This window comes from Flavobacterium sp. CSZ (genome assembly GCF_015350725.1).
GTDB lineage: Bacteria > Bacteroidota > Bacteroidia > Flavobacteriales > Flavobacteriaceae > Flavobacterium.
The window spans coordinates 115,344-346,029 of the sequence record NZ_JADKPQ010000002.1 but is presented as its reverse complement, the minus strand read 5'-3'; the positions used below and the strand labels follow the sequence as shown (position 1 = coordinate 346,029).

189 protein-coding genes, 3 tRNA genes and 2 pseudogenes (2 of these 194 only partly in view) are annotated in these 230,686 nt (G+C 34.5%); 109 read left to right on the top strand and 85 right to left on the bottom strand.

Annotated features, from left to right (window positions below; all coding sequences use genetic code 11):
* The 3 genes from IRZ78_RS03665 to IRZ78_RS03655 form a co-directional block, all read left to right on the top strand.
* Positions 1-938, top strand: the 3' portion of a protein-coding gene (locus IRZ78_RS03665) for an acyl-CoA dehydrogenase family protein (RefSeq protein ID WP_194615227.1). The gene continues 241 nt to the left of window position 1, outside the view; only the last 938 of its 1,179 coding nucleotides appear in the window; the start codon falls outside the window, past its left edge; it ends in the stop codon at positions 936-938.
* A gap of 87 nt (positions 939-1,025) precedes the next feature.
* Complete coding sequence (locus IRZ78_RS03660) at positions 1,026-1,808, top strand: DUF3050 domain-containing protein (protein ID WP_194615226.1); 783 nt, start codon at positions 1,026-1,028, stop codon at positions 1,806-1,808.
* A gap of 66 nt (positions 1,809-1,874) precedes the next feature.
* Positions 1,875-2,636: an SGNH/GDSL hydrolase family protein gene (locus IRZ78_RS03655; RefSeq protein WP_194615225.1), complete on the top strand. Its 762-nt coding sequence runs from the start codon at positions 1,875-1,877 to the stop codon at positions 2,634-2,636.
* A 126-nt stretch (positions 2,637-2,762) separates the two neighbouring features.
* Here the strand turns inward: IRZ78_RS03655 and IRZ78_RS03650 are convergent, their stop codons facing one another.
* The 6 genes from IRZ78_RS03650 to IRZ78_RS03625 all read right to left on the bottom strand — a co-directional run bounded on the left by IRZ78_RS03650 (position 2,763) and on the right by IRZ78_RS03625 (position 8,901).
* Positions 2,763-3,800: a hypothetical protein gene (locus IRZ78_RS03650; RefSeq protein WP_194615224.1), complete on the bottom strand. Its 1,038-nt coding sequence runs from the start codon at positions 3,798-3,800 to the stop codon at positions 2,763-2,765.
* Positions 3,778-5,406 carry an NAD(P)/FAD-dependent oxidoreductase gene (locus tag IRZ78_RS03645; protein WP_194615223.1) on the bottom strand — a complete coding sequence of 543 codons (1,629 nt, stop codon included), beginning with the start codon at positions 5,404-5,406 and terminating at the stop codon, positions 3,778-3,780. The genes IRZ78_RS03650 and IRZ78_RS03645 overlap by 23 nt, the downstream gene beginning before the upstream one ends.
* A complete protein-coding gene (locus tag IRZ78_RS03640; RefSeq protein WP_194615222.1) occupies positions 5,381-6,901 on the bottom strand; it encodes a polyamine aminopropyltransferase in 1,521 nt (506 codons plus the stop codon). Before IRZ78_RS03640 ends, IRZ78_RS03645 begins: the two co-directional genes overlap by 26 nt.
* Positions 6,894-7,109 carry a DUF350 domain-containing protein gene (locus tag IRZ78_RS03635; RefSeq protein WP_065451555.1) on the bottom strand — a complete coding sequence of 72 codons (216 nt, stop codon included), beginning with the start codon at positions 7,107-7,109 and terminating at the stop codon, positions 6,894-6,896. Before IRZ78_RS03635 ends, IRZ78_RS03640 begins: the two co-directional genes overlap by 8 nt.
* Positions 7,110-7,305: 196 nt before the next feature.
* On the bottom strand, positions 7,306-8,535 hold the full coding sequence (locus IRZ78_RS03630) for a DUF4178 domain-containing protein (protein ID WP_194615221.1): 1,230 nt from the start codon (positions 8,533-8,535) through the stop codon (positions 7,306-7,308).
* A 3-nt stretch (positions 8,536-8,538) separates the two neighbouring features.
* The gene (locus tag IRZ78_RS03625) at positions 8,539-8,901 is read right to left on the bottom strand and encodes an S-adenosylmethionine decarboxylase (protein WP_194615220.1); all 363 of its coding nucleotides are present in this window, start codon (positions 8,899-8,901) and stop codon (positions 8,539-8,541) included.
* Between the two features lie 164 nt (positions 8,902-9,065).
* Here IRZ78_RS03625 and IRZ78_RS03620 point away from each other — a divergent pair, with 164 nt between their 5' ends.
* The 3 genes from IRZ78_RS03620 (at position 9,066) to IRZ78_RS03610 (ending at position 11,506) form a co-directional block, all read left to right on the top strand.
* Positions 9,066-9,890 (top strand): helix-turn-helix domain-containing protein, encoded by an 825-nt coding sequence (locus IRZ78_RS03620; RefSeq protein ID WP_194615219.1) that lies wholly within the window; start codon positions 9,066-9,068, stop codon positions 9,888-9,890.
* Between the two features lie 69 nt (positions 9,891-9,959).
* Positions 9,960-10,919, top strand: a complete 960-nt coding sequence (locus IRZ78_RS03615) for a nitrilase family protein (RefSeq protein ID WP_194615218.1) — start codon at positions 9,960-9,962, stop codon at positions 10,917-10,919.
* Positions 10,920-10,999: 80 nt separating this feature from the next.
* Positions 11,000-11,506: a GNAT family N-acetyltransferase gene (locus IRZ78_RS03610; protein ID WP_194615217.1), complete on the top strand. Its 507-nt coding sequence runs from the start codon at positions 11,000-11,002 to the stop codon at positions 11,504-11,506.
* Between the two features lie 70 nt (positions 11,507-11,576).
* Here the strand turns inward: IRZ78_RS03610 and IRZ78_RS03605 are convergent, their stop codons facing one another.
* Entirely contained in the window at positions 11,577-11,723 is a 147-nt protein-coding gene (locus IRZ78_RS03605) for a MarR family transcriptional regulator (RefSeq protein ID WP_194615216.1), read from the bottom strand.
* A 135-nt stretch (positions 11,724-11,858) separates the two neighbouring features.
* Positions 11,859-13,349 carry a serine hydrolase gene (locus IRZ78_RS03600; protein ID WP_194615215.1) on the bottom strand — a complete coding sequence of 497 codons (1,491 nt, stop codon included), beginning with the start codon at positions 13,347-13,349 and terminating at the stop codon, positions 11,859-11,861.
* A 355-nt stretch (positions 13,350-13,704) separates the two neighbouring features.
* Here IRZ78_RS03600 and IRZ78_RS03595 point away from each other — a divergent pair, with 355 nt between their 5' ends.
* Complete coding sequence (locus IRZ78_RS03595; RefSeq protein ID WP_228520352.1) at positions 13,705-15,249, top strand: ATP-binding protein; 1,545 nt, start codon at positions 13,705-13,707, stop codon at positions 15,247-15,249.
* 40 nt (positions 15,250-15,289) lie between these two features.
* On the opposite strand, the gene IRZ78_RS03590 is transcribed toward IRZ78_RS03595, so the two are convergent.
* Together IRZ78_RS03590 and IRZ78_RS03585 are read right to left on the bottom strand one after the other, a co-directional pair.
* Positions 15,290-15,376, bottom strand: a tRNA-Ser gene (locus tag IRZ78_RS03590).
* 197 nt (positions 15,377-15,573) lie between these two features.
* On the bottom strand, positions 15,574-16,446 hold the full coding sequence (locus IRZ78_RS03585; protein ID WP_194615214.1) for a LysR substrate-binding domain-containing protein: 873 nt from the start codon (positions 16,444-16,446) through the stop codon (positions 15,574-15,576).
* Between the two features lie 91 nt (positions 16,447-16,537).
* Here IRZ78_RS03585 and IRZ78_RS03580 point away from each other — a divergent pair, with 91 nt between their 5' ends.
* On the top strand, positions 16,538-17,773 hold the full coding sequence (locus IRZ78_RS03580) for an MFS transporter (protein WP_194615213.1): 1,236 nt from the start codon (positions 16,538-16,540) through the stop codon (positions 17,771-17,773).
* Positions 17,774-18,362: 589 nt separating this feature from the next.
* Here IRZ78_RS03580 and IRZ78_RS03575 read toward each other — a convergent pair.
* The 5 genes from IRZ78_RS03575 to IRZ78_RS03555 all read right to left on the bottom strand — a co-directional run bounded on the left by IRZ78_RS03575 (position 18,363) and on the right by IRZ78_RS03555 (position 22,882).
* Positions 18,363-19,394, bottom strand: coding sequence for an asparaginase (locus tag IRZ78_RS03575; RefSeq protein ID WP_194615212.1), 1,032 nt, complete (start codon positions 19,392-19,394; stop codon positions 18,363-18,365).
* Entirely contained in the window at positions 19,384-20,520 is a 1,137-nt protein-coding gene (locus tag IRZ78_RS03570; RefSeq protein ID WP_194615211.1) for a 1-acyl-sn-glycerol-3-phosphate acyltransferase, read from the bottom strand. The genes IRZ78_RS03575 and IRZ78_RS03570 overlap by 11 nt, the downstream gene beginning before the upstream one ends.
* Before the next feature lie 64 nt (positions 20,521-20,584).
* Positions 20,585-21,364, bottom strand: coding sequence for a TatD family hydrolase (locus IRZ78_RS03565; protein ID WP_194615210.1), 780 nt, complete (start codon positions 21,362-21,364; stop codon positions 20,585-20,587).
* Between the two features lie 208 nt (positions 21,365-21,572).
* Positions 21,573-22,295: a CDC27 family protein gene (locus IRZ78_RS03560; protein ID WP_194615209.1), complete on the bottom strand. Its 723-nt coding sequence runs from the start codon at positions 22,293-22,295 to the stop codon at positions 21,573-21,575.
* Between the two features lie 2 nt (positions 22,296-22,297).
* Positions 22,298-22,882, bottom strand: a complete 585-nt coding sequence (locus tag IRZ78_RS03555; RefSeq protein ID WP_194615208.1) for a sigma-70 family RNA polymerase sigma factor — start codon at positions 22,880-22,882, stop codon at positions 22,298-22,300.
* A 170-nt stretch (positions 22,883-23,052) separates the two neighbouring features.
* Between IRZ78_RS03555 and IRZ78_RS03550 the strand changes: the two genes are divergently transcribed.
* From IRZ78_RS03550 to IRZ78_RS03530, 5 genes are all read left to right on the top strand, one after another.
* Positions 23,053-23,358: a hypothetical protein gene (locus tag IRZ78_RS03550; RefSeq protein ID WP_194615207.1), complete on the top strand. Its 306-nt coding sequence runs from the start codon at positions 23,053-23,055 to the stop codon at positions 23,356-23,358.
* A 186-nt stretch (positions 23,359-23,544) separates the two neighbouring features.
* Complete coding sequence (locus tag IRZ78_RS03545) at positions 23,545-24,534, top strand: hypothetical protein (protein ID WP_194615206.1); 990 nt, start codon at positions 23,545-23,547, stop codon at positions 24,532-24,534.
* 186 nt (positions 24,535-24,720) lie between these two features.
* Complete coding sequence (locus IRZ78_RS03540) at positions 24,721-26,673, top strand: PKD domain-containing protein (RefSeq protein WP_194615205.1); 1,953 nt, start codon at positions 24,721-24,723, stop codon at positions 26,671-26,673.
* 215 nt (positions 26,674-26,888) lie between these two features.
* On the top strand, positions 26,889-29,540 hold the full coding sequence (locus IRZ78_RS03535) for a CHAT domain-containing protein (protein ID WP_194615204.1): 2,652 nt from the start codon (positions 26,889-26,891) through the stop codon (positions 29,538-29,540).
* Positions 29,492-29,929, top strand: a complete 438-nt coding sequence (locus IRZ78_RS03530; RefSeq protein ID WP_194615203.1) for a retropepsin-like aspartic protease — start codon at positions 29,492-29,494, stop codon at positions 29,927-29,929. Before IRZ78_RS03535 ends, IRZ78_RS03530 begins: the two co-directional genes overlap by 49 nt.
* A 119-nt stretch (positions 29,930-30,048) precedes the next feature.
* Here the strand turns inward: IRZ78_RS03530 and IRZ78_RS03525 are convergent, their stop codons facing one another.
* The 5 genes from IRZ78_RS03525 to IRZ78_RS03505 all read right to left on the bottom strand — a co-directional run bounded on the left by IRZ78_RS03525 (position 30,049) and on the right by IRZ78_RS03505 (position 36,967).
* Positions 30,049-33,225, bottom strand: a complete 3,177-nt coding sequence (locus IRZ78_RS03525; RefSeq protein WP_194615202.1) for an efflux RND transporter permease subunit — start codon at positions 33,223-33,225, stop codon at positions 30,049-30,051.
* Positions 33,226-33,316: 91 nt separating this feature from the next.
* The gene (locus tag IRZ78_RS03520; protein WP_194615201.1) at positions 33,317-34,384 is read right to left on the bottom strand and encodes an efflux RND transporter periplasmic adaptor subunit; all 1,068 of its coding nucleotides are present in this window, start codon (positions 34,382-34,384) and stop codon (positions 33,317-33,319) included.
* Between the two features lie 9 nt (positions 34,385-34,393).
* Complete coding sequence (locus IRZ78_RS03515) at positions 34,394-35,728, bottom strand: TolC family protein (RefSeq protein ID WP_194615200.1); 1,335 nt, start codon at positions 35,726-35,728, stop codon at positions 34,394-34,396.
* A gap of 10 nt (positions 35,729-35,738) precedes the next feature.
* Positions 35,739-36,338, bottom strand: a complete 600-nt coding sequence (locus IRZ78_RS03510; protein WP_194615199.1) for a TetR/AcrR family transcriptional regulator — start codon at positions 36,336-36,338, stop codon at positions 35,739-35,741.
* A gap of 107 nt (positions 36,339-36,445) precedes the next feature.
* Complete coding sequence (locus IRZ78_RS03505) at positions 36,446-36,967, bottom strand: YceI family protein (RefSeq protein ID WP_194615198.1); 522 nt, start codon at positions 36,965-36,967, stop codon at positions 36,446-36,448.
* Between the two features lie 268 nt (positions 36,968-37,235).
* Between IRZ78_RS03505 and IRZ78_RS03500 the strand changes: the two genes are divergently transcribed.
* Positions 37,236-38,210 carry a polyprenyl synthetase family protein gene (locus IRZ78_RS03500; RefSeq protein WP_194615197.1) on the top strand — a complete coding sequence of 325 codons (975 nt, stop codon included), beginning with the start codon at positions 37,236-37,238 and terminating at the stop codon, positions 38,208-38,210.
* A gap of 168 nt (positions 38,211-38,378) precedes the next feature.
* Here the strand turns inward: IRZ78_RS03500 and IRZ78_RS03495 are convergent, their stop codons facing one another.
* From IRZ78_RS03495 to IRZ78_RS03485, 3 genes are all read right to left on the bottom strand, one after another.
* A complete protein-coding gene (locus IRZ78_RS03495) occupies positions 38,379-40,244 on the bottom strand; it encodes an alpha,alpha-trehalase (protein ID WP_194615196.1) in 1,866 nt (621 codons plus the stop codon).
* Positions 40,234-41,454, bottom strand: coding sequence for an MFS transporter (locus tag IRZ78_RS03490; RefSeq protein ID WP_194615195.1), 1,221 nt, complete (start codon positions 41,452-41,454; stop codon positions 40,234-40,236). Before IRZ78_RS03490 ends, IRZ78_RS03495 begins: the two co-directional genes overlap by 11 nt.
* A 94-nt stretch (positions 41,455-41,548) precedes the next feature.
* On the bottom strand, positions 41,549-44,188 hold the full coding sequence (locus tag IRZ78_RS03485; RefSeq protein WP_194615194.1) for a TonB-dependent receptor: 2,640 nt from the start codon (positions 44,186-44,188) through the stop codon (positions 41,549-41,551).
* A gap of 164 nt (positions 44,189-44,352) precedes the next feature.
* Between IRZ78_RS03485 and IRZ78_RS03480 the strand changes: the two genes are divergently transcribed.
* Positions 44,353-45,378 (top strand): LacI family DNA-binding transcriptional regulator, encoded by a 1,026-nt coding sequence (locus IRZ78_RS03480; RefSeq protein ID WP_065451582.1) that lies wholly within the window; start codon positions 44,353-44,355, stop codon positions 45,376-45,378.
* 40 nt (positions 45,379-45,418) lie between these two features.
* Entirely contained in the window at positions 45,419-45,775 is a 357-nt protein-coding gene (locus IRZ78_RS03475; RefSeq protein WP_194615193.1) for a hypothetical protein, read from the top strand.
* Positions 45,776-45,824: 49 nt separating this feature from the next.
* On the opposite strand, the gene IRZ78_RS03470 is transcribed toward IRZ78_RS03475, so the two are convergent.
* Genes IRZ78_RS03470 through IRZ78_RS03460 form a run of 3 tightly spaced genes read right to left on the bottom strand, consistent with a single transcriptional unit; the run spans position 45,825 to position 47,458 of the window.
* Positions 45,825-46,310, bottom strand: a complete 486-nt coding sequence (locus IRZ78_RS03470; RefSeq protein ID WP_194615192.1) for a hypothetical protein — start codon at positions 46,308-46,310, stop codon at positions 45,825-45,827.
* Between the two features lies 1 nt (position 46,311).
* On the bottom strand, positions 46,312-46,875 hold the full coding sequence (locus IRZ78_RS03465) for a hypothetical protein (RefSeq protein WP_194615191.1): 564 nt from the start codon (positions 46,873-46,875) through the stop codon (positions 46,312-46,314).
* Positions 46,876-46,906: 31 nt separating this feature from the next.
* Positions 46,907-47,458, bottom strand: coding sequence for a hypothetical protein (locus IRZ78_RS03460; RefSeq protein ID WP_194615190.1), 552 nt, complete (start codon positions 47,456-47,458; stop codon positions 46,907-46,909).
* Between the two features lie 116 nt (positions 47,459-47,574).
* On the opposite strand from IRZ78_RS03460, the gene IRZ78_RS03455 reads away from it, so the two are divergent.
* The 7 genes from IRZ78_RS03455 (at position 47,575) to IRZ78_RS03425 (ending at position 57,819) form a co-directional block, all read left to right on the top strand.
* Positions 47,575-50,349, top strand: a complete 2,775-nt coding sequence (locus tag IRZ78_RS03455) for a 2-oxoglutarate dehydrogenase E1 component (protein ID WP_194615189.1) — start codon at positions 47,575-47,577, stop codon at positions 50,347-50,349.
* Positions 50,350-50,431: 82 nt separating this feature from the next.
* Positions 50,432-51,676 carry a 2-oxoglutarate dehydrogenase complex dihydrolipoyllysine-residue succinyltransferase gene (odhB, locus tag IRZ78_RS03450; protein ID WP_194615188.1) on the top strand — a complete coding sequence of 415 codons (1,245 nt, stop codon included), beginning with the start codon at positions 50,432-50,434 and terminating at the stop codon, positions 51,674-51,676.
* A gap of 215 nt (positions 51,677-51,891) precedes the next feature.
* Entirely contained in the window at positions 51,892-54,369 is a 2,478-nt protein-coding gene (locus IRZ78_RS03445) for a TonB-dependent receptor (RefSeq protein ID WP_194615187.1), read from the top strand.
* Positions 54,370-54,432: 63 nt separating this feature from the next.
* Positions 54,433-54,765: a hypothetical protein gene (locus IRZ78_RS03440; protein ID WP_194615186.1), complete on the top strand. Its 333-nt coding sequence runs from the start codon at positions 54,433-54,435 to the stop codon at positions 54,763-54,765.
* An 18-nt stretch (positions 54,766-54,783) separates the two neighbouring features.
* Positions 54,784-55,086, top strand: a complete 303-nt coding sequence (locus IRZ78_RS03435; protein ID WP_194615185.1) for a hypothetical protein — start codon at positions 54,784-54,786, stop codon at positions 55,084-55,086.
* A 3-nt stretch (positions 55,087-55,089) separates the two neighbouring features.
* Positions 55,090-56,640 (top strand): PepSY-associated TM helix domain-containing protein, encoded by a 1,551-nt coding sequence (locus tag IRZ78_RS03430; RefSeq protein ID WP_194615184.1) that lies wholly within the window; start codon positions 55,090-55,092, stop codon positions 56,638-56,640.
* 63 nt (positions 56,641-56,703) lie between these two features.
* Entirely contained in the window at positions 56,704-57,819 is a 1,116-nt protein-coding gene (locus IRZ78_RS03425) for a PepSY-associated TM helix domain-containing protein (protein WP_194615183.1), read from the top strand.
* Positions 57,820-57,980: 161 nt separating this feature from the next.
* On the opposite strand, the gene IRZ78_RS03420 is transcribed toward IRZ78_RS03425, so the two are convergent.
* Together IRZ78_RS03420 and IRZ78_RS03415 are read right to left on the bottom strand one after the other, a co-directional pair.
* Positions 57,981-58,328 (bottom strand): membrane-binding protein, encoded by a 348-nt coding sequence (locus IRZ78_RS03420; RefSeq protein ID WP_194615182.1) that lies wholly within the window; start codon positions 58,326-58,328, stop codon positions 57,981-57,983.
* A gap of 210 nt (positions 58,329-58,538) precedes the next feature.
* Complete coding sequence (locus IRZ78_RS03415) at positions 58,539-59,534, bottom strand: TlpA disulfide reductase family protein (RefSeq protein WP_194615181.1); 996 nt, start codon at positions 59,532-59,534, stop codon at positions 58,539-58,541.
* A 157-nt stretch (positions 59,535-59,691) separates the two neighbouring features.
* Here IRZ78_RS03415 and aspS point away from each other — a divergent pair, with 157 nt between their 5' ends.
* The 18 genes from aspS to IRZ78_RS03325 all read left to right on the top strand — a co-directional run bounded on the left by aspS (position 59,692) and on the right by IRZ78_RS03325 (position 80,277).
* A complete protein-coding gene (gene aspS, locus IRZ78_RS03410; RefSeq protein ID WP_194615180.1) occupies positions 59,692-61,443 on the top strand; it encodes an aspartate--tRNA ligase in 1,752 nt (583 codons plus the stop codon).
* A gap of 383 nt (positions 61,444-61,826) precedes the next feature.
* Positions 61,827-62,021 (top strand): cold shock domain-containing protein, encoded by a 195-nt coding sequence (locus tag IRZ78_RS03405; protein ID WP_007137066.1) that lies wholly within the window; start codon positions 61,827-61,829, stop codon positions 62,019-62,021.
* Between the two features lie 243 nt (positions 62,022-62,264).
* Positions 62,265-62,630, top strand: coding sequence for an NADH-quinone oxidoreductase subunit A (locus IRZ78_RS03400; protein WP_194615179.1), 366 nt, complete (start codon positions 62,265-62,267; stop codon positions 62,628-62,630).
* A 176-nt stretch (positions 62,631-62,806) separates the two neighbouring features.
* Positions 62,807-63,355, top strand: coding sequence for an NADH-quinone oxidoreductase subunit B (locus tag IRZ78_RS03395; RefSeq protein WP_065451598.1), 549 nt, complete (start codon positions 62,807-62,809; stop codon positions 63,353-63,355).
* A 1-nt stretch (position 63,356) separates the two neighbouring features.
* On the top strand, positions 63,357-63,878 hold the full coding sequence (locus tag IRZ78_RS03390) for an NADH-quinone oxidoreductase subunit C (RefSeq protein ID WP_194615178.1): 522 nt from the start codon (positions 63,357-63,359) through the stop codon (positions 63,876-63,878).
* A gap of 24 nt (positions 63,879-63,902) precedes the next feature.
* Positions 63,903-65,141, top strand: a complete 1,239-nt coding sequence (locus tag IRZ78_RS03385; RefSeq protein WP_194615177.1) for an NADH-quinone oxidoreductase subunit D — start codon at positions 63,903-63,905, stop codon at positions 65,139-65,141.
* Positions 65,142-65,397: 256 nt separating this feature from the next.
* Positions 65,398-65,928 carry an NAD(P)H-dependent oxidoreductase subunit E gene (locus IRZ78_RS03380; protein WP_173969066.1) on the top strand — a complete coding sequence of 177 codons (531 nt, stop codon included), beginning with the start codon at positions 65,398-65,400 and terminating at the stop codon, positions 65,926-65,928.
* A gap of 1 nt (position 65,929) precedes the next feature.
* Positions 65,930-67,297: an NADH-quinone oxidoreductase subunit NuoF gene (gene nuoF / locus IRZ78_RS03375; protein WP_194615176.1), complete on the top strand. Its 1,368-nt coding sequence runs from the start codon at positions 65,930-65,932 to the stop codon at positions 67,295-67,297.
* 84 nt (positions 67,298-67,381) lie between these two features.
* Positions 67,382-68,413: a 2Fe-2S iron-sulfur cluster-binding protein gene (locus IRZ78_RS03370; RefSeq protein WP_194615175.1), complete on the top strand. Its 1,032-nt coding sequence runs from the start codon at positions 67,382-67,384 to the stop codon at positions 68,411-68,413.
* 3 nt (positions 68,414-68,416) lie between these two features.
* Positions 68,417-69,469: an NADH-quinone oxidoreductase subunit NuoH gene (gene nuoH, locus IRZ78_RS03365; RefSeq protein WP_194615174.1), complete on the top strand. Its 1,053-nt coding sequence runs from the start codon at positions 68,417-68,419 to the stop codon at positions 69,467-69,469.
* Between the two features lie 156 nt (positions 69,470-69,625).
* Positions 69,626-70,171 carry an NADH-quinone oxidoreductase subunit I gene (locus tag IRZ78_RS03360; protein ID WP_194615173.1) on the top strand — a complete coding sequence of 182 codons (546 nt, stop codon included), beginning with the start codon at positions 69,626-69,628 and terminating at the stop codon, positions 70,169-70,171.
* Positions 70,172-70,711, top strand: a complete 540-nt coding sequence (locus IRZ78_RS03355; protein WP_173969071.1) for an NADH-quinone oxidoreductase subunit J — start codon at positions 70,172-70,174, stop codon at positions 70,709-70,711.
* The gene (nuoK, locus tag IRZ78_RS03350; protein ID WP_017494599.1) at positions 70,711-71,031 is read left to right on the top strand and encodes an NADH-quinone oxidoreductase subunit NuoK; all 321 of its coding nucleotides are present in this window, start codon (positions 70,711-70,713) and stop codon (positions 71,029-71,031) included. Before IRZ78_RS03355 ends, nuoK begins: the two co-directional genes overlap by 1 nt.
* 6 nt (positions 71,032-71,037) lie before the next feature.
* Positions 71,038-72,921, top strand: a complete 1,884-nt coding sequence (gene nuoL, locus IRZ78_RS03345; RefSeq protein ID WP_194615172.1) for an NADH-quinone oxidoreductase subunit L — start codon at positions 71,038-71,040, stop codon at positions 72,919-72,921.
* 10 nt (positions 72,922-72,931) lie between these two features.
* Complete coding sequence (locus IRZ78_RS03340) at positions 72,932-74,371, top strand: NADH-quinone oxidoreductase subunit M (RefSeq protein ID WP_194615171.1); 1,440 nt, start codon at positions 72,932-72,934, stop codon at positions 74,369-74,371.
* 64 nt (positions 74,372-74,435) lie between these two features.
* On the top strand, positions 74,436-75,827 hold the full coding sequence (locus tag IRZ78_RS03335; RefSeq protein WP_194615170.1) for an NADH-quinone oxidoreductase subunit N: 1,392 nt from the start codon (positions 74,436-74,438) through the stop codon (positions 75,825-75,827).
* Between the two features lie 164 nt (positions 75,828-75,991).
* Positions 75,992-76,765: a Bax inhibitor-1/YccA family protein gene (locus tag IRZ78_RS03330; RefSeq protein ID WP_065451610.1), complete on the top strand. Its 774-nt coding sequence runs from the start codon at positions 75,992-75,994 to the stop codon at positions 76,763-76,765.
* Positions 76,766-77,436: 671 nt separating this feature from the next.
* Positions 77,437-80,277, top strand: coding sequence for a T9SS type A sorting domain-containing protein (locus IRZ78_RS03325; protein WP_194615169.1), 2,841 nt, complete (start codon positions 77,437-77,439; stop codon positions 80,275-80,277).
* A gap of 74 nt (positions 80,278-80,351) precedes the next feature.
* Here IRZ78_RS03325 and IRZ78_RS03320 read toward each other — a convergent pair whose 3' ends face one another.
* The gene (locus IRZ78_RS03320; protein ID WP_194615168.1) at positions 80,352-81,905 is read right to left on the bottom strand and encodes an aldehyde dehydrogenase family protein; all 1,554 of its coding nucleotides are present in this window, start codon (positions 81,903-81,905) and stop codon (positions 80,352-80,354) included.
* Between the two features lie 181 nt (positions 81,906-82,086).
* On the opposite strand from IRZ78_RS03320, the gene IRZ78_RS03315 reads away from it, so the two are divergent.
* Positions 82,087-83,046: a 3',5'-cyclic-nucleotide phosphodiesterase gene (locus IRZ78_RS03315; protein ID WP_194615167.1), complete on the top strand. Its 960-nt coding sequence runs from the start codon at positions 82,087-82,089 to the stop codon at positions 83,044-83,046.
* Positions 83,047-83,197: 151 nt separating this feature from the next.
* On the opposite strand, the gene IRZ78_RS03310 is transcribed toward IRZ78_RS03315, so the two are convergent.
* The 3 genes and pseudogenes from IRZ78_RS03310 to IRZ78_RS03300 form a co-directional block, all read right to left on the bottom strand.
* Positions 83,198-83,992 (bottom strand): hypothetical protein, encoded by a 795-nt coding sequence (locus IRZ78_RS03310; protein ID WP_194615166.1) that lies wholly within the window; start codon positions 83,990-83,992, stop codon positions 83,198-83,200.
* 171 nt (positions 83,993-84,163) lie between these two features.
* Positions 84,164-84,703 carry a 3-hydroxyanthranilate 3,4-dioxygenase gene (locus IRZ78_RS03305; RefSeq protein ID WP_194615165.1) on the bottom strand — a complete coding sequence of 180 codons (540 nt, stop codon included), beginning with the start codon at positions 84,701-84,703 and terminating at the stop codon, positions 84,164-84,166.
* An 85-nt stretch (positions 84,704-84,788) separates the two neighbouring features.
* Positions 84,789-85,890: pseudogene (locus tag IRZ78_RS03300) on the bottom strand (endonuclease/exonuclease/phosphatase family protein).
* A 229-nt stretch (positions 85,891-86,119) separates the two neighbouring features.
* On the opposite strand from IRZ78_RS03300, the gene IRZ78_RS03295 reads away from it, so the two are divergent.
* From IRZ78_RS03295 to IRZ78_RS03270, 6 genes and pseudogenes are all read left to right on the top strand, one after another.
* Positions 86,120-87,019 (top strand): LD-carboxypeptidase, encoded by a 900-nt coding sequence (locus IRZ78_RS03295; protein WP_194615164.1) that lies wholly within the window; start codon positions 86,120-86,122, stop codon positions 87,017-87,019.
* A 157-nt stretch (positions 87,020-87,176) separates the two neighbouring features.
* A pseudogene (locus IRZ78_RS03290) lies at positions 87,177-87,548 on the top strand (YraN family protein).
* 119 nt (positions 87,549-87,667) lie between these two features.
* The gene (locus IRZ78_RS03285) at positions 87,668-88,324 is read left to right on the top strand and encodes a hypothetical protein (protein WP_008466087.1); all 657 of its coding nucleotides are present in this window, start codon (positions 87,668-87,670) and stop codon (positions 88,322-88,324) included.
* 447 nt (positions 88,325-88,771) lie between these two features.
* On the top strand, positions 88,772-89,059 hold the full coding sequence (locus IRZ78_RS03280) for a sigma-70 region 4 domain-containing protein (protein ID WP_228520351.1): 288 nt from the start codon (positions 88,772-88,774) through the stop codon (positions 89,057-89,059).
* Between the two features lie 111 nt (positions 89,060-89,170).
* Positions 89,171-89,608 (top strand): hypothetical protein, encoded by a 438-nt coding sequence (locus IRZ78_RS03275; RefSeq protein ID WP_228520349.1) that lies wholly within the window; start codon positions 89,171-89,173, stop codon positions 89,606-89,608.
* Between the two features lie 49 nt (positions 89,609-89,657).
* Positions 89,658-91,838 carry a glycoside hydrolase family 97 protein gene (locus tag IRZ78_RS03270; RefSeq protein ID WP_228520348.1) on the top strand — a complete coding sequence of 727 codons (2,181 nt, stop codon included), beginning with the start codon at positions 89,658-89,660 and terminating at the stop codon, positions 91,836-91,838.
* A 141-nt stretch (positions 91,839-91,979) separates the two neighbouring features.
* On the opposite strand, the gene IRZ78_RS03265 is transcribed toward IRZ78_RS03270, so the two are convergent.
* Positions 91,980-92,534 (bottom strand): DUF5683 domain-containing protein, encoded by a 555-nt coding sequence (locus tag IRZ78_RS03265; RefSeq protein ID WP_194615163.1) that lies wholly within the window; start codon positions 92,532-92,534, stop codon positions 91,980-91,982.
* 214 nt (positions 92,535-92,748) lie between these two features.
* Here IRZ78_RS03265 and IRZ78_RS03260 point away from each other — a divergent pair, with 214 nt between their 5' ends.
* Positions 92,749-93,480, top strand: a complete 732-nt coding sequence (locus tag IRZ78_RS03260; protein WP_194615162.1) for an AAA family ATPase — start codon at positions 92,749-92,751, stop codon at positions 93,478-93,480.
* Between the two features lie 137 nt (positions 93,481-93,617).
* Here the strand turns inward: IRZ78_RS03260 and mfd are convergent, their stop codons facing one another.
* Together mfd and IRZ78_RS03250 are read right to left on the bottom strand one after the other, a co-directional pair.
* Positions 93,618-96,983: a transcription-repair coupling factor gene (mfd, locus tag IRZ78_RS03255; protein ID WP_194615161.1), complete on the bottom strand. Its 3,366-nt coding sequence runs from the start codon at positions 96,981-96,983 to the stop codon at positions 93,618-93,620.
* Complete coding sequence (locus IRZ78_RS03250) at positions 96,976-97,602, bottom strand: hypothetical protein (RefSeq protein ID WP_194615160.1); 627 nt, start codon at positions 97,600-97,602, stop codon at positions 96,976-96,978. Before IRZ78_RS03250 ends, mfd begins: the two co-directional genes overlap by 8 nt.
* 493 nt (positions 97,603-98,095) lie before the next feature.
* Between IRZ78_RS03250 and IRZ78_RS03245 the strand changes: the two genes are divergently transcribed.
* Entirely contained in the window at positions 98,096-99,034 is a 939-nt protein-coding gene (locus IRZ78_RS03245) for an L-threonine 3-dehydrogenase (protein WP_194615159.1), read from the top strand.
* A gap of 97 nt (positions 99,035-99,131) precedes the next feature.
* Here the strand turns inward: IRZ78_RS03245 and IRZ78_RS03240 are convergent, their stop codons facing one another.
* From IRZ78_RS03240 to IRZ78_RS03225, 4 genes are all read right to left on the bottom strand, one after another.
* Complete coding sequence (locus IRZ78_RS03240) at positions 99,132-101,939, bottom strand: VIT domain-containing protein (RefSeq protein WP_194615158.1); 2,808 nt, start codon at positions 101,937-101,939, stop codon at positions 99,132-99,134.
* Positions 101,940-102,004: 65 nt separating this feature from the next.
* Positions 102,005-103,144, bottom strand: a complete 1,140-nt coding sequence (locus IRZ78_RS03235) for a serine protease (protein WP_194615157.1) — start codon at positions 103,142-103,144, stop codon at positions 102,005-102,007.
* 393 nt (positions 103,145-103,537) lie between these two features.
* Positions 103,538-105,418: a M1 family metallopeptidase gene (locus tag IRZ78_RS03230; RefSeq protein ID WP_194615156.1), complete on the bottom strand. Its 1,881-nt coding sequence runs from the start codon at positions 105,416-105,418 to the stop codon at positions 103,538-103,540.
* Positions 105,419-105,481: 63 nt separating this feature from the next.
* A complete protein-coding gene (locus tag IRZ78_RS03225; RefSeq protein ID WP_194615155.1) occupies positions 105,482-107,116 on the bottom strand; it encodes a S8 family peptidase in 1,635 nt (544 codons plus the stop codon).
* A 548-nt stretch (positions 107,117-107,664) separates the two neighbouring features.
* On the opposite strand from IRZ78_RS03225, the gene IRZ78_RS03220 reads away from it, so the two are divergent.
* Together IRZ78_RS03220 and IRZ78_RS03215 are read left to right on the top strand one after the other, a co-directional pair.
* The gene (locus tag IRZ78_RS03220; RefSeq protein ID WP_194615154.1) at positions 107,665-112,209 is read left to right on the top strand and encodes a LamG-like jellyroll fold domain-containing protein; all 4,545 of its coding nucleotides are present in this window, start codon (positions 107,665-107,667) and stop codon (positions 112,207-112,209) included.
* Between the two features lie 169 nt (positions 112,210-112,378).
* Complete coding sequence (locus IRZ78_RS03215; protein WP_194615153.1) at positions 112,379-115,567, top strand: T9SS type A sorting domain-containing protein; 3,189 nt, start codon at positions 112,379-112,381, stop codon at positions 115,565-115,567.
* Between the two features lie 77 nt (positions 115,568-115,644).
* On the opposite strand, the gene IRZ78_RS03210 is transcribed toward IRZ78_RS03215, so the two are convergent.
* Together IRZ78_RS03210 and IRZ78_RS03205 are read right to left on the bottom strand one after the other, a co-directional pair.
* On the bottom strand, positions 115,645-116,502 hold the full coding sequence (locus tag IRZ78_RS03210; RefSeq protein WP_194615152.1) for an MBL fold metallo-hydrolase: 858 nt from the start codon (positions 116,500-116,502) through the stop codon (positions 115,645-115,647).
* Positions 116,503-116,726: 224 nt separating this feature from the next.
* Positions 116,727-117,653: a hypothetical protein gene (locus tag IRZ78_RS03205; protein WP_194615151.1), complete on the bottom strand. Its 927-nt coding sequence runs from the start codon at positions 117,651-117,653 to the stop codon at positions 116,727-116,729.
* A gap of 371 nt (positions 117,654-118,024) precedes the next feature.
* Between IRZ78_RS03205 and IRZ78_RS03200 the strand changes: the two genes are divergently transcribed.
* The 5 genes from IRZ78_RS03200 to sufD all read left to right on the top strand — a co-directional run bounded on the left by IRZ78_RS03200 (position 118,025) and on the right by sufD (position 122,510).
* Positions 118,025-118,354 carry an iron-sulfur cluster assembly accessory protein gene (locus IRZ78_RS03200; RefSeq protein WP_065451634.1) on the top strand — a complete coding sequence of 110 codons (330 nt, stop codon included), beginning with the start codon at positions 118,025-118,027 and terminating at the stop codon, positions 118,352-118,354.
* 69 nt (positions 118,355-118,423) lie between these two features.
* Entirely contained in the window at positions 118,424-119,872 is a 1,449-nt protein-coding gene (sufB, locus tag IRZ78_RS03195) for a Fe-S cluster assembly protein SufB (RefSeq protein WP_194615150.1), read from the top strand.
* Between the two features lie 7 nt (positions 119,873-119,879).
* Positions 119,880-120,368: a flavodoxin family protein gene (locus tag IRZ78_RS03190; RefSeq protein WP_194615149.1), complete on the top strand. Its 489-nt coding sequence runs from the start codon at positions 119,880-119,882 to the stop codon at positions 120,366-120,368.
* Positions 120,369-120,381: 13 nt separating this feature from the next.
* Positions 120,382-121,128 carry a Fe-S cluster assembly ATPase SufC gene (sufC, locus tag IRZ78_RS03185; RefSeq protein ID WP_017494567.1) on the top strand — a complete coding sequence of 249 codons (747 nt, stop codon included), beginning with the start codon at positions 120,382-120,384 and terminating at the stop codon, positions 121,126-121,128.
* A 65-nt stretch (positions 121,129-121,193) separates the two neighbouring features.
* On the top strand, positions 121,194-122,510 hold the full coding sequence (gene sufD, locus IRZ78_RS03180; protein ID WP_194615148.1) for a Fe-S cluster assembly protein SufD: 1,317 nt from the start codon (positions 121,194-121,196) through the stop codon (positions 122,508-122,510).
* Between the two features lie 113 nt (positions 122,511-122,623).
* On the opposite strand, the gene IRZ78_RS03175 is transcribed toward sufD, so the two are convergent.
* Positions 122,624-122,926: a colicin gene (locus IRZ78_RS03175; RefSeq protein ID WP_194615147.1), complete on the bottom strand. Its 303-nt coding sequence runs from the start codon at positions 122,924-122,926 to the stop codon at positions 122,624-122,626.
* Between the two features lie 8 nt (positions 122,927-122,934).
* The gene (locus IRZ78_RS03170; RefSeq protein ID WP_194615146.1) at positions 122,935-124,284 is read right to left on the bottom strand and encodes a serine hydrolase; all 1,350 of its coding nucleotides are present in this window, start codon (positions 124,282-124,284) and stop codon (positions 122,935-122,937) included.
* Positions 124,285-124,505: 221 nt separating this feature from the next.
* Between IRZ78_RS03170 and IRZ78_RS03165 the strand changes: the two genes are divergently transcribed.
* From IRZ78_RS03165 to IRZ78_RS03140, 6 genes are all read left to right on the top strand, one after another.
* Positions 124,506-125,720 (top strand): cysteine desulfurase, encoded by a 1,215-nt coding sequence (locus IRZ78_RS03165; protein WP_194615145.1) that lies wholly within the window; start codon positions 124,506-124,508, stop codon positions 125,718-125,720.
* Between the two features lie 79 nt (positions 125,721-125,799).
* Positions 125,800-126,153 (top strand): hypothetical protein, encoded by a 354-nt coding sequence (locus IRZ78_RS03160; protein ID WP_228520347.1) that lies wholly within the window; start codon positions 125,800-125,802, stop codon positions 126,151-126,153.
* A gap of 2 nt (positions 126,154-126,155) precedes the next feature.
* Positions 126,156-126,581, top strand: coding sequence for a SufE family protein (locus IRZ78_RS03155; RefSeq protein ID WP_194615143.1), 426 nt, complete (start codon positions 126,156-126,158; stop codon positions 126,579-126,581).
* A 159-nt stretch (positions 126,582-126,740) separates the two neighbouring features.
* Positions 126,741-127,064, top strand: coding sequence for an SUF system Fe-S cluster assembly protein (locus IRZ78_RS03150; RefSeq protein ID WP_055097577.1), 324 nt, complete (start codon positions 126,741-126,743; stop codon positions 127,062-127,064).
* A 73-nt stretch (positions 127,065-127,137) separates the two neighbouring features.
* Entirely contained in the window at positions 127,138-127,647 is a 510-nt protein-coding gene (locus IRZ78_RS03145) for a DUF2480 family protein (RefSeq protein WP_194615142.1), read from the top strand.
* A gap of 79 nt (positions 127,648-127,726) precedes the next feature.
* Positions 127,727-128,677 carry a DUF3078 domain-containing protein gene (locus tag IRZ78_RS03140; RefSeq protein ID WP_194615141.1) on the top strand — a complete coding sequence of 317 codons (951 nt, stop codon included), beginning with the start codon at positions 127,727-127,729 and terminating at the stop codon, positions 128,675-128,677.
* A gap of 237 nt (positions 128,678-128,914) precedes the next feature.
* Here the strand turns inward: IRZ78_RS03140 and hflX are convergent, their stop codons facing one another.
* The 6 genes from hflX to IRZ78_RS03105 form a co-directional block, all read right to left on the bottom strand.
* Complete coding sequence (gene hflX / locus IRZ78_RS03135; RefSeq protein ID WP_173970727.1) at positions 128,915-130,159, bottom strand: GTPase HflX; 1,245 nt, start codon at positions 130,157-130,159, stop codon at positions 128,915-128,917.
* Positions 130,160-130,328: 169 nt separating this feature from the next.
* Positions 130,329-131,195, bottom strand: coding sequence for a hypothetical protein (locus tag IRZ78_RS03130; RefSeq protein WP_194615140.1), 867 nt, complete (start codon positions 131,193-131,195; stop codon positions 130,329-130,331).
* 138 nt (positions 131,196-131,333) lie between these two features.
* Entirely contained in the window at positions 131,334-132,125 is a 792-nt protein-coding gene (locus IRZ78_RS03120; protein WP_228520345.1) for a carboxypeptidase-like regulatory domain-containing protein, read from the bottom strand.
* 466 nt (positions 132,126-132,591) lie between these two features.
* A complete protein-coding gene (locus tag IRZ78_RS03115) occupies positions 132,592-133,815 on the bottom strand; it encodes an MFS transporter (RefSeq protein ID WP_194615139.1) in 1,224 nt (407 codons plus the stop codon).
* A 367-nt stretch (positions 133,816-134,182) separates the two neighbouring features.
* Positions 134,183-135,223 (bottom strand): Gfo/Idh/MocA family oxidoreductase, encoded by a 1,041-nt coding sequence (locus tag IRZ78_RS03110; RefSeq protein WP_194615138.1) that lies wholly within the window; start codon positions 135,221-135,223, stop codon positions 134,183-134,185.
* Between the two features lie 188 nt (positions 135,224-135,411).
* A complete protein-coding gene (locus IRZ78_RS03105; RefSeq protein ID WP_194615137.1) occupies positions 135,412-136,485 on the bottom strand; it encodes an NADH:flavin oxidoreductase/NADH oxidase in 1,074 nt (357 codons plus the stop codon).
* Positions 136,486-137,243: 758 nt separating this feature from the next.
* Here IRZ78_RS03105 and rseP point away from each other — a divergent pair.
* A complete protein-coding gene (rseP, locus tag IRZ78_RS03100) occupies positions 137,244-138,584 on the top strand; it encodes an RIP metalloprotease RseP (protein ID WP_194615136.1) in 1,341 nt (446 codons plus the stop codon).
* An 86-nt stretch (positions 138,585-138,670) separates the two neighbouring features.
* Positions 138,671-138,744 (top strand) — tRNA-Asn (locus tag IRZ78_RS03095).
* Positions 138,745-138,919: 175 nt separating this feature from the next.
* On the opposite strand, the gene IRZ78_RS03090 is transcribed toward IRZ78_RS03095, so the two are convergent.
* Both IRZ78_RS03090 and IRZ78_RS03085 read right to left on the bottom strand, forming a co-directional pair.
* A complete protein-coding gene (locus IRZ78_RS03090) occupies positions 138,920-139,627 on the bottom strand; it encodes a hypothetical protein (protein ID WP_194615135.1) in 708 nt (235 codons plus the stop codon).
* 200 nt (positions 139,628-139,827) lie between these two features.
* On the bottom strand, positions 139,828-141,024 hold the full coding sequence (locus tag IRZ78_RS03085; protein ID WP_194615134.1) for a C1 family peptidase: 1,197 nt from the start codon (positions 141,022-141,024) through the stop codon (positions 139,828-139,830).
* Between the two features lie 243 nt (positions 141,025-141,267).
* Between IRZ78_RS03085 and IRZ78_RS03080 the strand changes: the two genes are divergently transcribed.
* Both IRZ78_RS03080 and IRZ78_RS03075 read left to right on the top strand, forming a co-directional pair.
* Positions 141,268-142,065, top strand: a complete 798-nt coding sequence (locus tag IRZ78_RS03080; RefSeq protein WP_194615133.1) for a response regulator transcription factor — start codon at positions 141,268-141,270, stop codon at positions 142,063-142,065.
* Between the two features lie 79 nt (positions 142,066-142,144).
* The gene (locus tag IRZ78_RS03075; protein ID WP_194615132.1) at positions 142,145-143,005 is read left to right on the top strand and encodes a type II CAAX endopeptidase family protein; all 861 of its coding nucleotides are present in this window, start codon (positions 142,145-142,147) and stop codon (positions 143,003-143,005) included.
* 42 nt (positions 143,006-143,047) lie between these two features.
* On the opposite strand, the gene IRZ78_RS03070 is transcribed toward IRZ78_RS03075, so the two are convergent.
* From IRZ78_RS03070 to IRZ78_RS03040, 7 genes are all read right to left on the bottom strand, one after another.
* Positions 143,048-144,103: a glycoside hydrolase family 130 protein gene (locus IRZ78_RS03070; protein WP_194615131.1), complete on the bottom strand. Its 1,056-nt coding sequence runs from the start codon at positions 144,101-144,103 to the stop codon at positions 143,048-143,050.
* A 300-nt stretch (positions 144,104-144,403) separates the two neighbouring features.
* Positions 144,404-144,610, bottom strand: a complete 207-nt coding sequence (locus IRZ78_RS26060; RefSeq protein WP_228520343.1) for a hypothetical protein — start codon at positions 144,608-144,610, stop codon at positions 144,404-144,406.
* A 618-nt stretch (positions 144,611-145,228) separates the two neighbouring features.
* Positions 145,229-146,659 carry a pyruvate kinase gene (gene pyk / locus IRZ78_RS03060; RefSeq protein WP_194615130.1) on the bottom strand — a complete coding sequence of 477 codons (1,431 nt, stop codon included), beginning with the start codon at positions 146,657-146,659 and terminating at the stop codon, positions 145,229-145,231.
* A 5-nt stretch (positions 146,660-146,664) separates the two neighbouring features.
* On the bottom strand, positions 146,665-147,153 hold the full coding sequence (locus IRZ78_RS03055; RefSeq protein ID WP_194615129.1) for an IPExxxVDY family protein: 489 nt from the start codon (positions 147,151-147,153) through the stop codon (positions 146,665-146,667).
* A gap of 125 nt (positions 147,154-147,278) precedes the next feature.
* Complete coding sequence (gene rnc / locus IRZ78_RS03050) at positions 147,279-148,019, bottom strand: ribonuclease III (protein ID WP_194615128.1); 741 nt, start codon at positions 148,017-148,019, stop codon at positions 147,279-147,281.
* Positions 148,020-148,028: 9 nt separating this feature from the next.
* On the bottom strand, positions 148,029-149,282 hold the full coding sequence (gene fabF / locus IRZ78_RS03045) for a beta-ketoacyl-ACP synthase II (RefSeq protein WP_194615127.1): 1,254 nt from the start codon (positions 149,280-149,282) through the stop codon (positions 148,029-148,031).
* A gap of 243 nt (positions 149,283-149,525) precedes the next feature.
* Positions 149,526-149,762, bottom strand: coding sequence for an acyl carrier protein (locus tag IRZ78_RS03040; protein WP_007137004.1), 237 nt, complete (start codon positions 149,760-149,762; stop codon positions 149,526-149,528).
* A gap of 175 nt (positions 149,763-149,937) precedes the next feature.
* Between IRZ78_RS03040 and purN the strand changes: the two genes are divergently transcribed.
* Positions 149,938-150,501: a phosphoribosylglycinamide formyltransferase gene (purN, locus tag IRZ78_RS03035; protein WP_194615126.1), complete on the top strand. Its 564-nt coding sequence runs from the start codon at positions 149,938-149,940 to the stop codon at positions 150,499-150,501.
* Positions 150,502-150,645: 144 nt separating this feature from the next.
* On the top strand, positions 150,646-151,122 hold the full coding sequence (gene rnhA / locus IRZ78_RS03030) for a ribonuclease HI (protein WP_194615125.1): 477 nt from the start codon (positions 150,646-150,648) through the stop codon (positions 151,120-151,122).
* 55 nt (positions 151,123-151,177) lie between these two features.
* Here the strand turns inward: rnhA and IRZ78_RS03025 are convergent, their stop codons facing one another.
* On the bottom strand, positions 151,178-151,525 hold the full coding sequence (locus tag IRZ78_RS03025) for a DUF6249 domain-containing protein (protein WP_194615124.1): 348 nt from the start codon (positions 151,523-151,525) through the stop codon (positions 151,178-151,180).
* Between the two features lie 454 nt (positions 151,526-151,979).
* Here IRZ78_RS03025 and IRZ78_RS03020 point away from each other — a divergent pair, with 454 nt between their 5' ends.
* Both IRZ78_RS03020 and IRZ78_RS03015 read left to right on the top strand, forming a co-directional pair.
* The gene (locus IRZ78_RS03020; protein ID WP_194615123.1) at positions 151,980-152,564 is read left to right on the top strand and encodes a sigma-70 family RNA polymerase sigma factor; all 585 of its coding nucleotides are present in this window, start codon (positions 151,980-151,982) and stop codon (positions 152,562-152,564) included.
* Positions 152,551-152,946 (top strand): hypothetical protein, encoded by a 396-nt coding sequence (locus IRZ78_RS03015; RefSeq protein WP_194615122.1) that lies wholly within the window; start codon positions 152,551-152,553, stop codon positions 152,944-152,946. The genes IRZ78_RS03020 and IRZ78_RS03015 overlap by 14 nt, the downstream gene beginning before the upstream one ends.
* A gap of 2 nt (positions 152,947-152,948) precedes the next feature.
* Here IRZ78_RS03015 and IRZ78_RS03010 read toward each other — a convergent pair whose 3' ends face one another.
* A complete protein-coding gene (locus tag IRZ78_RS03010; RefSeq protein WP_194615121.1) occupies positions 152,949-153,515 on the bottom strand; it encodes a hypothetical protein in 567 nt (188 codons plus the stop codon).
* A 246-nt stretch (positions 153,516-153,761) separates the two neighbouring features.
* Between IRZ78_RS03010 and IRZ78_RS03005 the strand changes: the two genes are divergently transcribed.
* Together IRZ78_RS03005 and IRZ78_RS03000 are read left to right on the top strand one after the other, a co-directional pair.
* Positions 153,762-154,685 carry a PfkB family carbohydrate kinase gene (locus tag IRZ78_RS03005; protein WP_194615120.1) on the top strand — a complete coding sequence of 308 codons (924 nt, stop codon included), beginning with the start codon at positions 153,762-153,764 and terminating at the stop codon, positions 154,683-154,685.
* Between the two features lie 83 nt (positions 154,686-154,768).
* A complete protein-coding gene (locus IRZ78_RS03000) occupies positions 154,769-156,667 on the top strand; it encodes an amidophosphoribosyltransferase (protein WP_194615119.1) in 1,899 nt (632 codons plus the stop codon).
* 995 nt (positions 156,668-157,662) lie between these two features.
* Here IRZ78_RS03000 and IRZ78_RS02995 read toward each other — a convergent pair.
* From IRZ78_RS02995 to IRZ78_RS02980, 4 genes are all read right to left on the bottom strand, one after another.
* On the bottom strand, positions 157,663-158,274 hold the full coding sequence (locus tag IRZ78_RS02995) for a superoxide dismutase (RefSeq protein ID WP_194615118.1): 612 nt from the start codon (positions 158,272-158,274) through the stop codon (positions 157,663-157,665).
* Positions 158,275-158,412: 138 nt separating this feature from the next.
* On the bottom strand, positions 158,413-159,039 hold the full coding sequence (gene pth, locus IRZ78_RS02990; RefSeq protein WP_194615117.1) for an aminoacyl-tRNA hydrolase: 627 nt from the start codon (positions 159,037-159,039) through the stop codon (positions 158,413-158,415).
* A 490-nt stretch (positions 159,040-159,529) separates the two neighbouring features.
* Positions 159,530-160,141, bottom strand: a complete 612-nt coding sequence (locus IRZ78_RS02985; RefSeq protein WP_194615116.1) for a 50S ribosomal protein L25/general stress protein Ctc — start codon at positions 160,139-160,141, stop codon at positions 159,530-159,532.
* A gap of 116 nt (positions 160,142-160,257) precedes the next feature.
* Positions 160,258-161,199: a ribose-phosphate pyrophosphokinase gene (locus IRZ78_RS02980; RefSeq protein WP_065451678.1), complete on the bottom strand. Its 942-nt coding sequence runs from the start codon at positions 161,197-161,199 to the stop codon at positions 160,258-160,260.
* 231 nt (positions 161,200-161,430) lie between these two features.
* Between IRZ78_RS02980 and IRZ78_RS02975 the strand changes: the two genes are divergently transcribed.
* Positions 161,431-161,510 (top strand) — tRNA-Leu (locus tag IRZ78_RS02975).
* Between the two features lie 112 nt (positions 161,511-161,622).
* Here the strand turns inward: IRZ78_RS02975 and IRZ78_RS02970 are convergent.
* From IRZ78_RS02970 to IRZ78_RS02895, 16 genes are all read right to left on the bottom strand, one after another.
* Positions 161,623-162,090, bottom strand: a complete 468-nt coding sequence (locus IRZ78_RS02970) for an OsmC family protein (RefSeq protein ID WP_194615115.1) — start codon at positions 162,088-162,090, stop codon at positions 161,623-161,625.
* 80 nt (positions 162,091-162,170) lie between these two features.
* Positions 162,171-165,452, bottom strand: a complete 3,282-nt coding sequence (locus IRZ78_RS02965) for a T9SS type B sorting domain-containing protein (RefSeq protein WP_194615114.1) — start codon at positions 165,450-165,452, stop codon at positions 162,171-162,173.
* Between the two features lie 163 nt (positions 165,453-165,615).
* On the bottom strand, positions 165,616-166,800 hold the full coding sequence (locus IRZ78_RS02960; RefSeq protein ID WP_194615113.1) for an aldose epimerase family protein: 1,185 nt from the start codon (positions 166,798-166,800) through the stop codon (positions 165,616-165,618).
* Positions 166,801-166,902: 102 nt separating this feature from the next.
* Entirely contained in the window at positions 166,903-168,411 is a 1,509-nt protein-coding gene (gene araA / locus IRZ78_RS02955) for an L-arabinose isomerase (protein WP_194615112.1), read from the bottom strand.
* Positions 168,412-168,510: 99 nt separating this feature from the next.
* Positions 168,511-169,212 carry an L-ribulose-5-phosphate 4-epimerase gene (locus IRZ78_RS02950; RefSeq protein WP_194615111.1) on the bottom strand — a complete coding sequence of 234 codons (702 nt, stop codon included), beginning with the start codon at positions 169,210-169,212 and terminating at the stop codon, positions 168,511-168,513.
* Complete coding sequence (locus tag IRZ78_RS02945; protein ID WP_194615110.1) at positions 169,196-170,887, bottom strand: ribulokinase; 1,692 nt, start codon at positions 170,885-170,887, stop codon at positions 169,196-169,198. Before IRZ78_RS02945 ends, IRZ78_RS02950 begins: the two co-directional genes overlap by 17 nt.
* A 168-nt stretch (positions 170,888-171,055) precedes the next feature.
* Positions 171,056-173,041: an alpha-L-arabinofuranosidase C-terminal domain-containing protein gene (locus IRZ78_RS02940; protein ID WP_194615109.1), complete on the bottom strand. Its 1,986-nt coding sequence runs from the start codon at positions 173,039-173,041 to the stop codon at positions 171,056-171,058.
* Between the two features lie 491 nt (positions 173,042-173,532).
* On the bottom strand, positions 173,533-175,518 hold the full coding sequence (locus IRZ78_RS02935; protein WP_194615108.1) for a glycoside hydrolase family 127 protein: 1,986 nt from the start codon (positions 175,516-175,518) through the stop codon (positions 173,533-173,535).
* A gap of 13 nt (positions 175,519-175,531) precedes the next feature.
* Positions 175,532-176,464, bottom strand: coding sequence for an arabinan endo-1,5-alpha-L-arabinosidase (locus IRZ78_RS02930; RefSeq protein ID WP_347349810.1), 933 nt, complete (start codon positions 176,462-176,464; stop codon positions 175,532-175,534).
* Between the two features lie 98 nt (positions 176,465-176,562).
* Complete coding sequence (locus IRZ78_RS02925; protein ID WP_194615106.1) at positions 176,563-178,926, bottom strand: S8 family serine peptidase; 2,364 nt, start codon at positions 178,924-178,926, stop codon at positions 176,563-176,565.
* A gap of 263 nt (positions 178,927-179,189) precedes the next feature.
* Positions 179,190-180,146 (bottom strand): glycoside hydrolase family 43 protein, encoded by a 957-nt coding sequence (locus IRZ78_RS02920; protein WP_194615105.1) that lies wholly within the window; start codon positions 180,144-180,146, stop codon positions 179,190-179,192.
* Between the two features lie 140 nt (positions 180,147-180,286).
* Positions 180,287-181,912 (bottom strand): arabinan endo-1,5-alpha-L-arabinosidase, encoded by a 1,626-nt coding sequence (locus tag IRZ78_RS02915; RefSeq protein WP_194615104.1) that lies wholly within the window; start codon positions 181,910-181,912, stop codon positions 180,287-180,289.
* A gap of 12 nt (positions 181,913-181,924) precedes the next feature.
* Complete coding sequence (locus IRZ78_RS02910; RefSeq protein WP_194615103.1) at positions 181,925-183,472, bottom strand: alpha-L-arabinofuranosidase C-terminal domain-containing protein; 1,548 nt, start codon at positions 183,470-183,472, stop codon at positions 181,925-181,927.
* Positions 183,473-183,533: 61 nt separating this feature from the next.
* Complete coding sequence (locus IRZ78_RS02905) at positions 183,534-184,544, bottom strand: arabinan endo-1,5-alpha-L-arabinosidase (protein ID WP_194615102.1); 1,011 nt, start codon at positions 184,542-184,544, stop codon at positions 183,534-183,536.
* Between the two features lie 186 nt (positions 184,545-184,730).
* Positions 184,731-186,293, bottom strand: a complete 1,563-nt coding sequence (locus IRZ78_RS02900; protein ID WP_194615101.1) for a RagB/SusD family nutrient uptake outer membrane protein — start codon at positions 186,291-186,293, stop codon at positions 184,731-184,733.
* Positions 186,294-186,323: 30 nt separating this feature from the next.
* Positions 186,324-189,368, bottom strand: coding sequence for a TonB-dependent receptor (locus IRZ78_RS02895; protein WP_194615100.1), 3,045 nt, complete (start codon positions 189,366-189,368; stop codon positions 186,324-186,326).
* Positions 189,369-189,923: 555 nt separating this feature from the next.
* On the opposite strand from IRZ78_RS02895, the gene IRZ78_RS02890 reads away from it, so the two are divergent.
* A complete protein-coding gene (locus IRZ78_RS02890) occupies positions 189,924-190,613 on the top strand; it encodes an NUDIX domain-containing protein (RefSeq protein WP_194615099.1) in 690 nt (229 codons plus the stop codon).
* A gap of 114 nt (positions 190,614-190,727) precedes the next feature.
* The gene (locus IRZ78_RS02885; RefSeq protein ID WP_194615098.1) at positions 190,728-190,886 is read left to right on the top strand and encodes a hypothetical protein; all 159 of its coding nucleotides are present in this window, start codon (positions 190,728-190,730) and stop codon (positions 190,884-190,886) included.
* A 234-nt stretch (positions 190,887-191,120) separates the two neighbouring features.
* Here IRZ78_RS02885 and fsa read toward each other — a convergent pair whose 3' ends face one another.
* The 3 genes from fsa to IRZ78_RS02870 form a co-directional block, all read right to left on the bottom strand.
* Positions 191,121-191,777, bottom strand: a complete 657-nt coding sequence (gene fsa / locus IRZ78_RS02880) for a fructose-6-phosphate aldolase (protein WP_194615097.1) — start codon at positions 191,775-191,777, stop codon at positions 191,121-191,123.
* A gap of 9 nt (positions 191,778-191,786) precedes the next feature.
* Positions 191,787-193,841, bottom strand: coding sequence for a transketolase (locus IRZ78_RS02875; protein ID WP_194615096.1), 2,055 nt, complete (start codon positions 193,839-193,841; stop codon positions 191,787-191,789).
* 516 nt (positions 193,842-194,357) lie between these two features.
* Positions 194,358-195,356, bottom strand: coding sequence for a GntR family transcriptional regulator (locus tag IRZ78_RS02870; RefSeq protein WP_194615095.1), 999 nt, complete (start codon positions 195,354-195,356; stop codon positions 194,358-194,360).
* A 102-nt stretch (positions 195,357-195,458) separates the two neighbouring features.
* On the opposite strand from IRZ78_RS02870, the gene IRZ78_RS02865 reads away from it, so the two are divergent.
* From IRZ78_RS02865 to IRZ78_RS02845, 5 genes are all read left to right on the top strand, one after another.
* Positions 195,459-196,514, top strand: a complete 1,056-nt coding sequence (locus IRZ78_RS02865) for an aldose epimerase family protein (RefSeq protein ID WP_194615094.1) — start codon at positions 195,459-195,461, stop codon at positions 196,512-196,514.
* A gap of 58 nt (positions 196,515-196,572) precedes the next feature.
* Positions 196,573-197,733, top strand: a complete 1,161-nt coding sequence (gene galK / locus IRZ78_RS02860) for a galactokinase (protein WP_194615093.1) — start codon at positions 196,573-196,575, stop codon at positions 197,731-197,733.
* 16 nt (positions 197,734-197,749) lie between these two features.
* Positions 197,750-198,805: a UDP-glucose--hexose-1-phosphate uridylyltransferase gene (locus IRZ78_RS02855; RefSeq protein WP_194615092.1), complete on the top strand. Its 1,056-nt coding sequence runs from the start codon at positions 197,750-197,752 to the stop codon at positions 198,803-198,805.
* Positions 198,806-199,027: 222 nt separating this feature from the next.
* Positions 199,028-200,713 (top strand): sodium/sugar symporter, encoded by a 1,686-nt coding sequence (locus IRZ78_RS02850; RefSeq protein ID WP_194615091.1) that lies wholly within the window; start codon positions 199,028-199,030, stop codon positions 200,711-200,713.
* Between the two features lie 104 nt (positions 200,714-200,817).
* Positions 200,818-201,600, top strand: coding sequence for an SDR family oxidoreductase (locus tag IRZ78_RS02845; protein ID WP_194615090.1), 783 nt, complete (start codon positions 200,818-200,820; stop codon positions 201,598-201,600).
* A 147-nt stretch (positions 201,601-201,747) separates the two neighbouring features.
* On the opposite strand, the gene IRZ78_RS02840 is transcribed toward IRZ78_RS02845, so the two are convergent.
* A complete protein-coding gene (locus tag IRZ78_RS02840; RefSeq protein ID WP_194615089.1) occupies positions 201,748-202,614 on the bottom strand; it encodes an AraC family transcriptional regulator in 867 nt (288 codons plus the stop codon).
* Positions 202,615-202,723: 109 nt separating this feature from the next.
* On the opposite strand from IRZ78_RS02840, the gene fucP reads away from it, so the two are divergent.
* The 5 genes from fucP to IRZ78_RS02815 all read left to right on the top strand — a co-directional run bounded on the left by fucP (position 202,724) and on the right by IRZ78_RS02815 (position 208,443).
* Entirely contained in the window at positions 202,724-204,007 is a 1,284-nt protein-coding gene (gene fucP, locus IRZ78_RS02835; protein ID WP_194615088.1) for an L-fucose:H+ symporter permease, read from the top strand.
* A 9-nt stretch (positions 204,008-204,016) separates the two neighbouring features.
* On the top strand, positions 204,017-205,672 hold the full coding sequence (locus IRZ78_RS02830; RefSeq protein ID WP_194615087.1) for an altronate dehydratase family protein: 1,656 nt from the start codon (positions 204,017-204,019) through the stop codon (positions 205,670-205,672).
* 37 nt (positions 205,673-205,709) lie between these two features.
* A complete protein-coding gene (locus IRZ78_RS02825; RefSeq protein WP_194615086.1) occupies positions 205,710-206,474 on the top strand; it encodes a glucose 1-dehydrogenase in 765 nt (254 codons plus the stop codon).
* Positions 206,475-206,526: 52 nt separating this feature from the next.
* Complete coding sequence (locus tag IRZ78_RS02820; protein ID WP_194615085.1) at positions 206,527-207,375, top strand: fumarylacetoacetate hydrolase family protein; 849 nt, start codon at positions 206,527-206,529, stop codon at positions 207,373-207,375.
* Between the two features lie 234 nt (positions 207,376-207,609).
* Positions 207,610-208,443, top strand: a complete 834-nt coding sequence (locus tag IRZ78_RS02815) for an amidohydrolase family protein (protein ID WP_194615084.1) — start codon at positions 207,610-207,612, stop codon at positions 208,441-208,443.
* Between the two features lie 312 nt (positions 208,444-208,755).
* On the opposite strand, the gene IRZ78_RS02810 is transcribed toward IRZ78_RS02815, so the two are convergent.
* On the bottom strand, positions 208,756-210,015 hold the full coding sequence (locus tag IRZ78_RS02810) for a tryptophan 7-halogenase (protein ID WP_194615083.1): 1,260 nt from the start codon (positions 210,013-210,015) through the stop codon (positions 208,756-208,758).
* Positions 210,016-210,116: 101 nt separating this feature from the next.
* On the opposite strand from IRZ78_RS02810, the gene IRZ78_RS02805 reads away from it, so the two are divergent.
* The 23 genes from IRZ78_RS02805 to IRZ78_RS02695 form a co-directional block, all read left to right on the top strand.
* Positions 210,117-211,637 carry an aromatic amino acid ammonia-lyase gene (locus IRZ78_RS02805; protein ID WP_194615082.1) on the top strand — a complete coding sequence of 507 codons (1,521 nt, stop codon included), beginning with the start codon at positions 210,117-210,119 and terminating at the stop codon, positions 211,635-211,637.
* A gap of 38 nt (positions 211,638-211,675) precedes the next feature.
* Positions 211,676-212,911: a WG repeat-containing protein gene (locus IRZ78_RS02800; RefSeq protein WP_194615081.1), complete on the top strand. Its 1,236-nt coding sequence runs from the start codon at positions 211,676-211,678 to the stop codon at positions 212,909-212,911.
* Positions 212,912-212,996: 85 nt separating this feature from the next.
* Complete coding sequence (gene fabG, locus IRZ78_RS02795) at positions 212,997-213,728, top strand: 3-oxoacyl-ACP reductase FabG (protein ID WP_194615080.1); 732 nt, start codon at positions 212,997-212,999, stop codon at positions 213,726-213,728.
* Positions 213,729-213,906: 178 nt separating this feature from the next.
* The gene (locus IRZ78_RS02790; RefSeq protein WP_194615079.1) at positions 213,907-215,142 is read left to right on the top strand and encodes a beta-ketoacyl-[acyl-carrier-protein] synthase family protein; all 1,236 of its coding nucleotides are present in this window, start codon (positions 213,907-213,909) and stop codon (positions 215,140-215,142) included.
* Positions 215,135-215,389 carry a phosphopantetheine-binding protein gene (locus IRZ78_RS02785; RefSeq protein WP_065451716.1) on the top strand — a complete coding sequence of 85 codons (255 nt, stop codon included), beginning with the start codon at positions 215,135-215,137 and terminating at the stop codon, positions 215,387-215,389. Before IRZ78_RS02790 ends, IRZ78_RS02785 begins: the two co-directional genes overlap by 8 nt.
* On the top strand, positions 215,389-216,267 hold the full coding sequence (locus IRZ78_RS02780) for a lipid A biosynthesis acyltransferase (protein WP_194615078.1): 879 nt from the start codon (positions 215,389-215,391) through the stop codon (positions 216,265-216,267). The genes IRZ78_RS02785 and IRZ78_RS02780 overlap by 1 nt, the downstream gene beginning before the upstream one ends.
* A gap of 415 nt (positions 216,268-216,682) precedes the next feature.
* A complete protein-coding gene (locus IRZ78_RS02775) occupies positions 216,683-218,323 on the top strand; it encodes an NAD(P)/FAD-dependent oxidoreductase (protein ID WP_194615077.1) in 1,641 nt (546 codons plus the stop codon).
* A gap of 44 nt (positions 218,324-218,367) precedes the next feature.
* Complete coding sequence (locus tag IRZ78_RS02770) at positions 218,368-219,270, top strand: dialkylrecorsinol condensing enzyme DarA (RefSeq protein WP_194615076.1); 903 nt, start codon at positions 218,368-218,370, stop codon at positions 219,268-219,270.
* A gap of 15 nt (positions 219,271-219,285) precedes the next feature.
* Positions 219,286-220,419, top strand: a complete 1,134-nt coding sequence (locus tag IRZ78_RS02765; protein WP_194615075.1) for a beta-ketoacyl-ACP synthase III — start codon at positions 219,286-219,288, stop codon at positions 220,417-220,419.
* On the top strand, positions 220,419-220,850 hold the full coding sequence (locus IRZ78_RS02760; protein ID WP_194615074.1) for a hypothetical protein: 432 nt from the start codon (positions 220,419-220,421) through the stop codon (positions 220,848-220,850). Before IRZ78_RS02765 ends, IRZ78_RS02760 begins: the two co-directional genes overlap by 1 nt.
* Before the next feature lie 8 nt (positions 220,851-220,858).
* Positions 220,859-221,317: an ABC transporter permease gene (locus IRZ78_RS02755; protein WP_194615284.1), complete on the top strand. Its 459-nt coding sequence runs from the start codon at positions 220,859-220,861 to the stop codon at positions 221,315-221,317.
* A gap of 325 nt (positions 221,318-221,642) precedes the next feature.
* Positions 221,643-222,047 carry a hypothetical protein gene (locus IRZ78_RS02750; RefSeq protein WP_194615073.1) on the top strand — a complete coding sequence of 135 codons (405 nt, stop codon included), beginning with the start codon at positions 221,643-221,645 and terminating at the stop codon, positions 222,045-222,047.
* The gene (locus IRZ78_RS02745) at positions 222,047-223,045 is read left to right on the top strand and encodes a BtrH N-terminal domain-containing protein (protein WP_194615072.1); all 999 of its coding nucleotides are present in this window, start codon (positions 222,047-222,049) and stop codon (positions 223,043-223,045) included. The genes IRZ78_RS02750 and IRZ78_RS02745 overlap by 1 nt, the downstream gene beginning before the upstream one ends.
* A gap of 6 nt (positions 223,046-223,051) precedes the next feature.
* Entirely contained in the window at positions 223,052-223,804 is a 753-nt protein-coding gene (locus IRZ78_RS02740) for an ABC transporter ATP-binding protein (protein WP_194615071.1), read from the top strand.
* Positions 223,794-225,101, top strand: a complete 1,308-nt coding sequence (locus IRZ78_RS02735; RefSeq protein WP_194615070.1) for an ABC transporter permease — start codon at positions 223,794-223,796, stop codon at positions 225,099-225,101. Before IRZ78_RS02740 ends, IRZ78_RS02735 begins: the two co-directional genes overlap by 11 nt.
* Positions 225,076-225,525, top strand: a complete 450-nt coding sequence (locus IRZ78_RS02730) for an acyl-CoA thioesterase (RefSeq protein WP_065451727.1) — start codon at positions 225,076-225,078, stop codon at positions 225,523-225,525. Before IRZ78_RS02735 ends, IRZ78_RS02730 begins: the two co-directional genes overlap by 26 nt.
* 282 nt (positions 225,526-225,807) lie before the next feature.
* On the top strand, positions 225,808-226,947 hold the full coding sequence (locus IRZ78_RS02725; RefSeq protein WP_194615069.1) for a beta-ketoacyl synthase N-terminal-like domain-containing protein: 1,140 nt from the start codon (positions 225,808-225,810) through the stop codon (positions 226,945-226,947).
* A 273-nt stretch (positions 226,948-227,220) separates the two neighbouring features.
* Positions 227,221-227,901, top strand: coding sequence for a hypothetical protein (locus IRZ78_RS02720; RefSeq protein WP_194615068.1), 681 nt, complete (start codon positions 227,221-227,223; stop codon positions 227,899-227,901).
* Positions 227,902-227,931: 30 nt separating this feature from the next.
* The gene (locus IRZ78_RS02715) at positions 227,932-228,465 is read left to right on the top strand and encodes a hypothetical protein (RefSeq protein WP_194615067.1); all 534 of its coding nucleotides are present in this window, start codon (positions 227,932-227,934) and stop codon (positions 228,463-228,465) included.
* A complete protein-coding gene (locus IRZ78_RS02710; RefSeq protein WP_194615066.1) occupies positions 228,462-228,809 on the top strand; it encodes a hypothetical protein in 348 nt (115 codons plus the stop codon). The genes IRZ78_RS02715 and IRZ78_RS02710 overlap by 4 nt, the downstream gene beginning before the upstream one ends.
* 137 nt (positions 228,810-228,946) lie before the next feature.
* The gene (locus IRZ78_RS02705) at positions 228,947-229,564 is read left to right on the top strand and encodes a 3-oxoacyl-ACP synthase (protein ID WP_194615065.1); all 618 of its coding nucleotides are present in this window, start codon (positions 228,947-228,949) and stop codon (positions 229,562-229,564) included.
* A gap of 2 nt (positions 229,565-229,566) precedes the next feature.
* Positions 229,567-229,824, top strand: coding sequence for a phosphopantetheine-binding protein (locus tag IRZ78_RS02700; RefSeq protein WP_017496902.1), 258 nt, complete (start codon positions 229,567-229,569; stop codon positions 229,822-229,824).
* Positions 229,825-229,953: 129 nt separating this feature from the next.
* Positions 229,954-230,686: the 5' portion of a beta-ketoacyl-[acyl-carrier-protein] synthase family protein gene (locus IRZ78_RS02695; RefSeq protein ID WP_194615064.1), read on the top strand. The gene runs 464 nt beyond the window's last position; the window shows 733 of its 1,197 coding nt (coding positions 1-733); the start codon lies at positions 229,954-229,956; its stop codon lies off the right edge, out of view.

Here is a 230,686-nt window from a genome sequence, read left to right as displayed (position 1 = left end):
CATACGGTCTAATTATGCAGGAAATCGAACGTGGCGATTCTGGCGTAAGATCAACCTCATCTGTTCAGTCTTCCTTAGTAATGTATCCTATCTGGAAATACGGAAACGAAGAACAACGTATCAAATATTTACCAAAACTGGCTACAGGAGAATTCATGGGTTGTTTTGGACTAACAGAGCCAGATCACGGTTCTGATCCCGGAAGTATGATTACCAATTTTAAAGACAAGGGAGACCATTACCTTTTAAATGGTGCCAAAATGTGGATTTCGAATGCGCCTTTTGCAGATATTGCTGTTGTTTGGGCAAAAGACGAATCTGGAAGAATTCATGGATTGATTGTAGAACGCGGCATGGAAGGTTTTACGACTCCTGAAACACATAATAAATGGTCGCTTCGTGCATCATCAACCGGAGAATTGATTTTTGATAATGTAAAAGTTCCTAAAGAAAATCTTTTACCTAATAAATCCGGTCTGGGCGCTCCGCTTGGCTGTTTAGATTCAGCAAGATACGGAATTGCCTGGGGTGCAATTGGTGCCGCAATGGATTGTTACGATACAGCTTTAAGATATGCCAAAGAAAGAATTCAGTTTGGAAAACCAATTGGAGGAACACAATTACAACAGAAAAAACTGGCAGAAATGATTACCGAAATCACAAAAGCACAATTACTAACCTGGCGTTTAGGTGTTTTAAGAAACGAAGGAAAAGCAACAACGGCTCAAATCTCGATGGCAAAACGTAACAATGTCGACATGGCAATTCACATTGCCCGCGAAGCCAGACAAATGCTGGGCGGAATGGGAATTACGGGTGAATATTCGATTATGCGCCACATGATGAACCTCGAAAGTGTGATTACTTATGAAGGAACTCATGACATACATTTGTTGATTACCGGAATGGATGTAACTGGAATTCCAGCTTTTAAATAGTAAACAACTATTAAAATATATACAAAAACAATATAAAAAGCTTCTTCTAACCGGGAAGCTTTTTATCTTTGCAAAAAATTTACGAAAATGAATATTGAAACTATCCACAATAGCATTCAACCTCAAAAAGATCAACTTTTACAACATTCTTTATACAATAAAATTCAAAGCATCGATGACTTGCATAGTTTCTTAGAAAGCCACGTTTTTGCTGTTTGGGATTTTATGTCATTATTAAAAGCATTACAAGCCAAACTTACCTGCACTACAACACCTTGGTTTGCTACAAAAAATCCTGAAACAAGATACTTAATCAACGAAATTGTTCTTGCCGAAGAAACTGATTTAAGCATCGACGGAAGAAGACAAAGTCATTATGAAATGTATATTGAAGCAATGGAAGATTGTGGAGCAGATACAACCGGAATCAACACCTTTTTATCCCAAGTAAATTCATTGCATAACATTTTTGTTGCCATCAAACAAAGCGCTTTACATCCGGACACAAAAGCCTTTTTGGACTTTACTTTTAGAGTGATCGAAGAAGGAAAACCGCATGAAATTGCCGCAGCATTTACTTTTGGAAGAGAAGATTTAATCCCAAGTATGTTTACCGCAATCCTGAAAAACTTTCAACAAAACCTTCCGGATATTGATTTAAGTAAATTACTTTATTATTTCGAAAGACATATAGAACTGGATGCCGATGAACATGGCCCAATGGCGATGCAAATGATCTCTGATTTATGCGAAGATGATGCCCAAAAATGGAAAGAAGTGGAAGAAATTTCGATCCTGGCATTAGAAAAACGAATTGGACTTTGGAATGCCATCGAAGAAGAAATCGTGATGAAAACCGAAATGGTTTAAAAACCAAAACAAGTTATATAACGTAACTATTTGTTTAAAATGATCCTGAATCTAATTAAACAAATTATGAAATCACATTTCAAACAAATAGTTATTGTTATCCTTTCTATATTCCTTTTAAGCTGTAGTTCTGACGATTCCGCTTCAAAAACGGCAGTTATTTCCCCCGTGCCTGTTACTCCACCCAAAACAGAAATCCCAACTACACCTATTTCAGGTACTGTAAAATACCTGGCTTTAGGCGATAGTTATACCATTGGCCAAAGTGTTTGCGAAACTTGTCGTTTTCCTGAACAGTTAAAATCAAGTTTGAAAACAATTTATCCTCAAACCGATTTTTCATTAAAAGTAATTGCCAGAACAGGCTGGACCACTGCAAACCTAATCTCGGCAATAAATAACGAAAATCTCGATGCAGATTATGATTTGGTTACACTCTTAATTGGTGTCAACAATCAATATCAGCAAATGGACTTTTCTGTCTATCAAAAAGAATTTCCACAATTACTAAGCAAAGCCATACAACTGGCAAAAGGTGATAAGAAAAACGTAATTGTAGTTTCGATTCCTGATTATGCTTATACGCCATTTGCCTCGGGTTACAGTAGCTCAAAACGAGCACAAATTTCGAATGAAATTGACCTATACAATACTTTTGCAGAAAATACCTGTATAAGCAAAGGAGTGAGTTTTATTTCTATAACCGACATTACACGCCAAAGCAACAGCAACTTAATAGCTTCAGATGGCTTACATCCTTCAGAAACGGCCTATAAATTGTTTGTAGATCGTATGATTCCTCAGGCAAAAATGATTTTGCAGGATTAGTTTTTAGAAGCATAAAATCAATTTCCAAAACACCAATTGTCCGGCTATTAGCTATATCCTTTTATGGCGAACCCCGCCATAAAAGGATATAGCTGCTATCGGGGCTAAACGAGATATTTTAGTTTTTCAAGAAATTTTAGTTTGACTTTTATTAGATTTCCAGATAAATCCATCGAGCAAATAATGTGTAAATTGTGGTACACTCAATAACGGAACAATCAAAAATTGCCAGCCAGAAAAATCAAAAGTTGTTAGGGAGAAGTTTTCATTCCAGACTAAAATTTCCCATAAAAATTCTTCGGTAAAAGCAATTCCCATTAAAATCAGAATATAAATAAAGATTGCATTATAGCTTTTTAAATAACTAAAAACGCCCAAACTCTTAGTTGATTTATTTTCGATTTCCCTAAAATAAACCAATGCCATGTACGGGATTCCGTGAGAGACTACATTTAGTAACGTAAAAATAAGATCATCATTAAAATACACAATCCCAAAAAACCATGATAACGCCGTTCCCAGGATAATGGCATTTTTAGGAATATTAAAAAACTTATTATTTATGCTTTTGTAAATGGTATAACTTACATAAATCAGTAAAATTGAAATATAAATCCAAAACAAGATCTCTAGCAAAAAGGTATTCTCAAAACGAAAAAACTCATTTTCAACAAACCAGTTGAATTTTCTTTCAGACGAAAAAAACCAATACAACATGGGATATCCAGTTGAAGCATAAATTGCCAAATTATCGATGCAAACCGACAGTCTGGTTTTTTCTTCGTTTCTCGCATACAATCGCATAAAGCCATATTGCTGCCTGATGAAATGAAAAACAGCCACATACGCCAGAAATGACCAAAAGACCAAACTTCCAAAAGAAAAAAGAATAATCCCAATAGCGAAACAAATGGTGGGCAAAAGCAACAATCTCTTTTTGTTCTTTTTGAATTCATCGGCTACAAAATAGGTTTTGAACAAAGTGGCATAAACGTGCGCCACATCAATAAAAACAATAAGGAAAAGCCATGTATAAAACGAGTATTTATTCTCTATTTCAGTAATATAATCCTGCAACAAAAATATAATGGCCAATACAAAAAATGATGGACCAATGATGAATGTCAAATCGGTTTTGGCTTTATGAATCCAGGGCTGTTTCATCTAAAATTTGGTTTACTACATTAATTCCGTGATGAAAAGCTTCTTCAAAAATGGATATTCCCGATAAATCCGTGTGGGCAAAATAGATTTTATTCTCAATATTTCCTGAAGCTTCTTTTTTGGCTTTGCCAAAAATAAATCCAGGCGCAGGACTTACCATTCCATGACCTAATAAAAAAACTTCCATTTGTTCTGTACATTCTTCAATATCGGGATGCGCAATTTTCAGGTCATCAAAAACGAATTGTTTCCAATATTCCTTATTCTTTTTGTAGAGTTCTTTTCGTGATTTTTTTAAATCAGCAGAAGAGAAACTATAATAATACGTAATCACCTTTTTGGGCTGAACCTGATTTAAAGACTGATGCTGATCATAGACATATCCTAAACCTTTTGCATCATAAATAACATTATCCCACGAAAGCGGAAAACTAAAATTATCGGCTAAATCAGTCACGGTTAAGCTTGCCAAAAGCCAGGGTGTATAATGAAATTCTTTTGTGAATTCTTTTCGGTCCTTTATCAAATACTGATTTACAAATTGAGGTGTTGCCATGATTACTTTATCAGCAATAATTTCTACCGAAACCTTTTTGACATCATCAAACGCTTTGGCAACCACTTTATTATTTTTGACTTTTACCTCATAAACCAAATGGTTTTTCAGCGTTTTTTGATCGGTATATTTTTTGAGATGAGAAGCTAATCTGGCGTTTCCTTCCGGCCAGGTTAAAACGCTGTCTTTTTTATCTGAAGTGGCATCTTGCTTTCTTCCCGCAAAATATTGAATACCAGCCCAGGCCGAAACATAATGTATACCCAATCCGAAATCGTCTTTGCAGCAATAATCGATATAATTGAATAAAGGTTCGGCTGTGAAATTGTTGGTTTCAAACCATTCTTTCATCGTGATTTTATCCAGACTTCTGGTTGCAGCATCTTCTGAAGAAAGACCAAGCGGAATATCAAATAAATACTTTCCGTCGTTTCCCTTTCCTTCCCGAAAAGCATCCATTAATTTAAAAAAGCGCTGAAACTCCAGATCCTGATTTTTAGAATTTCCTTCTTTCGGGACAACTCCCTCTTGCCAGTTATTTTTATAAAATAATCGTTCATCGGGAGCAAAAGACAATTGTAGTTCATCAAAAACAGGAAGTCCTTTTGAATCGTAACCCTGTATGATTTTTTCTTCTTCAAGAAATTGTAATAATTCTTTGTCCTTAAAATTAGGCAACGGCAGATAATGCGCGCCCAGTGGAAACTTAGAATATCGGTTTTCCCCATTTGATGAATTTCCACCCAAATGTCCCTCTAATTCAACCAATAGAAAATCAGAAATTCCCTTTTTATGAAATTGTCTGGCAGCACTTAATCCTGAAATTCCTCCTCCAACGATTAAATACGGAATATGAATTTGAGATGTTGGTTCCGGGAAATCTTTTATCCAAAGCCTGTGCCCCAAAAGATGATTGGTTCCGGACAAACGAAGCAACAGTTGAATAATTTTATCGGAACAAAATTGCAGAAACGGAATTAACAATAAAGAAGCTCCAATTCCTTTTACAAAACTGCGCCTTGATTTACTGTAATTTTCCCCATTCTTCATCAAAATAGCGTACTAAAATTTGGTTGTCTAATCGATTGATTTCAATTTCATTTGAGATCATATCATTGGTAAAATAATTGAATCTGTCAAATTGATAATTGTAGAATTTTAATCCGTCAGCCTTTCTGTTTACATTGTTAAAAGTAGTTCCAAAACCATTAATGGCAATGGTATATCCCCATTCTCCAAACGAAGGAACATAGGCGTGATACGCATCGACCTGAGGAAAAACCTGCATGACGGTTTTGTTGATACACCAAAATGATTTTGGCGCAAAATAAGGTGAAGTAGTTTGTATAACCACTGCTGCATCAGGTTGCAGAATCGTTTTTATCGTTTGGTAAAAATTCAAAGAATATAACTTTCCTAAACTATAATTCGACGGATCCGGAAAATCGATAATCGCAACATCGAATTTTTCTTTACAGTTTTTTGCCCAAATATAAGCATCGGTATTGATAACGGTAACTTTCGGGTTGTTAAGCGAACCTTTATTGAAATCAGTTAGCACTTTATTGGTTTGAAACAATTTTGTCATTCCATGATCAAGATCAACCAAGGTGACTTTTTCAACGTCTTTGTATTTTAAAATTTCACGCACTGCGAGACCATCACCTCCGCCCAAAACTAAAACATGCTTCACGTTTTTGGCAATTGACATTGCAGGATGAACCAGAGCTTCGTGGTATCGATATTCATCTGCGGAACTGAATTGTAGGTTGTTGTTTAAATAAAGCCTGTAATCGCTCTTATTATGCGTTAAGACGATTCTCTGATAAGGAGTTGAGTTCGTATAAATGATATTTTCTCCGTAAAGCTTTCCTTCTGAATAAGATAAGATAACATCAGAGAAAAGAAAAACGCCTAATAAAATTATAAATGAGAAAATGGCTTTTGCTTTTAAGAAGTAACTGTTCTTTAATTCTTTCTTCAAAAGAAAACACAAAGCAATAGCAATACTTACATTGATCATCCCAAAGAATAATGAGGTTCCCATGATCCCTAATTTAGGAACCAGAATCAACGGGAACAATATCGATGCCAATAAAGCGCCAATATAATCGAAGGTAAAAACATTAGAAACCAAATCTCTGAACTCGACTTTGTCTTTCAGGATATTCATTAAAAGCGGAATTTCTAACCCGACCAGAAATCCTGTTATAAAAACCAATAAATACAAAATGAACTGAAAGTACTCGACACTTTCGAACAATAAAAATAAAACTACCGAACTCAGGCCGCCAATTAAGCCTACCAATATCTCGATTTCGACAAAAGTATTGAGTAGATTTTTATGGAAAAACTTAGAAAAAAATGAGCCAATACCCATTGAAAACAGGTATACGCCGATAATAAACGAAAATTGTTTGACCGAATCGCCTAATAAATAACTGGCCAAAGTACCCGCAACAAGCTCGTAAATAAGCCCGCAGGTCGCAATAACAAATACAGCAAACAGCAATAAAAACTCAAACCTGAGAAACTTTTTACCCATGAATTGCGGCACTAATAATCATTGAAATACCAATGATAAATGCTGCCAAAACAATAGCAACAGCAATATTATTTTTCTCGACAACCTCTTTCCAAGTGTTTTCGGGAGTCATTTTTTCGATGATGAAATAAGCTGCTATTAAAATAACAAACCCTAAAACTGAATAAATGATCGAATTAACGATGGGCTGATAATGTATTAAATCCATACTTTAGAAATTTATTTATGATAAAAATGGTTAACTGAACTTCGACTTCCTGATGTGCTATATTTTTCTGTTGTTTCGCAATCGCAAATTCGGTTTCCCGAATAAGCAAAATACAAATAAGCCGCAAAACAAAAAAAGCCTATTGCGAGTGCGGCTAAATTATTCTTTATAAAATCAAAAATACTTTTCATAATGGTTATTCGCTGTAGGGAGAGTAAGAGCTATCTTCCCACCTGGTTTTTTCAAAATTAATTTTAAAATATCGTATCACGATATATACCACAATCATAAATATGGCAATGATCCATACATTTCGACTCGAAGGCTGATTCCATACCACTTTCACTTTCATCGCCGTGTTTTTACTATCTTCAGGTGCTTTTAGCGGTTTGATCAAAAGGTGGTATTTACCTGCTTTTACTCCGCAAATATTAAATTTTTCAGACCAGTTTCCTTCTGTCCAGCTTTCGCCATCTTCGTAGCCGTGATAATACTCAATATCTTTATTGGCATGAATTTCATCATTTGTGGTTTCATTTACCAAGGCAACATCTACATTGGCCCATGAATTATCAACATCTGTAGACACCTGAACAGTCACCGGAGCCGAACCTCCTTTTAAAACAAATGATCCACTTGTCAGTTCCCGATTGTTAAAATCAGTAAACGCAATCGCTTTGTCAAAAACAACCTGTTCTGCCTGATCTTTATAAATGTACCAGTTTGTTGTAATGATCATTAAAAGAAAAATGCAAAAAATGATAGCCGTATTATTTACATCAAAATAATAAGGCTGGACAATATTTACACCAGATTGGTATGGTAAATCAACATTTGGGAATCCTTTTTTAATTTCTTTTTTACTAATATATTCTCCAAGAAAAGCGGTTTCGACACCATTCCTTTTTTCGATAGAAATCATCAGAGGCGGCTGAATATATTCTGTCAAATGAACTCTTTTAGTGGGTAATTCAAAATCAAAATATCCTTGTGCATTGTCTATTTCAGTATCAGAATATTCATAAAGATGAAATGAACTGCTATTATACGTTATCGATTTTGGGTGTGTTCGTACATCAAATTTTTCTTCCATTTCGGTCAAAAATATCCAATGCCCGTCTGATTCAGAAAGGTAAACGAAATCGCCGGCATCATTTTTTAAGATATATTCTCTCCAATGATAACCACCGTTGATCTTTTTGGTTATCGCACCGGTAACCCTATATTCAGACCCTTTTAGAAAACCTTTATCACCAATTTTAAAATTAAAATAGTTTACCTCAGGCTTAAATTTAGATCTTAAACGAAGCTGGCCCTCACTATCTGCCCAATACAAGCTATGACAATTGGGACAGACAAAATTTACTACTTCAAAACCAACTTCTAATTCGGTAACAGTATCACAATTGTAACAAGGAACTCTCATAAACTAACGGTTAATTTCAAAATCTTTTATAATTGTTCCTTCAAAATAAGCAATATAGTGGGTCATAACGTCCCTTACTTTTTGCGAATTATCCTGTTGGTAATTGCACAAATAAACATCTAAAGTAAGCTGATTGTATTCTGGCCAGGTGTGTATACAAATATGGGATTCTTTCAGGCAAAACGAAATTGTGAAGCTATCATTATCAAAATCATGAACAATAACGCCTACTTTCTCAAGATTATATTGCTCTAAAATTGAATTGGTAATCGCAACAAACCCCTGACTATCTGTTAGTTTATGAGTTTCAGCGACATGTAAAGTAACCAGTTTATGTAAGCCCGGTGAATAAGGGGGTAAATCCATTAAAATATTTATATACAGCATCAAATATATAATATTTTTAGATAATTTTAACAAGAAGCCTTTTTCTAATTCAATCCATTTTCTAATCCAAAAAAAGTGTAGAAAAATCATAGTCCGGAAATTATCCTTAATTTTGTAAAAGTCGGCTTTTTAAGATTTAAACAATGCAAGTTTCACCGCCAAAAGAATTAGCGCCATATATAAAGCATTATCTTTTTTTAGATAACGAAGTAACCGCTATACAGAAACTTCGTTTGTTTTCTGATGGCAATACTGGTCTTGTATTCTCTTTAAAAAGCAAACTTATTTCGGGTCTTGATAATTATGAAGTAAAGAATTATTTGCCCGCATCTTTTATATACGGACAACTCGATGGCTTTAAAGACATTTATTCTGATAATGAAATCTCTTTAATAATTGTAGTTTTTCAACCCAACGGAATACATCAATTATTAGGCATTCCGGCCAATGAATTTCAGGATGCTATTATTCCTGTTGAAGATGTGTTTGGTCAAAAAATTGCTCTACTTCAGGAAAAATTATCAGAACAAAATAATCAGGAAAGAGTTGGACTTTTAAATGAATTTTTTAGCAGTTTAATTGCGACAAAACCAGTTTCAAATCAGTTTATCATCAATAATTCGTTGAATTTTATTGTGGCCCATAAAGGCGATTTCACTCTAAAAAAATTGGTGGATTATACGGGTTATACTGAAAGACATTTGGAAAGAAAGTTCAAAGAATGCATTGGGTTAAACCCGAAAAAATTTGGAAGCGTTATACGGCTACATTATTTCTTAAAGCTACTAAAATACAAATCTGATGAAACCAATCTAACCACAATTTGTTACGATGCCGGATTTGCAGATCAATCTCATTTGATAAAAGAATTCAGAAAACATACCGGAATAACTCCTAAGGAATATTTAGTTAGTACAGGAAAATTAACCAATAACCTCATCAAAACTTCGCCTGCATTCCTACTTTAAAATGTCGGTTTTATACAATTTATAGAGTTCTCTTAACGCTACTTTTGACCCTCATTAATAGCGTACAATATGAAAAATCTAAAAATAGCCACGGCTCAGTTCGAAAATAAAAGCGGCGACAAAAACTATAATTTATCGGTAATCGAAAAACTTTCTGCAAAAGCGGCAAGTGAAGGTTGCGATGTCATTTCGTTTCACGAATGTTCGATCACCGGATATACCTTTGCGAGACATTTATCAAGAGAACAAATGCTGAATTTAGCCGAAATTATCCCAACTGGAGAAAGCATCTTAAAACTTACTGAAATTGCTAAAAAGAATAACATTGTAATTCTGGCAGGACTTTTTGAAAAAAATGAGAATGACAATCTTTTCAAAGCTTATGTTTGTGTCGACAAAAATGGTCTGGTTGCCAAATACAGAAAACTGCATCCGTTTATAAATCCGTATTTAACGCCTGGAGATCGTTATTGTATTTTTGAAATTAAGGGCTGGAAATGCGGAATCCTTATTTGTTACGACAATAATATTATCGAAAACGTGCGTGCCACAAAACTTTTGGGTGCCGACATTATCTTCATGCCGCACGTAACAATGTGTACGCCTTCTACCCGACCTGGTGCCGGTTTCGTCGCACCTCAGCTTTGGGAAAACCGCGAATCTGACCCAACCTCTTTACGATTAGAATTCGACGGAATCAAAGGAAGAGACTGGCTCATGAAATGGTTGCCGGCAAGAGCTTACGACAATGCCATTTATGCCGTTTTTTCGAACCCAATTGGTATGGATGATGATCAGCTTAAAAATGGATGCTCGATGATTATTGATCCGTTTGGAGATATAATTGCTGAATGTCGTTCTTTTGATGACTCTTTTGCAACGGCTATAATAACTCCAGAAAAAAACATTAAGGCGGGAGGAAACCGTTATATAAAAGCGAGAAGACCAGAATTATACCGCAATATTATTGGGCAAAATCATGAATCTGAACAAAATGTGGTTTGGTTAAAAGCTGATGAAAAAAGTTAAAACTAAGAATTTTACTGGCATTATGCCCATTAAAATCTACCTTTGCAGGATTCATTAATCTACAGAATACAGTCCTAATAATGGAATTTTTTAAAACTACAAATGCAGATATCGATGCTGTTTTCGATATTTACAATGCCGCTACATCTTATCAAAAAAAAGTTAATAACAAAAGCTGGAGAGGTTTTGAAAGGGCCTTAATCGAAAAAGAAATTGCGGAAAATCGTCATTTTATAATCAAAGAAGGAAATGAAGTTGCCTGTACGTTTGTGCTTACTTTTAATGATTTAATTATCTGGAAAGAAGCTGCACAAGATCCGGCAGTTTATCTACATCGTATTGCCACAAACCCAAAATTCAGAGGGCAATCGTATGTGAAAAAAATCATCGAATGGGTGAAAACATATGCCAAAGAGAACGGTAAAGATTATATTAGACTTGACACGCATAGCGGCAATGAAAGAATAAACAAATATTACACAAGCTGCGGTTTCGAATACAAAGGAATCAGCACAATCGAATGGACAAGCGAATTACCGGAACATTATAAAGAAGGTTCTTTTAGTTTGTTCGAGATTAAACTTTAAATTTAGATTTAGACCTAACAGGTTTTAAAAACCGGTTAGGTCTGTCTCTTACTAATATTTTTTTTTTAAATTATTTTGCTTCCCAAAAGCAACGTTTAGGAGAGACTATCAAGCCTTCGTCCTTCAATATTTTCATTGCTTTATCTACTTCTTTACGATCCAGTTTAGTTAACTCAACTACTTTGCCTGCATTTAAAGGCTGTTGCGCTTTTTTCATAGCGTCTAACACCTGATTTTTGATTTCCCTAACTCCTTATCTTTTTCATTTAAAATACAAAAATAGTAGATATTTTCCTTTAAAAAAAGAAAAAAGATCTTTCTCAAAAGCAAAATCCCTTTGCAAAAAATAATTTTACAAACTTGCCAGTTTCTTTGCTTGCTCCTGGGCATTTGTATTTTTTGGATTTAATTCGAATGCTTTTTTATAATTTTTTATCGCTTCTTTTTTATTTCCTAAACCCGCCAGTGTTTCTGCATAACTATCGTAAGTGTTTTCGCTTTTCGGGTAAAGATCTGTATTGAGTTTGAAAATTTTCAAAGCCTGATTTGGCTTGTTTTCTCCTAATAATCTGTACCCAAAATCATTTAATTCATTTTCGCTTAGTGCAAAACCAGCATTATTCATTTTTAAATTTTCTACGATTTTTAATAAATTTCTTTGGTTCTGGGTTATTAATTCCTTTCTTATTTTTTTTACTGAAGGTGATAATCCAAAACCATTTGATTCCTTCATTTCAGGAATATAATAACCTGCTATTTCATCTATAAACCATTCAGGATTTGCACCCTGAAGATTCGTCAGGACAACTATAGAAAGATCGTCTTTTGGATAAACAAAAAATGCTGATCTCATTCCTCCAATAGGTCCAACGGCTGGATGTTCTTCTCTCGTAACTGTTGGCCAGCCTACTGCATATCCGTTGACCAGTTTGTTAAATCCGCCTACACGACCATTGTTTCGAAGCGCTGGCTGCCAAAGCACATCTAAACTTGATTTTTGTCTTAATAATTCCTGATTTTGCAACGCTATAATCCATTGTGCTATTTCGCCAGATGTAGCAATTATTCCAGTGCAAGTTCTAAAAAACTCCGGAAACTTAGCATAACTGCTTCTTATTTCATTAGAAGTAACCCAACGTCCGTTTACAACATCCTGAGTGGTATAAGCGCCAGCTGAATGCGGAATAATATCATTTGAATCTCCAAAACGTGTTTGTTTCATTCCAGCTACTTTAAACTGGCGATCTTCAATAAATTTAGTAAAATGCATACCGCTTAGTTTATTGATAATCTTGCCAATGATCACATATCCGGTCTGATTATAACTAAAATGGTCTCCAGTTTTAAATTCCATTGGTAATGTTTTAACCTTTTCCCAAGATCCATTTTCAGTATCTGCTAATAAATTCTCTCTCTCATCGATAATGTTCGGAAGGCCTGACAGGTTAGCAAACAGTTGTTTAATTGTCAAATCTTTCCATGCAACAGGCAAATCCTTTAAATATTTCGAAATAGGATCATTGATGTTTAGTTTTCCCTCTTCCTGAAGCTGCATAACAGCAACTCCTACAAATGCTTTTGTGCAGGAATTTATAGAGAACATACTTTGATCTGTTACGTTAACCGAATTTTCAATATTGGCAACTCCATAACTTTTACGCTTTACTATTTTTCCGTGTTGAACAACAGCAATTTGAAGACCTGGTATATGAAGTTTTTCCATTTTGTCTTTTAGAAAAAGATCGATACTATCCGTATGTTGCTGGTTTTGAGAATTAGCATTAAGCGCAATTAAACTCGTTAAAAAAAATATTCCCAGAGATTTAGAAAATTTGATTTTCATGATTGTGATTGATTTAATATTTGATTGATGATTGACTGCTTCTTAAATCTTCTTTACTTTTTAGGCCAATTGTGTAAAGCAGATAATGGAAGCATTTTAAATCAAGACGAACGTAGAATGAAAATGCTACATCATTTTTGAATTATTTTTAAACCTGAGCGAATACAAAGGCATTTTTCTTTATAATAAAATCTCTTTTTTCAGTTCAGGATTAAAAAAATAAGAAAAAACCTAAAATAAAAAGTATATGTTTTGATTGATAACGTTAATTATCTCTTATATATTCAGTTATCACATTTAAAAACAAGAACATTAAATTCAGTTCGATTACATTTGGATAAATGCACGAGAAAATATGAGTGAAAAAAAAAATATTCCGTCTGACATGATTGCTTTTCCAGAACGGAATAAAACCAATCATCACGAAGAATTAGTGCTTGTTAATAAAAGACTCGCCCAACAAATAGAGGAACGAAAAGAACGTGCTGCAGAGTTGATTATTGCCAATAAAGAGCTTGCTTTTCAAAACAAAGAAAAAGAAAAACGTGCGGCCGAACTGGTTATCGCAAACTCAGAACTTGCCTATCAAAACCAGGAAAAAGAGGATCGTGCTGCTGAACTTGTTATTGCCAACAAAGAATTAACCTTCCAGAATAAAGAAAAAGAAAAACGTGCCGCAGAATTGGTTATTGCCAATACTGAACTGGCATATCAGAACAGGGAAAAAGAAAAACGCGCTGCAGAACTTCTTATTGCGAATGCAGAACTGGCATATCAAAATCAGGAAAAGGAAGATCGCGCTGCCGAACTTGTTATTGCCAATACTGAACTGGCTTTTCAAAACAAAGAGAAACAAAAACGGGCAGATGAATTAAGTATTGCCAATTCTGAGCTTTTATTTCAAAATAAAGAAAAAGAAAAGCGTGCTTCCGAATTGGTTATTGCAAATACAGAACTTGCCTATCAAAACCAGGAAAAAGAAGATCGTGCTGCTGAACTTGTTATTGCTAATAAAGAATTAACCTTTCAGAATAAAGAAAAAGAAAAGCGTGCTGCAGAACTGGTTATTGCCAATCAAGAACTGGCATATCAGAATAAAGAGAAAGAAAAGCGCGCTGCAGAACTTCTTATTGCCAATACAGAACTTACTTTCCAGAACAATGCAAAAGAAAAAAGTGCTGCCGAATTAATCCTGGCAAACAACGAACTTGAAGCTTTCACTTATATTTCAAGCCATCATTTGCAGGAACCTTTGCGTAAAATACAGGTTTTTTCGAACCGAATTATGACAGATGAACATCAAAATTTGACAGAGAAAGGAAAATTTTATTTCGATCGTATCGAAGTTTCTGCGCTTCATATGCGAGCGCTTATAAACGATCTGCTAACATATTCGCGAACAAGTGTAACCGAAAAGAAATTTGAAAATGTCAATTTGAATGAGATTATCAATAGCGTTCTTGAAGATTTACAAAAAGAAATTATAACAAAAAAAGCCGTTATCGAAATCTCCGGAAACTGTAAGGCTCATATAATTCCTTCTCAGTTTCACCAGTTAATATGCAATTTAGTTAGCAATTCGCTGAAATTTTCGACCAAGGAAAAAGCACCTCACATTACGATAGAAAGTGTTTACACGAAACCAAAAACGAAGAAAAATAAATCATCAGCTGATTATTGCCACATTATTGTAAGCGACAATGGTATTGGATTTGAACCTCAGTTCGAAAGCAGGGTTTTCGAGATGTTTCAGCAGCTAAACAACAAAACCGATTATAAAGGAACAGGAATTGGTCTCGCCATAGTAAAAAAGATTGTGGAAAACCATAACGGAATCATTACGGCAACCGGTAAATTGCATCACGGAGCTAAATTTGATATTTATATTCCGGTGGTGTAAATAAAAAAAGCCTTTTGTGAGATTCACAAAAGGCTTTTTGCAGAGAGGAAGGGATTCGAACCCTCGATACAGTTACCCATATACTAGCTTTCCAGGCTAGCTCCTTCAACCACTCGGACACCTCTCTAAATTGGTCTGCAAAGAACACAAAAAAATCTGACTTAGAAAAACAAAATCAACATTAGTTTATAAGAACTATCAATTTTATTTTTCGCCACGAATTTCACGAATTAGCACTAATTTTTATGTTGTTTGACCTAAAGGACCGTTTAAAATTGGAATGAATTTATGGCAAACTTTTCTCTTATTGTAGATCTCATCCTTCTACATACTTTTTCTAAATTCTTCCATAAACAATTTTACAGCCTTTTTTTGGTATGCTCCTTCGATCGTTAACATAAACGATTCTCTTTGTGTGGGAACTCCTGTAATCGCTATTGCTTTTAGATTATCCCAGCCTTTTAGGGCTTTCTCAGTCACAATTGTAACCCAGTCGCTCTCTTCTACCAATTGCAAAAGGGCATGAACTGCATTTAATTCGATCGAAACTTTGGGTTTCATATTATTTTTAAAAAACAATTCATCGAGAAATTCTCTTGAACTAAATCCTCTTACGGGTAAAACAAGCGGATATTCCCCTATTTTTTTGAAGGAAATTTTATCTAAAGATGCTAAAGGATGTGTTTTTGCTACCGCCATTACCAGATTCGAAGTAAATAATGGGATTTTCTGAATGGTCTCTTTTATTTCTTTGGACGAAATGACCAAAACCAAATCTAACTCGTTATTTAGTAATTTAGTTTCTAAAGGTTCAGTTGAACCATATTCTACCACGATTTTTAAATTAGGATATGTTTTTGCAAATAAGTTAACGATTGGCAAAACCAAAAGTCCAAAGATATAGGTAACGCCAATTCGTAATTCTCCGCCAATCATTTGGTTCAAATCATCGATCGCCTGTTTGCCACTTTGTACATTTTCGATGACTTGCTTGGCATGAATCAGGAAAACAGAACCAGCCTCTGTAAGCTGTACTTTTTTTCCAATCCTTACAAATAAAGGCATACCGAGTTCTTCTTCTAACTTTTTTATTTGTTGAGATAATCCTGATTGTGTCACAAAACACAACTCAGCCGCTTTTGTAAAATGCAATACTTCAGCAGTTTTAATAAAATATTCTAATTGATAAATTTCCATATCGATAAGTTTTAATACTCATTATCAGTAAAATTATTAATTTTTCTAATGAAATACTAATTCCGAACTTTGTAAAAAAATATCAGGCATCATGTTTAAAGCGTTAAAATCAAAAAACTTCAAGTTATTCTTTTATGGACAATCAGTTTCGGTAATTGGCACCTGGCTTCAAAAAACAGCCGTAAGTTGGATGGTTTACAGCGTTACAGGTTCTGTTTTCTTATTAGGATTAGCGACTTTTTTGAGCATGATTCCGTCTTTATTTCTGGCACCTTTGGCCGGAAGTATTATCGGGCGTTACGATAAACATCGTGCCATGATCTTATTACAATCTTTGGCAATGCTTCAGGCAGGAGTTTTGGCATTAATGATTTACTTAAAAATATACAACATCAACTTTATTCTGGCCCTAAGTCTAATTCAGGGAATCATCAATTCCTTCGACATGACTTGCAGACAAACCATGATGATTGATATTGTAGATAATAAAGAAGATTTGCCAAACGCCGTTGCCCTAAACTCTACATTAAATAATTTTGCCCGAATTGCCGGACCTGCATTAGCCGGAATTATTCTGCACAATTACGGAGAAGATATTTGTTTTATTGGAAACTTCCTGAGCTATATACCTGTTTTGATTTCGTTACTGATGATGAAAATCACACCGCATATTAAAGCAACCGATAAAATGAAAATGTATGACGATTTTATTGAAGGATTGGATTACGTTAGAAAAGAAACTGAAATGGCCAGAATGCTTTTGATGTTAATGTGCAGTAGTTTGTTTGTGATTTCTTTTAATACTTTAATGCCGGTTTTTGCCAAAGATATTTTTAGCGGAAATGCTCAAACCTTCAGTTGGTTCGAAAGTGCGGCCGGAATTGGATCTATTCTATCCGCCATTTATCTGGCCAATCTTAAAAAAGCAGATAATATGGGCAAAATAATGATCGCTGCGAGCTTGCTATTAGGCTTTAGCATCATTATACTTGCTTATTCGAATAGTTTAACTGTTGCACTTATTTGCATGGCACTGAGCGGTGTAGGCATGATGGCACAAACCTCATCTATAAACATTTACATTCAGACACAAAGCGCTGTAAACATGCGTTCCAGAAGTATTAGTTATTATTTGATGGCCTATCAGGGAATGATTCCTGTGGGAAGTTTGATTATTGGATACGTCTCACACATTATAGGAACCCGAAATACGGTTGCGATTCAGGGAATTATTTGTGTCCTTTCGGTAATTGTTTATGTGTATTATAAAAGACATACTTCTGATGAAGATGATTTAGAGACTTGTCAAGTTCCTTATAAAAATTAATAAATTCCAAATTTTTTAAATTCCAAATTCCAAGGGAAAGTATTGACTGAATCATCTAAGAAATTATAAGTCTGGGTTAAATTCCAATTGTATACAAACTTGGAAAGGGAAATTCTAGAGGAAAAAATTCCAAATTCCAATTCTTAGAAACTTTGACAAAGGTGGTTACGAATAGTAGACCCGGCAGGTTTTTTAAACCTGTCGGGTTTCGTTGTGTAAGCTTTGTCGAGTTTCTAGTGTGATTTCTCGTGCCTCGAAATGACAAAATTGACTAAAATATTGTTATAAAAACGATTGCCCTAGCCACGATAGAAGTGGAAATCCTTTTGTGTCCGCCGCGGTGGACACAAAAGATTGAAACGGATAGCGGGATTAGCTCCTGAAAAAAAGTTCGGTTTTATTCTGAAATTTGCAATGACAAACCTCATCAGTTTCAATTAATTTAAATAAACTTATATCACTTATATGGTGAAAATTTTATAACGAAAAAAGGAAACTCCAATTACTAAAAAAAAATCCAAATTCCAATCTTGAGATTTAATTCTCGCGTTTTGGAATTTGGAATTTTAAAATATTGGAATTTTTCTATTTATAACGAAATTTCCCCTCTCAAAGCTGTTTCGAAAATGGTTTTAAATTCAGCCTGAGGGATATTGTGACCTAACAAATACATTAGTTTTGTAATTGCGGCTTCTGTAGTAATGTCTTTTCCGGAGATAACGCCAAGAGATTTTAATGCTGTACTGGTTTCGTATTGTCCCATATTGACGCTTCCGCCGGAACATTGTGTTACGTTGACGATGTGCAAACCGGATTGAATGGCTTTCTGAATTAAATTTAAAAACCAATCTTCGGTTGGAGCATTTCCTGATCCGTAAGTTTCAAGAACGATTCCTTTTAAATCTTTAATGGCCAGAATCGAAGACAAAACGACTTCGCTCATTCCGGGAAACATTTTTATAATGGCAACATGATTGTCTAAATTCTTATGGACAATTAAATTTGCGTCTTCTTTTATAGGAAGAAATAAATGTCTGTTGAGTTTAAGATGTACGCCAGATTCTACCAATTCAGGATAATTTGGCGCTGTAAACGCTTTAAAATGTTCGGCATTTACTTTTGAAGTTCGGTTACCTCGGTACAATTTATATTCAAAATACAAACAAACTTCGGTGATTACCGGTTTTCCGTTTTCCTGTAACGAAGCAATCTGAATCGCTGTAATCAGGTTTTCTTTAGCATCGGTACGCAAATCTCCTATTGGCAATTGAGATCCTGTAAACACCACTGGTTTTGCTAAGTTTTCAAGCATAAAACTCAATGCTGAAGCCGAATATGACATTGTATCTGAACCATGAAGCACTACAAAACCATCATAAACAATGTAGTTTTCTTCTATAATTTCAGCAATTTTTGTCCATTCCCCCGGATTCATGTTCGATGAATCTATAGGATCTTCGAATGAAACGGTTTCAATCTCACAATCTAATTGTTTGATTTCAGGGATTTTTTGCAATAATTTTCCAAAATTGAACGCTTTGAGCGCGCCTGTCTCAAAATCTTTGCTCATACCGATCGTCCCACCGGTATAAATTAGCAATATTTTAGCTTTAAATGACATCCTGGTATTTTAATTTATTGACTACTGGATTGGCATACATAGATAAAAATCCTTGTCTTGTAACTGGATTATCGCTTCCGATACGCATTTCTAAACGACGCTCAAAAAGTGATTTTTCGCTGTCTTTGTATAAATGTGAGAATTTATTCGTTCCGTTTAAAATGTCGTAAGCAATAAAATTTGTTGGCCATAATTGGTAATTCTTTAAAACCGAATCATCAATAACTTGTGCCAAAGCCTGAATTTGTTTGTTAGCGTTGTCGTTTTCAGCCACAATTTGGTCAATTTCAGTATCAAGAACATCTCCAACAGAAATGTGTATTCTTTTTTTGGTTCCCATGATTCCACTTAAAATGGTCATGAAGTCCTCATTTTTTTCTTTAATATAAACTTCGTTGTTTGCTTCTGCCATTAATTGTGGCATTTTCAGAACATCTGTAGGATCGTATTCATATGAAATTGAAACCGGAACAATCTTTAATTTCTTAAAATAATCCATCAAATTGGCTTCATCAGAACCCATTCCGATCATTTTAAGAACTCCCGGATTGGTTTCGTCATTTCCGTCTTTCGTACGGCCTTCTCTTTGAGCAATCCATACTGAACGATTTTCGCGAAGCAATAACTGACCAATATATTCAGACAGCAATTTTGAGCTTTGTAGCATTTCTCTAGGCGTTAAACCTCTTAAAACCAGAAAGTTTCTGTTAAGTTTTGCCAAAGTGCTCAGGAATGCTTTTTTAACTAGATTATCTCCAATTGCCGATGCTGTCATGACCAAGCCATGTTCGAAAAGGCAAACGTTTAATAAAGTTGTATCTAAAAGAATGTCTCTATGATTAGAAACAAATAAATAAGAAGTATTTTTTTCCAGTTTCTCAAAACCTGAAGTTGTAAGTCCTTCAGAGCTTTTCTCCAGAACTTTTTGTACAGTATTATAAATAAAGTTGCATTGGAAATCACGTATCGAATGTGTTTTCTTCAATTGCTCTTTCCAAACCTGATCTTCTACTTCCGGAAAAGTAAAGTTCATCATGGCTTTCATCATCGGATGATTGGCAACACCATGAAGGGCTTCATTTATTTCAGAATCATAAAACGGTCGAATGGCATCAAATCTCTGCATTATTTATATTGGTTTTAAGTGGGCAAAAGAACAAAAAAAAAATTAAACTATTGTAAGGTATAAATTAAATCCCAAAAACGTTTACAGAATTTTGTGTTGTTCGTTGTGCAATTTCCTCTTCAGAAACATCATACAGATCTGCCAATTTAGAAATAACATTTACTAAATAACTGCTTTCATTGCGTTTTCCGCGATAGGGAATTGGTGCTAAATAAGGGGAATCTGTTTCTAAAACGATATGTTTCAAATCGATTTGGTTTAAAAACTGATCGATTTTTCCGTTTTTAAATGTCACTACTCCTCCAATTCCCAACTTCATATTGTAAGATATCGCCTGAAGTGCCTGTTCGTGTGTTCCTGAAAAACAATGAAAAATCCCAAATAAATCATCTGATTTCTCTTGTTCCAATACTTCAAAAATTTCATCAAAAGCTTCACGGCAATGAATTACTATCGGTAATTTATATTGTTTGGCTAACTGAATTTGTCTCTTAAAAGCAATTTGTTGTTCTTTCAAATGTGTTTTATCCCAATACAAATCGATTCCGATCTCTCCAACGGCATAAAATTTTCGTTTTGCCAGTTCGGTTTCTACGTGCTTTAACTCATCTTCGTAATTATTTTTCACGTAAGTGGGATGCAAACCCATCATCAGGAATACATGATCGGGATAATTTTGTTCCAGATCATACATAGATTGTGTTGCAGCGGCATCGATAGCAGGAATAAAAAAGCGTGTTACTCCGGCATTTATCGCTCTTTGCATCATTTCGTCGCGATCCTGATCAAATTCTTCAGAATATAAGTGGGTGTGCGTATCGGTAATTATGGGTATTGAATTCAAGTGTTTAGTTTTTAAAGGTTCAAAATTACGACAATATTAAAAACTTTCCCAATTGGAATGTGATGGCACACGGATGACACGGATTCACTTTGTGAAAGCGCGGATGGGTGCGGATTTTTTTCTTGTTGTGTCACAAAAAAATCCGCAAAGTATTTTATCTCTTTGCGAATATTCGTGTATTCTTTGTGTATTTTGTGAATTCCTTTTCCTAATTCAACTCGTCGAGAAGTTTCTCTACATCGTCATAATTTTCGTAATCCTGCGAAATGGTTTCAAGGATTTCTTTACACTCTGTATATTTTTTTTGTTTCAATTTAGACAAGGCAAAACTCCATGTTGCTTTATCTTTATAGGCAGATGTTCCTGATCTCAATTCATTAAAAACACTTTCGGCTTTTGGGTATTTACTTTCTTCCAGTAAAGCAACACCATAAAAATATTGAATTTCGGGTGTTTTATTTTCCTTTAAAATTTCTTCAAAAAGGGGAATTGCTGTTGCATATTTCCCATCGTTAAAAGCGGTTTGCGCTCCTATTAATGCTGCGTTTGTATCTCCTCTTTCTACAAACGAAGCCGTTTCGGGATTATCATAATCGGCAAAAGACGGATTGTTATAATCAAAAAAGAAGAGTCCGAACAAAATAATAACAGATGCCGCGGCGGCTAAATACCAAGGTCGCATTACCACCACTTTTGGTTTACTGGTATTAAAATGTTTATCCGAAATTGTGGTCAGATTTGCTTTAAACGCTTCTCTTTCTTCTTCAAACTCAAATTTGTTTTTAAGGCGTAATTGTACTTCCTTGAATGTTTCAAATTCCGAAGACAATTCATGATCCTCAGATAATTGTTTTTCAAAATTATCTTTTTCCTCAACCGTCATTTCTCCCTGAAGATATTGATCAAATAATATATAGCGTTCTTCGTTCATGACTAATTATTTTTTAACGATTTAAAATTTTTGGCTTCCTGAATCCACTGCGTTAACAGGCCCACACATAACGATTTCTTTTTACGAACGTAACCGTAAGTAACGTTAAGCTTCTCGGCAACTTCTTCCATTGTTTTAGTGGTAAAGCTCAGTTTTAATAACTCCTGGCATTTATCTCCCAGTTTTAGAAACATGGCATCAAAAAGCTGCTGTTTTTCATCAAATTCTTCTGTGTGAGTAATTAATTCTATTGCAGATTCATTCATAGATACCGCATCTTCATTAATTGTTACCCCTTTGTTCGATGTTTTTTTGAGTTCGTTAAGCCATTTTCTTTTACACAGTAAGAAAAAGTAAGCATCAAACGGGCAAGTGAGCTGTAGTGTATTGGCTTTGGCCTGATTAAAAAGCAAAATCATAATTTCCTGAACTACATCCTGAGCATGTTCCTTATCTCCGGAATTGTTCATAATGAACATCACCACTTTTGGAACAAACTTTTTGTAAATCGTCTGAATGATTGCCGAGTCATTTGCGGCAAGTCCCTCAATATACATTTGATCAGGATGAATTTTACTTTTTCCCATAAAAAAAACTTTTTGTAGCTAATTTAAAAAACAATTGTAAATAAATTTCACAATATAGGGTAACAATTAACATATCTAACTGATATATCGTAGCAAAAGAGTCTAGCACTTACTCATTTGCGCAATTAGTAGCCAAAATCTTTTCTAAAATCAATTTAAAACTAAGAGAAATGGAAACCTATCAATTTGTAACCGAAAAAAACATAGACCAGTTTAACCAAATGATTTCGGCCAAAACCCGAAATGGTTTTGTAATCACAGAACATAACGAGAAACTGCCTTACGTGGTTTTATCCAAAGAAAAAAAAGCAGTCAGACATTCTCTTCATTTGTTTCTTACCTGTATCACCTTTGGGCTTTGGTCAATTGTCTGGATTTATTTAAGTATTACGCTTTCGCGGAAAAAAAACATACTGGTTGCCGTAGATGAAGACGGAAATTTATTTGAAGATAAATGCCTTTCAAAAGAAAATTAAAACAAAATAAAAACAGGGGTAACAATTTTATTAGCCAGTTGATATAATATCAGAATATAAATTGAAGATATTTTTTAAAACCAAGGGTAATAATATCAAACCCAAATTGATATAAGAATATAATTAACAACCAAAATCTGGGAACCACCTGAAACAATCAGGACAGATTTATAAAAACTAGAAATCATGAACACAAACTTTAAAAAATTAGGAGTTTTATTTTTATTGTTAATCACTTTCGTGAGTTGCGACAATGGCGATGACAATAACACAGACTATCTTATTTTGCCTCCAACAGCAGCAGCTTTTAAAAGCATTAGCGAAAAAGGAGTTTCAGCAAATAAACAAAAATTTACCATTACAGCAGGAACTGGTGTAGTAACCATAACATCTGCAAAAGGGGTAAAATTAAACATCAACGGAGATTGCCTCACTAAAAACGGAGTTGCCGTAACCGGAGCTGTAGACATCGAATACATCGAACTTTTTGACAAAGGAACTATGCTCGTGACCAATAAACCTACAATGGGAGTTATGCCTGACGGAAAGAAAAACTTACTGATTTCAGGCGGAGAATTCTTTATCAAAGCTACTCAGGGCGGAGTTGAGCTTAAAACTTCCTGCTACATGAATTTAATCGTACCAGCAGCTTTAACAGATGGAATTGACAATGCAATGACATTATGGGCCGGTAAAATCGATGAAAAAGGAGAATTAGCCTGGGAACAACCAAAACCAAATGCTGACGGAACTGGAGGAAAAGGCGGTGTACAAGGCGAAGGAGCTAATTATTATGTAACTTTTGGCAACTTTGGATGGACAAACGTTGACCGTTTTTACAGCGACCCAAGACCTAAAACTACCCTTCTTGTGGCTGCTCCTACTGGTTATGACAACAACAATAGCGCCGTTTACCTGTCATACGATGGCGAAGGAAACAATGCATTGGCCAAATTGGATACTTACACCACCGCAGGATTGTTTAGCGAACATTACGGACAAATTCCGATTGGTTTAAAATGTCATGTGATTTTTGTAACCGAAGATAATGGCCAATGGCGTTATGCGATCAAAGCGGTAACCGTTGCTGCAAACGATGTTTACACCTTTACTTTGGCCGAAACAAATGTTGGTACCGAAGCGCAACTTGTAGCTGCAATCAATGCTATTCAGTAACTTACAAAATACTTTTAAGAAAAAGTGGTGATTTGCTCATCACTTTTTTTTACATTTAATCCAGTTTTCAAATTCAATTCTGATCATTTTTAGAAGCTAATCCTGCTATCCGTTGCAATCTTTTGTTTTTCTAAAGAAAAAAACAAAAGGATTTCCACTCCTATCAGGGCTAAAAAACCTCAAGTTATGAAACCACTATCGTCTATTTTCTTTATTCTATTTTCTTTTCTCTCAATAGGACAAACCAAAGTAAAAGACACCATAACCCGTAGAGCGAATATTGTTTTTATCCAAAATGGAAATGCCGTTACCTACAAACCCGAAATGCCGCCACTAATACCTATTGCCGGCGCACCAAAACCAAGTTACTCCTATTTATGGGAATTGGGCGACGGACACTACAGCAAAGAAGCCGAACCCAAACATGTCTATAAAAACAAAGGAACCTATACTACAAGGCTTGCCGTAACCAACAATTACGACAACGGAAAACCTCCGGCAACACGACCTAAAAAAGTCGCCATAAACGATATTACCGACACTAATTATAAAGACATTGTTTCAATCGCAGACCAAAACGGATTTACAATCTTAAAAAATTGCGACCCCATTCCGAAGCAGGAAATGGTAGTCGTAGTAGGTTATCAAAATCTGGAGAATTATGTATCGAGCGGAAAGCTTTATTTGTTCTATAACGAGAAACAATTTAAAAGCAATAATTTCGAATTAACAGACTTTCGAACCTATGCCAACGAGCGTGAAATAAAAGAAAAAACGATTGCTGCTGTCAATGATCTTGATGATTCTAATAATTATCTGGCTTCCGCCGAAAATAGTTTCAAAACCAAAAAATATAGAAACACCACTACCGAAGAAGATCTTGACGCATCGTTATTAGACGCCAATAAAACCTATCATAACGTTTCGGTTTTAGAATTTGATGATGCCAATCCGGGAGAAACCCGAAATGTGTTTTATACGTTTAAAACCACTCCCGAAATGATCAAAGACACCAGCGCAACGGTTACTATGCGTGGTATTTTTGTACCCAACAGAAGTTATAAAAACCACAAGATAAAAAACCTAGAAATGGAAATTGTAACTTCTCACGATCCTAACAAAATGGGATCTAACGGAAGTTTTATGAATTACAGGCTGGTGCGTTTTAAACGAGTAAATTTTAAAACCCGTTTCCAGAATAACGGCGAAGGTCCCGCAAGAATGATCCGTCTTGAAACCGATGTTCCGGATATGTTCGACAAGAAAACATTTAAGGTCGAAGATATGTATCCTAAATGCCCGATTTGCCCAAAAGATGAAGTTCCTACCGTAAGTTGTCTGGATACTATTATCAAGAAAAATCAAATCTTTTTTACTTTCAAAAACATTTATTTACCCGGCAGCGAACAAAAAAATATACACGAAAAAGACAGTACAAAAGGTTTTGTAAAATACTCGATGAAATTTGCCGAGGATTTTCATAAAGTAAAAACCCGAAGCCGTACCGCAATTATCTTCGATAAAAATGAGCCTATAATTACCAATTATGCCACTACCCGATTCCTACCCGGAATTTCGATTGGTGCAAAAGCGGGTTATAATGTATATCCTGATCTCGAAAAATCGACCAGTTATTTTGTGGGTGCCACCATTTCGCCTTTTAAATCGTATCGCTTTTACTGGCAGGCCGAATGGCTCAATGCCATCAATAAATACGAAAGTGGTGCAACAGTTGTCGATCAAAATGTGGTAAACCCAAATGGCGTAAAGCAATTTCAACGCACCACCACAACTACAGAAAATAAAAGTGTAAACTGGGAAATACCGGTTTTGATCAGATATAATATTAATAATTATATTGGCGTTGGCGCCGGAGTTCAGGCTAATTTTGATGTTTCGTCTGAACAAACTATAAACAAAAAAATTGAAAGTTTTGAAGGTGGAACCGATCAGTTTTTAATGGACACAAGAACCGAATCAAGTTCGGTCAAAAACTCCTTTGTCAATTTAAAAACCGGGCTTTTATTTGATTTAACATTAGGTTTCGCGAGAATCGGACCGAGTTTAGGCGCGCGATACGTGATGAATTTTGAACAGAATTTCAACTACTTTCAATTTTACGGAATCTGGAAGTTTTAGAGTCATTACGCAGAGATGCACAGAGATTTTGCGCAGAGGTACGCGAAGTTATTAAAAAAAGTTCACCACAAATTCCGCAAATTAGGATTGTGTTTGCTTGATGCTTTTAATTTCTAATCTTTATAATTTGTGAAAATTTGCGGAATTTGTGGTAAAAAAATCTTAGTGAATCTCTGCACAAAATCTTTGCGAGTCTTTGCGAAATAAAAACATCTATGAAAAAACTATATTGCTATATCTTATTTTTTGCAACGCTGATTCTATTTGGACAGAATCAGGAAGATAAAATATACAATGCAATTGATGTTTTTGTGGCGAATCCTTCCGCGAAAGCGTTACAAAATTTATCTACTCTTGAAACTAATTTTTGGAAAAACACTAAACCAAAAACCAAAGATGAACTTCTTGCCATTGTAGTTTTAAATTGCAATAAAGCCTACTATGAAAACCAATTCGGGGAAACCGAAAAAGCGATTGCGAGTTATGAGAAAGCGTGGCAGATTTATCAAAAAAACAAACTTACCGATTACGACATCATCGAATTTTGTCTGAAACCTCTGGGCAATTTATATACTGTTTTGGGCGATTACGATAGCGCCGAAAATATAATCAAACAATACTTTTTTATTGTAAATACTTCTAAAAACTATCCTGACGCTCAAAAGCAAAAGTTTGCAGCAATTCTGAATTTATCGAATGTGTATCAGAGTTCCGGTAAAATTTCTTTGGCAATCGAATTATTAGAAAATATTTTAAAAACAGAAAAATTATCGAATTCTCAGAAAGGGATTTTATTGAATAATTTAGGGAATAGTTATTGGCTAGGTTCAAAGCAAATCATATGGATTAAAAACGCACCTCACAATGCCGAAAAAGCATTTGAATCTTCCATACAATGTCTCAAAAACGAAAAAGATCAATTGGAAACTTTATCCAATTCTTATCGAAATTTAGCTTCAATGAATCGCCAATGGCAACGATTTGAAATTGCTAATTCTTACATCGAAAAGGCTGAGAAACTATTTTTACAAACTACAAATCCACAACCCAGAAAATTGGCAAAATTGTATTATGAAAAAGCCTTACTGCTTTTTGATGAACAAAAATATACTGAAAGCACAAAGGAAATTACGACCGTTTTTAAAGTTTTAATTCCTAGTTATAATTCAAAGAATACTCTCCCAAATCAAGATCAATTGTATTCGGAAACGGTTTTAGTTGATGCACTCGATTTGCAGGCAGAAATTTTAAAAATAAATGAGCCTAAAAAAGCATTAAGAGCTTTTGAACTTTCTTTTTATATCGAAGATTTATTAATGAATAGTTTGGTTTACGAAAACTCAAAGATTCTGATGCAATTACGATCCCGAAATCGCGCTGAAAAATGTATTTCGATTTATGATCAATTATTTAAAAAAGAAAATAAAATTCAATATCTGGAAGAAGCTTTTCAATTGGCCGAAAAAACGAAATCTGGAATATTAAAAAGCTACAGATCGAATATTAAAAATGCTTCGACAGAAGAAAAACAGCTTTTACAAGAATTCCAAAATCTTAATAATGCCATTTTAAAAGAACAACAAAAAGGAAATTCAGCAAATATTTCGAAGATCAATCAATTCATTAAAAAGCAAAGCGAATTGATGATCTGGCTGAAAAAATTACAATCTCAAAATCCTGAATATCTTGCCAAAAAATCCGATTTAAAAACATTGTTTTCAAAATTAGAAAATGACAAAGCCATAATGGTTTATTACTTAATGGGATATGACAGATTGTATTTTTTTATTTTACAAAACAACCGAATTAATCTCAATCATATTAATATTACCGATACTGCAATTCCGAAAATTGTACAATTTATCGATTATTTTAGCAATGCAAGTGCTATCACAAATGATATTTCCGGATATAATCATTACGGAAAAATAGCTTATGATATGTTGAAAATACCTCAGAATACAATCTATAAAAACCTAATTATTGTTCCTGACGGAGTTTTAAATTTCCTTCCTTTCGAAGCTTTAATTACGCAAGAATCATCAACAACGAATTTTGCTAAAATGCATTATTTACTGAATGATTTTAGGATTGCTTATAATAATTCGGCTAGTAATTATCTGAATTCAAAACCGGTTTCAAAATCTAAAACAGTTTTAGGAATCTTTCCCATTTTCGAAAAAACGGCTTTTGAATTGAGCTATTCGAAAAAAGAACTGGAATCTATACAAAGTAATTTTAAAGGAAAATATCTGGAAAATACAGAAGCGAGTTTTTCTAATTTTAAAAATAATGCCAATCAATATTCGATTTTGCATTTAAGCACACATGCTTCTTCGGGCGATGTTGAAACTCCGGCAAGCATCAAATTCTATGATCAGGAAATCTTATATTCTGAATTGTATAGCCTCAACATCGATCCGGATCTGGTTGTTTTAAGTGCCTGCGAAACCGGAATTGGTAAACTCTACAAAGCCGAAGGCGCAATGAGCGTGGCAAGAGGTTTTCAGTTTGCAGGGGCAAAAAATCTACTGTTCTCTTTATGGAAGGTGAACGATTATACCACATCGGTTTTTATGGCTGATTTTTATAAAAACATTAAAAAAGATGTTCTGTATTTTGAGGCCAATACGAATGCAAAACTTGCTTTTTTACAGGATAAGTCAATGCCAAATGCAAAGAAATCGCCTTATTACTGGAGTTCTTTTGTGTATTATGGTTCTATTTCAGAAGAAGAAAAATCGACAAATTATATCTTTTACATCATTAGTTTATTGACAGTAATTGGTTTATTTTTGGTTTTCAATCATTATCGAAAATGGAAAATCTTCACGAGGTTCTCAAAAAAGAGAAATACAAAAAAATAAAATTCAAAGTTACCAAAACGCAACATCTTTTAATAAAAGCCAAAATCAATGGGGTTTCAGGAAATTTCATTTTAGATACCGGAGCTTCGAATTCCTGCGTAGGATTTGAAAGTATCGAACGTTTTGAACTGAATGCAAAAAAATCGAAAACCAAAGCTTCAGGAGCTGGAGGAACTGGTATGAAAACACAGATTTCATCAAACAATAATTTACAATTGGGAAGCTGGAAAAATCAGGATTTCAACCTTGTCATTTTTGACCTATCGCATGTAAACGAAGCTTTAGAAGCCTACAAAGCAAAACCGGTTCACGGCATTATTGGCGCTGATGTCTTATTGGAAGGAAAGGCAATTATAGATTATTATAATCATTATTTGTATTTGAAATAAGAAATTCCAATAGAGAAAATCCAAATTCCCAATTTCAATCTGACGTTATAATATAATCCATAAAAAAAATCCCAAACTCCTTTCGGAATTTGGGATTTTTCAGTCTAAAATTAAATCAATTAATGGGTATGTTTAGGATTAAAACCGTCTTCACTTAATTCTGTGTGCTCATAATCAGCAACCATTTCAGCTTCATAATCGATTTTTTCTCCTTTAGAGAATTTATGAATAATTTTCTCCATGATGTTATAAATAACAGGAACTACGATCAGGGTTAAGAATAAAGAAGAAATTAATCCTCCGATAATTACCCAGGCCAATCCGTTTTTCCATTCAGCTCCTGCTCCAGATGCTAATGCAATTGGGAACATACCAAATACCATCGCAATTGTTGTCATCAGGATCGGACGTAAACGAGCGTGATTCGCCTGAATTAATGCCGTTCTGATTGATTCTCCTGCTGCTCTTCTTTGGTTGGTGTAATCGACAAGCATGATCGCATTCTTACACACCAGACCAATCAACATGATGATACCTAAAATCGTAAAGATATTTAATGAGTTGTTTGTTAATGCCAGGGCTAACATCGCTCCGATAAAGGAAAGCGGGATAGCAAACAATACCACAAACGGGTGAACGAAACTGTCGTACAAACTCACCATTACTAAGTAAACCAAAATAATTGCGGCTAATAAAGCGATTCCTAAAGTACCAAATCCTTCAGATTGGTTCTCCTGGTCACCTCCCCAGATATAGTTTACTCCGGCTGGTTTTTTAAGCTTATCTAATTTTGCCTGCCATTGTGTAACAATTGTTCCCGATGGTACCCCAACGTTTTGTCCTTTTACGGTTACAGAAGCCGATTTATCTCTACGCTCTAACTGGCTAGGTCCTGAACCTTCTGTAATATCTGCAAATTGAGACAATTTAATTTGTTGTCCTGCTGCATTAATAAATATCAAATTACTTACATCAGTAATACTTTTTCTGTCGAATGCATTGTATCGAATGTTGATATCGTATTCGTATTCTCCAGCTCTGTATTTACCATCTGTATTACCGCTAAATGCAGTTTGCATGGTTAAACCAACTGTTTGAAGTGTTAATCCTAAAGCAGCCATTTTATCACGGTCTACTTTTACGTTGATCTCAGGGTTTCCGTCCTCAACAGTTAATTTAATCTCTGTTGTTCCAGGAATAGTACGTAATTCAGCTTCGGCTAATTTTGCAAATGCCATAGCACTTTCTGTAGACGGACCTGTTACAATTAATCCTAATGTTGCATCTTCGGCAGTACCTAAGATACCTACAGGAACTGTTTTTACTTTTGCTCCAACCAATACTTTTTCAAGCTTACGTTTGATTTTTGCAGCGTAAACATTCGCATCATCCGTACGATCTTTTTGTTCGATCATTTTTACGTCGATCTCTGCTTTGTATGCCGTAGCTTGCGATGCTCCAAAACCTTCTGAAGTTTGTCCTACAGTTGTAATTTGGCTATGAACGTATTCTTGTGCTTTTAAGTAAGCCTCAGCTTTTTGAGTCATGAAGTTCGTTTGTTCTAACGAAGCATCTTTTGGCATTTCGATCTGAACTAAGAACTCCCCACTATCAGATGATGCGAAAAACTCTCCTCCAATGAATCCACCTCCCATTAATCCTATTGTAGATCCAAAGAACAAGATCAATACAACAGCAAGAGTTTTATAATAATGATCTAAACACCAGGTCAATAATTCAGAAACCCAGTTAGTGAAACGTGTTAAATAACTTTCGAAACCAAGAATAATTCTTCCAAATAAATTCTTTCCTTCAATATGCTCTAATTTACCATAACGAGATGATAACCAAGGGATAATTGTAAACGAAGCTAAAAGTGATAGTAAAGTTGATATAATTACAGTAACACAAAATTGTGTAATGATATTAGATACCAATCCTGAACTCATCGCGATTGGTAAAAATACTACCACAATTACTAATGTAATTGAAGTTACAGTTCCACCAATTTCGGCAGTACCATCGTACGAAGCACGAATTCGGCTTTTACCCATTTCCATGTGCCTGTAGATATTTTCTAATACCACAATCGCATCATCGACCAGAATACCAACCACAAGAGATAATCCTAATAAACTCATTAAGTTTAGGGTGTATCCCATTAAATAAATACCAATAAAGGTTGCAATCAACGATGCCGGAATAGAAACCATTACGATCAGCGAGTTTCTAATACTGTGCAGGAAGAACAACATTACGAAAGCTACCAGAACTACCGCAATTAATAAATCGTGTACTACAGAGTCTGCAGCTTCAAGAGTAAAAACAGTACTGTCTTTTGCAACTTCTAATTTTAGCTGGTTTACTTTATAATCTTTTTCAAGAATGGCAATCGTTTTTAATAATTGCTCACTTACCGCCACCGCATTCGCATCAGATTGTTTTACGATTTGTAAAACGATCGCACTTTTTTGATCTACACGTGATATTTTTTCAGCAATTTTTTGAGTATCCTGAACATCGGCAATATCACTTAAACGAACCTGAATTCCGTTTTGAGAAGAAACCACTAAGTTTCTTAATTCTCCAACACTTTTATATTTACCCGCTAAACGAATTAATATTTTTTGATCACGAGTCTGGATGTTTCCTGTTGGGAAATCTAAGTTCGAAGTCAAAATAGTTTGTTGTACCTGCGGAACAGACAATCCGTAACCCTGCATTTTTACAGCATCAAGATTTACCTGAATTTCACGCTCTGAACCACCAATGATATTTACCTGGGCAACACCTTGTACACGAGATAAAATAGGAGCAATTTTTTTGTCAATTAAGTCATAAAATGCTGCTTCATCCATTTTTCCGTTGGCACCCAATGTCATAATTGGTAAATCACTCAGCGAGAACTTGGTTAGTGCCGGCGTTTTTACATCATCCGGTAAATCACTAATAATGGCGTTAATTTTACGCTGCGCATCATTCAAAGAAAAATCGACTTTTGCGTTTGATGTCAGTGTAATCGAAACAATAGACAAACTCTCGTATGACTTTGAGTCAATTTTCTTAACATTCTCTAAGGAGGCAATCGCATCCTCAATTTTCTTGGTCACGGTATTTTCTACCTCACTTGGAGAAGCTCCAGGATAAATAGTAGAAATTGTAATAACGTTTTGTTCAAATTTCGGGATCAGCTCGTAGCCTAATTGGCTGTAGCTGAACAATCCACCAAGAGTCAGAATTGTAAACAGTACAATTACCAACGACGGACGTTTTATGGATATTTCGGCTAATTTCATATATTTTTTCTTTACGCTTTAGGCTGTAGGCCGTAGGCTTTAAGCTTTGAAACAGCTTATAGCCTATAGCTTAAGGCTTATAGCCAAATAATTATTTAATAATTTCTACAGTATTACCGTCTTGTAAGTTAATTTGACCTGTAACAATTACAGTTTCTCCGTCAGATAATCCTTTGATAATTTCCACCTGATCTCCTAAAATTCTTCCTGCAGTTACTTTTCTTAATCTTGCAATACCTTTTTCAACTACAAAAATCTCGTTGCTGCTCACACTTCCTACGAAAGCATTTCTTGGTACAACCATAAGGTGTTGTTTTTGCTGGTTTGATGCAAAGTTTGCAGTTCCGTACATACCTGCTTTAAGGTCGTTGTTTATGTTATTTGTAATTTCGATTTCAACCGGGAAATTTAAAGACTCATCTGCTTTTGCAGCAATAAAAGTGATTTTTCCAGAGAAAGTTTTGTCAGGATAAACACTTGCTGTTACATTAATTTGGTTTCCAACTTTTAAGCTTGCAACCTGATTTTCGTTTACTGTAACTACTAATTTTAATTTAGAAACATTTACAATATCAAACAAAGCAGTTGCAGGCATTCCTGTTAAGATAGATCCCGGCTCAATGTATTTTTTGTTGATGAATCCGTTTATTGGAGCTTTTACTTTAGTATCTCCAACATTAATGTTAGCTTGTTTTAAGTTAGACTCAGCATTTGTTAAAGCTAATTTTGCCTGATCTAATTGTTGTTTTGTAACACCACCTGTTTTAAAAGCATTTTCGTAACGGCTGTAATCGGATTTTGCATTTTGGTAAACAGCCTGAGCTTGTTGCGCACTTACATTAATTACATCACCTCTCATTGTCAATAAAGTTTGACCTACTCTTACATAATCTCCTTCTTTAGCCAAAACGCTAATTACTTTTCCTGATTTTTCCGCAGAGAAAGTCAATTGCTGAATGGGTTGAAAATTTCCGTTAGCCACAAAGTCTAATGAAACTTCTTCTGTTTTTACAGGAGCTACTTTTACTGAAACTGCAGCATTTTTTTCTGCTACGATATCTGTTTTTTCTTTATTCTCTTTCTTATTATTATTTAAGACATATCCAATCACACCCAGCGCTGCGATTATGATTACGATTGTTAAAATAGTTTTCTTCATTTTGTTTAGTTATTTAATAAGAGTTTTAAGTTCGCCTTTTGATTTGATTAGTGCTACTTCGGCAATTTTGTAATTCAATACTGCTCTGGTATAATTATTTTGAGCTTCAAGTGATGCATTTTCAGCATCTAGCAAATCTGTTAATGATGCCAATCCCTGAAGGTAATTGTTTTTTGTGTTGCTTAAGATCTCAAGTGCCAAACGCATATTTTCTTTTTGATTATTGATAGTCACAAGATTATTATCAATTTGAGCCATTGCGTTTCTGTAATCTAAATCAAGCGAAAGTTTGGTATCTTTCATATCTTCCTGAAGCGATCTGATTTCCACATCAGCTTGTCTTACTTTTGCACGAGTTCCGAATCCTGTAAAAATTGGTACATGTAAATTCAATCCAATTGCAGAGAAATCTGACCAGTAAACGCCGTCCTTAGGTTTTGCAAACCAAGGCATTTCAGGTCCCTGTCCAATATAATTGTAACCGGCAGTTAAAGAAAGTGTTGGGTAATATCCTGCTTCAACAGCTTTTTTATTGTACACCAAAAGCTCTTCTTGTTTTTTCAAAAGCAAATATTCTGTTCTGTTTTCAACATTTGGCACTTCTGTTAATGCAGCAGGAACAACTTCAAATTCTTCTTTTGGAATCTCGATTTGAGCTTCAATAGGCATTCCCATATAAAACTTCAAAGCATTTTCCTGTAATGTAATTTGATTTTTTACTTGCTGACGTTCTGTATCAATGTTCGACATTTTTACTACGATACGATCTAAGTCAATTTTTTTAGCCAAACCGTTATCAAATTGTCCTTTTACAATGTCACGAACCTTAGTAGTATTAACATAACTGCTATCTAATAAAACCAATCTTTCGCGTTGTACGTAAACAGAATAATAGTTATTAGCTACTCTTTCTATTACCTGCTCTTCTGTTAACTGATCGTTTATTTGATAAAACTCACGGGTAGATCTTGCAGCTCTTAATCCTGTAAAAACAGATTGATCAAATATTGTCTGAGTTAAAGAAAGTCCTGCAGTTGAAGTCCATTTTTGACCAAATGCTGCCTGAATTGTAGTTCCCGGTGCACCAAATCCCGCACCATCAATTACTGTAGTCTGAATTACCGGATTGTATGTTAAATTTCCGTTGGCAGAAATTTGCGGTAACGCTCTTGATCGTACTTCCTGAATTTTGTACTCACTATTTTCAACCTGTAATTTTGCTTTTTTTGCATCGGCTTTGTTTTCAAGCGCGTATACAACAGCCTCTTTCAGGGTTAGTGTTTTGACTTGTGCGTTGGCAGACAAGCCAATTGAACACAAAAATATAAGAATTATTCGTTTCATAGATTGATGATTAAATAGTAATTTTTTTAAGTTGTTTTTCTAATTCCAGTATTCCTTTTTCAGTTGCCATAGCTCTTGTATGGTATTCTAATGCTTCTAATTCTATTTTTTGTGCTTCTCTTTCTGAGACTGTAGTGGCATTTATATGAAAAATTAAGGTGTAATAAAATTTTACATATAAATCGATATTCAAATCCGGTCTGTATAAACCTTCGCTTATTCCTTTTAAGATATTATCCCTGAAATAATGATTACACTGATCGATTTCATGTGTCATTATATTTTGATAGATTTCAGGATAATGCTTTTTTAACTGATAAAGAGGAGAAGTATCGGTCGCATTTTTAAACATGTCACGAAACATCTCTCTAATTTCAAAATTCTCATGAATGGCGTTATAATTTTTCGCAACGATAGTATCAATAACTTCATGTACTTGTTGATGAACTGTCGAGGTGCTTTCTTCGATCAGAACTTCTTTGTTACAAAAATATTTGTAAATCGTTTTTTTCGAAATACACATTTCGCCTGCAATATCGTCCATCGTAACACTCTTAAAACCAAGTTTTAAAAATAATTCACTTGCTTTTGATATAATTTTCTCTTTCATCTTAATTTTCAAATTGTATCACAAATATAATTAGGAAACTAAAATCAGAAAAATAGTTTCCGTAATATTTGTAATAATTTTACATTAATTTATTCATTCTGTAAGATTTATATACTGAATTCTAAATTTGCAATCAGTTTAATGTCTTTACCTAAAGCTAAACCTCCATTATGATTGAACGAATTATAATCTAAACCAAAATCCTGACGTTTGATATCTCCTTTAATTTCAAAAGCAACTTTTTTCTCGCCATTGTAAGTGTTAACGCCAATAAACTCAGCATCAAGCTCCACTACTCTGGTTACATCTTTTATGGTTAAATCTCCTTTAAAGAAATTGATGTTATTATTTACTTTTTGAAAAGAAGTCGATTTAAAACTAATGATAGGATGCTCATTTACATCAAAAAAATCCTGAAGTTGTAAATAGGTATCGATTTGTTGAAAGCTATCCTTTTTGTTATTGATATCTAAAGAAAACTCAACCGATGCATCTTCAATTTCATTGTCTTCGATGTTCACATAACCATCAAATTTATTAGTCGTTCCTCCCATGTAAGCAATTATCGAATGTCTCATTTTGATTAAAACATCTGATTGGCTAGAATCTAAGGTCCATGTTGTTTTCATAAATATTTGATTTTAGTGAATTTATAAATCATTAAAATTCCCAACGGAAACTTTTACAGTGTTTAGAGTTTCCAATTGAAAGTGCAAATATAGACAGGAAACTCTAAACACCAAAAAAGTTTCCAAGTTTTTTCAAAAATAATTTTAACTCCTTAAGAATTAACGGCTTTGGGGTCATTTCGCAATGGAAACTGTCATTTAAAACTTTAAGAAAGAAATAATTCATTATGAATCGTATCTTTGGAGCTCGCAATTCAGATTATATTTTATGCACGATATTAGCCAATACCAGGATTTTTTTATCAATTATCTCCAAAAACAAAGTATTAATAAAGAGCCCAAAAACCTTTATGAACCCATCGAATATATTTTAGGTCTTGGCGGAAAACGCATGCGCCCTGTACTTACCTTAATGGCTTCGGAAGTTTTTGATACTGATTATAAAGTAGCACTTCCGGCAGCAATGGCGGTTGAAGTTTTTCATAATTTCTCACTGGTTCATGATGATATTATGGATGATGCGCCTTTGCGAAGAGGACAGGAAACGGTACATGAAAAATGGGATCTGAATACCGGAATTCTTTCCGGAGATGCGATGCTGATTCTTGCTTATCAGTATTTCGAACAATACGAACCAACTGTTTTTAGAGACTTAGCAAAATTATTTAGCAAAACAGCCCTTGAAGTTTGCGAAGGACAACAATGGGATGTTGATTTCGAAAAAAGAAACGATGTTACGATTCCGCAATACCTGAAAATGATCGAATATAAAACAGCTGTTTTAGTTGCCGCAGCCATGAAAATGGGTGCTATTGTAGCCAAAACTACTGAAAAAGAAGCTGATTTTATTTATGATTTCGGATTGAATTTAGGCTTGGCTTTCCAGCTTCAGGATGATTATCTGGATGCTTTTGGAGATCCGGAAACTTTCGGGAAACAAGTAGGTGGTGATATTATGGTGAATAAAAAAACTTATTTATATCTAAAAGCACGAGAATTTTCATCAGCTGAAAAAGCATTAGAATTAGAAAAATTATTCAGTTTACAATTAGATGATAATACGGAGAAAATAGCCACTGCAAAAATCATTTTTAATGAATCGGGTGCTTCAAAAGCTACTCAGGACGCCATAGAAATGTATACTTTTAAAGCTTTTGAAACTTTAGAAAAAATGGATATTAACGCCGAGAAGAAAAATATTCTTAGAACTTTTGGCGAGAATTTAATGGGAAGAAAGGTTTAATTTTAGTCTCAGTCTCAGTTTTCAGTAAAGTCTGTAAGCTAAAATTTAAGCCACCGATTAAAAGGATTTCAAGGATTAATCTGTGAAAATCTTTTAATCTGTGGCTTTTTTTGCGCAAAGTAAACCCGAGAGGTTTTAAAAATCTGTAGGGTTTCTCATTTTTAGACATTAAAAAAGTTCATCCGGATCTACCAAATTGGATAATTTTTGTTTTAGATTACCTTCTAAAATAGTCAATCCGTATTGGTATGAGGCGTTCATCCAACCGAAACCTTCTTCGGTTATAAAATCAAATTCGGTTCCTACGTTTCCATATTCTGCAAAGATTTTGTGCGAGCTTATCGATAAATCAAATTTCTCAGGAATAGTTCCGTTATAATCCACCGCGTTTCTGGTAATCAGCCAAAGCCAGCGATAGACCATTTCCTGTGCTTCTTCGTTGAAATTATAATTAAGTAAACCTTCCCATAAAAGCATTTGATGCGGCGCCCAGCCAAACGGATAATCCCATTGGCGAATTGGTGCATTTTCGTCTACGCCGGCAATAGATTCTTTGGTGCTTCCGGCAATTCCGCCTTTCATTTTAAACCTTGGCAATGTCTTTTTTACCAAAATCTCAGCTTGTTCCGGAGTACTAATTTTTGCCCAAAGCGGGTAAAATGTTGGAGCGGCCTCAAAAAAATGCTGTTCTTCGTTTACAAAATTGTAATCCAGATAAACTCCGTTTTCGGGATTCCAGCACAATTGATTGATTTTTTCTTTCCTCGAAGCAGCTTTTGAGAGCCAATATTCACTTGAAAAAGATTTGTCTTCAAAATACTGAAACTCATTTTTAAAGTACTTTTTAATCAAAAAAGCAATATCAGTTTCATACTTATACAACAAACTATTGATCGCTACTGTATTCAAATTGGCGCAAACTCCCACCAATCTGTTTGTTGTATCATGTCCGCTTTCGCGCATACTGCGATCGTGAATAAAATACTTATCGAGTTCAGGATCTACTACTTCTCTTTCGAGATATTTCTTTTCAAATTCGCGTGTTGAGAGATTATACTTTGGTGCATATTGCTCTAAAATATCATCAAAATGTCCTTCTTCTACCTCAAATGGAAGTCCGATTCCTTCTGCTTTATAACGATTTAATCCGTTTGCGGTAAGTCGTTTCCCCTCTTCCATCCAAACCGTTTGATATTCTTTTATGGCAGTTTTCAGATGTCTTTCGATCCAGAAAATATCCGGATTCGACTTTTCTAAAACATCCATAATCAGGGATGTATAAAGCGGCGGCTGTGTGCGGGTTAAATAATAACTTCTATTCGCGTTTAGAATTTTTCCGTAATGATCAATCTGATATTTAAAATTTTCTGCAATCCCCAAGGCAAGTTCAATTTTATCATCGATCAAAAGTCCTTTGGCAATAAAATAGCTGTCCCAACCGTACATTTCATTGAATCTTCCGCCAGGAACCACAAAGGGAACTCCGGAGATTTCATTGTTCTTAATTTGAAGTGCCAAAGCTAAAATCCCTGGTTTTTTATTTAGCGATAAAACATAGTCAGGCGAAATGTTTTTATGCATTTGTACCACTTTTAATTTTGGTGTTGCAGCTTCTAATTTCTTGAAATAATCAAAAACTATTTCGTCACCAAATGGCACATACAAATACGCCAGTTCGTTTTCGATTTTATTGTCTTCTAGAATTTTCTTTACACCATCAGCATCAATCGTTCTGGTAAGACCTTTCCAATACAGATTTTTTATTTTTCCTGAAATTCTTTTTACCGGATCTTCCGTAATTTCATCCAGATTAATTTCGGCAAATTCGGTATTGTTTTTTTTGGCCAAAGCCAGTTCCTGCAACAAATTCGAAAGCTGATAAGTTCCTTCAATCAAGGCAGAATTTCCGTTTTCATCATGCAACAAAAACTTTTTTGGGCCATTATCATCGATCGTTATTTTTTTATCGCCATCAGTATCTTCCTGAGCCAATAATTTTTCGATGGTTTGGAGTATATGTAATTTAAATTTCATCTTTTGCAGTTATTTTTTTGAGAATAAAAAAGGATATTAATAATAAAGACATTGGAATTAAAGTAAAATAAAATGCGTTTTCCGGCCCTTCATTTTTAAACAGCCAACCTGTTATTCTGGAACCTAATGTGCCACCAAGAGCAGAGAAAATCACAATTAATCCAGTCATCGAACTTTGCAGATTCTTTGGTAAAGCACTTAATACAATCGAATTTAATAAAGGATAAATAGGCGCAATAAACAATCCGATTAATGGAAATGCAAAACCTATTAAAGGTATATCTGAAAGTGTATCGATGTTTTTTACCTCGAGACCTACGGTTTTAGGAAGTACAAAAACAACAATTAACATGGCCGAAAAAATACAGAAACTTAACACCCAGATCCAGTTGACTTTTTTGGTTACAATACCTGCAATTAATCTCCCAACAGCTAATGAAATAGCCAAAATACTGGCCATCATTATGCTAATATTTTCTGGTAAATGAAGCACTTTTGTATTGAATGTTGGCAACCACGAAAGGATTCCCTGCTCGATCATGACAAACAAAAAGACACAAATCACAAAAATAACGGTAAGTAATTTTGCCATTAATTTGAACATTTGCAGGAAATCATCTTTAAGGTTTGCTCCTGCTGAAACTTCGGGCTCTTTGAATTTTACAAAAAATAAAAACAGAAATGACAAGAACGATAATCCCGCCAAAAACCAATACACATTCAACCATGAATCAGGATCTTCTTCGTGATTAAAAGCCGGAAATAAAAAATAGGCCAACGCAATTCCAACCATAAAAAAACCTTCGATACTGCTCATTAAAGCATTGTGCTCTTTTTTGGTTTCGGTCACGGTGCCTATCAGTGAATAAACCGAAACTTTAATCAAGGCAAAGGAAACCCCAACGGTTGCAAAAAGAATCTTAGCATTATCGAATGAGTTTCCAAAATACATAGAAATACAAGCCAAAGTCACCAAGGCCAAACCTATCAACATCGATTTTCTATAACCTATTCTTGGTAAAAAAGAGGCTATAAAAAATGATACAATAGCAATGGGCATGTCTTTGAAAGCTTCCAAAATACTGGCCTGAACTTCATCTACTCCGTAATTTTTCTGTGATTTTAGGATCACAATACCTACACTATTCAATAAAATAGCGAAGACAAAATAATTAAGGTAAAGAGAGATTTTAATTCCTATGTTTTTCATTTTTTTTATTTGTTTGTCTATGCTGTGTGGTTACTGTACGGAGACGCACTGCTGTGCGCCTCTACAGTACTGTAACTATATTACGTTGAATTTATTAAAAATTAATCGCTACCGAAAATCTAAAGGCGCGTCCTAAAATAGGTCTTGCCATAAACACATCGCTTGCCGCAGATGTTGTTTGTCTCGGATCTCCTTCTGTTAAACCTATTTCGTTGAATAAGTTCGAAGCATCTACTGCAAAACGAAGATTATTATAGGTATAATTTAATCCTGCCCCAACTTCTTTATAGGCTGGCAAAACTTGTTTATTATCCTGATTTGTGTATTTTTTATCATAATAAGAGAACTGAACATAAGCCGTAAGATCTTTTGTAATATCAACTTCCGGTCTTAGATTACAGAAAAATTTAGGAATTCTTCTGGCCGTATTTCCGTTAAAATCAAATGTAGAACCATCAGCATTTGTTCCTGTAAAATTATCGTATTCCGGTTTTTGAACAGTGAACGTAAAGTTCAGTTTTACAATACTATATCTTGCATTCGTTTCTACTTCAAGACCAATATTGTTTACATCAGCAAATTTATTCTCAGAAGATCCGTCAGATAAAATATCCGTGAAAGCAACATTTTTTAAATTCATGTGAAATAAATTCGCATTTACTGAGAAGAATGAACTGGCGTATTTGTAACCTAATTCAAACTGATTTACTTCTGTATTTTCAAGCTTGCTTAAATCTGCCGCATTATCATAAAAAGATTCTTCGATTGGAGATCTAAATCCGTGGCTATAACGAACATATGAAGCCATTTTATCATTGAATTTATAGTTTCCTGCGGCTGTATAAGACCATTCGCTCACATCATATCTCCAATACGTATACGGATTTCCTTTTACCGTTGTTACTGCATCATCGGCTGTATTGTTGTCTAAAATTCCTAAATTCTCAGCAAAAAATCTTGCATTGTCTCTGTAACCAGAATATTTGTCTTTGTTGTACCTTAAACCTGCGTTGAAGGTCAAATTATCTGTTGCTTTAATTTCGGCATCAGCATAAATATCATTCAAAACTCCTTTGGTTTGTGCATCTCTTTCTAGCCAGGTGATTCTTTCTACACCATTCCAGGTATGATCTACTCCACTTGTATTGTCTTTTACATTTAATAATCTTGGGTTGTCTGAAACACCTACTAAATAAGAATTCCAGTTCCAGTATTGATTTGATTTCCAGTTCGAATAGTAGTAACCCGCTGTTAATTTCACCGGATCTAAATCAAAATTAAAAGAGAAATTATTCGCAAAATTGTTCATCTTTTTCTCGATATGCCAAAGATCTGCTCTCATGATTAAAGCATTTGGATCCAGCCTTTGTCCGTTATCTACATAAGAATACGTTAGATTACTAGCTGTTGTATTTTGAACATCTGCTGCATAGGCATCTTGTGTCCACGGTCCTCCATTTGGGAAAATCGCATTGTAATTTAAATCGATGTTGGTGTTTTTGAAAGCATTTTTGAACGTTACTTTCTCCGATATTTTCTTTTTAAATTCAGCTCCAATAGAGTTGATAATTGGGTGAGAACCATCTTCTAAATCTGCGCTAAAAGTTCCGCCGCCATATTGAGGTACATTTAAGTGACTTAAATTTACTGAAGTCAACGTTCCGTAATTCGGGTTAAATCCAGGGATTCCTTCTACTTTTCCGTTAGTGCTTTTTAGCGGAATTGGTAAATAGAATGTGTTTCTGTCGTCAAGATGTTTGAAGTTTACTCTCAAATAATCGTCATCATCAAATTTGTAGGTGATGTTTCCTTTTATTTGTCCGCCTTTATTGGCTGTAAAACCAGTATTTCTAACTCCGTTATCGGCCCTGTAAAAACCTCCAACATTAAAAAATAATTTGTCCTTAATTAAAGCACCTGATAAATTAAGATCAGTTCTGAACATTCCGTAATCTGAAGTCGTGAATTTTGCTCTTCCCATAAATTCATTCTGACCTGTTTTAGAAATAAAATTGATAATTCCTCCAGGAGCGTTATTGGCAAAAATTGAGGCAGAACCTCCACGAACAGCTTCCAATTTACTTACCGTTTCGTCTAGTCTGTAAAAAGTATCGGCATTGGCAAATTGCAAAGCTCCATCTTCAAAAACCGGTAATCCGTCTTCCTGAATCTGCACATATTCGTAAGCTCCCGCAGACGGAATTCCTCTTGCAAAAAGGTTGTTTCCTATTTCTCCTCCAGATGCTTCTACTACAAATCCGGGAATGGTTTGAAGCAATGCCGCTGTACTCGATGGCGCTCTGTCTTCGATCGCTTTGGCGCCCATTGTCGTAATGGCAACACTAGACTCCAATTTTGATCTTGGCGTTGACGATCCTGTAACGACAACTTCTTTTAAGCTTTGTGATTCTGCTTCAAGCAATAAATTTACCTCTAGGGATTCTCCTTGTTTTATGGCAATTTTTTTCTCGAAGGTTTTATACCCCACATTGGTTGCAATAACGGTATACGTTCCTGCTTCAACATTCGAGAACGAATATCCTCCGTTTTCATCTGTAACGATACTTTTGCCCGTTTCCTTAATCGATACGTTTGCTCCGGGAACGGTTACTCCGCTATCGTCAAGCACTTTTCCGGAAACTGTATTGGTATTTTGGGCAAACCCTTTATTTGGTAAAAAAAATAGGCAAAACATTAAAAATAATGTACCTAAATACTGGTGTAGCTTTTTCATTTTTTTGTTCGGTTAGTTAGTAATTATGGTTATCACTGTCAAACTTAACTACAAATCATAAAGGAATTTACGAATTAAAAATCGAAAACGTTTTCGAAAAGACCTAAAACGTTTTCGGAACTTAAAAACTTACCAATACAGTTTATTTTTAGTACTTTTATTTCATGAATGACACAAAATTAATAGATATAGCCTCGGCATTAGGAATTTCGGTTACTACGGTTTCAAAAGCGTTAAAAGGATATACGGATATTAGTAAATCTACACGCGCCAGAGTTATCGAAATGGCCGAAACGATGAACTACATCCCCAATTCTGTTGCAGTAAATCTTAGAACCAATGAAACCAAAACCATTGGCGTTATTATTCCGGCTACCGTTCATCACTTTTTTTCGAGTGTATTAAATGGTATTCTCGAAGAAGCCGAAAAAAGAGGATATCTGGTCATTATATTACAATCAAACGAAAAATATGAACTCGAGAAAAAACAGCTCGCTTTATTGATTCAAAAACGAGTTGACGGGGTTTTAATGTCACTCTCTAACGAGACAGACGATTTTACCCATATTAATGAAGCTATCCGAAAAAATACTCCCGTAGTTTTATTTGATAAAATTGCCAAAAGAGTAGATTGCTCCAAAGTAGTTATTAATGATGCGAAAGCAGCTTTTGATGCCGTTTCTTACCTTATTAATAAAGGATATAAAAAAATTGCTCATTTTAGAGGTTCGTATGTTCCGCAAAACTCGATCGATCGCTTTTTAGGTTATAAAAGAGCGCTTGAAGCACACGGAATTGAGTACGATTCGAAATTGGTTTATGTTTGCGACAACAATACCGATTTTGAAGACGGCTACGAAAATGCCCAAAAAATAATGACCGAAAATCCAGATATCGATGCCATTTTTGCCATTACTGATTTAGTAGCCATAGGAATTATTAAATACTTTAATGAAGCCGGAATAAAAACGCCTGAACAAGTAGCCGTTTTTGGCTTTAGCAATTGGTTTATGAGTACGGTTATTTCGCCAAAATTAACCACAATCGATCAACCCGGATTCGAAATGGGACATCAGGCGGTTTCCCTTTTAATTGATGAAATTGTAGACATAAAAGAACATCGTCCGGTAACGCATCAAATTATTGAACTTCCTACAAGAATCATTGAGCGAGAATCGACAGTTAAATGATTTTTTAATTCTAACTTTGCCTCAATCTTAAAAAGCATCAATGTTTCCGATTCCTGAAAATACCGATTTTTTATTGGCTGATGCCGAAAAAGAAAATCTATATCTAAGCCTTGTTGAGCAAATCAATAAAGACTTTAATTTGGCCAATGAAGGAATTGATTTCCCGATGAGCATTTCTCCCGAAGAATTAAAAATTCAGCTTCACGAAAAAATCTACCGAATGATTCAGTACAAATTTGCTGAATATCTGAACCTGCTTTATATTATTGATGTATCTGAAAGTGAAATCAAAAAACTAGACGGATCAGATTTGGTTGTTCTGGCTGAACAAGTTTCCTTTTTGATCTTAAAAAGAGAATGGCAGAAGGTTTGGTTTAGAAAACATTATTCTAAGTAAGTTGCCAAGGTTCTGAGATGCTGAGATACTAAGTTTGTAAGTTTTATTTTTACTCCTTTGTTGGTATTTCATATAGTTTAATAAAGAGTTCCAGCGCGTTGTTTAAATTTAAAACTTTATCTAAAATTGGTTGCAAAGATTCCGGAGCATCTTCAATAAAATAGTCGATATGAAATTTTAATGTTTCCCCTATCTGGAAACGATCACCTATTTTAGGTGGAAGTGAGAACGATCTTAATTGAAGTAGTTCACCACTTCTTGCCTGATCACGAAAAAACCAGGACAGAAATTCTAACGAGATTAAACTCTCAGAAGATTTATCTAATGTGAATTCGAATTGCAACATTACTTCATCTTTCAGTCCACCATCTGTTCTTAATAAAGTAGCAAGAGGTAGATGAGAAAGTGATACATCACCCAAATCAGAACCTTTTATCCCTTCTAAATTATCAATTCCACTGCTAACATTTTCTATTCCTTTTAAACTTCCTAATGTTTTTTGAAATAAATCTATCTCTTCTGGATATTCTCCCATTCTAAGTTTTACTATTTGGTCTTACAATATTTTTTAATTTGTCGAATTCAGACCAAAGTCCAAATCCGCTAGTATCTAGTTTACTTCCGATAATCTGGTAACGACCACATTTAAAACAAATCTTTGCTATTCCAACTGTTTTTTCCTTCTTTTTAAAAATAAAAATATCACGATATTCAGCTACACAAGCATATCCTTCGGTCATTAACGAATCTTTGGCGCTAAAAACATTTTGAATATCTTTTTCTTTATTTATGGATAAGTTTGATTTTTTATAATTGTGACTTAATAGTATTTTCTCGAAATTTTCTTTTGGAATACTATCCGGATAATACCGCATATATAAATTAGAGAATTCTTTTTCTTTTTTAGTAACGGGATCTTTACTAGTAAGTTTCACAAAATCCTCCTCAGAAAAATTCAAATAATAATGATCGATTTTATCTGAATCGAAAAAAGGTGTCAATTCTTTCTCTACAACTTTTTTATCCGCAACATCTACTTTAGTAAAATTGTTACAACTCGAAATAACAACAATAATAAATACAAAAATATATCTCTTCACTATTAGATTTTTTTTTAAAACCTTTGAACCTTTAAAAGTAAACTCTCACAAAAGGCATAAATCCAGATCCATACAAACTTCTATCAGGATCATACAAAACATCATAACGTGCACCAATAGTGACATTTCCGGTTCTGTAACCTGCACCAAGATACAAGGCAGTATTCCAATAATTATCCGAATAACTTGGTCTGTAAGGAGTCGAATTATAATCTGTATTTACTCGCACCTGCTCTAACTCTGCAGACAACTGAATTTCCGGAATTGGATTTACAAGCCCCACCACACTTCCTCCATAAACAAAAGAATTGTAGTAACTTTTAGAAGATAAATAACCAAATTGCAAACCAACACCCACAGCCACAATTTCGTTTACATTATAAATGGCACTTGGCATTACAGAAATATCAGTATAACCTGATCCAATTCCTAAACCAAGTCCTCCACCAAACTGAACTTTGTCCCAGAAATCACTGCTATTGTCAATAACGTATTTTTGCTGCGAAATTACTGAAGTTGAAAACAACAGTACCAAAATCACAAAAAAAGGTTTGAAAACGATTGAAATTTGATTATAATTCATAGTTGAGTCTATTTTTAACAAATTTTTACGTAAAAGTACGTAAAAAAAAGATTTAAATAAATGCGATTGTTGTACTTTTGCCTTTCTATTTAACAAAAAGTATATTCACTAATATTATGGATAGGTTTTCATTTTTAAATGCAGCGCATACAGAGTTTTTCGCACAATTATATGATCAGTATTTAGTAAATCCAGATAGCGTTGAGCCAAGCTGGAGAAGTTTTTTTCAAGGTTTCGACTTTGGACAAACGACTTATAATGACGAAAATCCGGTTCAACGAATCGTTGAGTATGTAACTAGCGACAACACAGATTGTAGTCTTGTTTCTGACAAACTACAAAAAGAATTCAATGTACTAAAGTTAATCGATGCCTACCGTACTCGTGGCCACTTGTTTACAAAAACAAATCCGGTTCGTGATCGCAGAACATCTTCTCCAACATTAGACATTGAAAATTTCGGATTAACAACTGCTGATCTTTCTACAGTTTTTGATGCTGCTCAAACTATTGGAGTGGGACCTTCTACTTTGCAAGACATTATAACGCGTCTTAAATCTATTTACTGCCAGCATATTGGTATTGAATATATGTATATCAGAAATCCAGGCGTTGTAAAATGGATTCAGGATAAACTGGCTGTAAATGTTAATCAGCCTAATTTCTCTTCTGAAGAAAAGAAAACTATCTTAAATAAATTAAACCAGGCAGTTTCTTTCGAGAACTTCCTTCACACTAAATACGTAGGTCAAAAACGATTTTCATTAGAAGGTGGAGAATCTATTATTCCCGCTTTAGATGCTTTGATCGAACAGGCTGCTGAAAAAGGTGTTGAACAATTCGTAATGGGAATGGCTCACCGTGGTCGTTTGAACGTTTTGGCTAACATCTTCGGAAAATCTACTCAGGATATCTTTGGTGAGTTTGACGGTAAAGATTACGATCAGGAATATTTTGATGGTGACGTAAAATACCACTTAGGTCTTACTGCCGACAAAAAAACAAGAACAGGAAAAAGTATCAATATCAATTTAGCACCAAACCCATCTCACTTAGAAACGGTTGGAGCTGTAATTGAAGGGATAACAAGAGCAAAACAAGATAAATACTATCCAAATGATTTCTCTAAAGTATTACCAATCGCCGTTCACGGAGATGCTGCAATCGCAGGTCAGGGTATCTTGTACGAAATCATTCAAATGGCTCAGCTTGACGGTTACAAAACCGGAGGAACAATCCATATTGTAATCAACAATCAGGTTGGTTTTACTACTAACTACTTAGACGCTCGTTCTTCTACTTACTGTACAGATGTTGCCAAAGTAACACTTTCGCCAGTATTACACGTAAATGCTGACGATGCTGAAGCTGTTGTACATGCAGTATCTTTTGCATTAGATTACAGAATGCAATTTGGACGTGACGTATTTATTGACTTATTAGGGTACAGAAAATACGGTCATAACGAAGGTGACGAACCTCGTTTTACTCAACCTGTTTTATATAAAATCATCGCAAAACATAAAAATCCAAGAGATATTTATGCAGAGAAATTATTGTCTGATGGCGTAATTGATGCCTCTTATGTAAATGCTTTAGAAAAAGAATACAAATCTACCATGGAGGAGAACTTAGAAGCTTCCCGTAAAAAAGATTTGACTATTATAACTCCATTCATGAAAAACGAATGGGACGGATTTGTTCAGGTAACAGATACTCAAATGCTTGAAAAAGTAGATACTACTTTTGACAAAAAAGGATTGGATTCTATTATCAATACAATATCTACTTTACCTGAAGACAAAAAGTTTATTAATAAAATAACTAAAATTGTTACGGACAGAAAAGCCGGATACGACAATAATACAATTGACTGGGGAACTGCAGAAGCACTGGCTTACGGTTCACTTTTGACTGAAGGATTTGATATTCGTATTTCTGGTCAGGACGTAGAGCGTGGTACATTCTCTCACCGTCATGCTGTAGTTAAAGTTGAAGATTCTGAAGAAGAAGTAATTCTATTGGATAGTATCGAAAACAAAAAAGGAAAATTTGGCGTATTCAATTCTCTTTTATCTGAATATGGTGTTCTTGGTTTTGATTATGGATATGCATTAGCGAATCCAAAAGCCTTGACTATTTGGGAAGCACAATTTGGTGATTTCTCTAATGGAGCACAAATCATGATTGACCAGTACATTTCATGTGGTGAAGACAAATGGAACAACCAAAATGGTATTGTTTTATTATTGCCCCACGGATACGAAGGACAAGGTGCAGAACACTCTTCTGCAAGAATGGAGCGTTATTTACAACTTTGCGCAAGACAAAATATGTATGTTGCAGATTGTACAACTCCTGCCAACTTCTTCCACTTGTTGAGAAGACAAATGAAAACAAATTTCCGTAAACCGTTGATTGTTTTCTCTCCAAAAAGTTTATTGCGTGATCCAAGATGCGTTTCTACAGCAGATGAATTAGCTACAGGAAGTTTCCAGGAAACAATTGATGACAATACAGTAGATAAAAAAGCAGTAAAAACATTGGTTTTTGTTACTGGTAAATTCTACTATGACATCGTTGCTGAAAGAGAAAACAACGGAAGAAATGACGTTGCAGTTGTTCGTATCGAGCAATTATTCCCTTTCCCGGCTGCACAACTTAAAGAAATCATCGCACAATATCCAAATGCAGATGATTATGTTTGGGCTCAGGAAGAACCTAAAAACATGGGAGCTTACAGCTTTATGTTAATGAACTTTGATCTTGTAAAATGGAGATTAGCTTCGTTAAAAGCTTATGCTGCACCAGCATCAGGAAGTTATACACGTGCAAAACGTCGTCATGCAGATGCAATTAGAATGGTATTCGATAAAGATTTATTCAGATAAAAAATTAGTTTAACGTTTAAGGCTTAGAGTTCGACCAAACACTTTAAGCTTTAAACAATACAAACCTTAAACAAAAACAAAGATGATTTTAGAAATGAAAGTCCCATCACCAGGGGAATCAATAAAAGAAGTTGAAATTGCAACTTGGTTAGTAAAAGACGGAGATTATGTAGAAAAAGATCAAGCTATTGCTGAAGTTGATTCAGACAAAGCAACTCTTGAATTACCTGCTGAAATGAGCGGAATTATTACGCTAAAAGCTGAAGAAGGTGATGCAGTTGCTGTAGGAGCTGTAGTTTGTTTAATTGATACAGATGGTGTAAAACCTGCAGGTGATGCTCCGGCTGCACCAGCGGCTGAGGCTCCTAAAGCTGAAGCTCCAAAGGCAGAAGTAAAAGCTGAGGCTCCAAAAGCAGCACCAGCACAAGCTCCGGCAGCTACAAGTTATGCAGCAGGAACTCCTTCTCCGGCAGCAAGAAAAATATTAGACGAAAAAAACATAGCACCGGCAACTATTTCAGGAACTGGTAAGGACGGAAGAATCACTAAAGAAGATGCTGTAAACGCAGTACCTTCTATGGGAACTCCAACTGGAGGAAACCGTGGATCTGAGCGTACAAAATTATCAATGTTGCGTCGTAAAGTAGCTGAAAGATTAGTAGCTGCTAAAAACGAAACAGCAATGTTAACTACTTTTAATGAAGTTAACATGACGCCAATCAACTTGATTCGTAACGAATACAAAGATGCTTTCAAAGCAAAACATGGCGGTCTTGGATTAGGATACATGTCTTTCTTTACAAAAGCAGTTACAAGAGCATTAGAATTATATCCTGATGTTAACTCAATGATGGATGGTGACTATAAAATCGCTTACGATTTTGCTGATATCTCTATCGCAGTTTCAGGACCAAAAGGTTTAATGGTCCCTGTAGTTCGTAATGCTGAAAACTTAACTTTCCGTGGTGTTGAAGCTGAAATCAAAAGATTAGCATTGAGAGCCCGTGATGGTCAAATTACTGTTGACGATATGACTGGTGGAACTTTTACCATTACTAATGGAGGAGTTTTTGGAAGTATGTTAAGTACTCCTATCATCAACCCTCCTCAATCAGGAATTTTAGGAATGCACAATATTATTGAGCGTCCGATTGCTGTAAACGGCAAAGTTGAAATTCACCCAATGATGTACGTTGCACTTTCTTATGACCACAGAATTATCGACGGACGTGAGTCAGTTGGTTTCTTGGTTGCTGTAAAAGAAGCTTTAGAAAATCCAGTAGAATTATTGATGAATGGCGATGCTAAACGTGCTTTAGAATTGTAATTGTAAGTAATTTTCACAATAACCAAAAACCTGTTCACTGGCGTGAACAGGTTTTTTTATGCAAAACTTGCTTAAGATTTGCTTAAGATGTTAATTTTTTAAATAAACGTAAATTTCAACCTTTAAAAAATATTTTATTTAGAATAAATAAGAATAGCTTGTACAGTTGCTAATCAACAACTAAATTTGCGCTATTAAAATCAATTCTAAATAAAATGAAATATAAATTTACAATTTCTTTTTTGAGCTTTTGTTTTTTTCTATTAGCAGCTACAAGTATCTCTGCACAGGAAAAAGCATCTATTAAGGGCCAAATTAGTTTAAATAGTGACGAATCTCCTGAGAACATCTCTGTTGTATTAAAAGGTACAAAATCAGGAACAACTACAGATGATGCCGGTAATTATATTTTAAAAAACATTAAGCCTGGAACTTATACTTTAAAAGTCTCTTCAATAGGCTACATTACGCAGGAAAAAACAATTGTAGTAAAAGAAGGTGATAACCTGACTCAAAATTTTTCTATTTCTACAAACTCAGAAGACTTAACAGAAGTAGTGGTTAATAGTGGCAAGAAAAATCATTTCGCCCGTAAAGACAATCGACAAATTTCCAGATTACCTCTTAAAAACCTTGAAAATCCACAAGTATATACTACCATTACAGGAGAATTATTAAAAGAGCAAGTGGTTACCAATTTTGATGATGCGTTAAAAAATGCATCTGGTATAACTCCACTTTGGGCAGCAACAGGACGTGCCGGAGACGGAGCCGCTTATTACTCTTTAAGAGGATTCCCAGTACAGCCAACAATGGTGAATGGTTTGCCAGGTTTAACAAACGGAAGTTTAGATCCGGCAAATATTGATAGAATTGAAATTATCAGAGGTCCATCAGGAACTTTGTTTGGAAGTAGTTTAATCTCTTACGGAGGTTTGATTAATACCACTACAAAAAGACCTTATAAAACATTTGGAGGAGAAGTAAATTACACTACAGGAAGCTATGGTTTACACCGCGCAGTTGTAGATTTAAATACACCTCTTAATGATACAAAAACTTTAAATTTCAGAGTAAATTCAGCATACAATAAACAAGAAAGTTTTCAGGACGCCGGTTTCAAAGAATCTTTTTTTATAGCACCTTCATTATCTTATGATGTAAATGATAAATTATCATTTTTAATGAATACTGAATTTATGAGCAGCGAGGCTACAAACCCAACGATGCTATTTTTAGACAGAGGAACACCATTACGAGTGCATAATATTAAGGAGTTAAATTACGATAACAAACGTTCTTACACAAGTAACGAACTAACAATGAAAACTCCTTCATACAACATTCAGGCTCAGATGAACTATAAATTTTCTGACCAATGGAGTTCTCAAACTGTGTTCTCTACCAGTTCAGCAAAATCGCAAGGAAACTATACTTACTTATACGAAGGCACAAGCAATCCTCTTTTCAAATCACTAAAAGACGGAATTGTATTAGGCAGACAATTTACAGATCAGGACAATCAAAATATAACAACAGATATTCAGCAAAACTTTAATGGTGATTTCAAAATTGGAAATTTCAGAAACAGAATTGTTATAGGTTTTGATTATTTCAAAAGAACCGCCTCTGATCGTAGTTCCGGATACGTTTCAAATGGTCTTATATATATTGGCAATGACTTACAAACTTTTAACAACATCATTGGGAAACAAACAAATGGAGATTCCGGAGATTTAACAAAAGCAGGTTCAGATGCTCTTATTGCAAATAGTCCAAGAAACAACAATAATACAAAACAAGAAGTTTACAGCGCTTACGTTTCTGACGTAATCAACTTTACACCTGCATTCTCTGCGATGTTAAGCTTACGTGCTGACCGTTTTATGAACGCCAAAAACGACGGATACAATCAAACTGCTTTTTCTCCAAAATTCGGACTAGTGTATCAGCCAATTTTAGACAAAGTTTCCATTTTTGCTAATTACATGAATGGATTCGTAAACGTTGCTCCGGGACAAAATCGTGTTTCGAATGTAACTACACCAGTTATATTTAATCCAGAACGCGCAAATCAGTTTGAAGTTGGAACTAAATTAAACCTGTTCAAAGACAAACTATATGCTACTTTTAGCTATTACGATATTCAGGTTTCTGATCAGGTCTATGTAGTAGAAACTCCTTATATCGATCCTGCAGATCCAACAGCTGAACTACCAAACGATCAGGCTTCTTATCAAGATGGTGCTCAAAGAAATAAAGGTTTTGAAGCAGAATTTATTGCAAATCCAATTAATGGTTTAAATATTATTTTAGGATATAGCTATAATGATGCCGTTTTAACAAAAGGAGATCCTGATTTTGTGGGTCACAGATCTGAAAATGCAGGACCAAGAAACCTGGCAAACCTTTGGGCTAGTTATAAATTTACAAACGGTTTACTTAGAGGTTTTGGTTTAGGTTTTGGCGGAAATTATGTTGGCGACAATATGATCATGAACAGAAATGTCGCAGGAACATTTACAATACCCGCCTACACAGCTTTAAATTCATCTCTATTTTACAATGTTGAAAAATTCACAATCACACTTAAATTAAACAACATTACAAACGAAGAAATCTATGATGGATGGTCAACGATACATCCAAAAGATGCCAGAGCTTTGATTGCAAGTTTCTCTTACAGATTCTAAAAAACAAATAACAAAAACACCTTTCTATAAGATAGAAAGGTGTTTTTTAAATTCTATGAAATTATGATAACAATAGCAAGTCTCATCGTTTTTTTAGCTTTTTACACTCTTTACTATACTTCGAAAAGAGCTACTTTATCTTATGATTTAGGTTTTGAGAAATGGATGAAAAGTAATCCTAAGCCAACCAAATATATCGGTTTAGGACTTCTTTTATTAGCGTACTGTCTTTGGTTGTTTACACAATCACTTTGCTGTGGAACTTTAATGTTTTTTATTCAGCTAATGACAATTGGAAGTTTGATTATCATTTTGACTCCCTTAAAAAAAATTAGCCGATTCGCTATTATTGCTCTCTTTGTAATTGTTGCTTTACTAGAATTTTATTACAACTAACTTATTTCTAACCAAAATATGCCAGCAAACCCAAAATATCTAACCCAATCTAAATGGCAACGATTTGCCAAAATTACAGCGGCTATAATTGGCGGCTATTTTGTTTCAGTCAGTTTTCATTTGGCTTTAGCATCCTGGTTCAAGCGTGCTAATATTCTTATGACAATGGCTTTTAGCGGATTCATTCTTTGGGTAGCCCTTATGATAATTGCTTTCCTAGCAAAAAGCGGATTGAAAATTTGGGGTATTTACATACTCCTTACTCTGGTTTTCTCTCTCCTTATTTATCTTGGTCAAACTTACAATCCGATAGCAAAATAACTTATGAATAACCGTAATTATAATATCTATTTTCATACCCATACTGTTAGCGGAATTGTTATCAGTGTAGTACTCTTTGTGATTTTTTTCGCAGGGTCTTTTTCTTTTTTCAGAGATGACATCAACAATTGGGAAAGAAACGAATCTACTGCTATTACCAAAGAAATTCAATTAGGCTACAACACAGCCTTAAAAAAATTAGACAAGGAATACGTTCTGCACGGAAGAAACGTAACAATTTCTAAAAACAGTAACGAAAGAAGGGTTGCCGTTTATATGGAAGGCACCAAAGATACTTTGGCTCCAGCCAAACAAAAAGAAGGTTCGTTTTTCTATCTTGACACTAAAACCTACAAGACTTTTACTTACGAACAATCCTATTCATTAGGCGAATTTTTGTATCGATTACATTTCTTAGCCCAAATTCCGTATCCGGTGGGTTATTATCTTTCCGGCTTTATTGCTTTATTTTTCTTGTTTGCAATCTTAACAGGTGTTTTATTGCATTGGAAAAAAATCGTTTCTAACTTCTATATTTTCCGTCCAAAAGAAAAATTAAAAACATTATGGACAGATGCCCATACTGCTTTAGGAATGATTGGCCTGCCTTTTCAGTTTGTTTATGCCGTAACAGGAGCCTTTTTTATGATCAAACTTTTGATTGTTGCGCCTGCTGTAATGACATTATATAAAGGAGATCAGGATAAATTATATAAAGAACTAGAATACAGCGACCCGGAATATAAATTTGATAATAAAAGATTAGCCACACCATTTAATATCGATCAGTTAGTTGCAAAAGCAAAAAGCAACTGGAAGGATTTCGAAATTACCCGTGTTTTTATTCAGAATTATGGTGATGCGAATATGCATGTCGTTGTAGAAGGCGAAATGCCAAGTCACAAAAAATTTACAGGAATAGGAAAAGTGATTTACAGAATTGCTGACGGGAAAGAAATCGCAAAGAAAAACCCTGTTACGCAAAACAACTATCTCGATGTTGTAAAAAATGTTTTGTATAAAATACATTTTGGCGATTACGGAGGTTATCCTTTAAGAATCGTAAGTTTCGTTTTAGGAATTATTACGTGTTTTGTCATCATTTCAGGCGTAATGATTTGGTTAGTTGCCAGACAAAAAAATAATTTACCTGAAAAGAAAAGACGATTCAACGCTGCAGTTGTTCGTATTTATCTGGCCATATGTTTAAGCATGTACCCTATTACTGCACTTGCGTTTATTGCTACAAAAATATTTTATCCCTTAAGTCAGAATAATCTTTTTGCGGTTTATTTTGGTGGATGGCTGGCTCTTACCATCTTTTTTATCCTAAAAAAGAATGATGCTTTTACCAATAAATTCTGTTTAATTTCAGGAAGTTTTTTAGGATTTCTAATTCCAATTACAAACGGAATCGTATCTGGAAACTGGTTCTGGCATTCGTTTATGCACAATCACATTCAGGTTTTCTTTATTGATGTTTTCTGGATTGTTCTGGCTTCGCTAACACTTTATGTAGCCTATCATTTAAAACCGAAAAAAGCAGTTTCTTAAAAATTAGCTTAAATTATTTGCCCTCTATTGATTTAGCGTATACTTTTACGCTTTATTCAAAAAATGGGATTTAAAAAACAAATACGTTTTCTACATAAATGGCTCGGATTAATTTCCGGGCTTATTGTTTTTATTATCAGTATTACCGGTTGTATTTTTTGTTTTCATGACGAAATAAAAGACATTACCCGAAAAGAATGGCGATTGGTAGAATCTCAGGACAAACCTTTTCTAATGCCTTCTATTTTACAGGAAAAGTCAAAAGAAATTCTTCCGGACTATAAACAATCAATGGTTTCTTTTTACGGGAAAAATAGATCTGCGATTGTTTACACATATTCTGATAACCAAAATCGATATCTCTACTTTAATCCCTACACAGGAAAATATTTAAAAACCGAAGATCCTGCAACTGATTTTTTCATCATTATCGAATATATTCATTTGTATTTACTCTTGCCGGATTATATAGGTAAACACATAATTGGTAGCGCAACTATCATTTTTATTTTATTACTGATTTCGGGAATTATCCAGTGGTGGCCAAAACGAAGAAGCGATATCAAACGAAGTTTTACCGTAAAATGGTCGGCAAAATGGCGTCGTGTAAATTATGACTGGCACAACACTTCCGGATTTTATATTGCCATAATCGCTGCTATTATTGCCATTACAGGTTTAACTTTTACTTATGAATGGGTTGGAGATGGCATTTATAAAACCTTCAATTTTGGTGGAGATAAAGCTTTAGAAACAAAAGCGCCTGTAATTGACACTACAAAATTTGCGACTAACAAACTTACTGCTGTCGATAGTGCTTTTGTTGCAACTATGAAACTACAACCTGAAGCCGAAATGATTTTTATAACTTACCCTCTGCAAAAAGGAGACTTAATTAATACCGGAGCGTATCCTCATACTTTACGATACGATCATCAAAGCAATTATTATTTTCATCCGGGTGATGGAAAATTAATCCAAAGTCAGCCTTTCGACAAAAAGAGTTTAGGCCTGCAAGTTGTCGAAATGAATTACGGAATACATACGGGACAAATTTTAGATTTACCGGGAAAAATTATTGCTTTTATTATCAGCTTAATTACCGCAGCTTTGCCTGTAACAGGTTTTGTAATTTGGTACGGACGAAGAAATAAATCCTGTAAAAAAATAAAGGCCTAAAAATTTAACCGCAAAGGACGCAAGTTTTTATCTTATCATTACAAACGCAAAGTTCGCCAAAGCTATAATTTATAAAGCTTTCCGAACTTTGCGCTTATATAAAATCTTATAAATAAAAAAACCGCTAACTAAAGCGGTTTTCTAAATTATTCGAAATAGTATTAATTTCTATTTGCTAATGCATTTTTCTGTAAGTTTTTAACTGAAGTGACTTTGCTGTTTTCGTAAGCAACCTCGCAAAGGTTTTTTTCAGTAAAGAAAATCCATTTTCCAGTTTTCAATCCGTCTGTGTATTCTCCTACGGCAACTTTATTTCCTTTTTCATCATAAGACACCCAAACACCATCTAATTTACCATCTTTAAAAAAGCCTTCTTGTTGTACCTGACCATTTTCATGATAATAAGTAGCTTTTACTTTGTTTCCAACAGCTTCTAATTCTGGTTTTATCTCTTGTGCAACTAAAATTCCAGAGAACAATATTGCAACTAAAATTACACACTTTTTCATATCTTGAGGTTTTAATGTTATCAAATCGTTATCAAATATAATTAATTATTTACATTAAAAAAACTTTTACTTAACAATTTGGTAACATTGGATTAAAGCTTAACATTGGAAATTTACCAAAAACAAAAAAACCAGTGCTGAAGCACTGGCTTTACTGGGTTTTTATAAAAAACACAAATTTACTATAACGTTATAAATTTGGTAAATAAATTACTTCAATAATGAGTCTAATTGCGTTTGAAGCTCTGGAGACGAAGGTCTTGCAGCATCTGCGCTTAAAACATTTCCTTTAGGATCAACGATAATAAATCTCGGAATTCCCGTTACACCATAACTTGTCACAAATTCAGATTCCCAATCTTTATCAGCAAATAATTGAATACCGCCTAAGTTTTTATCCCTTACAAATTTTTTCCATTTTTCATTGTCCTTTACCTTATCAATTGAAATACTCACGAACTCAATGTTTTTTCCGTGATATTTTTCTTCAATTTTTTGCAAGTAAGGTATCTCAGCTCTACAAGGCGCACACCATGTAGCCCAAAGATCAATGTAAACATATTTACCTTTTAGATCAGAAAGTTTTGTTTTTCCACCTTTGTAATTATCATAATCAAATTCAGGAGATGGTTTTCCGTTCAACTTATTTGCCTTAGAAGCTCTTTCATATTCCTGCGCTGCATATTGGTTAAAACTTTCAAAACTACCTTTTAAAGCGGTTTTAAATTCAGGATCAAAATTACCTTTTTCAACATTTTCAATATCTGTTTTTTTCTTTGCTTCTAAAAGCGAGGTAAATTCTGCAGGTTCTTTAGCGAAAGCTTCTTTTTGAAATTGCTCGTCTTTTAAAGCTTGCTGAGCCATAAAATTACTCTCGTCTACACCTTTACCTTTATAGACAATTGTTTCATCAAACTCTTTAGCATTCATCGTTAAATTGATCTCTGAGTTTGGCTTTAAATACAAATTAGAAGACTCTGTACCATCAGAAAACATATAAAACCCTTTTGGAGCATCAAAATTGGCTGCAAAAACCTCTTTTTTATTAATTGGGATTACTTGTTTAAAATTATCCCTGCCTCTAATCACTAAAGTATCGCTATTTCTATTGGTAATTTTAGCCGTAAATTTAATTTGATTTTTGGTTTGACCTATAACATTCAAAGCGCTAAAAATCAACAGACCAGTAACAAAAAGTTTGTTCATATAAATTAAAGTTTGTTTTTAGTGATTCAAATCTAAAGAAATTACAGCTCCCAAATTTAAGAATTAACAAAATATTTCAAATTATTGAGCATCTAGTGATCACTTTACTACATTAATTTGAATTTTGTGTTTACTTTTGCAGTCTAAAATTTTGATCATGTATAGAAGTCATAATTGTGGCGAATTAAACGCCTCAAATATTAATACGGAAGTTACACTAGCGGGTTGGGTTCAAAAATCACGCGATAAAGGATTTATGAATTGGGTTGACTTACGCGACCGTTACGGAATTACACAACTTATTTTCGACGAAAGCCGTACTGATAAAACGGTTTTTGAACTGGCAAAAACGCTGGGTAGAGAATTTGTAATTCAGGTAAAAGGAACTGTAATTGAGCGTGAAGCTAAGAACAAAAATATTCCAACTGGTGAGATCGAAATTTTAGTTACTGAATTAACGATCTTAAATGCAGCATTAACACCTCCATTTACCATTGAAGATGAAACTGATGGTGGAGAAGATATCAGAATGAAATATCGTTATTTAGATATTCGTAGAAATCCTGTAAAAAACAGTTTGTTGTTCCGCCATAAAGTAGCGATGGAAGTTCGTAAATATTTATCTGATTTAGATTTTTGCGAAGTTGAGACCCCTTACTTAATCAAATCGACTCCTGAAGGAGCAAGAGATTTCGTTGTACCTAGCCGTATGAACGAAGGACAGTTTTATGCATTACCACAATCTCCTCAAACTTTCAAACAATTATTGATGGTGGGCGGAATGGATAAATATTTCCAGATTGTGAAATGTTTCCGTGACGAAGATTTGCGCGCTGACCGTCAGCCTGAGTTTACACAAATCGATTGCGAAATGGCATTTGTGGAGCAAGAAGACATTTTGAATGTTTTTGAAGGTCTGACAAGACATTTACTAAAAGAAATTAAAGGCATTGAAGTAGATAAATTCCCTAGAATTACTTACGACTATGCCATGAAAACATATGGAAATGACAAACCGGACATTCGTTTCGGGATGGAATTTGGTGAGTTAAACGAATTTGCGCAACATAAAGATTTCCCGGTATTCAATGCTGCTGAATTAGTTGTGGGAATTGCAGTTCCTGGAGCAGGAAATTATACCCGTAAAGAAATTGACGGATTGATTGACTGGGTAAAACGTCCGCAAGTTGGAGCATCAGGAATGGTGTACGCAAAATGCAATGACGACGGAACTTTTAAATCATCTGTAGATAAATTTTACGATCAGGACGATTTAGGACAATGGGCAAAAATTACAGGAGCAAAACCTGGCGATATGATTTTTGTGCTTTCAGGACCGGCTAACAAAACACGTGCTCAGCTTTCAGCACTTCGTATGGAACTGGCCACTCGTTTAGGATTGCGTAAACCGGAAGAATTTGCTCCGTTATGGGTTGTAGATTTCCCATTATTAGAACTTGATGAAGAAACGGGTCGTCACCACGCTATGCACCACCCTTTTACATCTCCAAAACCGGAAGACATGCAATTATTAGAAACTGAACCTGGAAAAGTTCGCGCTAATGCATATGATATGGTATTAAACGGAAATGAAATTGGAGGAGGATCTATTCGTATTCATGATAAAGCGACTCAACAATTAATGTTTAAATATTTAGGCTTTACCGAAGAAGAAGCAAAAGCACAATTTGGTTTCTTAATGGATGCTTTTCAGTTTGGTGCACCACCACACGGAGGTTTAGCATTTGGTCTTGACAGATTAGTAGCTATTTTAGGAGGACAGGAAACAATTAGAGATTTTATTGCTTTCCCTAAAAACAATTCAGGTCGCGATGTAATGATCGATGCACCTGCAAAAATCGATGATGCTCAATTAAAAGAATTACACATCAAAATTGATGCAATATAAATTCTCAGAATTTTAAAATTACAGATGGCAGCTATTAATTTTAGCTGCCATTTTTTTGGATTTTTTTCGTCTTTTAACCTAAAATTTGTAGCGCTATAAAGAGAGAATATGAGTAATTACAAGTATTCTGCCACATTTACACAGTTTTAAGGATCGGCTTGTGCATAATATAAGAAAAATTTGTAAACTATAAGCTACTTTTTTAACTTTTATTCTTACAATTAATGATTCTTAAATAAAATACTTCCATATCAAAATTGATGCAATATAAATAGCGAAAACACTGTGAATCAATAATTTTTACAAAAAATTAACACCTTATTGTCTTTTGTATGAATTTATATATTACATTTGCTTCATTATAAATTATTATTACAATTACAATGCGTACAGGTACAGTAAAATTTTTCAATGAATCTAAAGGTTATGGATTCATTACAGACGAAGAAACAGGAAAAGATATCTTCGTTCACGCTTCAGGAATTAACGCGGAAGAATTACGCGAAGGTGACCGTGTAAGCTACGAAGAAGAAGAAGGAAGAAAAGGGAAAGTTGCTGCTAAAGTAGCAGTAATCTAAGAAAAATATAGCAATTTATTTTTTTTGCCTCTGAATGGTTTAAAAACGTTTCGATTTATTTCGAAGCGTTTTTTTTTTGCTCAAATCTTAAAAAAACCTTAAAATAGGTTACTATTATTTATAATGAATAAAAATTACAAATATTCACCCTTTTCTAACACACTTAAATCCTTTTTTAGCTTGTGATTTACAGAGTTGAAAGTTATCTTTGTGGCTTATTCTTTAAGTAAAAAACCTAAGATTATGCAATCTGATCAATACAATTACATTCCTATTTTAATGCAGTTCATTTTGGCTGTTGGTTTTGTGGTAGGAACAATTATTATTTCCGGAAAATTAGGACCAAAAAGAAGCTCTGAAACCAAAGATAAAAACTTTGAGTGCGGTATCGAATCTGTTGGAAATGCCCGTATCCCTTTTTCAGTAAAATACTTCCTTGTGGCCATTTTGTTTGTATTGTTTGACGTAGAGGTAATTTTCCTTTATCCTTGGGCAGTAAACTTTAAAGAACTAGGAGTAGAAGGAATGCTAAAGATGATCGTATTCATGTCACTTCTTTTAGTGGGCTTTTTCTACATCATCAAGAAAAAAGCATTAGACTGGGAATAAAATGATTTTAGATTTTAGATTAGTGATTTTAGATTAGAACCGGTCCTTATCCGAAATAGATTTAGAATTACAATTTGAAATTTGATTTCCTCGAATTAATACACTGATTTAAAAAATTGATTTTAACTTTTACGATTTCCTAAATCTAAAATCTAAAATCAGAAATCTAAAATAAAATGAGCAATTCAAATGTAAATATGGTTGCACCACCAGAAGGGGTTGTAGGAGAAGGTTTCTTCGCTACAAAACTTAATGATGTTGTAGGTTTAGCAAGAGCCAATTCATTATGGCCATTGCCTTTCGCAACTTCATGCTGTGGTATCGAATTCATGGCTACAATGGCTTCACACTACGATTTAGCACGATTTGGTTCTGAGCGTGTGAGTTTTTCTCCTCGTCAGGCTGATATGTTGCTTGTTATGGGAACTATTTCTAAAAAAATGGCTCCTATTTTAAGACAGGTTTACGAACAAATGTCTGAACCACGCTGGGTAATTGCTGTTGGAGCTTGTGCTTCATCAGGAGGAATCTTTGATACGTATTCTGTCTTACAAGGAATTGACAAAGTAATTCCGGTTGACGTTTATGTACCGGGATGCCCGCCAAGACCAGAACAAATTGTTGATGGAGTAATGAGACTTCAGGAACTGGTAAAAAGCGAATCTGTTAGACGCAGAAGCTCTCCGGAATACCAAGAATTATTAGCTTCATATAATATTTCATAAGATGGCTTTAGAAAATACACTGATCCAGGATAAACTTACAGAAACATTTGATGCAAGTGTTTTTAACTTTCACGACGAAAGAGATGTTTTTACTTTAGAAACCAGCGCTGATAAAATCACAGCTTTGATTCTTTTCTTAAAAAACGATTCCGACCTTCGTTTTCACTTTTTAACTGATTTATGCGGAGTTCACTATCCGGACAATGAAACAGATCGTCAGTTTGCCATAGTATATCATTTACACAACTGGTACGAAAACAAAAGAATTAGAATAAAAGTATTCTTAAACGGTGAAAAACCAGAAATTAAAACCATTTCAAATATTTTCTTAAGTTCAAACTGGATGGAAAGAGAAACATACGACTTTTTCGGAATCAATTTTATTGGACATCCGCAATTGAAACGTATTTTGAATATGGATGAAATGGTGTCTTTCCCAATGCGAAAAGAATTCCCAATGGAAGACAGCGGAAGAACTGATAAAGATGACAGATTCTTTGGAAGAACAACAACAAATTGCTAAAAATAAATAATTCAACATTATAAAATGTCAGAACTATTATTACCACCAGAGCATCGTTATGCTAAAATAGTAAAGGATAAACTAAACGAAGACGGAAGCGAGCTTTCGGTACTGAATTTAGGCCCAACACACCCAGCCACTCACGGTATTTTTCAAAATATCCTGTTGATGGACGGTGAGAGAATTCTTGAAGCTGAACCAACTATTGGTTACATTCACAGAGCTTTTGAGAAAATCGCCGAAAATCGTCCTTTTTATCAAATCACACCTCTTACGGACCGTATGAACTATTGTTCCTCTCCTATCAATAATATGGGATGGTGGATGACTCTGGAGAAATTGCTCAATATTGAAGTTCCTAAACGCGCTCAGTATTTAAGAGTTATCGTAATGGAATTGGCTCGTATTACAGATCACTTAATTTGTAACTCAATCTTAGGTGTTGATACTGGCGCTTATACTGGTTTCTTATACGTTTTTCAATTTAGAGAAAAAGTTTACGAGATTTACGAAGAAATTTGTGGTGCTCGTTTAACAACAAATATGGGAAGAATTGGTGGTTTCGAAAGAGATTGGTCACCAGAAGCTTTCCGCAAATTAGATGTGTTTTTAAAAGAATTCCCTGTCGCATGGCAAGAATTTGAAAACTTATTCGAAAGAAACAGAATTTTCCTTGACAGAACCGTAGACGTAGGTGCAATCTCAGCAGAGCAAGCAATGGCTTACGGATTTACAGGTCCTAACTTACGTGCTGCCGGAGTTGATTACGATGTACGTGTAGCACACCCATATTCTTCTTACGAAGATTTCGATTTTATTGTTCCTGTTGGAAAATCAGGAGATACTTACGATCGTTTCTGTGTTCGTAATGCTGAAGTTCGTGAAAGTTTAAGCATTATTCGTCAGGCTTTGGATAAAATGCCAGCCGGAAACGAATACCATGCAGAAGTTCCTGATTACTACCTTCCTCCAAAAGAAGATGTTTACACTTCGATGGAATCTTTAATTTATCACTTTAAAATTGTCATGGGAGAAGTTCCTGTACCAGTTGCTGAAGTGTATCATGCAGTTGAAGGTGGAAACGGAGAATTAGGATTTTATTTAGTTACTGACGGAAGCAGAACTCCATATAGATTACATTTTAGAAGACCTTGTTTTATCTATTATCAGGCCTATCCTGAAATGATCAAAGGATCTTTACTTTCTGATGCGATTGTTATCTTATCAAGTTTAAATGTAATTGCAGGAGAATTAGACGCGTAAAAAAATTGTAGATTTCTGATTTTAGATTGCACTATTCCACATTTTAAAATTTAGATTGAAAATCTACACTTATATAGAATTGAAGAATTCAGATTGAAAAATCTAAAACTAAAACAAGATTGCAGAATATGGATTTATAAAGAAAAGATTGAAAAATCTAAAATCATAAATCTAAAATTAGAAGATTGCAGAATGAAGGTTATAGATCACAGATTGAAAAAATCTCAGATCTAAAATCTAAAATCCAAAATAAAAAATGGAACGTAAACATTACAAACAAGAAATAAATATGACCGAAGCATTGATTACCCGTATCAATGAATTGATCAGTCATTATCCTGAAGGCAAACAAAAATCAGCGTTGTTGCCTGTTTTGCATGAAGTGCAAGATGCGCATAACAACTGGCTTAGCATTGAATTGCAAGATAAAGTTGCCGAAATTCTTCAGATAAAACCAATTGAGGTATACGAAGTAGTTACATTTTATACCATGTTCAACCAAAAACCAATTGGAAAATACATGTTCGAGTTTTGCCAGACTTCTTGTTGTTGTTTAAATGGTGCCGAAAATTTAATGGATTATACTTCTGAGAAATTAGGCATTAAAATGGGAGAAACAACTCCGGACGGAATGTTTACCATTGCCGGTGTAGAATGTTTAGGTGCCTGCGGATATGCTCCAATGTTACAATTAGGCGATTTCTACAAAGAAAAATTGACAGAAGACAAGATAGATCAGTTAATCGCTGATTGTAAAGATGATAAAATAATATTACACGATAAATAAGATGTCACAAAAAATATTATTAGATAAAATCAATATTCCAGGAATTAAAACCTACGAAGTATATCGCCAAAATGGTGGTTATGCATCTGTAGAAAAAGCCCTAAAAACACTTACACCGGATGAAGTTACTGAAGAAGTAAAAAAATCAGGTCTTCGTGGTCGTGGAGGTGCAGGTTTCCCTGCCGGAATGAAATGGAGTTTTATTGATAAAAAATCTGGAAAACCAAGACACTTAGTTTGCAACGCCGACGAGTCTGAACCGGGAACTTTCAAAGATCGTTATTTGATGGAATTTATTCCTCACTTATTGATCGAAGGAATGATTACCTCAAGTTTTGCCTTAGGCGCTAACCTCTCATACATCTACATTCGTGGAGAATATATGTGGGTTTTCAAAATATTAGAAAGAGCCATCGCCGAAGCTAAAGCTGCCGGTTGGTTAGGAAAAAATATATTAGGTACTGGTTACGATTTAGAACTATATGTTCACTGTGGAGCTGGAGCTTATATTTGCGGAGAAGAAACTGCACTTATCGAGTCTCTTGAAGGTAAAAGAGGAAATCCTCGTATCAAACCACCTTTCCCTGCCGTTTCAGGTCTTTGGGCAAACCCAACGGTAGTAAACAATGTTGAAACTATCGCTACTGTGCCGTGGATCATCAATAATTCTGGTGATGATTATGCTAAAATTGGTATCGGTCGTTCAACAGGAACTAAATTAATCTCTGCTTCAGGACATATCAAAAACCCAGGAGTTTATGAAATTGAATTAGGATTATCCGTTGATGAATTCATGAATTCTGACGAGTATTTAGGAGGAATGTCTTCAAGCCGTCCTTTGAAAGCATTTGTACCAGGAGGATCTTCAGTGCCAATTTTACCGGCTGAACTAATTTTTAAAACAGCAAACGGAGAAGACAGATTAATGTCTTACGAATCTTTGAGTGATGGTGGTTTTGCTACCGGATCTATGTTAGGTTCAGGAGGATTTATTGTTTACAATGACACTTCTTGTATCGTAAGAAACACCTGGAATTTTTCTCGTTTCTATCACCACGAATCCTGCGGACAATGTACTCCTTGTCGTGAAGGAACTGGATGGTTAGAAAAAATATTATGGAGAATCGAAAACGGCCAAGGCCGTGAAGAGGATATCGAATTATTGTGGAGTATTCAAAGTAAAATCGAGGGTAATACGATTTGTCCGCTTGGAGATGCAGCAGCATGGCCAGTAGCAGCGGCGATTCGTCACTTTAGAGATGAATTTGAATATCACGTTCGTTTCCCTGAAAAAATAAAAAACAGAGATCACTTTGTAGCCGAACCTTTTTCGCAAGTAAAACATTTAGTAGGCAAACAAACAGTTTAAAAATAGTTTCAAGTTTCAATCTTTTTTAGTTTCAAGTACAACAACCTGAAACTTTAAACCTGAAACTAAAAAAACAAAACAAAGATGAAAGTAACCATAGACGGTCAAAGTATAGACGTAGAGCCAGGAACAACGATCCTGCAGGCTGCACGTATGATTGGTGGAGATTTGGTTCCGCCAGCCATGTGCTATTACTCAAAATTAAAAGGCAGCGGCGGAAAATGTCGTTGTTGTTTAGTTGAAGTTTCTAAAGGAAGTGAGGCTGACCCAAGACCAATGCCAAAATTAATGGCATCTTGTGTAACAGGATGTATGGACGGAATGGAAGTAAACAGTAAATCGTCGGCTCGTGTAACTGAGGCACGTAAATCTGTAACTGAATTTCTATTGATCAATCACCCGTTAGATTGCCCAATTTGTGATCAGGCTGGTGAATGTGATCTTCAAAACTTAAGTTTTGAGCACGGAAATCCGAAATCACGTTTTATTGAAGAAAAAAGAACATTTGAGCCAGAAGATATTGGCCCACATATTCAACTACATATGAACCGTTGTATCTTATGTCAAAGATGTGTACAAGTGGCAGATCAATTGACAGATAACAGAGTTCACGGAGTATTAGATCGTGGTGATCACGCTAATATTTCTACCGGAATTTCCAAAGCAATCGACAACGAGTTTTCTGGAAACATGATCGACGTTTGCCCGGTTGGAGCTTTAACAGATAAAACTTTCCGTTTTAAATCAAGGGTTTGGTTCAACAAACCTTTCAACGCTCATAGAGAATGCACAACTCCGGGATGTTGTGGTAAAACAACTGTATGGATGTTTGGAGGAGAAATTCAACGTGTAACTGGTCGTAAAGACGAGTATCATGAAGTAGAAGAATTCATCTGCAACAGCTGTCGTTTTGATCATAAAAACGTGAATGACTGGGTTATTGAAGGTCCAAGAGAATTTGAAAAAGATTCTGTTATCAACCAAAATAATTACACTCAAAAATTAGAGAAAGTTGAAATTGATACTGAAAAGAATATTCTTTTAGGTAGAGATGCCGATCGTAAAAAAATTAGTATGGCCGCAATTCCATTAACAACTAATGATAAAAAATCTTAAGAAATGGAAAGTGCATTTATTATAGAAAAAAGTGTTGTTATTATTGTCGTTTTCGCGATAACTATGATTATGGCAATGTATTCTACCTGGGCTGAACGTAAAGTTGCAGCTTTTCTACAAGATCGTGTGGGGCCTAACCGTGCAGGATGGGGTGGTTTATTACAACCTCTTGCAGATGGTATGAAATTATTCTCGAAAGAAGAGTTTTTCCCAAATACACCAAACAAATTTTTATTTGTTGTAGGACCTGCAATTGCCATGAGTACTGCCTTAATGACAAGTGCTGTTATTCCCTGGGGAGACAAATTGCATGTTTTTGGCCGCGATGTAGTTTTACAGGCAACTGATATTAATATTGGTATATTATACATTTTTGGGGTACTTTCAGTAGGAGTTTACGGTATCATGATTGGGGGATGGGCTTCGAACAATAAATTCTCATTAATGGGAGCTATTCGTGCAGCATCTCAAATGGTTTCGTATGAAGTTGCTATGGGATTATCAATAATTGCATTGTTGATGATGACCGGAACTTTAAGCTTAAAAACGATTTCTGAGCAACAAGCCGGAATGAACTGGAATGTATTTTATCAGCCTTTATCATTCTTAATTTTCCTAATCTGTTCGTTTGCAGAAACTAACAGAACTCCTTTTGACTTAGCAGAATGTGAAAACGAATTAATTGGAGGTTACCATACAGAATATTCATCGATGAAAATGGGATTCTATTTATTTGCTGAATATGCCAGTATGTTTATCTCTGCTACAATTATTTCTGTTTTGTTCTTTGGCGGATACAATTACCCTGGAATGCAATGGATGGTAGAAAATGTAGGTGTCAATACAGCTAATTTACTTGGAATTGCAGCATTGTTTGCAAAATTATGTTTCTTCATATTTTTCTATATGTGGGTACGCTGGACAATTCCGAGATTTAGATATGACCAATTAATGAATCTGGGCTGGAGAATTTTAATTCCACTTTCGATCATTAATATCATGATTACAGGTGTTGTAATATTAAGACACGATATTGCAGCCGCTTTAGGATTCTAAGAACCATAGTACCTAGACCCGATAGAAGCGGCATCCTTTAATTTTTTTCTTTAAAAAATTAAAGATATAGCGGATAGCGGGATTAGCTTCAAATAATAATAAAATAGATTTGATTTGTTTCATACAAATAGTAAATCGTAAATCATACATTAAAAAATGTCAATAGAAACTATATCATTATCCGGTAGAAAAAAGATGGTCTCTAATAAAGAGATGACTTTTTTAGAGCGAATGTATCTTGTGGCGATTGTCAAAGGATTGTTTATCACACTTAAACACTTATTCAGAAAAAAAGTGACGATTCACTATCCTGAACAAGTGCGTGAAATGAGTCCGGTTTATCGCGGTCAGCACCAGTTGAAACGTGATGAGCAAGGTCGTGAAAACTGTACCGCTTGCGGATTATGTGCCTTATCATGCCCCGCAGAAGCGATCACAATGAAAGCGGCTGAACGTAAAGCTGATGAAAAACATTTGTACAGAGAAGAAAAATATGCTTCGATCTACGAGATCAATATGTTACGTTGTATTTTTTGTGGTTTATGTGAAGAAGCCTGTCCAAAAGATGCTATTTATTTGACTACTTCGAAAGTATTGGTTCCTTCTAGCTATGAAAGAGAAGATTTCATTTTTGGAAAAGACAGATTAGTAATGCCTCTTGATGTGGCGATCAAAAATGCTCAACTTAATAATGCTAACTAAATGATACATATTCCTGATTTTGCACACGCAACAACTGTACAAATTATATTTTGTTTCTTAGCGTTTATTACGGTGATTACCGCATTTTTGACCATTTTTAGCAGAAACCCAATTCACAGTGCTATCTACTTAGTAATTTGTTTCTTCTCGATTGCAGGTCACTATTTATTATTAAATGCTCAGTTTTTGGCTATTGTACATATTATAGTCTACTCTGGAGCAATCATGATTTTATTCCTGTTTACGATCATGTTGATGAACCTGAACGAACAACGGGAAGTACACAGACCTAGAATTACACGTTTAGGCGCGATTGTTTCTTTTTGCTTGATTTGCATTGTATTAATTGCAATTTTCATCAACTCTAAGCCAATTGTTGAGTACGACCCATCTAATGGAGAAGATTTCCAATCGATTAAAGTATTGGGTAAAATATTATTGAACGAATATATGGTTCCGTTTGAATTTGCTTCGATCTTGCTTTTAGTAGCAATGATTGGAACTGTACTATTGTCTAAAAAAGAAAAATTAAATAAATAATGGGTAATATATTAAATCAAATAGGTATTGAAAACTACATTTTTTTAAGTGTTGTACTTTTCTGTATTGGTATTTTTGGTGTATTGTACAGACGAAATGCTATTATCGTTTTCATGTCTATCGAAATCATGTTAAATGCTGTTAACCTTTTATTTGTTGCTTTTTCAACTTATCATCAAGATGCACAAGGACAAGTCTTTGTATTCTTCTCGATGGCAGTTGCTGCGGCAGAAGTTGCAGTTGGATTGGCTATTTTAGTTTCGATCTTTAGAAATTTAGGTTCGATTAGTATCGATAATTTAAAAAATTTAAAAGGATAAATAGAAATGGATACCAATTTAGCTTTACTTTTAGTTTTATCTCCTTTTTTAGGATTTTTAATCAATGTTTTCTTTGGCAAGAGCTTAGGGAAAACAGTTTCAGGAATCATTGGGACTGCTACTGTAGTAGTTTCTTTTGCTGTGACACTTTTCTTTTTCAATCAAATCAGCCAAACCAAACAAGCCCTTCAGGTTACTTTATTTGACTGGATTGAAATTAGCAACATAAAAATTAATCTTGGATTTTTATTAGATCAATTATCATTACTTTGGTTGCTTTTTGTAACCGGTATTGGATCATTGATTCACTTATACTCTATCAGCTATATGCACGACGATGAGAATATGCACAAGTTTTTTGCATATTTGAATCTGTTTGTATTCTTCATGATTACACTTGTAATTGGAAGTAACTTATTAGTTCTATTTATTGGTTGGGAAGGTGTTGGACTTTGCTCGTACTTATTAATTGGATTTTGGCATAAAAACCAGGATTACAATGATGCTGCGAAAAAAGCTTTCATCATGAACAGAATTGGAGATTTAGGTCTTTTAATCGGAATGTTCATTCTTGGTTCGATGTTCTCGACTTTAGATTATGCAACTTTAAAAACTGCAATTGCCGGAGCAACAAACTTAGATACTACTTTGCTTTCATTAGCTGCTTTGTGTTTATTTATTGGAGCTTGTGGTAAATCGGCACAAATTCCATTATATACCTGGTTACCTGATGCGATGGCTGGACCAACTCCGGTTTCTGCATTGATTCACGCTGCAACAATGGTTACAGCTGGTATCTTTATGATCACCAGATTAAACTTTATTTTTGATTTAGCACCGGATGTTCAAACCGTTATTGCTGTTATTGGAGCTATTACTTCATTAGTCGCTGCAACAATTGGTTTAGTTCAGACCGATATCAAAAAAGTATTGGCTTACTCTACCGTTTCTCAGTTAGGTTTAATGTTTTTAGCCTTAGGATTTGGTGCTTATGAAGTAGCTGTTTTTCACGTCATAACGCACGCTTTCTTTAAAGCTTGTTTGTTCTTAGGATCAGGATCTGTTATTCACGGTTTACACGGAGAACAGGATATGCGTAAAATGGGTGGTTTGCGTAAAGCAATGCCTATCACTTTCTGGACAATGTTGATTTCATCATTAGCTATTTCAGGGGTTCCATTTTTCTCAGGTTTCTTCTCTAAAGATGAAATTTTATTGACTGCTTTCGAACATAGTAAAGCGCTTTATGCTATTGGATCTATTGCTTCTATCATGACAGCATTTTATATGTTCAGATTGATGTTCCTTACTTTCTTTAAAGATTTTAGAGGAACCGAAGAGCAAAAACATCATTTACACGAAAGTGACGGATTGATTACTTTCCCTTTAATCATTTTAGCAATTCTGGCTACTTTTGGCGGTCTTATCAGCTTGCCTGGAAATAGCTGGCTGAATGAATATTTGGCTCCGCTTTTCACGAAAGTGGCAGGAGAAGAACATCATTTAGGCACAACAGAATATACCTTAATGGGTGTGGCTGTTTTAGGCGGATTATTAGGTATTTTGATTGCTTACATGAAATACTTCAAACAAGATAATGTTCCAGAAGCAGATGAAAACATTACAGGTTTCACCAAAGTTTTATACAACAAATATTATGTAGACGAAGCTTACGACGCTATATTTGTGCGCTCTATTAACGGATTATCAAGATTTTTCAGAGACTATATAGAGACTGGTTTATCTGCTCTTGTTTTTGGATTAGGAAAAGTAACGAATGAACTTGCTTTTCAGGGTAAAAAATTACAAAACGGAAGTATCGGATTATATCTTTTTGCCTTTGTTTTGGGTCTTTGCGCCATTGTTTCCTATATATTTTTAGCTAAATAATTTTACAACTATGAACGTTTCTCTTATATTAATTATTCTTCTAATTGGTGCATTTGTCACTTATTTTGCTGGCGACAAACTAGCATCTAAAGTAGCTTTGTTCTTTAGTTTGGCGGCTTTAGGTTGTTCAATTGTATTGCTAAATCATTTTTATGCAGGCGAAAATATCAGTTTAATAAACTCCTGGATTACAAAACCTAATATTTCATTTGCTCTAAATGCGGATGGATTAGGAATTGCAATGTTATTATTGACTGTTGCTTTGACACCAATCATTATATTCTCTTCTTTTGGGAATGAATATAAAAATGCAAAAGGTTTTTACGCTTTAATCTTATTTATGGCTTTTGCTATGACAGGAACTTTCCTTGCAGCAGATGGTCTTTTATATTATATCTTTTGGGAATTAGCACTTATTCCTATTTACTTTATTGCGCTTATTTGGGGTAACGGTGATGCCGAAGAACGCAGAAAAGCAGTGGTTAAATTCTTTATTTACACACTTGCAGGTTCATTGTTCATGTTAATTGCTTTTATCTATTTATATCAAAAAGCAGGAAGCTTCTTAATCGAAGATTTATACAAATTAAATCTATCGGCTAGTGAACAACTTTGGATATTCTTAGCTTTCTTCCTGGCTTATGCTATTAAAATCCCGATTATTCCTTTCCATACATGGCAGGCAAATGTGTACCAAAAAGCGCCAACTGTTGGAACAATGCTTTTATCTGGTATCATGCTAAAAATGGGATTATACAGTGTTATTCGTTGGCAATTGCCAATTGCACCATTGGCTGCAAAAGAGTACATGAATATTTTCATCGCTTTAGGAATTGCTGGTGTTATTTACGGATCAATCGTAGCTTTAAGACAAAGAGATTTAAAGAAATTATTGGCTTATTCTTCATTAGCACACGTTGGATTAATTGCTGCAGGAACGTACACTTTAACTATTGATGGTTTACGCGGAGCTGTTCTACAAATGATTGCTCACGGTTTTGTTGTAGTAGGATTGTTCTTTGCCGCCGAAGTTATCTTTAGAAGATTCGAAACCAGAGAAATTAATGAATTGGGTGGTATTCGTACTCAATCTCCAAAATTTACTTCTATGTTTTTAATTTTGGTATTGGCTTCAGTAGCTTTACCAGGTACTTTTAATTTCGTTGGAGAGTTTACTGTTTTGTATAGTCTTTCTCAAATTAATATTTGGTTTGCTGTTTTAGGCGGAACCACTATTATTTTAGGAGCTTATTATATGCTTAAAATGTTTCAAAATGTAATGTTAGGTGAAACCAATACTAAAACTTTTGCAGATGTTTCTGTTAATGAAGGAATTTCATTTGTAGTAATTATTGCGGTTTTAATATTATTCGGATTTTATCCAAAACCAATTACAGACTTGATTACACCTAGTTTAGAAACGATTCTAAACGTTATCAATAAAAATTAATATTTTAAATAAAAATAAATTAGGGCATCATTAGTTTGAGATTTCCTAAATCAAAAAAACAAAAATGAATACATTAATAGCTATAACAGGATTGGGTATTTTCTGCCTATTGTTTGAAATTCTTAATTTAAGAAAGGCCATCGTTCCTATTACCATTATTGGTTTGTTGGGCGTTTTGGCCCTTAACTATTACGAATTTGGATCAACAGCAAGTTACTATAATAATATGATTACGGTGAGTAAGTTCTCTACCACGTTTTCATCATTGTTTATTATTCTAACTATTTTCTTAGTAGCATTAAGTCATAATTTTTACGAAAATCATCCAACAAAAATCTCTGATTTTGTTGCTATCAAAATCTTTTTATTGGCTGGAGGAGTTGCTATGGTTTCTTTTGGAAACTTAGCGATGTTTTTCTTAGGAATCGAAATTTTATCCATTGCGCTTTATGTATTGGCAGCAAGTGAAAGATTAAATCTAAAAAGTAACGAAGCAGGTATGAAATACTTTTTGATGGGATCTTTTGCATCAGGAATTATCTTATTCGGAATCTGTTTGATTTACGGAGCAATGGGAAGTTTTGATGTTGCAGAAATTCATGAAAGCTCTTTATCTGCCGAATTGCCAATCTGGTTTCCAATTGGTATGATCTTAATGATTATTGGTATGTTGTTTAAAGTTGCTGCAGTTCCTTTTCATTTCTGGGCTCCGGATGTTTACGAAGGATCTCCTGCTTTAACTACTGCTTTAATGAGTACTTTGGCTAAAGTTGTGGCGATTGCAACTCTTTATAAATTGGTTTCGGCATTGAATTTTGTTCCGTCTTTAGACAATCAGGATCTTTTAGGAACATTTGAAACTATCGTAGTGATCATTTCAATTGCTTCTATGACTGTTGGTAATATAATGGCATTACGTCAGGTAAATGTAAAACGTATGCTGGCATTCTCAGGAATTTCTCATGCAGGTTTTATGTTGATGACTTTATTAACGGTTGCAACATCAGCAGGTGTTTTATTATATTATACTGCTGCTTATGCATTGGCCGGAATTGCTGCTTTTAGCGTAATCTTATATGTTTGCAAAAATCAGGACAATGAAGATATTACGAATTTTCATGGTTTAGGAAAAACAAATCCATTGTTAGCGGCAATACTTACAGGTTCATTGTTGTCTATGGCCGGTATTCCTATTTTCTCTGGATTTTTTGCTAAATTATTTTTATTCAATCAAACTATCGAGGCTGGATATATTGCTTTAGTAATCGTTGCTGTTATCAACTCTATTATTAGTGTTGGGTATTATTTCAAATTAATATTAGCTATGTATTCTAAAGAGCCAAACCAGGAACGTACCGGAAAACCTTTCCTTATTTATGCAGTTGCTGTAATTTCGATTACTTTAAATATTGTTTTAGGTTTGTTTCCATCATTAGTTTTAGATTTATTGAACTAAAAATTCAATCAAAATATAAAGAAATCCATTCGTTTTCACGAATGGATTTTTTATTTCAGGGACATTCTATTTCAGAAGAGAAATTCATGTTAAAAATTTAACTTAAACAATACGAGCTTCAAAAAAACTCCATATATTTGGGTTCATTTAAATGTATTAGAAATATGAACTTCAACTCAAAAAACCCATTTTTAAGCAACAAGCGTTTTTCATCAAATGCTGTTTCAAAAGCTGAAGAAGTACACCAAGCTCAAATTATTGATTACAATCAGGAAATGACTTTGTCAGGTACTATCAATAAAACAGCTATTTTATTTTTAATATTATGCGGATCTGCAATGGTAACATGGTGGATGGCATTTAACGGAATGAATGCATTATTACCTGCAATTGGCGGAGCAATAATAGGTTTTATTTTGGTTTTAGTTTCAGTATTCAAACCTCACCTTTCTCCATATTTGGCTCCGGGTTATGCCCTATTTGAAGGTCTATTTATTGGAGGAATTTCTGCGATTTTTGAAGCTAAATATCCGGGAATTGTAATTAATGCGGTTAGCGCTACATTAGTCACCTTTTTAGTTTGCTTAGGTTTATATAAATTTAAAATTGTAAAAGTTACGGAGCAATTTAAGTCAGTAGTTATTGCTGCTACTTTAGCAATTGCGACTTATTATTTGATTTCATGGATAGCTTCATTGATTTTCAACTTCACTCCTGTTCATTACGGAAACGGAATGATGAGTATTGGAATTAGCGTTTTTGTTATTATTATCGCTGCTTTGAACTTATTCTTAGACTTTGATCAAATTGAAAAAGGTGTTCAGGAAAGAATGCCAAAATTCATGGAATGGTATGGCGCTATGGGATTAATGATCACTTTAGTTTGGTTATACATCGAATTCTTAAGATTATTATCGAAATTATCAAGTAAAGATTAATTCTTTCTATACTATAAATACAAAGCCTTTTTGATTTCTCAAAAAGGCTTTTTTTTATGATCTAATATTTCCATCCTCCTAAATTTTATAGATCGTTTTCTATTCCTTTTGGCAAGTAACTGTTGGTTTCAATTATGTAATAATTTTACTTTTTACTTCAATTTTTCAATTGGATCAATAGCCTGTAATTCATCTATTACAAAAATTAAAAAATCTGCTTTTTAGACTTTTCAAAATAAATAATTGCATCATTTTTTTGTATCAAATATCTTCATCATTTTTTGATTTAAAAGCCAATTTTAAGTCAAAAACATGAAAGCTTTATTTTAAATTGTAGCTTTTTACTTATTTAATCTGTATCCTATCCAAATAAAATTAGATACAATATTTTTATGCGATTTTGTTGTATTCTGTCTTTGTATAGATTTACAAAATTCAATAAAAACACTCCCTGACAAGCTATTTTACAATTATGTAATAAATTGCATTTAGTGTAATTTATTACATAATAACTATTAAAAGCAAATATTTTTATGTTTTATGTTTTTTTATAGCTAATTAATTACACATTTAAAAAAATAAATATACTTTTGTGTAATCGATTACAATTATTAAAATAGTTTCGATACCCAAAAAACCACAAAAACTTTATTAACAAAAAAACCACGATTATGAAAAAAAACCTACTTATCCTGACGCTCTTTCTTGTCAGTATTCAAACATGGGCGCAACAAGTTCAGATTAACGAAGCTTCTGGCTGGTTAGAATCTGTTTTTATAAAATGGCAACCTGTAAGTAATGCCCAAACGTATAATGTTTACTACACCGGAAATGGTTTAGTCGACAAAAAAATAGACGACCAGCTTATTAGAAGTTATGGTTCGTATTTTCGCGCTGATATTCCAGGTCTAAAAGCCGGAACGTATACTGTAAAAGTAAAACCGGTAATAGCAGGAACTGAAGGAACAGGTTCAACAACAAGTAATCTAACTGTTTTAGCACATGACCGTAATGGTTTTGCATTTGACGGAGGACGCATTCCGGGCGGTTACAATGCTGATGGAACTCCAAAAGCCGGTGCGGTAATTCTTTACATTACTCAAAATACTAAAAATACGATATCTATGGACATCACCGGTGCAAGTTCTAATCCGTGTGTGGGCTTACAGAATATTTTATACGCGATTAAAAAAGGAAAGGATACACGTCCGTTTATTATTCGATTGATCGGAAATATCACTGATATGACCGTGATGGAAGGCGGAGATGTTGTAATTGAAAACTCAAACAACGCTTCCAGCTATCTTACTCTCGAAGGGGTCGGAACAGATGCTGTTGCAAATGGTTGGGGAGTTCGTCTTAAATCTGCCTCTAATATTGAAATTAGCAATATAGGTGTTATGAATTGCAATAGTACTGCCGGCGATAATATTGGAATGCAGCAAGATAATGATCACGTTTGGGTTCATAATTGCGATTTATTTTACGGAAATGCGGGCAGCGATGCTGATCAGATAAAAGGAGACGGGGCATTAGACAATAAAACTTCGACTTATATTACACTGGCTTACAATCACTTTTGGGATAGTGGCAAAGCAAGTCTTTTAGGATTAAGTGAAGGTACTACAAGCGGTTTGTATATTACCTATCATCATAACTGGTTTGACCACTCTGATTCACGTCATCCACGCGTTCGTTATTATTCGGCGCACATTTATAATAATTATTTTGATGGAGTTTCAAAATACGGATCAGGCTCTACTTTAGGTTCTTCTTTATTTGTTGAAGGAAATTATTATAGAAATAGCAAATACCCAATGTTGACCTCTTTACAGGGAAGTGATATCTGGGACGAAGCCAATCAGGTAAATAATGCCGGAACTATGGGAACATTTTCAGGCGAAGCGGGAGGTTCAATCAAAGCATTCAACAATACTTTCGACGCAGATATTGCTACAAATAATATGCGGTTTGTAGCTTATGGCGATACAAATCCTTTATACAACATTTCAGGAAAAACAAGCTCTACCACAGACTTCGATGCTTATGTAGCAACAACAAGAGGTGAAATTGTAAGCAGCAACGTAAAGTCTAAATCTGGAGCAAATACTTATAATAACTTTGATACCAACGCAGCTTTTTATGTAAAAAACTTAGTAATAGATCAACCTGCAGTTGCAAAATCAAAAACAACACAATATGCCGGAAGAGTTTCCGGAGGAGATCTAAAATGGACATTTGATAATAGTGTAGACGACAAATCGTCTCTGGTAATTACAGCATTAAAATCTGCACTTACCAATTATACGGGACCATTAGTAGCTGTGCAAGGCGAAGGAACTCCGCCCGCGAACCCTCAAACCCTTACTTCGACAACAAACAATAATCAAACCGTAACAAGCGGAACAGCTATAAGTTCTATTGTTTTTACCTGGGGAGGAAGCGCGACAGATGCAACATTAACGGGATTACCGGCATCGGGAATTAGTTTTGTAAAAAACATAACCGCTAAAACTATTACTATTACAGGAACTCCTACAGCCACGTTATCTTATTCTATTGCTACAATAGGAACAGGAACAGCTGCTACTGGATCAGGCACAATTACTGTTTCGGCAGCAAATGGTCAAACTCTTACTTCTACAGCTAATAACAACCAAACTGTAGCAAGCGGAACAGCCATTGCTTCGATTGTCTTTACCTGGGGAGGCAATGCAACAGACGCAACAGTAACAGGATTACCAGCATCGGGAATTACTTTTGTAAAAAATACTTCGGCAAAAACGATCACTATTTCCGGAACTCCAACAGCTACAGTTTCATATTCTATTGCTACAATCGGAACAGGAACACCCGCTACAGGATCAGGAACAATCACGGTAACAACAAACAATCCGGGTAATAATCAAATTCACAATTTTACCACTTCTGGAAAAACAAGTTCGTTCTACACTATTACCGGAAACATGAATTCTACGCCCGGGTCTGTAACCTATAACGGATTGACTTTGACTGAACGTTTAAAAATCGAATCAAGTACGACGATTACTTACTCCACAACAAGCGCTTCGACATTAACTTTGGTTTTTGATTCGAACTTTACAGGAACAGTTAAAATAGATAATGTTTCTTATACTGCTTCTGCAGGAATAGTTACGGCTTCAATTGCTTCGGGTTCACACACCATCTCAAAAGGATCTGTGGCTAACTTATTCTATATAAGCACTGAATATTCGGGAAGTACTTTACGAACAGCAAATTTTGAAGCAACACAAACAGTAGAAATTGCAAAACCGGTATTATATCCTAATCCTGTTACTAATACATTATCGATCTCGATTGCTACACAAAATATAGAAAAAGTTTTGATCTATAATATTTCAGGCATGTTAGTAAAAACCGCCGATAAAAATCTGGAAAATATAGATGTTAATCATCTGGTTCCGGGAACTTACTTATTGAAAATAAATACTACAGATGGTTCATTTAATTACACAGTTTTAAAGAAATAACCTCTAACCTAAAAAGCAAAAGGCTTCCAAAAATATTGGAAGCCATTTTTATATAATATTCTTACAATAAAATTCTACAAATCAAATTTGATTCCTTGTGCCAAAGGTAAACTTGTTGTATAATTGATTGTATTGGTCTGACGGCGCATATAAATTTTCCAGGCATCAGATCCTGATTCACGTCCGCCTCCGGTTTCTTTTTCACCACCAAAAGCACCACCAATTTCAGCTCCTGAAGTTCCGATGTTTACGTTTGCAATTCCGCAATCTGAACCTACTACTGATAAAAATCTTTCGGCTTCACGTAAATTATTCGTCATAATTGCCGATGATAACCCTTGCCCCACTCCATTTTGAATTTCGATAGCATTATCAACGTCACCTGAATATTTAATTAAATATAAAACCGGAGCAAATGTTTCGTGCTGTACAATAGCGTAAGAATTTTGAGCTTCGGCAATTGCAGGTTTTACATAACAGCCGCTTTCATAACCTTCACCGGAAAGCACTCCGCCTTCCACCAAAATTTTTCCGCCTTCGGCTACAACTTTGTTCAAAGCGACAGCATACATTTCAACAGCATGAGTATCAATTAGTGGTCCAACGTGATTGTTTTCGTCAAGCGGATTTCCTATTCGCAATTGTTTATACGCTGCTACCAAAGCGTCTTTTACTTTATCATAAATACTTTCGTGAATGATCAGTCGGCGTGTAGATGTACAACGTTGTCCGGCAGTTCCTACCGCACCAAAAACAGCACCAATAACGGTCATTTTGATATCGGCATCAGGAGTAACAATGATCGCATTATTTCCTCCAAGTTCTAATAATGATTTCCCTAAACGTCCCGCAACAGCTTGTGCAACGATTTTTCCCATTCTGGTAGAACCAGTAGCAGAAACTAACGGAATACGGGTATCAGCCGTCATTAATTCTCCTATTTTATAATCGCCATTAATCAAACAAGAAATTCCTTCCGGCAAATTGTTTTCTTTAATAACTTGTGCGATGATGTTTTGACAGGCAATTCCGCAAAGTGGTGTTTTTTCAGAAGGCTTCCAAACACAAACATCGCCAGAAATCCATGCCAGCGCCGTATTCCAGGACCAAACTGCAACCGGAAAGTTGAATGCCGAAATAATCCCGACAACTCCTAATGAATGATATTGCTCGTACATACGATGTCCAGGTCTTTCAGAATGCATCGTTAATCCGTGAAGCTGACGAGATAATCCCACTGCAAAATCGCAGATATCAATCATTTCCTGCACTTCCCCATATCCTTCCTGTAATGATTTTCCCATTTCGTAAGAAACCAATTTACCTAGAGCCTCTTTATTTTCACGTAACTTTTGCCCAAACTGACGAACAATTTCTCCACGTTGTGGCGCAGGAATCAAACGGAAAGTTTTAAAAGCTTCTGTTGCTGCCTGCATTACTTTTTCGTAATCCTCAGGTGTCGACATTTTTACTGAAGCAATTAGTTTACCATCTACCGGTGAAAAACTATCCAGAATTTCTCCCGAAGAAAAGTTTTGTACTCCTGTTGATGTTCCTTCATTGATCAGTTTGATGCCCAATTTTTCCAGAGCCTCATTCATTCCAAATTGCGATGCTATTGTTGTCATTGTAACTTTTTTAGTTAAAATTGTTATATTTTTATGTAAAGATATTATTTCGAGTTGAATTTCAACCGAAGCAAGTTGTTAAAATCAAGTAAATTTAGGATTAATAAAACTCAATTAGAGAAATATTCTACAATTTATTCGCCTTAATTCAGGAACTTTGCAGGAACAAAATTATTTAAATATGTCTGTTTTCAATCGCCTTTTGATTTGTTTCGTTTTAATTTCTGTAAATGCATTTTCTCAAAAAGAACAAAAATCTGCTTTTCAGGTTGTTCCGTTAGGAATAAAAGGTGGTATCGACGAAAAAAATCTTTCGGCTTATTTAGTGGCTCCAACAAATAAGAATGATTTTATTGCTTTGGATGCTGGAACTATAAATGCGGGAATCGAAAAAGCAATTGAAAACAACGTTTTTAAAGTTTCGACAAGCGAGGTTTTACGTAAGTATATTAAAGGATATTTTATTTCGCACGCACATTTAGATCACCTTTCGGGATTGATTATTAACTCTCCTGCCGATTCTTCGAAAACAGTTTATGCCACTGAAAAATGTATGGAGATGATGGAGAATCATTATTTTAATGATGAAACCTGGGCCAATTTTGGTGATAAAGGTCCCGGAACTCCATTGAAAAAATATCATTTTCAGACTCTGAATATAGGAGAAGAAACTCCAATTACCAATACAACTATGACGGTAAAAGCATTTCCGTTAAGTCATGTGAATCCGTTTGAAAGTACTGCTTTCCTTGTTAGAAATGGAGCATCTTATATGCTTTATTTAGGAGATACGGGACCAGATGCTGTAGAAAAAAGCGATAAACTTAAATCACTTTGGACAGCGATTGCTCCTCTTGTAAAAAGCAAACAATTGAAAGGAATTTTTATTGAAGTTTCGTTCCCCAATGAGCAACCGGATCAATTCTTGTTCGGGCATTTAACGCCAAATTATTTGATGAAAGAACTTCATACTTTAGAAAATTTGTCAGGAAAAGGAACTTTAAAAGGTTTCAATATTATTGTTACACATTTGAAACCGCCAACCAAAAACATCATCAAACTTAAAGAACAATTGCAAAAGCAAAATGACTTAGGGTTTAAGATTATTTATCCTGAACAAGGGAAAAAGTTTGAGTTGTAAAAAATTCCCGTTACAACATGAAATTCGATCGTAGTCAATACTTTCGTATATGTTTTATACTATCCAATATTTCTAAAAACATATCAAGCATCACATAATTGTAAACAGGAGACTTTGATGATTTGACAAGTCAAAGCTAGCTTATTAAGTTTTATTTAGAAGTATTATTTTGTAATATATCCAATGTCTGAGAAGAATTTCTTCCACTTAATGGATCAATAGACTCAAAATTAAAATAAGATTTTACAACTGTCATTATTCTTTTATTTTTAACTATTTCGTTGAAATTTAGAAATTTCATTCGCTGATATTCTTCTCTCGGAACCATTAAAAATTCAACATAGAAGTATTCAATATTAAAATTATCCTTTGCATTTGTACTGATTTCAATTTCTCTTCCATTTTCTATATGAACTTGAATAAATCTATCATATAAACCCCATTCATAATTTACATCTTGCCCTGTATAGTAATCGGAACCTAATTCTTCTACACCATCAACTGTAGTTTTGTACTTGTCACAAAATGACTTCATAAGTCTTTGAAGTTCTTTCTCTTGTCTAAATTTTGCATAACCTACGACTGCTTTAATCTTTTTCTTTTCGTCTATTTCAATATAAATCCTATGGAAAAACAACTCATCAAAATGTGCTACGCTATCTTGTTTCTCTATAGTCATATAACCACATCTTTTTACGCCAGTTGGCAAAACACTTCCAGTTTTTCTATCATACATTTTTTCATCTGTACATGAATAAGACTCTGTTGCTGTTGCATCAAATATTTTTGATGTCAGTTGTTTTGCATCTTCATTAAAATCCATTATAGTTAAATCAAATTTGCATTTTGCTTTTAATATTTTAGGCTGTTCAAATTCTATTACTTTTCTTTTACACCCAATAATGAGTAAAATTAGAACAGGTATGATTTTAAAATGGCTTTTCATTTTCTTAAATTAATTGACAAAATTTTAATGCTATTATAGTGAAGCACTTTAAACTTCTTTGGGGAATTAAAAAAAGTGGACAAAATTTGTAATTCCCGCCCATATACCTTTTATATTCGAAAACCACACAAGAGAATTTCTGCGAAAGTTTGGAAAATCATTTCTAATTAACTACTTCTTCGCGACAAATCTCGGATCAGATTCCATTACAGTTCCGCAATTGTCGCAGGTTCTCAATTCTTCTGAATTATAGAAATGCTCGAAATGTGGCAGGAAATCTTTCTCGATATTATGGAGTTCAAAAAGCACTTCGTAGAGTTTGTGATTGCAATTGTCGCAATGCCAAAGCAATCCGTCAGTATATCCTTTTCCAGCACGCTTGCGCTCGATTACTAAGCCTATAGAACCTTCTGAACGAACTGGAGAATGAGGGATTTTTGCTGGATGAAGGTACATATCTCCGGCATTCAATTCCATTTCCTTACGCTCGCCATCTTCCTGAATTACCACTTTTATACTACCTTCGAGTTGATAAAAAAGCTCTTCGGTTTCGTTATAATGGTAATCTTTACGGGCATTTGGACCCGCTACAATCATGACAATATAATCGCCTGAATCTACATAAAGATTTTTATTGGCTACAGGCGGTTTAAGTAAATGACGGTTTTCGTCAATCCATTTGGTTAGGTTGAAGGGTTTTGCTATTGACATTTTTAGTGGTACTGAGTTTCTATGAAGCTAAGTTAATGAAAAGTTTCCAGTCGCAGTCGCAGTTTTCAGTAGCCGTGACTGAAAACTATTTCATCTCCTTGACCAGATAAATATAAACCGGGAAATGATCACTAAAACCAACTTCAGTTAAACTATGCCGAAGCGGATATCCTTTGTATTGCCCCGAAGTTGTAATGAGATAGGGTTTACTAAAAATGCCGGCTTTCCAATATTTGAAGGTTGAAAAATCCGGTTTTATAAGGGATTCGGTTATGATGATCTGGTCGAAAATATCCGAGGAATCTCTAAAAGCTATCGTTCCCATGCCTTTATTTACTATTTCTTCAAACGGATTAAAAGTACCAAATTCGGGAACTTCGCTCTTTTTTGCTTTTGCTCCTAAAGCTACTTTCACACTTCGGTTAAACGGACCATCATTTAGATCGCCCATCGTCATGACTTTTGCATTGGGATTTATTTGTTGGAGCGAATCGATAATTTTTCGATTTAAACTTCCTGCCAATTCCCGCAACGGACTGCTCTTTTTTTCGCCACCTGATCTCGATGGGCAGTGATTGACAATAATATGTATTTCCTCGCCTTCGAGAAAACCGGTTACTAAAAGCTGATCTCTTGTAAAAATTCGATTGTTATTGACTGTTTTTATTTCGATTTCATCATCTGGTTCTTCTTTCTTTTCTTCTTTTGCAATTGTATTATTTTTATAGATATATAAAGGAATATTAGAATAAGAAGTGGGTCTGAAATATTTTTTTTGATTAGAGTAAGGCCACATCAATTCCTGGTTTGTCAGGAGAATCAAAATGAATGATTCTGTAGTCAAAATGCTGTAATTTGGGTTGTTTGATTAAGTCTTCGATAACGCCGCGATTTTCGATTTCAGAACCTCCAATTATTGTTGGCGCATTGGGATTTTCAGGAGTTCCTATTTCTGATAAAACACGGGAAAGATTTTTTAATTTTTGCTCGTATTTTTCCTTGGTCCAATGTTGTGCTCCATCAGGAGTCCATTCATCATCATGTGTTGTTGGATCATTTATAGTATCGAAAAGATTTTCGAAATTATAAAACGCAACGGTATGAATGGTATACTTTTTTGACTGTGCATGTGAAATCGAAAGAAAAAACAGCGCAATAAAATATACCTGAAATCTAATAATCTTCATGAACTTACTATTTTAAAAAGTTCAATTTAAGCAAATTAATTTATTTGTAAGATTTTTCTAATATTTTTATTTTTTAAAATCTCTATATTTGTTTATCATTAATACTGAATTAGCAAAAGAAACAATGAACATGAGCCAAAACCAACACTTCAAGAAACTCTTTCCTTTTTGTAAATTCATATTTCTTATTTTTGCTTTGCATTCATTCACTTGTCAATCACAACAAAACATGATAACACCACCTTATTTACAAAAAGGAGATACTGTAGCGATTTTAGCAACTGCAAGAAAAAATATCGACGATAACTTAAAACCTACCATAGATTTATTAAAAAGCTGGGGATTAGAAGCCGCTGTGGGAACCACAATTGGACTTGATTTTAATCAACTTGCCGGAACTGACGAGCAGCGTGCTGCAGATTTCCAACATCAATTAGACAATCCTAATATTAAAGCAATCTGGTGTGTTCGCGGCGGATATGGAACCGTGAGAATGATTGATCTATTGGACTTTACTAAATTCAAACAACACCCAAAATGGGTTATCGGGTTTAGCGATGTGACGGTTTTGCACAATCATTTGAATACTATGGGCTATAAATCTATTCATGGTGTAATGCCCGTAACTATTCCGCGTGCTACTCCGGCTGCAATCAGCTCGATGAAGTCGAGTTTGTTTGGCGAGCCGTTATCGTATTCTGTAGCTCCGGATAAAATGAACCGTTTTGGCAAAGCAACCGGCGAATTGGTAGGCGGCAATTTATCTATTTTATATAGTTTATTAGGATCTCCATCGACTATTGACTGCAAGGATAAAATTTTATTTATTGAAGATCTTGACGAATATTTATATCATATCGATCGAATGATGATAAATTTGAGACGTAATGGCTGTATTGAAAACCTAAAAGGAATCATCGTTGGCGGAATGACCAAAATGAAAGACAACGAAGTCCCATGGGGCAAAAATGCGGTTGAAATCGTAGACGATGTGACTAAAAAATACAATATTCCGGTAATCTTTAATTTCCCGGCAGGACACATTCAGGATAACAGAGCGCTTATTATGGGAAGCACCATTTCAATAGATGTTAATGAAACCGGAAGTACTGTTTCTTTTCAAAAATAATAATTTCTTGTTTTCTTCCATTTAAGAAGAATCCAAAATACCACATAAAATCTCGTAAAGACGCAAAGTCGCAAAGTTTTATTTAATTCTTTGCGACTTTGCATCTTTGCGTGCAAAACAAACTCAAAACTAATAACTCAAAACTCATAACTTAAAAGTGGCTAAACATAATGAACTTGGGAAAAAAGGTGAAGAACTTGCTGTAGAATTTCTCCGCAAAGAAGGATATAAAATTTTAGATCGAAATTAGACTTTTCAGAAGGCCGAAATTGATATTATTGCGCAAAAAGAATCTCTTTTGACCATAATTGAAGTGAAAACAATATCAAGTTTAGATTTTGGTGCTCCGCAAGATTTTGTGAAACCAAAAAAGATTCAACTTCTTATAAAAGCAGTAAATGCCTACATAAACGATAGGGAAAAGGATTTTTGTGATGATTTAAACATTAGATTTGACATTGTATCCATTCATAAAAAAGGCGAAACATTTGTAATTGAACATTTTACAGATGCTTTTTATCATTTTTAACATAATTTTTTATTGTTATATTTGTAACAAATTGTTTTTTTATTTATATTTGCAGGAATTTATAACATCCCCTATTAACTAAACCACACAATTAAGTTACAAAAAAAAGAAAAAAAATTATGAAAACCGTTTCTTCAATCGTCGAAAATTACATCAAAACAAAACCTTTTTTATTAAATGCGCTATCGCTTGGAATCATCAACCTGACGTCGCTTTCACGGAACATTATGACCGAATTGGAAAGTGAATTTGGCAAAGAAGTGAAACAAGGTGCTGTTGTAATGTCGCTGAAACGACTCACGGAAGAATTAGATTTTAAACTGAACCATAAAATCAATAAAGTAATCAAGAATATTGGTGAAATCACAGTTCGATCTGAATTGACGGATTACACTTTTGCAGCTTCTGAAACTGTTTTAAACAAACAAGCCGATTTAATTTCTGACATTAATGCTTTATCTGATATATTTTATACCTCATCTCGTGGTGTAAATGAGACTAATATTGTGGTTAGCAGCAGTGTAAATCATTTGGTTGAAAAGCACTTTATGCGCGAAAAACTAATTCAGAAATTAGATAACCTGGCTTCAATTACTGTAAAATTACCAAAAGAAAACATCGTGGTTCCGGGTATTTATTATTTCATTTTTCAACGTTTGGCCTGGGAAGGAATTATCATTAATGAGGTAATTTCGACTTCGAATGAATTCACCATTTTAGTTGGAGAAGATCAGGTTGATGTTGCTTTTAAGGTAATAAAAGACCTGAAAAACTAATAAATTTATCACAGAATCATTAAGATTCGTTATTATACTAATCCTTTTATCTTTTCTTCTCCAGAAAGGTAAAAGGATTTTTTTTACCCTTTAATTGTAAAATCGTCATTCTGTATGGCAGCAAATAAGAATATTCGCAATAAATATTCATCTGAATAATTAATTTTACAAATTTAAGTTAAAAACATAGTCACCTGATAAAAAGGCTCTTACCACTGCATTTACTGGGATTCAGTATAAATTTTATTAAAAAAGATAGAATTAAGTTTTTTTTAATAAAATTTATTGCGAATAATATTTTTATATATTTGCTAACCAGTCAGCAAATTAGAGTATCAAATTTGATAGTATCATAATATAATTAGATTTAAATAAGGACTAATTAAATTAATGTTAGAAGCAAAGAACATAACGGCAATTATTGGCGAGTGAATTCAAAAATGGTAAATGATGCATTACTTAAAGAAGAGTTTTTTTTACGAAAGTCAGAAATCTCATAATTATAGTGATTATCTAATTTGTGAAGCTGATTGCAGGAAATTACGAAAAGAAGCGATGGGGGGTAATTGCCTCCAAAACGAAAGCAAATTTTTAAGATGTCCCCAGAACAAAGGCATGAGTTACGAAGAAATCAGTCAGGAACTCGGCATCTCAATCAATATAGTCAAGAACCAAATGAGTAAAGCATTAGAATCGATGCGGGTCTTTTTTCAGATTCATGACCAAATTATCTAAACCAAAAAACCACATTTAACCATTAAAATCACTCTTTCCGGGTGATTTTTTTTGCTTAACTGCAAAGAACGCAACAATGAGGACGATAAATCGTAAGATATACCAGCAATCATGATGCCAACTTTACAGGAGGAACTCCAATTGAACTTTTTGGCGGTAAAAGGATCTATAGCTACATTCCTCGTTGCCGCTTACATGAAATCTGTTCCGATGATTTACAACTATTTCGCCAAAACTCCAATCGACTGGTCAACTGCAGATTCAGAAATGCTGGCTCAATACAAGAAAATAATTGCTTTCAGAAACTCAAGTACTGCTATAAAAAAAGGAACTTATACCGGATACAGCAGCGATGCTGTAAGTGCTTTTACAATGGTAAAAGATGCTGAAAAAGTTTTAGTGTTTTCGAACTTAACTAATAATGATGCAAAATATCTTGTTGCAAATTCATTAAAAGGAACATGGAAAGATGCTTTTACAGGAAATGCAGTAACTCTTGGCACTGAAATTACATTATTTCCTTTTCAATACTTAGTATTGAAGAATTAATACTGCGCAACTTTAAAATTAAATTAGATTTGCAAAAAACTAAATAAACATGAATTTTCAATCCCAAAAAACTTTTTTCCAAATTCGTTTGGGCAAAAAAATCGCGCTGTTACTTTTTGTCTGTGCCAACTCATTATGGCTTCAGGCGCAGGAAATAACTTCGCCAAACAAAAATCTTTCTTTAAAATTTGAATTAAAAGAAGGCGGAATTCCGTCATACCAATTATCATACAAACAAAAAGCAGTTATAAAACCAAGTTCATTAGGCTTAGAATTAAAAGATTTGCCTTCATTCATGGATGGTTTTACCGTTACAAATACGGGACAATCTTCTGTAGATGAAAATTGGAATCCGGTTTTAGGCGAAGAAAAAACAATTCGTAACAATTACAACGAATTGGTTGTGACTTTGGCTCAAGCCAAAAATAACAACAGATACATTCGCATACGTTTCCGTTTATTCAACGACGGATTGGGTTTTAGATATGAATTCCCAAAGCAAAATGATCTGAATTATTTTGTAATAAAAGAAGAACGTTCTGAATTTAATCTGGCCGGAAATCATAAAATTTTCTGGATTCCGGGAGATTATGATACCAATGAATATGCCTATACGACTTCGAAGATTTCTGAAGTTCCTTCGCTGATGAAAAAAGCAACTATCGAAATCAATTCGCAATGGCCAATTAAGGAATTATCGGTTCAAACACCATCTATGATGAAATCCGATGACGGTTTGTATATCAACATTCACGAAGCAGGTTTGATCAATTATCCGGCCATGTATCTTGAAGTTGATGCTGTAAATTACAAAATGCGCAGTCATTTAGCGCCTGATGCTGTTGGTGCAAAAGGTTATATGCAAACCGATGCAAAATCTCCTTGGAGAACTATTGTTGTAAGCGATAAAGCAACAGAAATTTTAGCTTCAAAATTAATTCTGAACCTCAACGAACCAACAAGTTATAAAGATCTTTCGTGGATAAAACCCGTAAAATACATCGGGATTTGGTGGGAATATTTTGTAGCCGGAAAAAGTACGTGGGCTTTTGGGAAAGAGACCAACGTAAAATTGACAGATGATTTTACAAAACTTACACCCAATGGAAAACACGGAGCCACAACAGAACGCGCAAAAGAATATATTGATTTTGCTTCTAAAAATGGTTTCGATGCGATCCTGATCGAAGGCTGGAATATTGGTTGGGAAGACTGGATCAACAACTGGAAAGAAGAAGTTTTTGATTACATAACAGCTTATCCGGATTTTGATGTAAAAGCGGTTCACGCTTATGCAGCTTCAAAAGGTGTGAAAATTATCATGCACCACGAAACTTCAGGATCAGCAACCAATTATGAGCGTCGTTTAGATCGTGCTTTTCAGTTTATGAATGACAACGGTTATGATGCTGTAAAAACAGGTTATGTAGGTAAAATTATTCCGCGTGGCGAACATCATGACGGACAATGGATGGTAAATCATTACATAAACGTAGCCAAACGCGCCGCCGATTATAAAATCATGATTAACAGTCATGAAGCTGTTCGACCAACGGGTTTAAACAGAACTTTCCCAAACTGGATTGCACAAGAATCTGCCCGCGGAACCGAGTTTGAATCTATGGGAGGATTAGCTCCGGATCATACCACGATTTTACCATTTACCCGTTTAATGGGAGGACCAATGGATTATACACCAGGAATTTTCCAGACAGATCTTTCGTATTACGGAACCGGAAGTTCGCAGCGTGTTAATACTACTTTAGTAAAACAATTGGCGTATTACGTTACAATGTACAGTCCGTTGCAAATGGCGGCCGATATTCCGGGGAATTACGAGCGTTTTCCAGATGCATTTCAGTTCATCAAAGATGTTGCTGTAGATTGGGATAACAGTTATATTCTTGAAGCTGAACCGGGAGATTACATCACAATTGCCCGTAAAGCAAAAGGAAAAAATGAATGGTATATTGGAGGAATTACCGATGAAAATTCAAGAACTGCCAACATTACTTTTGATTATTTACCAGCCGGAAAAAAATTCATCGCTACGATTTATGCTGATGCAAAAGAAGCTAATTGGAACGTAAATCCACAAAAATATACGGTGACTAAAGTTGTAGTAAATTCTAAAACAATTTTAAAACAATATTTAGCCCCAGGCGGTGGCGTTGCCATTAGCATTAAAGAAGGAAATGCTGCAGAATTAAAGGGATTAAAGAAATTGTAAATTCTATTGAATTAAAACTAAAAGGCGTATGAAATTCTCATACGCCTTTTTTTATTTTAAAAAAGTTAGCCACAGATTAAAAAGATTCTCACAGATTATATAATCTTTTTAATCCTTTTATAATTTATAAGTTTGAAGCTCTTAAAAAGAGTAGGAACAAGCAAAACCGAAATTATTATTGAATGCAATATCATTTTTTATAATCGCAGGTTTAAAGGCTAAATTTTCGCTCATATTAAATTGAGATAAAGCAGCATCAATATTAGCATCGATAATATTCAAAACATAAAACCCGACGATAAATAAAGCGGATAAATCTCTGTTTCGTTGAAATTGCTTTTGGGCAGATACTAACTGACTTTCACTTAAGTTGGCCAAAAATTGAGAACCACTGGTATTTCCGGCAAGTCTCTTTTTATATTCGTCTCTGTAAATATTATAGTTTTTCTGACTATCAATATAAAAGTAAGTACTAGTCCCTATTGCTCCATAAACCAAAGGAAGTTTCCAATATTTTTTATTATAAATCTGTCCTAAACCAGGAAAAATAGCCGAGTAAAATGCTGCTTTTGCAGGACGAAGCGGATCAATTTCTTCTGATTTTAGAGAATCATTTAAAACGATTTGTTTCTTTTCCTGAGCGAAAATTGAGGTTAATCCAAAAAATAAAAACAAGAGAATAAATTGATATTGCATAGAGAAGTTTACTTTAAAATTTCTCTCAAAGAAAACTTATTAGTTCTAAGGATTTTCCTAAGTAAAAGATAAATAAAACTTAATCTTTAGATTTTTAGAATAGTTTTTTTGCTACGAATTAAACTCATAATATAAACTTTATGGCAAAACAGATTAAGGAACTCCTTAGCTTAAATGTTTTATTTTTGGGCATTCAAATTAAAAATAGTTCCTAATGATAACAGACAAACCTTATTTAAAAGAGATTTCACTTAAAAGAGATTTGATTGAGAGTTATCAACAGTATCCATTTACCATACCTTCTATAAAAGGATTGGACAAAGTAGAATTTCACCCCGATGTTACATTTATTGTAGGAGAAAATGGCTCTGGAAAATCTACTTTAATTGAAGCTATTGCTTTAAACATGGGACTTGGACAAGAAGGAGGAAGTAAACATGCTCGTTTTAGTACGCATCAAAATATTTCAGGTCTTTTTAATTATTTAAAGATTGTAAAAAGTTACAGCCTTCCAAAAGATTATTATTTTCTTCGTGCCGAAAGTTTTTACAACCTTGCCACTTACATGGAAGAAACTGATAATCTACAAGGAACGGGACACTCTTTACATGAATGTTCTCATGGTGAATCTTTCATGAAAATCCTTACTGAAAGATTAGGTGGTAACGGACTTTATATATTTGATGAGCCCGAAGCTGCTTTATCTCCCATGAGACAACTTACGATGTTTACAGCAATAGATGAGCATGTAAAAAATAATTCACAATTTATAATCGCTACTCATTCTCCAATTCTTTTGGCGTATCCAAATGCCATAATATATCAACTGGATGAAAAAGGAATAAGACAAATCGATTATGAAGAAACCGAACATTATCTGGTTACCAAAGGTTTTCTTAATAATTATAAAAATATGACTGAGATTTTATTAGATCATAACAATTAGAACTACTAAACTTCTCGCCTAGCCCCGATAGGACTCAAAATCCTTTTGTGCCGGGGTTCGGCACAAAAGATTGCAAGGGATAGCGGGACTAAAGCTCTTATGAAACGAAATAGATCTGCTCCTAAAAAATAAAAAAATTACTCCCCCAACAATTCCATCAATTCCAAAGCCCGTTTGGTCGATTTAACATTTTCGAAAGTCAATAAAAGTCGTAAACCGTTTGGCGTTTGTTTTTCTTTCATTTGGCAAAGGTTACTATGTTTTTGTACAAATTGTAAAACCTTTCTAAACTTAGACGATTGGTAATAATCAGATTGTTGGTCTGAAACGAAATAACCAATCATTTTACCTTTTTTCATTACTAGTTTCTCAATACCTACGTTGGTAGCAATCCATTTGATGCGAATACTGTTCATCAACGCATTGGCACGCGGAGGCATTGGCCCGAAACGGTCTATTAATTTATTTTGAAAGATAACCAGTTCTTCTTCATTTTTTACAGAACCTAACTCGTTATATAAACTTAGACGCTCTGTGACATTATTGATGTATTCGTCAGAGAATAAGAGTTCAAAATCGGTATCGATTTGTAAATCTTTTACATATTCCTTCGTTTCAATATCGTTCTCTTCCGGATATAAATCTTTGAATTCGTTTTCTTTTAATTCCTCGATAGCTTCGTTCATGATTTTCTGGTAGGTATCAAAACCAATTTCGTTGATGAAACCGCTTTGTTCGCCACCTAATAAATCTCCTGCACCACGAATTTCAAGATCTTTCATCGCTATGTTGAAACCGCTTCCTAATTCGCTGAATTGTTCTAAAGCCTGAATACGTTTTCTTGCATCTTCGGTCATAGATGAATAGGGCGGGCAGATGAAATAACAGAATGCTTTTTTATTGCTTCGCCCTACTCGCCCACGCATTTGATGTAAATCAGATAATCCGAAATTATTGGCATTGTTGATGAAAATCGTGTTGGCATTGGGTACATCCAAACCACTTTCGATGATTGTGGTTGCTACCAAAACATCAAAATCTCCGTTCATGAAACCTAACATCAACTCCTCTAGTTTGGCGCCTTCCATTTGTCCGTGACCAATTCCGACTCTTGCATTTGGAACCAAACGCTGAATCATTCCCGCAACTTCTTTTATATTTTCGATTCGGTTATTAATGAAGAAAACTTGTCCGTTACGCTGAATTTCATATGAAATTGCATCGCGAATTACTTCTTCATTAAACCCAACGACATTGGTTTCTATAGGATATCTGTTTGGCGGAGGCGTTGTAATTACCGATAAATCACGCGCTGCCATTAACGAAAACTGAAGCGTTCTCGGAATTGGCGTTGCCGTTAATGTCAACGTATCAACATTCGCCGCAATGGTTTTGAGTTTATCTTTTACGTTTACTCCAAACTTTTGTTCCTCATCGACAATCAATAAACCAAGATCTTTAAAAACTACATTTTTGTTGACTAATTGATGCGTACCGATAACAATATCTAATTTTCCTTCGGCTAAATCTTTTAAGGTTTGTGCTTTCTGTTTGGCAGTTCTGAATCGGTTTAAATAACCAATTGAAACCGGCATATCTTTTAATCGTTCCGAAAATGTTCTGTAATGCTGATAGGCCAAAATAGTTGTCGGAACCAAAACGGCAACCTGTTTACTATTGTCAACGGCTTTGAAAGCGGCACGAATGGCAACCTCAGTTTTTCCGAAACCTACATCTCCACAAACCAAACGATCCATTGGACGATCGCTTTCCATATCGGATTTTACTTCTTGTGTCGATTTGGTTTGATCAGGCGTATCTTCGTAGATAAACGAACTTTCTAATTCGTTTTGCAAATAACTGTCCGGCGCAAACTGAAAACCTTTTTCTAAACGACGTTTTGCATACAATTGAATCAGGTTGAAAGCAATATGTTTGACGCGCGCTTTGGTTTTTTGTTTTAAAATTTTCCAGGCGTTCGATCCTAATTTATAGATTTTAGGCGGCGTTCCGTCTTTTCCGTTGTATTTGGAGATTTTATGAAGCGAATGTATACTTACATACACAATATCATTATCGGCATAAACCAATTTTATGGCTTCCTGCGTTTTTCCTTCGACCTGAATTTTCTGTAATCCGCCAAACTTCCCAATTCCGTGATCGATGTGTGTTACATAATCACCAACCGAAAGTGCTGTTAATTCCTTAAGCGTAATATTCTGCTTTTTAGAATATCCGTTTTTAATGTTGAATTTATGATAACGCTCAAAAATCTGGTGATCGGTATACGCCGTAATCTGATTTTCTTCGTCAATAAATCCTTGATATAATGGCAATACAATGGTATGGTATTGTTTTCTAATATTCTCGGAATTCGCTTCATCTAAGCTTTCGAAAATATCATGAAAACGTTTCGCCTGCGTTTCATTCGAACAGAATAAATAATTCTTGTATCCGTTGAAATGATTGTCGCTCAGATTATTCAATAACAAATCAAACTGCTTGTTGAAAGAGGGTTGCGGCTGAATATGAAAATCGAATGTTTTAGTCGTTTTAAAAATGGGCTTTGAAGCCAATTCTACTACCGAAAAATCTAAAGCCCGTTTGATAAACGAAGCCTGATTTAAAAATAATTGTTCCGGAGTGGCATGTTTTATTTCACCCGAAAGTTTCTCAAAAGCTTCTTCGGCTCTCGCAAATTGCTTGTCTAGCTGGCTAAAAAGTCCATCGGTATTTTGAATAAAAATAACGGTTTTCTCTGCAATATAATCTAAGAAACTTTCGCGGTTTTCCTGAAATATCTTATTCTCGACATTTGGGATTATCGTGATTTTTTTATGAGTTTCTACAGATAATTGAGTTTCTACATCAAAACTTCTGATACTGTCAACTTCATTACCAAAAAACTCAATTCTATAAGGATGATCGTTTGAAAAAGAGAATACATCCACAATACCTCCACGAACCGAAAATTCGCCCGGTTCTGTAATAAAATCGACTCTCTTGAATTCGTATTCGAATAAAACTTCGTTGATAAAATCGATCGAAATTTTATCGTTTAAAGCTACTTTTAAAGTGTTTTTGTCTAATTGTTGTCTTGTTACCACTTTCTCGAAAAGAGCTTCAGGATAGGTAACAATTATGGCGGGTTTCTTGCGGGAATTAATTCTGTTTAAAACCTCAGCGCGGAGTAAAACATTGGCATTATCTGTTTCATCAACCTGATACGGGCGTCGAAATGATGCAGGGTAAAACAATACGTCTTGTTCCCCGATCATTTGTTCAAGATCGTTAAGGTAATAAGCAGCTTCTTCTTTATTGTCTAAAACAACCAGAAAAGGCAGCTCAGCTTTTTTGAAAACAGCGCGTAAAACAAATGAAACTGCAGATCCTAACAATCCGTTAAGATGCATTTTTATCTGATTTTGTTCTAATAATTGTGTGGCAATCTGCTGATTTTTTGGCAGATTATCATACATTGTATATAAGGCATTTTTACTCAACTCTTTGTATTTTTTTATCTAAATTTTGTGCCTGAACCGGAACTGGATTCGAGTTCGGAATTGCACGTGTTGTATCTAACATTTTCAGGAAGTCCTCTTCTCCCTGTTCTTTCGGAATTTTACTTTTCACAAAAATATTATCCATCTGTCTTTGTAAGGACACTAATTCTTTATTGATATCTCCCACCAAAAAAGTCACTTTATCAGCCGGAATCTGATTCAAATGGATAAATAAATCCATCATTTTGACTTTAGTAATCAAAATAGAAATTCGGCTTTTTATGGCAGGGACATTAAATTCTGCAGGAATATTGCTGTTTAGCGCCATCGCTTTTTTTGAAATAGCAGTTGACTTTTTCTGGAATGCTCCAATGGTTTTTCTTGGTTTATCTCCAATTTCTTTTAAAAATTCACGCCATTCATTCCATGAACTTACTTTTTGTTCTGAAATTTCATTGATTGGCTCATCGATAAAGACCCAGCCTTTATTGATATTATTAAAAATAACTTCCTTTTTTTTAGCTTCTTTTTCATTCTCAGCGCGACGTTTTTCGTCTTCATTTTGGCATGAATTCAATACAAAAACAAAAAGCAGAAAAAGAGATATTTTATATTTCATTTGGTAAAACATTAAGCTACAAAGTTACAAAGTAAATTTACAATTACGAATTCTGTTTTTTGCTAAAGATTCTATAAATCATGGTTGTTTTTTTGGCCCACAGATTTAACGGATTACACAGATTAACACAGGTCATTTCTAACTGGCTGGAATCTGTGCCTGGAATATTTAACCGCAAAGCACGCAAGTTTTTTTTAGCAGTATGAAATAATCTCGCAAAGCCGCAGAGGCGCAAAGTTTATATTCCTTGTAACTTCTGCATCTTAGTAAAATTAAACACAAAACAAGAACATAAAGCTTAAAAAACTTTGCGCCTCTGCGCCTTTGCGAGATTAAAAAAACTTGCCTGCTTTGCGGTAAAAAAAATTACATACTCCAACGAAGAATAATCCAAAAAAGCATCTTCATCATTGTTAAATTTATAATTTGTTGTTATGAAAAGTAAAAATATTTGCGAAAACGTTATATTTGTACATCTAAAAAAACATCACAAATGAATCCAAAAATATTGATCATTGGCGCTTGCGGTCAAATTGGGACAGAACTGACTCAAAAACTTCGCAAATTATACGGAACAGACAATGTAATTGCGTCTGATATTCGAAAATTAAATACTGACGTTGTTAATTCGGGTCCGTTTGAAGTGGTCAATGCTTTAGATTTTAACCAAATTGAGCATCTTGTCGAAGTACATCAAATTACTGATATCTATTTGATGGCGGCACTTTTATCGGCTACAGCCGAGAAAAACCCTGCATTTGCCTGGGATTTGAATATGAATTCATTATTTCACGTTTTGAATTTGGCGAAAGCAAAAAAAATAAAAAAGATTTTCTGGCCATCAAGTATTGCCGTTTTTGGACCTACAACTCCAAAAGAAAATACTCCTCAATATACAGTTATGGAACCATCGACTGTTTACGGAATTAGTAAACAAGCGGGAGAAAGATGGTGCGAATACTACCATAATATTTATGGTGTTGATGTACGCAGTATTCGTTATCCTGGTCTAATTAGCTGGTCTACGCCTCCTGGCGGCGGAACTACTGATTATGCGGTTGATATTTTTTATAAGGCTATAGCCGATAAAAAATACGAATGCTTTTTATCATCAGAAACAAAAATGCCAATGATGTATATGGATGATGCAATCGATGCGACGATTAATATCATGAAAGCTCCGGCTGAAAAAATCAAAATACATTCTTCATACAATTTAGCGGCGATGAGTTTTACGCCTACTGAAATTGCGAATGAAATTAAAAAACATATTCCTGAATTTACGATTACTTATGAACCGGATTTCCGTCAGAAAATTGCGGATAGCTGGCCGGCAAGTATTGATGACGCTCAGGCAAGAGAAGATTGGGACTGGAAGCATACTTTTGATCTTGAATCGATGACAAAAGATATGCTGGAACATTTAGGATAAACCAATCTTAGCTTTTCATAAAGAACTTTTTGTCGAGCAGAAACTTTTAAGCAAAAAAAATACCGAAGCGTTTATCTTCGGTATTTTTTGTTTTTTTCTAAAATTCAAATTCTCCAATCAGAATCTTGCTGTCGTTTTCGCGTTTGTTTTCTTTCTGACTCTGGAAAACAGCTATTTTACGTTCTTGTCTTCCATCAGAATAGTACAAATACACTTCTGCCATTACTGTTGTTGGTCCGGAAAGTATATTTTGTCTCTCTCCAAAGAAATTGGTTTTAATTTTATACTTACCCTTTATGGCTTTTTTTAGTAAAAACTGTTCAGGACCAAAACCCTGAGTAAAATCATTACTTAATCTTCCTCCTATTTCTGTAGATTTATGAGAATAGGAGCAATCTTCTCCTCTGGGATCTGTAACCCAAAGGTCTATATCTGTATTGTCCTTATTCCAGTTAATTACAACTCGAATGTCTACCGGTAAATTTGCTTTTAGACGATCATCTATTTTGCTCGCATCTACATTTTTGTTTTGGCTCAGAATATTATTAATTTCCATAATCAAAATCTCCTCTATACCGTTGTCTCTTACTGAAATCTCATCGGTATATTCCTGATAAAGCATCGATTTATAGATATCAAGAGCTTCCTGAGGTTTTTTATTATCAATCAGGGCCAATGCATAATCTCTGTGGCTTTGAGAATCGAACGGTCTCCATTCCAGAATTTTCTGGGAAATCCATAATTCTTTTTCATAATTACCTCTCTGTTTTAGCAGATAATATATGGTTTTGTATAGCTCTTCATTTTCCAGATCGAGCTCTGCCAATGTGCTTAAAACTTTTAAAGAAAGTGCTTTATCTCCTTTTTTGAATAGCAATTTAGAGATATCAAAATAATACGTTACCTGCTTTTCATATTTAGAACGATTTTCAAGATACTTCTGATAGATTAATTCAGAGGACTGTAAATTCTGAAAATCTTTCATATACTCTTCGTTGCTTTCTACTTCTACCAGAGTTATTTTACCTTTGGATTTTGTAGACCCGGACATTTCTGCAGCATTACTGTAAACAGCATTATCTTCTAATTGATTTTTATTTGCTGATTCTCCTAATGACTGATTAGAAATCTTAGGGTACTGCTTTTTTTCTGCAGGCTTGAATTCGGTATTCCACCAGGCTACCAGTTCACGGGTTATATCAAAAGATTTGGATAGCAGGTTTTTTCTTTTCTCTAAAATTTCTTTTTTGTTTCTTGAAACGATTTTGTTGTATTCAGATAATAATTCCTGAGGTGGTTTAATTCCGTAACGTACATAATCATCGACGTCATCCAATACAATAAGACTGGTGTTTTTACTTACCACTCCAAACTGTTCGCTCAAATTTCTGATTTCATCGCGATTTTGAGTTGAATTGAGTTCAAGATCATTGATTTTGCTTTGTGCCCAAAATTGCGCAATTGGCCAGTTATCAACTTGTACAGCAGTATTAAAATCTACAGGGACTTCGTAGTTCTTATTTCCTACAGAAAAAACAGCAGTTAGTTTACCCAAATTTGGAGCTGAAATTCCAAATATATTGACTGGTTCATTTACTGCAGTTCCAACATTTGGAAATAATTCCTGAATATTAGCATTTTCTTTAAATCCTAAAAATATAACAGGCTGTTTACTGTATGTTTTTAGAGCAGACGGAGTGTCTAATTCATTAAGATTGATAAAATGCCCTCCAGATTGTGATGCTAAAAGTTTTAGAAGATTAAAATCTGAAGTAGGCGTACTTACTATACTATTTACAGGTTTTTTGAATTTTAAAGTCAAATCACCAAAATTTGAAATTCCGTCAGAAAATAAAAGGTATTCTTCTATTCCTGAAATCTCTTTTAATGCACCAAAGTCGGTTCCACCGTCATATTTTAAGCTAGCAATTCTATTTTTTAATGCACTCCAGTTTCCGCCAGAAACAGCAAATTCTTCTGTCTTCTCCAGCACGTTATTTAAAAGCACAAAAGATACTGAAACGTCTTTATTGTTTAAAAAATAGGCATTAAGAAAGTCAACTTCTTTTTGATGGTTTCTCTTAGATCCGCTAAATGAATTATCCCAAATAATTGCAATTTTATGAGATTTTGATTTTTCCTTCGCAGGGAAATCTGTCGCAACACTCGCTGCAAAATAAAATTTGTCACCAGAAGTTTTCTGCAACAAAATATTTGAAGACTGATTTGCTTTTGGTATCGTTATTTTAAGATTTTCGTTCGGTGTAAAATTTTGTTTGCTAATCTCAGCAACCCATTGACTTCCCTGTTTCTGAAAAGCAAAACTTCCATCCGGATTCTCAGTAATTTTGGGAATTAGCAGACTCTCATTAATTAATACTTTTAGATTAAATTTTGGAATACTAACAGTTTCATTGGCAAAAGTCAAAAGATATTGATAGTCAGAACCAAAATTTTTAAGTTCCTGATGATACGTAATTTTAATCGTTCTGCTTCCTTTCGCCGGAATTGGATAAATTCTTGTTCGGAAATTATTTCCCTCAACTTTTTCAATAATTCCAGGATCGATATTTCTTTTTTCAATACTTTCAAATATTTCCTTAGCTCTTTCTTTAGGAACAGGAACGGCATCTCTTAATTTTCCGTTGATATCTAAAGCGTAGCCGCTTATGCTTACTCCTTCTGGTAAGGGAATCGTAAGTTTTCCTTCTAAAATTCTGTCACCTGGATTGTAAAAAGTGTAAATGGCTATAGTTGTGGCAAGATTCCCCAAAATTTGGGTCTCAATTTTTGCTTCCTGCAGGATCACTGAATGTTTTTTTTGATTTTCTACGGCCAGAGTTGGTATTTGAGAAAAAACGGCATTAAATACCATTAATGCACATATAGTAAAAACTTTATTCATATTAAAAAAGTGATTTTTATTTAATTACAAAGACGAAAAAACAACAAACTCTCAAGAGGTTCTCGTTAGAAAGTGCTGATATGCTTGGCAACAATTCCAAAATTAAAACCCTGTACCTCATCTACTCCGCTAAAATTGACTGCGATCAACTGACCACACTCATTAAATACCGGTGCACCACTGGCCCCATGCGTAGAAGTGATACTGTATTGAATTTTATTCCCGTCTGATTCTTTACTTATTTTACCATCATAAAGCTGCACTTTTATACCTGAATCTGTTTTTGCCAAATCCATTCCCAAAGGATACCCCACCATTATTGCTTTTTGTCCGGGATTTAAAGAGGCATCATCCTTAACTGCATTGTCAAGATTGATGATGTTTGCAACACTTTGCGGAGTTGTATGATCCGTAAGTCTTACAATGCCTAAATCAATATTGGTATCTTCTGAAATTTTTTCGATCTCGCAACTTAGCCATTGATCATCTGAATCATGAAGTGCAACCGCAATCTCTACCGTTTTTACATACACCTCAATATCTTCCCTCGATACATATTCTTTAACCGGAATGGCAGCTGCAATATCTGTTGTTACTTTGGCTGTATCGGTTTCTGTCTCATTTGAACTTACAAATTCTTCACCCGCTGGCTCTTCACTTGTTTCTTCACCTTCACCTTCGTAATCACCTTCACTTTCCTCGTAGGCAGATGCAATTTTCCAGTTTCTTTCAATAAAACTTTGATACTCATCTTCCGATACATCAGTGGTAAGAATTGAAGCAATTTTTAATCTTAGATTTCTTATGGCAGTATTTGTTTTTTCCTGCTCTTCACCTGATGAATTCCATGGTTGTAAAACATGGCTATTAGTCAATATTTTACCTTCTCTGTCTATGAAAAAACCTGTTCCAAAGACTGTTTCTTCTTTTGCGTCTGGAGTATTAAGCTGAATTTCCGTTCCCTTAATTTTTGCAAAATAACCATAGCTGTGTCTTATCAGTACAACTGCGTCTTTGTATTCGTTATATACTTTTGTATCTGAATCTAAACAAATAGCGGCAGGTGCCTTTTTAAAATATTTAAAGCCAAAAAAAGCTGCTGTTGAGAGAATGACTACAGCAAAGAAGATAATTTTATAAGGTTTTCTTTTTTTATTGGTAATCTCATGCAAATCATTGTTGGTTCCGATTTTTGTAATTTTCATTTGTAAATAGGTAAGTTTTATTAGTTTGGTCTAGATTGTCAATTCACAAAATCATTTAACATTTGCTGTTTTAACGGCCCGAAGGTAGTAATTTAATTATTAAATTTTAGTAGTAAAATATCATCATATTTAGAATTGATAATTTATTAAATACTCCATTACTTTTTCTTCTTTAAAGTTTTCAGATTCTGACTAAATGTAATATCTCCATTTTAAAGTAAATATTCTGCAGTTGGAATTATTCCTATAAAAACATATTAATGATAACTTATTGTTTTCCAATACAAAGTGGTAGTAATTAGAATAAATCATTATTTTTTGATTCTTTTTTAAACAAAAAAAATCCAAAGCCATAACAGCTTTGGATTTTATCTTAATTGAAATTTAAAATCTTTACTTCACTTCAAAAACATTATTTGCTGGTTTTACATCAGCCATTAATCCGCTTGGATCTATGGTGATTTTTTTGATCGCTGTTTTGTTTTTGTCGATTGTAAAACTATAGTTTTGCTGCGCCCATGCCCAATCTTCTAAAACTGTTCTTTTCACTTTTGGGTTTGGATTTGGTTTAATGAAGTTCATCATTCTTAAAGGAATGTAGAAACTTTCAGAAGTTCCATCAGTATATTCAACTGTTAGGTCGATTGGCATTGGCATTCTTCCAATTCTCTCTAAAGTTACAGTCGTTTTTCCTGCATTATCCGCAACGTCTTTGATACTGTAATCGATAGTATTTAATGTTTCTGTCCAATCGATTAAATACCAGTCTAACTCTGCCCCTGAAACTCTTTCTGCAGTTCTCTTAATATCGTTTGGAGTTGGATGTTTGAATTTGAAATCGTTAAAATATCTTTTCAAAGTTGCATCCACATTCTCTTTGCCAATTACATATTCTAACTGCGATAAAAATATACTTCCTTTTATATAAGCCGAAATACTGTACGGTCTGTTTTCGTCGTAACGATCTCCGTGTGTACCTTGTGGCTGCTCTTTACCTGAATTTACTAATTGGTAATAAGCGGCATAATTTCCTTTATAAGGATTTACTTCTTTTTTATCTCCTTTTAATTCATTCAAAGCCCCATCTTCGATATAAGTTGTGAAACCTTCATCCATCCATGGGTGTTTAGACTCGTTTGAAGCTAAAATATGCTGAAACCATGAATGTCCTAATTCATGCGTTGCAGTTCCCAAAATTCCCTGAAGTGTTCCGTTTCCTAACATCAAAGTACACATTGCATACTCCATTCCGCCATCTCCACCCTGAATAAAGGAGTATTGTTTGTACGGATATGCACCTACTCTTTGATTGTAATACTCCATTACTTTGACCATTAAAGGCTCTAATTGTTTCCAATTTTCAGTAGTTTTTGGATTGTTTTTGTAGAAGAAATGCAAATCGACATCGTTTGGTCCTTTTACAATATCATGCGTATATTCTTTGTCTGCTGCCCATGTAAAATCGTGAACATTTGGCGCAATAAAATGCCAGGTCAACGTTTTTGTTTTCTTTGGATATACAACCGTTACGCCAGTATCTTCATACCCGTGACCAATCGTGTTTTTGTCCTGCAAATATCCTGAACCTCCAATAGTATAGTCTTTATCGATTGTAATTTTTACATCGAAATTACCCCAAACACCGTGAAATTCTCTCGCAATGTATGGATCTGCGTGCCAGCCTTCAAAATCAAATTCTGCTAATTTTGGATACCATTGTGACATTGAAAGCTCTACTCCCTCAGAATTATTACGTCCTGAACGACGAACCTGTACCGGAACTTGTCCGTCGAAATCTAAGGTAAAAGTAGTCTTGGTATTCGGTAAAATTGCTTTAGCCAGAGTTACTTCAAGGATTGTTCCTGAAACTCTGGTTTGCGCCGTTACGCCATCTTGTTTTAAGTTGGTGATTTTTAGAAACCCAATTTCGTTTGGTTTTAAGGTTTCAATTCGGCTTTGTTTGGTTTCCTTTCCGTCTGTACCTTTTATTTTGGTTACCATTCTTCCGTCAGGATCTTTTATAAAATGCAAACGTGCATCCATTTCACTTCCCGGCTGAAATGCATTTGGAAATAAATGGTAAAATACCTTTTTTAAAGTATCAGGAGAATTATTGGTATACACCAATTCTTGTTTTCCTTTGTACTGGTAGTTTTTTACATCCATAGAAACCTCCATTTTATAATCGGCGTGTTGTTGCCAATATGGAGCACTTTGTGCAAATGCTGAGTTTAAACCTAAACTCAAAAAGGAAAGTAGTATAATTTTTCGCATCGTTTTTTCAATAAAAATGGAAGAGTTGCCACTCTTCCATTAGGTTACTATTTTGTGTTATTTTTATTTTTTTGACATTTTTTCTGCCATCAATAAAGCATTATAAGCATTCACCATTTTCGCAGTTTTTGATGATTCTACAGAAGAAACTGCTACCGGTTTTTCGTCCGGATTTGGATTTTCTCCTAAAATTATCATTGATGGAAGTGCTACTCCTGAATCCATTAAAATTTGTTTTACCTGAACTGCTTTTAGTTTTGGATAATAAGAACGAATTAGTGCTGCAACTCCTGCCGCATTTGGAGACGCCATTGAAGTTCCTTGCAAATACTTGTATTTATTATTTGGAACAGTTGCGTAAATCTCTTCACCCGGAGCAAAAACGTCAACATTTATTTTTCCGAAGTTCGAAAACGGAGCTACAACAGTTTCTCCATATGCTTTGTTGATTGCGCCAATTGTAATCACGTTATTAGCAAATTCTTTTACGTTATCTTCAGAATCATTTGGGTAATTAATGTTTTCTGTTTTATCGATATTGTATCCGTCATTTCCTGCCGCGTGTACAATTAAAACATCTTTTTTAGCAGCATATTTTATGGCATCGTAAACCCATTTTTTGTGCGGAGAAAAACTTTTCCCGAAACTTCCGTTGATTACTTTTGCTCCGTTATCAACTGCATAACGAATCGCCAAAGCGATATCTTTATCATACTCATCTCCGTCAGGAACTGCCCTTACGGTTAATATTTCGACATTGTTTGCAACCCCGTCTCCTCCTAAATCATTACCACGAACTTGTGCAATGATTCCGGCAACGTGAGTTCCGTGCAATGCTTTTTCTTTATCTGGTCCAAAAACTACATTATTTCCGTAATGGTTGTCTTTGATATCTTCCGGATTATCACCTACGATTTTTCTTCCGTCGTATTCTTTGTTCAAATTATAATTAAACTGATCGTAAACTGATTCTCTATAATCTTCTAATTCTGCTTCAGGGTCAAAAGTTGGTCCTGCATTAGTCAAAATTTGAGTCATTACCATTTTACTTCTAGCTACTTTTGGATCAGTAGAAGTAACTTTGCTTAGATCTTCTAGTTTATAAGTCGTTTTATTTAACTCTTTTTTTATAGTATTATGCACATCTATCAAGAAGTCTACTTGTTGTTTGTCTTCTAAAACTTTTTTAGACTTTTCTTCGTATTGTGCTAAAGCTGCTTTGTATTGCGCTGATCCATCATCTACTTTTTTGACAATACGGGTCATCTCAAGATTTTCGTGAACAGCATCTCCAAGAAAATTCCATCCATGAACATCATCAATAAATCCGTTTTTGTCATCATCAATTCCATTCCCTGGAATCTCTTTAGGGTTGGTCCAGATCATTCCTTGTAAATCAGGATGCTCGATATCTACACCAGAATCTACAATCCCTACAATTACTTTTACTCCTTTTTTTCCTTGTAATAATTCGGCGTAAGCTCTGTCAACACTCATTCCCGGAATCGAATCTTTGATTAAATCAAGATGACTCCATCTTTTTAGTTCGTTTTCGCTAAGCGGTGCTTTTTTAACCACTGCCAAAGGAGCAGTAATGATTTCTTTAGTAGAAGAAGTCTGTGCTTGCAAAGTAGCACTGCAACCTGCAAGTACAAGTAATGCAAAAGTTGATAAAGTATTTATTTTTATAGGACTCATGTATCTATTTTTAGTAAAAGTTAAAATATGGGCCTAAATTATGATTTTTTGTTACATAAAACTAACGATTAACACTGTGTTATGATTTTCAATTATAAAAATCTATGTTCCAAAAAAGAATCCGCCTTTTTAAAGCGGATTTAAAAATTAAAAGAAATCATTAACATGAATAACAACCTTCTTCATAAAGAAGATACATGTGATATGCTTTTACTTTCCATCCAAAATTATTACCTGCCGGCCCTCCAATTCCTTCATTAATTTCTTTTAACTGATCAGAGATTCAAGAGTTACTAATCCTAATTCATTTGCATTTTCAATAAAATCATCCAAATTCATAAACTATAAAATTTATATTTATCTACTCTTTAGCTTTTCGGTATCGGCTTATTTGCCAATATATAAAATAATATTTACAAATAATAATATTAAAATAAATAAAATCTTATAATTTTAATGATTGAAAATAAATTACTCATTACGTTATCCCGTAAGGAAAAACAATATAAATAAGTTATACTTGTGTGGGCAAATTCTAAACCAATTCTATGAAAACAAAACTACTTTTACTGTTGTTATTTTCTTACTTATCAACAAATGCGCAATGCTGGAAAGAAGTAACTTCTGGATACAATTTCAATGTAGCTATGCAAAACGATAATAGTCTATGGAGCTGGGGCAGCAACAAAGAAGGTCAATCAGGAGATGGCACTTTACTAAACAATTCTTCGCCAAAAAAAATAGGAACAGATACTGATTGGAAAACAGTAGTTACCGGAACTGATCATGCGGTCGCCCTAAAAAAAGACGGCTCTTTGTGGGCTTGGGGTAGCAATAAAAATGGGCAATTAGGAGATGGTACCACCATAAATAAAAATATTCCTAAACGAATAGGGCCTGCTACTGATTGGCAAACAATTGCAGCAGGAAATCAATATACAGTTGCAATCAAAAAAGATGGAACTTTATGGGCCTGGGGAGATAATTATTTTGGACAATTAGGCAATAGTACAAGTTCAGGACCCGGCATCCCTAAACAGGTTGGAACAGATAAAGATTGGAAAACGATAACGGTAGGTTATCGTCACACAATTGCCTTAAAAACAGATGGAACTTTATGGACCTGGGGAAGTAATGATGATGGAAAATTAGGTGATGGTACTACTAAAAATGGCTATTCACCAAAAAAAATCGGAACAGATACTGACTGGAAGACGATCTGTGGAGGAGGGAGTCATACTCTAGCTATAAAAACAGATGGATCTTTATGGGCTTGGGGACAAAATACATATGGTGAGTTAGGAAACGGCACAACTATGGATAGCTATATTCCGATAAAAATAGGAACATCCACAGACTGGAAAACTTTAGGTGCGGCGGGAGATCATTCAATTGCAATAAAAACTGATGGCTCTTTATGGACCTGGGGATATAATTCACACAACGAATTAGGAAATGGCAAATATTCAAACAGCCTTACACCAGTACAAATAGGGACTGGAAAAAGCTGGCAGGCGGTAACTGCAGGCTGGTACTACACAACTGCAGTAAGTACTGATGGTATTATGTGGACTTTTGGAGATAACGCAGATGGACAATTAGGTGATGGTACAACTGTTAATAAAAATGTACCTGTAGTTGTTCCTTGCTCTGATATGTTGAGTCTTAATATAAATACGGTAAATGTAACTTGTTTAGGCATGCATAATGGTTCTGCAACTGCTAGTGCAGGAGGAGGAACCGCTCCTTACACTTATTTATGGTCTACCGGAGGAACAAGTTCTTCCGTGAAAGATCTAGCACCTGGCACATATACATGTAAAGCAACAGATGCGTCTTCATTAACAACTATTAGTGCTTTTACAATTACTGAGCCCAATCTTATCTCTTTTGTTACAACAAGTATTGATACCTGTAATGATAATAACGGAAGTATCTCCATTATCGCAAATGGAGGAACAAAACCTTATCAATATTCTATTTCAGAGCTTGGAAGTTTTCAAGATTCAAATATCTTTAATAATTTATCTGCAGGAAATTATTCTGTAATGGTAAAAGACGCCAATGGATGTATCACAAAGTCAGATTATGTAATAATTAATTCAAACACTACTCAACCGCCAACTGCAAATTCACAAACATTTGATAAAGGCGCAACCGTTGCCGATTTAACAGCCAGCGGTACAAACATTAAGTGGTATGCCGATCCTGTATCGTCTAATGTGTTAAGTTTATCAACTGTTTTACAAACAGGTACATATTATGCATCGCAAACAATCAACGGATGTGAAAGCTCTTCAAGATTAGCAATAACTATAACCATTAAGCCAATTCAGATTGATGATAAAATACCTACAAATGGTTTGATCGCTTATTATCCTTTTAGTGGTAACGCAAATGATGTTAGTGGAAATAAATCAAATGGATCTGTTACTGGTGCTGTTTTAACAACTGATAGATTTGGAAACAGCAATAGCGCCTATAGTTTTGAGGGAGCCGGCAGTTATATTGATGCTACTATTGCCAATATACCTCAAGGCAATGCTACAAGAACAATTTCTGGCTGGTTTAAAACAAATACTCCAAATCCAGGTGAAAATGGAGATGTATGTATTTTTAATTATGGCGCGTTATCAAGATTACAAAGATTTGGACTTACTATTTATTCGAAAGGTTATCTTGAAACTTCAACCGGGCCAAATGCCATAGGCGATGATTTTTATGTAAACAACTTTAATTACTTAAGTAATGACTGGTATTTTTTTACACTTACCTATAACGGAACCAAAGTATCATTATATGTAAATGGTGTATTTGTTTCAGAAAAAAATGCTGCCTTAAATACTACGAACAATCTTTTTAGAATAGGAAAACGAATTTCAGGAGATACAACTAATGAGTATTTTAAAGGAGAAATCGATGATATTGGCATCTGGAATCGTGTTTTGACTCCGGAAGAAATTTCAGCTATGTATACTCCAGGTGAGCAGCCTGCTTATACTTTAATTCCAGATCCGAGTTTTGAACAAAAATTGATCAATTTGAAATTAGATAGTTTTCCAGTTGATGGAAAAATCCTGACATCTAATATTAACACCTTAACTTCCTTAAATGTTAGTAAAAGTAATATTTCAGATTTAACAGGAATACAAGACTTCGTATCATTAACTAATTTGAATTGCAGTCAAAATAGTCTGAAAGCATTAAACGTAAGTAAGAATACCGCTTTGACTGTTTTAGATTGTAATAACAACCAGATTGCAAATTTAGATGTAAGTAATAATCTTGTCTTAACTGAGTTAGTTTGCTACTCAAATAAATTAAACTCTTTGGATGTTAAAAAAAATACTGCTTTAACAAAATTAGATTCTGGTTCAAACCAATATACTTCATTGGATGTAAGTAATAATACTGCTTTAACATTTTTGGGATGTAATACCAGCCAATTAACCACTTTAGATCTAAGTAAAAATACCGCTTTAAATCTTCTGGATTGCCGTGAAAATAAAATAACCACCTTGGATGTTTCTAAAATCACTACATTAACAGAGCTATATTGTCAGTCTAATCAATTAAAAGATTTGGATATAAGCAAAAATAAAGTTTTAGAATTTTTAAATTGCTCAAAAAATCAACTAACCACTTTGGATGTTAACCTAAATACTGCCTTAGTCGGTTTATATGCTAATTCTAATCAATTAACAAGTCTAAATTTGAAGAATGGAAGCAATGATAAATTTGCATATCTAAATCTTATAAACAATCCAAATTTAACTTGCATTCAGGTTGATGATGTTACATTTGCCAACACAAATTGGGCAGCTAAAAAAGATGCGAATGCAGATTTCAGTATTAATTGTTCAGAAGAGTATACATTAATACCTGACCCTAATTTTGAACAAAGATTAATTAATATAGGAGTCGACATTGATGGCAAAAACGGAAAGGTGCTAAATAAAAGTATATCAAGTTTAAAATATGTGAATCTTAATTCTAGTTCAATTAAAAACCTAACAGGGATAAGCGGCTTTGTTTCTTTAAAAGGCTTAAGAGTTTCAAACAATCAATTGACTTCTTTAGATTTATCTAAAAACATTCACCTCGATACTTTATATTGCAATAAAAACAAACTTAGAACTCTTAATTTAAAAAATGGAAATAATAAAAATTTCTACAGCAAAATATCCGATTTTTCAGACAATCCTGATTTAACCTGTATTCAGGTTGATAACGCAGAATATTCTAATGCAAATTGGGTAACTATAAAAGATGAAAACGCTCAGTATAACAATGACTGTCCACCATTCTATGCTATTATTCCAGACGATAATTTTGAACAAAAACTAATCGATTTAGGAATTGATACTGATGGCCTAAATGGAAAAATCACAATTACAGACGCAAGTTCTATTACTTCTTTAGATCTTTCAAACAGTAATATAAAAGATCTAACCGGAATAGAATATTTTACCTCATTAACTATTTTGGATGTCAGCAGCAATCAGCTGACAACTTTAGATGTAAGTAAGAATATTGAATTAGAGACACTAAACGCTTCTTCAAATCAGCTTACCACATTAGACTTATCCAGAAACACTAAGCTGACAATAGTATATGTAATCAATAATCCATTAGTTACATTAAATATAAGAAATGGAAACAATCACAATTTTATTCTGCCGTCAAATACTGGTAAAAAATCAGCTTCCGGTATATATACAAGCTTTTTAGGGCTTACAACTCTTAGATGTATTCAAGTTGACGATGCAGATTATTCAAACACCAACTGGTCTAAAATTAAGGAAACAACCACAACTTATTCAAACACTTGTAAATCATTAGGTCTTGAAGACAATACTTTCGACAAAGTTGTAATCTATCCAAACCCAACTAAAGGAGAATTAAACATAAATAATATTGCTTTAGAAAAAGCAACCGTTTACAATTCGCTAGGTCAATTGATAAAATCTTTTACATTAAATTCAAGCAATACCGCGAATACAATTAATTTATCCGGTTTACCAAAAGGAGTTTATTATGTCTATTTAATCAATCAGGATTCGGCTTCGGTTAAGAAAATTATCATTGAATAAATAAGTTGTAGAAACTAAAAAATCCCATTATTCATTTGTTTGAAAATGGGATTTTTTTAGTTGAACTCAGCCATATTTAAACATATAAAATTCAGCAAGAAAAAACAATATCTTAAGTAAGAAAATGATTCATAATGTATACTTGTATAACTAATCATAAATTTAATCTATGAAAACAAAACTACTTTTATTGCTATTACTGGCAAATTTCACTTTTTATGCCCAAACGAATTTAGTCCCAAATGGCGGATTCGAAAAATGGGCAAGCGCAACCGTATTGTCCGATTGGACAACTCAAAACAATATCGCCCAAAATACTGCAGATTATTGGGAAGGATTCAACAGCGCAAGACTATCTTTTACAAATAGTGCCTTGATTCCGAAAATTACAACACAAGTTTCTTTAACTGCTGGGGTTACCTATGTAGTTAAATTTAAATACAAATATTTGAGCAGCAATTATAACGGCTCTCATCCAATTGTATTAAACATTAGTAAAAACGGAAGTTCGACAACCCTTTCCACTAGTTATTTTGCCACAAATAACAACTGGACAGCAGTTGAAACTACTTTCACACCAGATCAAAATCTATCTTATAATTTAAGTATTTCTTTAAATACTCTTGATAATATCGGGTTTAATGCCATTGTAGATCATGTACAGATCTATGTTAAAGGAACCGAGCAATATACCCTTATTCCAGATTTGAGTTTTGAAAAAAACTTGATTGCTCTTGGTCACGACTCTGGCCCAACAGATGGAAAAGTGCTAACAGCTAATATTTCTACATTAACTTCTTTAAACATTACTTCTAATAGTAATGCGGTTGGTTTAGTTAAAGATTTGACGGGAATCCAAGATTTCACAGCATTAACATTACTAAATTGTCAAGGCCAACAATTGACAACTTTAGATCTGACTAAAAATACTGCTTTAGTTACTTTAAATTGCCAAAACAACTTGCTAACAAACTTAAATATTTCTAAAAACTCCTCTTTAACTACTATTATTTGCAATAATAATAAACTAACAAATCTTGACGTTTCTGAAAAATTAGCCTTGACCAACTTACAATGTACATCTAATAAATTAATAAGTCTGGATGTTTTAAAAAATACTGCCTTAATCACGCTACTTTGCGACAAGAACTCACTAACAAGTCTGGATATTTCAAAACTCATTGCTTTAGTCACTTTAGATTGTTCAGCGAATTTACTAACAAGTCTGGATGCTTCAAAAAACATAGCTTTGACATCTTTATATTGTACAGACAACTCCCTAACAAGTGTAAATGTAAAAAATGGAAATAATAAAGCTTTTTACTGGAATTCTATTTATCATTTGAGTTTTTCTGGAAATAAAGATTTGAAATGTATCACTGTAGATGACATAGTCTATTCAAATAAAAATTGGACGGGAAACAAAGAATCTGGGGCTACTTATGCCTTAGCTTGTGATGGGCGGTACACCGCTATTCCTGATCCAAGATTTCATCTAGAACTAATAAATCTCGGACTAGATTCAGGTAATTTTTCTGGAAAAGTACTAACAGCAAACATTTCTTCCCTGAAAACTCTTGATGTATCTTCTAAAAACATCACAGATCTTACAGGAATTGAGGATTTTACTGAATTAACTTCCCTAGATTGCAGTAAAAATAAGTTGTCTTCAATAGATATTTCAAAAAATATTGCTTTAACGACATTAAATTGTTCATATAATTATACAATAGATTTTCTTGATGTTTCTAACAATATTAATTTAAAAATCCTAAGTTGCCATAGTCTAAAAATAAGAGATTTAAACCTAAAAAATAATTTAAAGCTGACTCAACTAACCTGTAGTTATAATGCTTTGACTAGTTTAGAAATTCCTCATAATCCTGATTTTAATTATCTTGATTGTTCTAATAATCGATTGGCACAGATAGATGTTTCGAAGAATACTAAATTGACTTACTTTGATTGCTCCACTAATAAGTTAACGAATCTTGATGTTTCAAATAATGGTTCTCTAACTACTTTTTATTGCAACTCTAACAATCTGTTTAACCTGAATGTAAAAAATGGCAATAACCTTAGATTGAGTAAACGTAATTTTATCGACAATCCAAACTTGACATGCATCAATGTTGACGCTTTTAGCACTTCGAGTTGGGGTCCTAGTAAAGATCCAAAAGCTTTTTACAACTCAAACTGCAGTGGTGAAAATACTCCTTATACTCTTATCCCTGATCCCGCTTTTGAGCAAAAATTGATAGACATAGGAGTTGATACTGATGGTAAAAATGGAAAAGTAATTACAACTAATATATCTTCACTAAAATCATTAGATGTGTCTTCTAGCAATATTACAAATTTAACAGGAATTGAAGATTTTACATCTTTAACGTACTTAGATTGCGGTTCAAATAAAATCTCCAATCTCAATTTAACGCAAAATACTGTTTTAACTACTTTGTTTTGTCCCAAAAATGATCTGGAAGGTTTGAGTCTTTACAAAAATACATTCTTGACTTATTTAGATTGCAACACAAATCGATTAAAAGGACTCAATGTATCTTACAATACAGCCCTAACTTATTTAAATGTAAGTAATAATTCTATTTTCAACGATTTTCAAGATCTATATGTGGCTCTTAATACTGCCTTAACAAATTTAAATTGTTCTTATAATAAATTGACGACTTTAGACATAACTAGAAATATAGCTTTAACCACTTTTGACTGTAGTAACAATCTACTGAGAACTTTAAATGCGAATAAAAACTCGGCCTTGGTGACTTTTATTTGCAATAATAATAAACTAGAACGTTTAGAAGTGACTAATAACGTGGCCTTAGCGACTTTTATTTGTAATGATAATAAACTAGATTATTTAGATGTAACTAAAAATGTTATGTTAAACAAATTTGATTGTCAATATAATAATTTGCGGTATTTGAATTTGAAAAATGGGAATAACAAAAATTTTGATATGACTTATTCTAATTTCGCAAACAATACTCTAACTTGTATTAACGTAGATGATGAAAATTATTCAAATGCAAATTGGTCGGATAGAAAAGACGCTAAAACCGTTTATTCTTCAAATTGTGCCACTTTAGGTGTTGAAGATTCAGTTTTTGAAAAAGCCGTAGTTTATCCAAATCCGACTAAAGACCAGGTTCATATTAACAACATTGTTTTAGAAAAAGCAAACGTTTATAATTCATTAGGCCAGTTAGTAAAATCATTTACTTTTAGCAATGGCGAAAGCAATAACGCAATTAGCCTATCTGGTCTACCAAAAGGCTTTTATTATGTTTATTTAATAAATGGCGATGCCGCTTCAGCGAAGAAAATCATCGTTGAATAATATAATTTAGTACAACTAAAAAATCCTGTTTTCACAAATATTTGAAAACGGGATTTTTTTATGTTTTAAATCATCTTCTAAAGAATATCTTCACAAGTAAAAACGTCTTTCAATCGAACACCTTTTTCTGTTTGTTCTACCGTTATAATCTGATTGTGTGCATCGTGCTCTAAAAACAAATAATAGTTATTATCTGCCGCTGCGTTCAAAAAATTAGATTTTTCCGGCATTGTCAATAAAGGTCTTGTATCGTAACCCATAACATACGGTAGCGGAATATGTCCGGCTGTCGCCAATAGATCGGCACAAAAAACAATGGTTTTATCTTGATATTGAATATGCGGAATCATTTGTTTTTCGGTATGACCGTCAACATAATAAATTCCAAAATTCATTTCTTCAGAAAAGCCAAAATCAGCTTCAGGACGCTTTATAAAATTCAATTGTCCGCTTTCCTGCATGGGTAAAATGTTCTCTGATAAAAAAGAAGCTTTTTCACGAGCATTAGGTTTTGTTGCCCATTCCCAATGATTTTCATTTGTCCAAAACTTGGCATTTTTAAAAGCCGGCTCATAAAAAGTTTTGTCTGAATTCCATTGTACACTTCCTCCACAATGATCAAAATGCAAATGCGTCATAAAAACATCAGTTATATCGTCCCGGCTAAAGCCATATTTTGCTAATGATTTATCAATAGAATGCGTTCCCCAAAGCGAATAATAGCCAAAAAACTTTTCAGATTGTTTATCGCCCATTCCGGTATCGATTAAAATCAGACGATTTCCGTCTTCAATTAACATGCAACGCGCGGCAATATCAATCAAATTATTATCGTCTGCGGGATTGGTTTTGTTCCAGATTGTTTTAGGCACAACACCAAACATAGCGCCACCATCTAATTTAAAATTTCCTGATTCTATTGGGTAAAGTTTCATAATAGTACATTTCTAATATTGAAAACAAAGCTAGGAAATACAATCTCTTTTTGCTAAGTATTCTCAAAGAATGTTTTTCATGTAAATGTAAAATTGCCCACAGATTAAACGGATTGAACCGATTTTCGCTGTATTTTAATTTTAAAAACAGCGAACATAAAACGCTCAAAATTAATAGTAATCTGTGTAAATCAGTTAAACCAGTAAAATCAGTGGACTGAAAATTATTCAAGAGTAATCGAAGTGCTTCCCATTATTTCTTGTTTGTCGAAGAAGTTGACAAAATAAGTTCCTTTTTTAAATGCATTTTCGTCGGCATTTAAAATCCCGTAGACATTTGCCGCCTTTCCCTGAAAATCAACGGCCACAATAAAACTATAAACTAACGCTTTATCATTTCCAAATTCGATTAATTTGTTTTCACCCAGAACCTTATTTTTCTGATCTAAAACCTGAATATAAAAAACTTTCTTTCCCGTTTTTGCAACCGCATTTCCGTTGACAGAAAAACTCACTTTCAGCTTTTTAGTATTTTTTGCTTTCTCTGTTTCCAGCTCTTGTCCGGATTTTTTTTCCTTAAGCGCGATTACACCAAAATTACTCGTCACCAGTTTCGAAGCATCTTTTAAGGTCGATTCTAATTTTTTTTGTTTAGAAACCAAAGTATCATTTTCAGTCTTTTGTTTGTACATGACAACATTCTGACTTTCTATTTCACTAAGTAAATTTTTATTCTGAGATTTTAATTTTTTAATTTCAACAACTTTAGATGCTAATGCAATCTTCATGTCCGAGAGTTGTTTTCTATAAACCTGAATTTGTTCAGCAGAGGGATTTTCTGAAGCTTTGATAATTTCCATCAGGTTTTCGATGTTTCTTTTTTCAAGTTCTAATTGTTGAGACAAAGAGGTCTTCTCCAAAATAGCTATATCATAAGCTAACTTTAAAGTTGTCAAAGAATCTAAAATATTTTTTTGCGAAAGTGATTCAGGACTTAAATCACTAAATTTCTGATCTTTTGTTATCTCTTTGATTTTCTTATCAGTCTCATTTGATTCTTTACTAAAAATAAAGACTGTAGCGCCTATTCCAAAAACAAAAAACACTGCTAAAAGTGCTTTAACCCACTTATTTTTGTATTGTTTCTTCATAATTACTCCCAATTTTCTGCAAAAGTAATAATAAAAAATCGCCCTCAATACGTATAAATACGCTTTTTTAACACTTAATAGTAAATATTGATAAGTAAATCCTACAAAAGAAACAGCTTTTTAAATTTTCGATAAAAAATGCTAATAAAACAAATAAACCACATAAACAATGATATTTGATTTAGTAATATAACTAATATCTATTTTAACATTTGTTATAATAATGTGAACCGTTATGGAAAAAGGTTTTTAAGTCGTATCTTTGCAGATAATTTCATTTCAACATTGAAAGACAGCACTTTAAAATGTAATCATTTAATTACTGTTTTGAATGCAAATTCGAATGAAAGCAAAAACAAATACCATAAACAATGATAAAAGTTTCTGATACAGCCAAAAAGAAAATCATCGACTTAATGAAAGATGATGGTTTTGATGCTGCACATGACTACGTAAGAGTAGGCGTGAAAAGTGGCGGATGCTCTGGTTTGTCTTATGATTTAAAATTTGACAAAGCCAAAGGCGACGACGATAAAATATTTGTAGACAACGACATAACGATTGCAGTTGAAAAAAAATCATTTCTGTATTTAGCCGGAACAATTCTTGAATTTTCAGGCGGATTAAACGGAAAAGGTTTTGTGTTTAACAATCCAAATGCAAGTAGAACTTGTGGTTGCGGAGAATCATTTTCGCTATAAATTAAAGTCAAAAAGCAAAAATTTAAACGCTTAAGATCTTAAATTTTAAGCGTTTTAAAAAACTAAAAAATGTCAAAATACACTGAAGACGATTTAAAAATCGAACTCGAAACTAAAGAATACGAATACGGATTTTATACTGATATAGAATCAGAGACATTTCCTATTGGCTTAAACGAAGATATCGTAAGAGCTATTTCTCTTAAAAAAGAAGAGCCTGAATGGATGACCGAATGGCGCATCGAGGCTTTTCGCGCATGGAAAGAAATGATCGAACCGGAATGGGCAAATGTTCATTATCAAAAACCGGATTTTCAGGCAATCTCATACTATTCAGCTCCAAAACAAGTAGATCCAAACAAAACTTTGGATGATGTAGATCCGGAACTTCTTGAAATGTACAAAAAGTTAGGTATCTCTGTCGATGAACAAAAAATGATGAACAATGTCGCTATGGATATTGTTGTCGATTCTGTTTCTGTGGCTACTACTTTCAAAAAAACATTGGGAGAAAAAGGAATCATTTTCTGTCCAATTTCTGAAGCTATAAAAGAGCATCCGGAATTAGTTCGTAAATATTTAGGAACTGTTGTACCTCAAAAAGACAACTTCTATGCAGCATTAAACTCAGCAGTTTTCTCTGACGGAAGTTTCTGTTATATTCCAAAAGGAGTTCGTTGCCCAATGGAACTTTCAACTTATTTTAGAATCAACCAGGCAGGAACGGGACAATTCGAAAGAACTCTTGTTATTGCTGACGAAGGAAGTTACGTATCATACCTTGAAGGTTGTACCGCTCCAAGTCGTGACGAAAACCAATTACACGCTGCTGTAGTTGAATTAATCGCTTTGGATGATGCTGAAATTAAATATTCTACCGTTCAAAACTGGTTCCCTGGAAACAAAGAAGGAAAAGGTGGAGTTTATAACTTCGTAACCAAAAGAGGTTTATGCGAAACAAACGCTAAAATTTCCTGGACACAAGTAGAAACAGGTTCTGCTGTAACCTGGAAATATCCTTCTTGTGTATTAAAAGGAGACAATTCGGTAGGAGAATTTTACTCAATTGCCGTTACTAATAATTACCAACAAGCAGATACTGGAACTAAAATGATCCATTTAGGTAAAAACACTAAATCGACTATTATTTCTAAAGGTATCTCGGCTGGTAAATCACAAAACAGTTACCGTGGATTAGTGCAAATTAGCCCAAGAGCTGAAAATGCAAGAAACTTTTCGCAATGTGATTCTCTTTTAATGGGGAATAATTGTGGGGCACATACCTTCCCTTACATCGAAAGTAAAAATCCATCGGCTAAAATAGAGCACGAAGCTACTACAAGTAAAATTGGAGAAGATCAGGTTTTTTATTGCAACCAAAGAGGTATCCCAACTGAAAAAGCGATTGCCTTAATTGTAAACGGTTTCAGTAAAGATGTATTGAACAAATTGCCAATGGAATTTGCTGTTGAAGCTCAAAAATTATTAGAGATTTCCTTAGAAGGATCTGTAGGTTAATTGCGAAATGGAAGGTAAGAAAGTAATCATTTTAGGTTCATCCAGAAAAAACGGAAACACAACCAAAATTGTAGATGAAATTGCTAAAGAAACCGGAATAGACGTAATTAATTTAAGTGATTATAATATTTCTCATTATGATTACGAAAGTAAAAATATAGAAGACGATTTTTTGCCTTTGATAAAAGGAATACTGGAGAAATACGAAACTTTAATTTTTGCAACGCCCATATACTGGTACAATATGAGTGGAATAATGAAGGTTTTCTTTGATCGCTTTTCAGATTTAATCCGAATTGAAAAAGAAACCGGACGAAAACTAAGAGGAAAGAAAATTGGTGTAATATCAAATTCACACGATAATGAAATCGAAGATAGTTTTTACATTCCGTTCAAAAAAACAGCCAATTATTTAGGCATGGAATATTTAGGACACGCGCATTTTAATGCCAACATCCTAAACCAGACAACAAAAATAGAATTGACATTTATATAAAATAAAAAAAACAATGTTATCAATAAAAAACCTTCACGCCTCAATTGGTGATAAAGAAATCCTTAAAGGAATTAATATAGAAGTTAAAGCTGGCGAAGTACACGCTATCATGGGACCAAACGGTTCCGGAAAAAGTACACTTTCGGCTGTAATTGCCGGAAACGAAAACTACGAAGTTACTGATGGAGAAGTTTTCCTTGACGGAGAAGATCTTGCTGATTTAGCTCCGGAAGAAAGAGCACACAAAGGAGTTTTCCTTTCTTTTCAATATCCTGTAGAAATTCCCGGAGTAAGTGTTACGAACTTCATGAAAACTGCAATCAACGAAACTCGTAAAGCAAACGGTCAGGAAGAAATGCCTGCTAACGAAATGCTAAAAGTAATTCGTGAGAAATCTGAATTATTAGAAATCGACCGTAAATTTTTATCACGTTCATTAAACGAAGGTTTTTCTGGTGGTGAGAAAAAAAGAAATGAAATTTTTCAAATGGCAATGTTAGAACCAAAATTAGCCATTCTTGACGAAACCGATTCTGGTCTTGACATCGATGCTTTAAGAATTGTTGCTAATGGAGTGAACAAATTGAAAAGCGAGAAAAACGCGATTATCGTGATCACGCACTACCAACGTTTGTTAGATTATATCGTTCCGGATTTCGTTCACGTTTTATACAACGGAAGAATCGTAAAGTCAGGCGGAAAAGAATTGGCTTACGAATTGGAAGAAAAAGGATACGACTGGATTAAAGCAGAAAACTAGTTTACAGTTACAGTTTACAGTTTACCAAACTCATAACTTATAACTCATAACTTATAACTAAAGAAATGGATTTAAAAGAAAAATTAGTATCGTCTTTTATGGCTTTTGAAGAGCGTGTCGATGTACATTCAGATTTACATGACATTCGCACAAACGCCTTAAAGAACTTTGAAAATAAAGGTTTCCCAACCAAAAAAGAAGAAGCTTGGAAATATACATCGCTAAACGCCATCTTAAAAAATGACTTTACGGTTTTTCCTAAGCAGGAAAATGCAATAGAATTTAATCATGTAAAAAAATACTTTTTACACGAAATCGACACTTATAAATTAGTGTTTATTGATGGTGTTTTCAGCTCGCATTTGTCTTCTACCACACACGACGGAATCGATGTTTGTTTGATGTCTTCGGCATTGACCAAACCAAAATATAAAATGGTTATTGACAAATACTTCAACCAAATTGCCAGCAAAGACGAAAGTCTGACTTCGTTAAACACTGCTTTTGCAAGTGAAGGAGCTTTTATCAATATTCCGCAGAAAAAAGTAGCTGACAAACCTATCGAGATCATGTATTTCTCTACAGGAAACGAAGCTGCTTTATTGGTTCAGCCTAGAAATTTGATTATTGTTGGAGAAAATTCTCATGTTCAGATTATCGAGCGTCACCAAAGTTTAAATGAAAATCCTGTTTTAACCAATTCAGTTACAGAGATTTTTGCTCAAAAACGTGCTATTGTAGATCACTACAAAATTCAAAACGATAATATCGAGGCGAATTTAATCGACAATACTTACGTTTCTCAACAACAGGAAAGCCATGTTTATGTACATACTTTTTCGTTTGGAGGAAATCTAACGCGTAACAATTTGAATTTTTATCACTTTGGTGAAAGATTGACAAGTACGCTAAACGGAATCACTATTATTGGCGAAAAACAACACGTTGATCATTATACTTTGGTAAACCACGCAACTCCAAACTGCGAGAGTTTCCAGGATTATAAAGGAATTTTCGCTGATCGTTCAACAGGAGTTTTCAACGGAAAAGTATTGGTAGAAAAAGAAGCTCAAAAAACAAATGCTTTCCAAAAAAGCAACAACATTTTATTGAGTGACAAAGCTACCATCAACGCAAAACCACAATTAGAGATTTTTGCTGATGACGTAAAATGTTCTCACGGTTGTACCGTAGGACAACTTGACGAAACGGCAATGTTCTACATGCAATCTCGTGGAATCCCGAAAAAAGAAGCTAAAGCTTTATTGATGTACGCATTCTCGAATGCTGTTATCGAAAGCATTAAAATACCGGAATTAAAACAAAGAATTACTAAAATCATCGCTACGAAATTAGGCGTTAATTTAGGATTTGATTTGTAGAAAGCTCAACCGCAAGGTTCGCTAAGATTTACGCAAAGTTCGCAAGGTTTATTACAAAACTTTGCGAACTTTGCGCTTTTTACCTTTCTCCCCATAGCTATCGAGATTACGATTCAATTTTCTTTTCTTATATAAACCCATAAATCCAGATTATCAAGCTTAGTAATTATTTCATCCGAAAAAAAACATTTTTCTTCCACTTCAGAAAAATTAATATCCCCTAAAACTTCTGCGGTTACATCACTTATGTTTTCAAAATCGTCGTTATTAGGCTCTCTGTCCAGATAATAAATAACCGTTAGTTTTCCTAATCCTTCAAATCCAACGGCAATAGCTCTGATTTCAGGATATATCATTCCTAATAATGCTCGTTGAATTGATAACAATACATTTCTTCTTAATTCTTTATATTCCATTTAAAGATTTATTTTTTGATTGAAGCAATTATCCCTTTCAAAAAACCATTAAAATCAAATCCCTGATCGTCTTCTTTCAGTCCCATTCTCACAATTACCATATCCAAAGACGGAATAATCGCCACCATTTGGCCTTGATATCCGCTGCAATAAAACATATCACGAGGAGCATCCGGAAATTTTCCTCCGGCATTTAGCCAAAATTGCGCTCCATAAGCTCCGTTAGATGTATTGGTTGGCGTAGCAGAATATTTTACCCAGCTTTCATCCAGAATTTGCTCCCCGTTCCAGTTTCCTTTATGCAGGTATAATAACCCAAATTTTGACCAATCTCTAGCTGTTGCCCAGGCATATGATGAACCTACGAAAGTTCCGGACATATCTTGCTCAACAATCATCGAGTTCATTCCGATTTTATCGATTACAGCGCTGTACCAAAAATCAAGATATTCTTGCTGCGTTTTAAACTGACTTTTTAAAATTCCGGACAATAAATTGGTTGTTCCTGACGAATAATTCCAATGTGTGTTGGGTTTAAACTGAGCTGGTTTCTCGCGCTGTACTTTTGCCATATCTCCAGACTGAAAAAGCATTATTGTAGCATCACAAATTTTACTGTAATTCTCTTCCCATTCTAAACCTGAATTCATATGAAGCAAATCGTTTATAGTAATGATTTTACGTTCGTCATTTTGCCATTCAACAATTGGTGCCGGTTTATAAATATCAATTTTTCCTTGTTTTGCCAAAACTCCAAAAGCAGAATTGGTGATGCTTTTTGTCATCGACCAGCCTAAAATCTTGCTTTCTTTATTAAAGCCTTTATCGTATTGTTCGGCTATCAATTTATCTTTATACAAAACCACAACTGCTCGGGTGCGTTTTACTTTTCCTCCATTTTTATCAAAAGAATCATCAACGGCTTTTTTTAGTTTGGTATAATCTATGTTCGAGAACGCGGTGTCTTTTGGTTCATTATTGCCATAAGGAAAAGCAAGATTATTGACTAATTTAGTTCGTTTAGGAAGTAAATATGGCTTCGAAACATCATAATCATCATCTATTAAAGTGGCACCTAAACCTTCACGATAAATCGCTTTTCTTTCTTTTAAACCATAGACCGAAGATGTTGCAAATTTCCCGGCTTCATCAATTGTATTTGTTGCCAAATCCATTAACGGAATATCATTATCTCCTTTTTCAATCAATTCTTTCGATCTGTGATCTAAGAAATGTCCCGAGGCAATACTTTTGGCCGAAAAGCCAGAGATCAATTCAAGCTTTGGATAAGTGGTAAATCCAAAATAAAAAACTGCAATCAGTAAAACAAGCGCCAGTAACCTGATGATTTTTTTCATATTCACAAAAGATATTTTTACTGCAATATAAATAATTTATCTTCACGATTTTAGCATCTAATTCACATTTTGGATTCACATATTTTACAAAACGTAACTTAATTTTATAGAATCAATATTCAATCCTTCGATTGATAGTACCATAAAAGGAAATTATAGTTTTGATCGATAAACCAATTTAGTTTTAGTACTTTTGTAGATAGAATTTTTCTAAATAAGACATGTTAGACATCCAAAAAATAAGAGCTGATTTTCCGATACTTTCGGAAAAAGTAAACGGAAAACCATTGGTATATTTCGATAACGGAGCAACCTCACAAAAACCACAAATTGTGATCGATGCGATCGCGACATATTATCAGGAAATAAATGCCAATATTCACCGTGGTGTTCACACACTAAGTCAATTGGCAACTGATGCTTACGAAATTTCAAGAGTAAAAATCCAACATCATATCAATGCTAAGTTTTCGCACGAAGTACTTTTTACTTCCGGAACAACGCACGGAATCAATTTAGTAACCAACGGTTTTGCTTCTATATTACAACCTGGTGACGAAGTAGTAGTTTCCTCTTTAGAACATCATAGTAATATTGTACCTTGGCAAATGTTATGCGAGAAAACCGGAGCAACTCTTAGAGTGATCCCAATGAACGAAGACGGTGAACTGATTATGGAGGCTTTTGACGCTTTACTTTCAGAAAAAACTAAAGTGGTTACGGTCAATCATATTTCGAATGCATTAGGAATCATCAATCCTATCAAATACATGATCGAAAAAGCACACGCTGTTGGCGCTGCAGTTTTGATCGATGGCGCACAAGCTGTTCCGCATTTAAAACCGGATGTTCAGGATTTAGATTGTGATTTTTATGCTTTTTCCGGCCATAAAATGTGCGGTCCAACCGGAACCGGGATTTTATACGGAAAAGAAGAATGGTTAAACAAATTACCTCCTTATCAGGGTGGTGGCGAAATGATCAAGGAAGTTACTTTCGAAAAAACAACTTATGCTGATCTTCCTCATAAATTTGAAGCCGGAACTCCAAACATTGCCGGCGGAATTGTTTTAGGAACTGCTGTTGATTATTTAAATCATATTGGTTTTCACAACATTCAAAAACAAGAAGAAAAATTACTGGAGCATGCTACAAAGCGTCTTTTAGAAATTGAAGGTTTGAAAATTTACGGAACCGGAAAAAATAAAGCTTCTGTAGTTTCGTTTAATATAAATGGAATTCATCCTTACGATATTGGTTCTATTATCGATAAATTAGGAATTGCCGTTAGAACCGGACATCATTGTGCACAACCCATCATGAACTTTTTCTGCATTCCCGGAACGATCCGTGCTTCATTTTCTTTTTACAATACAATAGAAGAAATTGATGTAATGGTTGAAGCGGTGAAGAAAGCAAAAACCATGTTAAGCTAAAAAAATTATGCGAATACTATCTTTATTGCTCTTAACGATTTTCATTGGAACAAGTTGCTCAAGCCAAAAAACCAGCGATATGACATCAACACAAATCGAATATTCTGCTGTTTCAAGAGGCCTTTACAAATTGATAGTAGTTCAAAATAAAACGCTTACAGTTACCAATGGTAAAAACACGCAACCTGTAGAAACTAAAATAAGCGATGCTAAATGGAAAGAGATTGTAGCAGAGTTTTCGAAAATTAATTTAGAAAGTATTCCAACATTAAAAGGACCTACTGAAAAACGTTTTTACGATGGTGCTGCAATTGGAAATTTAAAGATAGTTCAGAATCAGAAAATCTACGAAACTGCAGGTTTCGACAATGGTTACCCTCCAAAGGAAATAGAAAAATTGGTAAATTTGCTGGTAGATTTCACGAAAGAATAATTATGACAATAAAAGAAATACAAAACGAAATAATAGACGAATTTTCGATGTTCGACGATTGGATGCAACGTTATGAGTACATCATCGAATTAGGAAAAAGTCTTCCGTTGATCAAAGAAGAATACAAAACAGAAGAGAATTTAATCAAAGGCTGCCAATCGAAAGTTTGGTTACAAGGCGAACAAAAAGACGATAAAATTGTCTTTACCGCTGATAGTGATGCTATTTTGACCAAAGGAATTATCGCTATTTTAATTCGTGCATTCTCTAATCAAAAAGCAGAAGACATTATAAAAGCTGATACTGAATTTATTGATGAAATTGGTTTAAAAGAACATCTGTCTGCCACCCGCGCCAACGGATTGGTTTCGATGATTAAAAACATCAAAATGTACGCTTTGGCTTTTGATGCTAAAAACAGAAATTAAAATTTTCAAACATAATGTTTTTAATTTGAACCATTAAGATATTAAGTTTCATAAGAAATAGAACTTAATTTTCTTAATATCTTAATGGTAAGAAAAAAAACACTTGCTGTTTAAATGAACTTACATCACTTATATGGTGAAAAAAAACAAAACAAAAAAATGGAACAAGAAATAGACACAAACGAATTAGGAGAATCAATTGTAAAAGTTTTAAAAAGCATTTACGATCCGGAGATTCCTGTAGATATTTACGAATTAGGATTGATTTATGATGTAATGGTAAATACAGATTACGAAGTAAAAATCCTGATGACATTAACATCTCCTAACTGTCCGGTTGCGGAAAGTTTACCAAGAGAAGTAGAAGAAAAAGTAAAAACCATCGAAAACATAAAAGATGTTGATGTTGAAATTACTTTCGATCCGCCATGGAGCAAGGATTTAATGAGCGAAGAAGCAAAATTAGAATTAGGAATGCTTTAAAAAAAGTACAGTTCTTAGTCTCAGTTTTCAGTATTTAACTGTGACTGAGACTGTAAACTGCAAACTAGAGAAAATGGAAGAAATCATCAATAAAGTTGCAAATAGTGCCTTAGAAGTTTTTGATCTTGAGGATTATTATCCAAAAGGAGCGCGTGTGCAAATTGACATTTCACAATGGCTTTTAGAAGGTTTTTTATTAAAAGAAAAAGACTTTAGAGAGCACCTAAAAAATCACGATTGGTCGCAATATCAAGATCAATATGTGGCTATAAACTGTAGTACAGATGCTATTGTTCCTGCCTGGTCGTCTATTTTGGTAGCGATTCAATTGGCACCTTATGCCAAAAAAGTAGTCAACGGAACTATTGAAGATTTAGACGCAAGTTTGTATGAAGAGATTCTAAGTAAACTTGATTATTCTGAATACAAAAACAAACCTGTTATTGTAAAGGGATGTTCGAAAAAACCCGTACCAACGCGTGCTTATATTTTAGCCGCAACTTATCTACAACCTTTTGCAAGAAGTATTATGTACGGCGAAGCTTGCTCAGCAGTACCTTTATACAAAGAATCTAAGAAATAACTTTCTTTTACAATCAACAATACCCTACCTTTTAACGGTTTTTTAGTATATTTGTTCTTACACATTTAAACTATATACCATGAGAAAGCTAACGTTATTACTTTTTATTTTAGCGAACTTAACTTTTGTTCAAGCCCAAAATTCTGAAAAAGAATTGATCCAAAACACTGAAAAAGCAGTAAAGAAAATAAATGATACTATCGAGGGAGAAGGCTGGAAAGCCAAAGGAACAGTTTCTCTTTTACTAAATCAATCAAGCTTTAATAACTGGATTGCAGGAGGTGAAGATAGCTTTTCGGGAACTTTAGGAATCAACTACGATTTCAACTATAAGAAAGACGATCTTACCTGGGATAATAAAGTTTTGGCTTCTTACGGACTTTTACAAACTAAAAATGCCGACTACGAAAAAAAGACTGATGACCGTCTTGAATTCAATTCAATCCTGGGAAAGAGAGCTTTTGGCGAATGGTATTATTCTTATTTCTTAAATTTCAGAACTCAATTTTCAACCGGTTACTTGTATGGCAAGGATGAAAACGGAAAGGAAATTAGAACTGAAAACACCAAATTTATGTCTCCGGGTTATCTTACTACTGGTCCTGGTATTTACTGGACAAAAGATGATAATCTAAAAATCAACTTTGCGCCTTTAACCTCTAAATTTACCTTTGTAGATGGGGCTTACACATCAGAAATTGATCAGTCTACCGGATTACCTTATGTTGATGGTTCTTATTTTGGTGTCGATGCTAACAAAACGATGCGTTACGAATTAGGTTTCTATGCATCTGTTTATTACAAATTGGCGATCATGACCAATGTAACTGCTGAAAATACTTTGAATTTATATTCTAATTACTTAGAAGATCCACAAAACGTAGATATCAATTACTCTTTGAATATTATCATGAAAGTGAACAAGTTTTTATCTGCCAATTTATCGTTCCAGGCTATTTATGATGATAATGCTTTTAAAGGTTTTCAAACCAGAGAAGTATTTGGTTTAGGGATTAATTTCGGATTCTAATTTAAAACATATTTTACCGCAAAGAACGCAAGGATTTTTTTACCGGGCTGAAATAATCTCGCAAAGCCGCAAGGACACAAAGTTTATATTATGGACTTCTGTATCTTAGCTAAATTAATCCTTAAGAACATAAAACTAAAAAAAAAGTTCGCAAAGCTAGATAGATTTAGCTTTGCGAACTTTGTGTTTTCCTGAGGTACTTACTATAAAATCTTGCGCTCTTTGCGGTAAAATAATTTATTCCTGATCTTCGGAATCTTCTTCTTTTTCAATTGCATCTTTATAATCCGGATACAAAAATTTATTATAAGGAAATCTCGTGATATGTATTTGACGAACTGCTTCGTAAACTATTTCTCTAAATTCTTCAAAATTTTCTTTTTGTGTAGCCGAAATAAACAATGCTTTATTCTGACCAACATTACTCATCCAGGTTTGTTTCCATTCCTCAAGTGTGTAATGTCTTCTTGTTTTTTCAGTAATCAAATCATCTTCATCAATTGTCAAATGCTTGTAAGCATCAATTTTATTAAAAACCATAATCGTTGGTTTATCATTACTCTTGATTTCTAACAACGTTTGATTTACAGATTCGATATGATCTTCAAAATCAGGATGCGAAATGTCTACAACATGCAAAAGTAAATCGGCCTCGCGAACCTCATCTAAGGTACTTTTAAAAGAATCTACCAATTGAGTTGGTAATTTTCTAATAAAACCTACAGTATCCGACAATAAGAAAGGTAAGTTTTTAATCACTACTTTTCTAACTGTGGTATCCAGGGTTGCGAATAATTTATTCTCAACAAAAACATCACTTTTACCTACCGCATTCATCAATGTCGATTTCCCAACATTGGTATACCCTACAAGAGCCACACGAACCATTGCACCACGATTACTGCGCTGCACGCCCATTTGTTTGTCGATTGTTTTTATTTTTTCTTTTAAGAGCGAAATACGATCACGAACAATACGTCTGTCTGTTTCAATCTCGGTTTCTCCGGGTCCACGCATTCCAATTCCTCCTTTTTGACGCTCAAGGTGAGTCCACATACCAGAAAGTCTAGGCAATAAATACTGACATTGCGCCAGCTCTACCTGCGTTCTTGCATACGATGTTTCGGCTCTTTGCGCAAAAATATCCAGAATAAGGTGTGTTCTGTCTAAGATTTTACAATCTATAATTTTAGAGATATTCTTTTGTTGCGATGGTGATAATTCATCATCAAAGATTAAAGTCGATATGTCGTTTTCTTTTACAAAAAGATTGATTTCTTCAATTTTCCCTGTTCCAACAAAAGTCTTAGGATTTGGGCGTTCCATTTTTTGAGAAAAGCGTTTAATAACTTCACCTCCTGCGGTAAATGTCAAAAACTCTAATTCATCAAGATATTCGTTAAGTTTTTCTTCACTTTGATTTTGAGTCACAATACCAACAATGGCCGTTTTCTCAAAATTTATAATTTCTTTTTCTAACATAGCTTTGAATAAGGTGCAAATTTAATGATTTGTAAGGTACTAATGCTTATAGAATTCCGTTTTTAAGTTCTATTTGGGAAATTAGTGTTTCTATAAAAAGGCAAACCATCTAAAAATTAAGAACAGACTTAATTTCCAGATGGTTTTAACTAAATTGAAAAGTTTATATTTATTCGTAAATAAAAGTTTTTTCTGTTTTTACAATTCCGTTTTCTTCAATCTGAGAACAGGAGATTGGATAGTTTAATTTATTGTATTTGAATTTTCTGCTCACACCAACTAAAACTGTTGAAGATGGACTAAAATTCATTTCGTTGTTATAGGATATTGCTTCAAAACTAAACTCTTCTTCGTGATACGAAATCATGGGTACAATTACTTTATAATTATCACCAAACAAGCTCTGAACAATTAATTGATCTACTGATTTTTTATCATCAAAAGTATACGTTTTAGATATTTTATCCCCTACGAGACCTTTATGTTTAGCAACATTATCATTAATATAAACATATTCAATTTTACCAATTATTGCTTTGTTTCTGTCTCTCGTAGTACGTCTTACAATTATACCGTTCTCTACAATATATTCTACATCATCAACAATATTTTGGTGATTCGTACTTTTTTTGGTAATTACTTTTACTCTTGCTCCCTCGTAGCCAAAAGTTACTGTTTTGGTAATATAGTCATTACCTTCCTGATATTTTTTAACGAATTTTGTAATGTTATTATCTGCATCATAAGAGTAATTCACGACTTCTTTCCATTCGCTTCCCACTTTGTCTTTTACAGTTTTATCCAACAATCCTTTAGTGTTATAAAAAAAATGCTGAACAACATCTGATGTGGTGATGGTTTGTATTTTACCGTCTTTAAAAACAACTGTTTTGTTTACAATTTCACCATCCTTCGAGTTTTGGTAATTTGTTTTTACAATGTTAATTTGCTTCAATCTAACAGGAGCATTTTGATCCTGACTGTGCAACAAGCATGGAAAAACCATCATCATGATGGCGATAAAGTAGGTTTTCATGTGGTATTTGTATTGATTTGGAATGACCAAAATACAAAATTCAATTAAATTTTAACAGTTTAAAACTTAAAAACAACACACAATTAAATTATCGCTTAAAAATCAGGACTTTAATTTTATTTTTAAAAATTGAACGCATTACTTTTCTCCAAAAATTTTAACATCATCAACCATAAAAGCTTCATTCAACGTTTTATCCTTCCCTGAACCTATGTATTTGAATGCAATAGGAATATTTCCTGAATATGCAGATAAATCTATTCCGCCGGAGATTATAAATTGCCTTGTTGACGTTGACAATGAAGGTAAATTTGCTTCTAATTTTGTCCATTTTGCCCTTGTGACATTTGATCCGTCAAAATTAGTTGAGATATACACCTCTAAAGCATTTAAGGGCGAGTCGACTTTAAAGACCATTCCATTGAGCATCATTGTTCCGTTTTCGCTGTCCAGACCCCGAACCCTAAATCGGGCCTGACCCCAATTGAAGGCTGAAGTCTGCATAAAAACATCTTTTGAAGATTGCAAAAGTCCTGAAGTCATTTCTGACGAGCTATTATCATCTGATAAATCGCTGTCCAATAATGTGATTAACGTTGCAGGAACATCATCTGAAAAATTATCTTCTAATTGTAGTATTCCAAGATTGACGGTTTGTTTCCGATTTGAATTTATCTTTAAAAGTAAATCTTTATATCTCTGACTACGCAGTAATAATAATTGTTCTCCTTTTATGGCAGAATGCAATTCGAATTTTCCGTTTGTATTGGTAAGTTGTGTGATCGAAGAATTCGGGATGCTTACCTCAACATTTTCAAGAGGGCTTTGTGTTTTTGCATCGATTACTATTCGCGAGAAAGTAGTTTCTTGCTGTGCAAATGCAAAAGTAAAAGACAATAAAATAAAAAGCAACATGTATTTCTTTCCCATAAAAAACCCAATTTACTTTGATAAATAGTTTTCAGATTGAGTCGTTTTGATTTTCAAAACTTTCAATCCTTACATCAAAAGATAAAATTGGTCTTTGGAAAAGACTTTCGATAAATACAAAACTTAATTTCGAACTTCAAATATAAATAAAAAACAATAACAAAGTAATTGTCTTATAAATAACTACTTTTTACTCATTAATTAATCTCTGTAAAGTCGCATGAAATTTCGATATTTTATTTGAGCCATAGATTATACAGATTAAAATGATTTTTGCTTATTGTATGTCATTTCTGTATGCCAATTAAACGCAAATATTGTTATGAAAATGATTGTCTTAGCCCGATAGATAGTGGAAATCGTTTTGTGGCGGTCCCCATAGCTATCGGGAGCCACAAAGATTCTAACGGATTCCTTCGCCAGTTCGCACTTTCAGGCTCGGGTGCGGGATTAGCTCCTGAAAAAATTATGCTTCAGTAGTTCTAATTTTAGAAACCATAAAGGCGATCAGAACACCAAAGATTCCGATAAATGCAAAGGAAAACTGAAGTCCGAAATTCTGAGCGATATGTCCAATTACGGGAGGTCCCATCAAGAAACCTAAGAAACTTACGCTCGAAACAATCGTTAAGGCCTCTCCGGGAGGAACGGTTGGGTTTTTTCCTGCCATACTATAAACGGTAGGCACAATGGTAGCAACTCCTAATCCAACAAGCATAAAAGCAATGGTACAAGGAATAATATAAGGAAGAAAAACTGCAGTAAAAAGTCCAACAGAAATCATGACGCCGCTAATTTGCATCACGCGTTCACGTCCAAATTTATTGATGAGACCATCACCTAAAAATCGTCCGCTGGCCATCATGATCATGAAGGAAGTATATCCTAAAATCACCAAAGGTCCCGGAGCTTGTACAATATCTTTAAAGTAAACTCCGCTCCAGTCGAACATTACACCTTCGCTGGCCATACTGCAAAAGCCAATTACGCCGAGCCAAAGTAAAGAGCTGTCGGGTTTTACAAATAGCTTTTTCTTTTCGGCTGTTTTATTTTTTATTTTTTCTTTGGCTCTGACCAAAAATTTAAAATTGAAGGCTACCATTAAAAGTACAATTGCGCCCACAACCAAAAAATGATCAAATGGTGTGAGTTTTAAAGTCAACATTCCTAAACCTACCAAAGCTCCGGTGAATCCGGCAAAACTCCACATACCGTGAAAAGAGGACATGATTGTTTTTTTGAAAAGCACTTCGGTATACACGCCTTGTGTATTAACGGCTATGTTGGCTAGATTTCCAAAAATTCCAAATAGAAATAATCCTAATGATAATTGCAATGCTGACGTTGCCAAACCTAAATTAGCCAGGCACAAAACATACATTATTAATGAGAAAACCAATATTCGATGACTACCAAACTTAGTCACCATTTTTCCCGAAAAAGGCATGATGATCAACTGACCCATTGGCAGAGCAAAAAGAATCGAACCCAAATCACCTTCGGTTAAATGTAAAGCGGTTTTTATGTCAGGAATTCTACTTGCCCAGGTTGCAAAACTTAATCCCATCCCAAAATAAAACATTCCCACAGCAAAACGAATGCGGTTTAAATAAGAGGCTTTTGCTTCTCTGTAAACTTTCTTGATTTTTCCTTTGGTTTGGAATAACGATAATGGATTGAAACTGATCAAAGTGATATATTTTTGGATTCTAGCATAAAAGTACTAAAAAGCTACTTTATAGACTATAAAACCCTACTAGTTCGTGAATTTATAACGTTGTATGTTTATAAATTTTTATAAAGGGGCAGAGGTGCAAAGGGACAAAGGTTTTTTATAGGGACGTAGAGTAGTCCGGATTTTTGCCCACAGATTTTACAGATCAAACGGGTTTTCAAAGATTTTTTTTAGGTTTTCTGTAGTGGTGCAATGCAGTGTGTCTTAAGTTTCAAACAACAAGGTCATTTTATTTTTTTGCCACAGATTTCACAGATTAAAAGGATTAATAAAAAATCTACGTCAATCCGTAAAATCCGTAAAACCTGTGGGCTAATTTTATCTACAAATTAATTACCTTTTGCTGTGCATGACTTGCGATTGCTGCTTCTATAATTTGCATCACTTTTACACCATCTTGTGCTGTAACGGGTTCTGTTTTGTTATTTGCAATTGATTCATAAACACCATCAAAAAAGGAGAAATAATTCCCCTGAAGTGTTGGGATCTTTTCACGTATTTTTTTTCCGTCAACTTCATTATGCAATAATCCTTGTAGTGTTTCAGATTCTGTTCCCCAGGATTCTAAGTTTGGTTTTTTACCCAATTTTAATTCATCTTCCTGAACATCTCCTCTTGGTTTAAGAAAAGATCCTTCTTTACCGTGAATGGTATACGCAGGATTGGCTTCTCTAACAAAGAAACTTGCTTTTAGTCGTACTCTGAAATCTTCATAAATCAACAATAAATCGATCCAGTCATCGACCAACGAATTTTCTCTGGTATAGCGAATATCTCCAAAAACTGATTTTGGTGAACCAAATAAACAAACGGCCTGATCGATTAAATGCGGGCCTAAATCTTTCAGGATTCCTGCTCCATCGTTTACGGTTTCTTTATGTGCTTTGGCACTTAGCAAAGGATTGTATCTGTCAAAATGAAATTCGGCTTCGACCAAATCTCCCAAAACTCCTTCTTTGATTACTTTTTGAACGGTTTTAAAATCACTATCCCATCTTCTGTTTTGGAAAACGGCCAATTTCAGTCCCTTTTCTTTGGCGATTGCAGCCAATTCTTCGGCTTCGGCAACTGTTGTTGTAAATGCTTTTTCGACAACAGCGTGTTTTCCTGCCAATAAAACTTTTTTAGCATATTCGAAATGGGTTCCAACCGGTGTATTTACAATTACCAAATCGACATCGTCTGCTAATAAATCGTCTATCGAAGGATAGCTTTTTACTGTTGGATAATCTTCCTGAATGAGTTTTTTGCTTCTTTCCCAAGATCCTAAAAGTTCAAATCCGGGGTGAATATTTAAAAACGGAGCATGAAAGACTTTTCCTGACATTCCGTATGATAATAGTGCTGTTTTTATTTTTTGCATTCTGTATGGTATTTAGTTTTTTTCTACCACAGATTAATTTGATTAAAATTATTTTTTTTGCCACGAATTGCACTAATTTTCACAAATCGTCGCGTTTAAAAACTTAATAAATTAGTGGGAATTAGTGCAATTTGTGGCAACATTCTTTTTAAAATCAATCTAATCTGTGCAATCTGTGGCAATAAATTTTATTTAATCTTAGCGCGTTCGTATTGTTTTGGCCATTGAATATCGTCGTTTAATTCTCTGGCGAAATCTAAAGGTAAGTTAGGATTTCTAAGGGATTCTCTGGCGAATAAAACTACATCGGCCTGATTGCTTTCCAGAATTGCTTCGGCTTGATGTGCTTCGGTAATTAAACCTACGGCTCCAGTTAAAACAGCTGCTTCTTTCTTTACTTTTTCTGCAAACTGAACCTGATAACCCGGTTTTAATTCAATTTTTTGGTGTGATACCAATCCGCCTGATGAAACATCAATTAAATCTACTCCTTTTTCTTTTAAGATTTTAGAAAGTTTTACTGATTCTTCGGGATTCCATCCTCCTTCTGCCCAGTCTGTCGCTGAAATTCTAACGAATAAAGGCAAATCTGATGGCCATTCTGATTGTACAGCTGCTACAATCTCTAAGGTAAAACGGATTCTGTTTTCGAAACTTCCTCCATATTGATCAGTTCTCACATTCGTTAAAGGAGATAAAAACTGGTGCAATAAATAACCGTGCGCTCCGTGAACTTCCATTACCTGATAACCAGCCTGAACCGCTCTTTTTGTCGCAGCTTTAAAATCTGAAATTACTTTCTGGATTCCGTTTTGGTCTAAAGCTTCAGGAAGAAATGGTTCTCCATCATGATATGGAATCGCGCTCGCAGAAACTGTTTGCCATCCGCCCTGATCGAAATCTAATTTTTTATTGCCTTCCCAAGGAGCCGAAACACTCGCTTTTCGTCCAGCATGTGCCAATTGAATTCCGGGAATCGAATTTTGAGAAACTATAAATGCGTTGATTGTTTTTAGTTTCTCGATATGTTCGTCTTTCCAAATTCCTAAGTCAGATGGAGAAATTCTGGCTTCGGGAGAAACTGCTGTTGCTTCCTGAATAATCAGTCCTACTCCGCCACTGGCACGACTACCTAAGTGAACTAAATGCCAATCTTTTGCAAATCCGTCAATTGCTGAATATTGACACATTGGCGAAATAACGATTCTATTTTTTAAAGTGATTTTTTTTATAGTAAGTGGAGAAAATAATAATGAAGCCATGTTGTAACTTTTAATGGTTTTACAATATCAATTGAGTATGATAAAGTTTAAAAAGTAAAGTTACGGCATCTTGGTAAAAAGAGAAATCTAAATGTTTATTAATTAACAAACATTTAAAGCAAACATTTACTCAAAGTAAGTTTAAGCAACTTACTTTAAATATAAAGAGCAGTTTAATTTTAGTTTAATATTTAATTTTAAGACCTTCTAATGCACCAAAGCCTGCCCCAAAAGAATTCCTTTTTAAAATGTATAAATAGTAAAAAACATTAAAATTGCCGCACTAATAATTATATAGTAGTTGTTTTTAGTTTGCATTATTTTCTAGTAATGGCTAAAATAAAAAAGTGCTTTACCTACGATCTTTCCTAGGAAATATAAAGAAAAACCATAAATTATTATTAAATAAATTACCATCGACATTCTGTTTTCCTGCGTGCCTTCAAAAATGTATTTTTTCATATTTAATTATTTATTAGTAGATTAGTAGAAATGAACTCCGGCATTATTTTAACCAGAAATTTTTATTGAAAGAAAAATAATACGCAATATAATAATTTTAATATTTCATAATAAGACAATTGTAACATTAATTAAAAATGAGTTACTAATAAAGAGAAACAAAATGAGCATTTCTTAATTTATAAAGTATGCAACAATTATTAACAAGAATTTAAAACCTTAAGTGTTATCTTGCGGTCTAAATTAAATCAGAAAACGTTACTTTTGTGCGTTAAATTACGAACTAAAAATACAAAATGGATATAGTTATCAAACTCTCTCAATTTCTATTGAGTTTATCTTTACTTATTATTCTTCACGAATTAGGGCATTTTATCCCTGCAAAATTATTTAAAACAAGAGTCGAAAAATTTTACTTATTTTTTGATGTTAAATATTCTCTATTAAAAAAGAAAATTGGCGAAACCGAATACGGAATTGGTTGGTTACCACTTGGAGGTTATGTAAAAATCTCCGGAATGATCGACGAAAGTATGGACAAAGACCAAATGGCTTTGCCACCTCAGCCTTGGGAATTTCGTTCTAAACCGGCATGGCAACGTTTGATTATTATGTTGGGAGGAGTTACAGTAAACTTTATTCTGGCATTTATTATATATATAGGTATGGCGTTTGCTTATGGCGATATGTATGTTGCAAATGCTGATTTAAAAGATGGTGTTTTGATCGAAAATCCAGCGATGATTAAAGCTGGTTTTAGAACCGGAGACAAAATCATTTCGATTGACGGCAAAAAAGTCGAAAATTTTGACAAAGAGTTAAACATGAATATTATCCTGGCGAAGCAAGTTTTGATCGAAAGAGCCGGAAAGCAAGAAACGATCAATATTCCGAATGATTTTGCCGATCAATTATCAAAATATGAAAAAGGATTGCTTGTTGGAATGAGAATTCCTTTTGCAATAGCAAGCGTTACTCCGGAATCAGGAAATACATCCTTACAACCAAAAGATTTAATTGTGACTCTAAATGGTCAGGATGCAAGATATTACGATCAGGTTAAAACGATTTTAGAGAGCAATAAAGGAAAAACAATTCCTGCCGTTGTTTTACGTGACTTGAAACAAGTACCCGTTACGGTTAAAGTTTCTAAAGAGGGAAAATTAGGTGTTGGTGTTGGCGGATTAAATATCGAATCTTTAGAAAAATTAGGCTACTATAAAGTAAGCACTAAAAACTATAGTTTCTTTGAATCAATTCCGGTTGGGTTAACAAAAGGGAAAGATCAATTAGTAAGTTACGGAAAACAGCTTAAAATGATTTTTAACCCTGAAACAAAAGCATACAAACAAGTAGGTGGTTTTGCGGCAATTTTTAACATTTTCCCTAGCACTTGGAGCTGGGAAACTTTCTGGTCGATCACCGCTTTATTGTCGATTATGCTTGGAGTTATGAATTTATTGCCAATTCCGGCTCTTGATGGTGGTCATGTTATGTTTTTATTATACGAAATAATTAGTGGCCGAAAACCGAGCGATAAATTCCTTGAAAATGCCCAAATCGTTGGTTTCGTTCTACTTATAACACTACTTTTGTTCGCTAACGGAAACGATATTTATAAGGCGATTGTCAAGTAGAAAAAAAAATATATAAAAAGTGCAAAAATGTTTTTGAGAATCTAAAAAATGATCTATATTTGCACTCGCTAAAAAGAGCAACAACTTCCTCCTTAGCTCAGTTGGTTAGAGCATCTGACTGTTAATCAGAGGGTCCTTGGTTCGAGCCCAAGAGGGGGAGCTTCATTGGAAAAGCCATTCGAAAGAGTGGCTTTTTTCATTCCTACACTTTGCGAACCCCTGTAATTTATAGTGGATCAAACGCGATCAACACTAAAACCTGAGGAGCAGTAAAAATTGAAACCGTGGGCTATGTTCAAACACCTATGATCATAATTCTTTTCAAAAATTAACCTCTAGTTCCTCACCAATTTATTATGTTTTACTACATTGTTGCTAGTATTTTTACTTTCAAACAATAGCATCGCTTCATTTGCTTTGCCCATTTGATTGATACCTTTTAGAGATTCTGCGTAACGATAATAATACATGGCATCTAAATCTGTTTTCATAATAAACAGTTCTTCGTAGTATTTGGCTGCTGTAGCCAAATCACCATCAAAATACGCCCTGTCTGCCACTTTTGTCAGCATCTCTATGGATTTGTAGCCTTTGCCTAAAACTTTCGCATAGGTGTCGACTACATCAATCGTTACATATTTTGGATCTTCGGTTGGAGCGATTACTTCGACTTTGATTGGCGGGATATCTGTAGCGCTGCTATCAATAAAGGTTTTCGACTGTAAGGCTACATCAACTTTTTTTACTTTGGGTTTTCTATATATTGCAGTGACCACTCTGGTATTATTGGGCCCGAGGTCATAAGTATTGACCATGCCTAATTTTGAAACTTCATATTTGGTAATTCTTTTCCCAAAAGTCATATTAATGGTCTCCTCTACATAATAGCCTACAATTACCAAATTTTCTTTAGAGGAATTATCAGAACGCACGGTTGCATTCTCAATTGCTGTAATGGCGGCAGCATTATCTTTGCTTTGCCCGAAACAGCTAAAAGAAAAATTAAACACAATTACTATAAAAAGTATTCCATAAGTTTTCATGATGGTTTGAGATTATTCATTCAATATAAATAACTGATATAAAGATAGTTAATATTTTATTTCATTATATTATAAAACCTATAAAATCCCATAAAAAACGTTTAAACGCAATATATAAGTTTAGTTTCCAATATTTCAACAAAAAAAGCGCCACAATCTAATTGTAGCGCTTTTTTAATATTATAAAATCTGGAATAAACTTAAACCCCTAACTTCTTAGCAATTTCAGTTGGAATTCCGCCTTTGTTTAGTAACAAAGCGGTTGTTTTATATTTCACAAAGTTTTTAGTCACAAACAAGTATCCTTTGTAGTCGTTTGTTGCTCCCCATGAATTTTTTACGATGTAATATTCTTTTCCGGTCTGGTCTTTTGCAATACCTATAATGTGCATTCCGTGATCATCTGTTGTAGTGTAGTTATCAAACGCAGCCTGACGCATTTCTGGAGTAATTTCCGGTTCAGCTTTTGGTCCGTTGAACATGTCTGCTTTTTCTTCGGCAGTCATATCATCAAATTTCTTTGTTGACACATAAGCTACACCGTTTTTCCAGCTAAAGCTTTTCTCGCTTACATCTGTTGCCCAGGCTACCGTGTATCCTTTTTTCAAAGCATTGTCGATAACATCGGTCATGTCGTTTACTTTTACGTTGTACACCTGGTCAAATGACCAGTTGTCCGGTACCATCATCGTTGTTTTTTGGTAATACGGAGATGTTGTAAACGAAGATATTTCTACATACTCGTCAGGATTAATTCCTACTACTTCTTTTGCAAAAGTTTGTGGCGTATAGTTTTTTCCTTTGTAGGCGAAATTTTCTGGTACAGTTCCTAAATAAGAATCGATAACTGCAGTGTAAGCTTTTTTCCAGTTTGGCGTTAATTCTCCGTTAGGGTTTTTAACTACAGCAGTCAAAACACCTTCGATAAGCGCTGCCATTTCACCAAATTTATTTTTATCAGTTCCGTAGTTTAATCCTGTGTAAACTTCTCTTGGTACAGTTCCGTATTTTTTATACATATTAATTACATCGTGTAATGCTCCACCGTCGCCTAAAGTAACAGCTCCGTGCATACGTACATAATTAACCCCTTTTTCTACATAAACGTTTCTTGCAGAGTAAATCTGAGATAATTCTACCGGTTGTTTTCCTAAACGAATCATTTCTGACTCTAAGAAAGAGTTGGTAGAATAACTCCAACATGTTCCTGAAGAACCCTGAAGTTTTACAGAAGTAGTTCCTAAATTGATTACGTCAGTGAATTTAAAGTTTTCTTTACTTTTTTCGCTTGCATTCAGTTTTAGTGAATTCACTAAAATGTCTTGTGCAAAACAGCCGGTTGCTCCAACAAAAAAAACCGAAGCAGCAAGTACTGATTTGAATGAAAATGTATTCATAATATTTATTTAATGATTTAATAAATTAGTTGTGGTAATTTATTTTTTGTTACAAAACAATTAAATTTTATACAAAAAAGCTAAGGTTTAACCGTTAATATTTACAAAATATTTTTATTAAGCTATAATCTCTTACAAAATATGCAAAACCGTAACTCAAACAGAATCAAAAACAAATGATTTTTACTTTTAGCAAATATGTAGTAATTTGGCTGGTGTAAATACCACTCACAATCCTGAAAAATGTTCGAACTCGAAAAAGAAAAATATTTGGGTAATACCAAAAATAGCTTCAACAACAAGCAAGGCATTGCAGTTGTCGAAACGGAGTATCAGCAAAAGGTTTACGAAGGATGGCATTCACATAATAATGCACACATTACGCTATTCCTGAAAGGCGGAACGGCCGAAAAACGAAAAAACTCCACTACGGTTGTGGGTCCGGGTTCGTTATTATTTTACCACAGCGACGAATTACATCTTAATCAGGATACTCTTTTCCCTTCTAAAAACATCAATATCGAAATAGAAGAAAACCTGCTGAAAGAACTTCAAATCTCTGAAGCCATTATCGAAAAATCGATCCGGAATACTGCGTTTACCAAATTTTTGATTCTGAAGATTTTTAAAGAATCGATGGTGGCTGATCCTTTTTCCGGCGATACGATCAACATGTTATTTGCACAATTATCGAATGCTAACACGCATTTGGAAAAATACGAAAAAAGTCCGTTTTGGGTAAAGAGTTTAAACGAATTACTGAATGATTGCTGGAACGAAAATCCAAACTTGCAGGATCTGGCTCAGGTTTTAAACTTAAATCCTATCACGATATCCAAGCATTTCCCTAAATATTTTGGCTGTACTTTAGGTGAATATATGCGCCGCATAAAAATAGACCGTTCGCTTTCGCTAATAGAATCTAACCAAACTAATTTGACCGAAATTAGTTTTCAATGCGGATTTGCAGATCAAAGTCATTTTATAAGAACCTTCAAAAATCAAACGGGATTTTTACCCAAACAATTTCAAAAATTATAAGGGAGGCAAATTTCATTCTATTTTTTGGTTTTGGCGCGATTTACATTTGCTTCATCATAAATCATAAAAACACAATCAAATGGAAACGCTTACTTTAAAACAAAGAACTTTTAATTCTCCTATAACCAAAATTATCCTTGCCTTACTTACTTTTATAGCGGTTGTTATAATTGGTCAGCAAATTGCGGTAAAATTACTTGGTTTAACTTCTCTCGATAAAGACTACCGAAATCTTCTCAAAGGTCTTTTTGTTTCGGCATCGTGCGTTTTTAATTATATCCTTTTCTTTAAAAAATATGACAAAAGAACCGTAACCGAGTTTGCTTCAAAAGGTCTTGCAAAAAATCTAATCATTGGTACTTCAATTGGTTTTATGCTGCAATCGCTTACTATTTTAGTAATTTACCTTAACGGAAGTTACAGCGTTATCAACATCAACCCCGTTTCGTTTATCCTGATTCCGTTTGCCCTTATGTTTACCGTGGCCATTATTGAAGAAATATTGGTACGAGGCATTATATTTAGAATTATGGAAGAAAAACTGGGGAGCTATATTGCTTTGACCATTTCGTCGCTACTATTTGGTGCTTTGCATCTGGCAAATCCTCACAGTAGTTTAATTTCGGGAATATGTATTACTACCGCAGGTTTTTTGATGGGTGCTGCTTTTATTTACAGCCGTAGTTTATGGATGCCAATTGCTTTACATTTTGCGTGGAATTTTACCCAATCAGGGATTTTTGGCGCGATCACTTCCGGAAACGAAAAAACAAAGAGTTTGTTAGAAGCCAAAATACAAGGTCCGGAATTTATTACCGGTGGAGCATTTGGTCCCGAAGGATCGATACAGGCAATTGCTTTTTGTGCTTTAGGAACCCTAATATTATTGATTTTGAGCCGCAAGGAAAACAAAATCATTAAACCGTATTGGAAGAAATAAATGAACCAATCGGGAGATTTACTTCGCCCTTTTTATAAAGCATTAGATTTTCAGCAGTAAAAAAATATCTTTTATTGAAAATTGCGCACCACAAACAAATTCATCAGAAGCCCCGTAATAAATCGTTATGGTATTGCCATCAGGTTCAATGATATGACCATTTGTAAATACTACATTTCCAAAAAAACCGCTTAATTCATAATCTGTAGTCGGTACCATAATAGGTTCGTGGGTTCTGGCAATTATTTTTGAAGGATCTTCGGGATCCATTAAAAAAGCTCCTAAACAGTATTGATGATTTTCATTGGCGCCATGATAAATCTCTAGCCAGCCTTTGTCTGTTTTTATAGGAGCAGCTCCTGCCCCAACCCTTTTGCTATCCCAGAATCCTTTTCTTGTTTTAATAATGCACTTATGATTTCCCCAATGAATACCATCAGGAGATGATGCCAGCCAGATATAATTACCGCCAATATCTACGCTGCTCGGACGGTGTAAAGCATAAAACAAACCGTTTATTTTTTCTTCGAAAATGGCACAGTCTTTATTGTGTGCCGGCAATATCATACCGTGTTTTTTAAAATTTTTCCAGTCTGTGGTCGTTCTTAAAACCACTCCAACACCGTTGTCTGATACAGCCGTAAAGGTTAAATAATACGTTACTTCGATCAAAGCAACCCGACAATCTTCTATCCCAAAAGTTTCCAGAACTCCTTCGCCAACGAGATGGGGATAATTTTCAGGTTCATAAAAATGATGCCCGTCTTCGCTGCATAATAATCTCAAATGCGATAATGTGGTCAAATAATCGACTCCTTTGTAATTGATCACTCTGGCATCAGTGGCTATTAAATCGGGATCATCTTTTGCTATTTCAATGATTTTAATAGCGCCTTTTTCTGTTAATATCGGGAAAGAAATCACATTTTCTTTTTGCTGCGGTCTTTCGGCAACTCTTACCACCAGCCAGATTTTATTCTCAAACTGAAATACTCCGGGATTTAGTAGGCAGGTAATTTCTAATCCTTCTCGGCTTGCCGGTATATCAGATGCCGATAATAAAGGATTTTCTTTAAAACGTTTTGCTATATCTTTCATATCTATGCTTTCTAGATTATTGTAGTTAAAAGGTAACTCTATTTTTTTAGTTAAGGATATAATTTATTTAAAACCTAAACCATAAAGCTTTTATTGTATGAAATTATTACAAACAAAAAGTCTCAACAGTTAATACCTATTGAGACTTTGTCTATATAAACTAACTAATTGAAATTCTAATTATCGTAACCAATTGCTGCCAAACACTACATAATAAGCCCACTCCTCATTACCTTTTGCAACATCAACTCCCATACGAAGTTTGAATTTTCGGGCCAGTAAATATCTAAAACCTGCTCCTTAACTGTAAACTATCTGTTTGGCAAAAGCTTTATCCCAATCGTTAAAAGCACTTGCAACTCCTCCATATCCCATAAGACTCCATCTTCTGTACAAATCCCATCTCAATTCGCCTTCGGTAACAATACTGGCTTTACCCTGATATCGGGCGGCAGGAATTCCTCTTAGGTTAATTCCCGGACGAAGATAAAAAGCCGGACTTCCCAATACCTGTTCTCCTTCGATCCTGAGTCCTCCAATTAATTTTTTAGCTAGAGGATAATAAACTATTGCAGATAAATTTATTCGCCAGGCCTGGTAATCACTGCCTATTGCTTTATCCGACCAAAAAAAGTCGGACTGCAGCCGTAGATACCAATATCATCTCCCCAAATTATAAGAACATTGGGCTCTTTTGTATTCTGTACCTGTGTTACTGAAAAACAAGCTAATGCAAATTAGCCAATAAAAAATCTAAGAATAGCATTTATACGGCCTGAAATTGTTTCATTTTATAAAATTCACAACCTAAAACCATTGAATTAGTAAATCAGGTTTGGTATTTTATCTGGGTAAACAAAAAGCATTAGAACAACACTTTTTATTTGAATATAGTTTTTTATCAATATTTGAAGAAGAATTATAAAATGGCAAAACAGCTCAAAAAACATCTAGGATATTTTTTGAGCATTAGTCTTTCAAAATAAATTTTATTAAAACATAAATACAAATAAAAAAAGACTCATGAATTTTATCACAAGTCTTTATAGAGCTAAAAAAGCAAAAAAGTTTAAAGCAAAAAAAAGCCATTCGATTGAATGGCTTTTTAATATTATAAAATAAAGATTACTCTATTTCAGAAACTCTCATGGTATTCACCATTCCTTTATCTTTAATTGGCATAGCGGCAAGATTAATTAAATAATCACCTTTTGTAGCGTATCCTTTTTCAACAGCAATTTTATTTACATCAGTTACAGTATCATCTGTACTTACGTCTTTATCATAGAAGTATGATTTTACTCCCCATAATAAATTCAATTGAGTTAAGATTCTTCTGTTTGAAGTAAATACCAAAATGTGTGCAGATGGTCTCCAAGCCGAAACTTGGAAAGCAGTATATCCGCTATTTGTTAATGTACAAATTGCTTTTGCTTTGATTTCGTTAGCCAATAAAGCTGCCTGATGACAAACTGTTTTAGTAACAAAACGTTTTGTTTTAATTTGTGGGGTATTTTGTGGAACCTGAATTAGCGGAGAATCCTCTACAGCTTCACAAATTTGTGTCATTCTTTGAATAACTTGTACTGGATAATTTCCTGTAGCAGTTTCTCCAGACAACATTACAGCATCAGCTCCATCCATTACAGAGTTTGCAACGTCGTTTACTTCTGCTCTTGTTGGTGTAAGACTTGTAATCATTGTCTCCATCATTTGTGTAGCAACGATAACGGGAATTCTAGCAATTTTTGCTCTGCGGATCAAATCTTTTTGAACCAATGGTACTTCGTGTGCAGGAAGTTCAACTCCTAAATCTCCACGAGCCACCATTAAAGCGTCGCAATATGCTACAATTTTATCCATGTTCTCAAGAGCCTCCGGCATTTCAATTTTAGCTACAATCGGAATTTTATATTCTGAATGTTTCGCGATCAATTCTTGTAAGTCTTGTAAATCGCGAGGTGTTTTTACAAACGAAAGTGCGATCCAGTCTACTTTTTGCTCGATAGCAAAAATAGCATCAGCAATATCTTTTTCAGTTAAAGCCGGTAAAGAAATTTTAGTGTTTGGAAGATTAACTCCTTTTTTAGATTTTAATTCTCCACCCTGAATTACTTTAGCAACAACTTCTGTCTTTTTATCAGTAGAAATAATTTCGAAAATCAATTTACCGTCATCAAGCAAAATACGCTCTCCCGGATTCACATCATTTGGAAAATTTTGGTATTTCATGAACACTTTTGAAGCTGTTCCTAAAATATCTTCTGCTGTTGTAAAAGTGATTAAATCACCATCGTGAACAACAGTTCCTTCCTCCATTACCCCAACTCTCAGTTTTGGTCCCTGCAAATCTCCAAGGATCGCAGTTGTATAACCAAACTCTTCGTTTAGACCTCTAATAATATCAATTTTCTCTTTTACACCTTCGTAATCAGCATGCGAAAAATTAACTCTAAACACATTAACCCCTGCATCGATCATATCTTTGATGATCTCTCTCGTACCACATGCAGGACCAAGTGTAGCGACAATTTTGGTTTTTTTGTTTGTTAACATTTTTTTTAAAAAATTAGATTGTTTTTTGATTTTATTTTATCAGTATCTACAGCATAAATAGCTGCAATACTCTCGATGGTATTTAATTGTTGTTGAATTTCTGAAAAATCGAGAGCCTCTTCGCTATTCTCTATTTTCAGGAAAAAATCTACTTTTTTGAATTCAGGAAGTAAATGAATTGTTGTTGAAACCTCACTTGTTTCATTGGAAAACAAATCCTGGGAATCATTTCTACTCGTTGAAATGATTTCATTTTTATTCTGAATTAAATTCCATGAAACTGTTTTCTCAGCATCATAATAAAAGAATCTCGAAAAATTTGCCTCGCCTTCTTTAGTCTGAGCATGGATCTCGTTTTTGCTCTTACTTAAGTTTATCGGAAGGTTTTTATTGATAAAATAGGCCAATCTATAATCTTCTAATGAAGTATGAATTGCCATTAAATAATAATCAATTTCGTCAAATTCGTCTAAATCCAATCTATGAATAGCCATGTCATGAAAAATCAAGGTGTAAATATACTATTTCTAGCGGAGCTTAAATAGTTAAGATGTGCTTGTTTTTATTAATTTATAAACGAAAACGTTATAGCTTTAAGATAGTTACACTAAAATTGTAGCTATTTCTTGTCTATTTTTTCCTGAAATGCAAAATAAGCTCTTTGTGATGCTTTCTCTTCTGCTTTCTTTTTTGAAGTTGCCCGCGCTCGTGCGATTACTTTATCGTCTATACTTAATTTAACGCCAAATAAGCGCTGACCGTCAATACCGTTATCCTCAAAAATGTCGTAATGAAAGACTCTCTTTTCTTTCTGACACCATTCGATAACCAAACTTTTATAACTAATTACTTTGCCTTCAAGTCGTGCAATATCAACGTAAGGAGCAACAACTCGTTTTTGAATAAATTTTTCGCAAAACGAATATCCTTTATCCAGATAAATGGCACCTACAAGTGATTCGAAAATATTACCATGAATATTTTCTCCAAAATGCTGAATGGGCACTTTGCTTTCTACAAAACGAACTAAATTTAAATCTTTACCAAGCTCATTCAAATGCTCACGACTCACAATCTTTGATCGCATTTTAGTCAGATAACCTTCGTCGCCATTTGGTGCTTTATTAAATAAATGTGCTGCAATTACGGCACTTAACATAGCATCTCCTAAAAACTCTAATCGCTCATAATTTATTGGATGTCCTGATTCGTCTAGTTTATTCGAAGACCTGTGTGTGAAAGCTTTCTTATAAAAATCGATTGTAGCAGGCTCAAAACCAAGTATTTTCTGAATAGTGTCAAAAAAAATCCCGTCTTCTAGAGAACGGGATTTAGAAAATATTTTTTTGATAAAATTCATATACAGAAATTAGTCAACTAATTTTTTAAACAATACGCAAGCATTGTGTCCACCAAAACCAAAAGTGTTACTCATAGCAACATTTACTTCTCTTTTTTGAGGTTTGTTTAAGGTAAGATTCAATGACGGATCAATATTTTCATCTACTACCGTATGATTGATAGTTGGAGGCACAATACCATATTTCATAGCCAGGATAGATGCAATAGCTTCAATAGCTCCTGCAGCACCCAATAGGTGTCCTGTCATAGATTTGGTAGAGTTGATGTTGATGTTTTTTGCATGATCGCCAAAAACAGCGCTGATCGCTTTCAATTCGGCAACATCTCCTAATGGAGTAGAAGTTCCGTGAGTGTTGATATGATCAACATCTTCAGGGTTCATTCCAGCATCTCTTAATGTATTTTTCATTACTGCAATAACTCCAATTCCTTCCGGATGTGGTGCAGTTAAGTGGTAAGCATCTGATGACATTCCGCCTCCGCCAATTTCGCAATAAATTTTTGCACCTCTGGCTTTAGCATGCTCGTATTCTTCAAGAACCAAAGCTCCTGCTCCTTCTCCTAAAACAAAACCATCTCTAGTCGCATCAAAAGGTCTTGAAGCCGTTTCCGGACTTTCGTTTCTAGTAGACAAAGCGTGCATAGAGTTAAAACCTCCCATACCTGCAATAGTAATGGCAGCTTCTGAACCACCTGATACAATTACATCACACATTCCTAAACGAATGTAGTTAAAAGCATCGATTAATGCATTTGCAGAAGATGCACATGCAGAAACAGTAGTATAATTTGGTCCCATATAGCCATTACGCATCGAAATGTGTGCTGGAGCAATATCGGCAATCATTTTAGGAATAAAAAACGGATTGAATTTTGGTGTTCCGTCTCCTTTTGCATAATAAATAACTTCATCCTGAAAAGTCTCTAAACCACCAATTCCAGCTCCCCAAATAACACCCACTCTTGTTTTGTCGATATTATCATTAGTAAGTCCGGCATCTTTAATAGCTTCATCACTTGCAGCAACAGCATATTGAGCGAATTTATCTAATCTTCGAGATTCCTTGCGATCCATGTAATCTTCAATATTGAAGTTTTTTACTTCACAGGCAAATTTCGTTTTATGCTTCTCTGTATCATAATACGTGATAGGAGCGGCTCCGCTAACTCCATTCACAAGTGCCTCCCAATAATCCTGAATATTATTCCCGATCGGAGTAAGAGCACCTAATCCTGTTACAACAACTCGCTTTAACGTCATAAATATGTATTTTGTACTTTAAACAAATAAAACCCACGCTTTCTTAACTGTATTGTTTACTTAAGAGCCATGGGCATTACAATATAAATATATCTTTTTGATTGAAAACCAATCGAAATTTAAATTTTAAAAAAATAATAACACCCGATTTTCTTAAAATTCCAATTTTTTAAAAAACAAATCCCAATTTTGGAATCTGGGTATTCAAATTTGGAATTTTAAAAAAATTCGGGTGCAGTATTATTATTTTTTAGCTTCTTCGATATAAGAAATAGCTTGACCAACAGTAGCAATGTTTTCTGCTTGATCGTCTGGAATTTGAATATCAAATTCTTTTTCGAATTCCATAATAAGCTCAACAGTGTCTAATGAGTCAGCTCCCAAATCATTAGTGAAGCTTGCTTCTGTTACAACTTCGTTTTCGTCAACACCTAATTTGTCTACGATAATCGCTTTTACTCTTGATGCAATGTCTGACATAATCTTTAATTTTAGAATTTAATTTGTTGGCAAAAATAAAAAACTTTATTTTAAAACCACGATTTAGTTTATAAATGTAACACTAATTTATAAAATTAATTTCAAGAAAGCCCTTTTAATACTATTTATTTTCGATTTTTATTCCGTTTTTTGCATTCTAAAATTACATTCGATTATGAAAAAAATTATTGTTTTTGCCTCAGGATCAGGAACTAATGCTGAAAACATCATAAAATATTTTGCAAAAACCAAAATTGCGAAAGTCGTTTCGGTTTTTACGAATAATGCTGCGGCAAAAGTCATCGAAAGAGCAAAAAATCATCAAATTCCGACCGAAATTTTCTCAAAAAGTGAATTATTAGAAAGTAACCTCTTACAAAAAATACAAGAAATCGACCCGGATATGATAGTTCTGGCAGGTTTTTTATTGAAATTCCCAGATCATATAGTCGAGAAATATCCTAATAAAATAATCAACATACATCCGGCGCTTTTACCTAATTATGGAGGTAAAGGAATGTACGGCATGCATATACACAGAGCTATAGTAAATAATAAGGAAAAAGAAACCGGAATTTCGATTCATTATGTAAACGAACATTATGACGAAGGTGGTATCATTTTCCAGAAAAATGTAGCACTAACAGAAGAAGATACCCCTGAAACTGTGGCCGAAAAGATTCACAAACTGGAACAAAAGTATTTCCCGGAAATTATTTCGAGACTATTAGAGGATTAAACTTTCAAAAAAAAATCAAAACATATAAGTCATATAAGAAGATATAAATTGGACTCTAATTAACTCTTTTAATACTTGACAAAGAAATATAAGCTGCATTATTTAAATGAACTTATATAACTTATATGGTGAAAAAAAATAACAATGAATCACGAAGTGCATATATATACTGATGGCGCTGCGAAAGGAAATCCCGGAAACGGAGGATATGGCGTAGTGATGGAACTGGTGGGAACGCCATATAAAAAAGAATTCTACGAAGGTTTCCGTTTGACAACTAATAACCGAATGGAACTTTTGGCGGTAATTGTAGGGCTGGAAAAACTAAAAAACCCTAATATGAAGGTTTTGGTAGTTTCAGATTCTAAATACGTGATTGATTCTGTTGTAAAAAAATGGGTTTTTGGCTGGGAGAAAAAAAACTATACCGGCAAAAAAAACCCTGATTTATGGAAACGTTTTTTAATCATTTACCGCAAACATCAGGTCGATTTTAAATGGATCAAAGGCCATAACAATCACCCACAAAACGAACGCTGCGACGAATTGGCCGTAATGGCATCGATGCAAAAAAACCTTTCGGTAGATGCTTATTACGAAACCATTGGTTCTAAATCATAAAAAAACGCGTCAGAAACATTTCTTCTGGCGCGTTCTTCTTTTTATTACAACTTTTTTATTCTTTATCTAAGTCTTTAGCTCTGTGAAATCCTACCAGCAAACCTACTCCTGACATCGTGATGATTGTTGCCGGATACACTACATCTGAATTCATTTGTGTGTAAGTTGAAAGAAATAAAGCAATAAAAAATCCAAGTCCAATACCTATTAAAAGAAAAGCTGTATTTAAAATAAGGATTTTCCAGGCCGGAACTCCATTCGTTCTTCCTTTTAAAAAGATACTTGCATCGACTCCTTTTTCTATAAGCGCTAAACGTTCTCTGTTTCTTGTTGAATAAATAAGATAGACGATTCCGAAGATCATTAAGAAAAGACTGATTGGTACTAAAATTTGTGCTCCCATAATTTTTTATGTTTTTATAATTGATTGATACCCATATGACGACATGTTTTGAATTGAGGTTACAAGAAATTTAAAATAAATTCCAAATTTTAAATTCCAAATTCCAAAACTTGCTGATTATGAGTTAATTTTGAGTTTGTAATTATTTTCATAACAATATTTTCTTCTCGTTTGTTATCTCGACGAAAGAGAGATCACACGCGAAACTCGACAACGATTGGTAACTTTCTTTGTGGAATTACTTGTGTGATCTCTCCTTCGTCGAGATGAATATTGGGATTAAACTTTGTCAAAGTTTAAAACTTTGACAAAGTTCTATACACATATAGATTAAAATTTAAACTATACATTTCTTCTTCTTCCGAAGTTGGAATTTGGATTTTTAAAAATATTGTAATTTATTTTTTTTCAAAATTCTTGTAACCTAAACACAGAACGTGTCGTCTTACCTAATATGAGCACAATAAGCGATCAACATTATATCGATAAAATTATACAGGGCGACGCGAATGCGTTTGCCGTGCTGGTGGATCGTTATAAAGATATGATCTTTACATTGGCTCTTAAAATGATTAAAAACAGAGAAGAAGCCGAAGAGGTTGCACAAGACACTTTTATTAAAGCTTACAGTTCTTTGGTAAAGTTTAAAGGAGATTCTAAATTTTCGACCTGGATTTATAAGATTGCTTATAATACGTGTTTAGATCGTTTGAAAAAAAATAAAAAAGAAGACAACAATATATCGATAGATGAATTTTCGGCTCATTTAATAAAAACGATGGATAATGCTTTGAGCGCTTTAGAAGATAAAGAACGAAAGCAAACCATTCAGAATTGTTTGAATTTATTACCGAGTGAAGAGAATTTCCTGCTAACTTTATTTTATTTTGAAGATCAGAGTTTAGAAGAAATAGGAAAAGTCATGAACATTAACACTAATAATGTCAAGGTAAAATTATTTAGAAGCCGACAAAAATTAGCTGTAATTTTGAAAAAGCAATTAGAACCAGAAATAATAGAATGTTATGAAAGAAAATGATAAAGAAATAGAAAATCTGATTGAGAGAATGATGAGCGAAAACACTTTGGAATCGCCATCTTTTGACTTTACTTCAAAAATAATGTCTCAGGTTTTAGTGACTGAAAAAAGCAAAATCAAAGCCTACAAACCTTTAATTTCTAAAACAACCTGGATATTTATTGGTGTCAGTTTAGTTGCTTTGACGGCTTATGCTATTTACTACAATAACGACATTTCTAATTTCGAAATAGCCAAAACCTATTCTGATAAAGCTTCTGCCCTATTTTCCGGAATTCATTTTTCTACGAATGTACTTTACGCTTTATTGGTAGTTCCGTTTATGGTATTAATTCAGATTGGGGTTTTGAAGAATTATTTTGATAAGAAGTATGAGTTGTAGAATTATTTGAAAGAATCTTCTCTTTTTCTGAGATAATCTATTCCAATTAAACAATCGGAACTTACATCATATTTATTAAGATAAAACAAATACTTTATTGTAAAATATTCATCAGTTTTTAAATTTGATTTATTGAGTTCAATTTCATTTTTTCTTTTTGATGATTTTGAATATTTTTTCAGAAATTTATTAAATCCTAAATCACAATATTCTTTTTCTATTTTTGAATCTAATTTAAATTTCTGTTCAAGAATTAGCGGAGACTTTTCGTCAAATACAAAATCGTCATTAAGAAAAGTTTCTAAAAACATTTTGAAAGATTTATATTTTTTTGAATAGTACAACTTGTAAGACGCATAGAGATAATTCTCAGTTGTCATAAAAATTTCATTATGATTTGTCCTAAAATATAAATCTGAAAATCCGTAAGGAATAAATATAGGGAATCCGTTTTTTTCATTATCTCCAAGAGCCAACTTCTCTATCATTTCTTCAGAAAAATTCGGTTCTTTTCTTTCACAGGAAATCAAAAAACAAAACAGCATTAATAAGATTATAATTTTCTTCATGAATGAAATTTGATATTTAAACAAATCTAACTAAAATCTTCAACTCTTTTTTTCAAAAATAAATATTGTATTTTAAATCCAAAAAACATATTTTAAGCACTCAGAGGAATCAAATTTAATTCATTCATTTACAATAGTTTTAGCCCCGAAAACGATATTGTTTTTTTATGAAAATTTTGAGAACTTAAACCGTTGCAATATTGCAACTTATGAAGTATCTTTGCACCCTAATTCGAAATTCATAAAATGAATAAATTATTGATTGTTGGAACGGTTGCTTTCGACGCGATTGAAACTCCTTTCGGAAAAACAGATAAAATATTAGGTGGTGCTGCAACGTACATTGGTTTATCAGCATCCTTTTTTAACTTACAATCGGCCATTGTTTCTGTAGTTGGCGACGATTTTCCTCAAGAACATTTAGATCTTTTAACTTCAAGAAATATTGATATCTCTGGTATCGAAATTGTAAAAGGTGGAAAAACCTTTTTCTGGAGCGGTTTATACCACAACGATCTAAACTCAAGAGACACTCTTGTAACGGAACTAAACGTTTTGGCTGATTTTCAACCAAAAGTTCCTCAAAACTATAAAGATGCTGATGTTGTGATGTTAGGAAACCTACATCCTTTAGTACAAAGCAGTGTTTTGGATCAAATGGAGAAAAAACCAAAATTAGTAGTTTTAGATACTATGAACTTTTGGATGGATTGTGCTCTTCCGGAATTACTTGACGTAATAAAACGTGTAGACGTAATTACAATCAATGACGAAGAAGCAAGACAACTTTCAGGAGAATATTCATTAGTAAAAGCAGCTAACAAAATCCAGGAATTGGGACCAAAATATGTGGTGATCAAAAAAGGAGAGCACGGAGCACTTTTATTCCATAACAGAGAAGTATTCTTTGCACCGGCATTACCGTTAGAAGATGTTTTTGATCCAACAGGAGCCGGAGACACTTTTGCAGGTGGTTTTTCAGGATTTATTGCGCAAAGCGAAAACATCTCGTTTGGCAACATGAAAAACGCAATTATTTACGGATCTAATTTAGCTTCATTTTGTGTAGAGAAATTTGGAACCAAAAGGATGGAAACATTAAGTAAAGCAGAAGTAGCGATTCGATTACAACAGTTTAAGTCGTTAACTCAGTTTGACATAGAAATATAATGCCCTGAAGCCTCGATAAAACGGGGCTTTTTTATTACGTTATTACGCACAACTTTACAACAACAACACAAATACAAAAAACAATGAGCGACGCTTTAAAACACGAATGTGGTATAGCCTTAGTTAGACTTCTTAAACCGCTTGAATATTACAAAGAAAAATACGGTACTGCTTTTTACGGGATACAAAAAATGTATCTAATGATGGAGAAGCAACACAACCGTGGGCAGGACGGAGCAGGTTTTGCCAGCATCAAATTAGATGTTGAACCAGGTGAGCGTTACATAAGCCGAGTTCGTTCGAACCACGCGCAGCCTATTCAGGACGTTTTTAAACAAATCAACGAGCGTATCAATGAGGAGATGACTTCTCATCCTGAATATGCAAATGATGTTGCCAAACAAAAAGCAAACATACCTTATATAGGAGAATTATTTTTAGGTCACGTTCGTTACGGAACTTTCGGAAAAAACAGCATCGAAAGTGTTCACCCATTTTTACGTCAGAGTAACTGGATGCACCGTAACTTAATTTTGGCAGGTAACTTTAACATGACAAATGTTAAAGAACTTTTCGAAAATTTAGTTGAGCTTGGACAACATCCTAAAGAAATGGCCGACACTGTTACCGTAATGGAAAAAATAGGTCACTTTCTTGACAAAGAAGTAATGCAATTATACCAGGACTGTAAAGCCGAAGGCTATTCTAAAAGAGAAGCTTCTCCGGTAATTGCAGACCGATTGGACATCGCAAAAATATTAGGACGTTCTGCTAAAAACTTAGACGGAGGTTACGCAATGGCCGGATTATTAGGTCATGGTGACGCTTTCGTATTTAGAGATCCGGCAGGAATTCGTCCGGCTTACTTTTATCAGGATGATGAAGTAGTGGTTGTCGCTTCTGAAAGACCGGTTATTCAGACTGTATTTAATGTACCTTTTGATAGTGTTCAGGAAATTGAACCTGGAAATGCTTTGATTATCAAAAAAAGCGGAAAAGTTTCTATGGAACAAATTTTAGAACCAACTGTAAAAAAAGCCTGTTCTTTTGAAAGAATTTATTTCTCAAGAGGAAGTGATGCCGAAATATATCAGGAACGTAAAAACTTAGGTAAGTTAATTTTACCTGCAGTTTTAGATTCAATTGACAGCGATACAGATAATACTGTTTTCTCTTATATCCCGAATACAGCAGAAACTTCATTTTACGGTTTAGTCGAAGCTGCTCAGGATTTCTTAAACCAGAGAAAAAACAATTATATTTTAGCGAACAGAAACACGCTTACAGCCGAAACTTTACAGGAATTATTAGCTGTAAAAATACGTACTGAGAAAGTTGCGATTAAAGATGCTAAGCTTAGAACCTTTATTACTGAGGATAGCAGCCGTGACGATCTTGTTGCACACGTTTACGATGTGACTTACGGGGTGATCAAACCAACAGACAACCTTGTTATTATCGATGACAGTATCGTTCGTGGTACTACCCTTAAAATGAGTATCATTAAAATGATGGATCGTTTAAATCCTAAACGTATTGTAATCGTTTCATCGGCGCCACAAATTCGTTACCCTGATTGTTACGGAATTGACATGGCTAAACTAGAAGGTCTTGTAGCTTTTAGAGCAGCTTTGGCTTTATTAAAAGAAAGAAATCTATATCACATAGTTGATGAAGTTTATGCAAAATGTAAAGCACAGGAAAACTATTTAGATAGTGATGTTGTGAATTATGTCACGGCAATTTACGATCAGTTTACTCCTGAAGAAATTTCAGATAAAATTGCTGAAATGTTGAGTTCTCCCGAAATTAATGCCGAAGTAAAAATCATTTTCCAGAAAGTAGAAGATTTGCATATTGCTTGCCCTAAAAATTTAGGTGACTGGTATTTTACGGGAGATTATCCTACACCAGGTGGTAATCGCGTTGTAAACAGGGCTTTCATGAATTTCTACGAAGGAAAAGATGCAAGAGCATATTAAAAAAATACTAACAAAAGGTTAATTAGTGCATTTCATCGGTTTTTTTTGCCGTTCATCCTATATGTTTGGTAAAATTGAAAAGCTACAATACTTTTGAGATACCATAACATTAGTAGGTTAAGTTTATGGTAGATTTGGGGCAAAAAGGGTGGAAGCAATTCCACCTTTTTTATTGGAATAAACTCAAGCATTTCAATTTAAAGCCATTATCTTCTTTTGGTCGGATATATTGACCATTCATCTGAAAAGTTTTTTTAACGATAATAGCTATCATACATTTACTAAACCATAACATTAGTAGGTTAAGTTTATGGTAGATTTGGGGCAAAAAAGGTGGAAGAAATTCCGCCTTTTTTATTTTCTTTTTTTTTTAGAGAATAGAATAAAAACTAAAAGCTCTGAGAATAGACAAACAATCGAAAAACGCTTTCTTTAATTCTCCTCCTCTATTCTTTCCCCTTGCTTCTATTCTCTATATTCTATCTTCTATATTCTATTCTCTATATTCTTCCTTCATCAATCTTTCCTCTTTATTCTATCTTCTTTACTCTATTCTTTTTGTTCCATCCTCTTTACTCCATCCTCTTTACTCCATCCTCTATAATCTATTCTCTTTAGTCTATTCTCTTTAGTCTATTCTCTTTAGCCTATCTTTTCCTTACTTAATCGGATATATTGACCATTTGTCTGAAAAGTTTTTTATATAAGAATAGCTAGCATACATTTACTGAACCATAACATTAGTAGGTAAAGTATATGGTAGATTTGGGGCAAAAAAGGCGGAAGAGATTCCGCCTTTTTTATTTTTATTAAGCAGAAAAAAGAGTAAAGATTATAGAAGAAAGATTGTTGAAGAACTAATCTAGAAGAAAGAAAATAGAGCAAAGAATAAAGATTGTTGAAAATAATTAATATGGTAACAAAAAAAAAGACGAATAGCGATCAAGCCATCCGTCTTTTGTCTTTACTCTTTATTCTATCTCCCCTTAAACAGACTATTTGTCTAAAGCATATCTTCTTGCTACTTCTGTCCAGTTAATTACACTGAAGAAAGCTTCGATATAATCCGGTCTTCTGTTTTGGTAGTTTAAGTAGTAAGCGTGCTCCCAAACATCCATTCCTAAGATTGGAGTTCCACCGTTACCAGAAACTTCCGGCATTAATGGATTATCTTGATTTGGAGTACCTACAACTTCTAGTTTACCACCTTTTTTTACTGTTAACCAAGCCCATCCTGAACCAAATTGAGTTGCTCCGGCTTTAGCAAATTTTGCTTTAAACTCTTCGAAAGTTCCAAAAGAATCTTCGATTGCAGCTAATAAATCACCTGTTGGTAATCCACCACCGCTTGGAGACATTACAGTCCAGAATAAATTGTGGTTGTAGAAACCTCCACCATTGTTACGAACTGCTGCGTTTGTTTTATCTAAGTTGATTAAGATATTTTCGATTGTCTTACCTTCTAAATCTGTTCCTGCAATTGCAGCGTTAAGATTTGTAGTATAAGCATTATGGTGCTTTGTATGATGGATTTCCATTGTACGAGCATCAATATGTGGTTCTAATGCATCATATGCATAAGGTAATTGTGGTAATTCAAAAGCCATGATATTATGATTTTATGATTTATAATAATTTATTTCAAATTTAGACATTTAACTTTGGAATAGAAAATACTATTTCGTTATAATTGAATATAATTAACTGATAATTTGATTATTTAACAGTTAAATAACTGAAATTCTTTACTTTCCGTTAAATGTAGTCATCGTATTTTCTAAACCGGCGGTTCCAAATGATTTGATAATTTCCGAAGAAACTTCTAAACGTTCCGGCAATTTTGCTTTTTCTTCTTCGTCCCATTCTCCTAAAACGTAATCGATTTGCTGTCCTTTTTTGAACTGATCGCTGATACCAAATCTAAAACGGGTGTAGTTTTGAGTATTTAAAACCAAGTTGATATTCTTTAAGCCATTATGACCTCCGTCGCTTCCTTTTGGTTTGATACGGATGGTTCCGAATGACAGGTTTAAATCGTCTGTAATGACCAAAATATTCTCTAACGGTATATTTTCTTTGTCTATCCAGTATTTTACCGCCTTGCCGCTTAAATTCATGTAGGTGTTAGGCTTAAGCAGGAAAAAGGTTCTGCCTTTGAATTTATATTCGGCCAAAGCGCCCAGTTTTACGGTTTCGAATGAAAGTCCTTCTTTTTTGGCTAAAAAATCTAATACTTTAAATCCAATATTGTGTCTTGTATTTACGTATTCGGCACCAATATTTCCTAAACCTACGATTAAATATTTCTTCATATTATCTATGTTCTCTTCTTTTTGTGTTGATGAAAACAGTTTTGTTATCCATTTTATCATGATACAAAAATAAGGTTAATTAGAGAATGTGCCAATTTGTTAATTAGATAATTTGCTTTTAACTGCAAAGAATGGCACGCGGATGACACGGATTTGAATGGATTTACGCGGATTTTTTTTATTTACTCTTTATTTTGTCATCTCCACTTTTCAGACTGAGCGATGCCCAAACTTCGGGACAAGTCCGCAAGAAGCCCGACAATATGGAGTAAATTACTTTGGGAAGAGCTTCGACTTCGCCTCAGCCTGACATACTGTAAACTACACCTTCTGTGTCCCTCTGAACCTTTGAACCTTTGTCGGGTCTTGAAAAAACCCTAAAATATCTGCTTCTAAAAAAAGAATAACCAAAAACCAGCAAAGGGCTTCGACTTCGCTCAACATGACATATGAAAACTTAGAACCTTAGCATCTTAGCAACTCAGAACCTCTAAAAACAAAAAAAGCACCAATCTTTCGATTGATGCTTTTGTATTGAATTTGAAAAAAATTATTTTTTCTTTCCTTTTGCAGGAGCTTTTGCAGCTTTTGCAGCTTCTTGAGCAGCTTTCATAGCAGCACGAGAAATTCTTACCTGAGCTACAACTGTGTTCTCTGGGTGCATCACTTTGTATTCTGGAGAACCAACTTTAGTAACGTATAATTTGTTACCCATTTCAAGTGGAGTAATGTCAGCTTCAACAAAATCAGGAAGATTTTTAGGTAAAGCTTTAACTTTTAATTTACGTGTGTTCAAACGTAAAACACCACCTGCAAGAACACCTTTTGATGTACCTACAACTTTTACAGGAACTTCCATAGTGATTTCTTTGTCATCAAATAATTGAAAGAAGTCAATGTGTAAAATTCTGTCAGATACAGGGTGAACCTGGATATCTTGTAAAATTGCATTGAATGATTTTCCTTTTCCAAGCTCAATCACAACTGTGTGTGCGTTTGGAGTGTAAACCAAGTTTTTGAACGCTGCAGCGTCTGCTGAGAAGTGTACTGCTTGATTTCCTCCGTATAACACGCAAGGAACCGCTCCAGCATTACGTAAGGCTTTAGTTGACACTTTGCCCACGCTTTCTCTTTCTGATCCTTTAATTGTAATCGATTTCATTGTAAAAAAATATAGTTATTAATAAATATTCTCGTTTGCTATAAGCTTTAGGCACTAGGCTTTAGGCTTTTTGTAAAGTGGATAGCTTACGGCTTAAAGCCTAAACATATTGCTTTTTACATTATAAATTTTCCACTGATGGAATTGTTGTGGTGCACCATGTGCATTACTTCAGCAAAAAGAGGTGCACAACTCACTACTCTGATTTTCTTTGATTCTTTCTTTAATGGGATTGAATCGGTAACTATTAACTCGCTTAATTTTGAGTTTTCGATTTTTTCGTATGCGTCACCTGATAAAATGGCGTGTGTACAAATTGCTCTAACGCTTAATGCTCCTTTTTCGATCATTAAATCTGCCGCTTTCGCTAATGTACCACCAGTATCGATCATGTCGTCTACTAATATTACGTTACGTCCTTTTACTTCACCAATTAGCTCCATAGTGTCGATAACGTTGGCTGCTTTTCTTTGTTTGTAACAGATTACTACATCTGATTCCAGGAACTTAGAGTAAGCATATGCTCTTTTTGAACCTCCCATATCCGGAGACGCAATGGTTAAATTGTCTAAATTTAAACTTTTTACGTATGGTAAAAAGATTGTAGATGCAAATAAATGATCTACTGGTTTTTCGAAAAACCCCTGAATTTGATCTGCGTGCAAATCCATTGTCATTACTCTTGTCGCTCCGGCAGCATCTAATAAATTAGCTACTAATTTTGCTCCAATCGGAACTCTTGGTTTATCTTTTCTATCTTGTCTTGCCCAACCAAAATAAGGCATAACAGCTGTAATGTGTCTGGCTGATGCACGTTTTGCTGCATCAATCATTAGTAACAATTCCATCAAATTATCAGCAGTTGGAAATGTTGAGCACACGATAAAAACGCGTAATCCTCTTATTGATTCTTCGTATGATGGCTGAAATTCTCCATCGCTATACGTTGACATCGTTACTTTTCCTAACGGAATTCCGTATTGTTCTGCAATTTTTTCTGCAAGATAAACACTTTGTGAACAAGCAAAAATTTTAGCTTCTGGTTCTAGGTGCGACATTATAATTTGTTGTTTTGTAGTTAGTTGTGTGTGCTTCGTTTTAACGAGGTGCAAATTTAGAAAATTTATTGGACACTGAAAGGAAAAATTTAAGTATTTTTATTAGAATTTTTAATTTTATTTTTTACATTTGCACCGTGTTAAAGGAATAAGCACAGTTATGACATCATAATTCACTTATTCTATTGCGTTAAAATAATTGATTTACTTAGTTATTTTTTCGTCTGCTAAGCCCGGATGGCGGAATTGGTAGACGCGCTGGTCTCAAACACCTGTGGGAAACCGTGCCGGTTCGACTCCGGCTCCGGGTACAAAAACCTCTTCTTAACGGAAGAGGTTTTTTTGGTTTTATACGGTTAATTTTTCACCAATAACATATGTAAGTTCATTTAACAAGTCTGGTTTTCAACTTAATAATTTTCTTTAAACGTCACAACTCGCCTCATGTAAAACAGGGAAATTGCATGAATTAGCAATAAAACACAATTGATTGGCTTTAAAATGTAAATTTAAAGCAAGTTCAATTTGGTCTGGATTTGTGATTTTTACTTTTGGTTTTAATCGAACTTTTGTAAAACGCCCACTTCCATCTTCGGAGACTTCAAGAGTTGCTTCGGCGTTGTCTGAATATTCGAGTACTTCTATTTTATTTTGAGAGCAGACATATAAATAGGACATCATGTGGCAGGAAACCAAACTGCTCAACAATAAATCTTCGGGATTGTATAATTCCGGATCGCCTTTGAATGCTTTGGCTGCTGAGACATCTAAAACTTGTTTTCCTTCGATTTTAATTTGATGGCTTTTGTTATAGACTTTTGAGATTGTTTCTTTTGAATCTTGATTGGATGTCCAACATAATTCTGCTTTAAATAAATGTTTAAATGCCATTTCTTGTTATATTTTGTGTCAAAATTAAATTTATTCACCAGGAAAAAGATTTTATTATTCCCAATCGGGTTAATTTTATTCTATCGTTTTAATGCAAAATGTCCGGAAAAAACAACCTTATTATTGAAGTTGGCTCTAAACCAATAATCATCAGATAGCATTTCTTTTCCATTATAAAAACCATCCCATCCAGAATCATTTGAGGATAGTTCTTTCAATAATTTACCATATCTGTCAAATATTGATATTTTGGAGTTTGGAAATTTTTTGATAACGCTTATTTGCCAAAGGTCATTATATCCATCATTATTTGGCGTAAAGAATTTTGGGTAATCAATTACAGTAACTTCTTTCGAATCTTCTCCACAACCTTCTTTGTCTCTTACATAAGCAATATAGTTTCCTCCTTGAACATCAGAAAAATAATTGCTGTCCTGATAATTAATACCATCTATAGAATATTCAAAATCACCATAACCTTCTGCTATAATTTCGATGAAATTGTTATCTGACAATTCCTTAAATTTTACTTCTTTGATCGTTGGAAGTACAGATCGTATTAATTCAAAATCAAAACTATTTTCACAATAAATATTGTTTTCAATTTTTCCAACTACAAGTGTGTACTTTCCCGCATGTACTAAACTAGCATTATTAGTATTTGAGATAATATCGCCTTCGGGAGATTTCCAAACATAGCTGTCTAAAGTATTATCAACACTTATAGGCAATGAAGGTTCCAGATTACATAAAAAATAAGTTTTATCGATCTGTAGATTGGGCAAATCATTTATAATTAAATCAAAACTTGTTTCAGAATTACAGAGACTATTTGCTTCGTTCTCAACCCTTATATATATTGTTTGAGATTTTGATTGTGTGTTTTTAAATAATATTGGCAATGGATCAGGCAATGGATTTCTATTATTGTCAAAATACATTATTTTTAAACCTGACTGATTCCCTATAATTTCAGTTTCTAAATTTGACATATCAAAACTAGCAAAACCATTACCTTCATCGCAAGCATATTTATTGGCTGGCTTATTAATTTGTGGTTGTGAAGCTGTTTTTAAAACTAATGATGTTTCTGTATAACAACTAGTCAAAGTATTCGTTACCCTAACAGTTATTATTTCCTGATTATTAGCCGTATTTGTATAAGGATTTGGTAATGGGCTTATTAATGGATTCCCATTAGTGTCAAAATAAGAAACTTTCATACTCTGTTGACTTCCTAAAACAGAAGATTCAACATTCGAAGTATCAAAATATTCTGAAATACCATCGTTGTTATCATCACATCCAATAAGCTCTTGTAAAGAGTTTGCTATCGGCAACGGATTTACTATTAACTTAAAAGTTGTTTCGTTAAAACAATTTGTATCTGTATTAATTGCTTTTACTTTTATTATTTCTTCTTTAAGCACCAAATTAGAAATTGCATTTAATGGATCTACTATTTTCTGTCCGGTTTGATGGTAAAATTCAACTTTTATATTGGTTGCAGATCCTACAATTAAGGTTTCTATTGGCTTTAAATTAAATTGAGCAAAACCATCTGTATCATTGTCACAGGTATTTAAATCAGTAATAACAGATAAATTGGGTAATGGATTTACAATTAAATCAAAAGTAGTTTCAGAATAGCAACAAAGATTATCTTTATGGCTTACTCTTACCGTTATTGTTTCTCTGTCTTTAATGATATTCGTAAACGGATTTGGCAATGAAGTATATTTATTTCCCTTACCATCTATAAAAGTTACATCTTTATCTGTTTGCCCTCCTAATAACTGCTGTGTAACCGTCGAAACATCAAAAGATTTTGAGATACCTGTGCCGGATATACTTTCGCATGCATACAGATTACTGATTCCGTACGCTTTTGGCGGTTCTTTTGCATCAATTATCTCTGACAAAGTTTCTACAGTTCCATCTTTACCAGTAACTATGGCCGTAACAATATATCTTCCATCTGCTGAGAAATCGTGAAAGGGAGATAAATCTGTAGAGGTATTAGTTGTTCCTGAAGCCGGATCACCAAAATTCCAAGCTATTGAAGCTACTTTTGACTGATCATCGACACTAAATTCTTTTAAAAATTCAGAGCAGATATTTGAAAAATTCATTTCGAAATGGTTAGAGACATTCTTTACATTCCCTGTTACATTAATATAAAAATTAGCATTTGGAAATCCAAAATCAGCAGTAGAAACATATTTATCTCCGGCTCCTGACAAATTTATGCAACCTCTTTGCCATGACACATCATTATCTTGTGCTGAACCAGCTATAAATGCGACTCCTTCACCTCCTTCAATTCCTTTGTGCACTTCTACGAGAATTCTTTCTACGCCTGCAGGAATTACTATTGGTGTATCAAAATCGACCTGTACAATCTGAGATTCATGACCTAAACCATATTGAAGTACTCTAGACTGACTACTTCCTATCAAATTTGTTTCGGAAAAAGAAGCTGGAAAATTATTGTCTATTTTGTAAATATTAAATTTAATATTGGGTTGCCAACCCGTTTTATTAATTGCAACTTGCCCTGAATTAATTACGAATTCTTCGTTATTTGATATTCCAAAATCTTTTAAAGTAAATGCTCTTGCCCAATAAATATTAGTAGAACTGCAGGAATGTATAGCTGTTTCTATTACATCATCACAAACATTATGAGACAGTCTTGTTATTGGCCCAGTACTTTTTGACTTAAATGCCTCACCAGTTACATTTATATAAAAATTTGCATCTGGAACAGGAATAGCTAGATCCGTAGTACGTGTAAAATGGCGATTAGGTTCGCAACCTCCGTACCATGAATCTCCCTTATCTTGAGCAGTTCCAGCAATAAAGACTTCTGCTGATGTATAATTAGTGTAGTCTTTTTGCTTACTTACAGTTACCAAAATTCTTTCTATTCCAGCTGGAACAATAATTGGTTTATCGAAATCTATTTGCACAATTTCCGGATTACCATCAATAACTTTCGTTGGCTTAAAGCCTCCAGTTCCAAGTAATGGTTTTTCAAAATAGGAATTAAAGAGATCAGGAAATCTATTGTCAACAATATAAACCGAAAAAAACAGATTTGAACCTGCATCTGATTTAGCAATTCCAATCTGACCTGATTTAATAATAAATTGTTCATTTGGTGCTATACCAAAATCTGATAATTTAAACACTCTTGACCAACTTTCATCATCCTTACAAGAGTACATATCAGTCTTAACAAGTGTTGTTCCTATATTATTGGTTAATGTTATTTGTGCATTTGCATATTGAAAAACTAAAAAAACTAAAAATGAAATTACTATATTAAATTTACTACTTCTGGTTAATGTCATTTTCATTTAAATAATTTTAGTTTCTATATTTAGATTTAGGTAATTAACTTCAAATATAAGAAGGATAAGCTACAAATTCATCTCGAAAATATTTACAAATAAAAAAACCTCGCAAGCATCACTTACGAGGTTTTTTAAAATTACTAAACTAATAAACAGGATTCTAAAACTATTTCTTCACTGAGAATTTAAAAGTAGTTTTAGTTTTATAATTTTCTCCCGGGTTTAAAACCGTTGTTGGGAAATTTTTCTGGTTTGGAGAATCTGGATAATGTTCTGTTTCCAGACAAAGTCCGGTTCTGTGAGCATACGTTCCGCCTTGTGGCATTGGTAACGTTCCGTCAAGGAAATTTCCTGAATAAAACTGAATTCCAGGTTCGTCTGTTGTCATTTCCATCACTCTTCCGCTTGCTGCGTGGTATACTTTTGCAATGATTGTTTTTCCTTTTTCAGGATTGTTCAATACCCAGCAATGATCGTATCCTTTTCCTCTTTCTAATTGTTCGTTTTTAACCTCGATGTCTTTCCCAATTAATTTTGGAGTTCTAAAATCGAAAGGTGTACTGGCAACATCTTCTAATTTTCCTGTTGGAATTAAAGTCGCGTCAACCGGAACTAATTTATCAGCATTTAAAGTCAATTCGTGATCTAAGATTGTTTTTGTAAAGTCTCCTGATAAATTGAAATACGAATGCTGTGTTAAATTCACTACTGTTTTCTTATCAGTAGTTGCTTCGTAAAGCACTTCTACTTCGTTATCATTATTTAATGTATACGTTACAAAAACCTGTAAGTTTCCAGGATAACCTTCTTCCTTATCTTTACTTAAATAAGATAATTTTAAAGAAGCTGTATTTCCTGATTTTACCTCATCGGCTTTCCATACAATATTAAAAAAGCCTTGTGGTCCTCCATGCAAAGCATTTGGTGCATTATTTATAGCTAATTGATATTCTTTTCCGTCTAAAGTGAATTTTCCCTTTGCAATTCGGTTTCCGTATCTTCCGATCAAAGCTCCAAAAAATGGATTTTCTTTCTCGTATTGTGCCAAAGAATTAAACCCGATCACTACATTTTCAGAAACACCGTCTTTATTTGGTACTTTCAATTCTGTAATTCTTCCGCCAAAAGTGATGATATTTACTTCCATCCCATTTTGGTTTTTCAGCTTATAACTATCGACTTTTTCTCCTTTTGCGGTGGTTCCATAAGAAGATTTTTCGATTGTAACCGTAGCTTTTTCATCAGAAGAAACTGTTGTAGCATCTGTTTTTTTATCGCTTTTGCACTGAACTGAAACTGCAGCCAGACTCAAAAGGCTGATTCCAAAAACGCAACGTTTTAATACATTCATAAATGATATTTTAATTGGTTAAATGTTAGATGTTAAAAACTTAAAAGTAACAAAAAAACTTTACTCCCGATAGCTATCGCGATAGCAACTTAGTACCTTAGATTAAAGTCCATGTTGAAACAAATGATAATACGCTTCGTTCGCATTGATCTTATCTTTAAAGTCTCTTACGGTTGTTTTTGCGTCAATAACCAATAATTCGATTCCGGCGATATCAGCAAAATCTTCCATATATTCTGTTGTGATGGCCTGACTGTAAACGGTATGATGCGCTCCTCCGGCAAGAATCCAAGCAGTTGCCGCGATATCAAGGTTTGGTTTGCAATCCCATAAAACCCTGGCTACCGGTAATTTTGGTAAATCTGCTAATGGTTTAATAGCTTCCACTTCGTTTACAATCAAACGGAAACGATTTCCCATATCTACCAAAGAAACATTGATTGCATCTCCTGCAGGTGAATTAAACACCAAACGAGCTGGATCTTCTTTTCCGCCAATTCCTAAAGGATGTACTTCGCATGATGGTTTTGCCTCTGCAATAGACGGACAAATTTCTAACATGTGAGATCCTAAAACATATGATTTTTGTGGAGTGAAATGATACGTATAATCTTCCATGAAAGATGTTCCTCCCTCAAGACCTACGTTCATCACTTTTAAGGCACGAACCATTGCAGCGGTTTTCCAGTCGCCTTCGCCACCAAAACCATAACCATCGGCCATTAATCTTTGTGTTGCAATTCCCGGTAGTTGTTTCCAAACTCCAAGGTTTTCAAATGTATCTGTAAAGGCTCCAAAACCTCCTTCTTCAAGGAAAGCTCTTAAACCTAATTCTATTTTTGCTGCTTCTACTAATGAACTTCTTTGCGCTCCGCCTTCTTTTAAAGCATCAGTCAAAGAATAAGAAGATTCATAAACGGCTAATAAATCATTCAATTGTTGCTCTGTAACTTTCTCGATATGTTTGCTAACATCTGAAGAATCATATCCGTTAACCGACATTCCGAAACGAATCTGAGCTTCTACTTTATCGCCTTCTGTAACGGCAACTTCACGCATATTGTCTCCAATACGGGCTACTTTTAAGTTTTGAAGTTCATCCCATCCAAGAGCAACTCTTGTCCAAACGCCTAATTTATTTAAAACGCGAGGATCTTCCCAATGTCCAACCACTACTTTACGTTTTTTACGCATTCTGGACATGATAAAACCAAACTCACGATCTCCGTGTGCCGATTGGTTCAGGTTCATGAAATCCATATCGATAGTTCCCCAAGGAATTTCAGCGTTATATTGTGTATGCAAATGGCATAATGGTTTCTTTAAAATACTCAATCCGCCAATCCACATTTTTGCCGGAGAAAAAGTGTGCATCCAGGCAATAATCCCGATACAGTTTTTAGCCGTGTTTGCCGCTAAACAAACATCTAATATTTGAGCAGGAGATTTTACCACATCTTTATAAACCACTTTTACAGGAATACTAGATGATCCGTCTAATCCTTTTGCTATTATTTGCGAGTGTTCTGCCACTTTTCTAAGTGTTTCTTCACCGTATAATTCCTGGCTTCCTACTACAAACCAAACTTCTTTTTGAGATATATCTATCATTATGTTTAATCGTTTATTTATTGAACTGTTAATTTGTTGTATCGTTTAATCGTGAAAACGGAACCGATTAAACGATTTACCGATTTACCGAATAAACAATTATTGTCCGTAATACGAGTCTTTTCCGTGCTTACGATTGTAATGTTTCTTTATTAGGGAATCTTTTAATCTTGGCGCGTTTGGGTTTATTTGTAAAGTCAGATAGGCCATTTCAGCTACGACTTCCAGAACCTTGCTGTTGTACACGGCTTTGGCTGCGTTTTTCCCCCAGGCAAAAGGACCGTGATTTCCAATTAGAACCATTTCTACTTCTTCGTATGAAAGATTTTTTTCTTTGAAACAATCCAAAATCTGAATTCCGGTATTGTGTTCGTAGTTTCCTTCAATAAGTGAATCTGCCATCGGTGGCGCACACGGAATATCAGCCGTTAAATGATCGGCATGTGTTGTTCCGAAGATTGGAATATCACGCTGTGATTGTGCCCAGGCTACCGAATAAGTAGCATGTGTATGCGCAACGCCTCCAATATTTGGCCAGTTTTTATATAAGTAAGCATGCGTTTTTGTGTCTGATGACGGACGCATAGAACCTTCGATAATATTATTATCAAAATCGACAATCACAATATCTTCCGGTTTTAAATCTTCGTACGGAACGCCACTTGGTTTAATGGCAAAAACACCATTTTCTCTGTCTACCGCACTTACATTCCCAAAAGTATATACTACCAAGTTCAATGCATTCAATTGCATATTGGCTTCGTAACATTCCTGTTTTAAATCTTTATAAAGAGAACTCATGTTGCGAAATTTTAATAGTTGGATCTTCGTAAGCACTTAATTGATCGTATGCCAAAAGCAGTTTATGATATGCTGCTACCTTGTCTAATTGAGGGAAATATTCTCCGTCGAAATCGCTTCCTATTTTTTGGCTTGCTTCAATTACATTCGGATAAATTCCTGCTGCAACTGCTGCATAAATCGCCGCTCCTAAAGCTGGAGTTTGGTCTGAAGCTGCAATTTTAATTGGCTTGTTCAAGACGTTTGCCAAAGTCTGCATGATAAAAGGAGATTTACGGGCAACGCCCCCAATCCCGATAACACTGTCGATTTTTACACCTTCTTCTTCAAAACGATCCACGATTTTCTTCGCTCCAAAACAAATTGCGTTTACTAAAGCTTTAAAAATATGTGGCGCTTTTGTTCCTAAAGAAAGATTTGAAATCGCGCTTTTTAATTCCTGATTAGCATCTGGAGTTCTTCTTCCGTTGATCCAGTCTAAAGCAATTGGAAGACTGTCTGAAACTGGAATTTTCTCTGCTTCTTTTGTCAATTCTACAATTAATTTATCGCTGAATTCTTCTCTTAATTGTTCTTTTTGAGCATCATTTAAAACAGTCGAAGCCGTTAATAAATGATCGGTTGGCCAAAGCAATAATTCTTTGTACCAGGCCAGTAAATCGCCAAAAGCAGATTGTCCGGCTTCTAAACCAATATAACCCGGAATTACAGATCCTTCAACTTGTCCGCAGATTCCGCGAACGGTTTTGGTTCCTACTTCTTCTTTTGAACCTACCAAAATATCACAAGTCGAAGTTCCCATTACGCGAACTAAAGTATTTTCTCCAATTTTAGCTCCAACAGCTCCAGAGTGTGCATCGAAAGTTCCTACCGCTACAACTGTATCTGTAGAAAGTCCTAAACGATCTGCCCATTCTTTGCTTAGATTTCCGGCAACTACATCTGATGTATACGTTTCATCATATAAATTACCACGAAGTGTTGCTAAATATGGATGTAATTTTTCTAAGAATTCCACTGGCGGAAGCCCATTCCAGTCTTCGTGCCACATCGCTTTATGACCTGCTGCGCAACGGCTTCTTTTAAAGGTTTTTAAATCTTTGTCTTCTATTAATAAATAGGTCATTAAATCGCAGTGCTCCATCCAGGTGTGCGCTGCATTTCGAACGGCTTCATCTTCTCTGGCAATGTGCAGGATTTTTGCCCAAAACCATTCTGATGAATAAATTCCGCCTACATATTTGGTTACGTTTTCCCCGCCCCAGCTTACCGCCAGTTCGTTGATTTCGTTTGCTTCATTTATCGAAGTATGATCTTTCCAAAGTACCATCATCGCATTCGGATTTTCCTCAAAACCTTTTGTCAAGGCCAACGGAATTCCTTCTTTCGTAACAGGCACAGGAGAAGATCCTGTAGTATCAATACAGATTCCGCGCACTTGCGAAGCATCGACTTTACTTTCTTTTATAACCGTTTGAATAGTGATTTCTAAACCTTCAATATGGTCTAATGGATGTTGACGAAACTGATTTGCAGCCGCGTCACAATATTGCTTGTTTTTCCATCTTTTATAATGAGAAACATTGGATGCCAGCTCTTGCCCATTTTCAGTATCTATTAGCATCGCTCGAACTGAATCTGTTCCGTAGTCCAATCCTATAACGTAATTTTTCATTCGAAATTCATTTTATAATAATGACAAATATAAATATAAATATTTTATAAGTGTACAAAAAACACTTAATAAAAATAAGCCTCTTAATTTTTGCAAATAATGCATCAAAACAGTCGTTTAGAATAAAAACAGAAAACAAACGTTGATTTTACATTTATTATCTTGCGATTATTTCATCTTTATCTTCAAAACGGTAACTGAGTAAGCCGGAAAATCATATTGAACCTTGTTTCCGTTTACTTTAAATTCGCTTTCTTTTGGGCTAATTTTAGTTGGAGATTCAAAAGAATTTTCATCATTTATTCCGTCACCTTTTAAGATTATTGCCGTTCCTTTTGTGTCTAATTTTACTCCTTTTACATCAATTGAAGCATTTTGTGCCGATGCAGAAGCGTTCACAATTTTCAGGATTACTTCTTTAGAATTCACATCTTTTACTGCCGATGCAAACAAATCATTTTGTCCTGTAATGGCTTTTCCGTCTTTTGTAATATTGATTAAATCGGTTCCTTTATTATTAGAAAATAATTTCTGAACATAATAATTTGGTGTTCCGTACGATTGTAAATTGTTGAACCAAATCATGTCCGGAGTCCATTGCCAGCCTTCTACGTGAGCCAATAACGGCGCATAAGATGTCAGGTGAACTACCTCAGCATTACGCTCCATTCCGGTCATAAAAGCGGCCTCAGAAAAAGCACATTCCCAGTTGTTTTTATTATCCGGACTTGCAATCGCTACACTTTGCGCTGCATATTCTCCAGCAAAAATCTTTGGTCCTTTACGGTCATAATTATCGTAACGTGTTACATTTTTACGAAACCAGGCCGGATCTTTATAATAATGTTCGTCTACAATTTCAGCATTTAGTTTTTTAAGTTCTTTCATGCCGTAATCAAAATAATCTCCGTCAGGAAATGGTCCTGTTCCCGAAACAATTGTGATGTTTGGATATTTGTCTTTTATCGCTTTTTGAAATACTTTGAAACGCTCGATATAATCTGGTCCCCATTGCTCATTTCCAACTCCGATATGTTTTAAATTAAATGGTTTTGGATGTCCCATATCCGCTCTCACTTTTCCCCAAGCGGTAGTTTGATCTCCGTTTGCGAATTCAATTAAGTCTAAAGCATCTTGTACATACGGATCTAATTGGTCCATTGGTACCAATTCTCCTGTGTTGAATTGGCACGCCATTCCGCAACTTAAAATAGGTAATGGTGCAGCTCCAATATCTTCTGAAAGTTGGAAATATTCATAGAATCCTAATCCAAAACTCTGGAAATAATCCGGTGCAGGTTTATGCGCAAATTCGGTATTCCAACGGTTGATCATGGTTTCTCTGTCTTCAACATTTCCAATCGATTTTTTCCATTGGTAACGCAATGCCAGCGTTTTTCCTTCTACAATACATCCGCCCGGAAAACGTAAAAATCCTGGTTTCAAATCGTATAATAATTGTACTAAATCAGCACGCATTCCGTTCTTTCTGCCTTTCCAGGTATCTTCCGGAAACAGAGAAATCTGATCTAAATCGATTACTCCACTTCCTTCAAAAGTGATTCTGATTTGCGCTTTTGCTTCTGTTGCCGTTGCGGTTAATTGTGCCGTATAACTCGTCCAATCTTTTGCTGTTGGAACAATCGAAGTTTCGCCTAATACCTTTTTATTTTTATCAATGAATTGGATTTTAATCTTCGAAACATTTCCAGATATTTTTGAAGCTTTTAGCGATAAATTATATTTTAGATCTTTCTTGATTCCCATTCCTCTGAAACCTTCATTGATCAATTCATAACCATTTGCATCGTTTATTGTAACTCGGCAATAATTATGATTAGTTCCTTTTTGAGAATACTGAATGATGTTCGCGATTCCGGATTGAAGGTTTAATTTGTGTCGGTCGCTGTTGGGTTCGTTCCAACCCATCATAGGCGTTTCAAATTCGAAGGATCTATTCTTGATCATTTCGGCATATAATCCTCCATCAGCAGCAAAATTGATGTCTTCAAAAAACACTCCGTACATCGTAGGCTGAATTTTGGTAACGGTTTTTGCAGCGTCTACCTGAAGATTGTTTTTTTGTGCCGAAGCATAAAAGCCGTTAAGCAATAAACCACAAAGGGTAATTTTGGTAATTAAATTGGACTTCATTTTTTGTTTAATTAAATGTGTTTTAATGGCACACGGATGACGCGGATTAAAACGGATTTTTATTTTTTTGTTTCACGCAGATTTTTGCAAATCTGAGCAGATTTTATTTTCTAATCTTTGAGGGTTTAAACACATAGAAACATATCTTTTGATTCTTAAAAAAGGTATTTCATTTATCTAAACAAACATAGCTATGTGTGCAAATCCAGATTTGTTTTATTCTCTTTTTTATTCATTTAGAAATCTATGTTTCTATGTGTTTAAATATTTCTCTCGCAGATTATGCAGATCGAGCAGATTTTTTTCTAATCTTTTAATCCTTTATCCCGATAGCTATCGGGAGTGGATATTTTTTATGTTATGCGTCTGACGGATTGAAATCCGTCTCTACAATATGATTCGTTCCTTCGGAACTTTTTTTTAATCTTTTTTAATCCTTTAATCTGTGGCATTATCTTTATTCTATGTGCTTTACTCTTTGTTCTATATTCTTAATTCCCTTTATAATCCAACCAAACTTTCATTTTCCCAACACCTCGGTTTGACCAGCTGTAATAAGGAATCGCTTTGAATTTTGAATTTTCGATGACGTTTACGCCTTGCAATAAATTAGGTTCTTTTTTTACTTTGAAAGTATCTCCTGATGCTACATTTATTTTATCGAAATTGGTTTTATTATCGATTTCTTCTACAGCATAAACGATTGGTCCGTATTCTAAAGAGACTTTGTTTTTGTTGGTTTCAACTTTGGCATTTGTTTCCACTTCCTGAACTTCCATTGGGAAATTAAGATTGATTTTGTCTCCTTTTTTCCAATTTCTGGTAATGGTGAAATAACCGTCTTGTGGCTGAATGGCTAAAACTTCTCCGTTTAAATTGATTGTTACTTTTTGAGTCGAAGCTTTTTTATAAGAATATAAATCGCCCGGTAAAACTTCATTTCTTGCCCAACCTGGAACTCTCAATTTGATTGTGAATTGGCTTTGTTTTTTCGGGTTAACCGAAAGGACTACTTTTCCGTCCCAAGGATATCCGGTTTGCTGAGAAATCTGTAAATCAGTTTTTCCTAAATTGAAAGAGGCGTTGTTTGAAGCGTACAAATTGACATAAAGCGCGTCTTTTGATTTTGAATAAATCAATCCCGGAATCGAAGGCACAAATCGGATTAAGTTCGTTGGGCAGCAAGAACAGTCAAACCAAGCCTGACGTGTGCAAGATCCTCTGTTCGATTTAAAAACGCCATCAGATTCTAAGGCGTTTGGGTAGAAAAATTCTTTTCCGTCTAACGAAATTCCGGAGATTAATCCGTTGTACATCGTTCTTTCGATCACATCAAAATATTGCGATTTACCGGTAAGATTATGCAATCTGTGATTCCAATATACATCGCCAATTGCAGCGCAGGTTTCGTTGTATGCGGTTAAGTTTGGTAATTCGTAATTATTTCCAAAAGCTTCTCCGTCGTGTCTTGAACCAATTCCGCCAGTGATGTACATTTTTTTGTTTACCATATTGTTCCATAAATTATTCACAGCATCGGTATAACCTTTGTCTTTTGTCATGGCGGCAATATCTGTCATTCCCGCATACATATAAACAGCTCTTACAGCATGACCAACTGCTTCGTTTTGCTGTATTACCGGAATATGATCTTGCGCATATTCGCCATATAATTTATGATTATTAGGATTTCCGCGATTGTCTAAATAATATTTTGCCAGTTTTAGATAATCTTCTTTTCCGGTAATTTGATACAACTTGATCAAACCTGTTTCTACAATCTGATGTCCCGGAACTCCTTTTACCTGACCTGGTTTGTCGCCAAAAGTTTTTACCAATAAATCGGCATTTTTGATGGCAATATCAAGGAAATTTCTTTTTCCGGTTGCTTCATAGTGTACCACAGCAGCTTCGATCAAATGTCCTGCATTATAGCATTCGTGGCTAATTTGTAATGATTCCCAACGTTTTCCTTCAATAACCGGAACCCAAGGCGCTGGTGGTTTTGCAGGGTTTATGGTTCTCCAGGTTGTTAGGTATCCATCTTTTTCCTGACCAATTTTTACAATGGCAATCAAGGAATCTAATACTTTTTCAAGTTTTGGATTTGGTGCACTAATTAAGGTATTCGACGCGCCTTCGATAATTTTATAAACATCGGTATCATCAAAAGGCATTTCTCCTCTTACTGTTCCTGTTTTTTGTTTTCCTGCAATTAAGAAATTTTCGAATCGACCTTCTTCGTTACATTTTTGAATGGCGTATGCAATCGTAATTTCCTGCACTCTTTTTATAATAGGCAACCAAAAAGAATCGGTCAGTTTTACATTTTGAATGTTGACCGGTTCTATTTCGTAACCCGCTTTTAAGGCCGATGTTTTATTCGATTGCACGACATCATTTCTGGTTTCTTTACAGGACACAAAAATCAAAAATGATAGAAAAATCGTGAGGATATGGAAGGTATATTTTTTCATTATTTTGAATATTCTATTTTAAAACGGGCCATAAATCATTGTCCCAAAGCATTTCTTTAACGACTAATCTTGGTGTTCCGTTGGTTTTCTTTTCGTAAGCGTGATAGAAAATATAATCTTTTCCGTCAAACGTATAAGCGCTGTTATGGCCTACGCCAAAGTAACTCTCATCGCCCTGAACTACGATACTTCCGCCACCTTCGTTTAAAGATTTTCCGTCTTTATCGACATAAGGTCCTATCACATTTTTAGATCTTCCAACAACAACTTTATAAGTACTTTTTTCTCCGCGGCAGCATAAATCCCAAGAAAGAAACTGATAGTAATAACCGTTTTTCTTAAAGATAAAAGGAGCTTCAAGCGCACCATCGCCCGGGTCTGCATCCGGTAATTCGAAAGTTCTTTTTCGTTTTGCAATCGTGTGCCATTCTTGTGGCTGGGCGATCGATTTTAAATCGGGATTTAGTTTTACCAGTTTCAATCCTTCCCAAAAAGAACCAAATGATAACCACGGCGTATTGTTTTCATCGAAGATTAAATTTGGATCAATAGCATTCCACATATCGCGATTGGGTTGCGATTGAATCACGATTCCCTGATCGACCCATTTGTATTTTTTGTCTTTTGGATCTAATGTTGTATTGGTCGCCACACCAATCGCCGACGTATTTTTGGCGAAAGCCGAAACCGAATAATACAGATAATAGACATTGTTGTGCAATGAAATATCCGGCGCCCAAATATGATTTTTGAAATCGGCCGCAACGCCATCTGCCCAAACAGGTTTGTCTTTGAAAACCTGCGGCTCGGGATTCCAGTTTTTTAAATCTTTCGAACTAAAAACACTGATTCCGTTACCGGTGCAATACAAATAATAGGTGCCTTTTTGTTTGATAACGACGGGATCGTGAACGACTATTTCCTGTGCAAATGATACTGAACCCATCAGTATCATTAGAGCAGAAAAAATACATTTTATGTTTTTATAAAACTTCATATTATTTATTTTCAGATATAAACCGCTATTTTAAAGTTAATTAATTTCTATTTTATAATTACCTGATGACTTTCTGTTTGACCATCAATGTCTATTTTCAATACATATATCCCTTTTTTATAATTGCTAACATTCAACGAAGCTATATTGTTTATAACCGAAATACTTTCAGTTTTATTTCCATTCAAATCATATAATGTAGCTGTGATTTTTGAAGTTTTTACAGGGACTGTCTTTCCATCTATTAATGAAATATTCAATATATCACTTGAAGGATTTGGATATACTACATATTGAACGGTTTCTTCATTTGTTGTCGTTTTTTGCGCGCTTATTGTACTGCTTGGGCAACTGCCTAACATAGCGTAATTACTATACGAACTTGTAGCACATCCTAACGTAGCTTTGGCTGTATAGATGAAATAATTTTGAGTATAGGTGTTTAATGATATTTTGAAAAGAAACACATTATTTGAAGTTTTGGTATATGTAATTCCTGTTGGTAAATTAATAAAAGAATAATCGTAAACATGTGAGGCATCAATATCCATATTCGTAATTGTTAAAGTAACAAAACGATATTGACCACAGGTTTCATTTGTTTTTTGTACATTGAATGTTGGTTGTCCTACCCAAATATTTTTGGTTAAAGTTTGTCCACTTTGAAAAGTAGCGGTTATTGTCCCATTCCCTGAACCGTTTGCTGTTACACTAACAGAGTTATTTGTTGGATTTGACAAAATTAAATTTGATGAACAACTCCAAGAAGTGACAAGACCATTTGCATAATTTTGTATTGTATAAATATTAGTTGTAGAAGTACAAATCGTTGGATTTCCAGTTATACTTAAATTTAAAGCTTTTAGAACCGCATTCATAGCATTAATTCTACCATAACCAACTTCATTATTCCAAGTCCCATTTGCCTGACCGGTTACATTTGAAGAATATGAATATCCCGTTACCTTATCTGTTGAAGTTTCTAAATATTGTCTCGCCTCTACTCCTGTTAAGTTAGGATTTACAGATAGTATTAAAGCAACAACACCTGCTGCATTCGGACAAGCAGAAGAGGTTCCGTTGAAATCAGATCTATAATCTCCATAATCATAACCTGCTGATCCCGAAATATCCGTAGTATATATTTTTACGCCCGGTGCAACTACGTCAATTCCAGCACCATAGTTACTCCCCCACCAAGATTCTCCGTCACAAGAAGTGGGTGTTTTTCTTTGGTCACACATTGAACTAGCCCCAACTGCTATAACATTTGGCAACGTAGCAGGATAACTAACTGCAACGTTTTCATTACCAGTAGCAAATAAAACAACAGCCCCTTTTCCGTTTCTGCCATTTGTAACGGCATTATTTATTGCATTGGTAATTGTAGAAGATGGACTTCCTCCTCCCCAAGAGTTACTTAAAACATCCGCCTGATTTTGAACCGCGAAATTAATGCCTGCTGATATCCAATTATCATTAGTTTGCCAAAAACCATTGTTATCTTTCAATGCAATCCTAATCGGGATAACTTTTGAATTGTATGCTACGCCAACAGTACCAATATTATTATTAGCTACCGCAGCCACAATACCTGCGCAACCTGTTCCGTGAGCATCATTATTTGAGGGACCTCCGCTAGAATTTCCTCCTGTTGCATCATACCCCGGTAAAAGATTTGCATTTAAATCAGGATGATTCAAATCTACTCCTTCATCTATAATGGCTACTTTTATTCCGTTACCTGTAGAAAAATTCCATGCATTATCTACATCCATATCTGCATCTATAGTACCTCCAAAATATCCCTGATTGTTTATTGTCCATTGCGAAGCATAAAAAGGATCTGTGGTTTGGGGTTTTATAAATCTAATAAAATTTGGTTCGGCATAATCAATATTTTTATTCTTTTGTAAAAACTCAGCCAATGCAAATAATTCTGGAGTTGAGATGTTGTCTATCGTTATCAAAAATTGATTTGTTAGAAAGTCATCTTTTTTAATCGTAAAATTGTATTCTTTCAGAAGTAAATCGAAATCAACCTCAATTTTTGTTTTAACATTGAGTTCTCCATTACAAACTTGTTCAACTCCGTCTTTATATATCAAGACTGGTTCAATACTTGTTACTTTATCACTAAATTTATTTTTTAACGCTGATTTTGTGTTGGTAAAATCTGTGTAATTAAGTTGAGCGGTCTTTATTATAGCAGTGTTTTTAGATATTTCTGTAAATTGATTATTACTCTGTTTTTGAATGGTTTCCCTATCTTCATCTTTGAATTTTACTAAAAATTTTTCTGTTGAAATTTGAAACTCTATTACTTCTTTATCATTTTGAAGTTTTAACTTTTGCTGTGCTTTCAAGATAAGTGAAAGTGTTAAGAATACGAAGAGTATTATTTTTTTCATTGTTTGCAATTTTAGTTAATATTAAAAATTTATAAGTGTAATCTGTAGAACCAACTTTTTTATATAACTTTTTTTGGTTTGCAAGAAATATAACTACAACAAAAAGATCAGTTGAGATTCTCCAAAATCATTCAAAAAAATTGAATAACATCTGAGAATTTTTTCGTGCAAAGCCATTAGATATGATTACCAATTGAATAATCTTTCTTTTTATATCATGTTTGTTTTTCATGAGCAGCTATGTGTCTTTTTATTCTTATTAATTACTTCACTATTCCTTCAGAGGTCATCACCACTCGTTTCATCGTTCCGTCTTTATTATAATACAATTTGTCTACACAAACTGATCTTCTGAAACTTCCTCCATGCGGAATTGACGCTCCGTTGTGATAAATAAAATACGATTGTCCTTTAAAATCTATAATTGACTGGTGATTGGTATTACTGTTCCCGGCTAATTCGTTCAGGATTCCTTTGAACTCCCAAGGACCTGTAATAGACTTACTCATGGCGTAGGCGATTTTTTCAGGAAACTCATACGCGTATGATAAATAATACCAGTCTTTATGTTTATGAATCCATGGCGCTTCGGTAAAATGCGGCAAATCGATGTGCTGAATTGGACCGTCTAATTCCAGCATATTTTCTTTTAATTTTGCATAATGACAAGCGGTATTTCCCCAAAACAAATAGGCTTGTCCATCAGTATCGATATAAACCGTTGGATCGATATCGTCCCAGCTTATATCGGTAAATTTGGTCATATCGTTTGTAATCAGCGCTTTTCCTAAAGCATCTTTAAAAGGCCCTGTTGGACTGTCGGAAACTGCAATTCCAATTGATTTTCCGTGTACTGATCCATGCTCAACGGTTACATACCAATAAAATTTTCCGTTTCTTTCAATAACTTGTGAAGCCCATGCATCTCCTTTTGCCCAAGCAAAATCAGTTGTTTTTAACGGCACCGGATGCGATTCCCATTTTTTCATATCTGATGAAGAATATACTACCCATTCATTCATTTTATAAAAATTAAAATCGTTTGGCGCTTCGTCATGACCCGCGTATAGATAGACTTTATCTTTATAAACTAATGCCGCAGGATCGCCTGTATATTGATCTTTGATTATTGGATTATTGAATTTTGCGGGATCAATTTGGCTTTGAACTGTTTGACAGAAAGTAAGTAAAAGTGATATGGTCGTAATTATATTTTTCATTATAATTTATTTTAAAACATAGTTTTTATGTGTTAAATATTTTTTCTCGCAGATTTGGCAGATTGAGCAGATTTTTATCTTTTTAATCTTTTACTCTGTGGCTATTATTTAATGTTTAGAATTTTAAAAATTGAAATTTTCTAATTAATCTTTTTTCCCCAAACCGGTAATCCGCCTGCCGTTAAACCTGAATAACTCAAAGTCACTTTTCTGGTGGCAGATTCCCAATCCCAGGCATCGGTTACATTACATTTTACTCCGTTTATGGTTAAGATTTTTTTGGCGCTGTCGTATGACCAGGTTCCATTTGCATCTCCGCTTACTTTTTTATCGGCGGTTAAATAAACGGTAATTGATTTTTGAATGGTTTTGTATTGATAATTCATGGTTATTTGTTCCCATGTTCCAATAAAACTAGCTTCAGAAATCGTGGTTGCCGGTACTCCTGCATAACGTTCTGCTTCTACAACCGGCCAGCCATCTTCTGTCCATTGAATCCCACGAACGTGTCCCATCATTACGGCATTCGAAACTGCGATTCCCGGAACTCCTTCCGGCAAACGTGCCTGAGAAGCGTAATACCATTGTTTGTTTTCTGGGTTTTGAAAAATTCCGCAATGTGATATTCCCACCCAGCCTGTATGATTTTTAAAAGAGTATGGATGTGTTAACATTGGGAAACAATCGGCTCCGTTTGTAATACTGGTTCCGGTAATGGTTTGATAAGGTCCCAAGATACTTTTTGAACGTGCTACACGTGTATTGTAAGCAACTGATAATTCATCATAAGCCAGAAATAAATAATAATATTGAGTCTCCGGATTATAAATAATTTCAGGTCCTTCGAGTGCTTGCCAGCGGTTTGAATTTACGTTACCGCGTCCTGCAATTCGTACTCCGTAATCGTCAATGGTTTTTAATTTATCCGGTTTTCCTGTTGCCGGGTTCAGTTTTAAAGCTGCGATTCCGGAATGCCAAGAACCGTAAATTAAATACTGATCGCCTTCAGGGGTCTGAATAAAACTCGGATCGATGGCGTTGAATTTAAAATAAGCATCCCAATCGTTTCCTCCGTTTCGAACATAGCTTTTTACGCCATCAGGTTCAGAGCAAACGACCATTCCTTTATCTACCCAATTGTTAGATGCTAAATCAGTTGTTTCGGCTAAGCCAATGAAAGCGCGTTCTGTCCAGGAAGTATTGGTATCTGTGCCTACAATAGGATTTGTTACTACAATACTGTAATACATTCTGTAAATATTACCTACTTTTCGAACGCAAGGCGCCCAATATCCATAATTAGGATTTGTAATGGGTGGCAAAGCAGGAGACATTCTGGCTCTTTTATTGTTTAAAGAATCTTTTACCCAGGCCGGAGCTTCGGTCATTGAAGGTCCCATAAATTCCCAGTTGATTAAATCTTTGGATCTTCTGTAAAAAAAATGTCCGTGACCATCTGTTGCATTCCCGTAAGAAGCATCGGTTTGGTACATATAATAATAGTCTCCTGATTTTTCTACAGATGGATCATGAACGTTGGCTAAATTCCATTGTGCTCGGCTTCCCCAACCTGATAATGAGGTGTAATTATCTGCGTAAGTTGGTCCCGGAAAAGCAGGCGTCACTACCGGTGGATCCACCACTACCGGTGGATCAGGATTTTCATTTGTTGCAGGATCATCTTTTGAACAGCTCACTGCAGCAAAAACAAATAAAAGCAGCCCTAAGTACGAGGCTATTTTTATTATATATTTTGATTTTTTCATTTTTTTAGCTTGTTATTTTCCTTCTAATACTACTACAGAGAAAGGAGGAATTGTGATTTCTAATTTTCCTTTTTTATTTTCGAAAGCTTTAAAAACTGTTGGTACAATTTTATTTGGAGTATCGAATGAATTATAATCCTGTAACTTAGCTGATGTTATAATTGTTCCTGTGAAGTTTTTAACGCCCAGATTATTGACATCAATTTCTATTTTATTTTTATTCTTAGCATCTACATTTACTAATGAAATATGAACCAATCCGCTTTTGTCTTTTGATGCCGAAGCCGAAACTGCCGGAAGTGATTCTCCGTTGAAAGTGTATAATGGTGACTGAAAATCAATTGGTAATAATTTAGCATCCTGATGAACGCTATACATTTTCATGACATGATAGGTTGGCGTTGTAATCATTTTTGCTTTATCCGTAAGGATTACCGCTTGTAAAACGTTTACACATTGTGCCAGGTTTGCCATACGAACTCTATCAGCATGATTGTTAAAGATGTTAAGCGTTGCTCCGGCCAAAACCGCATCTCTCATCGTATTTTGTTGGTATAAAAATCCAGGATTTGTTCCCTTCTCTACTTCATACCAGGCTCCCCATTCGTCTACAATCATAGCTACTTTTTTCTCCGGATCGTATTTGTCCATTATAGCAGAATGTTTGGTTACCAATTCTTCCATTTTTAAGGCAGATTGCATGGTATGAAAATAGCCGTCTTCGGTAAAGTTTACACCGTCGCCTTTTTTACCCCAATCGATAACGGCATAATGGTGTACTCCAACTCCGCCTAACATATTGATCGGAATGTTTTTCATTAAAACTTCTGTCCAGTTATAATCGGCACTGTTTGATCCTGATGCAATGCGGGTAATTCCGCCTGTATTTTCCCAATCTGACATGAAGGTGGCGTATTTGCGGTATTCATTAGCATAATATTCTGCTGTCATATTTCCTCCACAACCCCAGGCTTCATTTCCAATTCCCCAGAATTTTACTTTCCAAGGTTCAGTTCTTCCGTTCTTTTTACGCAAATCACTCATTGGGCTTTTGCCGCTAAAGTTGGTGTACTGCACCCAATCCGCTAATTCCTGAACGGTTCCGCTGCCTACGTTTCCTGACAAATAAGGTTCGGCACCCAACAATTCGCACATGTTAAGAAAATCATGCGTCCCAAAACTGTTATCTTCTGTTGTACCACCCCACCATTTGTTTACAATAGTTGGTCTTTCCTGTTGTGGTCCAATTCCGTCTTTCCAGTGGTAGGTATCTGCAAAACATCCGCCCGGCCATCTTAAATTCGGAATTTTTAATTCTTTTAAAGCTTTAACAATGTCGTTTCTAACTCCTTTTGTATTTGGAATTTTGGATGTATCTCCCACAAAAAAACCTCCATAAATAGAACGTCCTAAATGTTCTGCAAAATGCCCGTAAATGTTTTTGTCAATAGTTGGGGCATCAGCATTATTTTTAATAGTAACTACTGTAGTTTGATTTTGAGCAAAATTAACCTGAGTGAAAAGGGTAAAAAGAAATGTGCTTAAAAGTATTTTTTTCATAATGTGTTTTTATAAGTTATAAAGAGGAAAGCTTCGTGAAACTTTCCTCTAAATAGTATTTTTAATAAGAAAGTGATGGCCATCCTGATGACCATGTAAAATATACAATTTCGAGTTTGGGATTTCCGCTGTCGGCTCCGTCATAATAATGAACTGATCCTTTTTGAGTTCCGACAATTCTGGATAAATGACCTGGTCCGATATAATTTCCTTGTGTTGCTAAAACTGTTGTTCCGCCACCGTTCTTTAAATTCACTCCGTTTTTATCAACATAGGGGCCAAACGGACTTGTTGAGCGGCCTACTACAATATAGTAGGTACTGTTTACGCCATTACAGCAACTACCTCGGTTTACGAACATATAGTAATAACTTCCTTCTTTTATCAAACAAGGCGCCTCCCAACTTGCACTGCTTCCGCCGGCAACAATCGTTTTGCTTCCTGTCGTTTTTCCTGTTGAAGGATTAATCTGGATGACTCCAATTCCGGCATGCCAGGAACCATATGCCATATAAACATTGCTTCCGTCTACTAAAATTGAAGGATCAATTGCATTCACATCTGAAGCTGATGAGGATGAAACCACTACACCTCTATCTGTCCAGGTTGTTCCCGCCGAAGCACTTATTGCCGGAGCAGTTACCAACCCAATTGCTGATGTTGCGGAACCAAAAGTGGAGCATGAATAATACATATTCCATCGATTATTGAACCAGGCTACATCTGGTGCCCAAAATGTTTTTACAAAACCGGGGACATATCCTGTGATCCAACCTGGAGTCGAAGTAAATACTGATGCTCCCCAAGTCCAACTTGTTAGATTTGTTGAATATGTCATGGGTATATTATCTCCTGTTGTAAATACATAATAGTTTACGCCACTTTTTACAATTGTACTAGGATCGTGTGAGGGAACTTTTCCTGTAACAGTTTTGGCTGTTAAGTTTTTTACTTGAGAATTCTGAGTATCTACAACCGCGGCTGCGTCCTCATTTGAAGGATTTATAAGATCTTCATTTTGGCAACTTGCTAATAATACTGCTAATAAAACTAAACTTGTAATTGTTTTCATTGGTTATAATTTTAGTTAAGGTGTAATTATTATATCTCTGCAATCTCAATTTCTGTTTTTAAGATAATATCATGTAAAGGTTTTTAGGCCCTTACATGATATTAAGTATTCTAACTAATTCAAATAAAATCTTAGTCTCAGTTTTCAGTCGCACTAAACACTGAGACTGCGACCGGAACTGAAAACTTAATAACTGTCATTCTGTTTTGTTCCCGGATTATTATCCATTTCTAATTGCGGAATTGGATAAAATTCTCTTCCTGGTGTATACGAATTAAACTCAGCATCTCTCGATTTTAGCCAGGCTAATTTTGTAGCATCCTGTAACCATCCCCAACGACGAATGTCATCAAAACGGTGTCCTTCAAGAGGAAACTCCAGGAATCTTTCGTGACCTAGCTGTTCTCTCATTTGGGCTTGTGACATACCTGGTTTTACTGTTGCCAGATCTGGCAAACCAACTCTGTTTCTTACCATCTGAATGTATCCGTATGCTCCGGGAGTATCACCTGTTTCGTTTAAAGTTTCGGCATACATCAAAAGAATATCTGCATAACGCAACAAACGCTCGTTGATTCCAGAACGCCAATCCATTTCGCTTTCAAATTCTCCATCTGAATTTTGATATTTTCTACAAAATATATCATTCAAATCAGCTGGACTTTTTTCATAGTAAGTTGCAAAATCTTGTCCATACAATTTCATTCCGCCTGGTTTATTGTAAAATATCGTGGCATCTAAACGAGGATCCAGATCTCCTGATTGAGTTTTCTCCTCATGAAATTCATTGAATAATGCAAATGAAGGCTGAACATCTGTCCATCCAAAACCTCTTGCTGCATAAGTGATAGCACGTGCTGAAGTTTTTCCCCAATTTGAAGCTGGAATACCTCCCCAGCCTAATGCAACGCCTCCAGCCTCTCTACTCATTTGTACTTCAAAAAGTGACTCTGAATTATTTTCATTAGCAGTAGTAAAATTATCGCGATAATTTGATACTAATGAATAAACGCCTAAGTCAATAACTTGTTTGAAAGTAGCTTTGGCTTTTTCAAAATCCTTAGTAAACAAATAAGCTTTTCCCAGGTACCCCAGAGCTGCTCCCTTTGTTGCGCGTCCTGCCTCCCCGCTATCTAAACCTGAAACACTAGCGTATGAAGTAGGTAATAACTCAGCCGCAGCTGTAAAATCTGCAATGACTTGTGCCCAACCTTCTGCTTCTGTTTTCTGTGGATATTTAACTGCAATGTCTGTTGGAACCGGCACGTTTTTAAACATGTTTACTGCATGAAATAAGTAAAGTCCTCTCAAAAAATAAGCCTGACCTAAAATTCTGCTTTTTAGCGCCCCATTTGCCATTTCGATATTTGGAACATTTGCCAAAACTTGATTAGCACGGTAAATTCCCTGATAATAGGTTTCGTAAGCCCAGCCGTAAATTGCCGCATCCGCAACATTTGAGTTGAAATGCCCAACATTGTACATAGATGGCCATGGACTATTAGTACGAGCATCATCAGATCTTGCATCTAGTAATAAAGGTGTACTTCGCATATAAGTACCATCTGTTAATAAACTACTATAAACAGCGTTTATACCTGCAATCGCGTCCTCATCTGTTTTCCAAAATGATGCTGCCGTTTCAACATTTGGATCAACCTGAAGTAAATCTTCATTATCAACACAACTTGTTGTTAACACGGCTACTGAAAAGAAAGCCGTTATATAGTTAAATATTTTATATTTCATTTTAATACGTTTTAATTGATTAGGCTAGTTTTAAAAATTTACTTCAACACCCATAGAAATTGTTCTTGGATTAGGGAAAGATCCCGCATCGTATCCTCTGGAAAATAATCCATCATTGTAATTAAAATCGGGATCATAACCTTTGTATTTACTAATAATCAATAAGTTTTGCCCATTAACAAATATCTTCGCTTTCTGAATAAAAGTATCTTTAGGAACTGGAATTAAAAACCCGATTTCTAATGTCTGCAATTTGATATAATCGCCACTTTCAATAAATCTGTTAGAATCTCTTGCGTTTGCATTTGGATCTCCAATAATCGGACGTGGCACATTTGTGTTTGTATTTGTTGGGGTCCAGTAATTCAATGCATCAACACTACTGTTTCCGTATTGTTCTGCCATTAAATTACGGTACAATCCATTGAATACCTTGTTCCCACCGCTTCCTTGCCAAAACATAGAGAAATCAAAGTTTTTGTAATTAGCACTAAAATTAAGTCCGTAACTGTATTTTGGAATGGCAACTCCCTGAAAAGTTCTATCTGCATCTGTAATTTTTCCATCACCATTTACATCCCTAAATTTAAGATCTCCAACACCTGCATTCGTTTGTGTTGGCGAAGCTGCTAAATCAGCCGCATTCTGAAAAATCCCTGCCGTTTCATAAGCATAAAGTTCACCAATAGATCTTCCCACTTCTGTTTTTGACGCTGCTCCATAAATAGGATTTCCGTCTAAACCAATTTGTAGCACCTTATTTTTTAAAGTTCCTAGATTAGCTGAAATGTTATATTTAAACTTATTGCGATTGTTGTTATAACTTGCTGTAAATTCTAAACCGCTATTTCTAACTGCTCCGGCATTTGTTACAACATTTGCAGGGAACGCTCCCGTTGAAAAAGGCAACGGAACTCCAATTAGTAAATCTGTTGATTTTTTTTGATAATATTCTGCTGTAACTTGTAAGTCATTATTAAAAAATCCTAACTCAAGAGCTACATTCGAAGTCGAAGTTTCTTCCCAGTGAACATTTGGATCAATAGCACTAATTACTGTAGTTCCAGGTGCTAATTTATTATTAAAGTCGTATCCTGCAAAAGCATTAATAGTTGGAGAATAGCCATAAGCACCAATCGTATTATTACCTAAAATACCATAACCTCCTCTAACTTTAATAGTATTCCACCACTCAGGTAGGTGAATAAACTTTTCATTACTAATTTTCCACGCCCCTGAAAAAGAGTAGAAATTACCCGTATTATTCTCTTCACTAAAAAGTGATGTTTTATCTTGTCTGAAATTTCCAGTAATAAAATAACGATCATCGTAAGAATAATTTAATCGGCTTAAATACGAAATATTCGTAATCGTATTTTTATATTCTCCTCCATCTCTTGAGTCAGCATATTGAAGTTGACTGATCTCTCCCGGCGTATAGCCAACACCTTTATTCCAAAGTCTATAAAAATCCTTTTTCTCCTGAATCCATCCGCCTAAAACATCAATTTTATGCTTTCCAAGCGAAACTTCATATGTCAATAAATTATTCAGGAATGTTCTTGTCTGATTTCCTGTTTCAAGATCTAATGCCGCCTTCTCATTCGTTGTAATATAGTACCACCCTAAATTGCTTGGTGGATTAAATTTTCTATTTTGCCAATCTAATCTATCATAACTTACATCTAGTTTATATTTAAGACCTTTGACAATTTCAAGTTCTCCCCAGATATCTCCAATGAAACGATTTCTTTTTCCGTTATTCGTTATTAAATTATTAAACCCAATTACATTCATCGAAATAGCCCTTTGCGTTAAAACATCAGTACCTCCGTAGCCGCCAAGTCTGTTTGGATCATAAACAGGCATTGTTGGAATAGCGCCTAGCAAATCAACAATCGCTGATTGACCTGCATTATATTCGTTGAAATTCTCTTTGTCAGATTGTGTATAACCTATCTTAGAGCCATATTTAAATTTCCCTTTTTTACCATATAAATTTAAATTGGTCGATATTCTTTCATAATCTTGTGGAGAATTTAAATAACTGGTATTTTTAAAATAATCTACATTCATATTGTATCCTAAATTTTCAGCTCCTCCATTAAGGGTAAGTGAATGATTTTGGACAATCCCAGTTTGAAAAGCTTCCTTTTGCCAATCTGTATTTACATTTTTTATATAAGAAGGACTCGTTGGGTTATTTCCAGGAGCAACAGTTAATCCGGCATTTAATTCGGCAGCTGTTGTAATTTTCTGGTATCCAACTCTATCAGTCAAGTCCCATTCTTTAGCCACATTCTGGAGCCCGACTAATGACTTATATTTTATATCTAATTTTCCGTTCTTCCCTTTTTTAGTGGTAATGATTACAACCCCGTTTGCCCCCTGAACACCATAAATAGCGGCCGATGATGCATCTTTTAAAACCTGCATTGATTCGATATCACCAGGCGCAAAATCATTTGGACTATCAACAATCATTCCGTCAATAACAAAAAGAGGATTGTTGTTTGTAAATGAATTTATACCTCTAATTTTTACATTTACAAAGCCTCCGGGTTCTCCTGATGATTGTACTGTAACACCAGCAACCTGGCCCTGAAGCATTTTTGCAGGATCATAGGTGATCGTCTTTTTAGCTGATTCCATATCCACAACACTTATTGAACCTGTAAGATTAGATTTCTTTTGTGTACCGTATCCTACAACTACTACTTCATTTAGTTTATTGGTGTCTTCGCTTAAAGTAATATTTACTTTAGATTGGTTTCCTACTGTTAATTCCTGATTCTGAAATCCTATAAATGAAAAAACTAAAACATCGTTTGGAGATGCTTTAATCGAATATTCTCCATCAAAACCTGTTGTAGAAACGGTTTTGGTTCCTTTTATCAAAATGTTTACTCCCGGCAAAGGCAGTTTGTCTTGCGCCGAGGTAACAATTCCGGTAATCACTTTGTCCTGAGCCGACATTTGATTTACGGAAAATAATAGCATCATAAATGCTACAAGCCATTCTTTTTTTGGCAATAAAAAATTGCAGTAAAAAAATAATTTTTGGTTTGTTATCATACTGGTTAGTTTAAGTTGGTTAGCGTATAATTATAAGTGTTAATTTTACATTTGTAAATTTAAATAAAAAAAAAGCTTAAAAACAAATTAATATGGCAAAAAAAGGAGGTAAAAAAAATGCATATCACAAATTAAGTGTAAAAACAACATTTAAAAATTAATGTTATTTTCAAAAAAAAGAGCTTTTTGATCTATAATTTGTGTAAAACCAACACTTTTCATTAAAAAGCAACTTTTTACTCAAAAAAATGAGTTATAAAAAAAATTAACAAATGAGTTATTTATTGGATATTTGAAGCATAAAAATTTGTTATTTTTGTAAATAAAATCCTCTTTAGGTTCTTTTAAATTTCGACAGATGAATTGTTTTTTGATAAAATCAAAGCTTTTTTGTCGCGAAAACGATTGAAAAAGATAAATTGTGGTCTAAATTTGACTGTAAAAAACTCATTATTGAACTTCTTGAAAAAGACAAACTTATTAAGTGTAAAATCTACATTAATAAATTATGAAACGTATTAGGAAGTTTATATATTTACCAATAAAAAATTGAATATGCTAAACAGTTATAGTTCTGCAGATAAAGTCTTATTAGCAGTAGATTGTATCATTTTTGGATTCGACAGTGAAGGGTTGAAAATCCTTTTGATCAAGAGAGATTTTGAGCCTGAAAAGGGAAAATGGTCTTTGATTGGAGGTTTTTTAAAACGAGATGAAGTGTTGGATGATGCTGCAATCAGAATCTTAAATACGTATACAGGTTTAAACGATATTTATATGGAGCAACTATATGCTTACAGCGAAATCGATCGTGATCCTGTCGAAAGAACCATTTCAGTTTCCTATTATGCTTTGATTAATATCGAAAATCATAATGCTGAACTGATTAAAAATTATCATGCACAATGGTTTAGTATTGCAGATGCTCCTCATTTAATTTTTGACCATAACGAAATGGTGCAAAACGCCATTAAAAGACTTCGTTACAGAACTTCGATCAAACCAATTGGTTTCGAATTACTGCCTGAAAAGTTTACGATGCGTCAGCTGTTAGAATTATACGAAGCTATATTGAGTAAAGAATTAGACAAACGAAATTTTATCAGCAAGATTAATTCTTTAGAAATCCTGAATAAACTGGATGAAAAAGATATGCAGTCTTCCCGAAAAGGATCTTATCTGTATACTTTTAATAAAGAAAAATACGAAGAGAAATTACTCAACGATTTTGTATTGAATTTGTAAAAGTTGGCACGCTGACTTTACGGATTGAACTGATTTTCGCTGATTTTATTTTTTTTATAAAAATGTCAAATAGCTATATCATAATTTCTCTCGCAGATTTAGCAGATCAGGCAGATGAAAATTTTAAAAAAACCCGCTAAATCTGCGAGAGAAAAAAAGAAGAAAAAGAAGAAAAAATTATTCCTTAAGTTTAGTTCACAAATCGAACAAATTAAAATAAAAAATCCGCGTCAATCTGCATCACCCGCACAAACCGTGGGCTTAAAAAAATAAAACCCTGAAAGCCACAAACTTTCAGGGTTTTTTCTTCAAAAAAACTACTATTAAAAACTAACAAAATTATTATTTTAAGTTTTGGTCACGGATTTGAAACAAACAGATCTTTACAGTTTATATTATTTATCAATTGAACTGATATGATAAATTTTAATTGAGCTATCCATTAAATTTAAAATCTGCTTTGATCTATTTCATCCCTTAAATCCGTGGGCCAAAAAAGTCTTCTAATTAACTATTACCTTTTTGATAATCTGCCAGGAAAGTGGCAAGACCAATATCCGTTAAAGGATGTTTTAATAAGCCTTCGATGGCGCTTAATGGCCCGGTAATAACATCTGATCCTATTTTTGCACAATTGATAATGTGCATTACGTTACGAACAGAAGCCGCTAAAATTTGGGTTTCGTAACCGTAATTATCGTAAATCAGTCTGATATCTTCAATCAAAACCATTCCGTCAGTCGAAACATCATCTAAGCGGCCAATAAATGGCGACACATAAGTTGCTCCGGCTTTTGCTGCCAATAAAGCCTGACCTGCAGAAAATACCAAAGTACAATTGGTCCTGATTCCTTTATTCGAAAAATACCTGATTGCTTTTACACCATCTTTTATCATCGGGATTTTTACCACAATCTGCGGATGTAAAGCTGCCAGTTTTTCACCTTCAGCTACCATACCATCAAGATCTGTCGAGATAACTTCGGCACTAACATCACCATCAACCAATTCGCAAATTTTTATGTAATGATCTAAAATATTCTGAGCTCCGGTAATTCCTTCTTTTGCCATCAACGAAGGGTTTGTGGTTACACCATCTAAAACGCCTAAATCATTGGCTTCTTTAATATCTTTTAAATTTGCTGTGTCTATAAAAAATTTCATGTCTTTCTATTATTTTAATAAGTTGTAATTGTTATTTTCTAAATATTTCAGGATTTCTTTACGGGCATTTTCGCTGGTAAATCCAAATTTCTGATCTAAAACTAATGCCGGAGCCGAATATCCAAAATGGTCTAAACCAAATACTTTTCCTTTGGTACCAACAAGGTTTTCTAAATTAACCAGAAGTCCGGCGGTAAGTCCGAAAACCAAAGCATCTTTTGGAATAACACTTTCCTGATATTCCGCAGACTGAAATCTAAAAAGCCCTTCTGAAATAATAGAAGCCACATTTATACTTAATTTAAAATCCTGTGCCAGTTCTTTTGCAGCCTCGATAAGTGTTGCTACTTCAGATCCGTTTGCGATTAAAGTGACGTCAGGATTTGGATTTGATTGTACCAGATAACCTCCTTTTTTGGCTTGAGAAGCTTCTTCAAATCTTGAACTTCCGTTTGTTGGAATATCTTTTATATCTTGTCTCGAAAGAATTAAACCAGTTGGCGTTTTTTTATTTTCGAGCGCCATTTGCCAGGCTACAGAAGTTTCTACAGAATCTGCCGGACGTAAAGCCAATAAACTCTGATCTCCCGAATGATTTTTAATTTTTTCTAGTAATCGAATCTGAGCTTCCTGCTCAATAGGCTGGTGCGTTGGACCATCTTCGCCTACGCGGAAAGAATCATGTGTCCACACATATTTTACCGGTAATTCCTGAATGGCGGCCAAACGAATCGCCGGTTTCATATAATCTGAAAACACAAAAAATGTTGCCACAACCGGAATTACACCACCGTGAAGCGCGATTCCGTTAGCAATTGCTGCCATCGTTAATTCCGCAACACCGGCTTGCAGAAATCCTCCGCTAAAATTATTCTTTTGTAAAACCGATGATTTTTTCAGGAAGCCATCTGTTTTATCACTATTCGATAAATCGGCAGAAGACACAATCATGTTCTCTACATTTTCAGCCAGATATCCTAAAACTGCCGCCGATGCATCTCGGGTCGCCGCATTGGCTTTTTGAGCAATTGTGCTAAAATCCAATGCCGGTAAATCTCCATTAAAAAACTGTTTGATCTTTTCAGCCAATTTTGGGTTTTGTTTTTCCCAGGCCGAAATTTGTATTTTTCTATTTGCCGCTTCTTCTGTTTTATTTTCTAAAATTGATTTATAATGCGTTTCAACCTCTTTATAAATCGCAAATGAATCTTCAGGATTGGCACCTAAATTCAGTAATGTTTTTTCGAAATTGGCTTTTGTAGCGCCAATAGGTTTTCCGTGCAATTCGCATTGTCCTTCGTACATCGTTCCATCTGCCGTTACACAACCTTTTCCCATTATGGTGCGGCCAATAATTAGAGTTGGTCTTTCTAATTCAGCATGAGCAGCGTTTAATGCTGAACGAATATGAGTGTGATTATGACCGTCAATGGTAATCACTTTCCATCCCCATGATTCGTATTTCATGGCTGTATTTTCGGTCGTAACCTCATCTGTCATCGAAGAAAGCTGCACATCATTCGAATCATAAAACATAATAAAATTGTTCAATCCTAAATGTCCTGCAATTCTTCCGGCTCCCTGCGAAATTTCTTCCTGAACGCCGCCATCGGTTATAAAACCATAAATTTTATGATCGAATAAATTCTCAAATCTTGCTGATAAAAACTTAGCCGCAATAGCTGCTCCAACGCCCATGGCATGTCCCTGACCCAATGGTCCTGATGTATTTTCGATACCTCTTTTTACATCAATTTCAGGATGTCCCGGAGTTACAGAACCCCATTGTCTGAAATTTTCAAGATCTGTTTTTTCGTAATTGCCCAGCAAATGATATTGTGCATACATCAAAGCCGAAAGATGTCCCGCATCCATAAAAAAACGATCCCTGAAAATCCAGTTCATATCAGTTGGATCGTATTTTAAGTATTCAGAATATAAAATATGCATGAAATCTGCGCCTCCCATTGATCCTCCCGGATGTCCGGAATTTGCTTTTTCGACCATCGAAATAGCCAAAGCTCTTATATTATCTGCCGATAATTGGTCTATTTTGTTATTCATTTCTAAGTTAATTTCAAGTTGGTTTGGTTTATTTAATAGCAGATTTGTAATAGTTTTTACTAAATTTCAAAATAGAACATATCCTATTTTTATAAAGCAAAATCAAAACAAATAATAAGTGTAAAATTTACATTTACAAATGTATGTAAAATAATTTCACAAAAACAAAAAAATTGTTTCGTTATTTTTTTAATTAAAAAATTAGGGATTTAATAGATTATTGGTTTTTATTGTGAGATATTGGTTTGTCAAATAAAAAAATAAAACATAACGGGAGATTGGAAATTGGATAGAGATGTCCCTACGGGACATTTGCGTGGGGTGATAATTTAATATGCTACCAACCTTTAACTCCTAGCGGAGTTATCCAATCTAAATGATTGGCGGAAAAAATTCTCAAATTATGCGAAATGAAATATCTCGTAGAGATTAAATGTTGGTAGAAATACAATATCGTCCATATTCCAAAATGTCCCGTAGGGACTAAACCAATCGCTTAAAATAATATTTTCCTCTTTACAAAGAATTGCGCATCATAAGAGATGATTTGTTTTCTATTTGTTCTTTCTTTCCTTTTAGGACCATATCTGCCAAAATTTTTCCCATTGTTTCAAAATGGGTCGAAATTGTGGTGATTCCGTTGGCGACAATCTTTTTTAATGGTGTTTCATTATAGGATATAATTCCGAGATCGATTCCTAATTTCAGGTTTTGGTCTCTTGCTTTTTCGATTACGCGTACTAAATCACGATCATTCGGGATAATGTATAAATCGCCCAAAGTAATTTCGCGGTCGGTAAATTCAGTGATGATTTCGTATTCAAAATCATATTCCGTACAAAAAGCTTCAAACCCAATTTTCATTCCGAGTGGTTCTCTGAAACCCGGGAAAATCAAAATCAGCTTTTCATATTTACCCAGTCTCAACTTTCCTTTAAGCAAACCTTCAAAAATATCTTTTTCATGATTTTGATAAATTGCGGGATACAATTTCAGATCCGGATTGGTCTGATCCAGTATGATAACTTCGCCTACTGGTAGGGTTTTTATCAATTTAGCTACATCGTTTAAGTTGGTGGGCATGATGATGTATTTTGTATAATTTCCGTTACTGTCATTTATGAGTTTCTGAAAAACGGGAACATTAAAATGATGAAAGAAAATATCGACCTGAGCATTTTTTCCAATATGCTGCAAAAACGAATTATAGATGTCTTCCTTAAAACTATTTAATTCATCAAATAATAAGAAAACCTTCTGTTTTATAGTCGTTTCAACGCTTTTCACGTAATATCCTTTACCGGGAATGGCGTAAATAATACCTCTTTTTTTGAGTTCATCGTATCCTAATAAAACGGTATCACGCGATAATGAAAAAGCCAGACAAACTTTATTCACAGACGGAAGCCGGTCGCCTTTTACCAGTTTTTCTTCTTCAATTGCTTTTTCTATTGACAGAATTATCTGCTTATATTTTGGCAAACCAATGTTATTCTGAATCGAAATAATATTCATAAAAAAGGAAATTTTGGTGCAATATACAAAAAACTGGTAGGTACTGGTATGCAAACGTAAATAATGTTTCTATTTTTGGATTTCACTTTTGGCAAAAATAATATGGAAATAAAACATATATCGCATTTTCAAAACGGATCTGCATCTAAATCATTTGGTTTAATGCCCGATAAGGAAGAAATTCTTTCTTTTGAATTATCTAATAAAAACGGAATGAAAGTTCAGGTCATTAATTATGGCGCTACTGTAACTTTATTACAAATTCCGGTTTCGAATGGTAAACTTGTTGATGTTGTTTTGGGTTTTGATACTTTAGAATCATATCTGGCTTCTTATAATTTACCAGGTGCTCCTTATTTTGGGACCACTGTTGGCCGTTATGCAGGAAGAATTAGTAAAGGTTCTTTTAAATTAAACGACAAAACATACCAGTTGAACATCAACAATAACGGAAATGCATTGCATGGCGGAAATGTTGGTTTTGGACAAAAGGTATGGAATGTTACCAATATTACTTCAGGCGATAATCCGTCGATTACACTGAGTCTTTTGAGTGAAGATTTAGACGAAAATTTTCCGGGAGAATTACACGTTGATTTAACCTATACTTTAACCGAAGACAACGAACTCAAGCTGGAATACAAAGCGACAACAACACAAGATACGGTTATCAACTTGACGCATCATAGTTATTTTAATCTTGATGGTCATGACGGAAATGTTCTGGATCAGACCATGTTTATTGATGCTGAAAAAATGCTGGAAACAGATTCAGTTAATATCCCAAGCGGAAACTTTACTGCTCTTGCCAATCATGATTTCGATTTTAGAACGACTAAAAAATGTCCGGCAATTATTGACAATTCGTTTGTAATTGAAGCTACAAATAATGCTGTTGCAAAATTATACAGTGCTAAAAATAATTTGCAAATGAGCGTTTACACTGATCAGCCAAGTGTACATATATATGTAGGCGGTAAATGTTCTGACACATTAAAAGGAAAAGAAAATATAAACTACCATACCACAAGCGGAATTTGTTTTGAAACTCAAAATTTTCCGGATGCACCAAATCAGGAACATTTTCCAAATTCGGTTTTAAGAAAAGGTGACGAATACCATCAAACAACGGTTTATAAATTCGAAAATATAAACTAATATTTTTTTAAAGAAAAGTTCAAAAATTACAAGATAATACCATTTCAATTACATCATAATGAATGACATTTTAGTACAGAACACCACTGCTTTTTTTGAGAAATCTTTTGGATCAGCTCCTCAAAAAGTAGTACTTTCTCCAGGAAGAATCAACATCATTGGGGAACATATTGATTATAATGACGGTTATGTTTTACCAGCTGCAATCGACAAAGTTATTTGTTTTGCTTTTGCGAAAAACGATACCAAAAAATCGCGAATAGTTGCCATCGATTTAAACGAAGATTTTGAAATTGATCTGACTCAGCCAGTCACATTAAGCGATGTAGTCTGGACCAATTATATCCGCGGCGTTATCAAACAATTGCAGGATAACGGTTTTGTGTTTGAAGGTTTCAACTGTGTTTTTAGCAGTAACATTCCGGTGGGTTCCGGATTATCTTCTTCTGCTGCTTTAGAATGCGGAATGATTTTCGGTATCAGGGAACTTTTCGATCTGAAAATTGAAAAAGTAGATATTTCTTTATTAGGACAAAAAGCAGAACACTGGGTAGGTATCAATTGTGGCATTATGGATCAGTTTTCGAGCGTTCATGGTGTAGAAAACAAAGTGATTAAATTAGATTGTAATACGCTTGATTTTGAATATCACAATGCCGATTTTAAAGATTACTCTTTAATGTTATTTGATAGTAATGTAAAACATTCGCTTTTTACATCTGAATACAATACCCGTAGAATTGAGTGCGAACAAGGATTGGCCATTATTAAAGAAAATTTTCCTGCTATAAAAAGTTTCAGGGATTGTACCGAAGAACAACTTTTGAGCATTCAGGACAAAATAAGCCCAACTGTTTTTAAAAGAGTGCATTATGTTGTTAAGGAAATTAACCGCGTGATAAAGGCTTGTGAGGCTCTGGATAACGGAAATATAGAACTTTTAGGACAATTGCTTTTTGAAACTCATTACGGTTTATCGCAAGAATACGAAGTAAGTTGTGCAGAGTTGGATATGCTTGTAGATAACGCAAAAGCTGATGATGCAATTATTGGATCGCGACTTATGGGAGGTGGTTTTGGTGGCTGTACCATCAATTTGATTAAAAAAGGACATGAAAATGAGGTAAAAAGTAAGTTTTCAAATCTTTATTTAGATACATTTGGGATTGAATTAAAATTCTATGATGTAAAAATCTCAAACGGAACAACACTACTTTAATACCACAAGAATTACAATGAAAAATTTTGACATTAACGAAGATCCACACAGACGTTTTAATCCCTTAATTAATGAATGGGTTTTAGTATCACCTCATCGAGCAAAACGCCCCTGGCAAGGACAAAACGAAACAATTGCAACCGAAGCATTACCAAAATACGACCCAACTTGTTATTTGTGTCCGGGAAATGTTCGCGCTAACGGATTAAACAACCCAAATTACGAAAGCAGTTTTGTATTCGAAAATGATTTTGCTGCCATGAAGCAGGATGAAATTATTTTTGAAGAAGATATTAAACACACTTTCTTTAAAGCTAAACCGGAACAAGGAATTTCGAGAGTGGTTTGTTTTTCGCCACGACACGATCTTACGTTACCGGAAATGGAAATTGACGGAATCGAAAATATCATCAGAACCTGGCAAAAAGAATATACCGATTTAGGGAACATAAAATACATCAACCACGTTCAGATTTTTGAAAATAAAGGAAGCGTGATGGGCTGCAGTAACCCACACCCGCACGGGCAAATCTGGGCGCAATCATCATTGCCAACTCAGGTCGAAAAAACACAAAACAGCCTGAAATCTTATTTTGATAAAAATAACAGAACCCTTCTTGAAGATTACCTGCAAGCCGAATTAAAAACCGGAGAACGTATCGTAATCGAAAATGATCACTTTGTAGCATTGGTTCCGTTTTGGGCAATCTGGCCTTACGAAACGATGATCATCAGCAAAAGAGCGCTTAATAAAATTACTGATTTTACGGCTGAAGAAACTAATGCGTTTGCTACAATTTTAAAGCAATTAACGATCAAGTACGACAATTTATTTAGCACTTCATTCCCATATTCATCAGGAATTCACCAGGCACCAACAGATGGTTTAGAGCATCCTGAATGGCATTTTCACATGCATTTTTATCCGCCGTTATTGCGTTCGGCAACAGTTAAAAAATTCATGGTGGGTTATGAAATGTTAGGCGAATCACAACGTGATATTACACCTGAAAAAAGTGCCGAAATTTTAAGACAACAATCTGATGTGCATTATAAATCGACTGGAAAATAACCTGTAAAAGTCCATTTATAAGAAGGTCATTTTAAAATTTAACACAATAATTTATTTATAAATGTAAAAAATACATTTGTAATAGTATATTTGTAATTATTTATTTTACTTTTGGCTTTCGTTCTTATTTCGTAAAAAAATAACAGAATAAAAACACATATCACATTTTAAACCAAATTAAACAAACAATCACCTATACTAATTTTTAAAATACTACTAACAATGAACCAGAACCTCGCTTTCGCAGATTATGCGGTTTTTATTATTTATTTTATCGTAGTTTCTGCCTACGGTTACACGGTTTACCGCAAGCGTAAACAAGACGAACAAGATGCCAAAGCTTACTTTTTGGCTGAAGGAAACTTAACCTGGTGGGCTATTGGAGCATCTTTGATTGCCTCAAATATTTCAGCAGAACAATTCATCGGGATGAGCGGTGAAGGTTTCTTTTTAGGAATCGCTGTTGCGGCTTACGAATGGCTTGCTGCTATCGCTTTGATTATTGTAGCAGTTTGGTTTATTCCTGTATATCTTAAAAACAAGATTTACACGATGCCTCAATTCTTAAAAACACGTTACAACGAATCTACTGCATTAATTATGGCGGTTTTCTGGTTGTTTTTATATGTATTTGTAAACTTAACTTCTATTCTTTATTTAGGAGCAGTTGCTATTAATGGTTTAGCCGGTGGAGAATACCTTCACGTGATCATGATAGGTTTAGCAGTATTCGCTTTATTCATCTCTTTAGGAGGTATGAAAGTAGTAGCTTATACAGATGTTATTCAGGTTGCTGTATTAATTATTGGTGGTTTGGTAACTTCGTATATCGCCCTTACAACTGTTGGACAATATTTTGGAGTAGGTGAAAATGCTATTGCCGGTTTCAAAGTTTTAATGAGAGAAGCTCCTGAGCATTTCAAAATGATTATTCCAAAACCAACTGCAAATTCTTCTCAACTTGAAATTGATAAATATTTGACTTTCCCAGGTTTAATGTCGTACTTGGCTGGTATCTGGATCATCAACTTAAACTACTGGGGATGTAACCAATACATTACTCAAAGAGCTCTTGGTGCTGATTTGCAAACTGCCCGTACAGGTATTTTATTTGCAGGTATGCTAAAATTATTAATGCCATTAATCGTAATGTTACCTGGTATTGCTGCTTACGTTTTATACACAAACGGACATTTACCTCAACTTGTTGGAGGAAAAGACGGAGCTTATTCTGCTGTATTGACATTCTTGCCAACTGGATTAAAAGGACTTTCAGTAGCGGCTTTAACTGCTGCAATTGTAGCTTCATTAGCCGGAAAAGTAAACAGTATCTCCACTATTTATACTTTAGATATTCATAAAAAATACATCCAAAAGGATGCTGGCGAAAAACAACAAGTAAACATTGGTAGAATTGCCGTTTTTGCTGCAATGCTTTTAGCTGTTTTATTTACATGGAATGACATCTTAGGAATTGGCGGAGTTGGTGGATTCACCTACATCCAAAAATATACAGGATTTATTAGCCCTGGAGTTTTTGCTATGTTCTTCCTTGGTATGTTCTGGAAAAGAACAACAGGAACTGCAGCAATTGTGGGTGTAATTTTAGGATTTGTTTTATCTGTATTATTCAACGAATATGCTCCGGCTTTATTCGGAAACGAAACTTTATTATACACAGCGTATAATAACGGAAAAGGTGCTTTTGAAATTCCTTTCCATATTTGTATGGGATTATCATTCTTCTTTACAATGTTAGCAATGATTGCAATCAGTTTTGCAGGACCAAAAGTAAATCCTAAAGCATTTGAAATCGATGCTGAAATGTTTAAAGTAAAACCACAAACTACAGTTTTAATCGTAATTACATTATTAGTAATTGTAGCTTTATACGTTAAGTTCTGGTAATATAGAACGTTTTAATTCTCTCTATTTTTATAGCTGTTGTCGTAAAGGCAACAGCTATAAAATTATAAATCAGTTTGTATTTTTCATCTTTAATAAAAAATATCATGCAACTATCCCTTACCAATAAAATTATCATAGTAACAGGCGGTGCAAAAGGAATTGGACTTGGCATTTGTAATGTATTAGCAAGCGAAGGTGCCATACCCTTTATTGTAGGCCGAAATGAAGAGGACAACAATAAAGCAGTAAATGAAATTAAAGCTTTAAGAAAAGAAGCCTTTCAGGTTGTTGCCGACTTAACAAAACCGGAAGAATGCAAAAAAGCAGTCGAAGCTGTTATAAAACAATGCGGACGAATTGACGGATTAGTCAACAATGCCGGCGTAAATGACGGAGTTGGTCTGGAAAAAGGCAATTATGAAGATTTTGTTGCCTCTTTGCATAAAAATTTAATTCATTATTATCTAATGGCGCAGCATGCGTTACCTTACTTAATTGAATCAAAAGGAGCGATAGTCAATATTGGCTCAAAAACTGCCGAAACCGGACAGGGAGGAACATCTGCCTACGCTGCTTCAAACGGAGGCCGAAATGCTTTAACCAGAGAATGGGCTGTTGAATTATTAAAATACAGCATTCGTGTCAATGCGGTTGTAGTGGCAGAATGCTTCACGCCTCTTTATGAAACATGGATCAATACTTTCGAAAATAAAGAAGAAAAACTGGCATCCATTACACAAAATATTCCTTTCGAAAACAGAATGACAACAGTGGATGAAATTGCCAATATGGTTGTTTTTCTTTTATCCGAAAGATCAAGCCACACTACAGGGCAAATTATTTATGTTGATGGAGGTTACACTCATTTAGACCGTTCGATTTCTTAAAGAAAATGGGCACTACCATTAAAATAAAACTGAAAAAATAAAACACGAATTTCACTAATTGACACTAATTAATTTAACGAACTAAGCTAGTCTCTTAGTATTTGTGCAAATTCGTGAAATTCGTGTTTAAAATTGAACTACGATTCATTAAACTGCAGCACTCTTTTTAAATTCGCTGGGAGTCATTCCCATAAATTTTTTAAAAAGTTTATTAAAGTTAGAGGCCGTTTTATAGCCGCATTCATAGGCAATCTCAGACATGCTCAAATCGGTTTCTAATAAAAACTTGCAGGCCTTAGAAACCCGAATTTCGTTTAAATATTCTACAAAACTTTTCTTTGTTTTTAGCCTGAACATTCTACAGAAAGAAGTTGGCGTCATATTGGCAATTGCGGCAATTTCAACCAGGACGATATCTTTTTTATAATTTTCATTTACATATTGAAAAACTTCCGAAAGCCTGTCTTTTTTAGCATCTTTATGTGCCGTAGAATAAGCTTCATTATTGATATAAATCCTATCCTCACTTTCTGATAGCAATGATAAAATTTCAAAAAGACCAATAATTACTTCAAAATCTTTTTTCAGCAGCAGTTTTTCTAATTTTTTAGCAATCTGTTTATTTGTTTTTCCAATGATCGAAATTCCCTTTCCTGCCTGAAAAAACAATTCATTTATTTTCTGTGTTTCTTTTAATTCGTAAAAAGCAGGCCCAAAAATATCTTTGCTAAAATAGACCACAATAGCATTTGCTTTTAAAGTCGAAATTCCCTGATAATACATTTCATCATTCAGCCAAACGTGCGGAAGATCTGAACCCAAAAAAACCATATCGCCGGGCTCAAAAGGCATAACCGAATTGCCAATGATTCGCTTTCCAAAACTCTCCTTTACATACACCAATTCCAGTTCCGGATGAGAATGAAATGGCGATTGAAAAAACGATTCCTCACGATTAAGAACCGAAACTGTAGAGTTGGTGTAGGATGTTATTTTGGTTTGCTCTAATTTCATGGAGACAAAGATAATTAAAGATTAAACAAGGATAATATCGGATTACTAACTAAGCTGTAAAAATTATAATTTTAAATTTTATTAAACGTAAAAATAATCCCAAAAAAATATGAAAGAAGCCGTTTTTCCAGAATATGACACCAGTACAAAAGTCAAGACTTCAAAAAAATGGTTGTTGCCCTACATTTTAGTGACAAGTTTGTTTTTCTTTTGGGGATTTGTGCATAATCTCGATCCTATTTTAATTCCGCATTTGCGCAAAGCATTCAGCCTGACAGACTTTGAATCTTCACTTGTAGACTCGTCGGTTTTTATCGCTTATTTTGCCATGGCACTGCCTGCGGGGTTTATCATGAGAAAATACGGCTACAAATCAGGAATTCTTGTTGGCTTACTTTTTTTTGGTATTGGATCTGTTTTATTTGTTCCCGCAGCAAATTCGCTCGAATACAGTTATTTTCTGGGAGCATTATTTATCATTGCCTGCGGATTGACTTTTTTAGAAACTGCAGCAAATCCGTATGTTACTATTTTGGGACCTCCGGAAACGGCTACACAACGACTTAATTTTGCACAATCCTTTAATGGTCTTGCCGCATATATTGCCCCAGCCTATATTGGTCCGCTTATTTTATCCAACAAAACCTTATCTCCTGAAGAAGCAAATGCAATGTCAGATGCTCAAATGCACGCTTATGTGGTAGCAGAAGCAGCCAGTGTAAAAATGCCCTACTTAACTTTAGGACTAATCATTTTAGTAATAACCGTAATTTTCTATTTTACTCCAATGCCCGATGTAAAAGAAAAATCAACAACCGAAGTGAGCAGTTTTAAAGAAGCCTTTAAATCTATCAAATTGAAATGGGGAATTTTAGCGCAATTTTTCTATGTAGGGGCACAAGTTTGCGTAGGTAGTTTTTTCATTAAAATGGCCACAACATCGGCTAATTTATCCGAATCATCGGCAGCAAAATATTTAGGTCTTTTTGGATTGTTTTTCATGATTGGCCGTTTTGCGGGAACCTATTTTATGAAATTTGTTGAACCCAAAAAACTATTATTAGTATACTCTTTTATCAATATAATACTTTGTACGATAGCCATTTTAGGCAACGGAATGTTAGTCGTTTATACCTTAATCGCCATTGCATTCTTTATGAGCATCATGTTCCCTACTATTTTCTCGATGGGAATAGACGGACTTGCTCACAACACAAAAATAGGATCTTCCTTAATCGTCATGTCTATTGTGGGCGGAGCAATACTGCCACCAATTTTAGGTGCCATCTCAGATCATACCGGAAGTATCCAGAACGGATACATTGTTCCTTTAATTTCATTTTTAATAATCGCCCTTTTTGCTTACAAAGGACAACAACAAACCAGACAATAAAACAATATCATGCCCGAGAATAAAACAAAAAAGCAAGTCGTAAAATTGCATCTAGACGATAACGTATTGGTAGCATTATCTGACTTGCAAAAAGGAGAAAGCATATCTTTTGAATCTGAAACATTCATTCTACAAGACCTCATCAAAGCAAAACATAAATTCTATACCCAGGATATGATCAAGGGGCAAGAAGTAATTATGTACGGCCTTCTGGTAGGAAAAGTGCAAAGTGATATCAGCAAAGGAAGTTTAATGACGACCGAAAACTTAAAACATGCCGCCGATCCTTATGCTTACAGAAATGCTTCTTACGAATGGCAGGCTCCTGATGTTTCTAAGTACAAGAACAAAACTTTTAAAGGTTATAAACGAAATGACGGCCGCGTTGGTACGGCCAATTACTGGCTTTTTGTTCCAACAGTTTTTTGTGAAAACAGAAATTTAGATGTTATTAAAGAAGCACTTCACAATCAGTTAGGCTATGCCGTGAGTGACAAATACAATCAGTATACACACGAATTATTACAGGGTTATCTTAACGGAGATGATATCGAAAGCATTAATATTGAACTGAATCCAACGCCAAAAAACAATCGCGTTTTTGAGAATGTCGACGGAATAAAATTTTTAAACCATCAGGGAGGTTGTGGAGGCACGCGTCAGGACTCTGCCACTTTAAGTGCTTTACTGGCTTCTTACGCCAATCATCCAAACGTAGGCGGAATAACGTTATTGAGTCTAGGATGCCAGCATTTGCAAGTACAGGATTTTGTAAATGATGTAAAAAAACAAAACCCTCAATTCGACAAACCTTTACTGATTTTCGAACAACAACAAACCGAAAGCGAAGAAGCTTTAATTACAAACGCCATCAAAAAAACATTCGAAGGTTTAATCGAAATCAATCAATACGAAAGAACCGATGCGCCTTTAAGCGAATTATGCATTGGTGTAAAATGTGGAGGAAGCGATGGTTTCAGCGGAGTATCAGCAAATCCGGCCGTTGGTTATACTTCTGATTTGGTTGTCGCTCTGGGCGGAAAAATTCTTTTAGCCGAATTTCCCGAATTATGCGGTGCCGAACAAAATTTAATTGATCGTTGCATCACCAAAGAAACTGCCGAAAAATTTATTGATTTAATGGAGTCTTACGATGCCTTAGCGCATAAAGTGGGTTCCGGTTTTCATATGAATCCCTCTCCGGGAAATATAAAAGACGGTTTAATTACAGACGCTATAAAAAGTGCCGGAGCAGCCAAAAAAGGAGGCACTTCTCCCGTTGTTGATGTTTTAGATTATACTGAGCTGGTTACCAAATCAGGATTAAGTTTAGTCTGCACACCCGGAAATGATGTAGAAGCAACAACCGGAAAAGCAGCTTCCGGAGCTACCTTGATTTTATTTACAACCGGATTAGGAACCCCAACCGGAAACCCTGTTTGTCCGGTAATAAAAGTAGCGACAAACTCTGTTCTGGCAACAAAAATGAGCGATATTATCGATATTGATTGTGGCCCTATAATTAGTGGCGAAAAATCGATCGAAGAAATGGGCGAAGAAATTCTTGACTATTGCATCAAGGCAGCCAGTGGAGAAATTATTCCGAAAGCGGTACAATTGAATCAGGATGATTTTATTCCGTGGAAACGAGGCGTATCTTTATAAAATCCAATCAAAAAAAATAACTTTTAATTTAAGTAAAATGTTTTCATTAAAAAATAAAAAAGCAATCATAACCGGAGGCGGAAGCGGAATTGGAAGAGCGATCTCTGTTTTGTTTGCCAAACAAGGAGCCGAAGTTCATGTTTTAGAACTGACTCTTGAAAGTGCCCAAAATACGGTTGAAGAAATAGAATCAAACGCAGGAATTGTTTTCGCTCATGCCTGCGATGTTGCCAATCATCAGGAAGTAAAAACTACTTTTGAAAAAATAGGAGCTATTCATATTTTAGTCAATAATGCAGGAATTGCACATGTGGGAAAAGTAGACACTACTTCAGAATCTGATTTTGACCGCATCATGAGTGTCAATGTAAAAGGCGTTTATAATTGTTTACACGCTTCAATTCCCGCACTAAAAAGCGCTGGCGGAGGTGTTATTTTAAACCTTGCTTCTATTGCCTGCTGGGTCGGAATTCCGGATAGATTCGCATATTCTACAGCAAAAGGTGCGGTTATGGCCATGACTTTATCTGTTGCAAAAGATTACTTAAAAGAAAACATCAGATGCAATTCGATATCTCCGGCAAGAGTACACACTCCATTTGTTGATGGATTTATTTCGAAAAATTATCCGGGACAAGAAGCCGAAATATTCGAAAAACTATCCCAGTCTCAACCTATTGGCCGCATGGGAAAACCAGAGGAAATAGCAACGCTTGCTTTGTTTCTTTGCAGCGATGAATCTTCATTTATTACCGGTTCTGATTACCCAATTGACGGAGGTTTTATCAAATTAAACAATTAAAAAAAATAACTTTTACAGTTAGAAAAATATAATACTATTAAAAAAAGAGAATATGAAACTAATACGATTTGGAGCAGCCGGTCAGGAAAAACCCGGAGTTTTAATAAATGATAAAAGAATAGATGTCTCGTCTGTAGTAACAGATTATAACGAAGCTTTTTTTGAAAATGACGGACTTGCAAAATTAGAAGAAGCTTTAAAAAACAACACTTCTTTTCCGGAAGTAAGCAACGATATTCGATTGGGTTCGCCAGTGGCGCGACCTTCAAAAATTATTTGTATTGGCTTAAATTATGTAGATCATTGCGAAGAAACTGGCGCTGCAATTCCAGAAGAGCCAATTATTTTCTTTAAATCAACAACTTCACTATGCGGACCAAACGATAATTTAATCATTCCTAAAAATAGCGACAAAACCGACTGGGAAGTGGAGCTTGCTTTTGTAGTAGGTAAAAAAGCGAGTTATGTTGCCGAAGAAGATGCGCTGGATTATCTTGCCGGTTATTGTTTATTGAATGATTATAGCGAAAGAGCTTTTCAGATCGAGCGTGGCGGACAATGGGCCAAAGGAAAAGGATGTGATACATTTGCTCCCCTTGGACCAATTTTGGCAACTGCTGACGAGATCGAAGATGTCAACAATTTATCCATGTGGCTTACTGTAAACGGTAAAAAATTCCAGAACAGTAATACTTCTAATTTAATTTTTAAGATTCCATTTTTGATTCATTATTTAAGTCAGTTCATGACACTTTTACCGGGCGATGTTGTAAGTACAGGAACACCTCCGGGAGTTGGACTTGGAATAAAACCAGATCCTGTTTACATCAATCCGGGAGATGTAATTGAGTTAGGAATTGAAGGATTAGGCACCAGTAAACAAGTTGCCGTAGCGTATTAAAATTACCTGTTGGGTATAATTTTAAAAAAATAACACATAGAAACATAGATTTTTTTTAGCTAAAAGAATGCAAAAAAGAAATACATTTCTTTCACATAGCTAGTCCCGAAGCTTCGGGATGAATTTTAAATAAGTGAAACGCCTTTTTTGAGGGTTTAAAATCTATGTTTCTATGTATTAAAACTAATTACAACCAACGGGTTAAGAATTGTATTTTGCAATTAATTTATATAAATGAAAATCGACAGCCACCAACATTTTTGGAAATACGATCCCATTAAAGAGGCTTGGATTACTCCTGAAATGGCAGTAATTCAAAAGGATTTTCTGCCTCAGGATCTGAAGCCACTTTTAAGTCAAAACAAATTCGACGGTTGTATTGTGGTTCAGGCAGATCAAAGCGAAAATGAAACTCATTTTTTGCTTGAACTGGCTCGTGAAAATGATTTTATAAAAGGTGTTGTAGGTTGGGTCGATTTTAAAGCTCCAAATATAGAGCAACGATTAGAATATTTTTCAGGTTTTAAAAAACTAAAAGGATTCAGGCATATTTTTCAGGCCGAAACAGATCCGGAATTTATGCTTCGAAATGACTTTTGTAACGGAATTGGCAAATTAGCAAAGTATAATTTCACTTATGATATTTTAATTGGTGCTCAACATTGGCCTTTTGTTACCCAATTCATACAAAAGTTTCCGGAGCAATATTTTGTACTTGATCATTTGGCAAAGCCTGATTTTAAGAAAAGTGATTTCACTGAGTTTGAAAAAACAATTCAAAACATTGCAAAGAACCCAAACGTATTTTGCAAAGTTTCAGGTTTGGTTACAGAGACGCATTGGCACAACTGGAAACCGGAAGATTTTAAAACCGCTCTTGACATCGTTACCCAAAACTTCGGAAGCGATCGTTTAATGTTCGGAAGCGATTGGCCCGTTTGTTTATTGTCTGCCAATTACTCCGAAGTAATTGCCTTAATAGAAAACTATTTCGCATCGTTTTCTACTGCAGATCAAAAGGCTCTCTGGGGAAATAACGCCGTGAGTTTTTATAATTTAGAAGTATAGTTTTTTACTTAATATTTATTTTTTGAAGAATTAAAGACCGTCTAAGGATGGTCTTTTTTTGTTTCTAGAATTATATTCCGTAGGGATATTTCATTGCTAGTAGAAAAGTATTCCGATAAAAATATTCTGTTAGGAATATCTCATCGGTAGAAAAAAAATAATATCGTTGCGCGTTGTGTCCTGTAGGGACACCTGCTTTTATGAAAACAAAACATCTGCCACGTTAATCAAACATTCCTATGGAAGGTATAACTACAATTCTAATTTTTTCTACCGATGAAACATTCCTACGGAATGACTTAAAAAAAAGCCCTATAAATTAGGGCTCTGTTTTTCTTCTTTCTGCATATTCAATAAATACGCCATATTTGCTATCACATGATCGTGTTTCTTCACAAATGGATTTTCTTCGTTCCAGACATATCCTGCCAAAACTGAACATATTTTTTCTTTTACATCAGGGTTTTCGGGTTGGTGGAAGAATAAAGTCTGAAGGTTTCCGGTGTACCATTCTTTCACGTAAGTGGTAAAAACAGCAATACCACGTTTCATATATTCTGTAAATTCAACTTCCCAGTCTACTTCGATTCCTTGCGATTCTTTTAGGTATAGTTTTGCGGCCAGCATTCCGGATTCAGTCGCAAAAGCAACTCCTGATGAAAAAACAGGATCTAAGAATTCAGAACTATTTCCGGTAAGGGCAAAACCATCTCCGTACATTCTTTTTACAGCTCTTGAATAATTCTCGAGTTTTACCGGTTCGAATAAAAACTCTGTTCCTTTAAATCTTTTGATATAATAATCCGATTTTTGAATCGCATTGCGCAAAGCCTCGGCATTGTTTTTATTTTCAGATAATGAATTGATGAAATCTGTTGGTCCCACAACTCCTAAACTTGTATTTCCGTTTGAGAAAGGAATCACCCACAACCAAACTTCGGTTTCCAGAATATCAAATGAAATCTGCGTTCCCTCTTCACCTTCGGTTCTGTTAATATCTTTTACGTGTGTAAATATCGAAGAATGCGGATCTAATTTTGAGGGCGTATCAAGATCTAATAGTCTTGGCAGAACGCGACCGTATCCGCTGGAATCGATAATGAAATTAGCATGAATTTCTTTTAGATTTCCGTCCTTATTTTTTACGATGGTTTTAGATTTTTTTCCTTCAAAAGAAACTTCCAGAACTTCTGACTCAAATTCCAGATCAATACCTTTTCTAATCACTTCCTGCGCCATTGTATTGTCGAAATCAGCTCTTGGCACTTGCCAGGTCCAATCCCAGCCTTCTCCAAATTTTTTACTAAAATCAAAAACACAAATTTCTTCTCCTCTAATAAATCGGGCTCCTAATTTTTTCTCGAATTTCATTGCATCGAGACTTTCAAAAAGTTCGGCTTCCGCAAAATGATCCATTACCCGCGGTATAAGGCTTTCGCCAACCACCAGTCTTGGAAACTTTGTTTTTTCAACAACTTTTACCTTAACATTGTTTTTATGAAGATAAGATGCTGACACACATCCAGAAGGTCCCGCACCAATCACCAAAACATCTACAAACTCCTTTATCATATTAAAAATATTATCAATTATTAGCCTACATTTGCCATCATCAAAATAACTACATTTATTTTGATAAATAAAATTAAATTAGCACAATCAAAACCAGTTTAATGAATACAATTAATGAATATTTAAGTTTAGCAGAATTCGAATCTATCATTTTTGGAAATAACAAGGTTTCCATTAGCGATGCTGTTTTAAACCGGGTAAACGAAAGCTTCAATTTTCTGAAAGAATTTTCAGGAAACAAAGTAATATATGGCGTAAATACAGGTTTTGGCCCAATGGCTCAATACCGCATTAAAGAGTCTGACCAAATTCAGTTACAATACAATTTAATCAGAAGCCACTCTTCGGGGACAGGAAAACCTTTGAGCCCGGTTTGTGCAAAAGCAGCAATTTTGGCCCGATTAAATACTTTATCATTAGGTAATTCCGGAGTTCATCCGTCAGTAATTCACCTAATGGCAGAATTAATCAACAGAGATATTACTCCTCTTATTTTTGAACACGGTGGTGTTGGTGCCAGCGGAGATTTAGTACAATTATCACATTTAGCTTTGGTTTTAATCGGCGAAGGCGAAGTTTTTTATAAAGGAGACAGAAGACCAACTGCTGAAGTTTTCGAAATTGAAGGTTTAAAACCTATTCAGGTAGAAATTAGAGAAGGTCTGGCTTTAATCAACGGTACATCTGTAATGACCGGAATTGGAGTTGTAAATGTTCATCATGCTAATAAATTATTAGACTGGTCATTAAAAGCTTCTTGCGCCATAAACGAATTGGTTCAGGCTTACGACGACCATTTTTCTGAAGAATTAAATCAAACCAAACGTCATAAAGGACAACAGGAAGTGGCGGCAAGAATGAGACAAAATCTTTCTGACAGTACTTTGATCCGTAAAAGAGAAGATCATTTATATTCAGGAGAAAATACCGAAGAAATCTTCAAAGAAAAAGTTCAGGAATATTATTCTTTAAGATGTGTACCTCAAATTTTGGGTCCGGTTTTAGAAACCATCAATAATGTTGCTTCTATTCTTGAAGACGAATTCAACTCAGCGAACGACAACCCTATTATAGATGTAAAAAACAAACACGTTTATCACGGAGGAAACTTCCATGGCGATTATATTTCGCTTGAAATGGATAAACTGAAAATTGTTATTACCAAACTAACGATGTTGGCAGAACGTCAGTTGAATTATTTATTGAATTCAAAAATCAATGAAATTCTTCCTCCATTCGTAAACTTAGGAACATTAGGATTCAATTTCGGAATGCAGGGCGTTCAGTTTACTGCAACCTCAACAACTGCCGAAAGCCAAATGCTCTCTAACCCAATGTATGTACACAGTATCCCGAACAACAACGACAATCAGGATATTGTAAGTATGGGAACCAATGCAGCGGTTATTACCTCAAAAGTGATCGAAAACTCTTTTGAAGTTTTAGCAATCGAACTAATTACAATCGTTCAGGCAATTGATTATTTAGTACAAAAAGATCAAATTTCATCGGTTACTAAAAAATGGTACGACGATATTCGAAATATAATTCCTACATTTAAAGAAGATCAGGTCATGTACCCTTTTGTTCAAAAAGTAAAAGATTACCTGATCAACAGTTAAACTTTATTTTACAGTATTAATATTGAACCTTAAAAATCATGAAAAAACCACTTATTTTTTTATTCGTATTATTTATTCAATTTGTTAATAGTCAGGAATTGGCTTTAGTTAAAAAGAACGGTAAAATTGGATATATTTCTAAAGATGGAAACTTTAAAATCGAGCCTCAATACAAATCGGCAAAAAGCTTTTCTGAAGGTTTAGCTGCGGTTGAAGATAATGGAAAATGGGGATTCATCGATGCTAAAGGAACATGGGTAATTCCGGCCACTTTTAAAGATACTAAAGAATTTAACAGCGGAATTGCAGTAGTACAAAAAGATAAGGATTGGGTTTATATTAATACAAAAGGAGAAGTTCAGACACCTCCGGCTACAGAAAAATTATTTGATTTTAATGACGGTGTTGCTTTTATAAGACAAGGCAAAAAAGTGGGATTAATCAATTCAAAAATGGCTGTTGTCCTAGAACCAAAATACGATCAGATCAAATCTTTCGAAAATGGTTATGCAAGAGTAGAAAACAATAAAAAATGGGGAATTATTAATACTTCCGGGAAAGAATTAGTAGAACCTGTTTATGATGAAATAGGTAATTATTTCAAAAACACAACCTGGGCAAGAAAAGATAAAACTTTTGGACTGGTAAGTGCCGGAAACTTTATTGCGGTAGATGGTGCTGACAAAATCTGGGATTTTGAAATTCAGGATTTAACGTATGCCCGAAAAGGCGGTAAAATTGGTTTTATTGACATAAAAGGAAACTGGACAATTCTCCCTATCTACGACAAAGCAAAAGCATTCTCTAAAAATTTAGCTCCGGTTTGTATAGGATCTAAATGGGGATACATTAACCCAAAAGCTGAGTTCGTAATCCCGCCAACGTATAGCGATGCAGAAGTTTTTAGCTCAAACGGATTAGCTCCTGTGAAAGAAAAAAACTGGGGATTTATTAATGAATCAGGAAAATTGGTCATCCCAACTCAATATGGTATTACAGCAAATGGCTTCGTTATTGCTTTGTTTGTACAACAAGACAAAGGTTTTATTGATGGTATTGCAAGAGTAAAAAATGAAGGTAAATGGGGATTTCTGAGACCTGACGGAACTGTATTAAGCAACCAATGGTTTGAAAACGCTGAACTTTTCTCGAAATCAAAAGAAAGAAACAACGTAAGCGATGTTGCTGCCGAAAAGCCTAAGACCGAAACAAAACCAACAGCAAAGTCAGAAACAAAACCGGCTGCGAAACCTGCAGCCAAAAAGAAGAAATAATATCTATTAATCTATAAAATACAAATAGGGTATTGCCTGTAAAAAAGCGATACCCTATTTTGACCATAAAAAATAAATTCTACATATGAAATGTGTATTAGTAACCGGCGGTTCAAGAGGAATTGGAAGTGCTATTTGTAAAAAATTAGCCGTTGAATCTAGTTATCATATTCTGATAAATTATCATTCGAACAAAACTGCTGCCGAAGAAACACTTCAGGAAATACAAAAATTAGGCGCAAGCGGAGAAATCTTAGGTTTTGATGTTTCTAATTATGAAGAAGTGCAAAAAACATTAACACAATGGCAGGAATCAAATCCTGAAGCGATTGTAGAAGCAATTGTAAACAATGCCGGAATTACAAAAGACGGTCTTTTTATGTGGATGACTCCCGAAGACTGGAACGGTGTGGTAAACACCAGTTTGAACGGATTTTTTAATGTAACGCAATTTTTTATTCAAAAAATGTTGCGCAATAAATACGGCCGAATCGTAAATATGGTTTCTGTTTCCGGCGTAAAAGGAACGGCAGGACAAACCAATTATTCGGCTGCAAAAGGTGCAATTGTTGCTGCTACAAAAGCGTTAGCGCAGGAAGTTGCCAAACGAAATATTACTGTAAATGCTGTAGCTCCTGGTTTTATCAGAACCGATATGACAAGCCAGTTAGACGAAAAAGAATTATTAAAGCTAATTCCCGTAAATCGTTTTGGCGAAGCCGAAGAAGTAGCAGATTTGGTAAGCTTTTTGATTTCAAAAAAAGCAAGTTACATTACAGGCGAGATTATCAATATAAACGGAGGAATATATTCTTAACAATACTATGTTTGTTAAGTTTTTTTATTTAACGTAGAAAATTGCTCGCAAAGGCGCAGAGTCGCAAAGTTTTATTAAAGAAAGAATTAAAAAGAAGAACTTTGCGACTCTGCGCCCGATAGCTATCGGGATTGCGAGATTAAAAAAATTACACTTTAAAAAATTACTTTGAAAGACGATGAATAAGAGAGTTGTAATTACTGGAATGGGGATTTATTCTTGTATCGGAACTTCTTTAGATGAAGTAAAAGATTCTTTGTACAACGGAAAATCCGGTATTCAGTTTGATGCTGAAAGAAAAGAATTTGGTTTTCAATCTGCCCTTACGGGAATGGTTCCAAAAGCTGATCTAAAAAATTTATTGACCCGAAGACAACGTATGAGCATTGGTGAAGAAACCGAGTATGCTTATATGGCTACAATCGAAGCATTAAAAAATGCCAATATTGATGATGATTTTTTCGACAATCGCGAAGTAGGTATTATGTACGGAAATGATAGCGTTTCAAAAGCTATTATCGAAGCTACAGATATTGTACGTGAGAAAAAAGACACTGCACTAATAGGTTCCGGAGCTATTTTTAAATCGATGAATTCTACGGTAACGATGAATTTATCTACGATTTTTAAACTCCGCGGTATCAATCTTACCATAAGTGCAGCCTGCGCAAGTGGCTCGCATTCTATTGGTCTGGCTTATTTTTTAATAAAAAGCGGATTTCAGGATATTATTATTACCGGAGGCGCTCAGGAAATCAACAAATTTGCCATGAGCAGTTTTGATGGTTTAGGTGTTTTTTCCAACAGAGAAAATGAACCTGAAAAAGCTTCACGTCCATTTGATGCCGATCGCGACGGATTAATTCCTAGTGGCGGTGGTGCGACTTTAATTCTTGAAAGTTACGAATCTGCAATAGCTCGTGGCGCTAACATTATTGCCGAAGTTGTGGGTTACGGATTCTCATCAAACGGCGGACATATTTCGACTCCTAATGTCGAAGGTCCATCTATAGCCATGCAACGAGCGCTTGATGACGCCCAACTAAAAGCAACCGACATTGATTATATAAATGCTCATGCGACCTCAACTCCTGTTGGAGACGGTAATGAAGCCAAAGCTATCTTTGAAGTTTTTGGCGAGAAAAATCCGTATGTAAGCTCTACAAAATCAATGACAGGACACGAATGCTGGATGGCCGGAGCGAGCGAAGTAATTTATTCTATCTTAATGATGCAGCACGATTTCATTGCTCCAAACATCAATTTAGACAATCCAGACGAAGATGCAGCCAAATTAAATTTGGTCAAAACTACTTTAAACAAAAAATTTGACATATTTTTGTCCAATTCCTTCGGGTTCGGAGGAACCAACTCTGCGTTGGTGGTTAAAAAGTTTAAATTAAACGATGAATAAAGAAGAGATTATAGCAAAAATAAATGGTTTTTTAGTTGAGGAGTTTGAAGTAGATAATGATGATATTGAACCAGATGCTAATTTAAAAGATACACTTGGGTTAGATAGTTTGGACTATGTTGATTTAGTCGTTTCAATCGAAGCCAATTTTGGTGTAAAACTGGTTGAAGTTGATTTTGTTGGGATTGATTCTTTCCAAAGTTTTTATGATCTTATTGAAAACAAACTAAAAGCCAAAACTGCTTAATGAGCGAATGGGATGGCAAATCAAAAGGAACTGTTTTAGGGTATCGGATATTCGTTTTTCTTATAAAAAAAGCGGGTGTTAAAGCTGCTTATGTTTTACTTTATTTTGTTGCTTCTTATTATTTTTTATTTCTAAAGAAAAGTAACAAAGCCATTTCTTATTATTTTAAAGAAAGGCTTGGGTATTCCTGGTTCAAATCTAAAAAAATGGTTTTCAAAAGTTATTACACTTTTGGGCAAACCATCATTGATAAAATTTCCATTTCGGCAGGAATGCGAAATAGATTTACCTATGAATTTGACGGAATCGAAATCCTGAAAAATCTTTTGGCAGAAAAAAAAGGAGGCGTTTTAATCAGTGCTCATATTGGGAATTTTGAAATTGCCGAACATTTTCTAGGTGATATCGACATCGATTTTCAAATTAATTTGGTCACCACAGATCTCGAACATTCTGCAATAAAGAATTATTTAGAAAGCGTTACCCAAAAACCCACTGTTAAGTTTATTATTATCAGAGAAGATTTGTCTCATATTTTTGAGATCAATGCAGCACTTTCTAAAAACGAATTGGTTTGTTTTACCGGCGACCGTTATTTTGAAGGTACCAAATCACTTTCTGAAAAAATACTTGGTGAAGATGCTAATTTTCCTGCAGGTCCGTTTTTAATTGCTTCAAGATTAAAAGTCCCTGTAGTTTTTGTGTATGTAATGAAAGAACCCAACCTGCATTATCACTTGTATGCACGTGAAGCCGTAGTTAAACATCGTGACGAAAAAGGATTGTTGAAAGCGTATATTGAAAGCGTAGAATCTATGCTGAAAAAATATCCTTTGCAATGGTTCAACTACTTTGATTTTTGGAATCAATTGAAATAAAAATAAACTATTAAAGGTAAATTTAACAGCAAAGTCCGCAAGGTTTTTTATCTAATGCTATGTTTAGAAAACATAAAGTTCACAAAGCTTTGTATTGATTTAGCTTTGCGAACCTTGTGTTTTTATAAAATCTGATGTGTATAAAAAACCTTGCGAACTTTGCGGTTAAAATCGAAGCCACAGATTAAAAGATTAAAATGATTTTGTTTCACGCAGATTTGCTTCGCCTGTTTGCTATCGCTCGGGTGGCAGATTACAGCAAATTTAATTTTAGATTTTTATTAAATTAATCTGTGCTTATCAGCTGAAATCTTTTTAAATCTGCCTGAAAAAATAATTCGTGAATTCGTGGCAAAAGTAAAAATCATTTAATTAAATGTCGTTCTTTTATACTTTACAATTCTTAAAGTAAAGTATGCAGGAATTTGACACAATAATTATTGGTTCCGGAGTTGGCGGATTGTCGACTGCGATATGTCTTGCAAGAGCCGGACAAAAAGTTTTGGTTCTCGAACAACATTATGTTCCCGGTGGCTGGAGTCACAGTTTTACTTTAAAAGGGCAGCGTTTTAGCCCGGGCGTACATTATGTAGGTCAACTTGAAGAAGGACAATCAACCAACGAATTGTACAGAGGTTTAGGAATTGCCAATGATATGGTTTTCTTTCGAATGAACAAAAACGCTTACGAACATTGTTTGATTGGAGACGAAACTTTCGATTTGCCTGCAGGAGTTCAAAATCTCAAAAAAAAGCTTTCCGATCATTTTCCACACGAAGAAAAAAACATTCATGAATATCTTTCACTGATTGAAAAAGTGAGTTCCGAATTGCAGCTGATTCCTAAATTAAAAGGCTTCTGGCAAAATATCACCGTTCCGTTTCGAACCAAGCATTTTGGCAAATTTGCGCTCTTTCCGTTAAAAAAAGTAATTGGCTGGCATGTAAAAGATCCAAAACTAAAAGCAGTCCTGAATATTCAATGTGGCGACCATGGACTTCCTCCGGCTCGTGCTTGTTTCCCGGTTCATTGTTCTGTAATGAGTCATTATTTTGATGGCGGATTTTACCCTATGGGCGGTGGCGGCGGAATTGTAAAAGCGATGACAAACGGCGTAAAAAGACATAACGGAGAAATCCGTGTACAACAAAACGTTCGCAAAATCATTATCGAAAATAAAAAAGCAGTAGGCATTCAGCTTGAAAATGGTAAAGAAATACGAGCCAAAAATATTGTTTCGAATGCTGATCCTTCGATTACTTATCTCAATTTAATTGATAAAGAACATCTTAGCAAATCACTTCTTAAGAAACTCGACAAAACAAAATATTCGGTTACTTCTTTAATTTTATTCCTTACGCTTGACATTGATGTTATATTATACAATATCGATTCCGGAAATTTCTGGATGATGAAAGATGAAAACGACGATGCTAATTTTGAAGATTTAATGAGTAGTAACATAGATTCAGGAGATTCATTTCCATCAGTATTTATTAGTTGTACCACACTCAAAGATCCGGCAAGTTTTAACGGGCGTTATCATAATTTTGAAATTGTAACGTATGTAAATTATGATCATCTGAAAGATTTTAATGGCTTAGATGATTATCACAATGAAGAGTATAAAATATTCAAAGAAAAAATCATCAATAAACTAATGAACAATCTCGAAAAAATAATCCCAAATGCAAAAGAACATATTATTCAGGCAGAATTAGGAACTCCAAAAACCAATGAATTTTACATCAATTCGACAAAAGGAAATGTTTATGGAACCGAAAAAACACTAAATCAGGTTGGCCCTTTCTCTTATAAAAACAAAACCGAAATCGAAAATCTGTTTCTTTGTGGTGCCTGTACCTTATCTCATGGTGTTGCAGGTGCGACATATTCCGGTCTTGCCGCTGCCGCTGCAATTTTGGGCTGTACCTCTGATGATTTATTAATTGAAGACAAAAATCAAAAAATCAGAATCTATGATGCCGAAGATTCTGCCACATGGCCAGATTGGGTTCATACCAAACGATCCGATAAAATAAGGAAATTCGTTTAAAAAAAATACTTATTTTTGCGCAACCACCAAAGCCATCAAACCAAATGAAAAATGTTCTTGTTATTTATTATTCACAATCTGGACAATTAGAAGAAATTGCACGAAATATTGCAAAGCCTTTCTTAAATTCAGAAGAAATAAATGTAACGTTTCACGAAATAAAATTAGAAAAACCTTTTCCATTTCCGTGGGATAAAGATTCTTTTTTTGATGCTTTCCCGGAATCTTTTCTTCAAATTCCAACAAAATTAAAACCCATTTCTGAGGAAATTTTAAATACAAAATTCGACTTGGTTTTATTTCATTACCAGGTTTGGTATTTGTCTCCATCGATCCCTATCAATTCCTTTTTGAAAAGTGATGATGCAAAAAAAATACTTAACAATACACCTGTTGTTACCATAAGTGGTTCCCGTAATATGTGGATTATGGCGCAGGAAAAAATCAAAACATTACTAAAAGAAGCCAACGCAAAATTGGTAGGAAATGTAGCCCTGGTAGATCGCGTTGGAAATTTAATCAGTGTAATTACCATTGTAGAATGGATGTTTTCCGGAGTTAAGAAAAAACATTGGGGAATTTTACCTCTACCCGGAGTTTCTGATAAAGATATTCAGGAGTCTGATAAATTTGGAGAAGTCATTGTTTCTGCATTAAACCAGAATAATTTTGAAGATTTACAACCAAAATTACTTGCAAACGGCGCTGTAAAAATCAGTCCGTATCTCGTTACTGTAGACAAAACCGCGAATAAAATTTTCAATAAATGGTCGAATCTAATTTATAAACATCAAAAAAACAGAAAACAGCTTCTTAAAGTATTTAATGTTTATTTATTCCTCGCAATATGGTTAATCTCACCAATAGTATATATATTGCACCTTATTACCTACCCTTTTAAGTTAAAAACCATAAAAAAAGAAACTCAATATTATCAAGGAGTTTAGAATACGAATTAGATTATGTTTGAAGTATATATTACCAAAGCCGCAAAGTATTTGCCAAATGAAGCTGTCTCGAATGATGAGATGGAAGACTATTTAGGACTCATTAATGATGCCGCTTCTAAAGCAAGACGCATTATTTTGCGCAATAATAAAATCACAAGTCGTTATTACGCCATAGATAAAACCGGAAAAAGTACCCATAATAATGCTGAGTTAACAAAAAATGCTGTAGTGCAATTGTTTGATGAACACTTTACAGCCCAAGATCTTGAAGTGCTTTCATGCGGAACCTCAACACCTGATGTTTTCCTGCCTTCACACGCTGCAATGGTTCATGGTTTATTAAAAAATAAATCGGTAGAATTAAATTCATCCACTGGTGTTTGCTGCGCCGGAATGAATTCATTAAAATTTGGTTTCTTATCGATAAGATCAGGAAATTCTAAAAATGCGATTTGCACAGGATCAGAAAAAGTTTCATCATGGTTGAATGCTCAAATGTACAACCACGAAGCAGCAAACTTAAAAAGCCTTGAAGAGCAACCTATTATTGCCTTCAAAAAAGATTTTTTACGCTGGATGTTGTCTGACGGAGCCGGAGCTTTTTTATTAGAAAATAAACCAAGAGGTCCTATTTCTCTAAAAATAGAATGGATGGAAGCTTTTTCGTATGCTTACGAATTAGAAACCTGCATGTACGCCGGTGGAGATAAATTAGAAAATGGCGAAATTAAATCATGGAGCGATTATCCTCCGGAACAATGGTTAAACGAATCTGTTTTTGCCATTAAACAAGATGTAAAATTACTGGATGAATTTATACTTTCTAAAGGAGCTGAAAGTATGAGCGATGCCATGTCTAAAAATAATATTAGTTCAGATCAGGTCGATTATTTTATTCCTCACGTTTCTTCGAACTTTTTTGTCGAAGGTTTAAAGAAAGGGTTAACCGAAAAAGGAATCGGAATGGCGGATGAAAAATGGTTCATGAATCTTTCGAGAGTAGGAAATGTAGGTTCTGCCTCTATTTATCTGGCTTTGGAAGAATTGATGAATTCAGGAAATTTAAAAAAAGGAGATCGTATTCTTTTATCTGTTCCTGAAAGTGGAAGATTCTCGTTTGCATATGCTTATTTAACCGTTTGCTAATGGAGACGACATTACTTTTAGAAAAAGAAGCTATCGAAAATTTACTGCCGCAAAAGTTTCCTTTTGTGATGGTCGATAAAATGTATTCGTATACCGAAACCTCCTTAATTGCCGGTTTAGAGATTAAAAACGATAATATTTTTTTTGACAACGATACTTTTCTTGAAGCAGGTTTAATCGAACATATGGCGCAATCTGTGGCTTTGCATACAGGTTATCAATTTTTCCTGAAAAACGAAACAGCTCCAACAGGATATATTGGTTCTATCAAGGAAATTGAGATTAAAAAGCTGCCAAAAATCAATGATACGATTCAATCTACCATCACTATTTTGCAGGAATTTGCAGGAATTACTTTGGTAGATGTTGTAACGTATTTGAATAATGAAGAAATTGCTAACGGACAAATGAAAACTGTTTTAGCGAAATGATAGCAGCAATGAAAACCGGAGTTGATATACAAAATTATTTACCGCACCGTGCGCCAATGCTCATGGTGGATTTAATTTTGGATATAGATGCCAACTTCGTAGAAACTACTTTCCTGATAAAAGAGGATAATGTTTTTATCGATAATAACGTTTTTATCGAAGCGGGTTTAATTGAAAACACAGCACAAACCTGTTCGTCTATTGTAGGTAAAAAGTATTTTTTTGACGAAGACGGAACAGAAAATGAGAACGTAAATGTATTGGGTTTTATCAGTGCGATAAAAAACCTTAAAATACATTTATTGCCAAAAGTGGGTGATACGATTATTACAAAAGCAACTTTGGTTTCAAAATTCGAAGGCGATGATTATACTTTGTGCACCATGCGCTGCGAAAGTATATGGGGACATAAATTACTTTTAGAATGCGAAATTAATTTATTCATTCAGAAGATCATTTCGGTGTAAATGAATGCGAAAAAAATCATTTTGCATTTATTAATCCGGATTGGGATTTTAGTTCTTCTAGTGGGATCGGTTTTTTTACTTTGGTACCTTACCTTTGATCCTCATAAAAATTGTGATGCAAACGACCATAGACATGTTGATGGTGGTTTAGGAATGTTTATTATGGCATATATTGTAGTCCAGGCTTTTTATTTAGGATTACTAATAGAAATGATATATTTATTTGTGAAGAAAAAACAAAATTTAGCCTTCGCAAATCTGGGATTTTTAATGATTAGTTTATGTATTGTTTTAGGCTCTATATATCTAATAAATTAATAATGAAATGGAAAAAGAAAAAGTACCACAAGATAAAAGTAACTTAACAAAAAACAACGTTAAAGAACTTTTGTATGCTACCGATGCGGATGGCAATTATACAACAACTCTAAGTACCGGCTGGGAACCCAAAACCATCGCACTTTCAAATTCAATAGACGAAATAAACGAACGAATTGCCGAAGCAAAAATGCAAGTCGAAATTGGCGAAGTAAGCCCGATTTGTTATTATATGGAAGTCAACAAAATGGATCTTACTATTCTATCCAGTTATGTTGGAATGTGGAAATGGCGCGTAAAAAGACATTTTAAACCAACCGTTTTTGCTAAATTAAGCGAATCGATCCTAAAAAAATATGCCGATGCTTTTGAGATTTCGGTAGCCGAATTAAAAAATATTAAAACAGACTAATGCAAATCAATTTTACACATCATCAATCTGCTCATTGTGAGAACGGAGTAGCTTCGAATTTGTTAAAAAACAACGGACTGAACATCAGCGAACCGATGGTTTTTGGTATTGGCTCTGGACTTTTTTTCGTGTATTTGCCTTTTATAAAAGTCAATCACGCACCCGCAATCAGCTATAGAACTTTGCCCGGACAAATTTTTAATAAACTGGCTAATCGTTTAAACTTAAAAATAAAAAGACAAAAATTTTCTTCTCCGGCAAATGCAAATAAAGCTTTAGATGAAAATTTAAAAAATAACATTCCAACCGGATTACAAGTTGGCGTGTATCATTTGAGTTATTTTCCTGATGAATACCGTTTTCATTTCAATGCGCATAATTTAGTCGTTTACGGAAAAACCGAAACTGATTATTTGGTGAGCGATCCCGTTATGGAAACCGTTACGACTTTAACGCATGATGAATTAGACAAAGTCCGTTTTGCCAAAGGTGCTTTTGCTCCAAGAGGACAAATGTATTACCCAATTCATATCCCGAAAGAAGTTGATTTAAAAAGTGCGATCATCAAAGGAATCAAAAATACCTGTCGCGATATGTTGGCGCCAATGCCAATTGTTGGTGTACGCGGAATAAAATTCGTGTCGAAACAAATCCGTAAATGGCCGGTAAAACACGGTACCAAAAAAGCCAATCATTACCTGGCACAAATGGTTCGTATGCAGGAAGAAATAGGAACAGGCGGCGGAGGATTTCGTTTTATATATGCTGCTTTTTTACAAGAAGCTTCGGTTATTTTAAATAATGAAGAATTGAAAACTCTTTCTAAAGAAATGACACAAATTGGAGATTCATGGCGTGATTTTGCAGTTGAAGCTTCGAGAATTTACAAAAACCGAAGTGCCAAAGAAGATGCCTACAATGCCATTGCCGATGAACTTTCGAGCATCGCCAATAGAGAAGAAATCTTTTTCAAAAAACTAAAAAAAGCCATTATCTAATATATTTTGCAACCGATTATAAAAATAGAATCCCTTTCGAAAAAGTACAAAGATGCAGACCAGTATTCTTTGAACAACGTTTCGCTGGATATAAACGAAGGACAGATTTTTGGTTTACTTGGGCCAAACGGTGCCGGAAAAACCACTTTAATCTCCATGCTTTGCGGATTGATCAAACCCACTTCAGGACATTTCACAATTGATAGTCTGAACTATACGAATCATTCCTCCAAAATTAAAAAAATCATAGGTGTTGTTCCCCAGGAATATGCTTTATATCCAACGCTTACAGCGAGAGAAAATCTACATTATTTTGGAAGTATGTACGGCTTAAAAGGTGCATACTTAAAAGATAAAGTCGTTGAAACTTTAGACCTTTTGGGTTTACTAAAATTCGCTGACAAACGCATCGAAACTTTTTCGGGCGGAATGAAACGAAGAGTCAATTTGATAGCGGGAATTTTGCACAATCCTAAAGTTTTGTTTTTAGATGAGCCAACCGTTGGTGTTGATGTTCAGTCTAAAAATGCCATTATTGATTATTTGAAAGTTCTCAATCAAAACGGGACTACGATTATATATACGTCACATCATTTGGCTGAAGCCGAAGATTTCTGTACCAATATTGCCATTCTGGACCGAGGCAGAATTTATGCACAGGGAACGCCGTCAAGTTTAATTGACTCGACAGATGAAGCTAGAAATCTGGAGGAAGTTTTTATTTCATTAACCGGTAAAGATTTTAGAGATGGTCAATAAAATTTGGATGTCGGTCGTAAAAGAATTTCTGCTGCTTAAACGAGATTTAGGCGGATTGATTATTTTGTTTATCATGCCGCTGGTTTTGGTTATCACGGTAACTTTAATTCAGGACAGTACTTTTAAAACCATTAGCGATAATAAAATTCCGATTTTATTGGTCGATAAGGATAAAGGCTCTGTATCGAAAACTGTTTTTGATAATCTTGAAAAAAGCAATTTGTTTAGTGTTGTTACCCAAATAGATAATCAGCCTATTACCGAAGAATTAGCGAAAGAAGCCGTTTATAAAGGAAAATTTCAGTTGGCAATTGTAATTCCGGAAAATCTAAGCGTTGATTTGCAAACCAAAATCGATCAGAATGTTGAGAACATCATCAGTAAAATGGGTTTAACAGAAACCGATACAACCGATACAACCGATACAACCGCTCAAGCTGAAAAGCATAAAGTAATAAAAGAAAAAGAAGTGAAATTGTATTTTGATCCGGCGGTTCAAATGAGTTTCAAAAATGCCGTGATGAGTTCGATCGATAAGATGATTTCACAAATCGAAACCAAATCAATTTACACTACTTTTCAAAATCAATTGGGAGAAGGAACTGTCGAATTCGATCAAAAGAGTTTTATTACTTTCAAAGAAATAATCCCAAAAATCAACAACAAAGAAGTGCGTCCCAACTCGGTACAACACAACGTTCCGGCCTGGACCCTTTTTGCGATATTTTTTATCGTGATTCCGTTGTCTATTAATATTGTAAAAGAAAAATCACAAGGAACATTCGTTCGATTATTGACCAATCCGGTTTCTAATTTAGTGGTGATTATGGGTAAAACCATTACTTATTCTGCCATTTGTATGATTCAGTTTTATATGATGGTGGCTGTGGCGGTATTTTTATTTCCACATATTGGTTTGCCATCTTTAAATATCGAAGGGCATTTATTTTTAATGAGTGTTGTCGCTTTATTTTCTGGTTTTGCTGCCATTGGGTTCGGAATTTTATTAGGAACTGTTGCGAACACACAAGAACAATCTGCTCCTTTTGGCGCAACAAGCGTACTTATTCTGGCTGCCGTTGGTGGTGTTTGGGTGCCTGTTTTTGCCATGCCAACCATCATGCAGTATATCGCAAAATCATCACCCATGAATTGGGGATTAGAAGCTTTTTACGATGTTCTATTACGCAACGTTTCTTTCCTTGAAATCATCCCAAAAATAAGTTTGTTATTTTTGTTCTTTATTATCACAACATCCATTGCCTTATTTTATGACAAAAAGAAAAGAACAGTATAACGAAGCCACTGAACTAACCGTTTCTCACGAAATCAGAATTCGTTTTAACGAAACTGATCCGCTTGGAATCGTTTGGCATGGCAACTATATCACCTATTTTGAAGATGGACGAGAAGCGTTTGGCCGCCAACACGGACTTACTTATTTAGATATTGGCAATACGGGTTATACTACTCCAATTGTAAAATCGAAATGCGAACATAAATTGTCTTTACGCTACGGCGATGTCGTAACCATAGAAACAACGGTTGTTGATACTCCCGCTGCCAAAATGATTTACCGTTTTAGAATAATCGATGCAAAAGGCGAAGTGGCCTGCACCGGTGAAACTGTTCAGGTTTTTCTGGATGGCGACGGAAATTTAATGTTGACGAATCCTCCTTTCTACGAAGAATGGAAAAGAAAAGTGGGATTACTAAAGTAAAACACGAATTACACTAATTTTCACGAATTAAAAATTAATAAAAATCCGTGCAAATCTGTTCAATCCGTAAAATCTGTGTGCAAAAAAATTTAAACACATAGAATCATAGAATTTAAAAAGTGAATAAAAGAATTAAATAAAATCTAGATTTTACACATAGGTGTGTTTGTTTAAACAAATGAAATGCCTTTTTCAAACAAACCAAACTATGTATCTATGTGTTAAAAGAAATATACCTACGAGGTTTTGAAAACCTTTCAGGAAAAATTTAAGAAGTATAAAATGTTAAAAGAAGTATATATCACCGAAACCAATTGTATCACGCCTTTAGGATTTGATGTTCAATCGAACGTCGAAGCGATTGTTCGTGGTGATTCCGGTATTCAATTGCACAATGATATTGCTTTGATGCCAGCGTCATTTTATGCTTCGATTATTAGCAATGAAAAAATAAACAGTGCTTTTGAAAAAATTAGCACTGCTACCAAATATTCTCGTTTAGAGAAAATGATGATTCTGGCTTTAGAGCCAATTGTCAAAAATTCTCAAATCGAATTAAACTCGAAAACTGCTTTTATACTTTCGACTACAAAAGGAAATGTTACAGCATTAAAAAATGATTCAGAGGAAAGTTTCAATAGTGCACATTTAGATGTTTTAGCAAAAAATGTTGCTGACTTCTTCAGATTCAAAACACAACCTATCGTAGTTTCGAATGCTTGCGTTTCCGGAATTTTAGCTGTTTCGGTGGCTAAAAGAATGATTCAGTCTGAGTTGTATGACAATGTATTTGTTGTAGCCGGAGATGAAGTTTCAGAATTTGTTTTATCAGGTTTTAATTCATTTCAGGCCATGAGCGATTTACCTTGTAAACCCTATTCTAAAAACAGAACCGGAGTAAGTTTAGGCGAAGCAACCGCTGCTGTTTTAATTTCGGCGAATCCAGCAACTGCAAAAATAAAAGTGATTGGAGACAGTTCGATAAACGATGCCAACCATATTTCGGGTCCGTCAAGAACGGGTGAAGGTTTGTTTAGAAGTATTCAGAATGCTTTGAAAGAAGCCCAAATTGACGCAGACAAAATCGATTATATTTCAGCACACGGAACCGCAACTCCGTTCAACGACGAAATGGAAGCCATTGCATTAAATCGTTTAGGTTTGCAAAATGTTCCTATAAATAGTTTAAAAGGTTTTTACGGTCATACATTAGGCGCTTCGGGATTGTTGGAAACAGTAATTGGGATAGAATCAGTAAACCAAAATACACTTTTTGAATCGAAAGGTTTTGATGAAATGGGTGTAAGTGAATCGATTAATGTTATTGAGAAAAATGAACAAGCGGATATTGAGTATTTTTTAAAAACGGCTTCTGGTTTTGGCGGTTGTAATACAGCTGTGGTTTTTGAAAAGATAAAGTAGACGATAATAAAATTATTTAGTAAAGAATGCTGAACAGTTTAATTCTCTTTCTTCCAAAATAGTATTAACAATTTTAATGATTTTTATTTTTGAAACATCTTGATTTTCTAAAGCCATTGTAGAATAGACAGTACTAACAAGAACTTTTGACAAAAAGCTTTTTTGTTTTAATTGCAGATATTTTTCGTAGAATTTCATAGAATGTCAAATCTATAAAATTTAATTCCAACTTGTAAATAAATCTTACAAGTTCAATATAGTCGAAAGTAATAAATGAAATTATCAAAAGTCATATTTATAGTTCTTATTCTGCTTTCTCTTTTTGGATGTACAAAGGAGAAAATAGATGAACTACAATTTGAAAAAGATGTCTTAAATAATGTCTTTGTCGAAATTGTAGATTCTATTTATATGGATCGAAGAGTTATACTTCCTCCACCAACGCTAAGAATTGAGTTTAAAACTAATAAAGAGGATACTATTGGATTTCATAAAGAATTAAAGCAATATTGGCGTGATCGGGACAGCATCAAAAATGATAAAACAAGAATACTAATTGGTGTCTATGATCATGTAACAAAAATTAGTCCTCAAGAAAATGAGATAATTATTAAAGAAATTAATCTTTCAGATTATACCTATGAAATTTCAAAAGAAAGAGACGAATTTACTGTTGATTTGGCCCAATTTAAAAATAATAAAAAATTCGATTTTCAATATCTATCAAAATTTCCTCCTGTAAATGTTTGGGACTTAAACGACAAAAAAAGTTATATGCCTGTTGGAGCTGTGGGAATTTCAAGAATTCAGTTTAATAAAACAAAAACTCGTGGAGTTTTGTCAGCAAGTGCTTCTTGTGGTGGCGGAAGATGTGGAAGAGGTTTTTTAATTATAATTGAAAACAAATCCGGAAAATGGAAAATTGCCGAAGTTATTCATACTTGGGAGTCTTAAATTGAATTTTAAAACAAAACAGATTTAAGAATGAGAAGTTTAAAAAACCTAAATGTTAGCAAAAGCATAGAACGGAATAAATTAGTTTATTCCGAAAGTTGGTTAGATAAATTTAGTTCATTCGTTTTTTATCTATTTTGTTGTGCCGGTTTTATATGCCCTTTTTTAATTTTTTATGATCCTTATCGTGATCATTCAAAAACAGGATATGAATATTATTTGGTTTTTATTTTAAGCATTTTTTTTGTGTATTCTTTTTATAGAAAAGCAACCGAAAAAAAACTTATAAAAATTGTAAGTAAATACGATGTCGAAGAAAACAAATTATTAATTAATGAATATTGTAAAAAAAAAGGCTTTGAAAAGTATAGAAATTCAAACAATGTTATAATTTACAACACAGAAATGACATACAATTTTAGTCCAAATTATAAAATAAGTAGAATTTTTCTTTTAAAAGAAAATATAATTTATTTCACGATTATAAGAGAAAACAAATTAAATACACCTGTTCTTTTTTCACAAATAAGTTTAAAAAGAGATATTAAAAATTTATGCCAATGAGATTAGACGAATCCCTTTTTGAAGAAGCATTAAAAATTCAGAATTTTGATTATGTAGCTGATGTAGTTAAAGTAACCGATAAAACTATTGAATTTTTTGAAAGTTTTAATCTGTCTCAGGATTTAATAGATTTTTTTAAAACATTTTCCTTTAGGGAAGGGATAGAATTTGGAAATATCTATTTTAATTGTGTTAATGAAATACGGGTTGAAAATCTTGAAGAAGAAAATAAAAAAATCTATAAAAAAGATTTGCTAATAATTGGTGCAGGTGCAAATGGCGATCCAATTGTTTTAAATACGAAAACATTGAATGTCGGATATATTTTTCATGATATTCTTTGAGAAGAAGAGAATATTGAAGATTTAAATAAAGTTTATATTGATTTAAAAATGAGTATTGGAACTTTCTTTTATAAATCATTAACAGAAGAAGATTTTCCTATTGATGCTTATGAAGCAGAAGATTACATAAAATAACAATGACTCAAAATAAAACATACATACAATCCTACATCACCATCCAAAACAACGAAATCGTTTTGAACGGAACTTCTGTATTCAAAATTGAACCAACCGATTTTGCTGATTTCTCGAAACAAGCCTATCGCAACTTTGACATTCAATATCCAAAGTTTTTTAAAATGGATGCTTTGAGTAAACTGGCTTTTTTAGGATCTGAATTGCTTTTGAGCCCGATAACTTCAACTGAACAAGAAAACAATATTGCTTTGGTTTTGGCCAATAAATCGTCAAGTTTAGATACTGATATTAAGTATCAGGAATCGATTTCAGACAAAGAAAACTATTTTCCGAGTCCGGCGGTTTTTGTTTATACATTGCCAAATATTTGTTTGGGCGAAATAAGTATTCGTCATCAGCTTAAAAGTGAGAATTCTTTCTTTATATTTGATGCTTTCAATACTGAATTTCTGTTTAACTATTCAGGCATTCTGTTAAACACAAATAAAGCTGATACAGTTCTTTGTGGCTGGGTAGAATTTTTTAATGAGAGTTATAAAGCGTTTCTTTGCACGATTAGCGAAGAAGAAAACGAAAAATATAAAAACGAAAATATCAATACATTATATAATAAATAATCATGGAAGCATTAAAAGAAGAATTAAAAAATAAAATCATTACCACTCTTAACCTTGAAGATATTGCAATCGAAGATATTGCTGATAACGATCCTTTGTTTGGAGATGGTTTAGGTTTAGACTCCATTGATGCACTTGAATTAATTGTGATTTTAGATAAAGATTACGGAATTAAATTGGTAGATCCGAAAGAAGGAAAAACAATTTTCCAATCTATCGAAACTATGGCGGCTTATATTAGCGCTAACAGAACTAAATAGATAACTTAGACTGGCTTAGATTTTTAGACTTCTTAGACTAAAAACTGTCTAAATCCAGAAATCAAAAAATCTAAGCAAGTCTAAAATCTAAGAAGTCTAAGCAAGTCTAAAAATTTAAGAAGTCTAAAAATGAAAGGTGTTGCAATAACGGGAATGGGAATCATCTCTTCGATTGGAAATTCAGTCGAAGAAAATTATACTTCGTTGATCGAAAATAAAATTGGCATTTCTCGTATCACAAATATTTCGACAGTTCACGCAGATGTTATTAAAGTAGGAGAAATTAAAAAAACCAATGAAGAATTGGTTAAAGAATTGAACCTTACTCCAGATAATAATTTTTCGAGAACGGCGATGATCGCGACTTTGGCAGCAAAACAAGCTGTTGAAAACGCAGGAATTACATCGATAAAAGAATTCAGAACCGGGCTTATTTCAGCTACAAGTGTAGGCGGAATGGACATGACCGAAAGACATTATTACGATTATTTCACACATCCTGAACTGGTTAAATACATTACTTGTCATGATGGCGGCGATGTTGCGGATAAGATTGCGCAAGAACTAGGTTTAAAAGGAATGGTTACCACAATTAGTACGGCCTGTTCATCTGCGGCAAACTCGATTATGTTGGGTGCCAGATTAATTAAAACCGGAAAATTAGATCGCGTGATTGTAGGCGGAGCCGACGGTTTGGCAAAATTCACGATTAACGGATTTAAAACTTTGATGATTTTATCTGACGATTTCAACAAACCTTTTGACAACGAACGCAAAGGATTAAACCTGGGCGAAGCTGCAGCATATTTGGTTTTAGAATCGGATGAAATTGTAGCGAAACAAAATAAAAAAGTTCTGGCAA

What these genes read in the sequence shown, in the direction of transcription:
- IRZ78_RS03660 (WP_194615226.1), top strand. Translation starts at nt 1,026, where the DNA reads ATGAATATTGAAACTATCCACAATAGCATTCAACCTCAAAAAGATCAA.
- IRZ78_RS03655 (WP_194615225.1), top strand. Translation starts at nt 1,875, where the DNA reads ATGAAATCACATTTCAAACAAATAGTTATTGTTATCCTTTCTATATTC.
- IRZ78_RS03650 (WP_194615224.1), bottom strand. Translation starts at nt 3,800, where the DNA reads ATGAAACAGCCCTGGATTCATAAAGCCAAAACCGATTTGACATTCATC.
- IRZ78_RS03645 (WP_194615223.1), bottom strand. Translation starts at nt 5,406, where the DNA reads ATGAAGAATGGGGAAAATTACAGTAAATCAAGGCGCAGTTTTGTAAAA.
- IRZ78_RS03640 (WP_194615222.1), bottom strand. Translation starts at nt 6,901, where the DNA reads ATGGGTAAAAAGTTTCTCAGGTTTGAGTTTTTATTGCTGTTTGCTGTA.
- IRZ78_RS03635 (WP_065451555.1), bottom strand. Translation starts at nt 7,109, where the DNA reads ATGGATTTAATACATTATCAGCCCATCGTTAATTCGATCATTTATTCA.
- IRZ78_RS03630 (WP_194615221.1), bottom strand. Translation starts at nt 8,535, where the DNA reads ATGAGAGTTCCTTGTTACAATTGTGATACTGTTACCGAATTAGAAGTT.
- IRZ78_RS03625 (WP_194615220.1), bottom strand. Translation starts at nt 8,901, where the DNA reads ATGGATTTACCCCCTTATTCACCGGGCTTACATAAACTGGTTACTTTA.
- IRZ78_RS03620 (WP_194615219.1), top strand. Translation starts at nt 9,066, where the DNA reads ATGCAAGTTTCACCGCCAAAAGAATTAGCGCCATATATAAAGCATTAT.
- IRZ78_RS03615 (WP_194615218.1), top strand. Translation starts at nt 9,960, where the DNA reads ATGAAAAATCTAAAAATAGCCACGGCTCAGTTCGAAAATAAAAGCGGC.
- IRZ78_RS03610 (WP_194615217.1), top strand. Translation starts at nt 11,000, where the DNA reads ATGGAATTTTTTAAAACTACAAATGCAGATATCGATGCTGTTTTCGAT.
- IRZ78_RS03605 (WP_194615216.1), bottom strand. Translation starts at nt 11,723, where the DNA reads ATGAAAAAAGCGCAACAGCCTTTAAATGCAGGCAAAGTAGTTGAGTTA.
- IRZ78_RS03600 (WP_194615215.1), bottom strand. Translation starts at nt 13,349, where the DNA reads ATGAAAATCAAATTTTCTAAATCTCTGGGAATATTTTTTTTAACGAGT.
- IRZ78_RS03595 (WP_228520352.1), top strand. Translation starts at nt 13,705, where the DNA reads ATGAGTGAAAAAAAAAATATTCCGTCTGACATGATTGCTTTTCCAGAA.
- IRZ78_RS03585 (WP_194615214.1), bottom strand. Translation starts at nt 16,446, where the DNA reads ATGGAAATTTATCAATTAGAATATTTTATTAAAACTGCTGAAGTATTG.
- IRZ78_RS03580 (WP_194615213.1), top strand. Translation starts at nt 16,538, where the DNA reads ATGTTTAAAGCGTTAAAATCAAAAAACTTCAAGTTATTCTTTTATGGA.
- IRZ78_RS03575 (WP_194615212.1), bottom strand. Translation starts at nt 19,394, where the DNA reads ATGTCATTTAAAGCTAAAATATTGCTAATTTATACCGGTGGGACGATC.
- IRZ78_RS03570 (WP_194615211.1), bottom strand. Translation starts at nt 20,520, where the DNA reads ATGCAGAGATTTGATGCCATTCGACCGTTTTATGATTCTGAAATAAAT.
- IRZ78_RS03560 (WP_194615209.1), bottom strand. Translation starts at nt 22,295, where the DNA reads ATGAACGAAGAACGCTATATATTATTTGATCAATATCTTCAGGGAGAA.
- IRZ78_RS03555 (WP_194615208.1), bottom strand. Translation starts at nt 22,882, where the DNA reads ATGGGAAAAAGTAAAATTCATCCTGATCAAATGTATATTGAGGGACTT.
- IRZ78_RS03550 (WP_194615207.1), top strand. Translation starts at nt 23,053, where the DNA reads ATGGAAACCTATCAATTTGTAACCGAAAAAAACATAGACCAGTTTAAC.
- IRZ78_RS03545 (WP_194615206.1), top strand. Translation starts at nt 23,545, where the DNA reads ATGAACACAAACTTTAAAAAATTAGGAGTTTTATTTTTATTGTTAATC.
- IRZ78_RS03540 (WP_194615205.1), top strand. Translation starts at nt 24,721, where the DNA reads ATGAAACCACTATCGTCTATTTTCTTTATTCTATTTTCTTTTCTCTCA.
- IRZ78_RS03535 (WP_194615204.1), top strand. Translation starts at nt 26,889, where the DNA reads ATGAAAAAACTATATTGCTATATCTTATTTTTTGCAACGCTGATTCTA.
- IRZ78_RS03530 (WP_194615203.1), top strand. Translation starts at nt 29,492, where the DNA reads ATGGAAAATCTTCACGAGGTTCTCAAAAAAGAGAAATACAAAAAAATA.
- IRZ78_RS03525 (WP_194615202.1), bottom strand. Translation starts at nt 33,225, where the DNA reads ATGAAATTAGCCGAAATATCCATAAAACGTCCGTCGTTGGTAATTGTA.
- IRZ78_RS03520 (WP_194615201.1), bottom strand. Translation starts at nt 34,384, where the DNA reads ATGAAGAAAACTATTTTAACAATCGTAATCATAATCGCAGCGCTGGGT.
- IRZ78_RS03515 (WP_194615200.1), bottom strand. Translation starts at nt 35,728, where the DNA reads ATGAAACGAATAATTCTTATATTTTTGTGTTCAATTGGCTTGTCTGCC.
- IRZ78_RS03510 (WP_194615199.1), bottom strand. Translation starts at nt 36,338, where the DNA reads ATGAAAGAGAAAATTATATCAAAAGCAAGTGAATTATTTTTAAAACTT.
- IRZ78_RS03505 (WP_194615198.1), bottom strand. Translation starts at nt 36,967, where the DNA reads ATGAAAACAACATGGACCTTAGATTCTAGCCAATCAGATGTTTTAATC.
- IRZ78_RS03500 (WP_194615197.1), top strand. Translation starts at nt 37,236, where the DNA reads ATGCACGATATTAGCCAATACCAGGATTTTTTTATCAATTATCTCCAA.
- IRZ78_RS03495 (WP_194615196.1), bottom strand. Translation starts at nt 40,244, where the DNA reads ATGAAATTTAAATTACATATACTCCAAACCATCGAAAAATTATTGGCT.
- IRZ78_RS03490 (WP_194615195.1), bottom strand. Translation starts at nt 41,454, where the DNA reads ATGAAAAACATAGGAATTAAAATCTCTCTTTACCTTAATTATTTTGTC.
- IRZ78_RS03485 (WP_194615194.1), bottom strand. Translation starts at nt 44,188, where the DNA reads ATGAAAAAGCTACACCAGTATTTAGGTACATTATTTTTAATGTTTTGC.
- IRZ78_RS03480 (WP_065451582.1), top strand. Translation starts at nt 44,353, where the DNA reads ATGAATGACACAAAATTAATAGATATAGCCTCGGCATTAGGAATTTCG.
- IRZ78_RS03475 (WP_194615193.1), top strand. Translation starts at nt 45,419, where the DNA reads ATGTTTCCGATTCCTGAAAATACCGATTTTTTATTGGCTGATGCCGAA.
- IRZ78_RS03470 (WP_194615192.1), bottom strand. Translation starts at nt 46,310, where the DNA reads ATGGGAGAATATCCAGAAGAGATAGATTTATTTCAAAAAACATTAGGA.
- IRZ78_RS03460 (WP_194615190.1), bottom strand. Translation starts at nt 47,458, where the DNA reads ATGAATTATAATCAAATTTCAATCGTTTTCAAACCTTTTTTTGTGATT.
- IRZ78_RS03455 (WP_194615189.1), top strand. Translation starts at nt 47,575, where the DNA reads ATGGATAGGTTTTCATTTTTAAATGCAGCGCATACAGAGTTTTTCGCA.
- odhB (WP_194615188.1), top strand. Translation starts at nt 50,432, where the DNA reads ATGATTTTAGAAATGAAAGTCCCATCACCAGGGGAATCAATAAAAGAA.
- IRZ78_RS03445 (WP_194615187.1), top strand. Translation starts at nt 51,892, where the DNA reads ATGAAATATAAATTTACAATTTCTTTTTTGAGCTTTTGTTTTTTTCTA.
- IRZ78_RS03440 (WP_194615186.1), top strand. Translation starts at nt 54,433, where the DNA reads ATGATAACAATAGCAAGTCTCATCGTTTTTTTAGCTTTTTACACTCTT.
- IRZ78_RS03435 (WP_194615185.1), top strand. Translation starts at nt 54,784, where the DNA reads ATGCCAGCAAACCCAAAATATCTAACCCAATCTAAATGGCAACGATTT.
- IRZ78_RS03430 (WP_194615184.1), top strand. Translation starts at nt 55,090, where the DNA reads ATGAATAACCGTAATTATAATATCTATTTTCATACCCATACTGTTAGC.
- IRZ78_RS03425 (WP_194615183.1), top strand. Translation starts at nt 56,704, where the DNA reads ATGGGATTTAAAAAACAAATACGTTTTCTACATAAATGGCTCGGATTA.
- IRZ78_RS03420 (WP_194615182.1), bottom strand. Translation starts at nt 58,328, where the DNA reads ATGAAAAAGTGTGTAATTTTAGTTGCAATATTGTTCTCTGGAATTTTA.
- IRZ78_RS03415 (WP_194615181.1), bottom strand. Translation starts at nt 59,534, where the DNA reads ATGAACAAACTTTTTGTTACTGGTCTGTTGATTTTTAGCGCTTTGAAT.
- aspS (WP_194615180.1), top strand. Translation starts at nt 59,692, where the DNA reads ATGTATAGAAGTCATAATTGTGGCGAATTAAACGCCTCAAATATTAAT.
- IRZ78_RS03405 (WP_007137066.1), top strand. Translation starts at nt 61,827, where the DNA reads ATGCGTACAGGTACAGTAAAATTTTTCAATGAATCTAAAGGTTATGGA.
- IRZ78_RS03400 (WP_194615179.1), top strand. Translation starts at nt 62,265, where the DNA reads ATGCAATCTGATCAATACAATTACATTCCTATTTTAATGCAGTTCATT.
- IRZ78_RS03395 (WP_065451598.1), top strand. Translation starts at nt 62,807, where the DNA reads ATGAGCAATTCAAATGTAAATATGGTTGCACCACCAGAAGGGGTTGTA.
- IRZ78_RS03390 (WP_194615178.1), top strand. Translation starts at nt 63,357, where the DNA reads ATGGCTTTAGAAAATACACTGATCCAGGATAAACTTACAGAAACATTT.
- IRZ78_RS03385 (WP_194615177.1), top strand. Translation starts at nt 63,903, where the DNA reads ATGTCAGAACTATTATTACCACCAGAGCATCGTTATGCTAAAATAGTA.
- IRZ78_RS03380 (WP_173969066.1), top strand. Translation starts at nt 65,398, where the DNA reads ATGGAACGTAAACATTACAAACAAGAAATAAATATGACCGAAGCATTG.
- nuoF (WP_194615176.1), top strand. Translation starts at nt 65,930, where the DNA reads ATGTCACAAAAAATATTATTAGATAAAATCAATATTCCAGGAATTAAA.
- IRZ78_RS03370 (WP_194615175.1), top strand. Translation starts at nt 67,382, where the DNA reads ATGAAAGTAACCATAGACGGTCAAAGTATAGACGTAGAGCCAGGAACA.
- nuoH (WP_194615174.1), top strand. Translation starts at nt 68,417, where the DNA reads ATGGAAAGTGCATTTATTATAGAAAAAAGTGTTGTTATTATTGTCGTT.
- IRZ78_RS03360 (WP_194615173.1), top strand. Translation starts at nt 69,626, where the DNA reads ATGTCAATAGAAACTATATCATTATCCGGTAGAAAAAAGATGGTCTCT.
- IRZ78_RS03355 (WP_173969071.1), top strand. Translation starts at nt 70,172, where the DNA reads ATGATACATATTCCTGATTTTGCACACGCAACAACTGTACAAATTATA.
- nuoK (WP_017494599.1), top strand. Translation starts at nt 70,711, where the DNA reads ATGGGTAATATATTAAATCAAATAGGTATTGAAAACTACATTTTTTTA.
- nuoL (WP_194615172.1), top strand. Translation starts at nt 71,038, where the DNA reads ATGGATACCAATTTAGCTTTACTTTTAGTTTTATCTCCTTTTTTAGGA.
- IRZ78_RS03340 (WP_194615171.1), top strand. Translation starts at nt 72,932, where the DNA reads ATGAACGTTTCTCTTATATTAATTATTCTTCTAATTGGTGCATTTGTC.
- IRZ78_RS03335 (WP_194615170.1), top strand. Translation starts at nt 74,436, where the DNA reads ATGAATACATTAATAGCTATAACAGGATTGGGTATTTTCTGCCTATTG.
- IRZ78_RS03330 (WP_065451610.1), top strand. Translation starts at nt 75,992, where the DNA reads ATGAACTTCAACTCAAAAAACCCATTTTTAAGCAACAAGCGTTTTTCA.
- IRZ78_RS03325 (WP_194615169.1), top strand. Translation starts at nt 77,437, where the DNA reads ATGAAAAAAAACCTACTTATCCTGACGCTCTTTCTTGTCAGTATTCAA.
- IRZ78_RS03320 (WP_194615168.1), bottom strand. Translation starts at nt 81,905, where the DNA reads ATGACAACAATAGCATCGCAATTTGGAATGAATGAGGCTCTGGAAAAA.
- IRZ78_RS03315 (WP_194615167.1), top strand. Translation starts at nt 82,087, where the DNA reads ATGTCTGTTTTCAATCGCCTTTTGATTTGTTTCGTTTTAATTTCTGTA.
- IRZ78_RS03310 (WP_194615166.1), bottom strand. Translation starts at nt 83,992, where the DNA reads ATGAAAAGCCATTTTAAAATCATACCTGTTCTAATTTTACTCATTATT.
- IRZ78_RS03305 (WP_194615165.1), bottom strand. Translation starts at nt 84,703, where the DNA reads ATGTCAATAGCAAAACCCTTCAACCTAACCAAATGGATTGACGAAAAC.
- IRZ78_RS03295 (WP_194615164.1), top strand. Translation starts at nt 86,120, where the DNA reads ATGATAACACCACCTTATTTACAAAAAGGAGATACTGTAGCGATTTTA.
- IRZ78_RS03285 (WP_008466087.1), top strand. Translation starts at nt 87,668, where the DNA reads ATGAAAACCGTTTCTTCAATCGTCGAAAATTACATCAAAACAAAACCT.
- IRZ78_RS03280 (WP_228520351.1), top strand. Translation starts at nt 88,772, where the DNA reads ATGATGCATTACTTAAAGAAGAGTTTTTTTTACGAAAGTCAGAAATCT.
- IRZ78_RS03275 (WP_228520349.1), top strand. Translation starts at nt 89,171, where the DNA reads ATGATGCCAACTTTACAGGAGGAACTCCAATTGAACTTTTTGGCGGTA.
- IRZ78_RS03270 (WP_228520348.1), top strand. Translation starts at nt 89,658, where the DNA reads ATGAATTTTCAATCCCAAAAAACTTTTTTCCAAATTCGTTTGGGCAAA.
- IRZ78_RS03265 (WP_194615163.1), bottom strand. Translation starts at nt 92,534, where the DNA reads ATGCAATATCAATTTATTCTCTTGTTTTTATTTTTTGGATTAACCTCA.
- IRZ78_RS03260 (WP_194615162.1), top strand. Translation starts at nt 92,749, where the DNA reads ATGATAACAGACAAACCTTATTTAAAAGAGATTTCACTTAAAAGAGAT.
- IRZ78_RS03250 (WP_194615160.1), bottom strand. Translation starts at nt 97,602, where the DNA reads ATGAAATATAAAATATCTCTTTTTCTGCTTTTTGTTTTTGTATTGAAT.
- IRZ78_RS03245 (WP_194615159.1), top strand. Translation starts at nt 98,096, where the DNA reads ATGAATCCAAAAATATTGATCATTGGCGCTTGCGGTCAAATTGGGACA.
- IRZ78_RS03240 (WP_194615158.1), bottom strand. Translation starts at nt 101,939, where the DNA reads ATGAATAAAGTTTTTACTATATGTGCATTAATGGTATTTAATGCCGTT.
- IRZ78_RS03235 (WP_194615157.1), bottom strand. Translation starts at nt 103,144, where the DNA reads ATGAAAATTACAAAAATCGGAACCAACAATGATTTGCATGAGATTACC.
- IRZ78_RS03230 (WP_194615156.1), bottom strand. Translation starts at nt 105,418, where the DNA reads ATGCGAAAAATTATACTACTTTCCTTTTTGAGTTTAGGTTTAAACTCA.
- IRZ78_RS03225 (WP_194615155.1), bottom strand. Translation starts at nt 107,116, where the DNA reads ATGAGTCCTATAAAAATAAATACTTTATCAACTTTTGCATTACTTGTA.
- IRZ78_RS03220 (WP_194615154.1), top strand. Translation starts at nt 107,665, where the DNA reads ATGAAAACAAAACTACTTTTACTGTTGTTATTTTCTTACTTATCAACA.
- IRZ78_RS03215 (WP_194615153.1), top strand. Translation starts at nt 112,379, where the DNA reads ATGAAAACAAAACTACTTTTATTGCTATTACTGGCAAATTTCACTTTT.
- IRZ78_RS03210 (WP_194615152.1), bottom strand. Translation starts at nt 116,502, where the DNA reads ATGAAACTTTACCCAATAGAATCAGGAAATTTTAAATTAGATGGTGGC.
- IRZ78_RS03205 (WP_194615151.1), bottom strand. Translation starts at nt 117,653, where the DNA reads ATGAAGAAACAATACAAAAATAAGTGGGTTAAAGCACTTTTAGCAGTG.
- IRZ78_RS03200 (WP_065451634.1), top strand. Translation starts at nt 118,025, where the DNA reads ATGATAAAAGTTTCTGATACAGCCAAAAAGAAAATCATCGACTTAATG.
- sufB (WP_194615150.1), top strand. Translation starts at nt 118,424, where the DNA reads ATGTCAAAATACACTGAAGACGATTTAAAAATCGAACTCGAAACTAAA.
- IRZ78_RS03190 (WP_194615149.1), top strand. Translation starts at nt 119,880, where the DNA reads ATGGAAGGTAAGAAAGTAATCATTTTAGGTTCATCCAGAAAAAACGGA.
- sufC (WP_017494567.1), top strand. Translation starts at nt 120,382, where the DNA reads ATGTTATCAATAAAAAACCTTCACGCCTCAATTGGTGATAAAGAAATC.
- sufD (WP_194615148.1), top strand. Translation starts at nt 121,194, where the DNA reads ATGGATTTAAAAGAAAAATTAGTATCGTCTTTTATGGCTTTTGAAGAG.
- IRZ78_RS03175 (WP_194615147.1), bottom strand. Translation starts at nt 122,926, where the DNA reads ATGGAATATAAAGAATTAAGAAGAAATGTATTGTTATCAATTCAACGA.
- IRZ78_RS03170 (WP_194615146.1), bottom strand. Translation starts at nt 124,284, where the DNA reads ATGAAAAAAATCATCAGGTTACTGGCGCTTGTTTTACTGATTGCAGTT.
- IRZ78_RS03165 (WP_194615145.1), top strand. Translation starts at nt 124,506, where the DNA reads ATGTTAGACATCCAAAAAATAAGAGCTGATTTTCCGATACTTTCGGAA.
- IRZ78_RS03160 (WP_228520347.1), top strand. Translation starts at nt 125,800, where the DNA reads ATGACATCAACACAAATCGAATATTCTGCTGTTTCAAGAGGCCTTTAC.
- IRZ78_RS03155 (WP_194615143.1), top strand. Translation starts at nt 126,156, where the DNA reads ATGACAATAAAAGAAATACAAAACGAAATAATAGACGAATTTTCGATG.
- IRZ78_RS03150 (WP_055097577.1), top strand. Translation starts at nt 126,741, where the DNA reads ATGGAACAAGAAATAGACACAAACGAATTAGGAGAATCAATTGTAAAA.
- IRZ78_RS03145 (WP_194615142.1), top strand. Translation starts at nt 127,138, where the DNA reads ATGGAAGAAATCATCAATAAAGTTGCAAATAGTGCCTTAGAAGTTTTT.
- IRZ78_RS03140 (WP_194615141.1), top strand. Translation starts at nt 127,727, where the DNA reads ATGAGAAAGCTAACGTTATTACTTTTTATTTTAGCGAACTTAACTTTT.
- hflX (WP_173970727.1), bottom strand. Translation starts at nt 130,159, where the DNA reads ATGTTAGAAAAAGAAATTATAAATTTTGAGAAAACGGCCATTGTTGGT.
- IRZ78_RS03130 (WP_194615140.1), bottom strand. Translation starts at nt 131,195, where the DNA reads ATGAAAACCTACTTTATCGCCATCATGATGATGGTTTTTCCATGCTTG.
- IRZ78_RS03120 (WP_228520345.1), bottom strand. Translation starts at nt 132,125, where the DNA reads ATGGGAAAGAAATACATGTTGCTTTTTATTTTATTGTCTTTTACTTTT.
- IRZ78_RS03110 (WP_194615138.1), bottom strand. Translation starts at nt 135,223, where the DNA reads ATGCAAAAAATAAAAACAGCACTATTATCATACGGAATGTCAGGAAAA.
- IRZ78_RS03105 (WP_194615137.1), bottom strand. Translation starts at nt 136,485, where the DNA reads ATGGCTTCATTATTATTTTCTCCACTTACTATAAAAAAAATCACTTTA.
- rseP (WP_194615136.1), top strand. Translation starts at nt 137,244, where the DNA reads ATGGATATAGTTATCAAACTCTCTCAATTTCTATTGAGTTTATCTTTA.
- IRZ78_RS03090 (WP_194615135.1), bottom strand. Translation starts at nt 139,627, where the DNA reads ATGAAAACTTATGGAATACTTTTTATAGTAATTGTGTTTAATTTTTCT.
- IRZ78_RS03085 (WP_194615134.1), bottom strand. Translation starts at nt 141,024, where the DNA reads ATGAATACATTTTCATTCAAATCAGTACTTGCTGCTTCGGTTTTTTTT.
- IRZ78_RS03080 (WP_194615133.1), top strand. Translation starts at nt 141,268, where the DNA reads ATGTTCGAACTCGAAAAAGAAAAATATTTGGGTAATACCAAAAATAGC.
- IRZ78_RS03075 (WP_194615132.1), top strand. Translation starts at nt 142,145, where the DNA reads ATGGAAACGCTTACTTTAAAACAAAGAACTTTTAATTCTCCTATAACC.
- IRZ78_RS03070 (WP_194615131.1), bottom strand. Translation starts at nt 144,103, where the DNA reads ATGAAAGATATAGCAAAACGTTTTAAAGAAAATCCTTTATTATCGGCA.
- pyk (WP_194615130.1), bottom strand. Translation starts at nt 146,659, where the DNA reads ATGTTAACAAACAAAAAAACCAAAATTGTCGCTACACTTGGTCCTGCA.
- IRZ78_RS03055 (WP_194615129.1), bottom strand. Translation starts at nt 147,153, where the DNA reads ATGGCTATTCATAGATTGGATTTAGACGAATTTGACGAAATTGATTAT.
- rnc (WP_194615128.1), bottom strand. Translation starts at nt 148,019, where the DNA reads ATGAATTTTATCAAAAAAATATTTTCTAAATCCCGTTCTCTAGAAGAC.
- fabF (WP_194615127.1), bottom strand. Translation starts at nt 149,282, where the DNA reads ATGACGTTAAAGCGAGTTGTTGTAACAGGATTAGGTGCTCTTACTCCG.
- IRZ78_RS03040 (WP_007137004.1), bottom strand. Translation starts at nt 149,762, where the DNA reads ATGTCAGACATTGCATCAAGAGTAAAAGCGATTATCGTAGACAAATTA.
- purN (WP_194615126.1), top strand. Translation starts at nt 149,938, where the DNA reads ATGAAAAAAATTATTGTTTTTGCCTCAGGATCAGGAACTAATGCTGAA.
- rnhA (WP_194615125.1), top strand. Translation starts at nt 150,646, where the DNA reads ATGAATCACGAAGTGCATATATATACTGATGGCGCTGCGAAAGGAAAT.
- IRZ78_RS03025 (WP_194615124.1), bottom strand. Translation starts at nt 151,525, where the DNA reads ATGGGAGCACAAATTTTAGTACCAATCAGTCTTTTCTTAATGATCTTC.
- IRZ78_RS03020 (WP_194615123.1), top strand. Translation starts at nt 151,980, where the DNA reads ATGAGCACAATAAGCGATCAACATTATATCGATAAAATTATACAGGGC.
- IRZ78_RS03015 (WP_194615122.1), top strand. Translation starts at nt 152,551, where the DNA reads ATGAAAGAAAATGATAAAGAAATAGAAAATCTGATTGAGAGAATGATG.
- IRZ78_RS03010 (WP_194615121.1), bottom strand. Translation starts at nt 153,515, where the DNA reads ATGAAGAAAATTATAATCTTATTAATGCTGTTTTGTTTTTTGATTTCC.
- IRZ78_RS03005 (WP_194615120.1), top strand. Translation starts at nt 153,762, where the DNA reads ATGAATAAATTATTGATTGTTGGAACGGTTGCTTTCGACGCGATTGAA.
- IRZ78_RS03000 (WP_194615119.1), top strand. Translation starts at nt 154,769, where the DNA reads ATGAGCGACGCTTTAAAACACGAATGTGGTATAGCCTTAGTTAGACTT.
- IRZ78_RS02995 (WP_194615118.1), bottom strand. Translation starts at nt 158,274, where the DNA reads ATGGCTTTTGAATTACCACAATTACCTTATGCATATGATGCATTAGAA.
- pth (WP_194615117.1), bottom strand. Translation starts at nt 159,039, where the DNA reads ATGATAAAATGGATAACAAAACTGTTTTCATCAACACAAAAAGAAGAG.
- IRZ78_RS02985 (WP_194615116.1), bottom strand. Translation starts at nt 160,141, where the DNA reads ATGAAATCGATTACAATTAAAGGATCAGAAAGAGAAAGCGTGGGCAAA.
- IRZ78_RS02980 (WP_065451678.1), bottom strand. Translation starts at nt 161,199, where the DNA reads ATGTCGCACCTAGAACCAGAAGCTAAAATTTTTGCTTGTTCACAAAGT.
- IRZ78_RS02970 (WP_194615115.1), bottom strand. Translation starts at nt 162,090, where the DNA reads ATGGCATTTAAACATTTATTTAAAGCAGAATTATGTTGGACATCCAAT.
- IRZ78_RS02965 (WP_194615114.1), bottom strand. Translation starts at nt 165,452, where the DNA reads ATGAAAATGACATTAACCAGAAGTAGTAAATTTAATATAGTAATTTCA.
- IRZ78_RS02960 (WP_194615113.1), bottom strand. Translation starts at nt 166,800, where the DNA reads ATGAATGTATTAAAACGTTGCGTTTTTGGAATCAGCCTTTTGAGTCTG.
- araA (WP_194615112.1), bottom strand. Translation starts at nt 168,411, where the DNA reads ATGATAGATATATCTCAAAAAGAAGTTTGGTTTGTAGTAGGAAGCCAG.
- IRZ78_RS02950 (WP_194615111.1), bottom strand. Translation starts at nt 169,212, where the DNA reads ATGAGTTCTCTTTATAAAGATTTAAAACAGGAATGTTACGAAGCCAAT.
- IRZ78_RS02945 (WP_194615110.1), bottom strand. Translation starts at nt 170,887, where the DNA reads ATGAAAAATTACGTTATAGGATTGGACTACGGAACAGATTCAGTTCGA.
- IRZ78_RS02940 (WP_194615109.1), bottom strand. Translation starts at nt 173,041, where the DNA reads ATGAAGTCCAATTTAATTACCAAAATTACCCTTTGTGGTTTATTGCTT.
- IRZ78_RS02935 (WP_194615108.1), bottom strand. Translation starts at nt 175,518, where the DNA reads ATGAAAAAATATACCTTCCATATCCTCACGATTTTTCTATCATTTTTG.
- IRZ78_RS02930 (WP_347349810.1), bottom strand. Translation starts at nt 176,464, where the DNA reads ATGGGTTCAGTATCATTTGCACAGGAAATAGTCGTTCACGATCCCGTC.
- IRZ78_RS02925 (WP_194615106.1), bottom strand. Translation starts at nt 178,926, where the DNA reads ATGAAAAAAATAATACTCTTCGTATTCTTAACACTTTCACTTATCTTG.
- IRZ78_RS02920 (WP_194615105.1), bottom strand. Translation starts at nt 180,146, where the DNA reads ATGAAAAATATAATTACGACCATATCACTTTTACTTACTTTCTGTCAA.
- IRZ78_RS02915 (WP_194615104.1), bottom strand. Translation starts at nt 181,912, where the DNA reads ATGAAAAAATCAAAATATATAATAAAAATAGCCTCGTACTTAGGGCTG.
- IRZ78_RS02910 (WP_194615103.1), bottom strand. Translation starts at nt 183,472, where the DNA reads ATGAAAAAAATACTTTTAAGCACATTTCTTTTTACCCTTTTCACTCAG.
- IRZ78_RS02905 (WP_194615102.1), bottom strand. Translation starts at nt 184,544, where the DNA reads ATGAAAACAATTACAAGTTTAGTTTTATTAGCAGTATTATTAGCAAGT.
- IRZ78_RS02900 (WP_194615101.1), bottom strand. Translation starts at nt 186,293, where the DNA reads ATGAAATATAAAATATTTAACTATATAACGGCTTTCTTTTCAGTAGCC.
- IRZ78_RS02895 (WP_194615100.1), bottom strand. Translation starts at nt 189,368, where the DNA reads ATGATAACAAACCAAAAATTATTTTTTTACTGCAATTTTTTATTGCCA.
- IRZ78_RS02890 (WP_194615099.1), top strand. Translation starts at nt 189,924, where the DNA reads ATGCTAAACAGTTATAGTTCTGCAGATAAAGTCTTATTAGCAGTAGAT.
- IRZ78_RS02885 (WP_194615098.1), top strand. Translation starts at nt 190,728, where the DNA reads ATGAAAATTTTAAAAAAACCCGCTAAATCTGCGAGAGAAAAAAAGAAG.
- fsa (WP_194615097.1), bottom strand. Translation starts at nt 191,777, where the DNA reads ATGAAATTTTTTATAGACACAGCAAATTTAAAAGATATTAAAGAAGCC.
- IRZ78_RS02875 (WP_194615096.1), bottom strand. Translation starts at nt 193,841, where the DNA reads ATGAATAACAAAATAGACCAATTATCGGCAGATAATATAAGAGCTTTG.
- IRZ78_RS02870 (WP_194615095.1), bottom strand. Translation starts at nt 195,356, where the DNA reads ATGAATATTATTTCGATTCAGAATAACATTGGTTTGCCAAAATATAAG.
- IRZ78_RS02865 (WP_194615094.1), top strand. Translation starts at nt 195,459, where the DNA reads ATGGAAATAAAACATATATCGCATTTTCAAAACGGATCTGCATCTAAA.
- galK (WP_194615093.1), top strand. Translation starts at nt 196,573, where the DNA reads ATGAATGACATTTTAGTACAGAACACCACTGCTTTTTTTGAGAAATCT.
- IRZ78_RS02855 (WP_194615092.1), top strand. Translation starts at nt 197,750, where the DNA reads ATGAAAAATTTTGACATTAACGAAGATCCACACAGACGTTTTAATCCC.
- IRZ78_RS02850 (WP_194615091.1), top strand. Translation starts at nt 199,028, where the DNA reads ATGAACCAGAACCTCGCTTTCGCAGATTATGCGGTTTTTATTATTTAT.
- IRZ78_RS02845 (WP_194615090.1), top strand. Translation starts at nt 200,818, where the DNA reads ATGCAACTATCCCTTACCAATAAAATTATCATAGTAACAGGCGGTGCA.
- IRZ78_RS02840 (WP_194615089.1), bottom strand. Translation starts at nt 202,614, where the DNA reads ATGAAATTAGAGCAAACCAAAATAACATCCTACACCAACTCTACAGTT.
- fucP (WP_194615088.1), top strand. Translation starts at nt 202,724, where the DNA reads ATGAAAGAAGCCGTTTTTCCAGAATATGACACCAGTACAAAAGTCAAG.
- IRZ78_RS02830 (WP_194615087.1), top strand. Translation starts at nt 204,017, where the DNA reads ATGCCCGAGAATAAAACAAAAAAGCAAGTCGTAAAATTGCATCTAGAC.
- IRZ78_RS02825 (WP_194615086.1), top strand. Translation starts at nt 205,710, where the DNA reads ATGTTTTCATTAAAAAATAAAAAAGCAATCATAACCGGAGGCGGAAGC.
- IRZ78_RS02820 (WP_194615085.1), top strand. Translation starts at nt 206,527, where the DNA reads ATGAAACTAATACGATTTGGAGCAGCCGGTCAGGAAAAACCCGGAGTT.
- IRZ78_RS02815 (WP_194615084.1), top strand. Translation starts at nt 207,610, where the DNA reads ATGAAAATCGACAGCCACCAACATTTTTGGAAATACGATCCCATTAAA.
- IRZ78_RS02810 (WP_194615083.1), bottom strand. Translation starts at nt 210,015, where the DNA reads ATGATAAAGGAGTTTGTAGATGTTTTGGTGATTGGTGCGGGACCTTCT.
- IRZ78_RS02805 (WP_194615082.1), top strand. Translation starts at nt 210,117, where the DNA reads ATGAATACAATTAATGAATATTTAAGTTTAGCAGAATTCGAATCTATC.
- IRZ78_RS02800 (WP_194615081.1), top strand. Translation starts at nt 211,676, where the DNA reads ATGAAAAAACCACTTATTTTTTTATTCGTATTATTTATTCAATTTGTT.
- fabG (WP_194615080.1), top strand. Translation starts at nt 212,997, where the DNA reads ATGAAATGTGTATTAGTAACCGGCGGTTCAAGAGGAATTGGAAGTGCT.
- IRZ78_RS02790 (WP_194615079.1), top strand. Translation starts at nt 213,907, where the DNA reads ATGAATAAGAGAGTTGTAATTACTGGAATGGGGATTTATTCTTGTATC.
- IRZ78_RS02785 (WP_065451716.1), top strand. Translation starts at nt 215,135, where the DNA reads ATGAATAAAGAAGAGATTATAGCAAAAATAAATGGTTTTTTAGTTGAG.
- IRZ78_RS02780 (WP_194615078.1), top strand. Translation starts at nt 215,389, where the DNA reads ATGAGCGAATGGGATGGCAAATCAAAAGGAACTGTTTTAGGGTATCGG.
- IRZ78_RS02775 (WP_194615077.1), top strand. Translation starts at nt 216,683, where the DNA reads ATGCAGGAATTTGACACAATAATTATTGGTTCCGGAGTTGGCGGATTG.
- IRZ78_RS02770 (WP_194615076.1), top strand. Translation starts at nt 218,368, where the DNA reads ATGAAAAATGTTCTTGTTATTTATTATTCACAATCTGGACAATTAGAA.
- IRZ78_RS02765 (WP_194615075.1), top strand. Translation starts at nt 219,286, where the DNA reads ATGTTTGAAGTATATATTACCAAAGCCGCAAAGTATTTGCCAAATGAA.
- IRZ78_RS02760 (WP_194615074.1), top strand. Translation starts at nt 220,419, where the DNA reads ATGGAGACGACATTACTTTTAGAAAAAGAAGCTATCGAAAATTTACTG.
- IRZ78_RS02755 (WP_194615284.1), top strand. Translation starts at nt 220,859, where the DNA reads ATGAAAACCGGAGTTGATATACAAAATTATTTACCGCACCGTGCGCCA.
- IRZ78_RS02750 (WP_194615073.1), top strand. Translation starts at nt 221,643, where the DNA reads ATGGAAAAAGAAAAAGTACCACAAGATAAAAGTAACTTAACAAAAAAC.
- IRZ78_RS02745 (WP_194615072.1), top strand. Translation starts at nt 222,047, where the DNA reads ATGCAAATCAATTTTACACATCATCAATCTGCTCATTGTGAGAACGGA.
- IRZ78_RS02735 (WP_194615070.1), top strand. Translation starts at nt 223,794, where the DNA reads ATGGTCAATAAAATTTGGATGTCGGTCGTAAAAGAATTTCTGCTGCTT.
- IRZ78_RS02730 (WP_065451727.1), top strand. Translation starts at nt 225,076, where the DNA reads ATGACAAAAAGAAAAGAACAGTATAACGAAGCCACTGAACTAACCGTT.
- IRZ78_RS02725 (WP_194615069.1), top strand. Translation starts at nt 225,808, where the DNA reads ATGTTAAAAGAAGTATATATCACCGAAACCAATTGTATCACGCCTTTA.
- IRZ78_RS02720 (WP_194615068.1), top strand. Translation starts at nt 227,221, where the DNA reads ATGAAATTATCAAAAGTCATATTTATAGTTCTTATTCTGCTTTCTCTT.
- IRZ78_RS02715 (WP_194615067.1), top strand. Translation starts at nt 227,932, where the DNA reads ATGAGAAGTTTAAAAAACCTAAATGTTAGCAAAAGCATAGAACGGAAT.
- IRZ78_RS02710 (WP_194615066.1), top strand. Translation starts at nt 228,462, where the DNA reads ATGAGATTAGACGAATCCCTTTTTGAAGAAGCATTAAAAATTCAGAAT.
- IRZ78_RS02705 (WP_194615065.1), top strand. Translation starts at nt 228,947, where the DNA reads ATGACTCAAAATAAAACATACATACAATCCTACATCACCATCCAAAAC.
- IRZ78_RS02700 (WP_017496902.1), top strand. Translation starts at nt 229,567, where the DNA reads ATGGAAGCATTAAAAGAAGAATTAAAAAATAAAATCATTACCACTCTT.